205 protein-coding genes, 6 tRNA genes and 4 pseudogenes (1 of these 215 running past the window's edge) are annotated in these 230686 nt (G+C 59.6%); 70 read left to right on the top strand and 145 right to left on the bottom strand.

What is annotated here, in order from left to right:
- From secF to murQ, 22 genes and pseudogenes are all read right to left on the bottom strand, one after another.
- Positions 1-598 carry the 5' portion of a protein translocase subunit SecF gene (gene secF / locus A5483_RS05645; protein WP_063811208.1) on the bottom strand. 578 nt of this gene lie to the left of the window's left edge, so only the first 598 of its 1176 coding nucleotides appear in the window; it begins with the start codon at positions 596-598; the stop codon falls past the left edge of the window.
- A 1-nt stretch (position 599) separates the two neighbouring features.
- Positions 600-2249 (bottom strand): protein translocase subunit SecD, encoded by a 1650-nt coding sequence (gene secD, locus A5483_RS05640; RefSeq protein WP_042842584.1) that lies wholly within the window; start codon positions 2247-2249, stop codon positions 600-602.
- Positions 2250-2321: 72 nt separating this feature from the next.
- Positions 2322-2792, bottom strand: a complete 471-nt coding sequence (gene yajC / locus A5483_RS05635) for a preprotein translocase subunit YajC (protein ID WP_042842585.1) — start codon at positions 2790-2792, stop codon at positions 2322-2324.
- A gap of 24 nt (positions 2793-2816) precedes the next feature.
- On the bottom strand, positions 2817-3845 hold the full coding sequence (gene ruvB, locus A5483_RS05630; RefSeq protein ID WP_042842587.1) for a Holliday junction branch migration DNA helicase RuvB: 1029 nt from the start codon (positions 3843-3845) through the stop codon (positions 2817-2819).
- Positions 3846-3892: 47 nt separating this feature from the next.
- Positions 3893-4498: a Holliday junction branch migration protein RuvA gene (ruvA, locus tag A5483_RS05625; protein WP_002548650.1), complete on the bottom strand. Its 606-nt coding sequence runs from the start codon at positions 4496-4498 to the stop codon at positions 3893-3895.
- Complete coding sequence (ruvC, locus tag A5483_RS05620; protein WP_002548541.1) at positions 4495-5040, bottom strand: crossover junction endodeoxyribonuclease RuvC; 546 nt, start codon at positions 5038-5040, stop codon at positions 4495-4497. Before ruvC ends, ruvA begins: the two co-directional genes overlap by 4 nt.
- Positions 5041-5081: 41 nt before the next feature.
- A complete protein-coding gene (locus A5483_RS05615; protein ID WP_002548826.1) occupies positions 5082-5876 on the bottom strand; it encodes a YebC/PmpR family DNA-binding transcriptional regulator in 795 nt (264 codons plus the stop codon).
- Between the two features lie 149 nt (positions 5877-6025).
- Positions 6026-6793: a bifunctional 1-(5-phosphoribosyl)-5-((5-phosphoribosylamino)methylideneamino)imidazole-4-carboxamide isomerase/phosphoribosylanthranilate isomerase PriA gene (gene priA / locus A5483_RS05610; RefSeq protein WP_002548774.1), complete on the bottom strand. Its 768-nt coding sequence runs from the start codon at positions 6791-6793 to the stop codon at positions 6026-6028.
- Between the two features lie 12 nt (positions 6794-6805).
- Positions 6806-7423: an imidazole glycerol phosphate synthase subunit HisH gene (hisH, locus tag A5483_RS05605; RefSeq protein WP_063811207.1), complete on the bottom strand. Its 618-nt coding sequence runs from the start codon at positions 7421-7423 to the stop codon at positions 6806-6808.
- A complete protein-coding gene (gene hisB, locus A5483_RS05600; protein ID WP_002548772.1) occupies positions 7416-8036 on the bottom strand; it encodes an imidazoleglycerol-phosphate dehydratase HisB in 621 nt (206 codons plus the stop codon). Before hisB ends, hisH begins: the two co-directional genes overlap by 8 nt.
- Positions 8033-9163: a histidinol-phosphate transaminase gene (locus A5483_RS05595; RefSeq protein WP_063811325.1), complete on the bottom strand. Its 1131-nt coding sequence runs from the start codon at positions 9161-9163 to the stop codon at positions 8033-8035. Before A5483_RS05595 ends, hisB begins: the two co-directional genes overlap by 4 nt.
- A gap of 32 nt (positions 9164-9195) precedes the next feature.
- On the bottom strand, positions 9196-10515 hold the full coding sequence (gene hisD, locus A5483_RS05590; RefSeq protein ID WP_063811206.1) for a histidinol dehydrogenase: 1320 nt from the start codon (positions 10513-10515) through the stop codon (positions 9196-9198).
- A 4-nt stretch (positions 10516-10519) separates the two neighbouring features.
- Positions 10520-11074 (bottom strand): hypothetical protein, encoded by a 555-nt coding sequence (locus A5483_RS05585; RefSeq protein ID WP_063811205.1) that lies wholly within the window; start codon positions 11072-11074, stop codon positions 10520-10522.
- Positions 11071-14643: a DNA polymerase III subunit alpha gene (dnaE, locus tag A5483_RS05580; protein ID WP_063811204.1), complete on the bottom strand. Its 3573-nt coding sequence runs from the start codon at positions 14641-14643 to the stop codon at positions 11071-11073. Before dnaE ends, A5483_RS05585 begins: the two co-directional genes overlap by 4 nt.
- 385 nt (positions 14644-15028) lie before the next feature.
- Positions 15029-15394 carry a PTS lactose/cellobiose transporter subunit IIA gene (locus tag A5483_RS05575; RefSeq protein WP_042842588.1) on the bottom strand — a complete coding sequence of 122 codons (366 nt, stop codon included), beginning with the start codon at positions 15392-15394 and terminating at the stop codon, positions 15029-15031.
- 3 nt (positions 15395-15397) lie between these two features.
- Positions 15398-16670: pseudogene (locus tag A5483_RS05570) on the bottom strand (PTS sugar transporter subunit IIC).
- A complete protein-coding gene (locus tag A5483_RS05565) occupies positions 16667-16978 on the bottom strand; it encodes a PTS sugar transporter subunit IIB (protein WP_002548815.1) in 312 nt (103 codons plus the stop codon). The pseudogene A5483_RS05570 and the gene A5483_RS05565 overlap by 4 nt, the downstream one beginning before the upstream one ends.
- Positions 16979-17005: 27 nt before the next feature.
- Complete coding sequence (locus A5483_RS05560; protein WP_063811203.1) at positions 17006-18436, bottom strand: glycoside hydrolase family 1 protein; 1431 nt, start codon at positions 18434-18436, stop codon at positions 17006-17008.
- Positions 18433-19443 (bottom strand): hypothetical protein, encoded by a 1011-nt coding sequence (locus tag A5483_RS05555; protein ID WP_063811202.1) that lies wholly within the window; start codon positions 19441-19443, stop codon positions 18433-18435. Before A5483_RS05555 ends, A5483_RS05560 begins: the two co-directional genes overlap by 4 nt.
- The gene (locus tag A5483_RS05550) at positions 19443-20381 is read right to left on the bottom strand and encodes an N-acetylglucosamine kinase (protein WP_002548463.1); all 939 of its coding nucleotides are present in this window, start codon (positions 20379-20381) and stop codon (positions 19443-19445) included. Before A5483_RS05550 ends, A5483_RS05555 begins: the two co-directional genes overlap by 1 nt.
- Positions 20382-20454: 73 nt before the next feature.
- Complete coding sequence (locus tag A5483_RS05545; RefSeq protein WP_063811201.1) at positions 20455-21975, bottom strand: PTS transporter subunit EIIC; 1521 nt, start codon at positions 21973-21975, stop codon at positions 20455-20457.
- Between the two features lie 19 nt (positions 21976-21994).
- A complete protein-coding gene (gene murQ, locus A5483_RS05540; protein WP_002548805.1) occupies positions 21995-22909 on the bottom strand; it encodes an N-acetylmuramic acid 6-phosphate etherase in 915 nt (304 codons plus the stop codon).
- Positions 22910-23026: 117 nt separating this feature from the next.
- Between murQ and A5483_RS05535 the strand changes: the two genes are divergently transcribed.
- The gene (locus A5483_RS05535; protein WP_042842591.1) at positions 23027-23908 is read left to right on the top strand and encodes a MurR/RpiR family transcriptional regulator; all 882 of its coding nucleotides are present in this window, start codon (positions 23027-23029) and stop codon (positions 23906-23908) included.
- Between the two features lie 9 nt (positions 23909-23917).
- A complete protein-coding gene (locus A5483_RS05530) occupies positions 23918-24565 on the top strand; it encodes an HdeD family acid-resistance protein (protein WP_063811200.1) in 648 nt (215 codons plus the stop codon).
- A 92-nt stretch (positions 24566-24657) separates the two neighbouring features.
- Here A5483_RS05530 and pbp4b read toward each other — a convergent pair whose 3' ends face one another.
- The 9 genes and pseudogenes from pbp4b to hisI form a co-directional block, all read right to left on the bottom strand.
- Positions 24658-26772 (bottom strand): penicillin binding protein PBP4B, encoded by a 2115-nt coding sequence (gene pbp4b, locus A5483_RS05525; RefSeq protein WP_063811199.1) that lies wholly within the window; start codon positions 26770-26772, stop codon positions 24658-24660.
- 9 nt (positions 26773-26781) lie between these two features.
- Positions 26782-27111, bottom strand: a complete 330-nt coding sequence (locus tag A5483_RS05520; protein ID WP_042842592.1) for a hypothetical protein — start codon at positions 27109-27111, stop codon at positions 26782-26784.
- Positions 27112-27146: 35 nt separating this feature from the next.
- Complete coding sequence (locus tag A5483_RS05515) at positions 27147-28619, bottom strand: glutamate synthase subunit beta (protein WP_002548479.1); 1473 nt, start codon at positions 28617-28619, stop codon at positions 27147-27149.
- Positions 28612-33135 (bottom strand): glutamate synthase large subunit, encoded by a 4524-nt coding sequence (gltB, locus tag A5483_RS05510; protein ID WP_063811198.1) that lies wholly within the window; start codon positions 33133-33135, stop codon positions 28612-28614. Before gltB ends, A5483_RS05515 begins: the two co-directional genes overlap by 8 nt.
- A 119-nt stretch (positions 33136-33254) precedes the next feature.
- Positions 33255-34094: a prolipoprotein diacylglyceryl transferase gene (gene lgt, locus A5483_RS05505; RefSeq protein ID WP_002548409.1), complete on the bottom strand. Its 840-nt coding sequence runs from the start codon at positions 34092-34094 to the stop codon at positions 33255-33257.
- Positions 34095-34193: 99 nt separating this feature from the next.
- Positions 34194-34705, bottom strand: a pseudogene (locus A5483_RS11875) (hypothetical protein).
- Entirely contained in the window at positions 34706-34921 is a 216-nt protein-coding gene (locus A5483_RS05495; RefSeq protein WP_002548838.1) for an HGxxPAAW family protein, read from the bottom strand.
- A 117-nt stretch (positions 34922-35038) separates the two neighbouring features.
- On the bottom strand, positions 35039-35608 hold the full coding sequence (locus A5483_RS05490) for a Trp biosynthesis-associated membrane protein (RefSeq protein WP_082864010.1): 570 nt from the start codon (positions 35606-35608) through the stop codon (positions 35039-35041).
- A 116-nt stretch (positions 35609-35724) separates the two neighbouring features.
- Entirely contained in the window at positions 35725-36102 is a 378-nt protein-coding gene (hisI, locus tag A5483_RS05485) for a phosphoribosyl-AMP cyclohydrolase (RefSeq protein WP_042842593.1), read from the bottom strand.
- 87 nt (positions 36103-36189) lie between these two features.
- On the opposite strand from hisI, the gene A5483_RS05480 reads away from it, so the two are divergent.
- A complete protein-coding gene (locus A5483_RS05480; RefSeq protein ID WP_063811196.1) occupies positions 36190-36825 on the top strand; it encodes a TIGR03085 family metal-binding protein in 636 nt (211 codons plus the stop codon).
- A gap of 22 nt (positions 36826-36847) precedes the next feature.
- On the opposite strand, the gene gatB is transcribed toward A5483_RS05480, so the two are convergent.
- From gatB to gatC, 3 genes are read right to left on the bottom strand one after another with little or no spacing between them, the layout of a single operon-like run.
- Positions 36848-38341: an Asp-tRNA(Asn)/Glu-tRNA(Gln) amidotransferase subunit GatB gene (gene gatB, locus A5483_RS05475; RefSeq protein WP_002548485.1), complete on the bottom strand. Its 1494-nt coding sequence runs from the start codon at positions 38339-38341 to the stop codon at positions 36848-36850.
- Positions 38338-39843 (bottom strand): Asp-tRNA(Asn)/Glu-tRNA(Gln) amidotransferase subunit GatA, encoded by a 1506-nt coding sequence (gatA, locus tag A5483_RS05470; protein ID WP_063811195.1) that lies wholly within the window; start codon positions 39841-39843, stop codon positions 38338-38340. Before gatA ends, gatB begins: the two co-directional genes overlap by 4 nt.
- Complete coding sequence (gatC, locus tag A5483_RS05465; protein WP_002548622.1) at positions 39843-40163, bottom strand: Asp-tRNA(Asn)/Glu-tRNA(Gln) amidotransferase subunit GatC; 321 nt, start codon at positions 40161-40163, stop codon at positions 39843-39845. The genes gatA and gatC overlap by 1 nt, the downstream gene beginning before the upstream one ends.
- Positions 40164-40317: 154 nt before the next feature.
- On the opposite strand from gatC, the gene A5483_RS05460 reads away from it, so the two are divergent.
- Positions 40318-40929 carry an ACT domain-containing protein gene (locus A5483_RS05460; protein WP_002548687.1) on the top strand — a complete coding sequence of 204 codons (612 nt, stop codon included), beginning with the start codon at positions 40318-40320 and terminating at the stop codon, positions 40927-40929.
- 6 nt (positions 40930-40935) lie between these two features.
- Complete coding sequence (locus tag A5483_RS05455) at positions 40936-41448, top strand: VTT domain-containing protein (protein WP_063811194.1); 513 nt, start codon at positions 40936-40938, stop codon at positions 41446-41448.
- A gap of 23 nt (positions 41449-41471) precedes the next feature.
- Here the strand turns inward: A5483_RS05455 and A5483_RS05450 are convergent, their stop codons facing one another.
- From A5483_RS05450 to A5483_RS05435, 4 genes are all read right to left on the bottom strand, one after another.
- Positions 41472-41684 carry a hypothetical protein gene (locus A5483_RS05450; protein WP_002548913.1) on the bottom strand — a complete coding sequence of 71 codons (213 nt, stop codon included), beginning with the start codon at positions 41682-41684 and terminating at the stop codon, positions 41472-41474.
- Positions 41685-41694: 10 nt separating this feature from the next.
- Positions 41695-42681 (bottom strand): methionine synthase, encoded by a 987-nt coding sequence (locus tag A5483_RS05445; protein ID WP_063811193.1) that lies wholly within the window; start codon positions 42679-42681, stop codon positions 41695-41697.
- Positions 42678-43778: a tRNA 2-thiouridine(34) synthase MnmA gene (gene mnmA, locus A5483_RS05440; RefSeq protein ID WP_267896526.1), complete on the bottom strand. Its 1101-nt coding sequence runs from the start codon at positions 43776-43778 to the stop codon at positions 42678-42680. Before mnmA ends, A5483_RS05445 begins: the two co-directional genes overlap by 4 nt.
- A gap of 87 nt (positions 43779-43865) precedes the next feature.
- On the bottom strand, positions 43866-45071 hold the full coding sequence (locus A5483_RS05435) for a cysteine desulfurase family protein (protein ID WP_081474396.1): 1206 nt from the start codon (positions 45069-45071) through the stop codon (positions 43866-43868).
- Positions 45072-45162: 91 nt separating this feature from the next.
- On the opposite strand from A5483_RS05435, the gene glgX reads away from it, so the two are divergent.
- The 7 genes from glgX (at position 45163) to A5483_RS05400 (ending at position 57812) form a co-directional block, all read left to right on the top strand.
- Positions 45163-47244, top strand: a complete 2082-nt coding sequence (gene glgX, locus A5483_RS05430; RefSeq protein ID WP_063811192.1) for a glycogen debranching protein GlgX — start codon at positions 45163-45165, stop codon at positions 47242-47244.
- Between the two features lie 194 nt (positions 47245-47438).
- Positions 47439-49571 carry an alpha-1,4-glucan--maltose-1-phosphate maltosyltransferase gene (locus A5483_RS05425; RefSeq protein ID WP_306417282.1) on the top strand — a complete coding sequence of 711 codons (2133 nt, stop codon included), beginning with the start codon at positions 47439-47441 and terminating at the stop codon, positions 49569-49571.
- Positions 49568-51340 carry a maltose alpha-D-glucosyltransferase gene (treS, locus tag A5483_RS05420; protein WP_063811191.1) on the top strand — a complete coding sequence of 591 codons (1773 nt, stop codon included), beginning with the start codon at positions 49568-49570 and terminating at the stop codon, positions 51338-51340. Before A5483_RS05425 ends, treS begins: the two co-directional genes overlap by 4 nt.
- Positions 51337-52635 (top strand): phosphotransferase, encoded by a 1299-nt coding sequence (locus A5483_RS05415; RefSeq protein ID WP_063811190.1) that lies wholly within the window; start codon positions 51337-51339, stop codon positions 52633-52635. The genes treS and A5483_RS05415 overlap by 4 nt, the downstream gene beginning before the upstream one ends.
- Positions 52636-52713: 78 nt before the next feature.
- Positions 52714-54648 (top strand): 1,4-alpha-glucan branching protein GlgB, encoded by a 1935-nt coding sequence (glgB, locus tag A5483_RS05410; RefSeq protein ID WP_063811189.1) that lies wholly within the window; start codon positions 52714-52716, stop codon positions 54646-54648.
- 23 nt (positions 54649-54671) lie between these two features.
- Positions 54672-55466, top strand: a complete 795-nt coding sequence (locus A5483_RS05405; protein ID WP_063811188.1) for an NUDIX hydrolase — start codon at positions 54672-54674, stop codon at positions 55464-55466.
- 276 nt (positions 55467-55742) lie between these two features.
- Positions 55743-57812 (top strand): glucose PTS transporter subunit IIA, encoded by a 2070-nt coding sequence (locus tag A5483_RS05400; RefSeq protein WP_063811187.1) that lies wholly within the window; start codon positions 55743-55745, stop codon positions 57810-57812.
- Between the two features lie 98 nt (positions 57813-57910).
- Here the strand turns inward: A5483_RS05400 and A5483_RS05395 are convergent, their stop codons facing one another.
- The 3 genes from A5483_RS05395 to A5483_RS05385 form a co-directional block, all read right to left on the bottom strand.
- Positions 57911-60424: a glycoside hydrolase family 65 protein gene (locus tag A5483_RS05395; RefSeq protein ID WP_063811186.1), complete on the bottom strand. Its 2514-nt coding sequence runs from the start codon at positions 60422-60424 to the stop codon at positions 57911-57913.
- Complete coding sequence (locus A5483_RS05390; protein ID WP_002548660.1) at positions 60421-61164, bottom strand: HAD family hydrolase; 744 nt, start codon at positions 61162-61164, stop codon at positions 60421-60423. The genes A5483_RS05395 and A5483_RS05390 overlap by 4 nt, the downstream gene beginning before the upstream one ends.
- Positions 61165-61280: 116 nt before the next feature.
- Positions 61281-62222 (bottom strand): tetratricopeptide repeat protein, encoded by a 942-nt coding sequence (locus A5483_RS05385; protein WP_063811185.1) that lies wholly within the window; start codon positions 62220-62222, stop codon positions 61281-61283.
- 120 nt (positions 62223-62342) lie between these two features.
- Between A5483_RS05385 and pgm the strand changes: the two genes are divergently transcribed.
- The 3 genes from pgm to A5483_RS05370 all read left to right on the top strand — a co-directional run bounded on the left by pgm (position 62343) and on the right by A5483_RS05370 (position 66171).
- Positions 62343-63974, top strand: coding sequence for a phosphoglucomutase (alpha-D-glucose-1,6-bisphosphate-dependent) (gene pgm / locus A5483_RS05380; RefSeq protein WP_063811184.1), 1632 nt, complete (start codon positions 62343-62345; stop codon positions 63972-63974).
- 260 nt (positions 63975-64234) lie between these two features.
- The gene (locus tag A5483_RS05375; protein ID WP_002548895.1) at positions 64235-64693 is read left to right on the top strand and encodes a VOC family protein; all 459 of its coding nucleotides are present in this window, start codon (positions 64235-64237) and stop codon (positions 64691-64693) included.
- 137 nt (positions 64694-64830) lie between these two features.
- A complete protein-coding gene (locus A5483_RS05370) occupies positions 64831-66171 on the top strand; it encodes a DivIVA domain-containing protein (RefSeq protein WP_063811183.1) in 1341 nt (446 codons plus the stop codon).
- Between the two features lie 61 nt (positions 66172-66232).
- Here the strand turns inward: A5483_RS05370 and nucS are convergent, their stop codons facing one another.
- A complete protein-coding gene (gene nucS, locus A5483_RS05365) occupies positions 66233-66940 on the bottom strand; it encodes an endonuclease NucS (RefSeq protein ID WP_002548480.1) in 708 nt (235 codons plus the stop codon).
- Positions 66941-67324: 384 nt separating this feature from the next.
- On the opposite strand from nucS, the gene A5483_RS05355 reads away from it, so the two are divergent.
- On the top strand, positions 67325-68143 hold the full coding sequence (locus A5483_RS05355) for an alpha/beta fold hydrolase (protein WP_063811322.1): 819 nt from the start codon (positions 67325-67327) through the stop codon (positions 68141-68143).
- Positions 68144-68146: 3 nt separating this feature from the next.
- On the opposite strand, the gene A5483_RS05350 is transcribed toward A5483_RS05355, so the two are convergent.
- Positions 68147-68650, bottom strand: a complete 504-nt coding sequence (locus A5483_RS05350) for a peptidylprolyl isomerase (protein WP_042842711.1) — start codon at positions 68648-68650, stop codon at positions 68147-68149.
- A gap of 49 nt (positions 68651-68699) precedes the next feature.
- Here A5483_RS05350 and A5483_RS11305 point away from each other — a divergent pair, with 49 nt between their 5' ends.
- The 6 genes from A5483_RS11305 to A5483_RS05325 all read left to right on the top strand — a co-directional run bounded on the left by A5483_RS11305 (position 68700) and on the right by A5483_RS05325 (position 73960).
- On the top strand, positions 68700-68927 hold the full coding sequence (locus tag A5483_RS11305) for a hypothetical protein (RefSeq protein ID WP_081474398.1): 228 nt from the start codon (positions 68700-68702) through the stop codon (positions 68925-68927).
- A gap of 111 nt (positions 68928-69038) precedes the next feature.
- The gene (locus A5483_RS05345) at positions 69039-70058 is read left to right on the top strand and encodes a PAC2 family protein (RefSeq protein WP_063811181.1); all 1020 of its coding nucleotides are present in this window, start codon (positions 69039-69041) and stop codon (positions 70056-70058) included.
- Positions 70059-70093: 35 nt separating this feature from the next.
- Positions 70094-70609 (top strand): hypothetical protein, encoded by a 516-nt coding sequence (locus A5483_RS05340; RefSeq protein ID WP_002548919.1) that lies wholly within the window; start codon positions 70094-70096, stop codon positions 70607-70609.
- Positions 70606-72360 (top strand): FUSC family protein, encoded by a 1755-nt coding sequence (locus A5483_RS05335; RefSeq protein ID WP_063811180.1) that lies wholly within the window; start codon positions 70606-70608, stop codon positions 72358-72360. Before A5483_RS05340 ends, A5483_RS05335 begins: the two co-directional genes overlap by 4 nt.
- Positions 72357-73004 (top strand): IMPACT family protein, encoded by a 648-nt coding sequence (locus A5483_RS05330; protein WP_063811179.1) that lies wholly within the window; start codon positions 72357-72359, stop codon positions 73002-73004. The genes A5483_RS05335 and A5483_RS05330 overlap by 4 nt, the downstream gene beginning before the upstream one ends.
- 44 nt (positions 73005-73048) lie before the next feature.
- Positions 73049-73960 carry a diacylglycerol/lipid kinase family protein gene (locus A5483_RS05325; RefSeq protein WP_002548882.1) on the top strand — a complete coding sequence of 304 codons (912 nt, stop codon included), beginning with the start codon at positions 73049-73051 and terminating at the stop codon, positions 73958-73960.
- An 8-nt stretch (positions 73961-73968) separates the two neighbouring features.
- Here A5483_RS05325 and A5483_RS05320 read toward each other — a convergent pair whose 3' ends face one another.
- The 3 genes from A5483_RS05320 to A5483_RS05310 are packed head-to-tail and all read right to left on the bottom strand — an operon-like array spanning position 73969 to position 75731.
- Positions 73969-74667 carry a 5'-methylthioadenosine/adenosylhomocysteine nucleosidase gene (locus A5483_RS05320; RefSeq protein WP_002548583.1) on the bottom strand — a complete coding sequence of 233 codons (699 nt, stop codon included), beginning with the start codon at positions 74665-74667 and terminating at the stop codon, positions 73969-73971.
- Positions 74668-74712: 45 nt separating this feature from the next.
- Positions 74713-75333, bottom strand: coding sequence for an L-threonylcarbamoyladenylate synthase (locus tag A5483_RS05315; protein ID WP_063811178.1), 621 nt, complete (start codon positions 75331-75333; stop codon positions 74713-74715).
- A gap of 26 nt (positions 75334-75359) precedes the next feature.
- A complete protein-coding gene (locus A5483_RS05310) occupies positions 75360-75731 on the bottom strand; it encodes a hypothetical protein (RefSeq protein ID WP_063811321.1) in 372 nt (123 codons plus the stop codon).
- A gap of 226 nt (positions 75732-75957) precedes the next feature.
- Between A5483_RS05310 and A5483_RS05305 the strand changes: the two genes are divergently transcribed.
- The gene (locus A5483_RS05305; RefSeq protein ID WP_063811177.1) at positions 75958-77157 is read left to right on the top strand and encodes a pyrophosphate--fructose-6-phosphate 1-phosphotransferase; all 1200 of its coding nucleotides are present in this window, start codon (positions 75958-75960) and stop codon (positions 77155-77157) included.
- 80 nt (positions 77158-77237) lie between these two features.
- On the opposite strand, the gene A5483_RS05300 is transcribed toward A5483_RS05305, so the two are convergent.
- The 17 genes and pseudogenes from A5483_RS05300 to A5483_RS05220 form a co-directional block, all read right to left on the bottom strand.
- Positions 77238-78389, bottom strand: coding sequence for an MFS transporter (locus tag A5483_RS05300; RefSeq protein WP_063811176.1), 1152 nt, complete (start codon positions 78387-78389; stop codon positions 77238-77240).
- Between the two features lie 226 nt (positions 78390-78615).
- Positions 78616-79878, bottom strand: a complete 1263-nt coding sequence (locus A5483_RS05295) for a YhjD/YihY/BrkB family envelope integrity protein (RefSeq protein ID WP_063811175.1) — start codon at positions 79876-79878, stop codon at positions 78616-78618.
- Positions 79879-79985: 107 nt separating this feature from the next.
- Positions 79986-80579 (bottom strand): MerR family transcriptional regulator, encoded by a 594-nt coding sequence (locus A5483_RS05290; RefSeq protein WP_176607842.1) that lies wholly within the window; start codon positions 80577-80579, stop codon positions 79986-79988.
- Between the two features lie 182 nt (positions 80580-80761).
- On the bottom strand, positions 80762-81241 hold the full coding sequence (locus A5483_RS05285) for a bifunctional nuclease family protein (protein ID WP_002548883.1): 480 nt from the start codon (positions 81239-81241) through the stop codon (positions 80762-80764).
- A gap of 30 nt (positions 81242-81271) precedes the next feature.
- Positions 81272-81985: a transcriptional regulator FtsR gene (gene ftsR, locus A5483_RS05280; RefSeq protein WP_002548806.1), complete on the bottom strand. Its 714-nt coding sequence runs from the start codon at positions 81983-81985 to the stop codon at positions 81272-81274.
- The gene (locus tag A5483_RS05275; RefSeq protein WP_042842599.1) at positions 81985-82563 is read right to left on the bottom strand and encodes an FHA domain-containing protein; all 579 of its coding nucleotides are present in this window, start codon (positions 82561-82563) and stop codon (positions 81985-81987) included. Before A5483_RS05275 ends, ftsR begins: the two co-directional genes overlap by 1 nt.
- Entirely contained in the window at positions 82560-82964 is a 405-nt protein-coding gene (locus A5483_RS05270) for a glycine cleavage system protein H (protein WP_042842600.1), read from the bottom strand. The genes A5483_RS05275 and A5483_RS05270 overlap by 4 nt, the downstream gene beginning before the upstream one ends.
- A gap of 63 nt (positions 82965-83027) precedes the next feature.
- The gene (locus A5483_RS05265; RefSeq protein ID WP_063811174.1) at positions 83028-83780 is read right to left on the bottom strand and encodes a DUF881 domain-containing protein; all 753 of its coding nucleotides are present in this window, start codon (positions 83778-83780) and stop codon (positions 83028-83030) included.
- Positions 83773-84105 (bottom strand): small basic family protein, encoded by a 333-nt coding sequence (locus tag A5483_RS05260; RefSeq protein WP_063811173.1) that lies wholly within the window; start codon positions 84103-84105, stop codon positions 83773-83775. The genes A5483_RS05265 and A5483_RS05260 overlap by 8 nt, the downstream gene beginning before the upstream one ends.
- A 42-nt stretch (positions 84106-84147) precedes the next feature.
- Positions 84148-84891, bottom strand: a complete 744-nt coding sequence (locus A5483_RS05255) for a DUF881 domain-containing protein (protein WP_042842712.1) — start codon at positions 84889-84891, stop codon at positions 84148-84150.
- A gap of 20 nt (positions 84892-84911) precedes the next feature.
- Complete coding sequence (gene clsA / locus A5483_RS05250; protein ID WP_063811172.1) at positions 84912-85571, bottom strand: cardiolipin synthase ClsA; 660 nt, start codon at positions 85569-85571, stop codon at positions 84912-84914.
- A gap of 39 nt (positions 85572-85610) precedes the next feature.
- Positions 85611-86234 carry a phosphatidylinositol phosphate synthase gene (gene pgsA / locus A5483_RS05245; protein WP_002548610.1) on the bottom strand — a complete coding sequence of 208 codons (624 nt, stop codon included), beginning with the start codon at positions 86232-86234 and terminating at the stop codon, positions 85611-85613.
- A complete protein-coding gene (locus A5483_RS05240; RefSeq protein WP_042842602.1) occupies positions 86227-86787 on the bottom strand; it encodes an HIT family protein in 561 nt (186 codons plus the stop codon). The genes pgsA (A5483_RS05245) and A5483_RS05240 overlap by 8 nt, the downstream gene beginning before the upstream one ends.
- Positions 86780-88849: a threonine--tRNA ligase gene (gene thrS, locus A5483_RS05235; RefSeq protein WP_063811171.1), complete on the bottom strand. Its 2070-nt coding sequence runs from the start codon at positions 88847-88849 to the stop codon at positions 86780-86782. The genes A5483_RS05240 and thrS overlap by 8 nt, the downstream gene beginning before the upstream one ends.
- Before the next feature lie 73 nt (positions 88850-88922).
- Entirely contained in the window at positions 88923-89555 is a 633-nt protein-coding gene (locus A5483_RS05230; protein ID WP_063811170.1) for a response regulator, read from the bottom strand.
- Positions 89552-90789: pseudogene (locus tag A5483_RS05225) on the bottom strand (sensor histidine kinase). Before A5483_RS05225 ends, A5483_RS05230 begins: the two are co-directional and overlap by 4 nt.
- A gap of 141 nt (positions 90790-90930) precedes the next feature.
- A tRNA-Val gene (locus A5483_RS05220) sits at positions 90931-91002 on the bottom strand.
- A 360-nt stretch (positions 91003-91362) separates the two neighbouring features.
- Between A5483_RS05220 and A5483_RS05215 the strand changes: the two genes are divergently transcribed.
- The 4 genes from A5483_RS05215 (at position 91363) to A5483_RS05200 (ending at position 92569) form a co-directional block, all read left to right on the top strand.
- Positions 91363-91435, top strand: a tRNA-Gly gene (locus A5483_RS05215).
- Positions 91436-91463: 28 nt separating this feature from the next.
- A tRNA-Cys gene (locus A5483_RS05210) sits at positions 91464-91534 on the top strand.
- A gap of 1 nt (position 91535) precedes the next feature.
- A tRNA-Val gene (locus tag A5483_RS05205) sits at positions 91536-91607 on the top strand.
- A 215-nt stretch (positions 91608-91822) separates the two neighbouring features.
- Positions 91823-92569, top strand: coding sequence for a sirohydrochlorin chelatase (locus A5483_RS05200; protein ID WP_002548483.1), 747 nt, complete (start codon positions 91823-91825; stop codon positions 92567-92569).
- Positions 92570-92621: 52 nt separating this feature from the next.
- On the opposite strand, the gene A5483_RS05195 is transcribed toward A5483_RS05200, so the two are convergent.
- Positions 92622-93473, bottom strand: coding sequence for a PPK2 family polyphosphate kinase (locus A5483_RS05195; protein WP_063811169.1), 852 nt, complete (start codon positions 93471-93473; stop codon positions 92622-92624).
- A 132-nt stretch (positions 93474-93605) separates the two neighbouring features.
- On the opposite strand from A5483_RS05195, the gene msrB reads away from it, so the two are divergent.
- From msrB to A5483_RS05180, 3 genes are all read left to right on the top strand, one after another.
- Positions 93606-94052 (top strand): peptide-methionine (R)-S-oxide reductase MsrB, encoded by a 447-nt coding sequence (gene msrB / locus A5483_RS05190; RefSeq protein WP_002548648.1) that lies wholly within the window; start codon positions 93606-93608, stop codon positions 94050-94052.
- A gap of 118 nt (positions 94053-94170) precedes the next feature.
- Positions 94171-94740: a DUF3000 domain-containing protein gene (locus tag A5483_RS05185; RefSeq protein WP_002548595.1), complete on the top strand. Its 570-nt coding sequence runs from the start codon at positions 94171-94173 to the stop codon at positions 94738-94740.
- Positions 94737-95975, top strand: coding sequence for a ribonuclease D (locus A5483_RS05180; protein WP_063811168.1), 1239 nt, complete (start codon positions 94737-94739; stop codon positions 95973-95975). Before A5483_RS05185 ends, A5483_RS05180 begins: the two co-directional genes overlap by 4 nt.
- A 15-nt stretch (positions 95976-95990) precedes the next feature.
- Here A5483_RS05180 and dxs read toward each other — a convergent pair whose 3' ends face one another.
- The 5 genes from dxs to A5483_RS05155 form a co-directional block, all read right to left on the bottom strand.
- Positions 95991-97865, bottom strand: coding sequence for a 1-deoxy-D-xylulose-5-phosphate synthase (gene dxs, locus A5483_RS05175; protein WP_002548752.1), 1875 nt, complete (start codon positions 97863-97865; stop codon positions 95991-95993).
- A gap of 237 nt (positions 97866-98102) precedes the next feature.
- A complete protein-coding gene (acnA, locus tag A5483_RS05170) occupies positions 98103-100772 on the bottom strand; it encodes an aconitate hydratase AcnA (protein ID WP_002548853.1) in 2670 nt (889 codons plus the stop codon).
- Positions 100773-100913: 141 nt separating this feature from the next.
- Positions 100914-101165: a DUF6767 domain-containing protein gene (locus A5483_RS12610; protein WP_081474399.1), complete on the bottom strand. Its 252-nt coding sequence runs from the start codon at positions 101163-101165 to the stop codon at positions 100914-100916.
- A gap of 1 nt (position 101166) precedes the next feature.
- Positions 101167-102348, bottom strand: a complete 1182-nt coding sequence (locus A5483_RS05160) for a class I SAM-dependent RNA methyltransferase (RefSeq protein WP_002548863.1) — start codon at positions 102346-102348, stop codon at positions 101167-101169.
- 30 nt (positions 102349-102378) lie between these two features.
- Positions 102379-104403 (bottom strand): APC family permease, encoded by a 2025-nt coding sequence (locus A5483_RS05155; RefSeq protein WP_063811167.1) that lies wholly within the window; start codon positions 104401-104403, stop codon positions 102379-102381.
- 198 nt (positions 104404-104601) lie between these two features.
- On the opposite strand from A5483_RS05155, the gene A5483_RS05150 reads away from it, so the two are divergent.
- Together A5483_RS05150 and A5483_RS05145 are read left to right on the top strand one after the other, a co-directional pair.
- On the top strand, positions 104602-105249 hold the full coding sequence (locus A5483_RS05150) for a potassium channel family protein (protein ID WP_081474420.1): 648 nt from the start codon (positions 104602-104604) through the stop codon (positions 105247-105249).
- Positions 105250-105289: 40 nt separating this feature from the next.
- Positions 105290-105949 (top strand): potassium channel family protein, encoded by a 660-nt coding sequence (locus A5483_RS05145; RefSeq protein WP_002548785.1) that lies wholly within the window; start codon positions 105290-105292, stop codon positions 105947-105949.
- 130 nt (positions 105950-106079) lie between these two features.
- Here the strand turns inward: A5483_RS05145 and A5483_RS05140 are convergent, their stop codons facing one another.
- Genes A5483_RS05140 through A5483_RS05125 form a run of 4 tightly spaced genes read right to left on the bottom strand, consistent with a single transcriptional unit; the run spans position 106080 to position 108237 of the window.
- Positions 106080-106472, bottom strand: coding sequence for an OB-fold nucleic acid binding domain-containing protein (locus tag A5483_RS05140; RefSeq protein WP_002548754.1), 393 nt, complete (start codon positions 106470-106472; stop codon positions 106080-106082).
- Positions 106473-106474: 2 nt separating this feature from the next.
- Complete coding sequence (locus A5483_RS05135; RefSeq protein WP_002548671.1) at positions 106475-107212, bottom strand: DUF3710 domain-containing protein; 738 nt, start codon at positions 107210-107212, stop codon at positions 106475-106477.
- Positions 107213-107255: 43 nt separating this feature from the next.
- Positions 107256-107714, bottom strand: coding sequence for a dUTP diphosphatase (gene dut, locus A5483_RS05130; protein ID WP_002548901.1), 459 nt, complete (start codon positions 107712-107714; stop codon positions 107256-107258).
- On the bottom strand, positions 107707-108237 hold the full coding sequence (locus A5483_RS05125; RefSeq protein ID WP_002548830.1) for a DUF3093 domain-containing protein: 531 nt from the start codon (positions 108235-108237) through the stop codon (positions 107707-107709). The genes dut and A5483_RS05125 overlap by 8 nt, the downstream gene beginning before the upstream one ends.
- A gap of 41 nt (positions 108238-108278) precedes the next feature.
- On the opposite strand from A5483_RS05125, the gene A5483_RS05120 reads away from it, so the two are divergent.
- Positions 108279-108578, top strand: a complete 300-nt coding sequence (locus A5483_RS05120; RefSeq protein ID WP_002548468.1) for a DUF4235 domain-containing protein — start codon at positions 108279-108281, stop codon at positions 108576-108578.
- A 69-nt stretch (positions 108579-108647) separates the two neighbouring features.
- Here the strand turns inward: A5483_RS05120 and A5483_RS05115 are convergent, their stop codons facing one another.
- The gene (locus tag A5483_RS05115; RefSeq protein ID WP_002548395.1) at positions 108648-108944 is read right to left on the bottom strand and encodes a DUF4193 domain-containing protein; all 297 of its coding nucleotides are present in this window, start codon (positions 108942-108944) and stop codon (positions 108648-108650) included.
- A 209-nt stretch (positions 108945-109153) separates the two neighbouring features.
- Between A5483_RS05115 and sepH the strand changes: the two genes are divergently transcribed.
- Positions 109154-110257, top strand: coding sequence for a septation protein SepH (gene sepH, locus A5483_RS05110; protein WP_002548522.1), 1104 nt, complete (start codon positions 109154-109156; stop codon positions 110255-110257).
- Positions 110258-110305: 48 nt separating this feature from the next.
- Here sepH and A5483_RS05105 read toward each other — a convergent pair whose 3' ends face one another.
- From A5483_RS05105 to A5483_RS05095, 3 genes are read right to left on the bottom strand one after another with little or no spacing between them, the layout of a single operon-like run.
- Positions 110306-110962 (bottom strand): thymidine kinase, encoded by a 657-nt coding sequence (locus tag A5483_RS05105; RefSeq protein ID WP_042842604.1) that lies wholly within the window; start codon positions 110960-110962, stop codon positions 110306-110308.
- Positions 110959-112086 carry an alkaline phosphatase family protein gene (locus tag A5483_RS05100; protein WP_002548699.1) on the bottom strand — a complete coding sequence of 376 codons (1128 nt, stop codon included), beginning with the start codon at positions 112084-112086 and terminating at the stop codon, positions 110959-110961. The genes A5483_RS05105 and A5483_RS05100 overlap by 4 nt, the downstream gene beginning before the upstream one ends.
- Positions 112083-112745 carry a DUF5998 family protein gene (locus A5483_RS05095; RefSeq protein ID WP_063811166.1) on the bottom strand — a complete coding sequence of 221 codons (663 nt, stop codon included), beginning with the start codon at positions 112743-112745 and terminating at the stop codon, positions 112083-112085. The genes A5483_RS05100 and A5483_RS05095 overlap by 4 nt, the downstream gene beginning before the upstream one ends.
- Here A5483_RS05095 and A5483_RS05090 point away from each other — a divergent pair.
- Positions 112726-113820 carry an App1 family protein gene (locus A5483_RS05090; RefSeq protein WP_002548389.1) on the top strand — a complete coding sequence of 365 codons (1095 nt, stop codon included), beginning with the start codon at positions 112726-112728 and terminating at the stop codon, positions 113818-113820. The genes A5483_RS05095 and A5483_RS05090 overlap by 20 nt on opposite strands.
- 63 nt (positions 113821-113883) lie before the next feature.
- Positions 113884-116412, top strand: coding sequence for a DNA gyrase/topoisomerase IV subunit A (locus A5483_RS05085; protein ID WP_063811165.1), 2529 nt, complete (start codon positions 113884-113886; stop codon positions 116410-116412).
- A 104-nt stretch (positions 116413-116516) separates the two neighbouring features.
- Here the strand turns inward: A5483_RS05085 and A5483_RS05080 are convergent, their stop codons facing one another.
- The 3 genes from A5483_RS05080 to A5483_RS05070 form a co-directional block, all read right to left on the bottom strand.
- Positions 116517-117860, bottom strand: coding sequence for an MFS transporter (locus A5483_RS05080; RefSeq protein ID WP_063811320.1), 1344 nt, complete (start codon positions 117858-117860; stop codon positions 116517-116519).
- Positions 117861-117913: 53 nt separating this feature from the next.
- Complete coding sequence (locus A5483_RS05075; RefSeq protein WP_063811164.1) at positions 117914-119233, bottom strand: anaerobic C4-dicarboxylate transporter family protein; 1320 nt, start codon at positions 119231-119233, stop codon at positions 117914-117916.
- Positions 119234-119591: 358 nt separating this feature from the next.
- A complete protein-coding gene (locus A5483_RS05070; RefSeq protein WP_042842717.1) occupies positions 119592-121748 on the bottom strand; it encodes a DNA gyrase/topoisomerase IV subunit B in 2157 nt (718 codons plus the stop codon).
- Between the two features lie 127 nt (positions 121749-121875).
- Between A5483_RS05070 and A5483_RS05065 the strand changes: the two genes are divergently transcribed.
- On the top strand, positions 121876-122106 hold the full coding sequence (locus A5483_RS05065) for a DUF7455 domain-containing protein (RefSeq protein ID WP_002548683.1): 231 nt from the start codon (positions 121876-121878) through the stop codon (positions 122104-122106).
- Between the two features lie 70 nt (positions 122107-122176).
- Here the strand turns inward: A5483_RS05065 and A5483_RS05060 are convergent, their stop codons facing one another.
- A complete protein-coding gene (locus tag A5483_RS05060; RefSeq protein ID WP_002548939.1) occupies positions 122177-122755 on the bottom strand; it encodes a GNAT family N-acetyltransferase in 579 nt (192 codons plus the stop codon).
- 313 nt (positions 122756-123068) lie between these two features.
- Positions 123069-124613, bottom strand: coding sequence for an RNA polymerase sigma factor (locus A5483_RS05055; RefSeq protein WP_063811163.1), 1545 nt, complete (start codon positions 124611-124613; stop codon positions 123069-123071).
- Positions 124614-124943: 330 nt separating this feature from the next.
- Between A5483_RS05055 and A5483_RS05050 the strand changes: the two genes are divergently transcribed.
- Positions 124944-125882, top strand: a complete 939-nt coding sequence (locus A5483_RS05050) for a sigma-70 family RNA polymerase sigma factor (RefSeq protein WP_002548717.1) — start codon at positions 124944-124946, stop codon at positions 125880-125882.
- Positions 125883-125938: 56 nt separating this feature from the next.
- On the opposite strand, the gene A5483_RS05045 is transcribed toward A5483_RS05050, so the two are convergent.
- From A5483_RS05045 to A5483_RS05015, 7 genes are all read right to left on the bottom strand, one after another.
- On the bottom strand, positions 125939-126832 hold the full coding sequence (locus A5483_RS05045) for an acyl-CoA thioesterase (RefSeq protein WP_002548956.1): 894 nt from the start codon (positions 126830-126832) through the stop codon (positions 125939-125941).
- Positions 126833-127020: 188 nt separating this feature from the next.
- Positions 127021-131112, bottom strand: a complete 4092-nt coding sequence (gene hrpA / locus A5483_RS05040) for an ATP-dependent RNA helicase HrpA (protein ID WP_063811162.1) — start codon at positions 131110-131112, stop codon at positions 127021-127023.
- Between the two features lie 51 nt (positions 131113-131163).
- Positions 131164-132018, bottom strand: coding sequence for a universal stress protein (locus tag A5483_RS05035; protein WP_063811161.1), 855 nt, complete (start codon positions 132016-132018; stop codon positions 131164-131166).
- Positions 132019-132101: 83 nt separating this feature from the next.
- Positions 132102-133034 carry a T3SS (YopN, CesT) and YbjN peptide-binding chaperone 1 gene (locus A5483_RS05030; RefSeq protein ID WP_063811160.1) on the bottom strand — a complete coding sequence of 311 codons (933 nt, stop codon included), beginning with the start codon at positions 133032-133034 and terminating at the stop codon, positions 132102-132104.
- A gap of 173 nt (positions 133035-133207) precedes the next feature.
- The gene (locus A5483_RS05025; protein ID WP_002548519.1) at positions 133208-136060 is read right to left on the bottom strand and encodes a vitamin B12-dependent ribonucleotide reductase; all 2853 of its coding nucleotides are present in this window, start codon (positions 136058-136060) and stop codon (positions 133208-133210) included.
- 84 nt (positions 136061-136144) lie between these two features.
- The gene (gene nrdR / locus A5483_RS05020) at positions 136145-136651 is read right to left on the bottom strand and encodes a transcriptional regulator NrdR (RefSeq protein ID WP_081474400.1); all 507 of its coding nucleotides are present in this window, start codon (positions 136649-136651) and stop codon (positions 136145-136147) included.
- Between the two features lie 225 nt (positions 136652-136876).
- Positions 136877-137227 carry a hypothetical protein gene (locus A5483_RS05015; protein ID WP_002548663.1) on the bottom strand — a complete coding sequence of 117 codons (351 nt, stop codon included), beginning with the start codon at positions 137225-137227 and terminating at the stop codon, positions 136877-136879.
- A 266-nt stretch (positions 137228-137493) separates the two neighbouring features.
- Here A5483_RS05015 and A5483_RS05010 point away from each other — a divergent pair, with 266 nt between their 5' ends.
- Positions 137494-138177: a LexA family protein gene (locus A5483_RS05010; RefSeq protein ID WP_042842607.1), complete on the top strand. Its 684-nt coding sequence runs from the start codon at positions 137494-137496 to the stop codon at positions 138175-138177.
- Between the two features lie 118 nt (positions 138178-138295).
- Here A5483_RS05010 and A5483_RS05005 read toward each other — a convergent pair whose 3' ends face one another.
- The 4 genes from A5483_RS05005 to miaA form a co-directional block, all read right to left on the bottom strand.
- A complete protein-coding gene (locus A5483_RS05005; RefSeq protein ID WP_063811159.1) occupies positions 138296-140344 on the bottom strand; it encodes an ATP-dependent DNA helicase in 2049 nt (682 codons plus the stop codon).
- Positions 140334-141782: a GTPase HflX gene (hflX, locus tag A5483_RS05000; RefSeq protein WP_465249467.1), complete on the bottom strand. Its 1449-nt coding sequence runs from the start codon at positions 141780-141782 to the stop codon at positions 140334-140336. The genes A5483_RS05005 and hflX overlap by 11 nt, the downstream gene beginning before the upstream one ends.
- Before the next feature lie 90 nt (positions 141783-141872).
- Positions 141873-142697 (bottom strand): diaminopimelate epimerase, encoded by an 825-nt coding sequence (dapF, locus tag A5483_RS04995; protein ID WP_002548659.1) that lies wholly within the window; start codon positions 142695-142697, stop codon positions 141873-141875.
- Between the two features lie 4 nt (positions 142698-142701).
- A complete protein-coding gene (miaA, locus tag A5483_RS04990) occupies positions 142702-143661 on the bottom strand; it encodes a tRNA (adenosine(37)-N6)-dimethylallyltransferase MiaA (RefSeq protein WP_241497683.1) in 960 nt (319 codons plus the stop codon).
- Between the two features lie 117 nt (positions 143662-143778).
- Between miaA and A5483_RS04985 the strand changes: the two genes are divergently transcribed.
- Positions 143779-143979, top strand: coding sequence for an antitoxin (locus tag A5483_RS04985; protein WP_063811157.1), 201 nt, complete (start codon positions 143779-143781; stop codon positions 143977-143979).
- Between the two features lie 154 nt (positions 143980-144133).
- Here the strand turns inward: A5483_RS04985 and miaB are convergent, their stop codons facing one another.
- Positions 144134-145612, bottom strand: coding sequence for a tRNA (N6-isopentenyl adenosine(37)-C2)-methylthiotransferase MiaB (gene miaB / locus A5483_RS04980; RefSeq protein WP_063811156.1), 1479 nt, complete (start codon positions 145610-145612; stop codon positions 144134-144136).
- 60 nt (positions 145613-145672) lie between these two features.
- Positions 145673-147214: a YfcC family protein gene (locus tag A5483_RS04975; protein WP_002548987.1), complete on the bottom strand. Its 1542-nt coding sequence runs from the start codon at positions 147212-147214 to the stop codon at positions 145673-145675.
- 164 nt (positions 147215-147378) lie between these two features.
- On the opposite strand from A5483_RS04975, the gene A5483_RS04970 reads away from it, so the two are divergent.
- The gene (locus tag A5483_RS04970) at positions 147379-148278 is read left to right on the top strand and encodes an aldose 1-epimerase family protein (protein WP_063811155.1); all 900 of its coding nucleotides are present in this window, start codon (positions 147379-147381) and stop codon (positions 148276-148278) included.
- Between the two features lie 40 nt (positions 148279-148318).
- Here A5483_RS04970 and rny read toward each other — a convergent pair whose 3' ends face one another.
- From rny to recA, 3 genes are all read right to left on the bottom strand, one after another.
- Positions 148319-149947, bottom strand: a complete 1629-nt coding sequence (gene rny, locus A5483_RS04965; protein ID WP_063811154.1) for a ribonuclease Y — start codon at positions 149945-149947, stop codon at positions 148319-148321.
- Between the two features lie 103 nt (positions 149948-150050).
- The gene (recX, locus tag A5483_RS04960; protein WP_002548619.1) at positions 150051-150566 is read right to left on the bottom strand and encodes a recombination regulator RecX; all 516 of its coding nucleotides are present in this window, start codon (positions 150564-150566) and stop codon (positions 150051-150053) included.
- A gap of 29 nt (positions 150567-150595) precedes the next feature.
- Positions 150596-151642, bottom strand: coding sequence for a recombinase RecA (gene recA / locus A5483_RS04955; RefSeq protein WP_002548910.1), 1047 nt, complete (start codon positions 151640-151642; stop codon positions 150596-150598).
- A 151-nt stretch (positions 151643-151793) separates the two neighbouring features.
- On the opposite strand from recA, the gene A5483_RS12605 reads away from it, so the two are divergent.
- The gene (locus A5483_RS12605) at positions 151794-151979 is read left to right on the top strand and encodes a hypothetical protein (protein WP_081474421.1); all 186 of its coding nucleotides are present in this window, start codon (positions 151794-151796) and stop codon (positions 151977-151979) included.
- On the opposite strand, the gene A5483_RS04950 is transcribed toward A5483_RS12605, so the two are convergent.
- Entirely contained in the window at positions 151953-152147 is a 195-nt protein-coding gene (locus A5483_RS04950; RefSeq protein ID WP_002548807.1) for a DUF3046 domain-containing protein, read from the bottom strand. The genes A5483_RS12605 and A5483_RS04950 overlap by 27 nt on opposite strands.
- A 201-nt stretch (positions 152148-152348) precedes the next feature.
- On the opposite strand from A5483_RS04950, the gene A5483_RS04945 reads away from it, so the two are divergent.
- Complete coding sequence (locus tag A5483_RS04945) at positions 152349-153152, top strand: DeoR/GlpR family DNA-binding transcription regulator (protein ID WP_002548426.1); 804 nt, start codon at positions 152349-152351, stop codon at positions 153150-153152.
- Positions 153153-153258: 106 nt separating this feature from the next.
- On the opposite strand, the gene A5483_RS04940 is transcribed toward A5483_RS04945, so the two are convergent.
- The 4 genes from A5483_RS04940 to rimO all read right to left on the bottom strand — a co-directional run bounded on the left by A5483_RS04940 (position 153259) and on the right by rimO (position 156265).
- Positions 153259-153534: a helix-turn-helix domain-containing protein gene (locus A5483_RS04940; RefSeq protein ID WP_002549011.1), complete on the bottom strand. Its 276-nt coding sequence runs from the start codon at positions 153532-153534 to the stop codon at positions 153259-153261.
- Between the two features lie 100 nt (positions 153535-153634).
- Entirely contained in the window at positions 153635-154120 is a 486-nt protein-coding gene (locus tag A5483_RS04935; RefSeq protein WP_002548376.1) for a CinA family protein, read from the bottom strand.
- On the bottom strand, positions 154117-154731 hold the full coding sequence (pgsA, locus tag A5483_RS04930) for a CDP-diacylglycerol--glycerol-3-phosphate 3-phosphatidyltransferase (RefSeq protein ID WP_002548521.1): 615 nt from the start codon (positions 154729-154731) through the stop codon (positions 154117-154119). Before pgsA (A5483_RS04930) ends, A5483_RS04935 begins: the two co-directional genes overlap by 4 nt.
- Before the next feature lie 109 nt (positions 154732-154840).
- Positions 154841-156265 carry a 30S ribosomal protein S12 methylthiotransferase RimO gene (gene rimO, locus A5483_RS04925; RefSeq protein ID WP_063811319.1) on the bottom strand — a complete coding sequence of 475 codons (1425 nt, stop codon included), beginning with the start codon at positions 156263-156265 and terminating at the stop codon, positions 154841-154843.
- A 35-nt stretch (positions 156266-156300) separates the two neighbouring features.
- Here rimO and A5483_RS04920 point away from each other — a divergent pair, with 35 nt between their 5' ends.
- On the top strand, positions 156301-157107 hold the full coding sequence (locus tag A5483_RS04920; RefSeq protein ID WP_063811153.1) for a fructosamine kinase family protein: 807 nt from the start codon (positions 156301-156303) through the stop codon (positions 157105-157107).
- A gap of 153 nt (positions 157108-157260) precedes the next feature.
- Here the strand turns inward: A5483_RS04920 and pyrE are convergent, their stop codons facing one another.
- From pyrE to mgrA, 10 genes are all read right to left on the bottom strand, one after another.
- Positions 157261-157911 carry an orotate phosphoribosyltransferase gene (gene pyrE / locus A5483_RS04915; protein ID WP_002548430.1) on the bottom strand — a complete coding sequence of 217 codons (651 nt, stop codon included), beginning with the start codon at positions 157909-157911 and terminating at the stop codon, positions 157261-157263.
- A gap of 28 nt (positions 157912-157939) precedes the next feature.
- Positions 157940-158650 (bottom strand): orotidine-5'-phosphate decarboxylase, encoded by a 711-nt coding sequence (gene pyrF, locus A5483_RS04910; protein ID WP_002548698.1) that lies wholly within the window; start codon positions 158648-158650, stop codon positions 157940-157942.
- 24 nt (positions 158651-158674) lie between these two features.
- Entirely contained in the window at positions 158675-159598 is a 924-nt protein-coding gene (locus A5483_RS04905) for a dihydroorotate dehydrogenase (RefSeq protein ID WP_002548601.1), read from the bottom strand.
- The gene (locus A5483_RS04900) at positions 159595-160389 is read right to left on the bottom strand and encodes a dihydroorotate dehydrogenase electron transfer subunit (protein ID WP_042842612.1); all 795 of its coding nucleotides are present in this window, start codon (positions 160387-160389) and stop codon (positions 159595-159597) included. Before A5483_RS04900 ends, A5483_RS04905 begins: the two co-directional genes overlap by 4 nt.
- Positions 160389-163595, bottom strand: a complete 3207-nt coding sequence (carB, locus tag A5483_RS04895; RefSeq protein ID WP_063811152.1) for a carbamoyl-phosphate synthase large subunit — start codon at positions 163593-163595, stop codon at positions 160389-160391. Before carB ends, A5483_RS04900 begins: the two co-directional genes overlap by 1 nt.
- Complete coding sequence (locus A5483_RS04890) at positions 163595-164683, bottom strand: carbamoyl phosphate synthase small subunit (RefSeq protein WP_002548762.1); 1089 nt, start codon at positions 164681-164683, stop codon at positions 163595-163597. Before A5483_RS04890 ends, carB begins: the two co-directional genes overlap by 1 nt.
- Entirely contained in the window at positions 164680-166017 is a 1338-nt protein-coding gene (locus tag A5483_RS04885) for a dihydroorotase (protein WP_063811151.1), read from the bottom strand. Before A5483_RS04885 ends, A5483_RS04890 begins: the two co-directional genes overlap by 4 nt.
- Positions 166014-166958, bottom strand: coding sequence for an aspartate carbamoyltransferase catalytic subunit (locus A5483_RS04880; protein WP_002548897.1), 945 nt, complete (start codon positions 166956-166958; stop codon positions 166014-166016). Before A5483_RS04880 ends, A5483_RS04885 begins: the two co-directional genes overlap by 4 nt.
- Positions 166955-167530, bottom strand: a complete 576-nt coding sequence (gene pyrR, locus A5483_RS04875; protein ID WP_002548419.1) for a bifunctional pyr operon transcriptional regulator/uracil phosphoribosyltransferase PyrR — start codon at positions 167528-167530, stop codon at positions 166955-166957. The genes A5483_RS04880 and pyrR overlap by 4 nt, the downstream gene beginning before the upstream one ends.
- A gap of 151 nt (positions 167531-167681) precedes the next feature.
- Positions 167682-168692: an L-glyceraldehyde 3-phosphate reductase gene (gene mgrA / locus A5483_RS04870; RefSeq protein ID WP_042842613.1), complete on the bottom strand. Its 1011-nt coding sequence runs from the start codon at positions 168690-168692 to the stop codon at positions 167682-167684.
- A gap of 44 nt (positions 168693-168736) precedes the next feature.
- Here mgrA and A5483_RS04865 point away from each other — a divergent pair, with 44 nt between their 5' ends.
- Together A5483_RS04865 and A5483_RS12535 are read left to right on the top strand one after the other, a co-directional pair.
- On the top strand, positions 168737-169318 hold the full coding sequence (locus tag A5483_RS04865) for an isochorismatase family protein (protein ID WP_002548907.1): 582 nt from the start codon (positions 168737-168739) through the stop codon (positions 169316-169318).
- A 114-nt stretch (positions 169319-169432) separates the two neighbouring features.
- Entirely contained in the window at positions 169433-169558 is a 126-nt protein-coding gene (locus A5483_RS12535; RefSeq protein ID WP_002548725.1) for a hypothetical protein, read from the top strand.
- A gap of 323 nt (positions 169559-169881) precedes the next feature.
- Here A5483_RS12535 and A5483_RS04860 read toward each other — a convergent pair whose 3' ends face one another.
- The 3 genes from A5483_RS04860 to aceE form a co-directional block, all read right to left on the bottom strand.
- Positions 169882-170337: a DUF3052 domain-containing protein gene (locus tag A5483_RS04860; RefSeq protein ID WP_042842723.1), complete on the bottom strand. Its 456-nt coding sequence runs from the start codon at positions 170335-170337 to the stop codon at positions 169882-169884.
- Between the two features lie 65 nt (positions 170338-170402).
- Complete coding sequence (locus tag A5483_RS04855; protein ID WP_002548588.1) at positions 170403-171179, bottom strand: endo-beta-N-acetylglucosaminidase H; 777 nt, start codon at positions 171177-171179, stop codon at positions 170403-170405.
- A gap of 291 nt (positions 171180-171470) precedes the next feature.
- Positions 171471-174257: a pyruvate dehydrogenase (acetyl-transferring), homodimeric type gene (gene aceE, locus A5483_RS04850; protein WP_042842615.1), complete on the bottom strand. Its 2787-nt coding sequence runs from the start codon at positions 174255-174257 to the stop codon at positions 171471-171473.
- A gap of 327 nt (positions 174258-174584) precedes the next feature.
- On the opposite strand from aceE, the gene A5483_RS04845 reads away from it, so the two are divergent.
- On the top strand, positions 174585-175706 hold the full coding sequence (locus tag A5483_RS04845; protein WP_176607843.1) for a PucR family transcriptional regulator: 1122 nt from the start codon (positions 174585-174587) through the stop codon (positions 175704-175706).
- A gap of 21 nt (positions 175707-175727) precedes the next feature.
- Here A5483_RS04845 and A5483_RS04840 read toward each other — a convergent pair whose 3' ends face one another.
- Positions 175728-177173, bottom strand: coding sequence for a sugar porter family MFS transporter (locus tag A5483_RS04840; RefSeq protein WP_063811150.1), 1446 nt, complete (start codon positions 177171-177173; stop codon positions 175728-175730).
- Positions 177174-177335: 162 nt separating this feature from the next.
- Here A5483_RS04840 and A5483_RS04835 point away from each other — a divergent pair, with 162 nt between their 5' ends.
- The 6 genes from A5483_RS04835 to A5483_RS04810 all read left to right on the top strand — a co-directional run bounded on the left by A5483_RS04835 (position 177336) and on the right by A5483_RS04810 (position 182342).
- On the top strand, positions 177336-177701 hold the full coding sequence (locus A5483_RS04835) for a NifB/NifX family molybdenum-iron cluster-binding protein (protein ID WP_063811149.1): 366 nt from the start codon (positions 177336-177338) through the stop codon (positions 177699-177701).
- Positions 177698-178612, top strand: coding sequence for a 2-dehydropantoate 2-reductase (locus A5483_RS04830; RefSeq protein WP_063811148.1), 915 nt, complete (start codon positions 177698-177700; stop codon positions 178610-178612). Before A5483_RS04835 ends, A5483_RS04830 begins: the two co-directional genes overlap by 4 nt.
- 190 nt (positions 178613-178802) lie before the next feature.
- Complete coding sequence (locus tag A5483_RS12025) at positions 178803-179675, top strand: ACP S-malonyltransferase (RefSeq protein ID WP_063811147.1); 873 nt, start codon at positions 178803-178805, stop codon at positions 179673-179675.
- Entirely contained in the window at positions 179672-180670 is a 999-nt protein-coding gene (locus A5483_RS04820; RefSeq protein ID WP_063811146.1) for a beta-ketoacyl-ACP synthase III, read from the top strand. The genes A5483_RS12025 and A5483_RS04820 overlap by 4 nt, the downstream gene beginning before the upstream one ends.
- 82 nt (positions 180671-180752) lie before the next feature.
- Complete coding sequence (locus A5483_RS04815; protein ID WP_002548737.1) at positions 180753-180998, top strand: acyl carrier protein; 246 nt, start codon at positions 180753-180755, stop codon at positions 180996-180998.
- A gap of 72 nt (positions 180999-181070) precedes the next feature.
- A complete protein-coding gene (locus A5483_RS04810; protein WP_002548832.1) occupies positions 181071-182342 on the top strand; it encodes a beta-ketoacyl-[acyl-carrier-protein] synthase family protein in 1272 nt (423 codons plus the stop codon).
- Positions 182343-182405: 63 nt separating this feature from the next.
- On the opposite strand, the gene A5483_RS04805 is transcribed toward A5483_RS04810, so the two are convergent.
- From A5483_RS04805 to A5483_RS04780, 6 genes are all read right to left on the bottom strand, one after another.
- Positions 182406-182903 (bottom strand): DUF3145 family protein, encoded by a 498-nt coding sequence (locus A5483_RS04805; protein ID WP_002548551.1) that lies wholly within the window; start codon positions 182901-182903, stop codon positions 182406-182408.
- A gap of 77 nt (positions 182904-182980) precedes the next feature.
- On the bottom strand, positions 182981-183697 hold the full coding sequence (locus A5483_RS04800) for a YggS family pyridoxal phosphate-dependent enzyme (protein ID WP_002548740.1): 717 nt from the start codon (positions 183695-183697) through the stop codon (positions 182981-182983).
- Positions 183698-183749: 52 nt separating this feature from the next.
- Positions 183750-184712 (bottom strand): VWA domain-containing protein, encoded by a 963-nt coding sequence (locus tag A5483_RS04795; RefSeq protein WP_063811145.1) that lies wholly within the window; start codon positions 184710-184712, stop codon positions 183750-183752.
- A complete protein-coding gene (locus A5483_RS04790) occupies positions 184703-185671 on the bottom strand; it encodes a VWA domain-containing protein (RefSeq protein ID WP_063811144.1) in 969 nt (322 codons plus the stop codon). Before A5483_RS04790 ends, A5483_RS04795 begins: the two co-directional genes overlap by 10 nt.
- The gene (locus A5483_RS04785) at positions 185668-186672 is read right to left on the bottom strand and encodes a DUF58 domain-containing protein (RefSeq protein WP_176607858.1); all 1005 of its coding nucleotides are present in this window, start codon (positions 186670-186672) and stop codon (positions 185668-185670) included. Before A5483_RS04785 ends, A5483_RS04790 begins: the two co-directional genes overlap by 4 nt.
- Before the next feature lie 49 nt (positions 186673-186721).
- The gene (locus A5483_RS04780; RefSeq protein WP_063811143.1) at positions 186722-187909 is read right to left on the bottom strand and encodes an AAA family ATPase; all 1188 of its coding nucleotides are present in this window, start codon (positions 187907-187909) and stop codon (positions 186722-186724) included.
- An 82-nt stretch (positions 187910-187991) separates the two neighbouring features.
- Here A5483_RS04780 and A5483_RS04775 point away from each other — a divergent pair, with 82 nt between their 5' ends.
- Both A5483_RS04775 and A5483_RS04770 read left to right on the top strand, forming a co-directional pair.
- Positions 187992-188885 carry a hypothetical protein gene (locus tag A5483_RS04775; protein ID WP_042842621.1) on the top strand — a complete coding sequence of 298 codons (894 nt, stop codon included), beginning with the start codon at positions 187992-187994 and terminating at the stop codon, positions 188883-188885.
- Positions 188885-189682, top strand: coding sequence for an HAD hydrolase family protein (locus A5483_RS04770; RefSeq protein ID WP_002548712.1), 798 nt, complete (start codon positions 188885-188887; stop codon positions 189680-189682). The genes A5483_RS04775 and A5483_RS04770 overlap by 1 nt, the downstream gene beginning before the upstream one ends.
- A 60-nt stretch (positions 189683-189742) precedes the next feature.
- Here the strand turns inward: A5483_RS04770 and A5483_RS04765 are convergent.
- From A5483_RS04765 to pdxS, 6 genes are all read right to left on the bottom strand, one after another.
- Positions 189743-189816, bottom strand: a tRNA-Ile gene (locus tag A5483_RS04765).
- A 113-nt stretch (positions 189817-189929) separates the two neighbouring features.
- Positions 189930-191291 (bottom strand): APC family permease, encoded by a 1362-nt coding sequence (locus A5483_RS04760; protein WP_063811142.1) that lies wholly within the window; start codon positions 191289-191291, stop codon positions 189930-189932.
- The gene (bioD, locus tag A5483_RS04755; protein WP_063811141.1) at positions 191288-191992 is read right to left on the bottom strand and encodes a dethiobiotin synthase; all 705 of its coding nucleotides are present in this window, start codon (positions 191990-191992) and stop codon (positions 191288-191290) included. The genes A5483_RS04760 and bioD overlap by 4 nt, the downstream gene beginning before the upstream one ends.
- Positions 191993-192018: 26 nt before the next feature.
- Positions 192019-193341 carry an adenosylmethionine--8-amino-7-oxononanoate transaminase gene (gene bioA / locus A5483_RS04750; protein ID WP_063811140.1) on the bottom strand — a complete coding sequence of 441 codons (1323 nt, stop codon included), beginning with the start codon at positions 193339-193341 and terminating at the stop codon, positions 192019-192021.
- A 35-nt stretch (positions 193342-193376) separates the two neighbouring features.
- A complete protein-coding gene (gene pdxT / locus A5483_RS04745; RefSeq protein WP_002548634.1) occupies positions 193377-194018 on the bottom strand; it encodes a pyridoxal 5'-phosphate synthase glutaminase subunit PdxT in 642 nt (213 codons plus the stop codon).
- Position 194019: 1 nt separating this feature from the next.
- The gene (pdxS, locus tag A5483_RS04740) at positions 194020-194859 is read right to left on the bottom strand and encodes a pyridoxal 5'-phosphate synthase lyase subunit PdxS (protein ID WP_042842725.1); all 840 of its coding nucleotides are present in this window, start codon (positions 194857-194859) and stop codon (positions 194020-194022) included.
- Positions 194860-195008: 149 nt separating this feature from the next.
- On the opposite strand from pdxS, the gene pdxR reads away from it, so the two are divergent.
- Positions 195009-196421: a MocR-like pyridoxine biosynthesis transcription factor PdxR gene (pdxR, locus tag A5483_RS04735; protein ID WP_081474402.1), complete on the top strand. Its 1413-nt coding sequence runs from the start codon at positions 195009-195011 to the stop codon at positions 196419-196421.
- A 57-nt stretch (positions 196422-196478) separates the two neighbouring features.
- Here pdxR and cysK read toward each other — a convergent pair whose 3' ends face one another.
- Both cysK and otsB read right to left on the bottom strand, forming a co-directional pair.
- Positions 196479-197414, bottom strand: coding sequence for a cysteine synthase A (cysK, locus tag A5483_RS04730; RefSeq protein WP_002548544.1), 936 nt, complete (start codon positions 197412-197414; stop codon positions 196479-196481).
- Between the two features lie 641 nt (positions 197415-198055).
- On the bottom strand, positions 198056-198949 hold the full coding sequence (gene otsB / locus A5483_RS04725; protein WP_193790442.1) for a trehalose-phosphatase: 894 nt from the start codon (positions 198947-198949) through the stop codon (positions 198056-198058).
- A gap of 125 nt (positions 198950-199074) precedes the next feature.
- Between otsB and A5483_RS04720 the strand changes: the two genes are divergently transcribed.
- The 3 genes from A5483_RS04720 to A5483_RS04710 all read left to right on the top strand — a co-directional run bounded on the left by A5483_RS04720 (position 199075) and on the right by A5483_RS04710 (position 203820).
- A complete protein-coding gene (locus tag A5483_RS04720; protein ID WP_002548586.1) occupies positions 199075-200478 on the top strand; it encodes an alpha,alpha-trehalose-phosphate synthase (UDP-forming) in 1404 nt (467 codons plus the stop codon).
- A 440-nt stretch (positions 200479-200918) separates the two neighbouring features.
- Positions 200919-202388, top strand: a complete 1470-nt coding sequence (gene aspA, locus A5483_RS04715; protein ID WP_082863998.1) for an aspartate ammonia-lyase — start codon at positions 200919-200921, stop codon at positions 202386-202388.
- Between the two features lie 133 nt (positions 202389-202521).
- On the top strand, positions 202522-203820 hold the full coding sequence (locus A5483_RS04710) for an anaerobic C4-dicarboxylate transporter (protein WP_325051174.1): 1299 nt from the start codon (positions 202522-202524) through the stop codon (positions 203818-203820).
- Between the two features lie 214 nt (positions 203821-204034).
- Here A5483_RS04710 and A5483_RS04705 read toward each other — a convergent pair whose 3' ends face one another.
- Both A5483_RS04705 and A5483_RS04700 read right to left on the bottom strand, forming a co-directional pair.
- The gene (locus A5483_RS04705; RefSeq protein ID WP_417033704.1) at positions 204035-205561 is read right to left on the bottom strand and encodes an amino acid permease; all 1527 of its coding nucleotides are present in this window, start codon (positions 205559-205561) and stop codon (positions 204035-204037) included.
- Between the two features lie 55 nt (positions 205562-205616).
- Positions 205617-206993 (bottom strand): tryptophanase, encoded by a 1377-nt coding sequence (locus A5483_RS04700; RefSeq protein WP_002548970.1) that lies wholly within the window; start codon positions 206991-206993, stop codon positions 205617-205619.
- A 182-nt stretch (positions 206994-207175) separates the two neighbouring features.
- Between A5483_RS04700 and A5483_RS04695 the strand changes: the two genes are divergently transcribed.
- Positions 207176-207877, top strand: coding sequence for a helix-turn-helix transcriptional regulator (locus A5483_RS04695; RefSeq protein ID WP_002548499.1), 702 nt, complete (start codon positions 207176-207178; stop codon positions 207875-207877).
- Positions 207878-207973: 96 nt separating this feature from the next.
- Here A5483_RS04695 and A5483_RS04690 read toward each other — a convergent pair.
- The 4 genes from A5483_RS04690 to dnaG all read right to left on the bottom strand — a co-directional run bounded on the left by A5483_RS04690 (position 207974) and on the right by dnaG (position 211445).
- A tRNA-Asn gene (locus A5483_RS04690) sits at positions 207974-208046 on the bottom strand.
- Between the two features lie 109 nt (positions 208047-208155).
- A complete protein-coding gene (locus tag A5483_RS04685; protein WP_002548860.1) occupies positions 208156-208662 on the bottom strand; it encodes a hypothetical protein in 507 nt (168 codons plus the stop codon).
- Between the two features lie 12 nt (positions 208663-208674).
- Entirely contained in the window at positions 208675-209487 is an 813-nt protein-coding gene (locus tag A5483_RS04680; RefSeq protein WP_063811138.1) for a sigma-70 family RNA polymerase sigma factor, read from the bottom strand.
- A gap of 86 nt (positions 209488-209573) precedes the next feature.
- Complete coding sequence (gene dnaG, locus A5483_RS04675) at positions 209574-211445, bottom strand: DNA primase (protein ID WP_176607845.1); 1872 nt, start codon at positions 211443-211445, stop codon at positions 209574-209576.
- A 39-nt stretch (positions 211446-211484) separates the two neighbouring features.
- On the opposite strand from dnaG, the gene A5483_RS04670 reads away from it, so the two are divergent.
- On the top strand, positions 211485-212243 hold the full coding sequence (locus tag A5483_RS04670; RefSeq protein WP_411675040.1) for an ABC transporter permease: 759 nt from the start codon (positions 211485-211487) through the stop codon (positions 212241-212243).
- Between the two features lie 18 nt (positions 212244-212261).
- Here the strand turns inward: A5483_RS04670 and A5483_RS04665 are convergent, their stop codons facing one another.
- Positions 212262-213380, bottom strand: coding sequence for an HD domain-containing protein (locus A5483_RS04665; protein WP_002548504.1), 1119 nt, complete (start codon positions 213378-213380; stop codon positions 212262-212264).
- Between the two features lie 48 nt (positions 213381-213428).
- The gene (gene dusB, locus A5483_RS04660) at positions 213429-214658 is read right to left on the bottom strand and encodes a tRNA dihydrouridine synthase DusB (RefSeq protein ID WP_082864008.1); all 1230 of its coding nucleotides are present in this window, start codon (positions 214656-214658) and stop codon (positions 213429-213431) included.
- A 53-nt stretch (positions 214659-214711) separates the two neighbouring features.
- On the opposite strand from dusB, the gene bluB reads away from it, so the two are divergent.
- Complete coding sequence (gene bluB, locus A5483_RS04655) at positions 214712-216478, top strand: 5,6-dimethylbenzimidazole synthase (RefSeq protein WP_153023075.1); 1767 nt, start codon at positions 214712-214714, stop codon at positions 216476-216478.
- A 58-nt stretch (positions 216479-216536) separates the two neighbouring features.
- Positions 216537-217823, top strand: coding sequence for an exo-beta-N-acetylmuramidase NamZ family protein (locus A5483_RS04650; protein WP_063811137.1), 1287 nt, complete (start codon positions 216537-216539; stop codon positions 217821-217823).
- A 188-nt stretch (positions 217824-218011) separates the two neighbouring features.
- Here A5483_RS04650 and A5483_RS04645 read toward each other — a convergent pair whose 3' ends face one another.
- The 4 genes from A5483_RS04645 to A5483_RS04630 form a co-directional block, all read right to left on the bottom strand.
- Positions 218012-218770: a succinate dehydrogenase/fumarate reductase iron-sulfur subunit gene (locus tag A5483_RS04645; protein WP_002548947.1), complete on the bottom strand. Its 759-nt coding sequence runs from the start codon at positions 218768-218770 to the stop codon at positions 218012-218014.
- Positions 218767-220899 (bottom strand): fumarate reductase/succinate dehydrogenase flavoprotein subunit, encoded by a 2133-nt coding sequence (locus A5483_RS04640; RefSeq protein ID WP_063811136.1) that lies wholly within the window; start codon positions 220897-220899, stop codon positions 218767-218769. Before A5483_RS04640 ends, A5483_RS04645 begins: the two co-directional genes overlap by 4 nt.
- A complete protein-coding gene (locus A5483_RS04635) occupies positions 220896-221666 on the bottom strand; it encodes a succinate dehydrogenase cytochrome b subunit (RefSeq protein WP_002548642.1) in 771 nt (256 codons plus the stop codon). The genes A5483_RS04640 and A5483_RS04635 overlap by 4 nt, the downstream gene beginning before the upstream one ends.
- A 139-nt stretch (positions 221667-221805) precedes the next feature.
- Positions 221806-223197 (bottom strand): glycine--tRNA ligase, encoded by a 1392-nt coding sequence (locus A5483_RS04630; RefSeq protein WP_193790441.1) that lies wholly within the window; start codon positions 223195-223197, stop codon positions 221806-221808.
- Between the two features lie 223 nt (positions 223198-223420).
- On the opposite strand from A5483_RS04630, the gene A5483_RS04625 reads away from it, so the two are divergent.
- Entirely contained in the window at positions 223421-223837 is a 417-nt protein-coding gene (locus A5483_RS04625) for a Fur family transcriptional regulator (protein ID WP_002548424.1), read from the top strand.
- Here A5483_RS04625 and A5483_RS04620 read toward each other — a convergent pair whose 3' ends face one another.
- On the bottom strand, positions 223838-224509 hold the full coding sequence (locus tag A5483_RS04620; protein WP_063811135.1) for a response regulator: 672 nt from the start codon (positions 224507-224509) through the stop codon (positions 223838-223840).
- 341 nt (positions 224510-224850) lie between these two features.
- Between A5483_RS04620 and A5483_RS04615 the strand changes: the two genes are divergently transcribed.
- Both A5483_RS04615 and A5483_RS04610 read left to right on the top strand, forming a co-directional pair.
- Positions 224851-225042 (top strand): hypothetical protein, encoded by a 192-nt coding sequence (locus tag A5483_RS04615; RefSeq protein ID WP_063811134.1) that lies wholly within the window; start codon positions 224851-224853, stop codon positions 225040-225042.
- A gap of 52 nt (positions 225043-225094) precedes the next feature.
- A complete protein-coding gene (locus tag A5483_RS04610) occupies positions 225095-226258 on the top strand; it encodes a sensor histidine kinase (RefSeq protein ID WP_063811133.1) in 1164 nt (387 codons plus the stop codon).
- A 92-nt stretch (positions 226259-226350) separates the two neighbouring features.
- Here A5483_RS04610 and recO read toward each other — a convergent pair whose 3' ends face one another.
- Positions 226351-227091: a DNA repair protein RecO gene (gene recO, locus A5483_RS04605; protein ID WP_063811132.1), complete on the bottom strand. Its 741-nt coding sequence runs from the start codon at positions 227089-227091 to the stop codon at positions 226351-226353.
- A gap of 120 nt (positions 227092-227211) precedes the next feature.
- Here recO and A5483_RS04600 point away from each other — a divergent pair, with 120 nt between their 5' ends.
- From A5483_RS04600 to A5483_RS12360, 4 genes and pseudogenes are all read left to right on the top strand, one after another.
- The gene (locus A5483_RS04600; protein ID WP_063811131.1) at positions 227212-227877 is read left to right on the top strand and encodes a hypothetical protein; all 666 of its coding nucleotides are present in this window, start codon (positions 227212-227214) and stop codon (positions 227875-227877) included.
- A 212-nt stretch (positions 227878-228089) separates the two neighbouring features.
- Positions 228090-228791: an isoprenyl transferase gene (locus A5483_RS04595; protein ID WP_063811130.1), complete on the top strand. Its 702-nt coding sequence runs from the start codon at positions 228090-228092 to the stop codon at positions 228789-228791.
- A gap of 1025 nt (positions 228792-229816) precedes the next feature.
- Positions 229817-230299: pseudogene (locus A5483_RS12695) on the top strand (ABC transporter ATP-binding protein); the annotation flags it as partial.
- Between the two features lie 12 nt (positions 230300-230311).
- A complete protein-coding gene (locus A5483_RS12360) occupies positions 230312-230449 on the top strand; it encodes a P-loop NTPase family protein (protein ID WP_241497678.1) in 138 nt (45 codons plus the stop codon).
- The last annotated feature ends 237 nt before the right edge of the window (positions 230450-230686 follow it).

Here is a 230686-nt window from a genome sequence, read left to right as displayed (position 1 = left end):
GAGCTATCAAGGCGGCAATAGACATCTTCCAATGCCGGAAATAGACCCAAATCTGCAACATCACCAAGACCAGGAAGACGACCAACGCCTTAATAGCCTTACTGGTGATCTGCTCACCCCACTGGCTACCAACCTTGGAGTAGGTGACCGAACTCGTCTTCGTCCCGGTAGCCTTAGCAATGGCCTCCTGGACCTTCGTGGTCTCATCATTGTTGAGAGCCCGAGTCTGCACCTGGACAGCATCCGAACCGAGACTGACAACCTCGGTCGCATCCATGTCGGGAGCACCCGACGACAGCACCGACTTTCGGACGTCGTCGATAGTCGAGGTAGCCACGTGAGCCGGAGCCCGAAACTGCACACCGCCCTTAAACTCAATGCCGAGGTTCAGGCCGCGTACCAGCAGACCGATCAGTGAGATGACGATAACGACTGCACTAATGGTGTACCAGAGCTTGCGACGCTGGATGAATCCATAGGAGATCTCACCGGTGTATAGGGCATGGGTGAAGCCATGCTTGCGTTTCTTGTCTGCCGTGCCGCCGCTAGGAGGCTTCATGGTAACAGACGAGGTCTGGGTATTCATGTCGTCAGTCATCTCAGACCTCCTCCGACTCGACGGTGCGTTTTGCTCTCGGAGCAGATCGCCTACTCCTGCGACCGAGCAATTGGCTCTCAGTGACGCCCATATGCGCCGCCTCGAGGCCAGAACCGCGTCGGCCCCGTCCCCAGAACTTTGTGCGCCCTAACACGGTCACGATGGGATGGGTAAAGAAGAAACAAATAACGAGATCGATAAGTGTGGTCAGACCGAGGGTAAATGCGAATCCCTTCACCTGGTCTACAGACAGCACGAACAAGACGACAGCGGACAGCAGAGATACGCCGTCGGCCATGAGGATCGTGCCCCGGGCTTTTGCCCAACCAGTCTGAAGAGCGGTGCGCAGGGTACGTCCCTCGCGGATCTCGTCTCGGATGCGTTCGAAGTAGACGATGAAGGAGTCTGCTGTCACGCCGATAGCCACAATCGCGCCGGCGATACCGGCCAACGAAAGAGTGAATCCGACGGCCTCACCGAGCAGCACCATGGCCGCATAGGTGGTAATACCAGCAACGATGAGGGAGCCGAGGGTCACCAGACCTAGGCCACGGTAGTACAGCAAGCAGTAGCCGCCGACGACAATCAGGCCAATGATGCCAGCAATGATGCCAGCTCGAAGTTGCTCACCACCAAGGGTGGGCGAAATGTTGTCGACGCTGGAGATGTCGAACGACAGCGGAAGAGCGCCGTATTTCAGGACGTTGGCGAGATCAGCCGCGCTGTCTTGGGTGAAGTGGCCAGAGATCTGAGCCTCGCCCCCGTTAATCGGACAGGACGCGCCCTTACTACCGTCGAGCTGCGGGGAAGAGATAACCTTGCCATCCAGAACGACCGCAAACTGATTCTGTGGAGTCATTTTAGAACACAGGTATGTCGTAGCGTCACTGAACGAGGTGGTGCCAATGGAATTGAATTTCAGGTTAACCACGTAGGACAACTGTCCCTGCGGAATGCCGGAATCAGCACTGACAACCTGGGTACCGGAAATGGCGACCGGGGACAGCAAATATTTCGTGGTGCCTTCACGGTCACACGTCACGAGCGACTTCTCACCTGGCGAATCTACCGACTTCGCACACTTATAGTCCTCGAAGGCCTTCTGGTCTTCCGGCGTAGGCTTCCACTCCTGGGCAGCCTTTACCATCTTGGCAGCCGACTGGGGATCCTTCTCGTTGTACCGCGAGGCACTGGGCTTAGCATCATCCTTGGGGCTAGCAGATGCCCCTGGCGAAGACGAGGTCTTGGCACTGGGGCTCGGGGTAGGAAGAGCAGATGGTTTTGCTGGCTCGGAAGTCTCACTCTTGCGGCTCACCGGCTCCTCCGCATAGACCATACGGAAGCCGAGTTGAGCGGTCTGACCGACCATCTCCACAAGTTTGGAACTCTCGACATTCGGGGCTGAGACGACGATGTTACGATCACCCATCGTCTTCACCGACGACTCACCCACCCCGAGCGCGTTCACTCGTTGCTGGATGATGAGACGAGCCTGCTCCAGGCTCGTTGCCGGAGGAGCCTTGCCGTCTTCCGTCTTGGCCGTCAGAGTGACGGAGGTGCCACCCCTAAGGTCCAACCCGAGCTTGGGTGACCAAGTACGCATAACTCCCATGAGTACGTACATGACAATGATGATCACCAGGAAGATCACCAGAGTTCTACCTGGATGATGTGTTCGCTTTTTCGTTGCCACGTCGAATAAATCCCTTGATCTTGGTGTATATCAGGCCCGCGGCTGCTCGTCAGAGGTACGAGCAATCGCAGCGGAGGTCTCAGGAGAGGTCATTACCTCACTCTCCGGTTCAGCGACGGCGCCATCATCATGAGTCGTGGAGTCTTCAGAGGTGGCGTCATCAGCGAACGCGAATTCCTCCTCGTCACCGGCGGGCCGAACGATCGCCTGCTTAAGGACGCTCACCTCAACGCCCGGGGCAAGCTCAACGACAGCCTGATTGTCCCCGAGATGGGTAATGGTTACGAACAGACCGCTGTTGAGCACGACACGAGTGCCAACCTCGAGACGTGACTCAAGTTGAGCGCGCTCCTCCTGCTGCTTCTTGACCTGCCGCTTGCCCTGCCACACCGTGAAGCCAATAAGCACGATGAAAATAATCAGCAGAGGCATAAATCCGCCCAGCGGGCTAGCGAGAAGAGGCATAAATCGTTCCTTGTCTTCGGATGTGACCGGGGTCATGCTACCCCGGCTTGGTCAACGCGGTCAGAACAGTCCCTCACCGGAACTGTCAGGAGGTGGTTCAAGGCCAAGATGCCGCCAGGCCCTATCTGTAGCGACGCGGCCCCTCGGGGTGCGCATGAGAAAACCAAGTCGTACCAGGAAAGGTTCAGCAACCTCCTCAACTGTCTGCGGCTCCTCCCCCACGCTAATAGCAAGGGTTGACAAACCTACCGGCCCGCCCCCAAACTTCAGGCACACCGCATGGAGAACCGCCCTGTCGAGACGGTCCAGACCCAACGGATCAACCTCGTAGAGGTCAAGGGCGGTCTCAGCACCGTGCGGCGTCACAGGGGACTCGCTATTAACGTCCGCCCAGTCGCGGACCCGTCGAAGTAATCGGTTAGCGATACGGGGCGTACCGCGAGACCGCGACGCAATCGTGCGCGCCGTACCTTCGGCAAGCTCAACTCCAATGACCCCGGCCGATCGCTTCACGATCCGTTCAAGGTCGGCTACCTCGTAGTAGTCAAGCTGGGCAGTAAAGCCGAAGCGGTCACGCAATGGCCCCGGTAATAGTCCGGCCCGCGTCGTTGCTCCCACTAACGTGAATGGCGGGATGTCAATCGGGATCGCGGTAGCTCCTGGCCCCTTCCCTACCACGACATCGACCCGGAAATCCTCCATCGCCAGGTAGAGCATTTCTTCGGCGGGCTTAGACATCCGGTGAATCTCATCAAGAAAGAACACTTCACCAGGTACTAGCGAGGATAAGATCGCAGCCAAGTCCCCGGCATGCTGAATGGCAGGACCGGAAGAAATCCGGATTGGTGCCGACATTTCTGAGGCAATAATCATGGCCAAAGTGGTTTTGCCAAGACCGGGTGGCCCCGACAGCAGGACATGGTCGGGAGTCGTGCCGCGGGACTTCGACGCTGCAAGGACCAGGCCCAGCTGGTCGGCTACTCGCTGCTGTCCCCCGAACTCTGCCAGCACGCCAGGTCGTAGGGCTGCTTCCTCAGCCTTTTCAGGGGGTTCGGCCGACGGGTCAACGGGCGAGTGTTCCACCGACATTCTCCTTCCTGACGACTCCTGTCAGTCTGCCAGAGGCATCCGACATGTCACCGAGCCAAACTACGCAACGCCGCTCGCATGAGGTTACCGATCGTCATAGCCGGATCGGCGTCCTTGAGAGCAGCCACCTCGTCGACGGCCTTCTCCGCATCCTTGGCCGACCAGCCCAATCCGACTAGGCCCTCCGCCACTTGTTCTCGCCATGGCGCAGTCACGTGAGCAGCATCACTCGTCGAAGGCCCACGAGGAGCAAAGGCTGCCATCTTGTCCTTGAGCTCCAAGATCATTTTTGCCGCACCCTTGCGACCAATACCGGGAACGCGGCACAGGGTCGCGTCGTCTTCTTCGGTAATCGCGGTGGCCAGCTGACTAGCGTCGAGGACGCTCATGATCGCTGCAGCAAGTTTGGGACCGACCCCCGACGCAGTTTGCACCAGCTCGAAGGCATCACGATCGTCAGCCTCGACGAATCCGTAAAGAGTCAGGGAATCTTCCCTCACAACCAGCGACGTCTGCAGGGAGATATCTTGGTCGATGCGAGCACTCGCAGCGGTAGCAGGAGGACACAGCACTTTGATGCCGACCCCATGATTGTCAAGGACGACCCAGGTCGGGCCGGCAGCGCTTACCGTGCCGGAACAATGGGAAATCACCGGGCTAGGTCCTTCCAGGAACGGGGAGCGGGCCGACTGCGTCGTTGCGCAGCCACCGCGGCATCAATGCGCTGAGTCGCCCCGCCACGCCACAGGTGGCAGATCGCCAGAGCTACCGCGTCAGCGGCGTCAGCCGGTTTGGGCGGAGCCGATAGCCGCAACACCCTTGCTACCATGAGGCCAACCTGGGCCTTATCGGCTCGCCCCGAGCCCGAGATTGCCGCTTTGACCTCACTGGGGGTGTGAAGAGCGACCGGAAGACCATGCCGGGCCGCAATCATCATCGCCATTCCGGCTGCCTGAGCGGTGCCAGTTACCGTATTGCGGTTGTGCTGGGCAAACACTTTCTCGACGGCGATGGCATCCGGGTGGGCGTGATCACGCCACTCCTCTAACTCGTCATGAATACGCAGTAGGCGGTGTGCATGATCGAGGTCAGCAGGAGTACGGATGACGCCCACCGCAATAAGCTTCAGGGATACTCCTAGTCCACCTTCAACAACGCCGACCCCGCATCGAGTTAAACCAGGGTCGACCCCCATGACCCTGGTGACACGGGGGTCGGGGGCCGACTGCGGAATGCTCACTCCTCCCCGTCAAGAGCTGCTGCAACCTCGGCGGGAATATCAGCGTTGGAGAACACATTCTGGACGTCATCGAGATCTTCGAGAGCGTCAAGGATCTTGTACAGCTTGCGAGCGCCGTCGAGGTCGACGGCCTGGGTGAAGTCTGGCTTGAACGACACCTCAGCGGAGTCGTAATCAATACCTGCATCCTGGACGGCCTTACGGACATCGACGACGGCGTTAGGATCCGAAATGATCTCGAAGACCTCGCCCTCATCAACGATGTCCTCAGGCTCAGCATCAATGGTCGCCTCCATGAGTTGGTCCTCGTCCACCTCACGGGTCTCAGTTTTACGGCCCTCCTCAACCTCATAGGTCTTGGAGACCGAGACGACACCTTTACGCTGGAACAAGCGCTGCACGGAGCCACCGTCAGCCATCGTTCCGCCGTTGCGGGTGACGGCCACGCGAACGTCAGAAACGGCGCGATTGCGATTGTCGGTTAGACACTCAATAAGGATGGCTACGCCGGCAGGACCGTAGGCCTCGTACATAATCGTCTCGTAATTGACGGCGTCAGCGCCCTCACCGGACCCACGCTTGACGGCACGAGTGATGTTGTCATTGGGGACCGAGCTCTTCTTCGCCTTCTGGATGGCGTCGTAGAGGGTCGGGTTGCCTGTCGGGTCTCCACCGCCGAGGCGGGCAGCCACCTCAATATTCTTAATGAGGCGAGCGAAAAGCTTGCCGCGCTTGGCGTCAATGGCTGCCTTCTTGTGCTTGGTGGTAGCCCACTTGGAGTGACCGCTCATGGACGGTGTCTCCCTTCCTCGAATGTCGCAGTTATCGGCCCAGCGGGGCCAAGCATCCGGCGTAGGACGAGCCCACGCACACAATGGGATAGTTTACACTCCTCGTCTTAGAACGGATCAGCGCAAGACAAACCACGATCAGTCGGCGCTCAGTCGGCATACGGCATTGGAGACGAATCAGCCGGGATGGGAGCCTGGCAGACCTCCAGAGCCGCAGGCAAGGTGAAATTGCCGACGTATAGGGCCGTCCCGACGATCGCGCCCTCAACACCGATCGGGACTAGACCGCGCAGGCGTCGCAAATCCTCCAACGTGGCGATGCCTCCTGAAGCGACAACCTTGCCTTGGGTACGAGCGCAAATCCGCCCCAGAAGCTCGTAATTAGGGCCGGTCAGCATGCCATCACTGGCAACGTCGGTGACGACGTATCGCGTGCACCCGGCGTCCTCCAAGCGCGCCAGAACGTCGAGGACCTTTCCGCCCTCACGCGTCCAGCCACGAGCCGCCAGCTGATCGCCACGCACATCCAAGCCGATGGCTACCTGTTCGCCGTAGCGGCCGACGACTTCGTCACACCATTGGGGGTCCTCGAGGGCGGCGGTACCGATATTGACCCGGGTCGCGCCAGCGGATAACGCGGACTCCAGACTCGCCTGATCCCGGATACCGCCCGAAACCTCAACGTTGATATCCATGTGCTCAACGATGCAGCTAATAATGTCCCTATTGGATCCACGACCAAAGGCAGCGTCGAGATCAACCAGGTGAATCCACTGGGCTCCCAGACCCCGCCACTTCTGAGCGATGTCGAGCGGATCGCCAAAAACCCGCTCAGAACTAGCCACCCCCTGTTGCAGCTGGACGGCACGACCGCCCTGGATATCAACGGCTGGAAGCAGTGTGAGTTCTCCGGTCACCAGATCAGGCTATCAACTCAGCTGATTGAGCCAGCGCGCGAGCATAGCGAGGCCTGCCATCCCCGACTTCTCGGGATGGAACTGGGTAGATGCCACCAGGCCATACTCCGCAGCCGCAACAAAGGTAGCTCCCTGATGGGTTGCGGTGCTGAAGTGGTCGCTAGTGCCGGTAACAGTCACGCCATAGGAGTGGACGAAGTAGAACCTCTCATTGGCGTTCCGGAATAGTGCTGAACCAGTAGCCGGTGTCACCGTGTTCCATCCCATGTGGGGCAGTCGCGGTGCCGGCAGTTTCGCAACGACGCCTGGAAGAACACCAAGACACTTGACGTCAACGCCGCGTTCACGTCCGCGTTCGAAGAGCATCTGGTGGCCCACGCAGATACCCAGCAGAGGTCGTCCCTCGTCAACCCATTGATGGACTAGACGATCCCCGCCCATAGCACGCAACCCTGCCATACCCGCCGCTAACGCTCCTACTCCAGGAAGGACGAGGGCGTCGGTCTCACGTAGGGTCTTCGGGTCGTGGGAGACCGTAACTTCAGCCCCCACCCGACGCAATGCACGTCCAACAGAGTGAAGGTTTCCTGATCCGTGGTCGATAATGCCAACCCGCACCGGATCAGACATTGAGAGCGCCCTTGGTGCTGAGGACACGACCGGCATTGCGGGGATCAGGTGCTATCGCAATTCTTAGTGCTCGGGCCAGCGCCTTGAACTGAGCCTCGCAAATGTGATGAGGGTCGCGTCCTGCCAACAGACGCAGGTGGACGCACAGACCAGCGTTGAGGGCCAAAGACTGCACAACGTGGTAAGTCATCGAACCCTGGTAAGGCACACCAGAACCGCCGATACGAGCGTAGACCTGCCCTTCGGGTTCTCCCGAGCACTCCACCCACGGCCGTCCCGCAACGTCAACAACGCACTGGGCAAGGGCCTCATCGAGGGGAACCATCGCGTCGCCAAAACGCGTGATGCCGCGCTTGTCCCCCAACGCCTGAGCAAGAGCCTGCCCCAAGGCAATAGCCGTGTCTTCAACACTGTGGTGACCATCGATATCAACGTCACCGGTGGTGGCGATCGTCATATCGATACCCGAATGCTTCGACAACGTCGTCAGCATATGGTCGTAAAACCCAACCCCGGTGGAGATCGTGGATTCTCCCGCCCCATCGAGATCAATCGCGACGTCGACAGTAGATTCCGAGGTCTCGCGACAAACGTGAGCGCGACGATGAGTCATTGGTCCTCCTCGGGGACGAGACGCGGGGCGGTGGGAAGGACGTCAAGCAAAGCGGAACGAAAGACATCGGTCTGGCGAGGAGTTCCGGCGCAGACGCGCAAGTAGCCAGCTGGTCCGACCTCTCTGATGAGCACACCGCGGTCCAGCAGCGCCTGAAATACCGCATGACGATCAGCGAACCTGCCGAAGAGGACGAAATTCGATTGTGAGGAGACGACGTCCAACCCGTGCAGTTGCAGCCAGTCCTCCAAGTTTGCGCGGGTTTCGCGCAACTCGTCGACTCGGGCAAGCATCTCGGGAGCATGGGCGAGGGCGACCCTCGCCACCACCTGCGACACGTCGGAGAGGTGGTAGGGCAATCGGACCATCCGTAGCGCGTCGACGATGGCCGGTGCAGCCACCGCATAGCCCAGTCGCCCGCCCGCCAGGGCGAAGGCCTTGGACAGAGTGCGCACCACAATGAGCCGCCCATGCTTAGGCAGCAATGCAATCGAGGAGTCCTCCGGAGCGTCCGTAAACTCCTGATACGCCTCGTCAACGACGACGATGGCATCGGTGCCGGCGCACACCTCGTCAATGACAGCGACCGGGATGGTGGTGCCGGTGGGGTTATTTGGGGTAGTCAACAAGACAACATCCGGCTTGACCTCCTCGACTGCCGACAAGATCTCGTCGGTCGTCAATCCCCAAGAGGCATTGCGGGGACGAGTGACGTAGTCCGTGTGAGTATTGCGCGCGTACTCGGGATACATCGAGTAAGTCGGCGTGAAGGTCAGCACAGAGCGTCCCGGGCCACCAAATGCCTGCAAAATATGGGTCATAACTTCGTTGGAGCCATTAGCAGGCCAAACCTGGGAGCTACTGACACCAAAGCCGATATATCGGGCCAAGTCTTCGCGAAGACCGGTGGCTTCCCGATCGGGGTACCTGTTAAGACTCTTGGCAACCTTCGCAACAGCCTTGGCCATGTCTTTGCGCACCGCTTCCGATGGCGGATACGGATTTTCGTTGACGTTCAGGCATACCGGAACGTCAAGCTGTGGAGCCCCGTACGGTTCGGCCCCAATAAGCTCGGGACGCAACGGGAGATCTTCCAACTGAATTGAGTTGGGCTCCGGCTTAGCCACCGGACGCGGCTGGCTGGTCTGTCGACGCTGAGTCAACGTGACCTCCTCACAGTAATGGCATTGGCATGGCCGGGTAAATTCTCCGCCAAGGCGAAAGTCTCAACGGAGTCGGCCAGTTCAAGTAGGGCGTCCTCGGTGTAGTCGATGACGTGGACGGCCCGCATGAAAGAACGCACCGACAGACCAGACGAATGGCAGGCTGCCCCTGCCGTGGGAAGGACGTGAGTGGATCCGGCTGAGTAGTCCCCCAGGGAGACCGGCGCCCACGGGCCGACGAAAATCGCGCCAGCGTTGCGGACTCGAGCAGCGACTGCGGCAGCATCAGCCGTCTGAATCTCGAGGTGCTCGGCAGCATAAGTGTTGACCACTTCGAGGCCCTGATCAATGTCGCGCACCATGACGATCGCCGATTGCTTAGATGTCAGCGAGGTGCGGATGCGCTCGGAATGCAAGGTGTCATCGACCATCGAGGCAAGTTCTCGCTGCACCGCTTCAGCCAGCGTGGTGGAGTTTGTAACAAGCACTGCCGCTGCCAGCGTGTCATGCTCAGCCTGGCTCATCAGATCGGCGGCAACGTGACGCGGGTCGGCAGTCTCATCAGCCAAGATGGCAATTTCGGTGGGCCCAGCCTCCGAATCAATGCCGACGGTGCCACGGAGGTAGCGCTTCGCGGCCACTACGTAGATGTTTCCCGGACCGGTAACCATGTCGACACGCGGGCACGAATCTGCCTCATCAGGGCCCGTAACACCGTGAGCGAACATGGCAATCGCCTGGGCACCGCCCACGGCGTAGACCTCATCGACACCCAGTAGCTGGCACAGGGCCAGGATGTTAGGGTGCGGCAACCCACCAAACTCCGACTGAGGTGGGGATGCCACCGCGATAGACGAGACACCGGCCTGCTGCGCAGGAACTACGTTCATGATGACCGACGACGCCAACGGAGCGAACCCGCCCGGAACGTAGAGGCCTACCCGCCCAACCGGGACGATACGCTGGCTCACTCGCGCGCCAGTTGCGACCTCAACCGGTTGAGAGGACGTCTCCACTTCAGCTTCCTGACATACCTGACGGCGACGTCGAATGGACTCGTTGAAGGCCTGACGCAAGGTGCCGTCAAGGTTCGCGGCTGCCGCGGCGAGAGCCTCGGCTGGAACACGCAGATGCTCGGGAACCACATGGTCGAATTTCTCACTGTACTCGTGTAGTGCCTCAACGCCCCGATCCCTCACCGCGGAGCAGACAGGAATGACGGCCGCCATCGCCGCATCAACATCGAAGTCAGCGCGGGGCACGGCACGACGCAGGTCGGCAGTGGCCTCACTGGTTACATCGACGATTCTCAGCACACCATCAGTCTAATGACGCCTCAGTCGACGCCTTTGCGCGTCCAGTCCGCGAAGCGCCACGCCTGCCCGTTACCAGGGAAGCGATGAGCATGGGCACCATAGCGACAAGCAGCCATACCAGGACTGCCACCCAGGTATGAAGAGCGAAATCGACCGGCACAACCTCCCCGGACTTAGCTGAGGCAATCCGTTCAGCAAACGAATCCGGACCGATGAGAACGCCCACCCACCAGCACGCCAGTGCAGACAGGCATGCCGAAATTCCGGCGGCTAAGACGCCCCAGGCACCCCGCCGCCGCATGAGTACCCAGCTCAGGCAACCAATGATGAGGCCCACCACCAGCCCGATGAGGCAGTACATAGCGTCAGTCGAGAACACTTGGGTGAGGCCCTTTTCTGTCGTTGAAGCCGCACCATCAGAGCCGACGGTGTACGTCGGCAAGGTCACCATTGAGTGCCATAGCGGAGCAGCCAGTCCCCCAAGGACGATCCCGATCGCCATCACGAGCAAGCTCAGCCGGAGAATCGCAAGGCCACCTGCGCGAGTCGTCTCATTCATTGCTGCCTCCTGGGAACGCACGAGGGGCCGAGCAAAGCCTTGAGGTCCGCCATGAGCGACTGGCCTTGAGTGACCTTGAGTTCGTCGGCGAGTCGGAACGTTGTTGTCACTTTGCCGTCGATGAGCCGCAACCTCACCTCGGAACTACCTGGATGGTTGCGCAGCACCCCGCGCAGCTCCTCGATCGTGCCGCGAGTGCAGCGTCCGCGACGCATATCGATAGTCATCGGTGCATCGCTAGCGTCAGTAAGATCAAGCAACCAAACGTCGTTGGCCGACATTTCAACCGTCTCATCGCGTTCCCGGGCGAAGCCGCGTACCTTCAGGATGCTGTCCACCGCTAGTAAAGGTTCCACTCGCTGATAGACCTTCGGGAAGCAAGCGACCGTGATGGACGCATCGAGGTCTTCCAGGGTTATCGAGGCCCAAATGTCACCATTCTTGGTCGTACGCCGCACGATTTGGGTGACCATGCCGACGATGGTGTAGCGACCCTCGTGATGGGCCTCAGGATTGACCAGTTCCGCCACCGAAATATCTGCTTCAGCTTCCAGAGCCGCTTCGAGTCCACGCAGCGGATGGTCCGACACATACAGGCCGAGCATCTCGCGTTCGAAGGCGAGCTTGGTGCTGCGATCCCAATCGTCGTCGGGAACAACTCTCTCGACCCCCATCTGGGTGGGCTGGGAGTCATCGCCCATACCGAACAGATCGTCCTGACCATTGGCCTGGTTGCGCTTGATGTCGATGACAGCGTCGACGGCCTGCTCGTAGACAGCCATGAGTCCGCGCCGAGAATGACCCATGGAGTCGAAGGCACCAGCCTTAATGAGAGACTCGATGAGCCTCTTATTACATACTGCCAGGCTGACCTGGTCGAGGAAGGTGAAGAAGTCCGGAGCAGGACCGTTCTCTTCTCGGGCGCGGATAATCTCGGCTACCGCATTAGCCCCGACATTTCGGACGGCCCCCAGACCGAACCGAATATCCTCACCGACAGCGGTGAACTCAAGGGAGGATGCGTTGACGTCGGGGGGAAGGACGTTGATGTGCTGGGCACGCATATCGGCCAGGTACATCGCCATCTTGTCTTTATCGTCACCGACGCTCGTCAGCAGAGCAGCACCGTACTCAGCCGGGTAGTTAGCCTTGAGGTACGCCGTCCAATACGAGACAAGTCCATAACCAGCAGCGTGGGATTTGTTAAAGGCGTATCCGGCGAAGGGGACCATGACGTCCCACAAGGTCTGGATGGCGTCGTCGGAGTAACCGTGTTCACGCATACCTGCCTGGAAGGGGATGAAGTTCTCCTCCAGGATGTGCTTCTTTTTCTTACCCATTGCTCGGCGCAACAGGTCGGCACCACCCAGGGTATATCCAGCAAGCTTTCGGGCGATCGACATGATCTGTTCCTGGTACACAATGAGGTGGTACGTGGGAGCAAGAATCTCGTCAAGGTCTTCTTTAAGCTCGGGATGGATCGGAACGATCGGTTCCCGGTTGTTCTTACGCTGGGCATAGGCGATATGCGCATTAGCACCCATCGGACCCGGGCGATACAGAGCCAGCACGGCGACGATGTCGTCGAAGCACGTCGGACCCATGAGTCGCAGCAACGACCGCATGGCCGTACCATCAAGCTGGAATACGCCTAGGGTGTCGCCGCGGGCCAACATCTCGTAGGTTGTCTTGTCATCAAGAGCGAGATCCTTGAGATCAACATCGATCCCACGGTTGTCCTTAATGATCTTGATGCAGTGATCCATGATGCCGAGGTTGCGCAAGCCCAGGAAGTCCATCTTCATGAGCCCCATCTCCTCGAGCTGGGGATACGCAAAGCCGGCGATGATCATGCCGTCCTTGTCGCGCTTGTGCATCGGCACGAGGTCGAGCAGTGGGGCGCTGGACAGGATGAAGGCACAGGCGTGCACTCCGGTGCCTCGAATCAGACCCTCGAGACCCTTGGCGGTCTCGACAACTTTTGCTACGTCAGGGTTATCTGCCACCAACTGGCGGAACTCCTGGCCCTCGCCATACCTCTCGTGAGAGGGATCAAAGATCTTGTCCAATGGAACGCCCTTACCCATGACGTCGGGGGGCATGGCTTTGGTGATCTTGTCACCGAGAGCGAAGGGGTAGCCGAGAATACGGTTAGCGTCTTTGACAGCGGCCTTTGCCTTGATCTTGCCGAAGGTGTTGACCTGGCTGGTGTACTCGGCGCCATACTTATGTGTGACGTAATCAATGACCTTGTCGCGCTGACGATCATCGAAATCAAGGTCGATATCGGGCGGGTTGACACGCTCCGGGTTGAGGAACCTCTCGAACAGTAGGCCGTGCTCCAGCGGGTTAATCGCGATAATGCCAGTCAGGTAAGCCACCAGAGAACCAGCCGCCGACCCACGTCCGGGCCCCACGGGCACCCCCATGGAACGCGCAGCGTTGCAGATATCGGAGACGACGAGGAAATAGGAGGAGAATCCCAGCGGTTCGATGACCGATAGCTCCGTCTCCAGACGCTCTAGGACCTCCTGAGGAGGATTCGGACCGAACTTCTCGTCGAGTCCTTCCTGGAGCTTCTTGCGCAGCCAGGACTCCTGGGTCTCCCCCTCAGGAACGTCGAACTGCGGCATCCGATCGACGTGTTTAAACACCTCGTCATAAGAACCGATCATCTCGGTGAGCAGCAAGGTGTTGTCACAGGCCTCCGGATGATCGGGGAACAGCGCCCGCATCTGCTCGGAGGACTTGATGTAGTAGCCGGAACCGTTGAACCGGAAACGGTTGGGATCGTCCTTGTTTCGGCCCACACCAACACACAGCAAAGAATCATGGGCGTCGGCCTGATCCTCAGTGACGTAGTGGGAATCGTTCGTGACCAGTAGCGGAATGTCCAGCTTCTTCGCCAACTTCAGCAGATCGGACCTCACCTGCTTTTCGATCGGAACACCATGGTCCATCAACTCACAGAAGTAGTTTTCGCGGCCAAAGATGTCCCGATAATCGGACGCGGCTTGGCAAGCCTCCTCAAACTGCCCGAGGCGCAGTCGAGTCTGTACCTCGCCCGATGGGCAGCCAGTCGAAGCGATGATGCCACCGGGGTACTGAGCCATGAGCTCGCGGTCCATACGCGGCTTCATGTAGTAGCCCTCATAGGACGCCAGGGAAGAGAGCCGGAAAAGGTTATGCAGGCCCTCGGCATCCTTCGCCCACATCGTCATATGGGTGTACCGACCGCCACCAGAGACATCCTTGCCACCCTCAGCGTCTGGATCGCCGGCATCACGGGAGGTCCCCCAAAACTCCTGTACCCGTGACTTGCGGGTGCTCGGGGCGACGTACGCCTCGATACCAATGATCGGCTTGACGAGAGGGTTTTCGCCCCCATCGTACTTCTTAGAAATCTGGAAGAACTCGTAAGCGCCGAACATATTCCCGTGATCGGTCATCGCGACCGCAGGCATCCCCTGACGCGCCACCTCAGCAAAAAGCTTCTCGTTGCTGGCAGCGCCATCCAGCATCGAGTACTCGGTGTGGGTGTGGAGGTGAACGAAGTCGGAACGGGCCACAGGCACTCCTTTCACATTCCGACCCCAAGCACTTGGGATCGTGCCGACCAGGACAGAGTAGTCGGCACCAACGACACCTCGGATCATCCCCGATGCGACCCCGGCACGAGCGGTAGGTATGTCGTACTACTCGGTGGGATGACGGGGAGAGCATGCGTGGAACCATCCCGTGCCCAACGTAACGAGGCCGGCTCGCATCCGCAGGCAGATCATCATGCCGTGGCGCTGCGCCTAGCCCCCGGATATCTATACCTGACGATCGGCAGACTGGCCCTCGCATCGCGTTCACGTTATCGATCAGCAACCTGGGCTGCGCCGCATACCCGCTCACCACACGAAGGCAGGCGGCGATATCCCAAAGATCACGTTCACGATGACCGAGTACTCACTTCCCGCGCTTCACCTCCATGTCACGAATTAACAAAATCATTTGTTCAATGAGAGATTGTTCTGACATCGTCGTCATCAACTGATCTTGGGCATGGACGAGCAGAAGCGACATCGGCAGCGAGCCGTTGAGATCACGCGTGATGAGGTCGGTCTGCACATCGTGGGCTGTCCTTAACTGCATATCCGCCTGGCTCATGCATTGTTGGCTCTCCACCATCTGTCCAGCCCGTGCCTTCTCAAGAGCCTCGTACAGCGACGCACGCGCCTCGCCAGCACTGGTGATAATGGCGAAAATCGCGGTTTCAACCTCTGACATCACGGCCGCACTATCCATGTCACCGCCCCTATAGTCCGACGTCATGCGTCACCATTTTTCATATTGCTCTTTTTTGAGTTGATCCCTGTCATACATCCTCATAAACGGATAGTAGACGACGGTCGAGATTAATATATTCATCAGGCACAGGATGACGGCACGCCAGTCGCCACCTGTCGCTAAGAACGCATCTATCGGAGCCGGCAACGTCCATGGAGGTTGCACGGCCATATAGGTCACAAATCCCCAGCGGAAGGCGAACCAAGTCACCACGCATAAGATCAATGGAGTCAGCAGAAATGGAACAATAAAAAAACGGATTCATCATGACAGGAAGACCGAACATGATCGGTTCACTGATGTTGAATAGCGCTGGAACTGCGACCGCCCGCGTGATTGACTTCGTGTACTTGGCTTTCCCGACCAAAAATCCAGCAATAACCAGGCCTATGGTTGCCCCAGATCCCCCGATGGAGACGAACCACTGAAAAAATGTCTCCGGCGCAATATGAGGAGCCGGAGTGCTGGCAGCCACGGCATCCGCGTTATCGCTCAGATACTGCAACCACACCGGCCTAGCAACCGATCCAACTACGGAATCTCCGCTAATTCCGAAGAACCATAGAAAGACAACTAGGAAGGCTGGCACCAATACTCCTGGCAACGAGTCGCCAGCTTTGACTAGGGGCGACAGTCCTTGCTGTACGGCGTCGACGATATCAATCTTGAAAACGACAGATACCAGAGCCATCACACCCATAACGATGAAGGTAGGAACGACCGCCCCAAAGTATCTGCTGACGGATTCTGGCACCTGCTCTGGCATCTTGAACGTCAGGTCATACTTGTAACAGACGCGCATCACTTCGACTGCCAGCAACGCCAAGATCATTGCTGGAAAAAGTCCTTTCGATCCTAGACCATCGAGAGCCAAATAGATGCCGCCCTTAAACGTCTTTGGAGTCAAACTAAGTAGAAATACGGCGACACCAAGTTGACCACCAGCGAGGCCATCAAGATCGTAACTACGAGCAAGGCTTGAGCCGACGCCAAAGCATACATATAGGGACATGATTCCAAACGTCATACGGTATGGAACGAGAATCTGTTCCGCGTGGCTCTTCGCCCACATAGCAAATCCCGATGTTTCAGGCACCGGCGGAGCTGCTATGATGAGAATAAAGCTACCGGCAATAATGAAGGGGATAGCGGAAATAACGCCGTCCCGAATGGCCCGGATATGCCGCTGCTCCGATACCATCGACATCGGGCCAGCCACTCTCCTATCCAAGAAGTCAAAGAACTTCTCCATGCTGATCACCCGAGATGTTCTTTGACAGTCTTTACGAGTTCCGAACCACCGAGCGGACCGTAGGCAAGCGGAGGAATCGCGCAAATCGATATTCCACGTTGATCGGCGTACTGTTGAAAAGTCTTCAACCTGTTTCGCACCTGGGGAGCTACCAAGACAAGATCCCACTCTCCTGTCGATATCTCGTCCTGCGCTTGCCCTGACCCGACAGCTTTAGCGTGAAGCGGCTCGCCAAGCTTCTGAAATTCCTTTTCCAAATTCTTGAGAACGATCGCACTCGACATACCGCCAGAGCAAACTAGTAAAACGTTGGACATGACCAATCCTCCTTGATTGTGATTCACTCACCTATGAGAGGCAATGAAGTCGCGATACCAATAGAAACTATCTTTCGGCAATCTTCTGTACGTTCCCCGCCCTTCGTTATCTGCGTCGACATAGATGACACCGTACCTTTTCTCCATTTCACAACTACCGGCGCTGACGATATCAATAATGCCCCAAACGAAGTACGCTTCTATATCAACACCCTCCCGAGCTGCAAGCTCAGCCTGCGCCATGTGACGCTCGAAATAAGATATTCTATAATCGTCACGAATTCGCCCGTCAGAGTCGACATTATCGCGCGCACCCAAGCCATTCTCGGCGACCATTACAGGCTTTCGATACCGATCGAAGAATTTGTGAGCCGCAATTCTCAAGCCGATAGGATCTATCTGCCATCCCCACTCGGTAGTTTCCAAACTGGGATTCCGCAATGTCGCCACCAGATTTCCGGGGACTTGCTCACGCTTTTCGTCGACGCTACAGATTGACGATGAATAGTACGAAAACGACACGATGTCACAGGTATGTGACATTAGTGCCTCACGGTCCTTGTCTGTTACGTCGAGCACTACCCCATGATCATTCAAGAACTTCTCTGCATAATACCCGTATTCACCTGTGGCAAGTACGTCTGCACACCACCACTGGTTGATCTGCTCGTCGTGAACGAGCTTCAAGTTGTCCTCAGGCCTGGGGTGGAGCGCATAATAGTTAAAACAGCTCACCATGCACACAAATTTTCCCCGCACTCCGGTTTCATGACCATACTTTGTGATTAGCGCACTTGCTACCATTTGGTAGTGGAGACCATTAAAGACAGATTCGTAATCATAATTACGGTCGTCAGATCCAATAATTCCGAGTCCATTATAGGGACTAAAATATCCGGAATTAATCTCGTTTATTGGCAGCCAATAATCTACATCGTCCCGCCATCGGTTGACTACAAATTTAGCCATCTTAAGGTATAGGTCAATCACGTCGCGGTGCCGCCAGCCACCGTATCGGTCGATGATCGCAATAGGAATCGCATAATGATTGATCGTGACGAAGACTTTAATCTTGGCATTTACTAGAGCCCGGATAATCCGGTCATAGTACGCCACACCCTCCGGATTGGGCTGCTCCTCAAAACCAGTAGGAAACAAGCGGGACCAACTAATCGAGAGCCGATATATGTCCAAACCTAGACTCATAATATTGTGTAGGTCCGACTCCCAGTATTCGTAACCTCGCGAGCCCATACGGAATGGGAATGAGCAATCATCGGGAGATGAATTCTTCGCGCGCTGTACATCAGCCTCGGTAAGAAGACGCGTTTGCACCGTATCGGTTGACAATCGCGGCACCCACCGACGACAGTCTTGGGTATCTAGTCCCTTCCCATCGTAGAACCCACCCTCATATTGACTGGCAGCGGTAGCCCCACCCCACAGAATGCGCTTCATCTCATGCACCTCTCGTTAGCACCGTGCGATCCCTCCGACCGGCTCGGCCAATAGCTCTTAGCGTCAACCAGTCGCCTCATCTCGTCGGGAGCCATGCTCCTGTCGGCAGCGATCTCAGCCAACGGCGCGCAGACGTCGGTAGGACCCATCACATCGGTGTTCCACAGATTCCAGGGTCGGTTGACTCGCGTTACGACAGCGCGATGGATCTTGTCTTCACAGACACACCGAATTCCATAACCGCCATTGATGTCAGTCTGCGATCCATTGGATGACCAGTAGCGAATGGTTCCCGCCCTGCGCCCGAAGCGGTCACAGTGACGCGACCGCCCTAAGACAAGCACCATGTGGCCACGTTCATCTTTCCCGATCTCGTCATTCCAGAATATTTTCATGAAGTCGAGTCTGCGGACACTCGCGAATATCTCGTTGCGATCCCATGGATTCTCGTACTCGCTAGCCGTACCAATATATAAGTTGGTACCGATTTTTAATTCGTGAACCAATTCGGCCACACCTGGACCGTTGGCGTTTGCACGCCCCCACGCACCAACTCCATCAGTCTGGATCGGGTAAGACCTATTCTTCACTGTGTACGGCTTGAGGTATTCCCACTCTTGCCTCGGCGGCGTGATACCGCAGGTTCTCTCGTAGAGTTCAAGGCTCTTCAGCAGGAGAAGATACGTGGCCGAGGAGCAGAACGACGGCGTCGCGAAGCGAGGGTCCACGCATGCTCCAGTCGCCCGGACCCGAACCGCACGGTCTAGCCCTGTCCACGCGGTCTGCTGAAAACCGGGCGGAATATCCCTGCCGGTGTGGTAGCCACCTCCGGTCGGAAAACGCCCTAACGCCCTCCGGACACATTGCTGCCACACGACCGTTGGCCTGCCGAGATCTTCCTCGGCCTTTGCGGTGACAACCGGACTCATCATCGCTGTCAAAGTCGCAGCACACGTTGTTGATAGCACGGCCCTGCGAGTGATTGGCCTGTCAGTTTTCATCGTCATCATCTCCTGGAATCCGAACGCATCTCCAATGCATTGAGCAGATCAACTTTGTCCAGCTCGATACCTCTTGCGCGGCCGGCCGCCCAACATGCCCCGACGACCGGATAGCTCGCGTATTTGCATCCGCCCAGCGATTCCTCCACCATTGCCCGCAACGCGTTAGGTTGTTGGCAATGACTGGCATTCGGCGCGAGCAAGCCTCCTGCCAGGATGACGCGCTCAGCACCGATGCTTGCCACAGTCGTCACCAACTCTGATGCCGCGGCAGCCATAATGATCGACGCGATCTTGTCGTTTCGGGCAGACAGTACGACGCGAGCAAAACTTGCGACGTCTGCCGGCCGAAGCTCCTTCGTCACGCCAATGAGATCCTGAACGGTGCATCCACCGGGCAATCCGAGAACCTCGATAACCCCGCGGGTGATAGCGGTACTCGGGCCTCGCCCATCAAGGTCCGCCGTCGCGGCTCGCAAGGCTTTTCTCCCAATCCAGTAACCCGAGCCATAATCACCCAACAGCCATCCGGATCCATCTCGACGATCGACACAACGCCATTCTGAGAAGCGACCGGCTATCGCCCCGGTGCCTGCCACGAGAATGGACCCATCACCCGAAGTTGCAGCAGACCAGTAAGCAATCTCGATATCGGTCACCACCTGGGGGACGACACCGAGACCCGTGGCGCGAAATGCTTTGTCGACGCTCTGGCAGACATCACGGCCGCCAGACAAGCCAGCGCCTGCAGCACCGATGACAGCTGCTTCCACATGTGCAACCGCAGATTCAGCCAACACAGCGTTCAGACAGTCATTGAGAACCTGCCACAATGAGCGGCGACTGACGCGCGCAAATCGTTGATAACCTAGTACTCTCCCGCCTGCATCGGTAACGAGGGACCTTACACTCGTTCCACCAATGTCGACACCCAAGAAACACATACTCTGGTCTTTCTCTCGCTATCGATGAATATGCAACCAGTTCGTAGTCCTATCGGATAAACCACCTCGCCGGTCAATCTATAATTCGGTCGGCTATGGACTCTCTGAAGCCGAATAGAAAAGTAAGCACAGCGCCCATGATTACCGATATGAGCCAACCACCGAGATACCAGCTCCATCCACTGCTGGAAATCACCGGCGCCATAAGCAAGCCCGAGAGCCCTAAGGCCTGGGACCCAAATGCTCCGGAATGCTGCATTCCCCATGCTACAAAAGCGCCTCCAAAGCCGCCGCCAAGACATGCGGTAAGAAAGGGGTATAGCAATGGTAAGGAGACGCCGTAAATCAGCGGCTCACCCACACCAAGGATGCTAATCGGCAATGCACTCTTAATCACGGACTGCAGCCTTGGTTTTCTGGTCTTCATGAGAATGGCGACGGCCATTCCTACCTGACCGGCGCCCGCCATCGCGAGGATGGGAAGTAGCTCGGTGAAACCATGATTGGCAATGAGTTGAGCATGAATTGGGGTAAGCCCCTGATGGATGCCCAACATCACCATGGGTAAAAATAGGGTCGCGAGGATAAATCCGCCGATAATCCCACCTTTGGCAAGCGCGAAATCGACCAGCAGCCAGGTAAGACCCCTCATAAGTAGGGATGGCAGCGGCATGATCACGAAGATTGACGCTGCAGCCCCGAGAAGCAGAGTTACTGCCGGTACAAGGAAGAGCTCAAGGACAGCCGGGATGATTCTTCTCAACCATTTTTCCACGCCGGCGAACAGCCACGCGGTGATCATGACGCCGATGACGCCTCCCAGCCCCGGCTGAAGCTCCCCGAAGATTGGGATCGTCACCGCAATAGCAGCTGTCGTGTCTGTTGCTGCCCTACCAGCCAGAGCCGGCATATATGGAACTCCGCCTGCGATGAAACCTAAGATCGGACTGCCACCAAATTCTTGAGCCGTGTTGTGGCCCACAATGAGGTTGAGCGAGGCAGTAATGATACCTCCCAGACCAACCAGAACCAGAAACCACTCGTCGCTGGTGACGGTCGGATCGATCGCCTTCCACATCCCGCAGATGGCGCTCACTAATCCACAGGCAATGAATCCTGGAATGATTGGGGCGAAGATATTCCCGACGTGACGAAATATCGCATGCACCCGCGATGTTTGCTTGCTTCGCACCTTTTTCTTGGTGCGAACGGCCAGATCTGTATCACCTTCTGGGGCCACTCGAGTGAGCTCTGTCTGGGCCGTCACAGAATCGCCATCCCGCCTTGCGGTACTACACGATGCGTCTTGCGCCGTCGGATCTGTGACTGTCGCAGGAGCTGAGCCCGCCGATCCCATGACCTCACCGAAGGCTGTCCGTAGTCTTTCCGCATGCCCGGGCCCAACTACGACCTGCAGCTGCTTGCCCTCGACGACTCCGAGGACCCCGTCCAGCTCCTTGATGGCCTCGGCGTCAGCAGTCTGCGTCCGGACGAGGTCGAGACGCAGCCGCGTCATGCAATTGGTAAAGGACTGGATGTTGTCGGGTCCGCCAGCAAGATCGAGTATTCGTTGCGCAAGTGAGTGGTAGTCCATGGCTTCCTCCCTGGAAGACTCACAGGTGAAGGTAATTCTCGTCGATAGCGGCCCTGACTGCTCCGCCTGCTTCCACCAGTCGGGCCCGAGCTTGCGCGGCAGTCATTCCCAGCAGCACCATGACAATGGCCGTCTTGGCATGACCGCCAGACTCGTGCAGCGCCGTAATGGCATCATCACGAGAACATCCCGTGGCAGCCATGACAATGGACATGGCCCGCTGTCGTAGCTTCTCGTTGCTCGGACAGACGTCGACCATAAGGTTGCCGTACGTCTTACCTAATCCGACCATGGTGGCCGTGGAGACCATGTTGAGGACCAGCTTCTGCACGGTCCCTGCCTTGAGACGAGTCGATCCCGTGAGAACCTCAGGGCCAGCGTCGACTTCCACCGGAAGATCCACCTCGTCGCTGATGACCGCATGGCGATTGCAACACACCGAGGCCGTCACCGCCCCAGCTCTTTTCGCCGCGCGCACCGCTCCCACAACCCAGGGGGTTCGTCCCGAGGCTGCCAGACCGACGACGACGTCATGGGGTCCAGGCTGAAGCATGTTCATCTCCTGAGCACCACGATCCGCATCATCCTCAGCTCCCTCCACGGCCTGAAACATCGCCTGCTGTCCACCTGCTATGAGGCCGACCACCATCGTGGGCTTGGTGCTGAAGGTCGGTGGGCACTCCACTGCATCGAGGACACCTAACCGCCCGCTCGTGCCGGCACCGGCATAAATCAACCGGCCTCCGGCTGACAGACCCTTTACTGCAGCCTCGACGACGGCAGCGATATCTGGCAGCTGCGAAGCGATGGCTTCCGGGACGCGGTGGTCCTCGTCATTCATGACGCGAAGTACCTCAAGGGTTGACAACTGGTCGAGTCCCTCGCTGGCGGGGTTCCTCCCTTCAGTTGTTGCAAGTTTGCTCAGACTGTTCATGGAATTTCCTCCCCGAGCCGAGATTTCGTGGTTCCATGTCTGCGATGCCATGCCCCAGGACCACACCGTCCTCACGACATGAAATGACTGTACACGTAATCCATCTTTCATGGAAGGATGTTTCACATGAATGACAGCCTGCTACCCCGGATCGATATGGCCAGATCGACCATGCGTCCTGCAGAGGCCCAGGTTGCCGCTATCGTACTGGCCGAGCCCGACTGGACACTCGCCGCTTCGACGAGCCAACTTGCTGAGGCTGCTGGCGTTTCCCCCGCATCTGTCGTGCGTTTTTGCCGAGCCCTCGGGATGAGTGGCTACCGGCAGCTTCGCACCGAGCTAGCGCGCGATCTGTCTCTACGTAACCTCGAGTTGGAGAGATCCTCCGTGGCTGAGGGCACCATCACCCTCGACGACTCTCTAACCCAAATGATCACGAAGATCGCGTTCCACGAGGCTCGCACGATTGAGAACAGTGCGCGAGCTATCGACGCCGACGAGCTTGAAGCTGTCGCGAGTGCCATCTCTATCGCCCCGCGGACGGCGCTCTTTGGGGTCGGGTCTAGCGGTCTGGTCGCAAGCGATCTATCCGAGAAGCTGGAACGTATTGGCCTTGTTTGCCAGCACCACCAAGACACTCATATGCAGCTTGTTCATGCCGCATTATGCAAGCACTCCTGCGTAGCCCTAGGTATTTCTTTTAGCGGCGATACCCAGGAAGTTGTTGAGGCTCTCAGCGTCGCGCAAGAACACGGCGCTACTACCGTTGCTATGACGGGTCTACCTGACTCCCCCGTCGGGCGGCTTGCCGACCACGTCCTCGTCACCTCAGCACGTGAAACACAGGTCCGCGCCGGTGCGATGTCCAGCCGTATGTCCCAGCTAGCCGTTGTTGACTTTCTTTTTGCGCGCGTCGCGCAGCTATGCATGGATGACCTCGAGACTCTCCTGACCAGCACCCGAACCGCAGTAAGCACACACCGAAAGCCCCTCACGTAGACTTAACGCATGTCGTCACAGACCCTCAGCAAGACCTGGAAGTCGATCTGGTGGATTCCCCTCACCAAAGGAATCCTCGCAACCATTGCCGCAGTAATGGCCGTGCTCTGGTCCCACCAGACGATGACCGCCCTTGTGGTGATCGTCGGCATTTACGCCATCATCGACTCCGTCATGACCCTCATCAACGCCCAAGCCCTCCATGGTATGGCCGGCACTGGACTCATGAGGGGCTGGGGCATCATCGGCATCATCATTGGCCTGATCCTCATCATTCATCCCGGATTCTCCCTACACGTCATCGCCATCCTTATAGGGGTGTGGCTAGTGCTCCTCGGCGTAGCTGCTACCGCTTTCGCCCTTCCGATGAGGCTCATCACACAGAAAGCCTGGGGTTGGATGCTTGGCGGGGGCATCGGTCTATTCGTCCTGGGCATCGTCATCCTGGTCCATCCTGGATTCGGAGTAGTGGCCATGAGCTGGCTACTAGCACTCGGGGTGCTGCTCTATGGCCTCGCCAACCTCGCAATTGCGGTAGGAGTTCGCAAGATCACGAATTCTATCTCCTCAGCGGTGCGCAACAATTCCCGCAATACCGTCATTGAAGGAGACGTCGTTGATAGCCCTGAGGCTTCAACCCATCGCGAACTAAAGTGATGATCTGATGCACCGATAATCGCAGCGCTGCTGCGCCGGGACACAGGAGGGGTCGGTGTGTCCTGGTTTGACGAGGACGCGGCGCGCTCTGGTCACGGCACATCGACATCCGTGATTCTCCCATCTTCAGCCAATGCCTGGTACACCCGACAGATGAGCCCCGCATAGTGCGCAAGGGGGAAAGACTGAGCGGCAAACCCGTTCGGTGGCTCGGTGACGGGACTGTGCCGCATATTCGTCAGCAGCACGATCTGGATATCACGTATCGGATCGACCATCGTGATGGTCCCAGTCCAGCCGGTGTGTCCGAAGGCAGCCTTGCTCGGCCCGCCGTGGAAGTAGTAGTACCCGTTCGTTCGCCAGCCCAGTCCATAGGTCGCGTCACCACCATCAGGGGTAAGAAATCGACGTTGCACATCGGCCGGGAAGTATTCTTGACCCTGGTAAATGCCCTCGTTAGACATTAACTGCAGCAGTACCCCCAGATCGTCAGCGGTGGAGAAGAGTCCGGCATGCCCCGACACCCCCGACATGGTGTAAAAGGCCTTCTCGTCCTGGACCTGCCCACGAATAGTCTGGGTACGGATGAACACCGGGCTGCCATCAGGGCGGGTGCCAAAGTCGACAGTGCCGTCGCGAGTGTTACCGTTCAGCTCGGTCGCGGCGATGAGTTCGGCAGACACCTTGACGTCAAGGGGCCGGAATCCAGTCCGCTTGAGTCCCAGACGACGGTAAACGCCGCCTTGGAGATATTCGTCCAGGCGTTTGCCGACGATCTGCTCGACGATCAAGCCAAGGATCATGTAGTCGACGTCGCTGTACGCCCTCTGGGTGTGCGGTGCATACATGAGAGGTGTGCGACAAATCCGGTCGATCACGTCAGCACGGTTCGAAACGTCATCGAGGTTCTGCAGGTACAACTCACCAGCCACGGTCGCGCTGGGATACTGCGGATCCGGAACGAGCCCACCCCGATGGTGCATGAGGTCGACCACTCGAATGGTCTGTTTGCCAGTGAATCTGCTCTTGATCCCGCCGGGGCCGCCAACCGTCCATGAACCGGTGTAAACAGTCGACTCGTCGCGGAAAGCCTCCCAACCGGGAAAGGTGCACACCCGACGCGACAGGTCGATCTTTCCCTGGCCCACAAGCATCTGAAGGGCCAAGTTGACTGCATACATCTTGGTATTGGAGGCGATGTCGAAACGAGTCGTGGCCGTCACGGGAATCTGTTCGGCAGGGGGTAGCAGTCGCGCCTTCTGCACCTTGTGGTTGACGACCTTGGTGGAGTACTTGAAGGCCTGACCGGCATGGTGACGCCACGCAATCTGGCCGTGGCGGCAGACCAGCACACTCGTTCCGGAAAACCCGGCCTTAACCTGGTCATCGATCCAAGCGCCAACCCCGGCCAACTTCGACTGGTCAAACCCCACAGCGGCAACGTCCCGGCTGACGTCAAGGGTGTCAAAACCAACGTGCATCCGCTGCAAAGCGATGAGTTGATGACCGACCCGAACCAATCTGACATCCCACAGCCGACGCACTACACCGACGGTGAGCCAGTACTGGCCGTCAACGACCATCCCATCAACTGGCTGGATCATGAGGTGAGGCTCGTTGTGGAAGAACTCCTCCTCAAAATTGCGGGCATGAAGATTGCGTCGAGTATCAAAAGTCTCAACGTCGCCACCGCGTCGCACGGTCAGCAAGTCTGACGCAACGCTAACTAATCCATCGAACGGAACTGTTCCCCTGGACAGGGGCCAACCGGCGGCCTTCGCCAACCAGTCGATGCTGATCCAACGCCGTCCAGCCATGTCTTGCACACCTTCAGGTGGGACCAGCAGGGCAGATCGATATGTGGCGGGATCCTCATAGTCACCGTCGCGCAAGATCCACACTTGGTCAGCATCGCCTCTGACCAGCCACCGCCAGCGTCCTGAATCCATGCGCACCGCGAACCTGCGTGAGGGGACACTCACGACAACAGCCCGTGACAGAGGCTCCGCGTGGGTGGAATATCGACGGATACGACCGTCGAGGCTTCGGACCTCCACCCGGCTCGATGCCGGAGCACCTACGAGGTGGATCGTCAGGTCCTGAGTATCGGATCCGAAGGCCGGCGATGCCTGGTCTGCCAAGGGCGCGGCGACGACCGCTGTCATCAAGGTACCCAGCACGGTTCTGCGTCTGACAAGGTCGGTCATGACGATAGACTAGTCAGCGGGCGGCTCACGTCGCTCAGGACCCTTGGCACCGTCGGCGACGCCGAGTTCATGATCGAGACGATCATCCAGGGCATGAGCCCTCCGCTGAGAAGCCAGGGAGGCCCACCACACACCAGCCCCGATGATGCCCAAGAAGGACGCGGCCCCACCAAAGGCCCCCAAGATGAACCGCGGATCATTCTGGCTAGCTGCCGTAAGGCCGACAACGTCAAGCACCATAAAAAGTGCCACGAACACCCACGTCAGCGCTTTGGCGTGATGAATCGCCGAGTCGAGATCCTCCTCGTCATCGTTCATCCCAGCAGTTTCCTCCTGCACAGCGCCTCCTGTCGAGCCCATGAAATCCCCTGGGGTCACACCATCATCTGACGATCTGACGGATTTACCGGCTTCGGTAGCACCGAAGGTGATCCGTTGAGATACGCATCAACACCATGAGCAGCCGCGCGTCCCTCCGCGATAGCCCACACCACAAGCGACTGCCCGCGGCCAGCATCACCGCAGGCGAATACCCCCGCTACATTGGTCTCGTACGCATCGTTTCTGACGATATTGCCGCGTCCGTCGAGTTCCAGCCCCAGCTCGGCGACGACTCCGTCATGCTCCGGATGAGCGAATCCCATCGCGAAGATCACTAGGTCGGCCGGCAGGTCATGTTCGCTGCCCTCATCCGCAATAAACACCCGGTTCTCGTCGCGATGACCTGAAACCACCCGAACTGCTTTGACACGGCCCTGATCATTGCTAATGATCTCGACGGTATTGGTCGAGTACACTCGCTGGCCGCCCTCCTCATTGGAGCTGGAGACCCGCAGGATGAGCGGATACGTTGGCCAGGGCTGGGTAGCCGGACGGTCCTTCGGCGGCTCCGCGTTGTACTGCAGCTGGGTGATTGAGGCCGCACCCTGACGCACTGCAGTGCCCACACAGTCGTTGGCAGTATCTCCACCACCAATGATGACGACGTGCTTACCGTCAGCGCGAATCTGATTAGGCACCTCGGTCCCCGCCACGACCCGGTTTTGCTGGGTGAGGTACTCCATGGCGTAGCAGACCCCGTCGAGCTCGATACCTGGGGCATCCAGCATACGTGGAACAGTGGCACCGGTAGCCAAGATGACGGCGTCAAACCGCTCGCGCAATTGCTCGCCGGTGATATCGACGCCGATCTCAGTGTTGGTTTTGAAGACGGTGCCCTCCAACACCATCTGCTTAATCCGGCGATCAAGAACCGATTTTTCCATCTTGAAGTCCGGAATGCCATAACGCATCAACCCACCGACTGCGTCGTCACGCTCATAGACGACTACCGTATGCCCGGCGCGGGTGAGCTGCTGAGCAGCTGCCAGCCCCGCGGGGCCAGATCCGACCACCGCGGCCGTCTTGAGTGAGTGCCACTCAGGCACCACCGGAATGACGCGGCGATCCTCCCAGGCCTTGTCGATAATGGCGACCTCAACGTTCTTAATCGTCACCGGGTCGCGATTGATGCCTTCAACACACGCTGTCTCGCAAGGAGCAGGGCAGAGTCGGCCAGTGAACTCTGGAAAGTTGTTGGTGGCCTGCAGACAGTCAAGGGCCTCGCGCCATTCGTCTCGCCAGATCAGGTCGTTCCAGTCCGGAATGAGGTTTCCCAACGGACAACCGGTATGACAGAAGGGCACACCGCAGTCCATACACCGGCTCGCCTGGTCTGTGATGATGGGCAGCAGAGCATGACCAAGCCCACCAGGGTAGACCTCTTTCCAGTCTTGGACACGCTCCTCAACCGGACGACGCTCCGCCTCCAGTCGCGGCACCTTCATAAAGCCGTGCAGATCAGCCATGGGACACCTCCATGAGCAGTTCGGTCGTCTCGTCGTCGTCCAGGCCGCGCTCCTCAGCGTCAACCATGGCCTTCATCATCGTGGCGTAGTCGCGCGGCAGCACCTTCATAAAGGAGTCGCGAATTCCGTCAGCTCCTTCTGCCAGAATCTCCTCAGCGAGGGTAGACCCGGTCTCGGCCTGGTACAGCTCCAGCAACTCGATAACCCGATCAACATCGGCCTGGTCCATCGATAGGGCGTCGACCATATCTGGGTTGAGGCGGCTGACATCGAGGTGACGTACCCAAGCCACCCCGCCGGACATGCCAGCGGCAAAGTTCCGCCCAGTGGCGCCAAGCACCAGCGCCTCTCCCCCAGTCATGTATTCACAACCGTGGTCGCCGACTCCCTCCACAACGGCAGTGGCTCCCGAGTTGCGTACGCAGAACCTCTCACCCACCTGACCACGCAGGAAGATTTCACCGGAAGTGGCGCCGTAGCCGACGACGTTTCCGGCAACAATCTGGTCACGTGGCCGGAACGGCACATTCAGCGGTGGAGCTACGATCACCCTGCCACCGGAGAGTCCCTTACCAACGTAGTCGTTGGCGTCACCGACGAGCCTCATCGTCATGCCCCGCGGCACGAAGGCACCAAAGCTCTGCCCGGCAGTACCAATGAAGGTGAGGTCGATGGTGTTATCAGGAAGACCCTTACCCTGGGTGGCAACCGTCACACGGCTACCGAGCATAGTTCCGACAGTGCGGTCGACATTGCGGATAGCGACCTCGCGACGGACGGGGGTGCCATTAGTCAAAGCCTCAGCACACATATCAATGAGCTTCGTATCGAGACTCGTCTGCAGGTCATGATCCTGATCACGAACGTGACGCAGCGGGGAGCCTCCGGGAAGCTCCGCCTGATGCAGTATCGGCGAAAGATCAAGTCCCATAGCTTTCCAGTGTGTGATGGCTTTGCGGGTGTCCAGCGCCTCAACGTGGCCAACGGCCTCATCAATGGAGCGGAAACCCAGCTCGGCGAGAATCTCACGGGTCTGCTCAGCCATCATCATCATGAAGTTAACGACGTGGTCGGGATCACCAGCGAATTTCTTACGCAACTCTGGATTTTGAGTAGCCACACCTACCGGGCAAGTATCGGTATGGCACTTACGCATCATGATGCATCCCTCGACGATGAGCGCAGTAGTCGCAAACCCGAACTCCTCAGCGCCAAGCAAAGCGGCTACGACGACGTCGCGTCCGGTCTTGAGCTGACCGTCACACTGCACCACGATGCGGTCACGAAGACCGTTTAGCAGCAAGGTCTGCTGAGCCTCAGCCAGGCCAAGCTCCCAGGGCCCACCGGCGTGCTTGATCGAAGTCAGCGGAGCCGCACCGGTCCCGCCGTCATGGCTCGAGATAAGCACGACGTCGGCCTTGGCTTTCGAGACGCCGGCAGCAACAGTGCCGACACCAGTCTCGGCCACTAACTTGACGTGAATCCGAGCCCGAGGGTTGGCGCACTTGAGGTCATGAATGAGTTGTTTGAGGTCCTCGATGGAATAAATGTCGTGGTGCGGAGGCGGGGAGATGAGTCCGACTCCTGGGGTGGAGTGACGGGTCCTAGCCACCCACGGATAGACCTTCGGGCCGGGGAGTTGGCCGCCCTCGCCCGGTTTGGCTCCCTGAGCCATCTTGATCTGGATATCGTCGGCATTGACTAGGTACTCGCTGGTCACACCGAATCGTCCCGACGCCACCTGCTTGATAGCCGAACGCCGTTGTGGATCATAGAGGCGCTCAGGGTCCTCGCCGCCCTCCCCGGTATTCGACTTGCCTCCGATCCGGTTCATCGCAATGGCCAGCGTCTGGTGCGCCTCCATGGAAATCGAGCCGTAACTCATAGCTCCGGTGGAGAACCTCTTGACGATCTCGCAGGCTGGCTCGACCTCCGCGAGTGGGACTGCCGGCCGATCATGACGGAACTCTAGTAAGGATCGCAGGGTCATGAGTCGGCGTGAGTTGTCGTTGATGTGGTCGGTGTAGCGACGGAACTGCTCGTAGTCATTGGTACGCGCAGCCAATTGCAACCGGAATATCGACTCAGGATCGACCAGATGCTGCTCCCCCTCCCGACGCCACTGATAGTGGCCGCCAGGTTTGAGAGTGCGGTGGGCCAGGTGCACCCCTGTCTGTGGATAGGCGCTGAGGTGACGAGCTAAGATTTCTTCAGCGACCTCGGCCAGGCCAATCCCCTCGATACGACTCGTCGTCCCGGCAAAGTACTCGTCAATGAATTCCTGCGATAACCCGGTGGCCTCGAAAATCTGGGCTCCGGTATACGACGCGATGGTGGAAACACCCATCTTGCTCATCGTCTTCAGGACGCCCTTGCCAAGTGCCCTATAGACGTTATGTATAGCGGTTTCGGGATCAGTAGACACCCACACCTCGTGCCGGGCCATATCCTCGGCTGACTCGAAGAGCAAGTACGGGTTAACGGCCGAGGCGCCGTAGCCTATAAGAAGGGCAACGTGGTGCACTTCACGAACGTCACCAGCCTCGACGACGAGACCGGCCCGGGTACGGGTCTTCTCCCTCACCAGGTGATGGTGGATAGCTGACGTGAGAAGCAGGGACGGGATCGGTGCCAGCTCGCGAGTCGCGTGGCGGTCTGAGAGCACGATGATGGTAGCCCCCTCAGCAATAGCCTCTGAAACCTCGGCACGGATCTCTTCAATACGGCGGCGCAGACCCTCACCACCCTCCTCAACAGCAAAGAGGCCCCTCACTACGTGAGTTTTGCGATCGGGGTGCTCCCCGTCAGCGTCGATGTGAATAATTTTGGCAAGCTGGTCGGAATCGATGATCGGGTAGTTGACGACCACCTGACGACATGACTCTGGGCCGGGCTCAAGTAGGTTCGCCTCTGGGCCGATAGTGCCCGTCAGGGAAGTGACAAGCTCCTCGCGGATAGCGTCCAAGGGCGGATTGGTTACCTGAGCGAAAAGCTGGCTGAAATAGTCCCAGAGCATCCGAGGACGGTTGGATAGCACGGCCAGCGGGGTATCGGTTCCCATCGCGCCGGTGGCCTCGACCCCCTGGTTCGCCATGGGTGCGATGAGCACCTTAAGCTCCTCGGAGGTATACCCGAACAGTTGCTGACGCCGAGTCACCGACGCGTGAGAGTGAACGATGTGCGTTCGCTCTGGCAGGGCGTCAAGCTCAATGCGGCCCTGATCCAGCCACTCGCCATAAGGCTTCGCGCAGGCCAGTCGAGCCTTGATCTCGGAGTCGTCAACAACCCGATGCTCTGTCAGGTCGACGAGGAACATCCGACCAGGTTTGAGGCGTCCCTTCTCGACGACGTGAGAGTCCGGCAAATCCAGTACCCCCGACTCGGAGGCAAAGACAACAAGACCGTCGTCGGTCACCCAGTAGCGCGCCGGACGCAAACCGTTGCGATCCAGCACCGCACCAATCTGGTTACCGTCAGTAAAGGTGACACAAGCTGGACCATCCCATGGCTCCATAAGAAAAGAGTGGAACTCGTAGAAGTCGCGCAGTTCCTGGGGCATCTCGGTGTTTTTCTGCCATGCCTCTGGGATCATCATGAGGATGGCATGGGGCAGCGATCGTCCACCCAGGTGAAGCAGCTCCAGAACTTCGTCGAAGGAGGCGGAGTCCGAACCAGACGGGGTGCAGACCGGGTAGAGACGGGCCAAATCGCCCGGGATGAGCTCGGACTGGAGCAGAGCTTCGCGAGCCTGCATCCAGTTACGGTTACCGCGCACCGTGTTGATCTCGCCGTTATGGGCGATCAGGCGGTACGGATGGGCCAGTTCCCATGCGGGGAAGGTGTTAGTCGAGAACCGCGAATGAACCAACGCCAAAGCGCTAGACAGATCCGTGTCATGGAGTTCCGGGAAGACCTCTTCGAGCTGATTAGTCGTCAGCATGCCCTTGTAGACGAGGGTGCGCGAAGAGAGCGAAGCAAAATACACCCCAGCCTCGTGCTGCGCACGCCGTCGCAGCACGAACGCCGCACGCTCCAGATCCATGCCAACACGACCATCCCGAGCCCGGATCAGTAGGTGCTCAAAATGAGGCATAGTGCTCAACGAAATCTGGGAAAGAGTATGGGTATGCACGGGGACTTCGCGCCAACCCAATACCTCGATGCCCTCATCAGCGGCGATGAGTTCAATGGCAGCCCTGGCGCGAGCCCGCCTAGCCTCGTCAACGGGCATGAAGGCTAGCCCGACCGCATAGGCACCGGGTTCCGGCAACCGGATTCCGGTAGTCCGCCGGAGGAAAGCGTCAGGAACCTGGATGAGGATACCGGCACCATCCCCCGCGGCCGGATCGGCTCCAGTGGCACCACGGTGATCCAAGTTACGCAGCGCCTCAAGCCCCTGCTCCACGACCTTATGACTGGCCACACCCGTCATGGTGGCCACGAAGGCCACTCCGCAAGCATCGTGCTCGAATTGGGGGTCGTAGAGGCCCTGTCGGGGGTGATGGCCGAAGATCATCGGTACTCCTTTCGACGGAGGCGGGTGCGCCGCGATAGGTAGAGGCACCGGGGACAGACTGTCACACAACGATCACGCCTTGACACCTGCGTCCGATTCGTGGACCCATCGCGACAAGATCACTTAGGCCCATGAGCTGAGCGGATGCTGTGCTCATCACCCTTGCGGTAACGGCACTGCAAAATGATCAGTACGATGACCGCACCAGTAAAGACGACCAAAGCGGTAATGTCATTGAGCCGCCACTGCCCCACATGATGGGCCGGATCGATCCGCAGCCGCTCAACCCAAAAACGCCCAAAAGTGTAGATCGCCACATACAACGTAAACAGGCGACCGTGGTCGAGCGTCCAACGCCGATCGACCCACACTAAAAAGGCGGCACCAGCTAAGCTCCACAACAACTCGTAAAGGAAGGTGGGATGGAAGGTCGCGTACTGAAGATATCCCGCCGGACGATGGCTGAGGTCGATCTCAAGGCCCCACGGAAGACTCGTCGGGCGACCAAAAAGCTCCTGGTTAAACCAGTTTCCCAACCGTCCGATCGCCTGAGCAGCCAGAATTCCAGGAGCGAGGGAATCTGCCACGAGAGCGAAGCGAATCCCCTTGTGGCGGCAATATAGCCAGATCGCTAGGCCCCCCAGCGCAATAGCTCCCCAGATGCCTAGGCCGCCCTGCCAGATGAAGAAACAGCGGTACCACGTCCGACCCGGGTCAAAGTACAGCTGATGGTCAGTTATGACGTGGTAAAGCCGTCCACCAATGATTCCGGCGATGACGGCCAGGGTGCACAATTCCTCAAAATGCTCCTGCTTACCGCCGCGGGCCTGATAGCGACGCCCACCGCTGATATAGGCAACAATGATGCCCGCGAGAATGCACAAGGCGTAGATATGGATGGTCAGCGGACCAAGATGAAATGCCTCGATTGACGGGCTGGGGATCGATAGCTGACTCACTGGCGTCCTACCCGCCGTACGCCAGTCACCAAGTCATCAACGATGGCACGCATCCGGTCAAATTCCTTCCTTCACCGAGTCCTCGCCAGCCGAAATTAATCAGGGTCCGACGGTGGCACGGTGGATCCTACGCAACATCTGCGCTGGTTCACCGTGGCGGACCAGCATCTCCCCCACTAACACCGCGTCAGCACCAAGGCTATAAGCCTCAATGGCGTCGTCCACACAGAGGATTGCGGACTCCGCCACCTTGACGGCGCCTTCCGGCAGCTCACCAAAGAGTTCACCGAAGATGGCCCTATCGACTTCAAGAGTCTTGAGGTTGCGCGCGTTGACATCGACCACGCGGGCATTAAGGGCTGCAGCTCGGCATGCCTCTTCGGGGGTATGAACTTCGACTAATGGAGTCATACCCAGCTCGACCGCTTGACTTCTGAGATAACTGACAGGCCCGGGGCTATCAGCCTCGGAACCGGATCAATAGCGGGGGCCACAAGCTCAATGGCCTCACGGAGATTGTCCGAGGTGACCATGAGCTGACGCTCATGAAGATCTTCGAGAACACCGGCAATGATCTCGACAAGGGCCGTTCCGGTAACAGTAGGCGGCATTCAGCGAACGCCGCCGTAACCCATAGCGCGCATTACTAGAGTGACGACTCCACCCAGCACGACTAAGGCGGCACCAATGATGCAGGTGGTCCAACTCGGCCCGGCCATTGCACCGACGGTAGCCACGATGAAGCCGATGAGGGCGACGATCGAACCTGCCCAGTTTGCAGGGCTCCCGCCATGCTCGTAGTGACGAGTGGCGCGATCAGCACTCATGGTGTTCCCTCCGGTGGTCAGGCGCGGAATATTCCACGCAACTGGTCAAAGATGCGGGTTACACCCGCGAGTTGGCCGAGGGTGGACGTCCGCAACACGGTGAATCCGGTAATAATCCTACTCTGATGTGCTCTCAGCACGGGCTCGCTGACCATTGTGCATACCACTGCTGTCATCATAGGCCGACTCGGCTTTCTTGGCTGGCACCTCCGCAGCATCACCGACCGTCGGGTCTTCTCCCCTATCCAAAGCATCCCAGACCGACCGGGAGTCACCGGTCATCTCGCCCGTACGCCGAGCTCGACTAGGCCAACGGCCTGCTAATACTGTCAGCCCAATTCCGCTAAGGATCGTCAATACCCCAGCTACGAGGCATACCCAGGGCCATACGCTGACATGGGCTTGGGACGCTCCTGCATCGACGCCTTTAGCAGCCCACTGATGCGCTGTAGCAGTGCGATGGGTGACCACAATGGCCACGACCCCTATCCCTACGAGAGCCTGCAGGACGCCGGTGACCCGCCGACCAGTCATCCTCACCACAAGCACAAGAGCCATCGTGACAACGAGCATCAAGACAATGGCCGTTGTCAGTCCACCCGTGAGGTCGGCCCCCGTCAGCCCAATCCCGGCTCGTTCTAGCCACATACGGCGCGAAGACACGCTAATAAGGATGACCGCGACCATGGGGACAGCACCGAGCACGACCCGCCAGCCTGATGAGATCGGAGATTTCACTGCTCATCCTCCCGCGGCACGGACAGCACGAGCAACGAACTCCTCGTGCGAAAGGGTGACGTCGATCATGACTCGGCCTCATCAGCTAGTAAAACATCAGCATCGAAGCAGGTGTGATCACCAGTGTGACAAGCTCCACCAACCTGGTCGACGCGCAGCAGAAGCGTATCCCCGTCACAGTCAAGGCTCACCGAACGCACATGCTGAGTGTGACCCGAAGTTTCCCCCTTAACCCAGTACTCCTGACGAGATCGGGACCAATAAGTGGCCCGTCGGGTTGCTAGGGTGCGGGCCAAAGCAACGTCATCCATCCACGCCATCATGAGGACATCCCCGGTCGTAGCGTCTTGCACCACGGCAGGCACCAGCCCAGCGGCGTTACGGCGCAACCTCGCCGCGACTGCGGAGGCCAGGGTTGGTTCTTTGGTCTGCACGTGCCTCATTGAACACCGAACCACCGACACCTTGGACCGGAGCCGTGTTTCGGGCCAGTACTGGCAAGATAGACCCATACTCGAAGGAGGACCTGGATGTCCATTGCACAAGATGAACGAGCCGGCCTGGCCGCAGACCTGTCACGACTCGGCCCTGACGCCCCGACGCTGTGCAAGGGATGGACGGCCCGAGATCTGCTAACCCACCTTCTGCTGCGGGAGAACGACCCGCTTGCTATCCCCGGGATGGCCGTGAGCGTCTTTGACGCCGTCACCCGGACCCGTGCCGACAAATTAGAAGCCTCCGGATCCTTTGAAGATCTCGTAACCCGGTTCGCCCATGGGCCGGGCCGCTTCTCAGTCTTCCGCATCCCCGGTCTCGACTCCGCGGCCAATTCCATGGCGTACTTCATCCACCACGAGGATCTGCTGCGGGCCCAACCCGACTGGCATCCTCGAGAGCTCGGTCACCGAGTCGAATTGCGGTTGGCTGACATCATTCGCAGATACGGGCGGGCCCTCGCCCGTCGCTCCCCCGTCGGCGTACGCGTCGAGATGACTGGACAGACAGATCCCGTCACACTCCACCCTGGAAATCGCATCGTCACCCTGGTGGGAAAACCTTCAGAAGTCATCCTGCTTCTCACCGGACGCACATCGGTGGCCCAAGTGGATGTGCTTGGCGAGCTCGCAGCCATAGCGGCGTTCATGCGCTCCGACCACTCGCTATGAGTTAGCCGGAGCGCATCGCGAGTCAGGAGAGCTTTTCTAAGATGAGCTCCCTGACTCGCTTGGCGTCGGCTTGGCCCTTCATGGCTTTCATAATCTGACCGATGAGGGCACCGGCGGCCTGCACCTTCCCACCACGGATCTTCTCCGCGATCTGCGGGTTAGCAGCGATGACATCGTCAACGGCAGAGCCTAAGGCCGCGTCATCGGAGACGACAGCCAGGCCACGACCGTCGACAACCTGCTGGGGGTCCCCCTCGCCAGCGATGACTCCATCAATCACCTGACGAGCCAGTTTGTCGGTTAACGTGCCGTCATCGACGAGCTTCTGCAGCTGAGCGACCTGAGAAGGCGTCATACCGACGTCGGCCAAGTCCACGCCAGCCTCGTTGGCGCGACGCGACAGCTCAGTCAGCCACCATTTACGGGCCGCAGTCGGCTGACAGCCGGCATCGACCGTCGCCTCGAGGAGATCAAGGGCACCAGCGTTGACGGCCGAGGTCATGTCCACTTCGGAGAACTGCCATTGGGCGGACAGACGGGCCTTTTTAGCTGCCGGAAGTTCTGGCAGGTCGGCGCGCAACTGCTCAACCCACTCCCGCGACGGCGCAATCGGCACCAGATCTGGCTCCGGGAAGTAGCGGTAGTCCTCGGCATCGGACTTGTCGCGTCCGGCGATGGTGTATTCACCGGTCTCTTGCCACATCCGGGTCTGCTGACGGACCTTGCGTCCCTCAGACAGCACGTATCCCTGACGCTGAATCTCGTATGTCAGGGCACCTTCCACAGAGCGCAACGAGTTGACGTTCTTGGTCTCGGTGCGGGTGCCCAGCGTCTGGTCGCCTCGCGGCATGAGGGAAACATTGGCGTCACAACGTAGGTTGCCCCGCTCCATCTTGGCGTCCGAGACCCCGAGGGCGATCATGATGTCCCGTAGCTGGGCCATATAGGCACGCGCTACCTGGGGCGCTTTGGCCCCTAGCCCACGAATCGGTTTAGTGACGATCTCGATGAGGGGAACACCGGCCCGGTTGTAGTCCATGAGGGAGTGACTGGCACCGGAAATACGCCCGTCAGAACCTCCGACATGGAGGGATTTTCCAGCGTCTTCCTCCATATGGGCACGTTCGATCTCAACGCGGAAAGTTTCGCTACCGACCTCAACGTCGAGCCAGCCGTCATAGCAAATCGGCTCGTCGTATTGAGAGGTCTGATAGTTCTTCGTCATGTCCGGGTAGAAGTAGTTCTTCCGGGCCATGCGGCACCACTGAGCAATGTGACAGTTGAGAGCCAAACCGATTCGAATGGCCGACTCGACGGCATGACGGTTGATGGCCGGCATGGATCCGGGCAGGCCCAGGCAGACCGGGCAGACGTTGGTATTGGGATCCTTCTCCGTGTCGGTTGAGCATCCGCAGAACATCTTGGTCGCGGTAGACAGCTCGACATGTACCTCAAGCCCGATGACCGGCTCATACTCGGCCATCACTTCGTCGTACGACAACAGCTCGTCGGTCATCGCTCTCCCCTCAACTCGGGGGCCTTCGCCAGCAGCGGGGCACCCCACTTCTCATTCAGCAATCGCTCCAGAGCTGCGCCTACTCGGTAGATCCGATCGTCGACCATGATCGGCGCCATCACCTGCATACCGACAGGCATACCGTCGGTCTCTGATAGACCGATAGGAAAGGACCCTGCGGGACTACCGGCCATATTGGCCGGAATGGTGCATAGATCGGAGCGGTACATCGCCATCGGGTCAGCAGTGCGCTCACCTAGTCGGAAGGCAGTCGTTGGTGTGGCCGGGGACACGAGCACCTCACAGGTCTGCCAGGCTTTCTCGAAGTCACGTTGAATGAGAGTACGGACCTTCTGAGCTGAGCCGTAGTAAGCGTCATAGTAACCAGCCGACAGGGCATAGGTACCCAAGATGATGCGGCGCTTGGCCTCAGCCCCAAATCCAGCACCGCGGGTGGCGCGCATCACCTGCTCGGCAGAATGCGCGCCGTCATCATTGACGCGCAAGCCGTAACGCATGGCGTCATATCGGGCCAGGTTGCTGGACACCTCAGCGGGCTGAATAAGGTAATAGGCTGGCAGAGCGAGGTCAAAGTTCGGGCAAGAGACTTCGACAACCTCAGCCCCCGCCTCAGCCAGCATTTCGACGGCCTCGTGGAACCGGACCTCAACCTGTGGGTCGTACCCCTTCCCGGCCAGCTCCGTGACGATGCCGATGCGCATCCCAGAGACATCTGTCTGCCGAGCAGCCTCAATGACCGCCGGGGTGGACTGATCGATCGTGGTCTGGTCCATAACGTCGTGACCGGCAATCGCCTGGTGTAGCAAAGCTGCGTCCAGGACGGTACGGGCGCAGGGTCCCGGAGTATCCAAGGAAGAAGCCATAGCGATAACGCCGTATCGAGAGGTCGAACCGTACGTCGGTTTGATGCCGACGGTGCCGGTCACCGCTCCAGGCTGACGAATCGAACCGCCGGTATCAGTCCCTAGAGCCAACGGGGCTTGGAAAGAAGCCAAGCTAGCCGCCGAACCACCGCCGGAACCACCGGGTACTCGCTCAAGATCCCAGGGATTATGGGTAGGCCCGAAAGCCGAGGTTTCCGTTGACGACCCCATGGCGAACTCATCAAGGTTCGTCTTGCCAAGGATCACCATTCCGGCATCCTTACAGCGGGTCACGATGGTGGAGTCGTACGGCGGGATCCACCCCTCGAGCATCCAAGAGGATGCTGTAGTAGCGAGCCCTTTCGTGCAGAAAAGGTCCTTGACAGCCAACGGCACCCCGGCCAGCGGACCAAGGTGCTCGCCATCGGCAATGCGGGCATCAATCCGACGGGCAGCCTCGAGAGCCCCGTCGCGGTCAACAACCAGGAAGGCACGGACGTCGCCGTCAACCGCGTCAATGCGATCCAAATGTGCCTGGGTGACCTCTTCGCTAGAGATCTGTCGGGCCGCAATCCGCTCGCCTAGCTCGGCGGCGGTCAAAGTCACAAGCTCGTTCACTATGCCTCCTCATCCAGGATGCGGGGTACGCGGAAACGCTGGTCCTCACTGCGCGGAGCCATGGCCAGAGCATCGTGGCAGGGCATTGACTCCTTAATGATGTCCTCGCGGAAGACGTTAGACAGCGGCAAAGCGTGCGAAGTAGGTGGCACGTCGTCGGTGGCGACGCCTGACACTGCAGCCACTGCGTCGAGGATCGCGTCCAGCTGCGGAGCAAGATACGCGGTCTCGTCGTCAGTGAGATCGATACGTGCCAGGCCGGCCAAGCGGACGACGTCATCCGGCGTAAGGGCCACGATGAATCTCCTGGTGGACGGCATGGGGCGGAAGTGCCCTTGACCTATCCTAGAGCCATGAGCTGACACGACCGCTAAAGCGACTCCGATGCAGGCTGTCACCCCATCCCCGTGACCCGCCCAAACATTGCCGCGGTTTGGGATCATCAGGCCAACCCGCAACAATGAGGGGGTGCTCATGATTCGTATTCAGCTGCCAGACACGCCGGGGTCCCTGGGCTCGGTGGCTACCGCTATGGGCACTGCTAATGCTGATATCTCCGCCATCGAGATCGTTGAAAAAGGCTCCGACTACGTCGTCGATGACTTCATCTTGACTTTGCCACCCACCACGATGCCTGACACCCTCGTATCGGCCTGCGGGATGCTCGACGACGTGCACGTCCTATGGCTCAGCCGGTATCCAGAGAACTGGAGCATTGAGTCCGATATTGCGGCTCTTAATAGGATGTCCGAAGACCCCGAGCATTCTGCGGAGATCTTGTGTGGTGCTGTTCCGGTCGTCTTCCACACCCAATGGGCAGCCCTTTTTGATGCTGACGAGCAGGTCATTATCTCGACCGCCCTCGCCCCCGAGTTCACTACCGAGGGAATCGCGCGATTGGCCCCCATGAACCGCTCCCACACTGCAGAGTTGGAGGCCGACTGGATGCCCGGATGGGGAGATACCGTCATCGCTGTTGTTCCGCTGTCACACGGGCGCTGCCTGGTCGCCGGTCGCCAGGGCGGGCCGGGGTTCTTAGCTTCCGAACTCAACCGACTTCAGCACATGGCCGCGTTGGCCAACTGAGGACATATGGGAGTTTATCTCACCTGGCAGTTCTGGTACCAGGTCCTCTCGGCCTTCGCCTTTGGTATTGCGTCAAGTCTCGTCCCGGTGCTTAATTCCGAGCTGTTTATCGTCGGGGCACTGGGGTCACAATTACTAGGGCCCCTCGAGGTTGCCTTGGGCCTGGCTCTTGGCCACGGGGTCGGCAAGCAAATCATGTTCGTCGGTATCCGCAAAGGGTCAGAATCACGGTGGATCAAGCACAAAGAGCCCAAGCCAGTCGCGGAAGGATCCTGGCGGTGGCGGCTGCGTCAATGGAATGACCAGGCCGCACATATCGTCGAGACCCCGCGATGGGGAATGCCATTACTAATTTTTTCTACTATCACCGGAATACCGCCGGTGTATCTAGTTGTTATTTACGCCGCGACAACTAAAATGAATTTTTGGCGGTTTTCTCTATGGGTAACTATTGGATTCTTTATACGGTGCTATTTACTAGCCTTAGCAACCCAGTATGGATTCCATCTTATCATCTGATGAGAGCGGTCTGACAAGGTACGTCAACCGCCGACAACGAGGACTCGGAAGAAGTAATACCCCACTCCCACTAACACAGCGAGAGCGATGCCAAAGGCAATCGGTGCGAGAACCCGCTGGATCTTTTTACGCTTCGTCGTAGGAACTGCCACCGGGGCCCACTGCTCCTCACCGACGCGCGGCCGGGTGCGTGCCGGTGTTTGGCCGTCCAGATTGAGATTAGTGAAAAAACCCACGATCGAAACCCTACCTGCTCGCCCGCTCGAGCTGCTCGTCCACGAGGTCGCCAGCTCGCCTGACAGTGCGACACACCTCAGCAGCGTCGTGACGAGACCAGCCCGCCAGCCCGCAGGCCGGGGTCAGGAGGCTAGACCTCAACAGCGCTGGATCGATCTTGAGATACCGGACCAACCACAGCACCCGATCAATAAGGTGATCAACTGACGGAACCTCGTTCACCTGCATAGTGTCGACAACCCCCATTCCGAGGCGTCCACCAGACTCCATCCACTCGCCAACCCAATGCAGGTTGAGCAACGAGGTGACATCACACCACACCGTGGAGAATCCCGCTTTTTGAGCCAATGCCCACGGAATCGGCGCTCCACAACAGTGCATACCCACCTCAGCCTCCCCACGACCTGCCACGATGGTCTGCCACAGGTGAGCCGCAGTCGAACCCGCCATGGCTGGGTAGCGATACAAACCAGACTGGGTGGCAACCGCGCCGGAAAGGACAGCGGGAGCTGAAGGCTCGTCAATCTGCAGCGTCCAGGTGACTTTCGGCATCCGCCGCCGCAGTTCCACCATGAGCTGGCCCATTCCCTCAGCCAGACTGGTGGCGACGTCGACCAGTGCTGATTCGTCGGCCAAGATCGACTCCCCTGCTCTCAGATGCAGGCCGGTCGCCAGGGTAAGGGGTCCAGCAAACGAGATCTTGACACGAGCTTCCTCGTCGGCCAGAACCTCCTCGAGATCGTCAAGGTCGCTACGTAACAAAGAACGCGCTGATCGAGCAGTATGGTCAGTCGAATCGGCCAGACGCCATCCGCCTGGTCCGTGGTCGACTGGAAGGTCCACGAGCACAGCCGTCGTTCGTCCAATCATCTGGGCGCCAACCCCACGTGCTGGTAACTCGGGCAAGGGTATGAGCTGGTCAAATGTATCCGCCATCGCGGCCAAGCTTCCGCGCATGTCAGCACCCGGCAAGGAACCGATTCCGGTCGCAATCACGCTGCCTGCTCCGCCGTCATGCCGGCGCGGTCGGTACCGCAGATGGTGGCCGATCCGACGACGAGGTCACCGTCGTAAAAAACAGCTGCTTGGCCGGGAGCGACGCCATGCAGTGGATCTTCCAACTCAATGGCTAGCCCGCCAGGAACTGCGGAAATTGTCGCTGGTACCGGATCTCCATGAGCTCGAACCTGGGTCTGGCCGTGCCAGGTGTCAGCAGGCTCGCCGGCACACCACACCGGCCGGATGGCTTCAATGTGATGCACGGTCAGCCCCTCCACTCCTCCGACGACAACGGTGTTGTTGACCGGCTCGATATCCAAGACGTAACGCGGCTTGCCGTCGGGAGCTGGAACGCCCAATCGCAGGCCACGCCGCTGACCGATGGTGAAGTGGTGATAACCGTTGTGATGACCGACGAGAGCACCGGACTCGTCGCGGATCTCGCCCTCAGCCAAGCCGATCTTCTCTGACAGCCAACCGGGGGTGTCTCCGTCAGGAATAAAACAAATGTCGTTGGAATCAGGCTTATCAGCCACCGATAGTCCCAACGCCGCAGCTTCCTGACGCACTTTCGTCTTAAGGGAATCCCCCAAGGGAAATATCGAGTGAGACAGCTGATCCTGATTGAGGACCGCCAATACGTAAGACTGGTCTTTTCCCGGATCAACTGACCGATATAGCTTCGTCATACCGTCAACGATCTTCGTCCGGGCATAGTGACCGGTCGCCACCGCGTCGTATCCAAGGTCCAACCCACGCTCTAGCAAGGCCGCAAACTTGATCCTTTCGTTGCACCGCAGACAGGGATTTGGGGTGCGCCCAGCCTGGTATTCGGCGATGAAGGGATCAATAACTTCGGCCACGAAACGATCCGAAAAATCCCACACATAAAAAGGGATTCCTAGTCGGTCCGCAGCCCGCCGAGCGTCGAAGGAATCTTCCAATGAGCAGCACCCACGCGATCCCTCACGATGGGAGCGTGGGTTGCGTGACAAGGCCAGATGGACTCCAGTGACATCGTGGCCGGCCTCAACGAGACGGGCTGCTGCGACAGCGGAGTCGACTCCTCCCGACATAGCGGCGAGAACCTTCACGGTGTGTCCTCTCACAGTGACATGGTGTTGTGGCGACTTGATCTGATGCCCCGCATGGGATCTTCCATGATAGAGGCTGACGCCGACTTACCGAGCTCCGCTTGCCTTGTGTATCGCGGCAGGCAAGGCGGCGAGCAAACGATCGATGTCGGCATCGGTGGTGGTGTACCCCATCGAGATTCTTACTCCCGAGGACGCAGCATCCTCGTCTTTGCCCATGGCAAGCATTGTTGGGGAAGGGCGCGATACCCCGGCGTGGCAGGCCGAACCGGCAGATAGGTCAACGCCATCTCGGTCAGCGAGCATGACAACGTCAGCCCCACGAGCTCCGGCAATACTGAGGTGAATGATCGACGGGCTGGTAACAGGTGCGTCGTCAACAGTTACTTCGGGCTGTTGTCGACACCACGCCATGACACGTTCCCGCCACGACTGCCACCGGGCCGTCATAGTGTCGAACTCATCGACGCAGGCACGTAAGGCAGCGGCGAAGCCGCAAGCCAATGCTACCGGCTGGGTTCCCGACCGGATGCCGTACTGTTGGCCTCCCCCCGGAGAAACCGGGTGCAGTTCTACTCCCCGTCTCACCCAGAGCGCTCCGATCCCGACTGGGCCACCAATTTTGTGAGCGGAGAAGGAGGCGAGGTCTACCTCCCATTCGTCGAGATCGACAGGAATGTGGCCAAGAGCCTGAACAGCGTCGGTGTGCATGAGCGCCCCGGCCTGGTGTGCCACCTCAGCGACCCGCGAGACGGGCTGGCAAGCTCCGGTCTCGTTGTTAACAGCCATGACGGAAACAACGTCAAGATCACCGGAGTGTCTGCCCACCTCGTCCGGATCGACAAGCCCAGCGTGGTCCACTGGTAGCACCTCACAGCGCTTGCCAAGAAGCCATGGGGAGGTTAGACCGCCGACGGCTGGGTGCTCAACTGCGGACACCAACGCGAGGCCATCGCGAACACCCCCTATCACCGCAAGCGCGTCCGACTCAGTTCCCCCGCTAGTGAACACAATCTCAAGCGGACCGACCCCCAGCAGACTGGCAATCTCCTCGCGTGCATCCTCCAGAAGCGCGCGCGCTGCCCGACCAGAATCGTGGATGGCACCGGGGTTACCGGGCACTGCGCATGCCATTGCTTCAAGTGCTTCGCGACGCAGTGGAGATGTTGCCGCGTGATCGAAATAAGCACGATCGTGGTGTAGTGATCCCGGATTCGGCTGCGACATAACTGACCTTCCTAGCGACTCTTCGACGCTACTGTCCGACAGCAAGGCGCGGGAGGCGCGCATCATCGCCCTTGCGAACGCTGCGGCCAACTCAGACTAAACTGTTCCGTCGGCCCGCTAACGGTCCGGCCATTATCCCCGACGAAAGGTCCCTATTGTGACCGACACCAGCACGGTGTCATTCGACACCAGCGCCTTGGGTTCGACCCTCACTGACGGCGGCTGCCGCTTCGGGCTGTGGGCACCTCGCGCAGGACGTGTCGAGTTGGCGCTCGTGGCAGATGACGGGTCACAGGTCAACCACGACATGACCAAGGACGAGCACGGTGTCTGGACCACCGAGGTCTCCGGCGTTCACGCCGGTCAGCGCTATGGATACCGAGTCCACGGGCCCTGGGATCCTGATCAGGGCATGAGGTTCAACCCCGCCAAACTATTACTCGACCCGTATGCCAGGGCCATCACAGCCGGTGTCGATTACCACGGGCCCATCATGGACCACACCCCGGAATCCAACTACGAGCCGGACCCGACCGATGATGCGATGTCGGTCCCGCTCGCCGTCGTCGTTGAGAGTTCCGAGCCGCCGACACCGATTGCGCGCCGCCACGACATCACCGAGTCGGTTATTTATGAAACCCATGTCAAGGGCTACACCCGTTTGCACCCCCTCGTTCCCGAGCACCTACGCGGCACCTATGCCGGGCTCGCCTATCCAGCCGTTATCGAGCACCTTAAATCAATCGGAGTAACGGCCATCGAGCTACTACCTATCCAGCAGTTCGTCTCCGAGCCATTCGTCGTTGGGCGTAGCCTATCTAATTACTGGGGTTACAACACCCTGGGGTTCTTTGCACCGCATGCTGCCTACTGCTCCGTTGGCTCGATGGGGGCCCAGGTGCGCGAGTTCAAGGACATGGTGACCTCCTTCCACGAAGCCGGCATCGAGGTCTTCCTAGACGTCGTCTACAACCACACTGGTGAAGGCGGCCACGAAGGACCGACTCTGTCCTTCCGCGGCATTGACCACGAGTCCTATTACCGACTCACCAACGATCACCGCAATGACTATGACGTCACCGGCTGTGGCAATTCTGTGGACACCTCTCATCCGGAAGTCCTGGCCATGGTCCTGGACTCCTTGCGCTACTGGGTCACCGAGATGGGCGTTGACGGCTTCCGCTACGACCTCGCCACCACTCTCATCCGTGACAAGTCCCATGGGGTCGATCAGAACCACCCATTTAAGCAAGCTCTGGTCGAAGATCCGGTTCTCAACAAGGTCAAGCACATTGCTGAACCCTGGGACCTCGGCCCTTACGGCTATCAGGTAGGTGCTTGGGGTCCAGACTGGAGCGAATGGAACGACCGTTTTCGCAATTATGTCCGTGACTTTTGGCGCGGTGCCGTCTGCGGAGTCGAGGAGCTGGCAACCAGGCTGTGCGGGTCACCAGACCTTTATGGTCAGCCAACCTCCAGCATCAACTTTGTTACTGCCCACGACGGCTTCACGATGCGTGATCTGGTCACCTACGACATGAAGCACAACCAAGACAACGGCGAGGATAACCACGACGGATCTAATGACAACCGATCCTGGAGCTGCGGTTGGGAAGGCGAAACTACCGACCAGTCCATCGTGATGCTGCGACACCGCCAGGTGCGCAACCTGGTAGCCACCTTGCTATTAGCCACCGGTGTGCCGATGATCACCGCTGGCGACGAGATGGGACGCACTCAGCAAGGCAATAACAACGCGTATTGCCAGGATTCCCCCATCTCGTGGATGAATTGGGATGACGCCGAAGCGTGGTCCGACGTCACCGATCTCGTCAAGACGATCACGGCACTGCGCCGCGAGCATCCCGTTCTTCGTCCGTCGGTGTACCGTCATCATGATCCGGTTGGCGTCGCGACTGATTCGCGCCCTCGCCGTGCTGATCTGGCGTGGTTCTCGGGCTACGGCGGCGAAATGGTAAACAACGACTGGCATGACGAAGGTCGTCGCACCCTTGGCATGTACACCAGTGACGACAATGAGGCCTTCCTCATCTGGTTCCACGCCGGTGACCACCCGATCGAGATCGTCTTGCCGAAAGCTCGATGGGGCGAGTCGTGGCGCATCGTGGCCTCAACGGCTCTGCCTGGGGAGATTCCCGACGAAGCCGTGCCAGCCGGGCTATCGGTGACGCTGCCGAGCAGGTGCGTCGTCGTCATGCAAGCTTCCCACCCGGCCTGACCGCACCGTTACGCGCCAAGCGCACAACCGGCAGGGGGAACGACTGCCGCCCCGAATCATGACGTGTCGCAACGGGTCACGGTAGCCTGTGACTCGTGTGGAGGATCAGCAGGCCAGAGCGCCGTCACGATGACAATGACTCCGACGAGCAGGTGCAAGTAATTCCTCCTGCCTCGGAGCCGTTAGCCGAAACGGTGAGTCCTGCCACCCCCGCCAACCCCTCTGAGCCAGCTCCTGTTGCTGAACCATCACGGTCACTAGAACCGCTAGATTCTCCAGCACCGCGTTATGCTGCCGAGCGCACCTGCGGTCATGAGGCTCTTTTGGCCGCCACGGGCGACATCGATTCTCCTGGACGCCCCCCACTGCGCGGTTTTGGACGCATCCCTGTCCACAACGTCCGACCCGAGGTCGAAAGCGGCCACCTTCCGATCTACGCGGTCGTCGATGAAGAGTTTGAGGTCACCGCGAATGTTTTCCGCGAAGGCCACGACGCGGTCGGGGCGAGTGTCGTCCTTACCGATCCCGAGGGCAACCGTCACGTCACTGACATGCACCAGGTCGAACCCTGGGGATTAGATATTTGGAAGGCCCAGGTCTGCGCTGATGTCGAAGGTGACTGGACTATGCACGTTGAGGGCTGGTCAGATACCTGGGGAACTTGGCGTCATAATGCTGATGCCAAGCTCGCCGCTGCCATTGACGTCGAACTAGTTTGTGCCGAGGGTCATGCCATCATGAGCGAGGCGGTCCGGCACGCTGAGCGATCCGGTGACACCGACGCAATCACAGCTCTGCACGAGGCCAGCGCCGACCTCACCCCTGACCGCGCCCCCGACTCGCTGCGGCAGGTCATCAACACATACGCATTGCGCCAAGCCATGCGGGTCCATGCCCCCCGGCCGCTGACCTCGCCCACCGCCCCCACCCCGTTGCGGGTGGAGAGGCGTCGGGCCCTCTACGGGTCCTGGTACGAGTTTTTCCCGCGCTCCCAGGGCGCTCACATCGGCGCGGACGGGCATTGGGTTTCGGGAACTTTCGACACCTCATGGGAGCGTCTGGACGCCGCCGCCGCGATGGGATTTGACGTCGTCTATCTGCCACCAATTCATCCCATCGGCACAGCCTTCCGCAAGGGCAAGAACAACACCCTGAATCCGGGCCCGGACGATCCGGGATCGCCGTGGGCCATCGGATCTGCCGATGGCGGCCATGACGCCATTCACCCCGACCTAGGCACGTTCGACGACTTCGACCGCTTTGTGGCCCACGCCCATGATCTCGGCATGGAAGTGGCCCTAGATTTTGCCCTGCAGGCCTCTCCAGATCACCCTTGGGTGCGCCAGCACCCGGAGTGGTTCACGCGCCGTGTTGATGGCACCATCGCCTACGCGGAGAACCCGCCCAAGAAGTATCAGGACATCTACCCGATCAACTTCGACCATGATCCTGAGGGTATGTATCAGGAGTGCTTGCGCCTGCTGGAGTTGTGGATCTCCCACGGCGTGACGATTTTCCGCGTCGATAATCCACACACCAAGCCTCTGAATTTCTGGGCTTGGCTGATGGAGCAGGTTCATCGTCGTCACCCCGAGGTCATCTTTTTAGCGGAGGCCTTCACCCGTCCCGAGATGATGGCTGCCCTGGGCAAGGTGGGGTTTCAGCAGGGCTATTCCTACTTCACCTGGCGCACCGCCAAGTGGGAACTCGAGGCGTACCTCGACGAAGTCTCCCACCAGACCTCGCATTTCTATCGCCCGAACTTTTTCGTCAATACCCCGGATATCAACCCGATCTATCTCAACGACGGCAACCCGGCCGGCTTCGCTATCCGCGCGATCTTGGCCGCGACAATGAGCCCCTCGTGGGGCATGTACTCCGGGTTTGAGATCTGCGAGCATGAGCCGCTGCCCGGACGCGAGGAATACGCCCACTCTGAAAAGTACGAGTACCGGCCCCGCGATTACGATTCCGAGCCGAGCATCACGCTGCTCGTCACTCGCCTCAACGAGATCCGTCGGGCTCACCCGGCGTTACAGCAACTGCGTGATACCACGATCCATCACGCCCCGCACGACAACGTCTTCGTGTTTTCCAAGAAAGCGGGAGATGACGTCGTGATCGTCGTCATCTCTCTGGATCCGGTATGGGGGGTTGAGTCCCAAGTCATGCTCGATATGGCTGCCCTCGGCCTCGGCGATGATGACACCTTCACCGTCCACGATGAGCTCACTGGAGCCGACTTCACGTGGGGCCATCAGGCCTTCGTCAGGCTCTACCCCGCGCAGCCCGCCCATATCCTGCACGTGCGAAAGACCACCCCATGACCCATTTCTCCTGCACTCCTGCCGAGGAGATCCCCGAGACCCTGGCTCCCACTGGGGCCCTCGGGCTGACCTCGGCCCAGTTGCAGGCCAGACTCGATGAGATCCATCCGGTCGGTGCCATCGATCGCACCGAAACCGAATGGTTTCGCACCGCTGTCTTCTATGAGGTTCTGGTGCGGTCCTTTAAGGACTCCAATGGTGACGGAGTTGGCGACTTCAAGGGGCTGACGGAAAAGCTCGACTATCTGCAATGGCTCGGGGTGGACTGCCTGTGGTTACCACCCTTCTACGACTCTCCTCTCCATGACGGAGGTTACGACATCCGTGACTATCGCTGGATCCGGGAGGAACTGGGGACCATTGAGGACTTTAAGGTTTTCCTCGACGCCGCCCATGACCGTGGTCTTCGCGTCATCATCGACTTCGTCATGAACCATACCTCGGATTCCCATCCGTGGTTCCAGTCCTCACGTGCCGATCCTGACGGTCCGTACGGTAACTACTACGTGTGGTCGGACACCGACGAGGGCTACTCCGATGCTCGCATCATCTTCTGCGACACCGAGGATTCGAACTGGTCGTGGGATTGCGAACGTAAGCAGTTTTATTGGCACCGGTTCTTTCATCATCAACCCGATCTCAACTTTGAAGAGCCCCGGGTTATGGAGGAGATGTTCGACGCCGTCCGCTTCTGGATGGATTTGGGTATTGACGGGTTCCGACTCGACGCTGTTCCGTACCTCATCGAAGCTGAGGGCACGAACTGCGAAAATCTGCCAGGAACCCACACGATCCTCAAACAGCTGCGCGCCATGGTCGACGAAGAGTATCCGGGCCGCATCCTGCTGTGCGAGGCCAACCAGTGGCCTGATGACGTCGTCGAGTACGTTGGCGACGGTGACGAATGCCAGATGGCTTTCCACTTCCCCGTCATGCCACGCCTGTATATGGGATTGCGTCGCAGTTCACGGGAGTGTATTAGCCAGATTCTGGCTGACACCCCACAGATCCCAGAGGGCTGCCAGTGGGGGACCTTCCTGCGCAACCATGATGAGCTCACCCTCGAAATGGTTACCGAAGAGGAACGTCGTTATATGTGGGAGGAATATGCTCCCGAATCCCGGTGGCGGTGCAATTTGGGCATTCGTCGTCGTTTGAGCCCGCTCGTCGATAACGACGATGCGAAGATTCGGCTACTTAACGCCATGTTACTGTCCCTACCCGGCTCTCCGGTGCTGTACTACGGCGACGAAATTGGTATGGGAGACGACCCCTGGTTGCCTGACCGTGACGGGGTTCGTACCCCAATGCAGTGGGATGACTCAGAAACGGCCGGTTTTTCCACTGCCCTTCCAGAGGACTTCCATCTACCTGTCATCCACACTTTTGGTCACGATCCAGAGCACGTCAATGTCGCCCGCCAGATGGACGACCCATCTTCCTTACTGGTGTGGACGCGGGCCATGCTCGGTATCCGCCGCCATCACCCTGTCTTTGGGACCGGCGAGTTCACCGATCTCGGTGGAGCGGACATGGCCGTGATGTCTTTCCTGCGTCACAACGAGCACGAAACGATCCTGTGTCTGGCTAATCTCTCCGACACCGAGCGGACGGTTACCCTTCATCTTCCGCAATTCGCGGGCGTGACGGGCTCCTCTCTCATCCATGGCCAGGACGCGCACCCGGTGAAGTCTGACGGAACGCTATCCGTACCGTTGTGGCCGTATGGCTATCGATGGCTGCAGATGTCCGGCGAGGAGAAGTCATGACCGGTTGGGACGACGCCACCGTGAGGGAACACATCTGGGAATACATCAGTGGAGCCCGATGGTTCTCGGGCAAGGGTCGGTGTGGTGTTCTGGCCAGGCTGATGCCGTTAGCTCCCGTCGTCAACGAGCAGGATCTGCAGGTACTGCCTGTCATCGCGCAAGTTGGTTATCCGCAGGCCCCCGACGAGTATTACCAGTTGCTCTTAGCGCTGCGTCCAGGACGCGTTGCTGGTCTGGCTCAGATCGTCATCGCCGATCAGCCTTTCACCGTTACTGACGCCACCGAGGATAAACTAGCTCTTACCGCGTGGGCTCAGATCATCCTGGAAGGAACTCCAGTCGCCACGGATGAATCGTGGCAGCTGCACCGCCGTCTAGCGGCCCCCGAGCCGGTGCGGTCTGCCGAGCGCTTCAGCGGTGAGCAATCGAACACCTCAATCATGGTGGGCGACGCCATCATCATCAAGTTGTTCCGCCGCCTAGAACCCGGTGACAACCTTGACATCACCGTGCACAGCGTCCTCAATGACGCTGGGGTCTCGTCGGTGGCCACGTTATACGGCTTCATCTCCGGGCAGATCCCCACCGAGGAAGACATTCCGACCGACTTAGCCATGATCATCGAGGAGTTGCCGCAGCCCCAGGATGGCTGGGAACTTATCACCGCCAAGGCAGTCGATCTCGTCGACGTCACCGACCTCGTGGCCGATCTGGGACGATGCCTACGCACCATCCACGAGGCGCTGGGAGGAACTTTCGGTACCACCGAAATCGATGGGTCGCGCGTCGCCGACGATATGATCCGCCGCCTGGACGCCGCTGTGGTCACTGCGCCGGCATTGGCTCCCCACCGGGACACGTTGGCTGCCCGTTTCGAAGAGCTGCGCGGGCGCCGACTCGCGGCCCAGAGAATCCACGGGGACTTTCACCTCGGCCAAACTCTGCTGACACCCGACGGCTGGCGGATTATCGACTTCGAGGGGGAACCCCTCAAACCTCTCGCCGAGCGACGACTACCAGATTCCCGCTGGCGCGATGTCGCCGGGATGATGAGGTCATTGTCTTACGCCACCTCAGCTCATGCCACACCAACGGCACCGGAGCCTCTCGCCTGGGCGCGCCGTGCCAGCGAGGCGTTCCTGACCGGCTACGGCCGGCCAACTACCGCCGAACAAGATGTGTTGGCCGCCTATGAGGTCGACAAGGCTGGTTACGAAGCCGTCTACGAAACCCTTAACCGACCGACATGGGTAGACATTCCGCTGTCGGCTATTCGGGCAATGCGACAGGATTGACGATGCTCAAACCCACCCACAGATTCCCGTCGGATCGTCGGACCGACGGCCACACCAACGACATGCCAGGAGGACGACATGGCTCACGATGAGTTCGGAGGACTCACCGGCTGGGACCTCGGGGGGTTCCACTCTGGTGGGGACACGGAGGTGTGGAAGAGGCTCGGCTCCCATGTCGTCACTGTCAACGACGATGAGCGCGGCCCCATCACTGGTACCCGTTTCGCTGTTTGGGCCCCGAACGCCCAGGCAGTTGAGGTCATCTCAGATTTCAACTGGTGGACTGGCGACCGAATGCGCCTCATCCCCGGGTCCGGGGTCTGGGGTACCTTCATCGAAGGCGTCGGCGAAGGTACCCTCTACAAGTTTCGTATTCAGGACCAGTGGGGCACCTGGCACGAGAAGGTTGACCCGATGGCCCGCTATTCAGAACAAGCCCCGCAAAATGCTTCCATCGTCACTGAAACGCACTACAAATGGAATGACGATGAGTGGATCGCCCGCCGTGAGGCCTCCCGTGCTCACGCCGAACCGATGAGCGTCTACGAGGTGCATCTGGGGGGATGGCGTCATGGGTTGAGCTACCAGGAATTAGCTGACCAGCTGGTGAGCTATGTCACCTGGCAGGGCTATACCCATGTGGAGTTCATGCCATTAGCTGAACACCCATTCGCTCCCTCCTGGGGATACCAGGTCACCGGGTACTTCTCCCCCACCAGCCGCTACGGATCTCCTGACGACCTGCGTTACCTCATCGATAAGCTGCATCAAGCCGGCATCGGAGTCATCATGGACTGGGTTCCTGGTCACTTTCCGAAGGATGACTGGGCCTTGGGACGCTTCGACGGCACTGCCCTCTACGAGCACGCCGATCCACGCCAGGGCGAGCACATGGACTGGGGCACCTACGTCTTCAATTACGGCCGCAATGAGGTGAAGTCCTTCCTCATCTCGAACGCGCTGTACTGGATTAGCGAATTCCACGTTGACGGTCTACGCGTCGACGCCGTCGCCTCAATGCTCTACTTAGACTACTCCCGCGAGGAGGGGCAATGGGTGCCTAATAAGTATGGCGGCCGGGAGAATCTAGAGGCCATTGATTTCCTGCGCTACGTCAACTCTCACTTGTACTCCCGACACCCCGGCATCCTCATGATCGCTGAGGAATCCACCAGTTTCCCCGGCGTCACCAAACCGGTCGACAACGGTGGACTGGGGTTCGGGTTTAAGTGGAATATGGGCTGGATGAACGACTCGCTGCGATATCTGGAGCTCAGCCCGTTCCATCGCCAGTACCACCATGGCGAGATGACTTTTGCCATGGTCTACCAGTACTCAGAGAACTTCATCTTGCCGATCAGCCACGACGAAGTCGTGCACGGTAAGGGTTCCATGATCAACAAGATTTCCGGCGACGACTGGCAACAGTTCGCTACTCTGCGAGCCTTCTACTCGTACATGTGGTCCTTCCCCGGCAAGCAGCTAGTGTTCATGGGCCAGGAATTTGGTCAGCGCCATGAGTTCGACGAGTCGGTGAGCCTCGAATGGTTCGTAGCTGACCTGTGGGGACATGGTGGTCTCAAGCGCCTTTTCCGCGACCTTAACAAGATTTACAAAGAGAACCCGGCACTGTGGCAACTCGACAGCGACCCCCGCGGATTCGAGTGGATCAATGCCGACGACGCCGGCAACAACCTGTTCTCCTGGTTGCGCCGTTCCGATGACGGATCGACAATTGCCTGCTTCACGAACTTCTCTGCCAATCCGCAGACCGACTATCGCGTTGGCTTACCGATGGAGGGGGTCTGGACAGAGATCCTCAACACCGATTCCCTGGAGTACGACGGCACCGGTGAGTTCGGCAATCTTGGCCAAATCGTGGCCGCCCCGCTGCCAGTTCCCGATCATTTCCCTGCGGTTGCCACGGTGTGCATCCCGCCGATGGGATCGGTGTGGTTACGTCACAGTCCGTCGGCAACTGCTGCCCTGCCCGGCGATCCGGGCATGCAATGACCATGCCACAGGAGGAGTAACTCGTGGTCGATGACGAGTCCGGTTTCGAGGATTTCAGGATCCAGGTCGAGGTGGTAGATGACTCCGGTCGACTGCTCCTTGAGGATCCGCCATATCCGGAGGGTCTGACACGCGCTATCTCGCTGGCTTCCGACGACGCCATCATCGGGCACGACGTACGTCGCCTCGAGGCGCGGGTGGCCGTCGATGACGATGAGGTGGTCCACGCCTTGCACCGTGCTGGGTACCGTCGCGAAGGTCGGCTACGCCAGGCGCGCGTGCGTGGAGACGGCTGGGTGGATGAGTACGTCTATTCCCGACTGGCAACCGACGAGATTTATACCCGCACCGGTCACACCGGGATGCTCGATTCCGTCCTACCCACCAAGCGGGTCATCTCTCACGTCCTCCTACGTGATGACGCCGGACGAGTGCTGATGTGCGAGACGACGTATAAGCCGGACTGGGAACTGCCCGGGGGCGTCGTCGAACCCGTAGAGTCCCCGCATGCTGGCGCCGTCCGGGAATGCCTGGAGGAACTAGGGGTCGTCCTAGACATTCCGGGCACGCCGACCCTCATCGACTGGATGCCTCCGGCGTTGGGATGGTCCGACGCCATCGAGTTCATCTATGACGCTGGTTCGATTGAGCCCAGCCTCGCCAAGGTCATGCACCCGGCCGACGCGGAAATCGGCCATCTGCATTGGGTCGAGCCGCAACAGATTCCCGATCACGTGACTGCACTGTCGGCCCGACGCATCGAGGCTATCTTGTCTGATCGTATGCCTCGGGCCACGGAAAACGGATTCCCTGTGTGAGGTCTGTGTTTGGCGGTTCGGCGGTCTGTCCTCCTGCCTTGGGGCAGCCTCAATGGTTGCGCCGAGGATTCACACCATGGTCGAAGTACAGCAACGTACTCACTCGAATCACCGTCGTAGACCATCCACCGTCAACATTCGCAGACGATTCGCGACCGTCGCACCAAACGGTTAGACCGAGCTGGGATCCGCCCCGGCGTGCTTGCACCGTCCTGAGATGACTAGACTTCTACCTCGCTGTCCCCCGGACGGCGATATCACAGGAGGACCACATACATGTCATCACCCGCGTCCCAGATCGTGGATGCGGTGGGCGGCCCCGGCAATATCGTCGGTCTGACCCACTGCGCCACCCGTCTGAGGTTCCAACTTCGCGATTCCTCGCCTGTTGACAAGGCCGAGGTCGAGGCGATCCCCGGCGTCATGGGAGCCGTTCCCCAGTCGGGTAATCGTTACCAGATCGTCATCGGAGGCGCCGTCGCAGGCGTCTACAACGACATCATGGGCTTACCCACCATGAAGGGATTGTCGTCTGGCAGCGGTCATCATTCCGACGCGGACATCAAGGCCGAACACCGCTCCAAGGGCCCCCGAGGCAAGTTCTCGTGGCTCGATAACCTGTTCGAGTACCTGTCGGACTCTTTCCGGCCGATCATGGGCGCCCTGCTCGGCGCCTCGCTGTTCATCACGTTCATGGCCCTCATGGGTTCCTTGGGTGTCATCGGAAACTGGGCCGACTCGCGGGTCACCCTGCCACCGAGCTGGCAGTTCGTGAACTTGGCCTGGCAGTGTGTCTTCTACTTCCTGCCACTGTTGGTCGCCTACAACGCCACCAAGCGTCTGAATGCTGACCCGTGGGTTGGGTTCTCCGTCATGGCCGTCGTCATGCTGCCTGCGTTCACCGAACTCGGCAAGGCTGCCCATCCGCTGACCCTCGGCGGGTTCAAGGTCAACGTGGTTGACGTCTTCGGTCTGCCGCTGACGATCTTCAACTACGGCTCCCAAGTCTTCCCACCGCTCATCATGGCGGCCATCCTGGCTCCGCTATACAAATGGTTGAAGAAGATCATTTCCCCCAACGTTCAGATGATCTTCGTACCCTTCCTGACCATGCTCATCATGATCCCATTGACGGCTTTCCTCATCGGGCCTCTCGGTGTCTACGCCGGCGCTGGGTTGGCTAACGGACTCAAAGCTGTCAATGACTCCTCGTCCTTCATCTTCGCGGTCCTCATCCCGCTGCTGTATCCCTTCATGGTGCCGCTAGGTCTGCATTGGCCGCTCAACGCTGTCATGCTGCTCAACATTCAGACCCTCGGCTACGACTACATCCAGGGCCCGATGGGTGCATGGAACTTCGCCTGCTTCGGTGCCACCGCCGGCGTTCTCTTCCTGTCCATTCGTGACAAGGACGTGACGATGCGCCAGACCGCCACCGGCGCCTTGGCTGCTGGTCTGCTCGGTGGCATCTCCGAGCCGAGCCTCTACGGCATCCACCTACGCTACAAGAAGATCTACCCTTCCATGTTGGCCGGCTGTCTCGTCGGCGGTGTCATCATCGGCGCCGGCGGCGGTCTGCACACCCCAGCCTTCGTCTTCACCTCCCTGCTGACGATCCCGGCCTTCGACAAGATTGGGCTGTACTCGGTAGCAATCGCAGCCTCGTTCTTCACCGCAATGGCTCTGGTCATCGTGCGCGACTATCGTGATAACGACGACAAAGCCGCTGCCAAGGCCCGCCGCGGCCAGGCCAGCGTTGTCGAGGAAGAACCGGACGCTGTCGCCCCAGCGATTGCCACTGCCGCAGCGGCGACCGCCGCCACCGAGCCCACGACCGAGACCGCCACTATTGAGGGAGCCGAGGCCCCTACTGCGGCCGAGATCGCTTCAGAAGCTGTCACCATCACCGCTCCCCTCATGGGACATGCCGTGCCTATCTCTGACATCCCCGATCCGGTTTTCTCCACTGGTGTCGTCGGTGATGGCATCGCCATCGATCCAGTTAGTACCACTGTTGTCTGCCCGGCCGACGCCACCGTCGTCACCGCCCCTGATTCCGGCCACGCTTTTGGACTCAAGCTGGACTCGGGCGTCGAACTGCTCATCCATATCGGCATCGATACCGTTGAGCTCGGCGGCAAGGGATTTGACGTCAAGGTCAAGGCTGGCGATCACGTCAGCGCTGGTCAGCCCCTGGTTGTTTTTGATCCAGCCGTCATTGATGAAGCTGGGTACTCCAAGATCACCCCGGTGTTAGTGACCAACGGGTTCGACTACTCCAACGTCACCGGTATTCCTGCCGACGACGTCACTACGAGCACTCCAGTGATCACTGTGGTGAAGTGAGTTCGCGGCGGACCAGGTCACTGGGCCGCCCCAGTACCCCCACAAAATGGAGGAGGCCGACACCCAGTGTCGGCCTCCTCCATTGTCATCAGGTGCTATCAGTCTCGCGACGTCGGGATCGGGGATGAAACGATTGTCTCAGCAATACTGCCGGGAACCTCCGCAGTAATGAGCGAACCATCAGCCCGACGCAACCCCGAGATCGGATGGGTAACCCGCAGACTAGGGCGCAACGGCCCCTGATCAGACAATGGCACCCTGACCGGCTCAACCCCAATGTGGTAGAGCTCACCACGCACTCTCACGTCGCGGTCATGGCCTGACACAATCTGGAAAGTGATGGCGTCACGTTCCAAGCAGACGAGCATGTGAGAATCGCCAATGAGCATGTGATGTTTGATCGACGTCCATTGGGCCGGAAGTCTTGGATCAAAGCGCAGGTTCTCCCGGTCATTGCGCATACCGACGAAACCGTGCACGAGGCATCCCCATACTCCACCGGTCGAGGCAACGTGAACGCCGTCCGAGGCGTTGTGATGGGTATCGGCCAAGTCACAGAACAGAGCGTCAAGGAAGTAGTCCATCGCCATCTCCTGGTGGCCGACTTCTGCCGCCATAACCGACTGGACGACTGCCGACAGGCTCGAATCACCCGTCGTGATGGGATCGTAATACTCAAAGTCCGCAAGCTTGACGGCCTGGGTGAATTGATCTCCCTGCAGGAACAAAGCCAGCACGACATCTGCCTGTTTGAGTACCTGGAATCGGTAAATCACCAACGGGTGATAGTGCAGCAGCAACGGCCGTTTGTTATCGGGGGTATTTTTGAGGTCCCAGAGCTCACGCGAAAGGAATTGGTCGTCCTGAGGATGGATACCGAAAGTATCATCAAAGGGAATGACCATCCCCGCCGCGCACTCTTCCCATCCCCCAACCTCATCTTCAGTGAGGTCTAATTCTGAGCACAGGTGCTCGTACCACAGCGGGTCCTCGTCGCGCATGCGCCGAATGACACTAGCAGCATCGATGAGGTTAGCTCTCGCCATGACATTGGTGTAGAGGTTGTTATTAACGACAGTGGTGTATTCGTCAGGTCCCGTAACCCCGTGGATGTGGAACTCTCGACCACCGTTGATGCGCCAGAATCCCAGATCAGCCCACATTCGTCCAGTCTCGACGAGAACCGGGGCGGCGTCTCGGAAAAGGAAAGTCTTATCCCCCGTCGCTCGGGCGTGATTCATAATCGCATGGACGATATCGGCATTGATGTGGTACTGGGCTGTACCCGCCGCATAATAAGCTGATGCCTCCTCGCCGGTAATTGTTCGCCACGGGAAGAGGGCTCCCCGCTCAGACAATTCCTCCGCGCGGTGTCGGGCTTGCGGAAGGGTATTCACCCGGAATCGCAGCGCATTCTCAGCGATTCGCGGATGGGTGTAGGTCAGCATCGGGATGACGTAGACTTCAGTATCCCAGAAGTAGTGACCTTCATAGCCTGCCCCGGTTACACCCTTTGCTGGAATACCAAGCTGGTCTGCACGGGCCGATGCCTGAGCGATCTGGAAGAGGTTCCACCTCACAGCCTGCTGGATACCGGCCGGGGCACCCTCAACTTCGACATCGGCGGTCGCCCAGTAATCATCAAGCCACGCGCGCTGTTCGTCGTAGTAGACGCTATGTCCCTGCTCGCGCACCCGATCAAGACTGCGACGCACTCGGTCAAACAATTCGTGTACCGGCACGCCGCGAGAAGTGTGATAAGACACCGCCTTATCGATGCGAATTGGTCGACCCCGGGTGGCTTCAACCCGGTACACCCGTTTTCCAATCCCGGGCTCGGTATCGATCAGGGACGCGTACTCATTCTCCGTGGTGATCTCGTGATCGGCGCCTACGGCCAACGTCATCCCCGAGCGCGCGGTACTGAATCCCAGGATCATACGCTTATCAGAGTGCCAATCTTTTTTAGGAATCAGCACTTTGTCAGCAAATTTACGAGCTTGGCGAGGATCGGCAGCCTTTTCAGCATCATCAGGTCGAGCGTGGTACTCGTCCATGCCATCTTGACGGTTGAGGATCTGAGAACTAATGACGATCGGAGCATCGCCTTCAAGCATCGTCACCTCGATGCTTATCAGAGCCACATGCCGGTGAGTGAAAGAAATCATCCGTGAGGTTGCCACCCGTAGCAGCTTGCCCGCCGGGGTGCGCCACACCAGCTCGCGGCGCAAGACACCTTCCCGAAAATCGATCCACCGTTTATACGATTGAATCTCGTTGACGCTGAGCAAGAGTGGCTCGTCATCCACGTAGAGCTTCATAAGCTTGGCATCCGGGACGTTGACGATTGTCTGACCGGTACGCGCAAAACCGTAGGCGTTCTCAGGATGGTGGATGTCCCAAATTTCGTGGAACCCATTTATGTAAGTGCCATGACTGAAGGAGTCGCGGCCTTCAGACGGATTACCACGCATACCGAGGTAACCGTTACCGATCGAGAACAGCGTCTCGGTCGTACCTAGATCATCGCTACTGGGTGCCGTCTCGACAATCGCCCATGGATCGTCGGGAAAGCGCCATCGGTCCATCGGATCGGCGCCCGTCCGCGTCATGCCATCTCCTCAACCATTTCGTCCAGGTCATCAACCACTCGGTCAGCACCGGCCGCACGCAGCCGGTCAGCACCAACGCCACGATTGACGCCAAGTACCATTCCAAATCCTCCGGCAGCACCGGCACGTACCCCTGAGACCGCATCCTCGACGACGACGCATTGCTCAGCACGCACACCGAGCAGCTCCGCCCCTTTCAGGTACGTATCGGGGGCGGGCTTGCCGGGTAGTTTTTCCGCCTTCGCCCGGTTGCCGTCCACCAGCACCGGGAAGTCCTCGGCCAGCCCAGCCGCCTCAAGCACCGCTGCAGCATTGCGTGACGACGAGATCACAGCCATCGCCACACCGTGCGCCTGCAGCATATCCACCCAACGCCGGGACCCCGGGTAAGGCTGAATACCGTCACGGGCCAGCACTGTATTAAACAGGTCGTTCTTACGGTTGCCGAGGCCACAAATCGTCTGGGCATCAGGGCCGTCGCAAGGGTCCCCCTCGGGAAGACTGATGCCACGGCTCGCAAGAAAGTCACGCACTCCGTCATACCGAGGTTTGCCATCAACGTAGGCGAAATAGTCCTCGGCGGTGTAGGGGTTCTGGCCTTGGTGATGCGACAACTCCTCGTTGAACATCTCCTGCCACGCACGCATATGAATGAGCGCAGTGGGAGTGAGGACGCCGTCGAGGTCGAACAGGACGGCATGGAAGTTCTCGTTGAAGGGAGTCGAGTCCATAGCTCCCATGCTATTGGTCGAGGACGAGACGTCCAGCCGAGCTCGCCGACTGTGTCAACCTCGATATCCGAACGGCCCGGGAGCGAAAACCCGGACCGTTCGGCAATCAGCGACGAAAACCTGCGTCAGAACAGTGCGGCCGCCAACGAACGACGAGCTGCAGCAACCTCGGGCTCGGATTGCCCGACCATGGCAAAGAGGTCAAGCAGCCGGGTACGAGCAGCTTCACGCTCCTCGTCGTGGGTGATGCGAACCACCTGGATGATCCGGTTGAAGGCGTCCGCGGACCGTCCTCCCATAAGTTCCACATCTGCGGCGGCTAGCTGAGCGTCAACATCATCGGGATGCTGTTGGGCAGCGGCCAGCAAAGCAGCGGGGTCTTTACCATCCAACCGTCCCAGCAGCGCTGCTGCGTTACGGCCAGCGATGAGAACCGGATCGTTAGGCTCCGAGGCAAGCAACGCGTCATAGGCCGCGACGGCATCGTCAAACTTCCCCGCGTCCATGAGCTTCTCAGCTTCGACGGTACGAGGATCCGGGCCGGTCGGTTCCTCGCTACTCACCTTGACCGTCACTGGTTCTGCCCGCCCCACCATTCCTGCTGAAGCCGCCGCCTGGGTGACTTGCTCGGTGATCTGACGGAACTGCTGCTCATCGATAGTGCCTTGAGCCAACGGGGCAAGTTGACCACCAATGACGGCGACGAGCATGGGGACGGCCTTAATCCCCAGGCTCTGAGCCAGTCGGGGCTGAGCATCGATATCGACGTGCACCAACAGCCACTTGCCCGCGGCCTCGTCGGTGACCCGGCGCAGGATCGACTCCATCTGCTCGACACCGTGGGCTTTCGGCGTGGTGAATTCCACCAGCACCGGATGCTGCACCGATTTTTGGAGTAGTGAATTGAAGTTCTCTTCGGTGCCCTCGACCACCCAGGTCCTGGCAGTTGCCGAACCAGCATGGGCAGCTGGTCCAGCAGAAGAGTCGGGGGACCCGGCTGCAGCTGCCAGTCCCGACAGATCGACGGCATCGTGACGATGAATCGAGTCAGAAGACATGTCGTCCATTCAACCAGATTGCGCCGCACAAGCCTCGCCGAGATGGCCCACGACCGTGGTCGAGAGCGCGAGGAGGCTGTTTCCAGCGGTGGTCTGTCGCGGCGCACCGGTCAGTGAAACAATGGGGTTATGGCTCATGACCGTGCTGGGAAACCCGCCCAGGAATCCGATCTCATCGATGTCGATGCCGTGCTGTCGGCCTACCACGACATCTCCCCCGACCCTTCGCACCCTGACCAGATGGTCGTCTTCGGCACCTCAGGTCACCGCGGTTCCTCTCTCGACGGTGCCTTCAATGACGCTCACATCGCCGCCACCACCCAGGCAATCGTGGAATATCGCGCCTCCCAGGGGATCGATGGCCCGCTGTTCATTGGCAGGGACACCCATGCGCTATCCATGCCAGCATGGACAACCGCCATTGAGGTACTGTGCGCCAATGACGTCGAGGTCGTCGCCGAGCATGACGACGAGTGGACCCCGACCCCGGCGGTCTCGCGAGCCATCATTGTTCACAATCGCTTAAGCGAAGGACGCCAGGCGGACGGCATCGTCGTCACCCCTTCACACAACCCGCCGCGCGATGGCGGATTCAAATACAACCCGCCGCACGGCGGCCCGGCCGACACGGACGCCAGCGGCTGGATTGCTGACCGCGCCAACGAGTTGCTCGCCGATCCGTCGAGTATCCGTCGCAAGCCTTATGAGCAGGTGCGCGACGAGGTCTCCCGTTACGACTATCGCAGCGCATATTGCGACGATCTGCGTAATGCCATCGACCTCGACGCTATCGACGAGGCGGGCGTCCACATCGGTGCCGATCCGCTCGGCGGAGCTTCGGTCCAATACTGGGAGTACATCGCAGACCATCTCGGTATTGATCTGACGGTCGTTAACCCCAAGGTTGATCCGACCTGGCGATTCATGACCCTTGATTCTGATGGCAAGATCCGGATGGACTGTTCTTCCCCCTCGGCGATGGCCTCTCTCATTGCGAGCAAGGACGCTTACGACATCGCCACTGGAAACGACGCTGACTCCGACCGTCACGGCATCGTCACCCCAGACGCCGGCCTCATGAACCCGAATGCCTACCTGGCAGTGGCTATTGGTTACCTCTTTGCCCATCGTCCAGGGTGGGGCCCTGACGTTGGCATTGGTAAGACCCTAGTGAGCTCCTCTCTGATCGATAAGGTGGCGGCTGACCTAGGTCGTCGTCTCATCGAGGTACCAGTGGGCTTTAAGTGGTTCGTGCCAGGCCTCATGCGCGGAGATATCGGGTTTGGTGGCGAGGAGTCGGCCGGAGCATCGTTCCTTGATCTCGATGGCCAGACCTGGACCACGGACAAGGACGGCATCCTGCTCGCCCTGCTGGCTAGTGAGATTAAGGCCGTCACTGGCCGCTCCCCGTCTGAGCATTACGCCGATTTAGAGGACCGCTTCGGCAAGTCTTACTACGCGCGTATCGACGCTGACGCCAACCGCGAGCAGAAGGCCCGTCTCAAAGCTCTCTCCCCTGACGACGTCTGCGCTGAGAGCATCGCTGGCGAGAAGATCGAGACCATCCTCACGAAGGCCCCGGGCAATGGCGCAGCAATTGGTGGCATTAAGGTCGTCACCAAGAATGCTTGGTTCGCAGCCCGCCCCTCGGGTACCGAGGACAAGTACAAGATCTACGCCGAGTCCCTGCGTGACGCCGACCACTTGGCCGCTGTCCAGGAAGAGGCCCGCCATATCGTCGATAAAGCGCTCAAGGGCTGACAACCCCGCACAACGCTGATAACCCGGCACAGCATCGCTCCGGCCGTTTCAAGCGGTCGGAGCGACTGTTACACGGCCCATGTAATCGAGATGAAGGTGAAACGCTCCCCATCTGCTCCTCCTATGTAGGAGGGCCCCGCGCCACCAATAAGCGCGGAAGACACGGCGCTGCATGGGCAACGCACGCCCCTGCCGCAGGAGACTCCCGGAATACCCACCCCGCCTAGCTGGACCTTGGTGGACAGTGCAACGATTGAGCTATGGAGAACTTCAACAACGATCCCTTTGCGTGTATCGACCACGTCGGTTTTGCCGTCAAGGACATGGACGAAGCCATCAAGTACCACTGCGACGTCCTGGGCTTCCGGGTGCTCTTCCGCGAGAAGAACGAGGGACATGGCGTCGAGGAGGCCATGCTCGGCACTGGTAAGCGCGGCGAAGAGTCGACCGTCGTCCAGTTGCTCGCCCCGCTCAGCGAAGACAGCACCATTGGAAAATACATTTCCAAGAACAAGAACATGATCCAGCAGGTGTGCTACCGCACCTACAATCTGGACAAGACGATCGCTACTTTGAAGGAACGTGGCGCCGTCTTCACCGGCGAGCCCTCCACCGGAACCGCTGGCTCCCGTGTCATCTTCCTTCACCCCAAGTACACCGGCGGTCTCCTCATCGAGATCACCGAGCCCCCGGCCGGCGGCATGCCATACCAGGACTGACGTCACACCACTGAGGCTGGCAAGCCCCGGGACCAATTCACCTTGGTCCCGGGGCTTGTCTCATCCCGGTGAGTTGCACAGTTGTCATTCGGTCTCGATTGGTACCGTTGGAGTCACCTACTGGAAGGGGACCATCGGTGAGCACAAAAGACGTTTCTGACGGCCAATTCGACGAAGAGACCGGACTCAACCTCTTCGACGACACCGCCAGCGCGGCCGGTAGCTTCACCCATTCGATGTGGGGCTACGATCGCACCAGCGTCGACAACTACGTTCGGGAGATTGAGCAGCAGGTATCGACGCTGAAGCAGCTCACCCGACACCTGCGCGGGCAAGTCTCTCAAGCCCAGGCTGAAGCCACCCAGACCGATTTCAAGCGTCTGGGAGTACACGCCACCGAGATCCTCACCGCCGCCGAAGCTCAAGCCAAGGACATCGTCGCCATGGCAAGTAGCGAAGCCGAGCGCATCAAGGAAGAAGGACGTCGGGTTGCTGCCGACATGCGAGCCGCAGCCCAAACTGAGTCCGACGACATCCGGGTCGCAGGACTGGCCAACCAGCACGAGTTGCGCGATCAAGCGGCCAAGGATTCCCAGCACGCAATCGAGCAGGCCCGCCTGCAGGCCCGCACAATCGTCGAGCAGGCCGGAACTCATGCCGAGGCCATTGTCACCGAGGCCCGCACTAAGGCGGCCACCACCGATCAGAACGCTCGCGCCCAAGCTGCCCAGATCCTCGACAAGGCTCGCTCGGCAGCGGCAAGTATCACAACCAAGGCTCGGGAAGAAGCAGAAAGCATCACTACCGAGGCCCGTACCAGCCACGATGAGGCCGCAGCCAAGATCAAGCAGTTGCTCGAACAAGCGACTGCCCATCAGCAGGCCAGCAGCGAGAATGTCGCCAAGTGCACCCAGGAGGCCGACGCTATTCGTCAAAGCGCTCTGAAGCAGGCCGAGGCCACACGTAACCAGGCTGCCCGTGACGCCGAAAACCGCATCGCTACCGCCCACCGTCAGGCCGCCATGATGAAGGAACGTCTCGAGGAGCAGTACGCCTGGCGTAAGGAACAACTTGAGCGCGAAACTGCCGCTTTGATGCAGCGCAAGAAGGCTGTCATCGCGCAGCTCAACAACCTCAAGGGCCTGGCCGGAGAAGCCGAAAGCGCTTACCCCGATACTGATCCCTTCGCTGAAGAAGCGGACGGGGAGACCACCGATGACGCCACCATCGTTATGAGTCCAAAGAGTTCACAGGCTCAGCAGAAGTCAACCGACAGCCAGACAGATCAGACAACTCACTCGGCAGGCAATGACGGGGAGGCTGCTCATTTAGACGATCCGGCCAGCCAACGCACCCAGGTCATTCCGGCGGTGAAGAAGGACGGCGAATCCGCCCAACCCAGTAGTGCAACCGCTACTGATGAGGCTGACAACGAGAAAACACAGGTTCTTTCCCAAGGCACTAAGTCTGGGAAGTGACGCTCAATAACACGGCTGCGGGGCCCTAACCAAGAGGTTGGGCCCCGCAGCTGCGTGCACGTCAGAAGAGGCGGTCCTCCGGGTGATCCATACCGCGCAACGCGTCGTAATCGACAGTGACGCACTCGATACCGCGATCAGCAGCTAGGGTACGCGCCTGCGGCTTGATCTTTTGGGCGGCAAAAACCCCGCGCACCCGATCACCCAACAGGTGATCTCTATTGAGTAGCTCGAGGTACCGGGTGAGCTGCTCCACTCCGTCCATCTCACCGCGCCTCTTCACCTCTACGGCGACATAAACCCCGTCGGCATCACGGCACAGCAAGTCAACGGGACCTATCGGCGTCATATACTCGCGACGGACCAGCGACCAGCCGTCCCCGAAAGTGCCAGGATTCTCAGCTAGTAGTTCCTGGAGATGAGCTTCTACCCCATCCTTCTGCAAACCGGGATCAATACCCAATTCCTCGGTGACATCAAGCACTTTCGGGCCAAGCAGGATTTGGAGATGGTCGCCGGTCGGCGCATCAACTTCCCAGACCTCTTCGACATCGACGGCGGCGGTGGCCACCGGCTCATCCGGCAGGCAAGGGCGCGTGGTCAATGTGCACGGGGAACTCATCCAGTTCAAGGGCTTATATGCCCGGTCGTCTGCGTGGACGCTTACCGAGTTATCCGATTTAACGACGATGAGCCGCTTGGCCCACGGCAAATGAGCAGTAAGTCGACCGGTGTAGTCGACCTGGCACGGGGCAATGACGAGACGCACGGTGTGGAACTCTACCCGTCACCCAGTCGCGATCTCGAACGAGTGAGGATGAGGTTCACCTCTCGGCGTTGTCGTCTCTAACGCTGATTGAGGCACAATGGGACCCATGGGTCGTCATCATGGTTCGCGCAAGTGGCAGCGCCCGCCCCGACCCCTGCATACGGCTAGCCACCCACACTCTGAGTACAAGAAAGATGGTCAGCACGTTGTGCGCACGGTGCCCGCTGGCCGAGCGCTCAAGGTTTATACCTGTCCGGGGTGTCTGCACCCCATCCAGCCGGGAACCCCACATATTGTCTCCTGGCCGCACGAACCATCGATGTTCTCCAGGTCCCCAGTCGAGGAACGTCGTCACTGGCACACCGGGTGTTGGAGGTCGCGCCCATGAATGAGCTTCATCTGACTATCCTCGGGAACGGTCGTCAGGACGTGTACTGGTGTCACGGGGTATTTGGGCAGGGGAAAAACTTCACCCGAGTGGCGAAGGATCTCCTTGCTACCGACCCCGACGCCTACCGCTGCATCCTCGTCGATTTGCCCAACCATGGCCGATCTGCCTGGACTCAGACCTTCTCATATCGAGACATGGCCGCCGCTGTGGCAGCCACCGTCAAAACTACTAGTGGAAATCGTCCAGCCCACCTGCTAGGCCACTCAATGGGCGGCAAGGTTGTTATGCGGACGGTTCTCGACAATCCTGACCTAGCCCGCAGCCTCACCGTCGTCGATATGGCCCCGGTGGATTCACGTCTCACCCGGTTAGCGCCCCTCGTCGACGCCATGAAGTCGGTGGATCTGACAGCGTTGACCACCCGCCGACAAGCCGAAGAGCAAATGTCCGACGGGGTGCCTGACCCGAGCATCCGCCAATTCCTCTTGCAAAACTTACGCCATGAAACCGGCGATAATGAACGCTGGTATTGGCAAATAAACCTCAATCTGCTGGGCAATGGACTGTCCGATATCGGCTCCTGGCCGCCAGTCACCTCAACTTGGAATGGACCAGTGCTCTGGATCACCGCCGAGCAATCGGACTATGTCGGCCTCGACCATTCCCAGGCCATGCACGAGCTCTTTCCCCAAGCGCGTCGAATTCGAGTTAAAAATTCCGGCCATTGGGTGCATTCAGACCAACCGGGAATCTTCGTGCAAGTACTAGCAGCCTTCTTATCGCGATGCCAAGAGCCTCTCACCCCCCGCTGAGGCTCATCCCATCACGACCGAGCCAATCTTGGTATCAACCTTTGGAGCAAGACCATCGGCAGCGAGCCCCTTATCAGCGATTTCGGAGAGGCTTTCGACACCGTCCTTATCGATACTGCCAATGGCGAGGAAGGAATCCGACAGTTTGGAATTGCCATAAACCAGGGCAAATTGCGAGCCAAGCCGGTGCTGGGAATCGGCGACCAAGGCAAGAGTGCCCGAACCAACTGATCCTCCGGCCTTGACTCCCTTCTCAACCGGATACGAGTATCCCGGACCACCATTCCCAGTTCCGGAAGGGTCACCACACTGGAAGTACTTAGTATCTCCCGTAGATAACTTGTGACACGAAGTGTCGTTGTAATAACCCTGCTCGGCCAAAGAAATGAACGCATTCGCGGCGCAGGGGGCCGTTGCTCGATCGACAGTGAGCACCACCGGAGCGTCATTAATCGTGAGGGTAATGGTGGTGGAGCCAGTTTTTTCGATATTGTCAGAAGGCGGCATATCAACCGGACGAGCAGCCTTGCCTGCCACGGCATAACCGCACGGGCCGCTGGCCGCTGCGGGAGCCGGAGCGGCCGTCGCTGGTGCCGCGTCGGCGGTTTGCGTAGCAGTTTTGGAACTGGGGGACTCACTCTTGGCAGACGGTGAGGCGGTCCACCAGGCATCAGGAGAGTCGCTAACTCCGGGCACTGCTCCGCTGGTTTGTGAGCACCCGGCAAGCAAGGACAGCCCTGCCACGGCGACTGCGGTTGTTGCTCGGCGCGTCTTCCTCATGTAATCCGTCCTTCGGTCGATTGGCGACGCGGTCAGGCTACCTATCGGTACAACGGAATACAGTGAAGACTCACGGGGTTACACCAACCTGCCCCTGATGGAAAGGAGGACCCCCATGGATCGGCAGAGCAATCGCTTCAGCTGGCATCCCGGAATCGTGAGTCCTGATCAGGAGGTGTCTGCTCTCGTCACTCTGGTGCAGTCTTTTAGTGACACCGGCATGGTGCAGGCGCGGGTGCGCGACGCCATCTTTTCCCAGCTCCCCCACCACGAGCTCGGAGAATTCGATATTGATCTGTTGCTGGACCATCGCGATTCCCGTCAGCCCATCATCTTCGACGCCGATCACTTCGAGGGATATGAGCGTCCCCGCCTCGTGCTGCACGAGGTGACCGATCAACTTGGCCAAGCGTTCCTCGTCCTAGATGGCCCAGAACCGGCTCTCGGCTGGGAATCGTTAGTGTCATCCTTGACGAGTCTCGTCGACACTATGGGGATCCGATTAACCGTCATTACCGATTCGATTCCGATACCGACCCCTCACACCCGTCCTGCGATGGTCACACGCTGGGCATCGCGACCTGAACTCATTTTGGGCTCGACATCTCCGTTCGGTCGCCTTCAAGTACCCGCTTCTTTCCCCGTCGTACTCGGTCAGCGCTTAGGGGAAACGAACCACGCTGTCATCGGGCTTGCCTCCCATGTGCCCCATTACTTGGCTGAACTGGATTATCCTGAATCGGCTCGCGCTCTGGTGGAGGCATTGCGCGGCGCGACCGGTCTGGCACTGCCCATCGACTCCTTGGCTGTGGCTGCTAACACAGTTCGCGCCGAGATCGATACCCAGGTCAATAATTCTGAAGAACTGAAAACCATGCTCCACGCTCTTGAGGAGCAGTACGACTCCCGGGTTGCCCAGCGCGAGCTCGGCACAACGCAAGTCTCCGTCCCCGACGCCGAAGATATCGGTGCTGAAGTCGAAGATTTTCTGCGCTCAATCGACGAAAACGATAGCCCCAGCAACAACGCCGATCCCGGCGATCAAGACTCTGGTCCCCGGCGCAGCAGCGAGGACAATTCCGACAACGGTAAACCTGATTATCGTCCCCGTCGCGGGGGTGACCTAGACGACTGACGGCGGTGTCGGCGCCCCGGCCTAAACTGCCCACCATGGATCTGGGAATCGACTTAGGAACCACCTACACGGCGGTGGCTGCTGTTGACGACGGAAATCATCGCCTATTGCCCTTCTTTGACACCGAAGGTGATTCTCACGACCAGCTACCCAGCGTTAGAGCCGCCGTCAACGGGTCCCTCATCCATGGTTTCGACGCCCGAGCGGCAATGGCCGACGGGGCGCCGGGAGTACGTTCAGTCAAGCCACTGCTCGCTTCACCGGGAGCGGACCCATCGACTCTCGTCCACACCTTGTCCCGTGGCTTCGGCGTTTTCCGTGAGACAGAATCCGGACGTGGGATTGGCTTCGACGTCCTTACCGACCAAAACACTCGGTTATCGGGGACAACCACCATCACACGAAGGCACCGCTGCCACCACAACATTGGCGCATTCCGCATTCCTGAAACTGGTATAGTCACCGCGACGATTTCCGACGTGGACACTAGGTGGCCTACCACCGCCACCATGGGTCGGCCGACGACAAGCACCGGTATGGGTCACGCATGAATAAAGCCAATCAGCTGTCGAAACCTCGGCAGCTGCTACGCAAACTCATCACAATTCATCCTTCCCCGGGGCGCAGCCGCCAGGCAGTCATCCTCGTCGTCCCGATAGCCGTATCTCTCGTGACTATGGGTTTGATCGTCAGTCCGACCCATGCGGCTATGGGCATGATGGGAGCAATGGGCGCCCTAGCGGGCAACACCAACGCCCCTTTGTCGCGAGCCCGAATTCTTCTTGGCGTTGGTGTCGCGACGGTCTTTTCACAATGCCTGGGCTTGATATCGGTGCAGATCGAGTGGCTGCTGCCAGTCATCCTCGCTAGCTGGGGTTTCGTCGTTATCTGGGTATGGCATGCCCTGCAGCTGGGCCCGCCTGGCCCACTTAATATTCTCTTCGCAGCCGCGTTCGGCGCCTACATGGCCAGTCGCGGCTGGACAGTGAACACGGTATTTATCTCCACCGTACCGTCCTTCCTGATTGCCGCTGCCGTTTCAATGATCATCATCCTCGTCTGTCCACACCGCCCGGTCCGTGCCGCGGTTGATAAGGCTGAAAGCGCAGTCAACGCTTACTGCGAGCCTAATGACGATGCCGACAGTCACGAAGTTGCGCGACTACGTTCAGCTGCGCACGCTGCCATCCACCTGGCGTGGTGGGCTTACAACGACGGTCACTCCTCCGGCGCTGACAACCCGTCGGAGATGTCCGAGCTGTCGGATCTGCGAGCCCGACTTATCACCGCTCACATGCGACTCGAGCATGAGTTGCGACTAGAGGCCTTCCCCTCCGCCGATGTCTGCCTGCCCGACCATGTGGACTGGACTCCGCTCGGTCGTCCCAAAGCCAGTTACCTGCTGAGAACCGCGATGGAACGAGGATCGCGACCGACCATGGTGGCCCTGCGCGCAGCGACCGGTGTCTTCTCCGCATCTCTGCTCATGATTCTGCTGCCGTTCGGACACCCGTACTGGGCGGTATTGAGTGTTCTCATCATGATGCACATGGACGCAACTCGCTCGGACATGACGATCCGCGCCATCCACCGGGTGCTCGGTACCGTCGTCGGCCTCGGCCTGTACCTGGCGATCGCCGCATTCCGCCCGTCAGGCTGGGTCCAGATTGGTCTCATCATCGTCTTCTTGTGGACCATGCAAGCCCTGGTGACGCGTAATTACGGCCTCGCCTGCATCTTCATCACCTGTTTTGCATTGTTCATGACGCCACTGACGAAGCCCGGTGAGATGTACCAGCTCGCCCAGGATCGCATCGTCGAGACCATCGTGGGCTTGACGGTCGGCATCGTTACTATCCACATCGTCGGTCGACGTGCCCCAGTCCTGCTGGTACGAAGTCAATATCGCCGGACCCTTCGTTCCATGATGCCGGTGCTGAGATCCTTGTCTCAGGGGCGCACTACAAGCCCGCAGGCCCAGATAGAGCGCAATCAGATGGTCCACGAACTCATCCGGGGTTCGGCCCTACTGTCGGCCACCCGTCCTGATGCTCCGCAGGCTTTACAGAACTGGTCCAAGGTCGACCGCACTGTCACCGAAACCGGCTACGACCTGCTCTCTGTTTGTTGGCACACCGGCGACGAGCCGGTGCCATGGGCCCGGCGAGTGCTGGCCGATATCGCCATCTTCATTACAGGTCTGCCGCCGATCTCAAGCCAGAACCTTGACGCCCACAGCGTCGCCGAAGAGATGGAGAAGATACGAATGGATATGGTGACCTCTCTGCCGGGGGTTGAGTGATCGAGTACAGCGTTCTGGCAAGCCCAATTGAGGCCGAGCTAGAGATCAAGCGGTCAGTCTTCCTCACCCGGCTGGTGCGCGTGGCCAGCGAGGACGAGGCTCGGGAAGTTATCGCCCAGACTCGCCACGCCGGACATGATGCCCGTCACCATGTCTCCGCCTTCGTGTTAGGGCCCGATCGCGAGGTTCAGCGCTGCAGTGATGACGGCGAACCCGCCGGCACCGCGGGAATGCCTACCTTGACGGCCCTCACAGCAGCGAGTCCAACAGGGAAAAATCTTTCCGACGTTGTCGCCATCACCAGTCGGTGGTTCGGTGGCATCAAGTTGGGAGCTGGAGGTCTCACCCGAGCCTATGGGAATTCCGTCGGCAACGCTCTGGCACTGGCCGCCTTCGACCGACGGGTCATGATGGACACCTTGACGATGACCATCGATCTGTGTCGAGCCGGCCGCGAGGAAGGTGTTATCCGTGCCGCCGGGCATGAAGTTACTAGCGTGGAGTACACCGCAAAGGGGTCCGTACTGACATTGGCGTGTCGCGCCGGTTGTGGGGATCAGATGGCACGCAACCTGGCCGAACTGCTTGGCCGCGATGTCAGCCTTGTGCCGGCAGGCCAGCGCTGGGTCGACATCAAAACGTGAGAAGAGGCACAGCCGGCACCAGGATGATGCCTTAGGCTGGCGGCGTGCAGACATCTCAGCCGCGCAAGGTGGCAGTCGTCCACAACTCTGTCAAAACGCAGCACAACCCCGCCTGGCGAGACCTCATCGAAAGAAAGTGCCGCGAGCACTGCGGCGTCACCCCCCTTTTCCTTCCCACGACGGCCGACGACCACGGTCAAGGCCAAGCCTGCCGAGCCGTCGACCAGGGAGCCGAGCTCGTCCTGGCTCTTGGCGGTGACGGCACCATCCGTCAGGTTGCCGCGGGCCTAGCCAATACTGGGATCCCGATGGGGATACTTGGAATGGGCACTGGGAACCTGTTGGCCCGTAACCTCGAGTTGCCGCATACCAATCTCGCAGCGTCCCTCGATGCCGCCCTGACTCGCCCGGTAAGGGCAATTGATCTGGGCTATGTCCGCTTCGACGAATCCGAGGAGATTTGCTTCACTGTCATCATAGGGATGGGAATGGACGCCCAGACAATGGCCGGTACCCGAGACCGTCTCAAGGACAAGGTCGGCTGGCTGGCCTATGCCGCCTCAGGTGCCCTCACACTGGTGCAACCTGGATTTCAAGCCAGTGCAAGCGTCGACGGACGCCGCCCCGTCGTCACTCGGGCACGAACGGTGTTGGTCTGCAATTGCTCACTACTACCTGGTGGCGTCGTTCTCGTCCCCGGGGGCCGCATAGACGACGGAACCCTTGACGTCCTCACGCTGTCTCCTCATGGCATTGTCGGGTGGGTTGCCGTCTTCAATCACCTCGTCACCCGGCATCGACACGGCCACCGTCTCGTGCGCCATGCGACGTCACGCACTGCCCTCGTTACATCCGGTTCCGGCCCGATTCTGGCGGAAGTTGATGGCGACCCCATGGGCACAGTGACGACAATGAGAACCCGAGTGGCCCCAGGAGCTCTGCTCGTACGAGCCTGACAGCTTCCTCAAGCTCTCCGCACTTGTTTAACTAGGGCATGAGCAAGGTCGCGGCCGCGATGGGCAGCGTCGTTGAGGAATGCTGGGAAATCCGCTACCGCATCACCGTCAGCAGAGTCGGATAAAATTCGCACTACAGCGAAGGGCACACCCAGACGATTGGCTGCCTGCGCCAGAGCCGCACCTTCCATTTCGACGGCACTAGCCTCAAATGTGGTGCGTAGCCAAGCAACTTTCTCGGCCTGAGCGATGAACTGGTCTCCACTGACGATCGGCCCCGCCACCACGTGATGGCCACGAGGCTCCTCCAACGCGCGCAATGCGCCGAAGACTACGTCGAAGAGACGAGGATCCGGTTCCCAAAACGGTGGTTCTCCAGGAACGGTCCCAATCGGGTTACCAAACGCAGTGTCGTCAGCATCATGCTGCTGGAACTTATTGCCGACCACGACGTCACCGATTTTGAGTCCGGGCGCGACAGCCCCAGCAACTCCGGTGAAGACGATGCATGTTGCGCCGGCTTGAACCATTGCCGAGGCAGCCAATGCGGCATTCACCTTGCCGATACCACATTTAGCCAGCACTACTGGGGTACCGTCTAGCCGTCCGCGCAGTAGCTCGCAGGGGCCCTCAAGCTCTTCGACCTCGCCAAGGTCGGCTCGGATGAGGCGCACCTCATCCTCCATCGCCCCCATTAGACCAAGCACTCTCCCAACCCTTCGTCAGTCGATCATGTCCATAGGCCTATAGCCTCACTCGAACACAGTGGGGTCCCCAGCACCGCGACGAGTGATGACCGCTTCCCCGGAGGTGAAGTCAACCACAGTGGTCGGTTCAACACCACAATCTCCTGAGTCGAGGACAGCATCGAGTTGGTCACCGATCTCGTCTTGAACCTGCCAACCGTCGACCATAGGTGTGTCCTGGCCAGGCAAGATGAGGGTGGAGGAAACGATCGGCTCATTCAGGGCCTCAAGCAACGCCAGGGCCGTCACATGCTCGGGGAGGCGCACCCCAACGGTTTTCTTTCGCGGATGCAGCATGACCTTCGGAACATCGCGAGTGGCATTGAGAATGAAGGTATACCTCCCCGGCACAGCAGCCCTGACGGCGCGAAAAACCCAGTTATCCATCTGGACATACTGGCCAACCTGCGCAAACTGGCTCATAACCAGGGTGAAGTGATGCTTGTCAGATAGCTGACGAAGTTTGCGAATCCGGTCCAAGGCGTCCTTATTCCCCAGCCGGGCGCCGAATGCGTAACCCGTGTCTGTCGGGTAGGCGATCAGGCCGCCATCGTGCAGGATGTCAACGACCTGATGGAGGGAACGCTGCTGCGGATTCTCCGGGTGGACCGGGAAATACTTAGACACTGTGTAATTGTATCGTCACAGCGATCTCAGCGGGCTAGCAAAGTACACATTTCGTTTGCCCGACCGTGTACTTCAGTTAGACCGATAAGGGCCAGCAAGCGAGTAGGCCGGGTAACTTCAGTCGCGACGCTGACGGCGTCTCCATTGACGTCAATAACAAGCTGACTCAATCCGTCCGTCTTGGTCCCGCGCGCGGATGCCTCCGCTGCCATACGAGCGGCTCCAGACCCATCTTGGCCGACGAGCTGTGCCGCGGATCCTTCCTCGCACCCGGCTCGAGCTGCCTCAGCGGCAATAGTGTGGGCGATGCGGACTGCCCGAGCCCGCTCTGCCCCGTCAACCGCTACCCCCGCAGTTACCAGGAGCATGGGCAGTAACACGGTGACCAGAACCGACATGCTCACACCGCGATCGCAGCGACGATGCGGCAGGCAGATAGCGTAACGGGATCGCGGAGATGGCGGAGCCATGTGTCGATCGCACCAGCGATGAATCATCATGCCAGCAGACCAGCACGACGACCGTCAATCCGACAAGGGTTGACTTTGACTCCTCTGGTGTGCGCTTCGGCCCGTACCATAGGCTTGCTAACGTCACCCCACACGACGAACGAAAGGGTTCTCCATGGCCGTCAAAAAGGTCGCACTTCTCACCGCGGGCGGATTTGCGCCTTGCCTGTCTACCGCGATCAGTGGACTGATCCAGCGCTACACCGAGGTAGCACCTGAGGTTGAGATCATCGCCTACAAGCACGGCTATGAGGGCCTGCTCACGGCAGACTTCCTCGAAGTTACCGACACCGTTCGCAAGAATGCCGACATTCTCAAGCGCTTTGGTGGATCCCCGATTGGCAACTCCCGCGTCAAGCTGACCAACACCGCCGACCTCGTAAAGCGTGGTCTGGTCGCCGAGGGCGATGATCCGCTCAAGGTCGCCGCCGATCGCCTGGTTGCCGACGGGGTTGATATTTTGCACACCATCGGTGGCGACGACACCAACACCACCGCCGCCGATCTGGCCGCCTACTTGGCTGAGAATAATTACGGCCTGACCGTCGTTGGCCTGCCGAAGACCATCGATAACGACGTCGTGCCAATTCGTCAGTCGCTGGGTGCTTGGACCGCTGCGGAGCAAGGCTCCCGCTTCGCCCAGAACATCATTGGCGAGCACAACTCCGGATCACGCATGCTCATCGTCCACGAAGTCATGGGCCGCAACTGTGGCTGGCTAACCGCCGCCACCGCCGCCAAGTACCGCGAGTGGCTCGATACTCAGCAGTGGCTGCCTGAGATCGGCCTGTCCAAGAAAGCTTGGGACGTCCACGCCGTGTATGTTCCCGAGGCTCACATCGACCTCGAAGCCGAGGCCGCGCGCCTCAACAAGATCATGGACGAAGTCGGCAACGTCACTATCTTCCTATCTGAAGGGGCCGGCCTGGACGCCATCATTGAGGAGATGGAGAAGGACGGCCAGGAGGTCCCGCGCGATCCCTTTGGTCATGTCAAGCTCGACAAGGTGAACCCGGGTGCTTGGTTCGGCAAACAGTTCGCCGACAAACTCGGTGCCGAAAAGGTCATGGTCCAGAAGTCCGGCTATTTCTCCCGTTCGGCCGCCTCGAACGAAGCTGATCTGGAGCTCATTGGCCGCTGCACCGACCTCGCTGTCGATTGCGCCCTCGCCGGCAAACCTGGCGTCATCGGCCAGGATGAAGAAAATAATGACGAATTGACGAATATCGCCTTCGATCGCATCAAGGGCGGCAAGCCCTTCGACGTCACCCAGCCGTGGTTCAGTGCCATGCTTAGCGAGATCGGGCAGATCTGACAGTCGCGTAGCTCGTTAGTGGCCCTTCCGTGTGAGCTCGTCCTCGTTTGGACGGTTCACAGCGGCAGGGCCACTTGCGCTCAAGCCTGGGCTGCCATTCGCCGCTGGGAGCGACCAACCGCAATCACGGACAGGAAAGCCCAAAGAGTCAGCAGTGCGAGGTAGATAAACACCAGGCTATATCCCAGCCGTTGAGCCAAATAAGAGCTGAGCATCGGTCCAGCAAAGGCACCAAAAATGCCGTAGGCAGTGAAAGCCAAGCCGAAAATCGGACCAAAGTGCTTGATACCGAAAAGGGGCGTCAGTAGCAAAGGGGAAATCGTGAAGATGGTTCCCAAGGCCACTCCAGCCAAAAAGGCCACGATGATGAGTGCCCAGCCGCTGGCGACGAACCCCAACAGCACATAGCCAAGGACAAGGGCCGCCGACGTAACACATCCGATCACCGTCGGACCAATACGGTCAAGCACCATGGCGTTAACCACTCGTATCAGTCCATTTCCAGAAACGAAAGCGGTAACGGCGGCCACCGCACTTACGCGCACCCCAATATCGTTGAGATGGGCGGAGTAGGTGGCAGCGAATGTCATCATTGTGATGGCGGCCCCACCGCCAGCAAACCAGATCGCCCACACCTGCCAGAATGCAGCGGTCCGCACAGCTTGAGCAGTTGTCACCGACGGTGCAGAAATCTCTCTTCGCGCGAACGCCAGCCCTTCGGCACGCTTTTTCTCCAGCCAGTGTGGGGTGGAAAGGAAGATCACCACCATCTGTGTCACGGCGACGGCAACCACTAGCGCGAAGACCGTGGCTGTGAATCCCCAATTTCTTAGCATGCCCGCCACGACAGGGGCCGCCACAGCAGCAGGAAGCGCGAAACTGGCATTGACCAATCCGGTGACCAGTCCCAACCGTCGCGGGAACCATTCCTGGACTGCGGTCAATGAAGGGGAATAGGTGAAGGCAGAGGATGCCCCGGACAACAGCGCCCAAACATAAGCCATAGGTAGCGACCGTGGGTCAGCCAGCACGACCGCTAGCGACACGAGCATGAGAGCCGTCGCCACAACATACATCCAGCGGGTACCCAACTGCTGACGAACGATCCCGGCGACATAAGTCAGTAGCCCCGACGCTAGGACCGCGCATGTCGTCACCCAGCCCAAAGATACGTCTGAGGCTCTTGTGACGCTCCCCCACCATGTGGTGAACAGGGGAGGCAGTGTGAACATGATGACTCCGGGAAACAACGTACCCAAGAGACTGGCAGCTAAGGCGCAGTTGGCTCTTCGCGACGAAGACCCTTGCAAAGTCGCAATTCCCTTCTGGGTCCGGGAGGGCCCGACGATGCGGGGCACGCATGAGACGAGCGCCACCAAGCCCAGAGCTAGGCGGCTTGGTGCGTTGGGGTCGCGTCACCGTAGCGGACCAGACATCACGCGTCGCGCGATCAGTGATTCATCGTTCCTCGCGGCGTCGACCGATGATGGCGCCGAGCGCCATGCCCCCGATAGCCCCGACAATACTCGCACCAATGACCGGCCAACGGCTGGGCTCGACGTACGACGAAGGCAGCGCACCAGAACACGCGGGTGTGTCGTCGCGGGTTGCTGCAGGTTCTGCCTCATGAGACCGTTGACTCGTACCCCTTTCTCCCCCGCTTTCTTGGGCAACGCCATCAACGACCGTGTATCTCGGGGGAACAAACTCCTTGCCACTCTCATCAGCCTTCTTCGCTTGCTTACGGGCGCGGTCCGCTAACGCTGATTCCCAATGCCCGTCAGCCGTAATACAACCCTCACGTCCAAGCAACGGCTCGTCGCAATCGTTCCATTCCTGATCGATATCCGGCTGATTCGCAGTGGCGATCCACGAGGCAATGAAGAGGATTAATCGGGCGACGAGATCAAAGACCAGCATGACGATAATGATCGAACCGAAAGCTTGAGCAGCTTTGTTGGAGTTGAACGCCTGCACGAGGTATCCGGCACCCACCTGCACTAAAGCGAGGGCAAACCCAGCCACCAGAGATCCCTTGAGAATCGGCGACCAACTCGTCTTGACGCGGGGCATGACGGTGTACAAGAAAATGAAAAGGAGCCAGCCGGCAATCGTCGTCGCCAGTAGACCTGCCAGCGTTAGCAACAAGCCGTGTCCAGGAACTGAGACAAGGCCAGTCCAGCGGGCCAACATGCCGGCCATAGAGGAACCGACCTGGGAGGTGATGATCGTTAATAAGGTCACCAGTAACAAACCGAGGAACGCGAGCATATCGGAGAGCTTGGCTCGCGCGAAGCCGCGGTCTTCACCAACCATGTCAAAGTCAGGAGCCCACTCCGCCTGAATACCCTTGCGGATGTTCCCCACCCACCCGATTCCAGCCCACAACGCAGTCAGGAAGGAGACGACGAACGCCCAGACAGATCCGCCAACTTTCATGGCGTTCTCGATGATGGCGCGAATCTGTTGCTTATCGCTGGGCTCGGTGGCCAGGCTTACGACTGAATCTACGACTTGGTTAAGTATGTAGGGGCTCAAACGGCTCAACACCAATCCCAATACTGCAAAGGCAAATGCAATGACCGGGATAATTGCCAGCACCGTGAAATAGGTAATAGAAGCGGCGAAATGATTGCCGAGACGTCGGTTAAAACGAGTGTGGGCTCGCAACAGATGAGCGATGCCGGGTCGCTTCATGATGGCGGCTATGGTGTCCTTCACAGGGGCCTCCTCGTTGAAATCATGTCATGGCGGACGCCCCCGATGCACGCTCACCGGTCATAAAGATGGAGACCGAGCGAGGTCATCTCCCCTTAATAACCACGTGGTTAGGAGGCGTGCTTAGCAATTCTGCGTGCAGTGAACTCGTCGAGCTCGGTAGTCGCGACCGGGTTGAGGCGCTCACTAGGAAGCTCAGCAAGGCTGCCCTGGACGTCGCGCCACACCCCTCCCAGAGCAATAGCGAACATCCCCTGCCCACCACGCAGTAGGTCAATGACTTCATTATCGTTAGTGCACTCGTACACCGAGACCCCGTCGCTCATGAGGGTAACGCGGGAAAGGTCCTCAGCCCCGTTATTGCGCAGGTGATCAATAGCCACCCGGATCTGTTGCAGGGACACCCCAGCGTCGAGAAGGCGCTTGACAACCTTGAGCATGAGGATATCGCGGAAGGAGTATAGACGCTGACTTCCCGAGCCACGAGCTGCCCGAATCTCCGGACGGACCAAACCGGTTCGCGCCCAATAGTCGAGCTGGCGATAAGTAATGCCGGCAGCACCGGAGGCGACTGGGCCGCGGAACCCGATGTCCTCGGGCAGTGGAGCAAAGTCGCCCTCGAACAAGGCTTCCTGACCGCGACCGCGACGCACGTGGCCGTCGAGGGGAATCTCAACACTCGGCTGCTCACCGGTCGTTGCCATGTCGTCACCCTTCACCAGTTCTACTCATGGTCTCATTGACGAAGCTTGGCACCCCGCCTAACGCCCTTGACGCTACGGCGCGAGCCTCCAACACCGTCGAAGCCACGCCGTCTACTTCACATCGTCCGCGCCCTCCTCCCTTGAACATGCGTTTCACTAGGCATTTTGTTATAGCTTTAGGGTCAACCAGAGGTCGAGGGTCCCGGTCCAAAATCGTCGGGGCTGATGTCATCAAGGAAGTGCCGGAACTGTTCAACAGTGTCCTCTGGGCCAGCATCGAGGAGAATCCCGGCTGTGGAGATGACTTCCTCGGTGCACCAAATTGGAACGGGCAAACGTAGGGCAAGGGCCACCAGGTCAGAGGGGCGAGCGTCGATACGCATATCCCCCAGCACCAGTTCACCGAACCAAATGCCGTCCTCAACCTTGGTAATGATGCACTTGGGTTCTTCCTCACACAGAACTGCAATGACGCGCGCCAGTAGGTCGTGAGTGAAGGGACGGACGGGCTCGTCTTCATTGATGGCATCCGTAATGGCTGTTTGTTCAGGATCTGCGATCCATAAGGCAAGATGGCGTCGACCATCAACCTCACGAAGCAGCAGCACCGCAGCTCCGGAGACAGGCTCGGTCCGAACCTCGGCGACCTCGAGCAAGACCATGAAATCAGCCTAGCGCGGTCCCCATGTCGATCAGTTACCTGACCAATGCTCCAACATGTCGTAGACCATGGCGGTATGAGCGTGCATCATCACCTTGGTCGTCTCAGCAGCAATCTTTGAAGCCTGCTCGGGATGACGCGCATGTGGGATAAGAGCCTGTTCTATGAGTCCAGCTTCATGCTCCGCAGCTTGCCTGATGGCCCGCATGTGACGGGTATCCATACCGTAAGCCGCCAGCCGACGTGCTGCGACACAGATGACGAGAGCTTCTTGCCCAAAATACGAGGCTCCGCGCTTTGGACGCACCAACTGGTGCCGCTCAAGCTCCATGAGCATGGCCTCGGTAATGCCAGAGGCTCGGATAAGTTCGCGTCGGCTCATCCGGATAGGGCCACGAGTCCGGACAATTCCTTGACCGGACGGCTGAGGCTGAGGGTCAGGGACACCCTCATTCTCGGTGGGCAGAGGAGGTGCCTCGGAGACCGGGGGTTCCTCGCCTCGGTCCATCATGTCCAAGTGATCCCTGATAACCCGCAGCGGCTGGAAATGATCGCGCTGGCAGGTCAGGATGTACCGCAATCTCTCGACGTCAGAATCGGAGTACTTGCGATATCCCGACGGTGCCCTCTCAGGGGACAGCAGGCCCTCGGACTCAAGAAATCGGATCTTGGAAATGCTCAGATCGGGAAAATCCGGCTTGAGAGTCTTCATGACCTGCCCGATAGTGCGGACAGACCTTGGCATCAGTCGCGACCGGCCCCACTCGTCCCCGATGCCATCCCACCAGTGTGGTAGGTCATCCGGAACTTTCCGATCTGCACCTCATCACCATCACGTAATGCCGCCGAACCATCGACAAGAGTGCGATTGACGTAAGTGCCGTTGAGGCTGCCTTGATCCTCAACGACCATCCGGCCGTCTTGACGAATGAACTTCACATGGTGGCGAGACACCGTGATGTCGTCAAGGAAGATATCGGAATGCGTAGAACGCCCTGCCGTCGTCTCATCCTGGTCCAGCAAGAATTGGGCACCGAGATTCGGGCCGCGTCGCACGATCAGCATGGCGTTCTCAGCAGGAAGATCGGCGATGTCCTGCAAGACACCGGCCGGAAGATCCACGTTGGGCGAACCTTCCTCAACCACCGTTGGTTCGATGATGGCCGGGATCACGCCAGTGTTGTCCCCCGGTGTGTCAATGGGCACCCCAAGACGGGTCCCACACCGGGAGCAAAAGTTTGCGCCATCCTCATTGACGTGGCCGCACATGGGGCACTTGTTCATGTTCGCGTCCTCGCTCTCGGGGGTCTCCGACATAGTCATTTTAGGGGTACCTCCCCAATGCTCGCGAGGTATTCGTCGGGGTCGAGCAATTCGTCAAGCTCTTCGGGATCCGACAGCCTCACGTCGAAAAGCCATCCGTCCCCCCAAGGGTCTGCCTCAACCTGGTCAGCGTCAATCGAGGGGTTCACCGCAACAACCTCACCAGCTACTGGCGCAATAATCTCCCAGGTGCGCCCCGAAAACTCCATGTCCCCACAGGAATCCCCGGAAACGATCTCCTCACCGCCATCGGGAAGAGACAGTGATTCCACCGGCCCAAATAGGCCCAGGAGCGTTGACGTGACTCCGAGTCGCACCCGGTCACCGTTGCCGAACCTAATCCATAGGTGATCCAAGGTGCACAACACATCATCGGGAATCTCGGTCATCACCACCTCCATGACACGGCCGACGTAAAAATCCTTGTACTTGCAGGGTACCGCGCCAAACGCCTTAAGCCCGCCTCATCTCACCGGTGTGGCGTGGGCCATCGGTTGTGGGCGGGCAACCGCCGTAATAGTGAGATCGTTCGAGGTCGTGACCTCGACGCGGGCACCCACCTTGTCCGATTCCATCTTGGAAACCAAACCACCGCGGAATCTCGCTCCCTCCTTGAGAGCATGAGGCTCGCCAATAATCGTCAACGTGTACGGGCGGGTGACGGTGGTACCGCTGGCCTGCAAACCGTCTGGGCTCGCCGCGAACCACGTGCCGGCAACAATGCGCACCTTATTATTGAGAACCATGGCTTCAGCCCCGGCATCACGCATCTCTTCAACAGCATCGAGCACCATGTCTGATGTGACCTTGTCTTCAGGATCATCAATGGTGATCTTGATACCGGGTCCGTGGACGGGAATCGTGCCAGCCAAGATCTTCATCCGAGTGAGCTGTTCCTGAGCTTCTTGCTTAGCCACCTTGCGTGAATCAGCACCCGACTGGAGATCCCTCGTCGTAGCGCGTAGATCAGCGATCTCCGAATCAAGCTGGCGTGACGAATCCGATAACGAATCCAGCATCGTCACCAGATCAGCCCGACTCATCGTCGAGTAAGCATCCTGATCGTGCCGCGATCGCACTTGAGTGACAACCATGAATGAGCACAGGCACAAGATGATGGCGACGAGGATCTGGCCGGTAGACGCCGAGGCCAGGTCCTTAGCAATTTTGCGCCAGTGATTCTCGGCCCACTCCCGTGGAGCGTGGTGTTCAGGCATGAAGCACCTCACGCCGAATGGCGGCAGCATTTGTAAAGACGCGAATGCCTAAGACGACGACGACCGCGGTCGACAGCTGCGACCCCACGCCGATCTGGTCTCCCACCCAGACAATAAGAGTCGCGATGGCGACGTTCGACAAGAACGAGACGACAAAGACCCGGTCCGAGAAAGTGTGGGCTAAATAGGCACGCACCGCACCAAAGATGGCGTCCAGAGCAGCGACGATCATGATCGGCAAATACGGCTGCAAGCCGGGAGGCAGGGTCGGGTTAACCACGATACCGATAATGATCCCGACCACCAGGCCGATGAGCGCAATCATGGGTGTCCTTCCTGTGTGCCAGTGCCGTTCATCGTCTCATTGTCAACGATGAGGACTCGCATGACTCACCGATGCCTTCGATCCCGGCACTGAAACCCGATCCTTCGTCACCACTTGGTAGGTGATTGACGAGTTGTCCTTGAGGTAGGTCATCCAGCGGCCGCCAGGTGTGTCTGCCAGCTCGGCCGGCAGTTTCTGCGGTGAGCCAATAGCTTCGACGACGTACGGGCGAGACAGCGACACGTAATCCACCGTGATCGCCGACCCAGCAGAGCGAATCGCGGTGCGAGGTCCAATGCGGTGCCCGTTGATGGCTACCGCTTCCGCCCCAGCCTGCCATAGCGCATTGACCAACTTTCGCAAATCCTTATCGCCAAGTTCATCGGCAGGAGCAGCATTCGCGTCATCAAGGACGATGCGCACCCCCGGGCCCGCCATCGGAACCATCGCGGAGTCTTGACCGGCCTCGTCACTCCGTGGTCTAGCACCCGCAGCCTTCATGGCATTAACAGACGCACGAAGCTTCGTGAATTCGGCATGCTGGGCCGACTCATGGGCCTGAGCTGATTGCACATGGGCGACGAGATTCTTGCGTTCCCGTGCGTCCAAGGGCGCCCGCGCAACGGTCGACCGCCATGCAATACCAATGAGCACACCCGTCACCAGGAGCAGCGCCACCGCTATCACCCCGATCGGGCGACGAGAAGTGGCATCAGGATTCCGATCGTGATGTTCCTGATATCCCTGGTCTACGGCCTGCTCGCGGACCTCTCTCAGCAGGTCCATCGACGCATCTGGACGCTGCTTCACGAATGCTCACCCCGAGAATTGCTGCGTGGCAGTGTCCGCACGATGTGGATGGTCTGAACTAGGTAGAGGAAGAAGGCCCACCAGTAGAGAGCTGTCCCCCACGCCGCGAAGGCCCATCCGAGCACCCGGCATGCCGTCCATCCACCAGTACCGAAGTGCCCCAGGAGCACCAGCGGGAAGGAGTACAGCAGACAGAAGGTCGCCGCTTTTCCGACGAAGTGCACTGGCAAAGAGGTGAATCCACGCGTGCGCAGCGCTGGTACGAGACAGGCCATGCACACATCACGGGCGATGAGGAGAATCACCAACCACAGCGGGATGACGTCACGCAGTGTCAGGGCAATGACGGTCGCAAAGATGTAGAGACGGTCAGCAACCGGATCGAGCATCTGCCCAATGCGGGACACTTGGTGCCAGCGGCGGGCTATCTGGCCGTCAAGCCAATCCGTCAGACCTGCCACAGCAAGCACTGCGACTGCCCAACCATCTGCACGCGGCCCTAAAGCCAGCCACAGAAAAATGGGCACACCGATGAGTCGGATGACCGATAGGACATTAGGAACCGTCCAGAACCGGTCGGTATCCCACGGGTTGGCCTCGCGAAACTCATCAGGCGGCAGCGTGCGCGTCACGACATCCACCCTAACCATCCACACCGCTAAGCCGGGAGTCCGACCACTGTGTGAAGTCTCTTCTCACGACTCGCATGCCCGACGCACCGCCACCATCCGTTGAACGACGGTGATTGCTCCTGCCAGCGTCAGATAGCACAGCGCAATCGGTAGAGCTGCCAGGCACCAGTGTGGGAAGGCCCCTACTCTGGCAAGCCCGGTGATCTCGATGGCCACCAAGCTCACTAGCAGACGGTCCGCACGAGTCGCGATGCCCACTTTGGCCTCCAGACCGAGAGACTCAGCTTTGGCACGCACATAGGAGGTCGCCATACCGAATACCAGGGCCGCACAAGCCATCGCTGTCCAAAGCACGCTATTCCCCGGCCCGGCAAAGTACAAGGCCACCCCGACAAAAATCGCGGCGTCACCAAAGCGGTCCAAGGTCGAGTCCAAGAAGGATCCCCATTGGGAGTGACGACCTAGTTTGCGGGCCATGTTGCCGTCAAGAGAATCAGAGAAGATGAACAGGGTAACCAACCATGGCCCCGGCCACAGCCAGCCCTGCGGGAAGCAGATGAGGGCCATCACAACGGCACCAATAGTCCCGACCCAGGTGACCACATCGGGGGTGACGTGAGCCCTCACCAAGGCCTCAGCAATGGGATTCATAACCTTGGCCCAACCAGCCCGGAAATGCTCAAGCATGGCCCACCCACGCATCGGCAAGCATCTGGCGGCCGTCACCAAGCAACTGCGGTACAGCACGAACCCCTGCCACGATGGGCAGAAAATTGGTGTCTCCGGTCCACCGCGGGATGACGTGTTGGTGCAGGTGCGCGGCAACCCCAGCGCCACCAGATGCCCCCTGGTTGATGCCCACGTTGAACCCTTGCGGATGGGAGACCTTCTGAAGCGTCCGGATGGCATCCTGGGTGAGCTGGGCCATCTCGACAACTTCCTCCTGGGTCGCGTCGACATATGCAGCGACGTGACGGTAGGGGCACACCAGCATGTGCCCGGGCCCATAGGGGTAGAGGTTCATGATGACGTAACAGTGTTCGCCACGGTGGACAATAAGAGCGTCCTCGTCGCTGCGTCCTGGGGCTCTACAGAAAGGGCAGCCATCCTCCGGTCGGTCGCCTCGAGGCTTATTCTCACCAGAGATATACGCCATCCGATACGGGGTCCAGAACCTCCTAAAAGGGTCCGGTACCCCAACCAGATCCTCGGCGAACTCGAGGCGATAATCCTCACTCATCAATGGCTCCGCGCAGCGTTTCGGCGGTCGGGTCGTCGTTGCGGTGCCCATTACTCCAGGCCCCAATAATCCGCACCGCCTCGTCCAGGATCACGCCATTGACCTGAGAGCCATCTCGCAGCCGGAAGGATACGGCACCAGCTTCGGCGTCCTCACCGCCCGCGATAAGGACGAAAGGCACCTTCTCCCGAGAGGCGTTGCGGATCTTCTTGCCAAACCGATCCGAGGACAAGTCCGTCTCGACCCGGATGCCGCAAGAAGCCAACACCCCAGCGAACTCGGTGACGTAGTCGTTAAAGGCCTCGGCCACCGGCACCAGGCGCACCTGAACTGGGGAAAGCCAGACCGGAAAGGCGCCAGCGTAGTGCTCGGTGAGCACACCAATGAATCTCTCAACGCTACCCAACTTGGCCGAGTGCAGCATGATCGGACGCTGGTGGGTACCGTCGGCGGCCGCGTACTCTAGGTCGAACCGCTCGGGCTGGTTAAAGTCATACTGAATCGTCGACATCTGCCAGGTACGCCCGATGGCATCCTTGACCTGCACCGAGACCTTCGGTCCATAGAAGGCCGCACCGCCTGGATCGGGGACCAGCTGCAAACCAGTACTACGGCACACCTGGTCGAGGGTGTCGGTGGCGGCCTGCCAGTCCTCGTCGGAGCCGATGAACTTCTCCTTCTTCGCGCTGTCGACCTCACGGGTGGACAATTCGAGGTAGAAGTCCGTCAACCCGAAATCAGCCAGGATTGACAGGAAGAACTCGATCTGCTTGGCGATCTCGCCGGGAGCCTGCTCGCGGGTGCAGTAGGTATGGGAGTCGTCCTGGGCGAATCCACGCATCCGGGTCAGCCCGTGCACAACGCCCGACTTCTCGTAGCGGTAGTCATGGCCCATCTCGAACAACCGCAGCGGCAGTTCACGATAGGACCGACCCCGCGACCGGAAGATGAGGTTATGCATCGGACAGTTCATGGCCTTGAGGTAGTACTCCTGGCCGGCCCGGGTGACGTTACCCTTCTCGTCACGTTCCTCATCGACAAGCATCGGCGGGAACATGGTGTCGGCGTAGTAGGGCAGATGACCCGAGGTGTGGAACAGCCCGCCTTTGGTGATCTCCGGAGTATGAACGAAGGAGAACCCAGCCTCCATATGGCGGGCAATGACGTGCTCCTCAATAAGGTGGCGCAACATCGCCCCCTTCGGATGGAAGACCGCCAGGCCCGGACCGATCTCCTCCGGGAAGGAGAACAGGTCAAGCTCGACTCCCAGCTTGCGATGGTCGCGACGCTCGGCCTCCTTGATCCGATCCTGGTAAGCCACCAGGTCCTCCCGGCTAGCCCAGGCGGTGCCGTAGATGCGCTGCAACTGGTCGTTGTCTTGATCACCCTTCCAGTACGCAGCTGAGAACTTCGTCAGAGCGAAGGCATTGGACAGGTATTTGGTGGAAGGCACATGAGGACCACGGCAAAGGTCCTTCCAGGCAACCTCGCCGTTGCGACGCACGTTGTCGTAGATCGTCAGCTCGCCGCCACCAACCTCAACCGAGGCACCTTCAGCACCCTTGCCCTTGGTGCCAATGAGTTCCAGCTTGTACGGCTGATCGGAAAGCTCCTTGCGGGCGGACTCCTCGGTGGTGACCCGCCGCACAAAACGTTGGTTCTCCTTGACGATCCGTTTCATCCGTTTCTCAAGCTCGATAAGCACCTCGGGGGTGACGGGCTCGATATTGCCGAAATCGTAGTAGAACCCGTCGGTGATGAACGGGCCGATTCCCAGGTTCACCTCAGGATACAACTGCTGAACAGCTTGGGCCATGACGTGAGTGGCAGAGTGCCGGATGATGTTGAGCCCGTCCTCGCTGGTGGCCTCGATGGGCTCCACATCGGCGCCGTCGTGGAGTTCGCGCTGCAGATCGACGACGCTGCCGTCCATCCGCATGGCGACGATGCCGCGATCGGAGCCAAAGAGATCCAGTCCCGTGGTGGTGGTGTCCACCTGCTGGGTCCTGGAGGTACCGGAACGGTGCAGGGTGATGCTGATGGACACGATTGACTTCCTCACTCGATGACTACCCGACTGATGTCGGACACGATCCAATCATGCCGTACACGTCCGGGCAGCTACGAGTTGCGGGTCAGCGAATGAGACCATTTTCCCTCGCCCTAGCCACCGCCGCGCTGCGCGAGGTGACTCCCAGCTTGGTGTAGATGTGCGACAAGTGGGTTTTTACAGTGGCCTGTGAGATCACCAGTGACTCGGCGATACGGGCATTGGACAACCCATTGGCCGAGGCCTCCAGAACATCCAGCTCCCGGGCTGTCAACGAGGTTTGTGGGGAACGCGTCCGATCCCGCAAACGCGTCTCAACTGCTGGAGCCAACGCCCCCTCGCCACCAGCAGCCCGGTGGATGGCACTGAGCAGTTCCTCGGCGCGGGCATCCTTGAGCAGATACCCGATGGCCCCTGCCTCGACAGCAGCAAGGATGTCAGCATCGGTTTCATAATTGGTGAGGATGAGCACCTCTGGGGCATTGGGTTGAGACCTCACTTTCCGTGTGACGTCGACACCTGAGGGGGCCCTGGGATCGTTGCTGAACTGCAAATCAAGCAGGATCAAGTCGACGTCGATGGTGGATGCGGCTGCCAAGGCCTGGGCAGGGGTGGCCGCCGTGGCGACAATCTCGATATCAGGGTCAGTGCCCAGTAGTGCCGTAATCCCAGCTCGAACCACCGGATGGTCGTCAGCAATGAGGACGCGCACGGTCATGACGGTTCTCCTTGACTGCGGGGAATGGGGAGGATGACGTCGACGATTGTGCCTTCACCGGGCTTGGAGGTCAGGGAGACCTCACCAGCTAGCTCGTCGACCCGCTGCCGAATAGCCTGTAATCCGAAGGAACCCTCGCCGAATGAGGCGTCAGGATCCATGCCGATCCCGTCATCGGTGACCTGCAGATGGACGTAGTCGTCGTCACGGAGGATCCGAATCGTCGCGTGCTGAGCATGCGCATGCCGCACCACATTGGACATGGCCCCCTGAGACAGTCTCAACAGGGCTGTCTGGATCTCCATCGGTAGATCGGACGTGTCAGAGCAGTCCACGTCGACGTGCAATCCACCGATTGACCATGAAGTAGCCCCAGCCGTTCGAGCACCGCAGGCAGCCCTTGGTCGACGACGGCGGGAGGGGCCAACTCCGCTATGAGCCCGCGAGTTTCAGCGAGGGCCTCTGAGGAGGCGCGGTGAGCTAGCCGGATCTGCTCAGCGGCGAGATGGTCGGGCAAGGTGCGCTCCACCGCCGACAGAAGCAGCCCGATACTCGACAGAGATTGAGCGACGGTGTCATGAATCTCACGGGCCAATCTGGCCCTCTCCTCCAGTACGCCGGCCTGACGTTGAGAAGCAGCTAACCTCTTTTGCACCGCCAGCAGATCCTCATTGAGGCGTTCCAGCTCGACCGCCTGAGCCTGCATGGCCTTAAGAGACAGACCAACGACGACGGCCACTGCGGCACCCGCAACTGGACCGACGACTCCTCCTACACTCCAGCCCCTGGTCAACCCGACCCCAAGCACGATGGCCACCGCTTCGACTACGACCGCAACGCATGCTTGAAAGGGCGCCAGATGGTCCACATACGCAAACGACAGCGGGATCGTCAGATAAGCGGCATAGGGAAAGTCAATAGCCAGCACGACCGACACGATCACCATGGCTGCCACCAAGATGGGACGCCACGCCTCGCGGCGGGAACGATCCATGATGTGGGTCCCCATGAGGAAGATGTATATAACGGCGAGTAAGACCGACCACATGAGGATCCGCCCCAGATGCGGCGGGGATAAGACAAGGGCCATGACGATGGTGAAGATGACAAGGCCAGCGAATAGCACCTGAATACCGATCTGCATTCCGACCTTGATAGCCACCGCGCGCCCACGGTGACCGGGGTCGAGATCGCGCCAGCGACGCATTCCAACGCGAGCAGATGTTGTCCTCATCGAGATCAAGTCTAGATGCATGCCTCCTGCTGCTTTTCGCCTCGTCAGCTCCGATTCTTTGCCCTCGCCTAGCCCACGAAAGCAACAAGGCTCGAACCGAAACCATCGACGATGGCAAAGGTTCGAGCCTTGTGCGTAAGGTGGGCGATGCGGGGTTCGAACCCGCGACCCCTTCGGTGTGAACGAAGTGCGCTACCGCTGCGCCAACCGCCCGCGCTGGAGAAACTATGCCAGAACGAACATCACCTGTCCAACCCGACGACTGCAGAGCTACCAGGCTGAGAAGTGGCTCTGCTCGCAAAGCAAACTATGTTCGTGGCATCGCGACGCGCAGCGGCGATCCTCAACCCATTCACCACCACCCTTCCGCCGGTGAACCTGCGGGCCAACCAACCACGACACGCCAACAGACAACACTGATGAAATTCGACTTGACTAGGTAAAACACCAGACTTCGAGGCAAGTCAGCCGGCCCGATTTGCATTGCCTCCAAAACATCCTCTAGAGTTCTTTCTCGTCGCCCGGCAGGAACGACGAGGTGCGAAAGCCCCTCGGAGACCCGCTGGACAGCATGCGGACGTGGCTCAGTTGGTAGAGCATCACCTTGCCAAGGTGAGGGTCGCGGGTTCGAGTCCCGTCGTCCGCTCGGAGAGGTCTTTCGGACCTATCCACGTGGTGGAGTGGCCGAGAGGCGAGGCAACGGACTGCAAATCCGTGTACACGGGTTCAAATCCCGTCTCCACCTCGGGCGGTTGGCGCAGTGGTAGCGCGCTTCCCTGACACGGAAGAGGTCGCCAGTTCAAACCTGGCATCGCCCACGAAAAGGTCGGTCGACGAAAGTCGGTCGGCCTTTTTTAGCACCCTGTCCCAGTTGCTTGATTGCGGTCAGACTCGCACCTGTCCTATGGCATCACGTCTGGAATGCACACCGGTTCACAGACACATTTCCGCCAACTTGGATGATCTACTTCGATAGGGTGAACGCAACGTGTAGGGCTTATTGCCCTCAAACGACGGCGAAGGAAGTGGTCCCATGGCTGCGCCGGTACTCGACCTCGTCCTCCCCGCGATGTCCGAGGCCTCCGCAAATCTCATTGGTCAGCGGCTGCGTCAACGAATGTCCCACCTGCATCCGCATATCGAGTCAACGGTGAGCTTCGTCCCGGAAAAGGGCCGTTGCAAGGCGCCTCGCATCAAACCGTCATGGCGTGAGCTGGTGCTGATCCCCGTTAATGCCACCCATCTGCATTACAGTCCGCCGCAGTTGGCCCGGCATGCCGAAGACATTCATCGCAACCACCACGATCTTGCCATCCGCATTGCACGTCCTACTGGCCCTGTGCCAGCCCTTCTCAATCTTGTCGATGCCCGTCTTCGTCTGGCAGCGCACCGGGCGCATGCCCAAGAGCTAGACTCCCTCGTCCTTTCAACTCCCGATGGTGGAGATCCGCGCGGAGCCGCCATGCTCTCCAAGCTGACCCGGCTATGGTCCCAGCACCACCACCTTCCGGTCCATATCGCCACCAATAGTGGCGGTGCCACTGCCGTGGAAGAGGTCGTCGCCCATTTGCGTCGGGAGGGGCGTCGTCATATTGCCGTGGGAAGCCTGTGGATCTGTGACGACGAGACCTTCCGCGCTCATACCCACCGCGCCCTTCGCGCCGGAGCTGAGCTAGTCTCCGCATCCTTGGGCGACGATCCGGTGCTCGCGGCCCTAGCCTTCGAGCGCTACTGCTCAGCAGCAATGGGGTTGGTATCTGAGCCGACTGAATCACGCTGACGCCGGCAGCCAATTTCGGCTGGGACGATTGCCGAATCGGCTCACATCTATCTCACGCCTGGCTGAGGCGTTGTTTCTCCTGATCAACGTCAAAATCGGCAGGCGGCCAGGTGAGCTTCATCGAGCGCATTGTCTCGAGCAGGATGCGAGCGACCGCCCAGTTGCGATACCACTTGTGATCCGAGGGGATGATGTACCACGGCGCGATGTCAGGATTGCACTTGCTCAGCAGGTCGTTGTAAGCGTCCATGTAATCGGGCCATTTGGAACGGGTATCAAGGTCTGACGGGTTGTACTTCCAGTACTTGGCAGGGTTATCTAGGCGAGCCTTCAGCCGCTCCTTTTGGATCTCTGCGGAAACGTGCAGGAAGCACTTGATGATGTCGTAGCCGTTAGCAGCGAGTTCCAACTCGAACTCGTTAATAAGGTCGTATCTTTGCCTCCACACCTTCTCGTTGACGAGCTTGTCTACTCTGGCTACCAAGACGTCCTCGTAATGGGAACGGTCGAAGACCCCGAGCATTCCGGGCCCAGGCAAGGCCTTGCGGACCCGCCACAGGAAGTCATGCTTGAGTTCCTCATCGGTGGGGACCTTGAAGCTGTGGTGGTGGATTCCCTGCGGATCAACCAGACCGAAGACATGGCGCACAACTCCACCCTTACCAGCGGTATCGAGGCCTTGAAGGATGACGAGCACCCGGCGGGCTTCCGGGTTGCTGCGACCGCGAGCGAAGAGCATCTCCTGCAATTCAGCTAGCTCTTCAGCCATTGGTTCGAACTGCTTCACAGTCTTGCCTTTGCCTCCCGGGGTCTCCGGGGTGGCGCCGGTGTCGATCGTGTTGATGTTGACAGGGGCTTGCGGGCAACGCAGCACATCAGATAGCCGAAGAGAGTCTTTGGCCATGGGGTCCGTCCTTCCTCGTCATTGTGTTCCCATCCTGCCGCAGTCAAGATGAGTCGGCATGGGAATGACGACACCTGCCTTACCGTTCCACTACATATGGAACCGGCGAGATGCGCCGGGCTGGAGGAGATCATGAACGACGAGCACACCACGTCACCGGAGCTACAACCACGCCTGGTATTAACCCCTGATCAGTGGCGCGAACGCCTGAGCAACGAGGAATACCACGTGTTGCGCGAAGCGGGGACCGAGGCTCCCTTCGTCGGCGAATACACCGATACCACCACCGAGGGGGTGTATCGCTGCCGCGCATGCGGAGCCGAATTGTTCCGCTCTACCCAGAAGTTTCATTCCAGCTGTGGATGGCCATCCTTCTATGCGCCGCTGGCCGAGGACCGGGTGCGGTATCTCAACGACGAGTCCCTTCCTGGCCGCCCACGAACCGAAGTGAGGTGTGCTCAGTGTGATTCCCATCTCGGCCACGTCTTTTCAGGCGAGGGGTTCGACACCCCCACTGATCTGAGGTATTGCATTAACTCCATCTGTTTGGACCTAGAACCGACTGACGAGGCGAAGTGACGAAACCGCGGCTGCGGACTGAAACCCTCAACCTCGACCGCATAGATCGACAGCGCGCGGCGCGTCGAAAGAGCCCCACAGGTGCCAGCCCCCATAGCCTGAAGGCGTGATTCGGCAGATGTATCCCGTGGTTTTCGACGAGTTGCGTTCCCGGATTCTCGACTATTCGTGGTCTGACAGACTCGAAGTCCATGAGATCCCTGCTCCTACCCGCATCTCGCCGTTCTCGGTAGCAATCGAAGGCTCGGTCACGATCAGGGGAGACGAGCTCGGCAGCGGACGCCTCATCCTGCTACACGATCCTTCCGGTTCTGAGGCCTGGCAGGGCACCAGCCGTTTCGTCGCCATGATCCGAGCTGATGTTGATGCTTCAATGGCTTCTGACCCACTCATAGGCCGTGTCGCGTGGTCTTGGCTGACGGATTCTTTGGAATCTCACCACGCCGTCCACCATGCCGAAGCCGGCACTGTCACTTCAGTTGTGAGCCGGCCCTTCGGAGAACTTGCGGCAGATCTCGAGTCCGACCACATCGAGCTGCGTGCCTCATGGACTCCGACGTTCTCAGCTGTCGGAGACGTCGATTCTCATTTGGAATCGTGGAGTGACCTCTGTCTGCTCTCCTGTGGGGTTTCTCCTATTCCTGACGACATTGCCGCCATCTCTCCTCGACGGGCCAAACTCGCGTGAGCGACCTCCCTATCCTCGCCGAACCTCGCGAGGGAGTGCCACCGGTCGTCAGCTCTCCCGAGAGTCTCAGGCGCACCTGTCAGGCTCTTGCTGACGGGCGTGGTCCAGTTGCGATCGACACTGAGCGGGCCCACGGGTTTCGCTATAGTCCGCGGACCTGCCTCATTCAGTTACGCCGAGACGGATCGGGCACCCATCTCGTCGATCCCCTTGCCCTTGGTGGAGCCGCTGGTCTCAAGCCACTCGCCGAGGCGTTGGCTGAAACCCAGTGGATTCTCCACGCTGCCACCCAAGACATGCCCTGCCTTGCCATGGACGGTCTGCGCCCTGATGACCTCTTCGACACGGAACTGGCGGGCCGTCTTCTCAACCTGCCGAGGGTCGGTCTGGGCCCAATGGTCGAGCATTACTGCGGTGTGACCCTACTCAAGGAACACTCCGCCTCTGATTGGTCCCGTCGACCGCTCCCCCACAATTGGCTGGCGTATGCAGCTCTTGACGTCGAGCTGCTCATTGATCTCAGGGAAAAGATCCGCAACGATCTTCTTGAAGCCGGAAAAGAGCAGTGGGCTCGTCAGGAATTCGCCCATCTTGTCAAGGTAGCAGCGGACTTGCCCAGCGAGGAACCGAGAGTCGACCCGAAGCGCTGGCGCAAGATTAGCCATATCGGTGATATTCGCAGCCGGGCTGGGCTGCAATTAGCCCATGATCTGTGGTTAGCACGAGAGAACCTCGCTTGTGACCTCGATATTGCGCCCGGGCGTCTGCTCCGTGATGAAGTCTTGGTCGCTGCGGCTCGTCGCTGTGACCGCACCGTCAACGTTGAGGTCGAGACGATTCTTGCCATCAAGGGATTCCATCGAGGGCAGGCGAAAGGGTACCGCCATACCTGGGCCGAGGCCATCAACCACGCACGAGGCGTGACACCAAAGAAGTATCCGCCATTGCGGGAGCCATCCTCAGGCATCCCCCACCCCCGGTCCTGGGAGCGCCATCACCCGGAGGCAGCCGCACGGTGGGCAGCCGTAAGGCCAGCTGTCAACGAAGTGGCCGCCGACCGCGACGTCCCACCAGAAAACCTCTGCACCCCAGCGTGGCTGAGGCAGTTCGCATGGCAACCTCCCGACGACTGTTCAGCCGAAGGGATTGACGTTTTCCTGGCGGATATCGGTGCCCGCCCGTGGCAGCGCGAAATTCTCGCAAGTCTGCTAAGCGAGGTCATGGCCACACTGTAAATCCCGGCATTGCCCTCACGAGGAGGCACTGCCAAATTGGGTAACTAGCTGGCTGACGGCATCGGCAATGCCCCGAGCGTCTAAACCAAGTTCAGCCATGATCGCCGAGCGCGAGTCGTGGTCGAGATAGCGTTGCGGAATGCCGAGATTACGTATCGGTCGCCACACACCCCGTTCTGACAACGCATCAGCCAGGTGAGATCCGAGCCCGGAAACGACGAGCCCATCCTCAACGCTGACGACTGCGCGAGCGTTTGCAGCCTCCTCAATAAGCCCCTCACACACGGGGAGGGACCACCTGGGACTGACGACGCGAACCGGGGCGTCGAGTTGGTCTACCGCGGCGAGAGCCTGTGCACACAGCTGTCCGTGAGCAACGAGAAGAATCCCATCTTCAGGGCCATCACGCAACACGTCCAGACCATCATGAGAAGCTACGACGCAGATGTCGTCCGGCATCGGGTCTTTGGAGTACCGGATGACGGTAGGGCGGTCGTCAATATCGACGGCCTCGTTGAGCACGGACATGAGGTGCTGACGGTCACGGGGGGCCGACAGCATTAGGCCGGGAACAATGCCGCACATAGCCATGTCCCACATGCCGTTGTGAGATGCGCCGTCTGTACCTGTAATACCGGCCCGATCCAGCACAATCGTCACACCCGCATGGTGCAAACCGGCATCCATGAGGAGCTGGTCAAAAGCGCGATTGAGGAAGGTCGAGTAGAGGGCCACAACGGGGTGTAACCCTGCGGCGGCCATACCAGCCGCAGATGTCACCGCATGCTGCTCGGCAATACCGACATCGAGAACCCGATCCGGATGACGGGCTGCGAACGGTGCTAGGCCGACGGGGTGGAGCATGGCGGCGGTCACCCCAACAACATCGGGACGCCTCTCCCCCAACTCAACCATGGCTCCGGCAAAAGCCTGAGTCCACGAGGCACCACCGGCAGCCTTAAGAGATGCACCAGTGACTGGGTCGATCCTTCCGACGGCGTGGAAATGATCCTCCTCATTGGCCTCGGCAGCAGCGAATCCCTTGCCCTTGGTCGTCATGACGTGGACGATGACAGGATGCCCATAGCGCTTAGCAAGCTCGAGGGCGCGTTCAACCGAAGAGACATCGTGACCATCGACCGGGCCGAGGTACTTGATACCCAGATCGGAGAAAATCCCATTGCCGATGAGCGCGTCTTTGACACCAGCCTTAGCGGCATGCATGAGGCCGAAAACTTGCTTGCCAAGCGGCTTGTCGGTGACATGGCGCTTCATCCGGTCGAGAGCCTCCTCGTAATGAGGATCAGTGCGGATAATGGCAAGTTGGTTCGCCAGACCGCCCACTGTAGGGGTGTAGGAACGGCCATTATCGTTGACGACCATGACCAAGCGGAGATCCTGCTGGTCGGCGATGGAATCCAGTGCTTCCCACGCCATTCCGCCAGTCAATGCTCCATCACCAATGACAGCGACGACGGTGCGGTCCTCGCCCTGAGAGAGAAATCCTTTGGCCATGCCCTCGGCCCAAGACAACGAGGTCGAGGCGTGGGAGTTTTCCACCCAGTCATGGGCAGACTCCGCGCGACTGGGATACCCGGAAAGTCCCCCGTGCTGGCGCAGCTTGTCAAAACCGCCTGCGCGCCCTGTGAGGATCTTGTGAACGTAGCTCTGGTGCCCAGTGTCAAAGATGATGGGGTCGTGGGGTGAGTCAAACACCCTGTGTAGGGCAATCGTCAGCTCGACGACACCGAGGTTCGGCCCGAGGTGACCGCCAGTGCGCGACACCTTATCGATGAGGAAGGTACGGATTTCCTCGGCGAGGTCCTCGGCCTGGTGGGTGGTGAGCTTCCTCACGTCGTCAGGGCAGCCGATGTCGTCGAGAAGAGCCATAGGTCCAATCCTATGACCTGCCGCCGTGACACCGCGCCCGCCTTGCAGTCCGTTTCGCCTCAGGCTCATTTATCTCATCAAATTAGGTTTGACTGCGGCGTATCACACAAAGCCGTCGTATTCGCACGTGGAGTATTAACTACCTGGGTGGGAAACTTGACTAGGAGCGAGCCGCAGATGGCCGGAATACCATGGGGGCGGGAAGCACATTACCCCCGCCCCCAATCAGCACATACGTCAGCTTCGTGCCATCTTTCTTAGCACGTACTGCAGGATGCCACCGTTGAGATAGTACGACCGTTCCCCTGGGGTGTCGATGCGCACGACCGCGTCAAACTCGACGATCCTGTCACCATTGATGGCTTTCACGTGGACTGACTCCGGGATCGTTTCGTTGATCTTGTCCACACCAGTAATCTCGAACGTCTCCTCGCCGGTCAGACCGAGGGAACCGGCCGACTGGCCGTCTGAGAACTGCAGCGGCAAGACGCCCATGCCGATGAGGTTAGAGCGATGAATGCGCTCGTAACTCTCAGCGATGACAGCCTTGACGCCGAGCAGCTCGGTACCCTTAGCTGCCCAGTCACGCGAGGAACCAGAGCCATACTCCTTGCCGCCCAGGACGACCAGCGGGATGCCCTGCTCACGGTAATTCACCGAGGCGTCGTAGACCGTGGTAACAGGCCCGTCAGCCTTCGTGAAATCACGGGTGAAGCCACCTTCAGTACCCGGGGCGAGCTGATTGCGCAGCCGGATATTGGCAAAGGTGCCACGCATCATGACCTCGTGGTTTCCACGGCGGGAACCGTAGGAGTTGAAGTCGCGGCGCTCGACACCATTAGCAGCCAGCCACTGGCCCGCCGGGGAGTCAGACTTGATGTTGCCAGCTGGGGAAATGTGGTCAGTGGTAACCGAGTCACCCAGCTTAAGCAAGACGCGGGCGCCGGTAATGTCACCGACGGGCTCCGGTTCAGCCTTCATGCCGTCAAAGATCGGGAGCTTGCGTACATAGGTAGAAGCCGGATCCCAAGCGAAGGTCTCGCCCTCGGGGGTATCGAGTTCTTTCCAGCGCGGACCGCCATCGAAGACGTCGGCGTAACGCTCGGAATACATCTCGGCGGAGATAGACGACCCGACGATCTTCTCAATCTCCTCGGTGGAGGGCCACAGATCAGCCAAACGAACTTCACGACCATCCGGGGTGGTGGCGAGTACGTCGTTGTTGAGGTCGATGTCCATAGTGCCGGCAATCGAGTAGATGACGACCAGCGGCGGGCTAGCTAGGTAGTTCATCGTGACGTCGGGGCTGATGCGCCCTTCAAAGTTGCGGTTGCCAGAGAGAACAGCTGTAACGGCCAGGCCGTTCTCATTGATGGCTGCCGAAACCTCGGGGATGAGCGGTCCGGTGTTGCCGATACAGGTGGTGCATCCGTAGCCGACGAGGTCGAATCCCATAGCCGCGAGGTGTTCAGAAAGGCCGGCACGCTCAAAGTAGTCGGTGACGACCTGAGAGCCGGGGGCCAGCGAGGTTTTCACCCACGGCTTGGGAGACAGACCCAGTTCATGGGCCTTCTTGGCGACCAGCCCGGCGGCAATCATGACGCTCGGGTTCGAGGTGTTGGTGCACGAGGTGATGGCGGCGACCGTCACGGCACCGTTGCGTAGCTCGAAAGAACGACCGTCAGCGAGGGTAACGGGAACAGCCGCACCCGGATTGGTGGTGTAGTCGCCAACAGTCTCCTCGAAGACCTCCTTAGCCTCGCAGACGAGGATGCGATCCTGAGGACGCTTCGGCCCGGCGATGGAGGGCCTGACCGTCGACAGGTCGAGCTCCAGGTATTCGGAGTAGCGGGGCTCGCGGCCCGGGTCGTGCCACATACCTTGGGCCTTGGCATACGCCTCGACGAGCTTGACTTGAGGCTCGTCACGTCCGGTGAGGCGCAGGTAGTCCAGGGTGACGTCGTCGATCGGAAAGACGGCGATAGTCGAGCCGTATTCGGGGCTCATATTGCCCAACGTGGCGCGGTTGGCAAGCGGCACGGCAGCGACGCCGGGACCATAAAACTCGACGAATTTGCCAACGACCTTATGCTCACGCAACATCTGGGTGATCGTCAGGACAAGATCGGTGGCAGTGACGCCATCGGGCAGCTCACCAGAGAGCTTGAAGCCAACGACGCGCGGAACCAACATCGAGACCGGCTGACCTAGCATGGCAGCCTCTGCCTCAATGCCGCCAACACCCCAACCAACAACACCTAGCCCGTTGACCATAGTGGTGTGCGAGTCGGTGCCTACACAGGTATCTGGGTAGGCGACCTTGGTGCCGTTCTCGTCACGGACAAAGGTCACCCGGGCGAGGTGCTCGATGTTGACCTGGTGAACGATGCCGGTGCCCGGCGGGACGACGCGGAAGTTCTCGAACGCGCTCTGGCCCCAACGCAAGAACTGATAGCGCTCACGATTGCGCTGGTACTCAATGTCCTTGTTCTGCTCGAACGCCTGCGGAGTGCCGAAGCGCTCGACGATGACGGAGTGGTCAATAACCATCTCAGCAGGAGACAGCGGGTTGACCTTGCGTGGGTCACCGCCGAGGTCGGCGACTGCCTCGCGCATGGTGGCCAAATCGACGATACAGGGCACACCAGTGAAGTCCTGCATGATGACGCGGGCCGGAGTGAACTGGATCTCCTTGGATGGCTGGGTGTCGGCGTCCCAATGCGCCAGCTCAGTGATCTGCTCGGCCGTGATATTGGCACCATCCTCGGTGCGCAGCAGGTTCTCGAGCAGAACCTTGAGGCTGTACGGAAGGTTGTCGGAACCGTCAACCTTGGTGATGTCGTAAAACTGGTAGGACTGGCCGTCGACATCGAGGGTTCGCCTCGCGTCGAAGCTGTTGACACTCATGTGGGCTCCTGACTGATCGATGCGGTTCTCATCATCTCGCGTCGAGTCCCGCCCCCGCGGCGGAACAAGGTATCTTGACGTCAAGATACCTTGTTGGGCATGCGCCCCCAACTAAGGGAAGGCTTAGTTGGGGGCGCATACTCATTCAAGTCCTTCCAGCCGGGGATCCGTGCCTAACTCGTCATCGTCAGTCGAATCAAGCGGGCTGTTCCCGGGCGGCATGCTTGCCTTTTCCCGCGCCACCTTCCTCGCCTTCGCGAGCTCGTCGCGCAGGGCATCGTCACCCATAACGAGGTATACCAACCCACAATCCTGGGGGCCCGTCACGTACAGCTGACACAGGCTGCACGGTTCCCCGGGACGTAGCGGACACTTCGGAACTGGACCTGCCATCTCAGACCTTCGGTTCCAGAATCGCCACGGCCTCAACGTGGTGAGTCATCGGGAATACATCAAATGCGCGGATTGATCGAGGCACGTACCCATTGATGTCGAACAAGTGCAGATCGCGGGCCAAGGCGGCAGGGTCACAGGCGACATGAGCGATCACTCGAGGCGACGTCCGAGCCACGGCTTGGACAACAGCTTTCCCCGCACCCTTGCGTGGCGGATCCAGCACCACGATGTTGGCCTTAGCCGACATCCGGGGCAGCACTCGCTCCACGCGGCCAGCAATGAAACGCCCACCCGGTACATTGCGCCGTGCCAACGCAACCGCCTGACGCGACACCTCGACACCGCGGACTCGAACTCCACGATCGGCCAAGAGCCCTGCAAACAGTCCAACACCGCAATACAAATCGAGAGCTTCGTCACCTTGATGGGGCTCCAGGCCACCGACAACCGCATCCGCCAGCGCCTCAGCGGCCCCCGGATGCACCTGCCAAAACCCACCGGCACCGACCTTCCACCGGCGCTGGCCAACATGAGCCGTCATCGTCTCGCCACCAGCAACGAGCCGCCCATCTGCAATGACGCTCACCTCCGGATCCTCCGTAAGACAATTAGTCACCATGACGATCACCTGCTCAGCCGTATAGCAGGCGGCCTCAGCAGCAGAACGGCCCGCCGGGTGCGCGATCGGGCAGCCCTCCTCGGGAACTTGCACCAACTCATGACTGCGATGACCACGCAACGCTGGACGCCCATTGAGGCTGCGGTACTGCATGCGCGTACGCCAGCCCAAACCATCGGAGGAACCGGCAACAGCCTCCACAGCCCCTGCCCACTTAATCCCAGCGAGACGACTGAGCTGCTCAGCGACAACACGCCGCTTGAGCTCGCGCTGAAACTCAACATCGACGTGCTGGAAGTCGCAACCACCACACTCCCCCGCCACCGGACATGACGGAACAACGCGATGTGAATCGGCCGAGATGACGTCGACAGCCTGTCCAAACCAGTGCGACGCCTTCGACATGTCGGTCAGCCGGACCCGGACTTTCTCCCCCGGCAACGCGCCACGGACGAAGACGACCCTGCCGTCCAGACGCGCCACGCAGTAACCACCGTGGGCAATATTGCCCATGACAAGGTCGAATTCATCGGCCTGGGACGCATCAACAGACTCATGCATTTGTCCAAGTCTAGGGGTCTCGGTGGCATCTCAGCGCCGAGGAGCGACGGTGGCGCCAGGATCCCGCCAAGACCGGGGGTCGTTGCGCTTCCAACGTTTTTCGAGAATCGCCGAGCTACGCAACTGGTAAGGAACTGAAGAGATCAGCACTCCTGGCATAAAGTGCAGCCGAGTACGCACGACAAGCGCCGTCTGGTTGTGCAGCAGATGTTCCCACCAGTGGCCGACGACATACTCGGGAATAAATACCTCGACCATATCTCGCGGATTCTCGCTGCGGATACGGCGAATATGATCGATTAACGGGTTGGTGATCTCGCGATATGGAGAAGCAATAATCCTGAGGGGGATATCGATGTCCTCCTCGTCCCAACGCTGCAGCAAGCGCTCCGTCACGTCGGGATCGACGTCGACGATAACAGCCTCCAAAAACGTTGGCACGGTAGCCTTCGCGAACTGTATAGCCCTCATCGTCGGTTTGTTGAGGTCAGCAATCATGATCACCGCATGTACGCGCGAGGGCAAGGCGCGGTCAGACGGACTGTTAAGCTCTAACTCTTGGGCCACCGAGTCGTAATGCTTCTTGATCGATGTCATAAGCACGTACACCACGGCCATCGCAATAAGCGCCAAGTAGGCACCATGGATGAACTTCGACGCCAAGATGATGATCAGAACGACACCGGTTCCAACTAGGCCGATGCCGTTAATGATCCTTGAGTGCCGCCAGCGACGACGTTCCTTGGCCCCGGCCGAAGTATCAGTACGCAACAGGCGTGTCCAGTGGCGCATCATGCCGGTCTGGCTCACTGTGAAGGAGATGAAGACGCCAACTACGTACAGCTGGATGAGCGCCGTCACGGAGGCGTTAAAAACCAGCACCAAAATAATGGCGCCGGTAGCAAGGGTCAAAATTCCGTTGGAGTAGGCCAGACGGTCACCGCGGGCATGGAGACGGCGCGGCAAAAATCCGTCACGGGCGAGGATCGAACCCAGCACAGGGAAACCGTTAAAAGCGGTGTTGGCAGCCAGGAACAAGATGATCATCGTACAGACGATCATGATATAGAAACCCGGCTTGAATGAGTCGTAGAAGACAGTGCGTGCCAGCTGGCCCACAACCGTCACCTGGTCTTTAACGACGCGTCCGTGCGTATCGACCAGATGTGATTCTCCCGTCGTATCGAACATTTTCACACCGGTGACATTGGCCAAGACTAAAATGCCCATCAGCATCGATACGGCGATCCCGCCAAGCATCGTTAAAGTCGTGGCAGCATTCTTCGACTTCGGATCACGGAAGGATGGCACTCCATTGGAGATCGCCTCGACCCCTGTCAGTGCGGCACAGCCTGACGAGAAAGTGCGCGCCATCAGGATGATGAAGGCAACACCGACCAGGTCGGTGTACTTCGGTGCACCGACGACCGTGAAATCGGCGGTTGAAGCGCGAAGATTGTCTCCCAGAACGAAAATCCTCGTGAGGCCCCAAGCCACCATGCAGATCACCGAAATCATGAAGGCATAGGTAGGAACAGCGAAGAACGTCCCTGATTCCCTCACACCTCGCAAATTCATGGCTGTGAGAATGGCGATAACGGCGGCCGCCGCAACTCCTTCGTGACCAGCAAGTCCCGGGATCATCGCTTCGGCGTTTTGGACACCCGACGACACCGAAACGGCCACCGTCAGGACATAGTCGACGAGAAGCGCGCTAGCCACCACGAGCCCAAACCGTGGGCTCAGGTTGGCTGTCGCAACTTCATAATCACCACCGCCGGAAGGATAAGCATGCACCGTCTGGCGGTAGCTCATTACCACGATAAGCATGACCAGGGCGACGGCAATACCAATCTTCGACGAAAACGCGAATCCGCCAGCACCCGCCAATGACAAGGTAATAAGGATCTCGTCTGGGGCGTATGCCACGCTCGAGAGCGCATCGGAGGCGAAGACCGGCAACGCGATCCGCTTGGGAAGAAGGGTCTCACCCAGCGCACTGCTCTCGAGCTTGCGCCCGATGAGCACCCTTTTGACGGCTTGGAAAACCTTCACGGCGGGCCACTCTACTTGCGTGGAGCATCATCGGCACGTCGCCGGCGCTATCCCGTCCAATAACCTCATCATCGTCAGATCAGCTAACCCCGTCGGAGGAGACAGCCAGACCAGAACGCGGCACAATGGCACCAAGCAGCCACGACACGGATGGGTGCCACCGCCACCTAGGAGAGGGGTCACGTGCATATCGTCATTATGGGATGTGGCCGAGTTGGATCAAGCTTGGCCATCCTATTGGAGAAGCGCGGGCACGACGTGTCAGTCATCGACATTGACGACAACTCATTTCGTCGCCTGGGACCTGACTTTAAGGGGCGGACGGTCAAGGGAGTCGGATTTGACCGTTCTGTGCTCGAAAAGGCTGGAATTCGAGAAGCTGACGGATTCGCTGCTGTTTCCAGTGGCGACAATTCTAACGTCCTGTCTGCCAGAGTGGTTCGCGAGGAATTCGGCATCGATAACGTCGTTGCCCGCATCTACGATCAGGGCCGAGCTGAAGTCTATGAGCGTCTAGGAATCCCAACGGTAGCTACCGTGCGGTGGGCTGCCGATCAAGTGCTACGCAGTCTCATGCCGGAGGGATCCGAGCCAGCGTGGCGCGACCCATCCGGCCAGGTCCGTTTGATCCGTGTCAACACCCATACCGACTGGGTCGGAATGAAGATCTCTGCTATTCAAGATCGCATCCATACCCCGCTGCCATTTCTCTTGAGGTTCGGTCAGGGCATGGTCCCCAACGGAGCCACCTTGCTGCAGGATGGCGACGTCGTGTATGCAGCGGTCGAGGTGGAGCGCATCACCGAAATCGAGGGCCTGCTGGCCAAGCCACCGGTCAAACGTTGATCGTCACGGACAACGCCGTTCACCCGGGGCAAGGAGAATCGTGAGAATCGTCATCGTTGGCGCCGGCAACGTCGGCCGATCTATTGCCCGTGAGCTCACCGCTCATGGACACCAGATCCTTCTTATCGACAAGAACCCAAAAGCCATGAAGCCAGACACCGTACCGGAGGCTGAATGGCTGTGCGCGGACGCTTGTGAGCTGGTTACCTTGGAAGAAGCTCGCCTCGACAACTGTGACATCGCTATTTCAGCCACGGGCGATGACAAGGTCAACCTGGTGCATTCTTTGCTCGCGAAGACTGAGTTTGGGGTGCCACGGACAGTTGCCCGCGTCAACCACCCCGGTAACGAGTGGATGTTCGATCAGGTCTGGGGCGTCGACGTTGCCGTCTCAACCCCACGGCTGATGGCTGCCCTGGTTGAGGAGGCCGTTACCGTCGGTGAATTGGTGCGCCTGTTTACCTTCCAGAAGGGACGCGCGAACCTTGTCGAGCTCACCCTGCCCGACAATTCACCCCGAGTTGGGGATCGTATTCGAGACATCTCGATGCCAGGCGACGCAGTTCTCGTCGCCATCATCCGCGATGGACAGGGCCGGGCACCCGAGCGTGAAGCCGCTTTGGAGGCTGGTGACGAGTTACTCTTTATGGTCTCGCCCGATTACGAGCCCGACTTGGTCGACCTGCTGGCTCCACGCTAACCACTTTGAATCCTCCCGCCTCGTGAGGATCACTAGATGACCAAGTGCGCGAAAAATAGGCTGCCCACTGGCACACAACAAGATGATGTACGGATGATGTACGGACAGCGAAGCCTACCGGGGCTATCCCTCAGTCAGGAAGAACTGTGTACCTGGGATTGTAGATAACCCGGCGTCCGTCGGCTTCGGTGATCATCCCCTCAACGCTTATGCGTCGACCCGCCCGCAGCCCTGGAATGCGTCTGCGCCCCATCCAGATAAGAGTCACCGCACCGGTGCCATCCCTGAGCTCAGCTTCCAACCACCGATTGGTCCCACGCGGGTTCAGGGTCAGCACCTCGATGCGGCCTTGGAGGGATGCCCGAGTACGCAACTTAGCCTCGGAAATCGTCGAGGCACCTGCGTCAAGGCTGGAACGCTGCAGATCATCGTCAGCTAAGTCCTCGTCAGACGCCGTCACACGGTGCAGCACTCGACGAAGCGCCGACTCGCGGGGAGCATGTGCATCGGCGCCTCGAACCATGATCAGGACTCCTCCGGGCGCAAACCCTCAGGCACACTCAGCGGGATAACGTCACCAGGAACGCGCGGGCTGTCATCACGATGCACCACAAGGTTACAGAAGAACTCGAGCAGCAATTGTCCGGTGGCGTCGAGCTTCTCGCCCAATGCCGACTCGCCCATAAGGACACCGCGCAGCAACCAGCGCGGCCCCTGTGCCAGCCAGGTGCGGGAGACGTGGTAGCCGTCCTCGCCGTCAGGACCCTTCATCGGGACGATACGCCGCAGCTCAGCACCCATCGGACCGGGGCCAACATTGGCTTCACCTCCCTGGGCTGCAGTGCCATTCACCATCTCCTCGTGGACCTCATCGATCATGAGAGTGGAAGCAGGGGCAGCAAAGAGAGCAACCTCAATTGCCGAATTGCCCTGGACGACGAGGAGGCTCTGCACGGCGCCCGTGGTCTGATCCAGCTGAATCTGCATCTGCATGTTCTCAAATGGGGTCACGATGAGGGAACCGAAGTCAATTCGCTCGACATCGTCAGCATCGAGATCAACCTCGTCAATATCGAAAGGCCCATCTTCGCGGTCGAGGTTGATCCGGTAGGCGGAGGCGTCCTTTTCCGAGCTGGTCTCATCATCCTCTTCGGGGATCTCCTCGACGTCGAGATCGTCAGGAGCCTCCTCAGTGGTCTGGAGATCCTCGTCGATAACCTCGTCCGTTTCGACGTCGTCGTTGCGCTTCTTGCGACCGAACATGGTGTCCTTCCTCGACCGACACTGTGGTGTCAACGAATGCAGTCTATCTGTCAACCGGAGGCATACCAGAAACGCCGGTGGAACCGTAGCCTCCCTGCCCGCGCTCAGTGCTGTCGAGATCCTCGACCGGCTCAAAGATAGCCCGCACCACCGGGAGGACGACGAGTTGGGCGATCCTGGAACCAGCATCAAGATGTACCGACTCCCGCAGGTCGGTATTGACGAGCAGCACATTGATCTGCCCGCGATACCCGGAATCGATCGTTCCAGGCGCGTTGACAATCGATAGCCCGTGACGCGCAGCCAGCCCCGACCGTGGGTTAACCAACCCGACGTAGCCGTCAGGCAGGGCGATACGCACTCCCGTCTCAACCATCGCACGTTCCCCTGGAGCCAAATCGACATCGTGGCGGCAGGTGAGGTCGGCACCGGCATCGCCGGGCATGGCGTATCGGGGTATCGCGTCGGGGTCTGCCACGGTGGGCACAACGACATCAGCCATGATTGTCCTCCATAGAGTTCTCACAACGATTCTCGGACCTGGACGGGGGTCCCGGTAGCACGATGTACTCGGAGACGATAGCCGCCAGTTCGTCAGGGTGGCGTGTACTCACGATCCATGCCTGATGAGGATCAGCAGAGTCAGCAAGCCTCAAAACGAGCCCAAATCGAATCCACGGCCGAGTCACCAAAAACGATCCCACCTGGTGGCTGGACCGCATGACCGAGTTCATCGTGTTGGCATCCATCCCCCGCACCCGATCAACCCAACGCCACTCAATCCAGGAACGCCCAACGCCAAATCCATCCTCGGTGACCACGATCCGCGTGCTTCCAGCCTTGATGAAGGCCGCGACGACCGCCACGACGACAATGACGGCAACGATGATCCCGGTGCCCAGGCTCGTCCATGCTCCAATCGCCACGATGAGTGATATCGCCACCGCAGCCCCAATGAGCCACCACGACAACGGTGCCCAGAGTCTCTCGGAGTAGATCACTGATCCGGAAGGGAAATTCACCATCACAGCCTAGTCGACGGGCGATCACGCCATATGATGACAATATGACCCCAGAAAAGATCCTGTGGAAGGTTTACGCCGGCGCCCTAGGCGCGGTCACCACCATCGTCAGCCAGAAAATCGTCGAAGGTGCGTGGAAGTACGTCACTGGCGACGAGGAGACCCCTCAGCCCGACGATCCCGAGGTCTCGACGGCGAAGGCGCTTTCGTGGGCGCTCGCTAGCGGCATAGGCATTGCCGGGTCTCAGCTGCTCATGCACCGCTTTGTCAACAAACGTTGGATGAAGTTCAGCGCGGTGAACCCCATCACAGGCAAGAACCTCAATGCCACCGATGACGACTGAGCGTCTCCCATCACAATAGCAACGGATCCCCGCCACACCGGGCGGGGATCCGTTCGTACTCCTAGGAGATCAAACGCAGTCGACACAGTAGAACTGGCCGTCGCGCTCCTCGGCTAGCTGGGACTGTCCCTTGACGAGGAAGCATGAGGCGCAGGTGAACTCGCCGGACTGACGGGGAAGAACACGCACCGTCAGCTCCTCATGGGAAAGATCAGCGCCGGGCAGCTCGAAAGCCTCGGCGGCCTCGACCTCGTCCTCATCAATTTTTCCAGAGTTCTTATCGTTGCGCTGGTTCTTGATCTCCTCGATGGAGTCCTCACTGACCTCCTCATCAGTCTTACGCGGAGCGTCATAATCGGTAGCCATGGTCACCTTCCAGTAAGGACTCGAAACGTCGCCAACCCGCCTGCTGCGAGCTGCGACCGCACAACATTCGCCCCCTTGTGTATCACACCTGTCAAGTCCTTAGACAGCGCGCAACGGCATCTGGGCGGTAGCATCGCGCTCGAAGGCAGTAAATTTGGTGACTCACACAGCCAAACCCCGGCCGCCCCGGTTGGGAGGGAAGGTGGACGATGGACAGCGCTCTGAGCCCCCGCGAGATTCAGTCGCGGATCCGTTCCGGCGCCACTGTCGAGGAAGTGGCCGCTGAGGCGGGCGTCGGCGTCGATCAGGTAGAACCATTCGCGGTGCCAGTCCTTGCTGAGTTGGACCACATCATCGAGGTCGCCATGACGTGTCCAGTACGCCGCGCTGGTGCGCCCGGATCTCACCGCACGTTAGGTACCGTGATCTCCCGAGTTGTCAAAGCCAACTCGATCCCTGACAAGAACATCTCCTGGCGATCCTGGCGCCATGAGGACCGTACTTGGGCCCTTGAGGCGCAATGGCCTGCCTCCGAGGAGGGCGCTCCCCACTGCGCGACCTTCCGGTTCGATCTCAAAGGACGCCACACCTCCCCCGAAGATGCGGGCGCGCGATGGCTCGTCAACGATCGCTCTCCGGCGCCTGCTGAGCCCTTACCTGAGGGGGCTTCAGATCCTGACCAGGAGCCAACCCTCGATCTCAACGACGAGTTGGCGATCGTGCGAGCTGTCAGCAACCGTCAAAGTCAGACTCCTGGCCCTGAGGCTATCGCCGGGATGACGAAGCACGACGGGGTCTACGACTTCGACGCCTCATCCCCAGCCGACATGGACATGCTCTACGACATGCTGGCCGGTTTTCAGGATGACTCGGTCAACATCTACGAAGGCCTCGAAACCCCCGTCGTTGACGCCGCATCTCATCCTGAGGTGGACCAGGATGCTGAGCCAGCCAAGCCACAGGACCCCCAGCCTGCCGAGGATCCGCATGCCGTCGAGACGTCCGAACCAGATCAAGCTGGAGAGGAAAGCAAGGCCAGCCTGCCCCATGACGACGCCTCTACGCACCAGACAGGCCAATCGCAGACTCCCGCGCAGGGAGCTACGGCGTCGAAGCCACGCACAACGACGAAGAAGGCCTCGGCTTCTCGCTCCAAAACATCAGCTCACACTGCCGATGAAACTCCCCAGCAGGACGCCCCCGTCGAGAAAAGTGAACGGCCCCGCAAGAAGCGCAAACCACGTAAATCGAAGCGGGCGTCGATCCCCTCTTGGGATGAGATCATGTTCGGCGGCCCCACCCCGCACGCCTGAAATCCCGCCGCACAGGCACATTTCAACCGTACGGAGCTGGGTCACCCGTCAGGACTCGCTGCCATCAAAAGGTAGGGTCTGCTCCGACAAGGTCGCTCTGGAGGTCTCCCCAGTGATCCCTTGACGGTGGTGGCGGCGACATAGCACCTCGTAATGGATCTCTGTTCCGCCACCGACGTCTCCGACGCCGACCTGGTCACCTTCACGCACCATTTGTCCATCCACGATGCGGGCGTTATGGGTGGCAGGACGGCCGCACCAGCACAACGGCGCAACCGGAGGTTCAACGACCCGGTCGGCCAACTCAACGAGGCGCTTCGATCCGGGAAAAAGCTCCGTCCGAAAATCGGCCAGGATCCCGAAGCAGTAGACGTCGATGTCAAGGTCATCGACGACCCGAGCCAGCTGGTCAATTTGCTCACTTCGGTAGAACTGGGCCTCATCGCAGATGAGGTAATCTATTCGTCCTCCGCGACTAAGTCGTGAGACGACGTCCTGGTAGAGGTCTAGGGCGTCAGCGACCTCGACAGCTTCGACGCTCAGACCAATCCGCGAGGTGATCCGAGCTCCACCAGAGCGGTCGTGCATCGCGTATCGCACCCCTTGACGGTCGTGAGCGGATTGCGCATGATCCATCTGCAATGCGAGGGTGGATTTACCAGAGTCCATCGGGCCGGTGTGGAAAACGAGCTCAGCCATCCTCATCCTTCACAAATCTGGGCCAGCAACGGGATCCGCATTTCGCACGGTGTGAGCGATCCATGCATCCCCACGAGGGTGAGTTCCTTGAGGGAAGCGCGACTCATGATGGCCCAATCGCCACGAGTGATCGCCAATACGTCACCGAAACGGGAGCGGGTGGAGGTGTCAACTGGTCCGAACAGGCCAGCCGCAACAGCATCGTCGCCGATCACAACCTGAGCTCGGTCCCCGAGCACCCGTCGCCATCGCTGTGCAACCTCGTCGGGACGACGGGTATAGATGTGGCGGAAGCGAGGCTCACCCGCCAGCAGGTCGACCTCAGCGAGCAGTCCGCCCTCGTCTTCCACCATGACGCGGTGGCCGCCGGGAACGTCGATCATGCCGTGGTCAGCAGTGACGACCAAGGCGGTTCCAGGATCGAGCTCGTCGAGAAGAGCACCAACGAGCCCGTCAACCCACATGAGGCGCGACCTCCATGCTCCCGATTGCCATCCCTCGCCATGCCCGACGTGGTCAAGTGAACGCTCGTACACGTACGTCAGCGAGGCGTCACCCGAGCGTGAGGCACTTAGCGTCTTGCAAACACGCTCATCGACATCGTCTTCGTCGCAAATGGGAATGAATCGCGGCCCACGCAAGGCCGCGCGCGTCAACCCTGACCGCTGGAAGCGTGCTGGCCCGACACTGCTCACCGTCACCCCAGCAGCAACCAGTGATTCAAACGCCGTGGGATGAGGCTGGATGACCTCGGGATCATCACCATTGGCCCAACTCAAGGCGTTCATGGCGCGGCCCGAGGGTGCGCGGAAAGTGTAACCAGCGACGCCGTGGCGCCCGGGAGCGGTGCCGGTGCCGAGACAGCTCAACGACGTGGCCGTCGTGGAGGGAACCTGACAGGTCAAGTCGTGGCAGTTCTCCATCTGCGACAGGGTTGGGGCGAGATGGCGAGACTGATCGAGGTTCTCTTGGCCCATCCCATCAACCAGCAGGACCACGTACCGCCTCGCGTCAGGCAACCCTAGACCGGCCGGCCCTCTACCCGTCAACGCCGTACCCATCGCTGCCACCAGATCAGAAAGGGTCTCGGGGCCGGGGAGCATGAGATCGGCAACAAGCAAAGAACTCATCGGGTTGCCCCAGTGACGGCCTGCATCCGCGTCGCGAATGCCATGAGGCGCTCAACTTGATCGGTGCCGTCGGCAGCCGGGCTCATCCTGATGACGATGTCGTCTCCGCTGAGGGTACCGGTATAACCATGGTCTGCGGTGCACATGCGGTCCCCGCACCTGGCCGGTTCGAGTTCAAGTCGCGAAACAGCCCCCCACGTCATCTGGAGCCAGACTTCAACCGTGCTCGACGAAGGATCTGTACCGAATCGGTCAGGATGCTGCACGACCCGAGTCAGCACCACCGAACTCACTTGAGATAGCGGAATGGACTCGCTCGAGGTGACAGCCTGCAACTGGCCTCCTTCTGCGCGCTCATCCGTGTGGCCGATCAGCATACGGGTAGCAGTGCGCAGGATCAGGGTGAGATGGCGATGAACCTCATCGTTGTCGAAGGTCGCCTCTAGATGCAGCAGATGATCGAAAACTTCCTCCCCCGCCAAGGAGGTCTCAGCGACATCGATGACCAGCTCAGGGAAGAATCCGCAGGACTGGATCTCGGCGGCTAAGGCAGCCGGCAGGGGGGCTCGGGCTTGATCGACAGACTGATTCACCGGCCCATCGTCCCACGATGAAGCGTGATCCAGTAATCTCCAAGATATGTCGAACCGGCCGTTCATCGGAGCCCGAGTCGAGGATGCCGTCCATAGGCGCCTCAACACGACACTGCGCAGACGGGGCTGGGTACCGTGCGTCATCGGTTATCGCAGTTATGGATCGGCTACCCATGTGCGTGTCCTCGGACGAGTCGTTCTGACCAGTCCGCCCGGGCGGAAGCCGGAGCAGGAGCGTCAGCCAGACCGGTCTCCGCTAACTCGACGAAATCTGTTGTCCATTGAGTTGCTGTCCCAGCGCGGTTGGCGCAACTTCCTCGGGCTACCAGCCCCGGGCACAGAGGTTGTCGTCGACGTCAACGGCGAAAAGATCACGGTGCGAGCAGACCGCGCCGGATACGTCGATGTGCGCGTCAAAAATCACGGCTTGCAACCAGGCTGGCATGAAGTCACCTTGTCAACCAGTGGTGACACCACTACAGCAAAGGTCCTCGTGGTGTCCCAGAACACTCGGTTCGGCATCATCTCTGACATTGACGATACCGTCATCTCGACTTCTCTGCCCCGGTCACTCATCGCGGCTTGGAACTCCTTCGTGCTCACCGAGCAGGCCCGCAAATCTATTCCCGGCATGGCACGGATGTACCAGAAGCTCTTGAAACGTCATCCTGATGCCCCGGTGGTCTATGTGTCCACTGGCGCGTGGAATACCTACCCATTCTTGGTGAGGTTCCTTGCTCGCCACGGATATCCGCAAGGGCCCCTGTTGCTGACGGACTGGGGCCCGACGAACACCGGCTGGTTCCGTTCTGGGGTGGACCACAAACGCACTGCTCTGCGCGAGCTAGCTCGGGACTTCCCTGACATCGAATGGGTCCTCGTCGGTGATGACGGGCAGCACGACATCCGGATCTACTCCGAGTTTGACGAGCTTCAGCCGGGCCATACCCGAGCCATCGCCATTCGTGAGCTCTCGACGACTCAGCAAGTGCTTGCCCATGGCACGACGACTGTGCTGGAGGACCGTCATCGAGTGCAGTGGGCCCCCGAATCTGCGCCCCTCGTGCATGCTCCCGACGGTGATCAGCTCGCCCCTCTCCTCGCCAAAGTGCTCAACCCCGAGGACCCATCCAAGCCCTGACATGCAGATTTCGCGCCGATCGACCAAAATAGGTCGTTAGCGCGTGCTGCTTGGGAGGTAACGATGGCTAAAAAGACGGTGGACGAGGACTTCACCGAGAACATTATCGACGTCGACGTCTCCCGCGAGATGGAGAACAGCTTCCTGGAGTACGCATACTCCGTTATCTATTCTCGCGCCCTGCCTGACGCCCGTGACGGCCTCAAACCCGTCCAGCGTCGCATCCTTTACACCATGGGTGACATGGGGGTGCGCCCGGATCGTCCCCATGTAAAGTCAGCGCGAGTCGTCGGGCAGGTCATGGGCCAGTTGCACCCACACGGTGACGCCGCCATTTACGACGCTCTGGTACGCACCGCTCAGCCATGGGCGATGAGACTGCCCCTCATCGACGGTCATGGTAACTTCGGATCCCTTGACGCCGGCGCCGCTGCCATGCGCTACACCGAGTGTCGGATGGCTCCGCCAGCTGTTGCCATGATCAACGGGCTTGACGAGGACACGGTCGACTTCGAGCCTAACTATGACGGCAAGGAGTTCGAGCCATCGGTGCTGCCGGCGGCCTTCCCGAACCTGCTCGTCAACGGGGCTTCGGGCATCGCGGTGGGAATGGCCACCAACATCCCACCGCACAACCTCGTCGAAGTTGTGGCGGCTTTACGTCATATGCTCGATCATCCGGACGCCGACCTTGACGAGATCATGAGGTTCGTGCCGGGACCGGATTTACCGACCGGGGGACGAATCATCGGCCTTGACGGCATCGCCGATGCTTATCGCACCGGCCGCGGCTCCTTCAAGATCCGCGCCACCGCCCGCATCGAGAAAGTTTCCCCGCGACGCCGCGGCATCGTCGTCACCGAGCTGCCCTACATGGTCGGACCAGAACGCATCATCGACCAGATCAAAACCTTGGTGCAGTCCAAAAAGATCACTGGCATCGCTGACGTCAAGGACCTCACTGATCTGGCCAACGGCACCCATCTGGTCATTGAGGTCAAGAACGGCTTCAACCCGGAGGCGCTGTTGGAGCGCTTGTACAAGCTCACCAAGCTAGAGGACTCCTTCGCCATCAACGCGGTGAGCCTCGTGGAAGGCCAGCCCCGTACGTTAGGCCTGCTAGAGATGCTGCAGGTCTACTTAGATCACCGTCTCGACGTCACCCTGCGACGCACAAACTTCCAGCTCAACAAGGCCAAGGACCGGCTGCACCTGGTCGAAGGCCTGTTATTGGCCATCGTCGACATTGACGACGTCATCGCCATCATCCGCTCTTCCGAGGACGCTGCGACCGCCCGCACACGACTCATGGAAGCCTTCAACCTCGACGAGGTGCAGGCCAACTACATCCTGGACATGCAGCTGCGCCGTCTGACCAAGTTCTCCACCATTGAGTTGGAGTCCGAACGCGATGAACTGCGCGAACGCATCGAAGGACTAACGCTCATCGTCAATGACGAGTCTGAGTTGCGTCGCGTGGTGTCCGGGGAGTTAGCCGAGGTGTCGTCCAAATACGGCACCCCACGTCGCACTGTGCTGCTGGGCGCGTCGCCATCGGTCGCGGCAGCGTCAGTCCCCCTAGAAGTGCCTGATGACCCATGCTGGGTGCTACTGTCGGCGACTGGCTTATTAGCCCGCATCGATACCGACGACGTTCTTCCCACCGACGGGGACAGGGCCAGCCACGATGTCATTATCTCCAGCGCCCGCACTACTGCACGCGGTGATTTCGGCATTATTACTAGTGCCGGTCGCCTAGTGCGTTCCCATGCCGTCGAACTCGCAAATTTGCCGATGACCGCGACTGCGCCATCGGTGGCCGGTGGCACCCCGCTGGCCGACCTCGTCGGCTTAGAGAAAGGCGAACGAGCTCTGGCCGTGACGAGCCTGTCGGCCAAAGGCCCCTCCTTGGCTCTTGGCACCCGAAACGGCATCGTCAAGCGGGTCAACCCGGAACTCCTCAGCAAGGACTCTTGGGAGGTTATCAGTCTCAAGGACGGTGACGAGGTCGTCGGTGCCGTTGAAATGGGCGACGAAGACCTCGAGTTGTGTTTCGTGACCCAAGGCGCTGCCTTACTCCATTTCCCAGCATCCACAGTGCGCCCGCAGGGACGTTTGGGCGGCGGTGTAGCAGGTATCAAGGCCAAGGATCCAGTGATTTTCTTTGGCGCTGCCCCCAGCCACGGATCCTCAGTGGTGACAGTAGCCGCATCCTCTCCCAGTGCCGCAGGTAAAGAACCCGGCTCAATCAAACTAACTCCCTTCGACCAGTACCCGTCCAAGGGCAGGGCCACCGGTGGAATGAGGTGCCAGCGCTTCCTCAGGGCAGAGACCGCCCTAGTACTCGCCTGGATAGGCCCCGATCCGGCCGTAGCCTGTGCCGCATCCGGGGTCCCTATCGAACTGCCGGCACCCAATATGCGTCGAGACGGCTCCGGTGATCAGGGACGTCAGCCTATCCTGGCCGTGGGGAGTCGTCGTCATAGCTCCGGCAAGGATGATTGGGCATCCGATGGGTCGGTGTCGGATTCCGATGATCCGTTATCGAATGACGGGGAGCAGACTGGCACCCAACCCGACCTGTTCAGCTAACCGACGATGAACGGCGCTGAGGATCGGAATCGCCTATGGATCCGCTCGTGGCGGCCGAGGTCTGAGGAGTGGTCTAGGGACGCGCCAGTTGAATCTGCTAAGGATCACTCCGCGTACGTCTCGTCGTGGACCTCGGCAGTGCTGACCGGAATCATGGCCGCCAGCCCCACTAATAGTACGAGAACTATGCCCACGATTCCCCAGTACTGGTTATTGTCACCGCCAGTGATGGCATGGTCCGCCGTGACGAAGAGGCCAAATAGTGCCGGTGCCAGAAACGAGACGGCTTTACCGGTGGTCGCGTAAAGACCGAAAACCTCTCCCTGGTATCCGGGCGGGCAAATCTGGGTGAGGAGGCTTCGCGATGCGGACTGAGCTGGTCCGACGAAACCACACATGATGAGGCCGAGCACCCAGAACACCATGGCAGAACCTGTGTGGCCGATGAATACGCCTATACCGCACGCTGACAACACGGTCAGCGAAATGGTGATGAGTCGTTTCGGGCCGATGCGGTCGTCCAGGCGTCCCAACAAGATTGTGGATATGCCGGCGACAAGATTGGCCACAATGCCAAAGATGAGTACGTCTGACGCACTAAATCCGAACGTTTGACGAGCGAGTGGTCCACCGAACTGGAAAACACCGTTGAGCCCATCACGGAACAAGGCAGAAGCGATCAGGAAAATGATCGTGTTACGGCTGACGTGCCATATCCTCACCACACTGCGCCACAACTCGGCGTAGGCATGGCCGAGGGCCCGCACGCCATGCAGCCGGGGTCCAGACGGTTTGACCGGCTGCCGGTTATCGTGCAGGAGAAGAAAGGTGGGCAGGGTCAGCACCAGGATCCACAGCGCGCAAAACAGCATGGCCACGCGGATGTTCATGCCTTCGTGACTTGTTACTCCAAGCCAACCCACTTTTGGTTTGATCCAGGCGACGTAGATGACGAGTAACGCAATAATCCCACCCAGATAACCCATGCCCCACCCGAGGCCGGAAATCCGACCAACTTTGCCAGGCTCTGCAACGTCATCAAGCATGCCGTTGTATAGGGAACTGCCGACATCCGAAATGACCGTCCCGATGCCCATCAGCACCAATCCGACCACGAGATAGGACGGATGAGGCTTGACGAAAAACAGCAGTCCCGACATCACTGCAAGGATCCAGGTGAGCCATTTCAGGGCCGTCACCTGCCGTCCTTGCCGTCCTGCCCGCTGCCCCACGACAGGCGCCAGCAAGGCAATGGCCAGGCCCGCCAAACTCATGGTCCATGACAGCGCGGTGACGGTACGGTCCTTAGACCCGAAGGCGTCACCAACAAGGTAGACGGCAAAAACAAAAGTGGTAATGACCGAGGCGAAGGGCTGGGTGCCCGGATCCCACATGGCCCAGGCGAAGACGCGTTTGCGTTGATCGGCCGGCACATCGGTGTGGCTCATGGCCATTGAGTCTACCGGTGCCTGCCGAACACGCGATCGCGCCTCCTCTGGCCTCAGCCCAACATAATGGGCGCCCAGAAAGCTCCCAGCAGGATCGTTACCGCAATCGAAACGGTCCCGGGAAGGACGAACGGGTGGTTGAAGACGATGCGTCCGACTCGCGTCGATCCGGTGTCGTCCATCTCCATAGCTGCAACCGTTGTGGGATAGTTCGGCAGCAGGTAATAGTTGGCCACGGCCGGGTAGCAAGCCAGCATCACCGTCGGAGATAGGCCGATTTTGGCCACCACCGGCATGAAGGCGACAGTCGTCGCGGCGTGGGAGAACATCAGCGGCGCAGCCAAATACAGGATCACTGAAAGGAACCACGGGGCCGAATGCAGGATCGAGGCTCCAGCGTGGGTAAGGACGTCCATGTAGTTATTGACGAACATATTGCCCAGCCATGCCAGTCCCAGAATGCAGATCGCTGCAGACATTCCCGCTCGAAATGTCGCCTGGGTAGTGAGCTGCTTGACATCCTCACGTGACACCATGCAAATAATCATCGCCGTCGTCAACATGATGAGCATGATCGCCGCCGAGGACGTCATAGGCGGCTTGGCGAGCACGCCGACCTCCTTCGATGAGACGGTGGCGTAACCAACCACTACTACCAGCGCAACGAGGAAGGCGACGAGGCTGGGGATAGCGGTTCGTTTCGGCCTCCAACCGGTGTCGGCCACAGCAGCGTTGTGGCTCACCAACCCTTTAGCCTCACGTTCCTGATAAACCGGATCATCGACGAGATCCTTACCCTGATGCGATGCCACGACCGCGCCGACGGCACACCCGATGAAGGTGGTAGGGATCGTCACCGCGAGGATCTCAAGGTAGCCCACTCCCAACGGCCCTAGAACTCCAACCAAGGCCAAGGTCGCCGCCGAGATCGGTGAGGACGCAACCGCAACCTGGGATGCCACAACGGCGATGGAAAGCGGTCTCGACGGCCGGATCTTATGCTCCTTAGCCACCTCCACGATGACAGGCAGCACTGAATAAGCAGTATGCCCGGTACCACACAGCAGGGAAAGCAGGAAGGTCGCTAGTGGCGCGAGGTAGTTGATCTGGTTGGGATGCTTGCGCAGCATAACCTCGGTCAGATGCACGAGATAGTCCATCCCACCCGCGAGCTGAAGGGCAGCGATGGCACAGATAACGGTCATGATGATGCCGATGACCGTCCAGGGAATATCCTCAGCCATCTTCGTGTGCAGACCAGTGGTCGCGAGGACAATACACCCCGCCGCTCCCGCGAGTCCGACGCCGATCCCACCAAGGCGCGAGCCAATGATGATGAAAATGACGGCCACGGCCAGGTGGAACCAGATCATCGCTGCGGCCTCCTCGCCGAGGATCCCCCGTCAACGTGGCACGTGCCGTTGCGCCCGCCACTGGCTTGCCGTACTCGACCCACCATGTCCTCCACCTGTTCTGTATCTATCCACTCCAGGCCATGACATCCGTGCCATGGCGCTTCAAGGAGAACCCTAGTGGAATGCATCGTGTCAACGATACGGCCTACTGTAACTTCCCATACACACCTCTTAGCGAGAACGACTGTGCATATGACGAGCCTGTCGTCCCAGGGCCAGCACCTAGACAGCCAGTGAGGGGACATGCACCTCACACATTGCTAGACCTCGCGTCTGCGCGAGGCTACAGGCGGTGGCCGTACAACGCGCAGTCCTCTTAGGCGTCGATCTGTTCGGCGTCGAGACGGTAAGCCCCCTCGACGATGAACTGCTTACGCGGTGCGACCTGATTGCCCATGAGGATCTCAAAAGTGCCTTCGGCCTCCGCAGCATCGTCGACGGTGATGCGACGCAAAGTGCGATGGCGCGGGTCCATCGTTGTCTCCTTGAGCTGGGAGGCATCCATCTCACCGAGGCCCTTGTACCGCTGTGGCTCTTTGAACCGCACCCCTTTCTTCGTCAGTTGGGCAGCAGTGCGCTGGTATTCAGCATCGGTGTAGGTGTACAGGTACTTGTCCATTCCCCGTTTGGGGTTGATGAGTTCGAATCGGTGCAATGGCGGGACCGCCGAGAACACCCGGCCAGCCTCCACCATCGGACGCATATAGCGGAAGAAAAGGGTGGCCAACAGGCAGCGAATATGGGCACCATCCGAGTCAGCGTCGGCCATGAAGATAACCTTGCCGTAACGGGCCTGGTCAAGATCGAAGGTCTTTCCCGATCCAGCACCAACGACCTGGATGATCGAGGCGCACTCGACGTTCTTAAGCATGGCACCGAGATCAGCCTTCTGCACGTTAAGAATCTTGCCGCGAACCGGAAGCAAAGCCTGGTGTTCGGAGTTACGAGCCACGTTGGCCGTTCCAAGTGCGGAATCACCCTCGACAATGAACAACTCGGTGACGTCCGGATCGGAAGATCGGCAATCCTTGAGCTTGGGCGGCAGATGAGAAGATTCCAGCGCGTTCTTACGACGCTGGTTTTCCTTGTGTGCCCGGGCAGCCACACGGGTCCGCGAGGCATTAACGACCTTCTCCATAAGAGCGCGTGCTACTGGTTTGTCAGCAGCCTTGGCTGAGGTGAGGAAGGCAGTCATCTGCTCCTCAACAACGCGAGCCACGAGGCGTCTAACCGGCGGGGTGCCCAATACCTCCTTGGTCTGACCCTCAAACTGGGGCTCTGCCAGGCTCACCGTCACCACGGCCGTCAGCCCCTCCAGAATGTCGTCCTTGACAATCTCCTCGGAGGACTTGAGGATGCGTGTTCCCTCCAGACCGGCATTGAAGGCCCGCAACAGGCCCTGCTCGAACCCCTGCACGTGGGTGCCGCCTTTGGGGGTAGCTATGATGTTCACGAAGGAACGTACCGTAGTGTCATAGCTTGTTCCCCAGCGCAGAGCGATATCGACCCCGAGGTCCCGGTCGACATCGGTAGGCGTCATACCACCGTTCTCGTCAAGCATGGGGACGGTCTCGGTGAAGGAAGCCCTCCCCTGCAGTCTCATGACATCGTTGACAGGTTGATCAGTGGCGAGATACTCAGCAAACTCAGATATACCGCCGTCAAAGCGCATCGTTTCTGAGACCGTCTCCAGCACATCACCACTGTCAGGATCAGTCTGGATACCCCTCTCGTCAGTAATGACGATCTCCAGGCCTGGGACGAGGAAGGCCGTCTGCCGAGCGCGGTCGGCAAGCTTGGACCACGACAGCTTGGCATCAGGAAGGAAGATCTGACGGTCAGGCCAGTACCGAACCCGAGTACCAGTAACACCACGCTTAGCCTTGCCTACTTTGCGCACCCCTGACTCAGGAGTGAAGGGCGCATCGGGGCCCTGCCCATCAAAGACCCCAGGAACGCCACGGCGAAAGCTCATCCCCCACACCGTGGACTTGCGATCCACCTCCACATCCAGGCGCGCTGAGACGGCGTTGACGACTGAAGCGCCGACGCCATGCAGTCCCCCTGAGACGTTATACGCCCCACCACCGAATTTTCCGCCCGCGTGCAGCTTGGTGTAAACCACCTCGACGCCGCTGAGCCCGGTGCGCGGCTCGACGTCAACGGGAATACCACGGCCCTCGTCGGTAACGAGGATCGACCCAGCCTTCTCCAAGGTGACGGTGATACGGCGTCCATACCCAGCGAGCGCCTCATCAACTCCATTGTCGAAGATCTCCCATAGACAGTGCATGAGTCCGCGGGTATCCGTTGAGCCGATATACATGGCAGGACGTTTACGTACTGCCTCGAGCCCCTCCAGCACCAACAGATTCTTGGCACCGTACTCCCGGCTAGTCGACGCCGTGCGCACGGTACCGCCTTTACCACTCGGCGTTTCCGAACTACCGGCTGATGTCGAGATGTTGTCCATGGCCACGGCGATAGCCTATCGTCAGCCCACGACAAGGAGTCCCAGCCGTGTTCGCCCCAGCCGTCCGTGGTTCGATACACGTGGGAACATTCCGACGATGACGTAGGTTATCTAGTACGGTGACCCGATGATTCAGATGGAGGAGGTTGTCATGAGCACCACGATGATCGAACACCAAACCCTCACCACTGCAGACCGTTGTGATCGTTGCGGCGCACAGGCCTACGTGCGCATCACGCTGCGCAATGGTGGCGAGCTCCTCTTCTGCGCGCACCATGCCCGGGCCCACGAGGACAAGCTCAAGCAGGTCGCGCTGCATATCCAAGATGACACCACCAAGCTCTCGTCCCGCGTTTAAGAACGAGCGCAAGCTGGCCCAGCCCCGGTACTAGCGCCCCGGAGAGCTAGTGGGGATACATCATCCACGATCACTGCGACTTGATCGCATCCTCGCGAATCAGCCGCTGCAGCTTCACCCCGCCGAGGGAATCGTCAACGGCGCCGTCGGTGGCGTCGACGCGAAACCCGTGGCGTTGGTAGAACGAAATAGCGCGAGCGTTATCGGCAAAAACCCACACATAGGCTGGCTGGTGCCCGATACAAGCATCAAGGAGGTCGTCTGACGCTCCGCAGCTGCGCGCCTCTGGCAGCACATGGAGGGTCGCGATCTCCCATGGCGTGGGAGCATCAGGACTTGTGGAAACCCGGGCCATGGCGACCCCAACGGTCTTCATATCGAGGCGATCGATAAGAATCTTGAAGATCGCGCCATCGTCCATAAAGCGGTTCCACTGCTCAATAGTGGTGTGGACGATACCGGGGCCAGTGACCTCGGTAAGGATGTCGTTGGGAATCACCCCCTGACCGATCTCTCGAAAGCACACTGCCTGAACGGCCGCAGCCTCAGGCAGGTCTTCGTGGTGGGCATCTCTGACGACGAAACGACCGGGAGCGGTGGCCGGATCGTGCGTCGGTGTTGACGACGTGTCGACGATTGGCGTATCCATGACCTGATCCTACCGGTCAGCGGTCCGTAACAGGTTTGCTTCGATTCAGTCTGAAGCGGGAATTACTACCGAACCCTGACAACCCAGGCACACCCCGCCTGGATCATCCCCCAGGCACGCAACTCATTGGGGCCCAGGCCGTCACTAGCCTTGGGCAACGCTTCCTTCGTGACCACTGGGATGGGATGAGGTCATGGTTCGCCACTTCCTCGATGACGTTGACCGGCGACGTCGTCGGGATGATCGGCTGAGCACGAACGAAGGGCACCCCGGTGGGCACCCCGGTGGGCACCCCTCGTTCGTGTTCGTCGCCTCAGTCGAGGTAATCGCGCAGTACCTGGGAGCGGCTCGGGTGACGCAACTTCGACATCGTCTTGGACTCGATCTGGCGGATGCGCTCCCGAGTCACACCGTAGACCTTGCCGATCTCATCCAGAGTCTTGGGCTGTCCATCAGTCAAGCCGAATCGCATCGACACCACACCAGCCTCTCGCTCGGACAAGGTGTCGAGGACATCATGCAACTGCTCCTGCAACAGGGTGAAGTTGACGGCGTCGGCTGGCACGATGGCCTCGGAGTCCTCAATAAGGTCACCGAACTCAGAGTCGCCGTCCTCGCCCAGCGGAGTGTGCAGCGAGATCGGCTCGCGACCGTATTTCTGAACCTCAATGACCTTCTCTGCGGTCATGTCGAGTTCGCTGGCCAGCTCCTCGGGGGTGGGTTCGCGTCCCAGATCCTGAAGCATCTGACGCTGTACACGGGCCAGCTTGTTGATGACCTCAACCATGTGCACGGGGATACGAATGGTGCGGGCCTGGTCGGCCATGGCACGGGTAATGGCCTGCTTGATCCACCAGGTCGCGTACGTGGAGAACTTGTAGCCCTTGGTGTAATCGAATTTCTCGACGGCACGAATGAGGCCGAGGTTGCCCTCCTGGATGAGGTCAAGAAAGAGCATGCCGCGGCCGGTGTAACGCTTGGCTAAGGAGACGACCAACCGAAGGTTGGCCTCCAACAGATGGTTTTTCGCCGCCTTGCCATCCTCAGCGATCCACTCGTAGTCTTCGCGGTCTTTCTCACGGATCTTGGTGTCCGGGTCAGCCAGCTGCTCACCGGCGAATAGGCCTGCCTCGATGCGCTTGGCGAGGTCGACCTCCTCAACGGCATTCAGCAAGGCCACTTTGCCGATCTGCTTGAGGTAATCCTTAACGGGGTCGGCGGTAGCGCCGGCGACCATGACGGTTTGCTCAGGCTCGTCAGCATCGTCGTTATCAGACAGGGAGAACGCCTCGGTCTCCTTGTTTATCTGCTGTTCGTCCTTAGCAGCCTCGGCCGGGTCGTAGTCACGCTCGTCAACGTCATCGAGGGAGCGCTTCTTGCCGCCGATAGTCAGCACAACGTCGTCGCCGTCGCGCTGCATCGTCAAATCGACCTCACCGGACGCCGCTTCAGCGATAGTCGTTTCCTTCTTCGCCTTAGTAGTCCGCTTCTTAGCCGTCGACTTTTTGGCGCCGCCGGACGACTTAGTTCCGGCAGTCTTCGTACCCGAAGATCCCGTCGTCTTACCCACCGCTGCCTTGGCGGACTTGGCAGCCGCCTTAGCGCCAGCGGACTTCGTTGTGGCTTTGGCTGCAGAAGATTTAGCCTCGCCAGCGGTTTTTTGAGTCGATGACTTTGCCGTCGACTGGCCCGTCTTCGTGGCGGCCTTCTTCGCGGTGGTCTTCTTGGCCTGACCGGTCGTACCGGACTTGGCAGAGGTAGAACGTGTGTTCTTCCTCGCGGTGGCTATCTTCGCCTCCTCGTCTGCAGCGGTGTTTGCAGTGCTGGACGTGGTGGTCGACACGGGTATCCTCTCCAAGGACTGACCAGTCCTTCAGTGCTGTCCCCTCAAAATGAGCCCGGAAGGGTCGACGAATCACCACCCATGGGACTCAAGGGCACACGACGCCCGGGAGACGTCAAGACCCTGCAATTATTGTTGCACCATCCGAGTCCTAACACAAACTGGCCCTCCCCAATTCCCGCTCCTGCCACGGGACGGTCGCGTCGGGCAGCCAGGTACGACCACAGTCTGATCCTCTGATATCGCCCACGACCGCAGACACTCATCGACCACTCGGGGATGACATTGGCCCCCAAGTGACGTTGATATAGATGACAACCAGTCCGACGGAGAAAGGCGAAGCACATGGACACCAAGTCCCGGGTTCGTACCACCGATGGCATTGATGGAAAGGACGCGGTCGGCCTCTACCTAGACGGGATCGCCCGCACGCCCCTGCTCAATGCCGCACAGGAGGTTGCGTTGGCCCGCCGGATCGAAGCGGGTGTGTTTGCACGCGCCATTCTCGAGGGTCAGGCGGAAACCACATCGGATGCCACCACTGAGGAACTACACCAAATCGCAGCCGACGGAGACGAGGCCATGGCCCACTTCGTGCGCGCTAACCTGCGGCTGGTCGTGTCGGTGGCTCGCAAATATGGCCGTTCCCAGATGCCGCTACTTGACCTCGTGCAAGAGGGAAATACCGGCCTCATCCGCGCCGTCGAGAAGTTTGACTACGCCAAGGGATTCAAGTTCTCGACCTACGCCACCTGGTGGGTCCGTCAGGCCATTAGCCGGGGAATCGCGCAGCAGGGTCGTATCGTCCGCCTCCCGGTGCATGTCGCCGAGCAGGTGAATCAGGTCTCGGCTGCCCGGCGCAACCTCGAGCGTCAGCTGGGCCGCGAACCCGAGACCTCCGAGATCGCCGACGAGTTGGAGATCACCGAAGAACGTGTCATCGAGCTTATCCGCTTTGGACGTGACCACGTCTCTCTCGACGCCCCAGTTGAGGACGACGGCGACACTAGCCTGGGCGATCTCATCGCCCGCGAAACATCTCCCGGCCCTGACGACATTGTGCTCGACGCCGAGGATCGTGGCCGACTTGAAGGGCTCCTCGACGATCTCGACGAACGTTCCGCCGACGTGGTGCGTCGCCGCTACGGGCTCGTCGATGGACGCCAGGCCAAGCTCGCCGACATCGGCAAGGTGTGGGGAATCACCGCCGAACGCGTGCGCCAGATCGAACGTGCAGCCCTGGCCAGCATGCGGCAGCGCAACCTCGCCACAATGGCGGCCTGATGCACACGATGGCTCCGGATCTACCCGGGGCCATCGTCGCGTTCCGAAGACATCACTCACTGCGGGCCAAGCGGAAACGTCACTGCGGCGTCGAGATCGCTTGCGTCTACCAGTCTCATGACCCCCTCTTGGCAGCAGGACGCGATGAGTTTGCCATCCTGCATCAGTCGCCCCATGGAGAAACCAAGCAGACCTGACGCGCTCGGAGACACCTGGTCGTAGAGCATCCAGCGGTCAGCTTCAGCAGTCCGGTGGAACCACATGGCGTGATCCAGCGAGGCCGGGTTGACGACCATACCCGGTGGCACCGATCCCAAGTGAGGCATGACGGCGCCGGCCATGAGACTGATATCAGAAACGTAAGCGAGGATCGCGCGCTGCACAACGCGGTCATCAGGAAGGCCCGCGGTGGTACGTACCCATAGGCTCAGGTGAGTGACGTGGTTGGGGTCGACGAACTGCGAACCGTCACTGGCCAACCGCACGTCGAGCGCATCCCACTCCTTAACGGTAGGCATGGGTCGCCCGAACATCTGCTCAAGAGCCTGGGCTAGGGTCGGACAATGATCCGGGTCCGGAAGATAGTCCGGCATCGGGTCGGAGTGCTCCGGACCGTCCTCGCGGTTCTTGAAAGACAGTTCCGCGGTGAAGATCGTCCGACCGTGCTGGCGAGCGTTGACGCGGCGAGTGCTGAAGGTCCGACCGTCACGAATTCGCTCAACATCAAAGATCATCGGCAGATCGGTACGGCCAGCGTGCAGGAACAGTGCATGCATGGAGTGGGCGGTCCGTTCAGGAACAGTACGAGCACCAGCAACCAGGGCCTGGGCCAGTACTTGACCTCCGAAGGTCCGCTGCCACGTTGTGTGTGGTTGTCGGCCTCGAAATAGGTCGAGATCGAGGTCTTCAAGATCGAGCAGGTCAAGCAGTTCAGCAGTAGTCGAAGGCACCTATCCACTGTGCCAGATCAGGCAAGGTATCATCGCAGATCTCACGATGGCGGCGTACCCGACTAGCGACAATGCAGTTGATGAACTCGATCCACGCCTAGCAGAATGAGGAGGGCGGGCGTCAGGACGAATTGCGATCTGTAAACCGCGCATAGCTCGGACCTCATGCTCACAACCAGTCCACGACGTCAAGACAGCTTGGCTATCGCCGTACGGATCCGCTTGGGCGACACGCTGACGCGGGTACCGAGTTTCTGAGCGAAATACTGAATCCGCAACTCCTCCAGCATGAACCCAATCTCCTCAACCTCGGCAGGTAGTTTGCCAGCCGGTTGTTCCTCGCATAGAGCGTCATAGTCGGCCAGGAGAGGCTCAAGCTGGGCCATGTGGCGGGGATCGCGCGAGGGATTAGTCATCAGGGAGTCAATACGCACACTCACTCCCTGAATCCAGCGCGGCATGTCGTCATACCAAGGATCCGGGGTGGCCGAAATAAAATTCTCGAAGATGAGATCATCAATCTGAGTGACGATGTCAGCACGGATCGTCGGATCCGAGACGGTTGTCAAAGCCTGGCGAGCCTCGACAAGATGACTGAGGATTCTGCCAGCAGTACGCACCACTCGAGCCATCTGATCGGCTTGATCCTGGCGAACGGCCAGGGAAAGGTCGTCAAAGGCCTTCTTGTTGCGAATTCCTGACAGGTCACCCGCCTTCTGATGAGCCACCGAGGCGACCGCCTTGTGACGGGCATCGGCCAGTAGAGCTGGGACACTAGGGTACGGAGAGGTTGCCAAGGCCAGCTTGGTGGCGTTGTCCAGATGCGTAATGACCCACTTCGTCGGATCAGGAAGGTTGAGGACGAGCATCCTCACGACGCCGGAAGCATGGCTGATGCGCTGGGCACGAGGAGTGTCGAGGACGGTAGTGCCAACAGAATCTCCCTCATCGACCAGACATGGATAGCCGACGGCGTCAGCGCCCCTGCGCGACAGATCAACCCGTTCCGGAATCGGATCGAAGGTCCACTCTTTCGCGCCGTGAATCTGGGGTCGGCCCGCGGCTTTAGTCAACGATTGGGAGACCTTGGGAGCCAGATCTGTCTGTAGAGCCTCGAGATCCTCAGAACGAGCTATGGGCGTGGAATGGGATCCCTTGGGCTTGTTCTTGCCATTCTTTCTAGAATTCTTACCAGTGGGTCTTCCCTCCGCATCAACGATGTCGAAACCAACGCGCAAATGGGCCGGAATGGCAGCAATATTCCAGTCATCAGGGTTGACGATGATGCCGGTGAGAGCTCTCAGTGCTCGTCCAAGTTCATCGGTGAAAGGGGCCTGGCGGTCAGCGTCGTGGTCTTCCAGCCAGGTCAGCGCCGCTCGGGCACGGTCGGGGGCAGGAACCAGTTGGGTGCGAATGCTCTTCGGAAGGGCTCGAATGAGTTCCGTCGCCAACTCGGTACGCAGACCTGGTACCTGCCAGCTAAACGGTGCAGTAGGCACTTGGTTGAGCAGTGCCAGCGGGATAGTAACGGTGACGCCGTCATGCCCGGATCCCGGCTCAAAGACGTAGCGCACTGGCAATTCGAGGTTTCCGATCTTCCAGTGGTCGGGGAAGGCATGGGCATCCACGGAGTCGGGGTCGACGAGGTCGTCAATCGACAGGTCAAGCTGGTGACGGTTCTGCACCCGACGCCACCAAGCGTCGAAGTGGGAGCCAGAGACGATCCCGTCAGGGATTCGACGGTCGTAAAAACCGAAGATGGCGTCGTCGTCGGCCACCAGACCGCGCTGACGACTGCGCTGCTCGAGATCAGCTGCCTCGTCGCGGACCCGATCGTTGTGCTTGAGGAATCCATGATCGGATCGCCAGTCCCGCTCTACCAGGGCCGAGCGGATAAAAATCTGTCGGGACACCACCGGATCGATGCGGCCATAGGTGATACGACGATCAGCCCATAACGGCACCCCAAACAGAGTGCCACGCTCAGTAGCGACCACTGATGCTGTTGAAGCTGCCCAATGCGGAGCCGCCCAGGAACGCTTGATGAGAGAACCCGCAGCCTCCTCCACCCACTCGGGCTGGACGGCTGCGACTGTCCTGGCCCACAACCGAGAGGTCTCCACCAACTCAACAGCCACGACGAGTTCGGGCGACTTGCGTGCCAGCAACGACCCAGGGTTAATGGCGAACTTCATGCCGCGAGCACCGAGGTATTCCTGAGGCCCGGGACGCTGGCCGCGTCGTTTGGACGATTCCCGTACCTGGATCAGCCCAATATGAGACAGCAGTCCCGACAGTAGGGCGACGAGAACCCGGTCGGTCGGGGCAGGCGTGCGATTGACCTCCAAGTGCAGTTCCTTGGCGATCTGACGGAGTTGGCTGTGCAGGTCGTCCCATTCACGCACCCGCAAATAGTTGATGTACTCGCTCCGGCACATCCGGCGAAAGGCTGAAGTCCCCATTTGACGACGCTGGTGATGCAAGTAACGCCATAGGCGATGAATAGCCATGATGTCACCACCCTCGTCAGCACCGCTCGCCTGAGGACGTGGGGAGGCCTTTGCCCGAAGAGAATTGGTATGCGGGGTGTGGCGTACCGGGATTGCCGGCTTAGCAGTGTTAACGGTTTCCTGGCGGGCATGCTGTTGGCGGACCTGAGACCAGTCCCCCACCCGATTGTTATCAGTGTTATCAGCAGTTTGAAGGGTCTGCAGCAGGTTGGCCTCGGTGGCAAAGCGGCGATGAAACGCATCGGCCTCCTCGCGCTTGTCTTCAGGACGCTCCCGGACGTCGCGTATCGATAGCGCCGCGACAATGACGAGGACCTCGGCCAAGCTGCCTTGCTTCGCTCCCTCAAGGAGCATGCGCCCCAGCCGTGGGTCCAATGGCACCCGGGCCAGCTGATGACCGATTTTTGTCAGGCGCGGAGCGTCACGGTATCCCGGTTTGAGAGCTCCTAGCTCGTCGAGGAGCCGGATTCCGTCATTGATCCGGGAGCGGTCCGGAGCCTCGATGAAGGGGAAGTTAGTAATGGCACCGAGCTTGGCCTGAGCCATCTGGAGAATGACTGCGGCCAAATTGGTGCGTAAGATCTCCGGCTCGGTGAATTCAGGACGAGCTTCGAAACTGGCCTGGGAGTACAGCCGGATGCAGATGCCCGGTGCCACGCGACCACATCGCCCGGCCCGCTGGTTAGCGCTGGCCTGGGAGATCGTCTCGATAGGCAGGCGCTGAACCTTGGTGCGCACCGAATACCGCGAGATACGGGCAGTTCCCGGATCGATGACGTAGCGGATTCCAGGCACGGTCAGGGAAGTCTCGGCGACGTTTGTGGCCAGCACGATCCGCCGTCCGGTATGCGGGGTGAAAACCCGATGCTGGTCGGCGGCTGACAGGCGCGCGAAGAGCGGCAAGACTTCGGTGTTGGACAGATTGAGGTCTGCCAGGGCCTCCTCGGTCTCACGGATCTCCTGCTCACCGGCTAGGAATACGAGAATGTCACCGCTCCCCTCGCGGCAAAGTTCCTGAACCGCCCGGCAGATACCGGTGGTTTGGTCGAGGGCCTCGCCATTCGGGCTTATCGAAGTGGGGGTTGGATGGTGGGGAAGCTCGTCCTCGTCGTCGATGTCATCTTCGTCATCGGGGTGGATCTGCTCAGAAGGGTCCAGCGAGCGATAGCGCACCTCGACCGGGTACGTGCGCCCTGAAACCTCGATAACTGGCGCGTCGTCGAAGTGGGCGGAGAACCTGGCGGTGTCGATAGTGGCCGAGGTGATGATCACTTTGAGATCGGGGCGTCGTGGCAGCAACTGCTTCAGATAACCCAGCAGGAAGTCGATATTGAGACTGCGCTCATGGGCCTCGTCAATGATGATGGTGTCATGGGCGCGTAAGTCGCGATCATGGGAGATTTCAGCCAGGAGTACGCCGTCGGTCATGACGGTCAGTGCAGTGTTGGAGGTAGCGCGCCGAGTAAAGCGCACCTGATAGCCAACCTGTTCCCCTAGCTCTACCCCCATCTCCTCGGCAACTCGTTCTGCGACGCTACGCGCGGCGATCCGTCGGGGCTGGGTATGGGCAATCTGACGACGCCCCAGGGCTAGGCAAATCTTGGGTAGCTGGGTCGTCTTTCCCGACCCGGTTTCGCCTGCCACCACCACGACCTGGTGGTGTTTGATGAGGTCGGCAATCTCGTCAGCGTGTGCTGCTATCGGGAGGTCAGTGGCGAAGGCGACGACTCCCCCACCGGGCAGCTCACCTTCCAGTCGTGAATCAGGCATGACTGATCTAGTCTATGCGGGGCCTCCGACATCCAGCGACCAGCGACTTGGTCAGTGGCAGATAGCTAGCGGCGATTGAGCGTGCGCCATAATGCCGCGGCTCACACCACCTGCAGTCCAGCCCAAGACCGGATGCTTTTTCATACCAACCACGAGAAGGTCAACGCCGCCCGAGAGATCAACCAAGGCGTCGACGGGTTCTCCGGACAGCACGCGGGTCTCGACCTCAACACTGGGATGTTCATGGGCGAGCGGTTTGACGACCTCAGCGAGTCGCTTGAGAGCTTCACCATGAACCTCCTCGGAGTCGTTACCAGGGACCGTTACAACGAGCAATTTGCAGCCACGGTCGTCAGCTTCGGCGAATCCGAAACCGACGGCTGCAGTCCCTACGCTCTGGGGGCCGACCGCGACCGCAACACATTTCTCGCTGCCAGTCGGATCCGGGGTCGAAGCGCGGGAGATAACCACCACCGGTGCTGCCGACATTCCTGCCACGGCTACAGAGGTTGACCCGACGAACATACGCTCCAGACCCGAGGTAGCGCGACGGCCGACGACAACAAGCTGAGCATCAGCGCTGCGATCAGCCAGAATGGCCGCCGGGTTACCCAAGACGACCTCTCCAGAGATCCGATCAGGATCCATCCCCCGCTCAACCGCAACATGAATAGCGTCATCGACGACGACCTGCCCAGCATCCTGTAGGGCGGTCGGGTCGTAGACAACTCCCCAAGCGCCCGCAACGGCGGCGTCATCCACGGCGTGAAGGACAATGAGATCAGCGTCTCTTCTGATTGCCGATCCCGCAGCGTAGCGAGCGGCGCGCAATCCGTCCTCGGAGCCATCGACTCCGACGATGACGGTGGCACGGCGAGCTTTCGATGAGGTTCGATCGTCAGTCATGGTGGTCCTCCTCGGTGAGACGTCAAGGCTATTGGCCCCTATGACATTGTCCCACCACGTGGCCTGAGGCGAAGGGAGTCGGGTCAGGAACCCTCTTCAAAAGTAGTTCTCCCATGCAGTTTGCGGGCCAATTCGTTGTCCAAGCCATCAGCCAGTCGCGACATGATGGAGACGGCCTGGTGAAGATGTGCAGCGACGAAGGGGCGGGCCATCACCGACATCGTCACGAACACTCGATCTTGATGAAGGGCGAAACGCCCGTAGCGGGACTGAACGTTGAGGTCATTGAGCAGCTCGACAGCACGGGAGCGCCCCTCGACGTCATGGACAAGAGCAGCAAAAAGTAACAATTCCGAGGCATCGGGGGTGGTGCGTACGAAGACCATGCACGTCCCTACTCGGATAGCAAAATCACCTTCGCTGTCCCGGATGGCAGGGTGGCCGAACATGTGGGACAGCTCATCAGCGACGAGACGGTCGAGGTGATCTTTATCTACCGGCATGATGGCCGGGACGCTAGCCGCCTCCGTGGGCGACAACGGGGGTTCAGGCTGCAAAATCTCCGCAAGCTGGTCGGGAGCCAGGAACACCGGATGCGGAACACCGAAAATGTCGCGCAGAGTCTTCACAGCCAATTCGGCGAGTTGTTCGGAATCGTCCTGACTGCGATACACCCAGTAGTTGTCGGTCTGATGGACCTTGCAGGTTCCAGGAACCTGCCACCCTAACGAGCTCAGGCCGTCGAGCTGGCCCGACGTAAGGCATGCGCTCTCCGGTAGGCAGCTATTGCTGGACGCTTCGGCCAGGATCATCGCGGTGTCGTCGCTACAGCCGGGATCGTCTTGCACGAAGCGGATGAACGGAGCTGTGTCGGTGCGCGCGGACAAGGTTGAGATCGTTAGCTCGCCGTCGTCGTCAATGACAGAGACGACCTCCGCCAGACGCTCGGCGAACTGATCCCACGCCTGCGCTGTGCTGCGGTCCAGGTCGAACGCGAAGTCTGGTGGCTCGTCCATAACTCCAACCTAGTAGGTCGCGCCGCTATCTGCAGCCTCCTCCCCCGGATCCCGCCATCCGACGCAAAACCCGGAGTGCGTTCGACCCCTGGAAACTATTCCGTGACCACTAAAGGTCGGGGCAAGGGCACAGCTCCTACCGTGCCCCTGCCCCGCTCTAGGTCATAGCGCCATCAGCTGCAACCGCTGGTGGAACCGCAACCCTCACAGACGTAGCAGGATCCCGAGGGACGCATCTTCGTTCCGCATGTCAAGCACAGCGGGGCGTCAACCTCACGACCCATCTGTTCCTCAAGGAGCTCGGCACTGGTGTGTGCCCCACCCACCCGCTCGAGGGATTCCTGAGTTGCGAAGAGACCGGGCTGGTTAGCTCCATCCTCGTGCACCCGGACGCGGTCAGCTGGCGTGTCCTTGAGGGTCTCCGAGTCAATGAGCTCTTGCTCCTCATCAGACAGGTAGGAACCCGTCTGGACGTAGCGAGCACGCTCGGCAGCGGTGTAGATGCCCAGCTCGGCGCGCTCATCAACGTCAAGGTAGTCGAGGGCCAGACGACGGAAGACATAGTCGATGATCGACGAGGCGATCCGAATGTCGGGGTCGTCGGTCATGCCAGCCGGCTCGAACTTGAGATTGGAGAACTTCTGGACGAAGGATTCCAGCGGCACACCATACTGCAAGCCGATAGACACCGCGATAGAGAAGGCGTCCATAACACCGGCAAGGGTGGATCCCTGCTTACCAAGCTTGAGGAAGATCTCACCCAAGCGTCCAGAACCGTAAGCGCCGGTAGTGAGATAACCTCCGGCTCCCGCAACCTGGAAGCTGGTGGTACGGCCCATGCGTGACTTCGGCAGACGCTGACGACGCGGGCGGTACTCGATCCGGATTTCCGGCTCGGCCTTCTCTTCCTCTTCCTTCTTCTTGACCTCAGAGAGAGGCTGACCGACCTTACAGTTGTCGCGGTAAACGGCCAGAGCCTTGAGGCCAAGCTTCCAGCCCTCCATGTAGACCCCGGCGATATCCTCAACCGTCGAGGATTCCGGCAGGTTGACGGTCTTAGAGATGGCACCAGACAGGAAAGGCTGGACGGCAGCCATCATCCTTACGTGACCCATCGGGGCGATGAACCGAGCGCCCATGGCACAGTCGAAGACCTCGTAGTGGGTCTCATCAAGGACAGGAGCACCCACGACCGAACCGTTGTCGGAGATGTAGGCGATGATCTTCTCGGCCTGCTCAGGGGTGTAGCCGAGGTTCTTAAGGGCCCGCGGCACCGTCTGGTTGACGATCTGCATCGAGCCGCCGCCGACCATTTTCTTGAACTTGACCAGAGAAAAGTCTGGTTCGATGCCGGTGGTGTCGCAGTCCATCATGAAGCCGATGGTGCCGGTCGGGGCAAGCACAGAAGCCTGAGCATTGCGGAAACCATTGGCATGACCGAGCTTGATGACCTTGTCCCATTCCGCCTTGGCAGCAGCCAGAGCGGCAGTGTCGTTGTCGTGCAGCGGGTGAACCTGGCGGTTAGCGTCACGATGCTTAGCCATGACGGCTTGGTGCGGCTCAGCGTTCTTGGCGTAACCGGCATAGGGCCCGACAATGGCAGCCAGTTCGGCGGAGCGTCGGTAGGAGACACCAGTCATGAGGGAGGTGATGGCAGCCGCGAGGGCGCGTCCACCATCGGAGTCGTAGCCCAGCCCCAAGGCCATAAGGAGAGCGCCCAGGTTGGCGTATCCGATACCGAGCTGCCGAAAATTACGGGTCGTCTCAGCGATAGCCTCGGTCGGGAAGTCAGCAAAGCAAATGGAGATGTCCATCGCAGTGATGACGAGCTCAACAGCTTTGGTGAACTTCTCGATGTCGAAGTGGTCATTCTCGTCAAGAAACTTCAGCAAGTTCAGGCTAGCTAAGTTGCATGAGGAGTTGTCCAGGCTCATGTACTCCGAACACGGGTTCGAGGCGTTGATCCGTCCACTATTCGGGCTGGTATGCCAGGCATTAATGGTGTCGTCGTACTGCAAGCCGGGATCGGCGCACTCCCAAGCAGCCTGAGCAATTTTGCCAAAGAGCTCCCTGGCATCAACGGTCTCAAGCACTTTTCCAGGCTCGGTGCGGGAAGTCAGGCCAAAGGGCTTACCCTGCTCAACAGCCGTCATGAAGGCGTCGGAGACACGCACCGAATTGTTGGCGTTCTGATACTGAACGCTGCTGATGTCACGCCCGCCCAGGTCCATATCGAACCCAGCATCGCGCAGAGCACGAATCTTGTCCTCCTCGCGCGCCTTAGTCTCGATGAACTCCACAATATCGGGGTGGTCGATGTCGAGGACGACCATCTTGGCAGCACGACGAGTGGCGCCACCTGACTTGATGGTCCCCGCTGAGGCATCAGCACCGCGCATAAAAGAGACCGGACCAGAAGCCGTGCCACCGGAGCTCAGCAGCTCCTTCGAGGAACGGATGCGAGAAATGTTGAGACCAGCACCGGAACCACCTTTAAAGATGAATCCCTCTTCTCGGTACCAATTGAGGATCGACTCCATCGAGTCATCCACCGAAAGAATGAAGCAGGCACTGACCTGCTGGGGGCTGGTAGTACCGACGTTGAACCACACCGGGGAATTGAAGCTAAAGTACTGGTGCACCAATAGCCAGATCAGCTCCTCGCCAAAGACCTTGGCATCCTCATCAGACGCGAAATAACCGTTTTCACGCCCAGTGGTCACGTAGGTGTTGACGACTCGATCGATGAGGGTCTTGAGGCTATCCTCGCGGACCGGGGTACCCAGAGCACCACGGAAATACTTATTGGTAACGATCGTCGAGGCGTTAACGCTCCAGAAGTCGGGGAACTCGACCCCGCGCTGCTCAAAGACCACATCGCCGGTACGCCAGTTTGTTTGCACGACGTCACGGCGTTCCCAGGTCACCTCGTCATAAGGATGAACACCTTCAGTGCTGAAGGTGCGCTCGACGTGCAGCCCCTTAGAGCGGCTCGTCCTGCGTGGTGCGGACTTGGTCTCAGTCATAGCTCCCTCTGAATTTTCGGTGATACGGGTGGTTGGTATCGATACTTAGTGCGAACTGCGGCACGCTCGACGCACTGCCGCTGGTCAGAAAAGCGGCTCGTCGTGCTTCGAAGGCCGCTTACGGCTCGAAGACTTCGTTTTATCGGAAGACTCGTCTCGCAACCGATCAATCTCAGTGGCGAAGTCTTCGATGGTGTCGTAGTTCAGATAAACGCTGGCAAACCTCAAGTAGGCGATGGAATCAAGCTCACGCAGTGGCCCCAGGATCGCCAACCCAATTTCCTCGCTGGGTATCTCCGCGATCCCTCGGGCCCGCAAGCCGTCCTCGACGCGTTGCCCCAGCAAAGCCAGATCGGCATCTGTGACCGGGCGTCCTTTGCATGCGTTGCGCACACCACGGATCACCTTGTCACGAGAGAAAGGCTCCTCGATGCCGTTGCGCTTGTGAACCGTCATCTGCATGCGTTCGATGGTCGTAAACCGTCGCTCACACATCGGACACTGCCGCCTCCGACGGATCGCAGTACCGTCTTCGCATACCCGCGAATCCAAGACTCGAGAGTCATCGTGCTGACAGAACGGGCAGCGCATCATCGCCTCCTTTCCCAACCTCACTAGGTTCCGAACAGCTGACTTGCCGTCGCTCTGGAAGACTACTCCTAACCAGGACCAAAAACACAACTTGTAGGTATCCCGAAACCGCCCGACACAACATCTGGTATTCAGAGGTGGCTTTTCAAGGGCGGGGCTGGACCGTCCGTCAAGTCGCCACGCGCGACACGCCGAAGACGAGCTTCCCTATGCCCCGCCCCCTCATCAGGATCTGACACCGGATAGCGCTTCAGGATGATGCGCGTCGACCCGAGCAACGCCCACATCATCCTCATGCCCACTGGCAAGATCCCCTTGCCACACCTGACCAAGACGTCCTACGGCGAGAATCACCCCGACAATCATGACAGCGATGGTTGCCAGCACAGCGGCGTCCCAGAACCGGTCATGATAGGGGTGGTGGCGCACAATGACGCCAGGGCGCCTCGCCATCAATTCCCGCCGGTCGATAACGACCACCGGCTCGGCAAACTCATCCTGCCACGGCCCGACAACCAGGTTGCCTCGGCCACTGAGCGTCGTCTCGATATCCCACTCGTACGTCTGAGCACTCATCGGATCACCTCTCTGTCAACGAGAGCCATCCGCTCCCGTCAGCGATCCCGGGAGGTATCCCCGGGAAGGAGCCGGCGACTAGAGGTCCGCCGGTGTCATCAATGACATCCCCTCGAGCCGACAGGTTCGCCGTCGCCACCATGGGACGCGCGGAGAACAACCTAGTGGGAGCGGATTAGGTGTCCTACTCATGGCCCCACACCCCTTCTCCGGAGCCACAACGCCGCTGCGGGGAACTGTCGTAGCTGCCTTATACCGTGACTGGCATGACCACCGATACGCCCGGAACCGACACTTCGGACCCGGCCGCCGTTTCGTCGGCTGCTCCGTTCACACATACCCGTGAGCCATCCGCCAAGGAGCGCGAAGTCTTGGCCGCCGTCAAGGAGGGGCTGCGTCGCGACGGCAAAGCCCCAACAGTCCGCGCCCTTGCCGAGATGACAGAAGCTGCGAGCACATCAACAATCCAGCGGCGTATTTCGTCCCTCATCGATCTGGGGCTGCTACGCCGAACCAATGGCACCCTCGAGGTGGTCGAAGACGCCGTCGAGGCCAACCATCCACATGGACCGCAAGCCCTCCACATCAAACTCCTCAATCCGGATACCACCGCCCGCGAAGAACACGACGAAACCGTCATCGCGGTGCCGCCCCAGTTCCTAAGTCACGGCGAGCACACAGCAATCATCGTTCGCGACGACGGGATGTCCCCCGAGATCCGCTCCGGAGATCTCGTAGTAGTGCGGCGTATATCGGCAAGCGAGCTACCCGACGATCCACCTGAGGCATACCTCGTGGTAGCCACAGTGGGTGGGACGACCGTCGTCCGCACCTTATCCAAAGTCTCGGGACGGCCATGGTTGTTGGCCTCCAACCCTGCCCACTCACCGATCAATCTCGACGATGCTTCCCTTCTAGGCCAGGCTGTGTCGCTAATGAGACGACTCTAGAACGGCTCCATAAAATTCCTAGAGACAAGATGCACACGCGATTGGAACCATCGAGACATACCACAAGCCCATATGGAACACGGCTGACAGAATTTTCTCTGACCCCTCAAGAACCTCATCATTCGCCCAGCCTTCGCAACGCACCAACAGCCATCTCTCGATCGGTCGTCGTCCAAAAAGGCGGCATCGACGCCCTCAAAAATTCGCCATACCTAGCAGTTACCAGCCGTGGGTCGAGGACAGCGACCACCCCACGATCGTCGGCGCAACGGATGAGCCGACCAGCCCCCTGGGCCAGCAAGAGCGCGGCATGGCCAGCCGCCACCGTCATAAACCCGTTGCCGCCAGCTTCCTCAACAGCCTTACTCCGGGCTGCCATGAGCGGGTCATCGGGTCGCGGAAACGGAATTCGATCAATAACAACCAGACGGCAGGTATCACCAGGAATGTCAACCCCCTGCCACAACGACACGGTTCCAAATAGGCAAGTGCGCGCATCGGCCATGAACCGCCGAGTAAGATCGGCCAGATGCCCTGTTCCCTGACACAAGACCGGAATATCAGGCATAGCACTGCGCATATGCTCGGCGGCAGTCACAGCATTGCGTTGAGAGGAAAATAGCCCCAACGTTCTCCCACCGGCCGCCCACACAAGCTCCGCAAGATCGTCGAGCACCTCGGGTGCAATACCTTCCCGCCCCGGGCGGGGCAACGACCTACCGACGTAAAGAATCCCCTGCTTCGAGTAGTCGAAAGGTGAGCCAACATCAACTCCTCGCCACCCCATCTGGGTGTCGAGGACTTCCGGAGTGTCTCCCTCAATCTGCTCGCGCGCAGACAGCCCAACACTGCGCGCTGTCGCGAGGAAGCTCCCACCAATGCACAAGGTCGCCGACGTTAATATCGTCGTGGACTGAGCAAAGACGTTCTCCCGTAGTAGGCCGCCAACACTCAGCGGAGCTACGTGAATGCTGCGGTATCCCTTCTCAGACTCAGAAACCCAGACCACGTCGGCGTCGGCCAGCCCCACCATGCGTTCGGCGGTCTCGAAAACCTCGCGCATCGCGGCTTGAGCCTGCACTCTCTCCGCATCGACTAGCTCCCTAGAGTCCTCGTCGTTTCGACCCAGCTGGCTGACTGCTACGCGAGCGAGGTCACGCAACACGCTACAGGCCTGGATCACTTGGGCATCCGTCTTGGTAACCCGGCCTGGAGCCGTCGCGTCCAGGGCATGAGCAATGGAATCGGCCTGATCCAGTAGGTCGGTGCCCACGTCATCATCAAGCCAGCTCATCGCCCGCTTCGCTGTCGTCGTCACGGTAGCTGGAGAAAGATCCTTTGAAGCGGCCCTAGTAAACCGGTTCACCAACTCATGGGCTTCATCAATAATGACCGTGTCATGCTCCGGGAGGATGCGTCCACCATTGAGGGCATCAATCGCGAGCATCGCGTGATTGGTAACCACCAGGTCAGCATTTCGGGCCTGATCCCGTGCAGTCTCCGATAAGCACTCGCTACCGAACGGACACCGCTGAGCCCCAAGACACTCATTGGCTGGCACGCTCACTTGAGCCCATGCGAGCGGAGTATGGGGCGGTGCATCATCGCGATCGCCCAGCCCAGATTCCTCAACCTGCTTTTCAGCCCACTCCCGTAACATGACGACCTCGGCCCCCAACGCAGACGCCGGAGCGGCTTCTGCCTCCCGAATGTCATCGGCTTCAACAACGAGATCTGCCCCCGAAACGAGAGTGCCCTGCCCCTTGGCGTGGATTGAACCGCCCCGCACCTTGTGCAGACAAATATGATTACTTCGACCCTTGAGGACTGCTACTTTCGGTCTACGGCACAAGATCTTGTCAGATGCGTCGAGGATGGCCGGAATGTCCTTATGGGCGAGCTGAGTCTGCAAAGCCAGCGTGGCGGTGGCGACGATGACTTGTGTCCCTTTTTCGATAGAATAAACCAAGGCGGGAGCCAGGTAGCCGAGGGATTTTCCCGTTCCCGTGCCAGCCTGGACCAATAAGTGCAGCTCGTCGCGCATGGCTTGGTCGACAGCCTCAGCCATCGTGGTCTGCCCAGGCCTCTCCTGGCCACCCATCTCAGAGACAGCAGTGCTGAGGAGATCACGACACATCTGGCTGACCTCTGCCGGCTCAATCCCCATCACAAGCCTCCTCAACCGCGGCCGCCAAAGCAGGGTGAAGGTGAGCAATGACATGAGTGCCATCGGTGGTGTGATCGACGAGTTCGATAGTTCCGTTGCGGTGGATCTTGTCCATGAGATCTCCGCGCGCATAGGGAACGACGACATCAACCCGCCGTGATGGAATTGGAAGTCCGGCCTCGATGGCTTCGACAAGCTCGTCGATTCCTTCACCTGTATGGGCAGAAACCAGATACGCCCCCGGGAAGGTCGAGCGCAAGGTCAAAATGACGTCATCGTCGAGACGATCGATCTTATCAAGAACAAGGATCTCTGGAATGTCGCTGGCCCCAATCCCCGACAGCACCCCGCGTACCGCGTCGACCTGGCCAATCGGGTCTGGATCAGCTGCATCGACGACGTGGACGAGCACATCGGCCGTCGCCGTCTCCTCCAGAGTGGACGCAAAAGCCTCGACGAGGTCATGGGGTAAGTGCCGAACGAACCCCACCGTGTCGGTGAGAGTGTAGACCCGACCGTCGGAAGTGGTGGTCCGACGGGTAGTGGGATCAAGGGTAGCAAAAAGCGCATTCTCGACGAGTACCCCGGCACGGGTGAGCCGGTTGAGCAAGGAGGACTTACCGGCGTTCGTATAACCCACGATCGCCACTGACGGCACTTTGTTACGGATACGATCAACCCGTTTGGAGGCACGGGTGGTTTCGATGCGCTTGAGACGACGACGCAACACCGCAATCCGATGGCTGATACGCCGACGGTCAGTCTCGATACGAGTCTCACCGGGACCACGACCTCCGATGCCGGCACCTCCAGCGGTTCGTCCACCTGTCTGACGCGACAGATTGCCGCCCCAACCACGCAGTCTCTGCTTGAGGTAGTTGAGCTGGGCAAGTTCCACCTGGGTACGACCCTCGACGCTACGCGCATGTTCAGCGAATATGTCGAGGATCAGGGCCGTCCGGTCGACGACCTTGACCTTGACCCGGTCCTCGAGGTTGCGCAGCTGGGCGGCGTCGAGCTCGCCGTCGCAAATGACAGTATCGGCACCGGTAGCCCGCACCACCTCGGCAAGTTCTGCCACCTTGCCCGAACCGATATATGTCGCCGGATCCGGGGTGGTCCGACGCTGCATGACGGCTTCGAGTACTTGAGAACCAGCCGTCTCAGCAAGAGCTTTCAGCTCCGCCATAGCGTTCTCGGCGTCGGTGGCGGTCCCCTGCGTCCACACCGAACACAGCACCACCCGTTCCAGCCTCAGCTGACGGTACTCGACTTCGGAAATATCCGACAGATCAGTCGACATACCCGGGACACGGGTCAGCGATAGGCGCGCCTCTAGATCAAATTGGCCGCCGTCGTAGTCGCTCTGGTCGTTGATATCGTCGACAACCTCCAGCGCATCCTCGCGCTCATCGTCGATTCGTTCGGTCTCTCTCACCCAGTATCCGTCCTCATGCCCCGATGCCATCGCGTTTAGTGTAGGAGGGCGTTCCGACAGATTCACTAACCAGAGTTCGCCAGCCGGCCCTCATTGGTCCGGCAGATCCACGTGGCCGGTGGCCAAGATCACCGCAGGACCGGTAAGGATGGCCCGGTAACCATCGTCGGCGGGGCTTAGTGTGACGACAATTCGTCCGCCGGGGACCTGCACCGTCCACGGTCCTCGGTGTCCAGTGCGAGCGGCCATGGCTGCGGCGACCGCGACTGTCCCTGTACCACAAGACATCGTTTCCCCCGAGCCCCTCTCATGGACTCGCATCGCCACAGTGTGCTGGTCTATCTGCTTGACAAACTCGACGTTGACACCAGCTGGGAATGCGGATCGTGGCCGCCAAGTCGGCGCCTCAGCAAGGTTGATACCAGAAACTGTGGTGTGGTCGGTCACAACGACGGCATGCGGATTGCCCACGTCGACCTTGCACGCCGGCCACCGCATGTCTCGGTGCTCGATCGTCACCTCGTCGGGCTCAATCCGGACCGCCCCCATGGTCACAGACACATCATCGTCGTCACGCAGCCAGACATGGCGCACTCCAGCGCGCGTCGCTACGTCAGCCTCAGTGGTTGTCATGCGTTCGGTCTGGCTGAGGTAACGCGCGAATACTCGCAAGCCGTTGCCGCAGATCTCCGCTGTGCTGCCGTCAGCGTTACGGTAATCCATAAACCACAGATCAGGATCACCATTCCAGTCCGCGACGTCCCTGGCTCGCAGAGCCTGGAGGGTGCCGTCAGCCCCGAGGCCGAACCGGCGATGGCACAGCCAACGCACCTGCTTGGGGGTTAGCGGATCATGCCGGTCGACGATGACAAAGTCATTGCCGGTGCCGTGTCCCTTCCAGAACGTCGTCGTCATGACATCAATCCTCCTCGCCAGCAGACAAAGCGGTCAACACCCTTGCCATGACGCAGTCATCAAGGTCCGAAGAGAGGGCATTGAACCATTCAATGCGGTCATCACGGCGATACCACATAAGCTGTTTACGGGCGAAGCGGCGAGTACCAGTGACGGTCCTACGACGCGCCTCATCCTCATCGTACTCACCGTCCAGATACTCCAACACTTGACGGTACCCCAATGCTCGGCTCGCGGTAAGTCCCCCTCGAAGGCCGGCGTCAACGAGAGAACACACCTCGTCAACGAAACCATCTGCCCACATCTGATCGACCCGTTCGGCAATACGCTGATCCATATCTTGGCGCGGCAGTTCCAGGCCAATTTGTACCGTGTTAGGCCAGTGGAAGGTCCCGTCGGGGATCGTGGCAGTAAACGACCCTGTCAAGTCAATAACTTCGAGAGCTCGAACGATCCGCCTGCCATTGCCGGGCAAGATCGACTCTGCAGCTTTGGGGTCACGGCGAGCAAGCTCGTCATGCAGCGCGTGCGGCCCCTGAGCATCTAACCTCTCCTGCCACCGAGCCCTCACTTGCGGATCAGTAGGCGGAATAGACATTTCGTCCAGGATGGCCTTGGTGTACAGCGCCGAACCCCCAACTAGGAACGGGATGACGCCACGAGACAGGCAATCCTCGACGGCGTCGCGGGCCAGCGTCTGCATCAGTACTATCGAACAGGGCTCGGTCACATCAAGGATTGACACCAGGTGATGCACCACGGTCTGCTGCTCACAGAGTGTAGGGGTAGCAGTACCAATGTCCATCCCGCGATACACCACCATCGAGTCAGTATTAATGATCTCGGCAGGGTGGCCTTCGGCATACAAGCGACGACACACTCGCACCGCTAACCCTGATTTTCCGCTAGCAGTGGGTCCGATGAGGCAGATGACCGGCAGATTCACGTCTTCATCCTTGCGCACCATCCCGACATACTCATAGCAACGCGTAGAGCGAAAAACCTCACACAGATGAACCACCCCATGTGTAGCCTGGAAGAGTCATCCCCGAGAGGGGGAAAACTCCCGAAAGGAGATCACATGGGACTCTTCGATAAGGCCAAGGACGCCATTAACAATCACCAGGACGACATCAAGAATCAGGCCAGCCAGCACAGCGATCAGGTCGAGCAGGGCATCGACAAGGCTGGCGACGCTGTCGACGACAAAACCGGCGGCAAGTTCTCCGATCAGGTCGACAAGGGCCAGGATGCCCTCAAAGGTAAGCTCGGCGATCTCTGAGTCGTCCACGACATAACGCAGCCTGTCCCCCGCTGAGGACCCGCTCCGGATGGGAGTGGCCGTGCTGCAATACGAGGGGTGGTGCTCCGCTGAGCACCACCCCTCGTATGTCTTCACAACTCACTCAAAACGCCGCACTTGTAACGCCCACCGATCAGCGTCGCGGCATCCTCACGGTAGGAAGCCCGAGCATCGTTGGAGTGTCACAGGACTCCTGACGAGCCTGCCACGCGTCTCCGCCGCGAGTACGACGCAAATTCACCAAGCCACCATCAGCTACCAAGTGATGCGGATGACCAGAAGTAATAACGACCTCACCAATATCACCTGGACGCGGCACATCATCACCGGGGTTAAGACTGACGTGGATTAAACGGTTATCGCGAGCCCGGCCCGTGACGCGATGGGTAGTTTCGTCCTTGCGGCCCTCCCCTTGCGCAAACATGACCTCGACCGTCCGTCCGACCTGGGCCTTGTTCTCTTGCCAGGCGATGTCGTCGACAAGCTCGACAAGTCGCTCGTAGCGTTCCTGGACGATCGGTTTTGGAACCTGATCCGCCATGACGCCGGCCGGGGTGTTCGGGCGGATGGAGTATTGGAAGGTGAAAGCTGCGGAGAATCTCGACTCTTCAACGACCCGCATCGTCTCAGCGAAGTCCTCATCAGTCTCACCAGGAAACCCAACGATGATGTCGGTAGTAATAGCAGCGTCAGGGATGGCCTCGCGCACCCGGTCAAGGATGCCCAGGAACTTCGTTGACCGGTACGAACGGCGCATCCGACGCAACACAACGTCGGAACCGGACTGCAGCGGCATATGTAAACTTGGCATGACGTTAGGAGTCTCAGCCATGGCCGCGATGACGTCGTCGGTAAAAGCCGCCGGATGTGGGGAAGTGAACCTTACCCTCTCTAGGCCATCGATGGTTCCGCAAGCACGAAGCAGTTTAGCGAAAGCGCCACGATCGCCGAATTGGACTCCATAAGAATTGACGTTTTGGCCTAGCAGCGTGATTTCTTGGATTCCCTCATCAACGAGGGCGCGGATCTCGGAAAGAATCTCGCCGGGACGGCGGTCAGTTTCTTTACCGCGCAGCTGTGGAACGATGCAGAAGGTGCACGTATTGTTGCAACCCACCGAGATGGATACCCACGCCGAATAAGCGGAATCGCGCTTGGCCGGCAAGTTCGACGGGAAGGTGACCAGAGACTCCTCGATCTCCACCTGGGCTGTCGCATTGTGGCGAGCTCTCTTAAGCAGAGCTGGTAGCGAGCCAACGTTGTGGGTACCAAAAACGACGTCAACCCATGGAGCTCGCGCAACAACGGTGTCTTTGTCCTTCTGAGCCATGCAGCCACCGACCGCTAGCTGCATCCCAGGATGAGCCGACTTCACTGCAGCCATGTGGCCGAGGGTGCCATAAAGGCGGTTATCAGCGTTTTCTCGCACCGCGCAGGTGTTGAAGACAACGACGTCAGCTGGTGCCAACGTGTCAGTTCTAGGGTCGGGAACGTAGCCGGCCTCCTCGAGGAGTCCGGCGATGCGCTCGGAGTCATGAACATTCATCTGACACCCGTAGGTCACAACCCGATAGGTCGGGGCCTCGGTGTGCTGCAAGGTGTTATTGGGCATGGCGCACACACTCTACGTCATGTACTCATCGCGATGTACACTCGCTGGCGAGTGCGCTGGTCACATCACCGTCTGAAGCACGAGCAAAATCCCGCCATAGACGAGGACGAACACCACCAGCGGCCACACGAACTTCAACCAGTGTGAGTACTTAATGTCCAGCATCTGCAGGGTTGCCATCACCAAGCCGGTAGGTGCCAGGAAGAGCATCGCATATTGACCCCACTGGTATGCACAAAGCACAGTAGCCCGCGAGACCCCTGCAGTGTCTCCTAACGGAGCCATGATCGGCAGAGCCAAGACCGCCAACCCTGACGATGACGGCACGATGAAGCCGAGCAAAAAGAATACGATCAGCAAGGACAGCACGAAGACCGGGCCGCTGACATGGGAGACGACCTTTGCTGATTCATACAACAAGGTGTCAGAAATCATTCCTTCATTGAGAATGTGGTTAATTCCACGGGCCAAGCCAATGATAAGAGAGACAGCAACAAGACTGGACGAACCTGCACTAAACGAATCGACCAGTTTTTTCTCGCTGAGCTTGTTCGGTCCTGTAGCTGCAATAAACATGATGATGATCGTGATAGCGAGGAATGAGGAAGCCATAGCTGGGAACCACCAGCCTCGGGCCATGACACCCCAGACCATAATCGGAAAAGCTGCCGCAAAGAGGAACAGGATAATCTTGCGCCGCCAATCGAATCCAATCTCAGCACCACCATGTCCCAGCGACCACTGAGCAGCGAAGGCTTCCCGGTCTTCCCACGCATAGGAGAATTCAGGATTAGCCTTGACCTTCTTTGAGTACCACGCCAAATAGAGCACCACGGCGATAGCGCCCCCGACAAGTCCGATGACGCGCCAGGTCATCCCTTCAGTAAGTCGGATACCAGCAGCATTGGCCCCAATTGCCGAGGAGAACGGATTGATCGTCGCAAAGCAAGTACCAATCGATCCAGCAAGGAAGATCGACCCCACAACGACGAGGGCGTCATATCCCATCGCTATAAATACCGGGGCTAAAATTGGATAGAAAGCAACTGCCTCTTCTTCAAGCCCACAGGTCGTACCACCTACGATCATGAAGAGAGATACAAAGAGGACAAGCAGAAACTCCCTGCCCTTCGATCTTGCGGTGAGACGACCAAGGCCAGCCTCGAATGCGCCACTCGCTTTCACCACCCCGATGAGTCCACCCAAAACGAGGATGAAGACGATAATATCGACGGCTTCAATCGTGCCAGTCACCATCCCATTAGTGATATCTCCGATGGCCGCGGGGTGAGGGGCAACTCGCTGATAAGTACCTGGCACCGACACTGATCCCGTTATTGATCCCGAGGTAAACTCTGAGATCTTCATTGCGACACCGTACTTGTCGAGAGTCGCCTGGGTTGCAGTATGTTTCGTTGTGGCTCCATTGGGGTCCACAATCACCAACTGATTAGAACCAGCGGTGTAGCTCATCTTTGAGTACGTCCCCGCAGGAACAAACCACGTACAGACAACAGCGAGCACCGTTAGTACGAAGAGGATTGTAAATGCCGAGGGAACCCGTAGTCGATGGCGCGCCTCGATAGCATTGTCACGGGACAAGGTACACCTGCTTTCTCCTCGCCGTGGCGAGGGGGGCGACGACGCTGCCAGCCCCTTCGTTGGTCATCGTTACTCTATGAACAATAGCATCACCATCGGGAATGCGTAGGTACCGGGGGCTTAAAAACTCGCGCCCACAAAGCGCCCAGCGCTACCCTTTCGCCATGATCAATGACGTCATCCTCCCCACCGGTACCCAGTATGAGATTTCCCATGGCCCTTGGCAGGCCATCGTCACAGAACAGGGTGCCACCCTTCGCAGCCTTCGCCATGACGGAGTAGATGTCGTCAAATCCTTTAATGCTGATCAGTCGCCGGCATCGTCCCAAGGCCAGCAGCTTCTCCCCTGGCCCAACCGCATCCGTGACGGTCACTACACCTTCAATGGAGTCGAGCAGCAGTTGGCCGTAAGCGAGGTCGACCGCCACAATGCCATCCACGGTCTAGTGGCATGGTCTCGCTGGTCTTTGGTGGAACACACCGACACGTCGGTGACTCAAGCAATCCGAATCATGGCTCGCCCTGGTTGGCCTGGAACCATCGACGTACACCTTACCCACCGCCTGAGCGACACCGGTTTGGCTATCGAGGTCACCGCGCGCAACGTCGGTACGACCGCGGTGCCCTTTGGATACGCGGCTCACCCCTACTTCTGTCTGGGTGGCGCGATCGATGACTGGATGATCGACGCCCCGTTTACCTCATGGCTACAGGTCGATGATCGGCTGCTCCCAGTGCAGATGCGCGAGATGGATAACACCCACACGCTCAGCGGTACCACGGTTGGACAGCGCACCTTCGATACCGCCTACACCGTAGAGGGGGATGGAACCGTCGGATCACCCGCATGGCGTATCAGGGTCTCCAGCGGTGAGAGGAGCCACGAGTTATGGGGCGATGCCGCAATGGGCTGGGCACAGATCTACACCCCAGACGACCGCCACAGTCTGGCCATCGAGCCGATGACCTGCGGCCCAGACGCATTTAACGAGGGCCCGACCCACAGTGATGTCATTCGACTGGAGCCCGGCGATGACGCCACACTGCACTGGGGCATCGCCTGACTCGCAGGAGCTCGAATGGACCAAGACGCAAGAGGAGGACTCACGCCTCCCCGACGGTCTCTACTGCCTGGAACGAGCGGATCACAGTAACCCGGGTCCTTCCAGGAACGGTGACCTGCTTCCCTATTGCTAGGGCGATCTGGCGGGCAAGGCGTGAGGCACGAACATCGTCGATAGTGCCCGGGTCGACAAGAATCTGCACCTCACGCCCTGCCTGCAGCGCGAAGGCGCGTTCGACCCCGGAGAAGCTGGTGGCTATTTCTTCGATGGTGTCCATCCGCCGAACGTGGGCTTCAAGGGAATCACGCCGAGCCCCAGGTCGGGCCGCAGAGATAGCGTCCGCGGCCTTGACGATGAAGTCAGTGACGCTCACCGGGTCAATTTCGTCGTGGTGGGCAGCAATGGCGTGAATAACCTCCTCTGATTCGCCGTAACGACGTGCTAGCTCGGCACCAATAGCAGCATGGCTGCTTCCCTCAATACCTGGGGTGAGGGACTTGCCGAGGTCATGCAAAAATGCAGCCCGCCGACAGGTTTCGACGTCAGCCCCAATCTCGGCAGCCAAATTGGCTGCCAGCCGAGCGCACTCGACGCAGTGATCTAGTACCTGCTGGCCATAGGAGGTCCGGAATCTCAATGAGCCAAGGATCGGCAGCAGGCGATCATCAATATCGCCAATCCCTGCCTTCGATAGAGCGTCAGCGGCAGCATCAAGACACATGTCCTCGATGCGATCGACTGCTCGTTGGTGTGCCCTTTCGATACTGGTGGGGTGAATACGACCATCCTCGACCAAATCGGTGAGAGCTTGACGAGCCACCTCGCGTCGCATCGGGTCGAAGCAACTCACTAGCACGATCTCCGGGGTGTCATCAATGATGACGGTCACTCCAGTGACCTGCTCAAAGGTACGAATATTGCGACCCTCTCGACCAATGACTCGGCCTTTCATCTCGTCGCTAGGCAGCGGCACGACGCTAACGACGGTGTCGGCAACCATCTCAGAGGAACACCGCTGGATGACCTCCGCCACGATGTGACGAGCCTTGACCTCAGCCGACGCCGTCACCTCGGAGACGATGGCACGGGCACTGTTTTCGGCGACGACGCGAGCTTCCCTACCCAGATGCTCAACGAGTTCATCACGAGCTTCATCGAGGGACATCTCGGCGATCCGTTCCAGTTCGGTAACGATCTGACCACGCTGTTGATTGAGCTCGGCATCACGCTCATCAAGTTGTGAACTGCGTTCGGCTAGCTCCAACCGATCCTGCTCGACCTTGTCGAGCCCCTCTTCGAGATGGCGGCGCGCTTCTTGCAGCCGGCGATCGCGTTCGGTCAGTTCTTCGACGGAGCGGCGATTAATCTCTAACAGGGCCTCGGCGCTACGCCGGGCTTGATCGGCATGGTCGGCACGGCGAGCTTCATCGGAGACTCGGGCGCGGCTAGACTCAAGCTCCGCTCGAGTCGTAGCGACATCCTTGCGACTATCGACGAGATCCTGACTGGCCCGGGACAACCGCTCTTCAACTCGAGAAAGCTCCGAGTCCTTGGCGTCGCGCTGTGATTCCGCTCGCTCCACCCTCCTGCCAATGGCTCGATGGTCTGCCAGCCAGCCGATAATGGCTACCGCTGCGAGCACCGACACTGCGAAGAGTGCGATGAGCATGGCCCCTGTCCTCTCTCACGTCGTGACCCGAATCTGCATCGTCGCCCTCACCATGCCCGGTACAAGAACCGTCAGGCACGCGCAAGGGGTAAACGGTACAACTCTAGTCGAACAGCCCAGTTGTTGGGGCTTCGGGGGGCTCCTCGCCGAGCTCATCACGTGCCGCGCGAATAGCAGCCCATGCGATGTGAGGGCCGTATCCCTTACGGGCCAGCGCCCCAAGGACTCGTCGGGTCAACCGAGCTTCTTCAACGTCACGGCCGGCACGCAGTTTGGTTATCGCCAGCTCTGTGGCGGCGTCAAGTTCGTCAGCGTCGCTGATCTGAGACGTCGCATCCTCGATAATTCGAGAGTCGACCCCCTTACGAGACAACTCAGCGGCCACGGCTCTACGAGACAACCCTCTCATCCCATGTCGAGATGCTGCCCAGCGATTCGCGAAGTCAGCGTCGTCAATAAGCCCCACCTCAGTGAGGCGATCGAGGACCGCTTCACGCACGGGTTCGGGTACCCCCTTGGAATCGAGGACGTCCGCAAGCTCACTGCGAGTGTTGGCTCGACGGTCCAGTCGCTTGAGGCAGATTTCTCGAGCCTCCTCGTACCACTGGTCGTCAGTCAACTCCCGCTGCGGGCCCTGGCCTCGGCGATTCAGAATTCCACCTCACCGGTCTGGGGATCGACGCCCTCAGGAACCTCCGCCTCCCGCAAGCCAAGGTGGATCAGGATCTTGTCTTCGATCTCATTGGCGACATCCGGGTTACCCTTGAGGAAGTTTCGGACGTTCTCCTTACCCTGACCCAACTGTTCATTGTTGTAGCTGAACCACGAACCGGACTTGGTAATGATGCCGCAATCTACGCCCATATCGATGAGGCTTCCTTCGCGAGAAATGCCCTGTCCGTAGAGAATGTCAAACTCTGCCTGCTTAAAAGGTGGGGCGACTTTGTTCTTGACGACCTTGACACGAGTGCGGTTACCGACCATCTCTGACCCGTCCTTGAGAGTCTCGATACGTCGCACATCGAGGCGCACGGACGAGTAGAACTTGAGGGCGCGGCCACCTGTCGTCGTCTCTGGGGAACCGAACATGACGCCGATCTTCTCGCGCAGCTGGTTAATAAAGATAGCGGTAGTACCGGCAGCATTCAGCGCTCCGGTCATCTTGCGCAAAGCCTGGCTCATGAGACGGGCCTGCAGGCCAACATGGGAATCGCCCATCTCCCCCTCGATCTCGGCCTTCGGAGTCAGAGCTGCCACCGAGTCCACAACGACGAGCTCCAAGGCGCCCGAGCGAACGAGAGTGTCGGCAATCTCAAGAGCCTGCTCACCATTGTCAGGCTGGCTTACTAGCAGGGAATCTGTATCGACCCCAAGCTTGCGTGCGTATTCTGGGTCGAGAGCGTGCTCGGCGTCGATGAAGGCACAGATGCCACCTTCAGCCTGAGCATTAGCGATGGCATGCAAAGCCACCGTCGTCTTGCCGGAGGACTCGGGGCCATAGATCTCAACAATCCTGCCGCGCGGGAGGCCTCCGACCCCCAAAGCGACGTCAAGGGCTACCGATCCGGTGGGGATAGCGGCGATCTTAACGGTCTCCTGCTCACCAAGGCGCATGATAGAGCCCTTGCCGTGCTGCTTCTCGATCTGCTGCAAGGCCGTGGCAAGGGCCTTTTCGCGGTCAGCGGTCGCTGCCATGTCGTTCCTTCCTCGAAGGCGGTCCCCCGCCCCATTTGACGCGCGGCACCGCCGCAGCGTTGGTCATACGTGGCGATGAGGGAACCCCATCGGCTTCCCTGAGCCATCACCCAAACTGTAGGAGCGGGGTCGGACAATTCGTCAGGCAATGTTGTACCTGTGGATAACTCGCCGACGTACCCGTCCGCTCAGCTGTGGACAACCTTCCCAAATGCCACCGACAACTATTGAGCACACCATGTTCCGGTTTTGTTCCACTGCTGTTCGGCCCCGCCACCATGTCGCTGTCGACGCCCGCGGCACCTCCAGATCACCGCAAAGAATCGGACAGCTCTAAGGTTTCCCAACACGCCCGCCAGATCGTCTTAGCATCGACTCCATCGGCCAACGCTTCCTGCACTGTCCGGGAGTCGAGACCCGGAACCGCCTGCTGCGCGGCCCAGATGCGGCAGTAGCCGTCACCAAGCGCCTCAGCTAGTCGTGTCCACAATTGGGTCTGTGTCATAGTTCAAGCCTATGCGCTTGCATGCGACCGAACCCCGCCCATCCCGAACCGACGTAGTACCAGCGACACACGCTGGGCCAGGGGCGGCGTCAATCATGTCGCACCCTGACTCCATCGCTGCGAGCAGCACGATAAGATCAACATAACTGCAGGGACGCTCATCACGCCACGCGAACTCGTCAAGCGAACTGGGAGGGGATAATGCCATCGGACACCCATTCGACGTCTTCTCGCCGCAACGATCGCATGGTGGCCATTCTCGCTATGCTGCGGGACCGTGACGAGGTCCCTCTTCGCGATATGACATCAGCGTTGGGGGCCAGCGCGGCCACTATCCGGCGCGATGTCGTTTCCTTGGCCGAGCAGGGCCTGCTCATTCGCTCACACGGAACTGCGCGACGCGCCGGAACTGGCGCTGAGCTACCCGTCAATCTACGGGACGGTCGCCGTCGTCGTGCCAAGGAAGCCATTGCCCACGCCGTAGCTTCCGAGCTGCCGATCGGTCGTCACGCCATTGGTCTGACCGGTGGAACCACGACGACCGAAATCGTCCGGGCCCTGCATCATCGTCACGACCTGACCCTCATTACAAACTCTGTAAGCATTGCCCTTGAGGCCGCTAGTCAGGGCCAGCAGAGGGTCCTGATTACTGGCGGGGTACTGCGCCCATCCTCCCTTGAACTCGTCGGCTCCTTAGCCGAATCCACCTTCAAGCAGGTCAATGTTGGAACAGCCATCGTCGGATGCGACGGCATGAGCGCCGAGGGAGGTCTGACGACCCACGACGGCATCGAGGCAGCTACCAACCACACCATGATCAAACGAGCTGCACGCATTATTGCGGCTGTCGACGGGTCGAAGATCGGTCGAGTCACCCTCGCCAAGCTGGCTGAGGCCAAGGACGTCGACCTCCTCATCACTGACGATTCTGCCGACCCCGAAGAACTAACCCGGCTACGCGCGCTTGGCATCGCGATTCGAATTGTCCACGCGCCCCTCGACTAACTACCCCTCAACTATCGCCAGCGCTCACTAGCTGTGGCCGGTACTTGTCCTCAACATAGACGTTCCCGGCCCCAACGGGACCGGGAACGTCACAAGCTCGGTGTGTTCAAGCCGCAACGGTGATGCGGTGTTCAGTGGTGCCCTCGTTCTTGAGCATCTTGTCGCTGATGATGCGCATGAGGTCAGACTGGGGAAGGTTCAGAGCAGTGCAGATGGCCAAGATAAGCTCGCTGGAAGCTTCCTTCTGGCCTCGCTCCACTTCTGACAGGTAACCAAGAGACACGCGTGCGGCAGAAGACACCTCACGCAGGGTTCGACCCTGTGCGAACCTCTGCTCCCGCAGAGACTCGCCGAGCACTTCACGCAACAGAGTTGATTTCATGGGCGTCTCCTCCTAAGTGGTTCATCCATGACAACGCGCTACCCCGGTGAAACATTCCCCACACGGCGAAATTATTCACTTTTTCTTGATCTCCGCGTCTTCAACCTTCCCAGCCGAGGACAGCCTCACATCCCAAACTGAGAAGACGCTCCACTGTGCCGCAACGAATCTCCTCGCGCGAACCTCCAAGTTGAAGCCGCTTAACGGCCGGTTCCCCGCGATAGGCCACCGCGATAAACACAGTCCCAGCCTGCTCGCCGTCCTGGGGATCAGGCCCAGCAACTCCGGTACACGCCATTCCGACGTCAGCGCCGCAAACCTTGCGACAGCCCATAGCCATCTGGGCAGCGGTGATGGAGTTGACCACACCATGCTCCGCTATCCACTGTGCGTCAACCCCTGCCAGGGCGGATTTGAGCTCGCTAGCATACGTAACCAGACCACCACGAAATACCGTTGATGCCCCCGGCACAGTGGTAATCGTCGCGGCAACAAGACCTGCCGTCAGAGATTCGCAGGTCGCTGCCGTCAGTCCGTGCTCAGACAGCACGTCAATGAGCCGACGGGCTCCTTCATTGCCAGTCACCTGCGCGTACGCTTTCGGGCCGACCCGGACTCGGTCATTGTTTCGCGGTTACGAATTTGAATGGCGTCGCGGACGTACACCAGACCGGTGGCCACTGTGAGGACGAAGGCAACGATCATGACCGCCCACGCCATGACGTAGACAAAGGTAGGCATGCGCCATAGGCCAAGGCAGAACAGCGTGATCGCCAGGGCCTGCATGGCCGTCTTGAGTTTGCCGCCCTTGTTAGCCGCCATCACCTCATACTTGAGCATCTTCATCCGCATGACGGTGATGCCCCATTCACGCAACAAGATGATGACCGTCATCCACCATGGAAACTCGCCGATGACCGAAAGGCCAATGAAGGCCATGCCGGTCAGTGCCTTATCAGCAATCGAATCGCCGATCTTGCCGAAGTTGGTGACAAGGTTGTACTTACGAGCGACCTTGCCATCGACGAAGTCGGTAAGGATCGCCACCATGAAGACGATCGTCGTGGCCGTCCGCCAGCCACCTTCATGATCATGGGCTAACAGCATCCATCCGAAGACGGGAACCGCAATAACTCTCAGCAGGGTCAGCGCATTGGGAACGTTGATGCTGCTGGGACGGTCCTTCTTCGTGGCCATAGATTCAGTATCTCGCGTGACGACGTCTCATGCGACTCGCCGCCCGGAAAAGAACTCGGATTGATCATCCTTTGTCAGCGCGCTGAGGCCGAGGGACGAATCGCGACGCTTAGACATTCGTAGGCCGCGCGACGAGATCAACACCGTCAGAACCGACGAACTCAACCTCGACGATGTCCCCCACGCTAACCGCGGGTGCGTCAACCAGGGTGACGACGCCATCGACTTCAGGCCCCTGATGCTCGGCCCTGCCGATAACGGCCTCATCGACCTCCTCGACCATAACCCGCCCCCGGGTGCCAATCCGGTCCTCGGCACGCTGGGAAACGAGTTCGTCGATCAGATCAGCGAGATCTTCGCGGCGAGCAGCAACAACGTCCTCGTCTACGTGTCCATCGAGCCTGGCTCCCTCAGTGCCCTCCTCATCGGAGTAGGCAAAGATGCCGGCAACATCGAGGCGGGCGCGCTGCAAAAAATCAACCAAAACCGCGACGTCCTCGTCTGTCTCGCCAGGAAAACCAGTAATGAAGTTCGACCTCAAACCGGCCTCTGGGCAGCGAGAACGGATGGAATCGATGATGTTTAAAAAGGACTCGGCGTCACCAAATCGACGCATCCGACGCAGCAACGGTCCCGACGCGTGTTGGAAGGACAGATCGAAATAGGGCACGACCTTATCTGTGGCCAGCATCATGTCGATAAGCCCCGGTCGCAGCTCGGCTGGCTGCAAATAAGACACCCGGATCCATTCCAGACCGTCAACCTGGTCAAGGCTGACGAGCAACTTCTCTAACAGTCTGAGATCTCCCAGATCTTTACCGTAAGAGCTGGAATTCTCACTGACGAGGAATACCTCCCTGACGCCGTGGTCTACCAACCAACGAGCCTCCTCGACGATCTCTGCGATCGGGCGAGAAAGGTAAGAGCCACGGAAACGAGGGATGGCACAGAACGCACAACGACGGTCACAACCCGAGGCCATCTTAAGCGGCGCGCTGGGCCCTGTCCCGAGCCGTCGCCGGGTGGCTCGGGGACCGGACGCCGGAGCCATGGAGGCCGGAAGGTCAGGGGCCGTGCCGTGGCCCGGAACAGAAACCCCGGCGCGTGCGATCGGTCGATCGACCGGGCTAATAGGCAACAGGGCACGTCGGTCACGGGGCACGTGGGCCTCAAGCGATCCGCCGTCCAAGATGGTTCGCAACCGGACCGCGATGTCGTCGTAATCATCGAATCCCAGCACCGCATCGGCCTCAGGCAGAGACTCCGCTAGCTCACGCCCGTAACGTTCGGCCATGCACCCGACCGCAACGACTGAGGTCGTAGTGCCACTCCCCTTGAGATCAGCGGCAGCCAGCAAGGTATCGACGGAGTCCTTCTTGGCCTGCTCGATGAAGCCACAGGTATTGACGACGACGGTCTCCGCCTCGGCAGGGTCATCAACGAGACGGAACCCGCCAGCCTCCATTCGGGCCGCGAGTTCCTCGGAGTCGACATCGTTGCGGGCACAGCCCATCGACACCAGATGGACTGTCATGAGGTGATCATCGGCGGACACAAGACTCCGTTCTGATAGACAAGGTAGTTTCGGCTGCATCCTACGCGTCTACCGTGGGATCCATGACCTTTCGCAAGACCGACCACCGCAGAAACGCCATTGACTACGAGGTCGCCGGGCTAGCGTGGCTCGCTGCTGCTGAGCCAGCTGGGGCCGCAATCGTCAAAGTTCTCGACCATGGTAAGGGATGGCTCACCGAACCCGAATTGTCCACGGTACGTCCCACCCGCGAGGCAGCCGAGGAGTTTGGCCGCCGACTGGCTCACACCCACGCAACCGGGGCCTCGCACTTGGGAGCGGCACCTGACGGGTTTGCTCCCGACGGTGGGTATATCGGTCGTGCTCCCCTGCCATTGCCCTCCGAGCCAATCTCCTCGTGGGGAGAGTTCTATGCCCAGTACCGCATTGAACCTTATATGGACAGCCTCGACGCCGACGCCCGAGCAATCATGTCGAGGCTAGTCGACCGATTGGCCAGCGGGGATCTCGACCATGACCAACCAGCCTTGGTGACCGATGCGGCAGCCAGAACCCATGGGGACATGTGGACTGGCAACCTCATGTGGACCGCCGACGGTGTCGTCCTCATTGACCCTGCCGCTCAAGGAGGCCACGCCGAGGAGGACCTCGCAGCCCTATCAGTATTCGGCACTCCCTTTACCGAGCGAATCCGGGAAGCCTACAACGAGGAATCGCCGCTGGCTGACGGCTGGCAGGATCGAATCGGACTGCACCAACTTCATATGCTCATCGTGCATTGCTGGCTCTTCGGCGGCGGATACGTTGACCAGACCCTCGCGATCGCCCGACGGTGGGTGTGATCCAGTGTCGCGGTCACTTACCTGTCTCCGTGGTCCCATAACGAGCGAATCGGAGCACAACCACCAAGGTTCTATGTGCTCGGCGCAAACCTGGTGATCGTCGCCCAGATACAACAAGACTCCGTCAGCGGGTCAAGAACGCCAGCGCGCTCATCAGTGTGCGTCGGACCAGGCCTGCGGATCCGACGACCACGTCGCCAAAGTGGTCTGCTGCTCAGGTGTGATCCGCCCGGACTCGGCAGCCACCTCGATCAGAGTCGGATAGTTCGACAAGGTGTACAGCGGCAGCCCGGCTTTCTCGAAGGCGCAGTGGCCCTTCTCCAGTTCGTAGGAGAAGAGAGCGAGGACACCGACCACCGTCGATCCCTCGCCCTTTACCGCCTCGGCAGCCTTGAGCACCGAGCCGCCTGTGGAGATGAGGTCCTCGACCATGACGACCTGGGACCGAGCTGGGATACGCCCCTCAATCTGGTTGCCTCGCCCATGATCCTTTGGAGCAGAACGCACATAGGCCATGGGTGCGCCAAGTCGATCAGCGGCAAGAGCGGCATGGGCGATGCCAGCCGTAGCAGTACCGGCCACGACGTCGACCTGATGGAAGTTGGTGCGAACAAGTGAAGCCAACCCATCAGCAATGAGATCACGGGTCTGCGGATCCGAGAGGGTCACCCGGTTGTCGCAGTAGATGGGCGAGTGCAGCCCGGATGCCCAGGTGAACGGGACATCCGGAGACAGCGAGACGGCCCCAATGGCGAGCAGGCGCTCAGCGAACTCGCGGGCGGTCTCATTATTAGTCAGGGTCATAGTGGTCTTCCTCCGAGTTGTGTTGTCATCAGGCTTTCCGCCCGGCATTCCAGTCATCGCGAATGGCGTGGTAGGCGGCTACCGGGTCGTCAGCCTTAGTAATGGGACGCCCCACCACAATCGCCGAGGAGCCCATCGCAGCGGCGTTACCCGGAGTGGCGACCCTGGCCTGATCCCCTACCGCCGCCCCTGCCGGACGAATCCCCGGGGTGACGCGTAGGAAGTCTGGACCGGTTACCGAAGCGATATCGGCGGCCTCGTGAGCCGAGCAGACGACGCCAGACAGTCCGGCGGCCTGGGCAAGCTTGGCGTAGTTACGCACCGACTCGACAAGCGGCGCCTCCACTAGCTGCTCGGTTTTCAACGCCTCGGGGGAGGTGGAGGTGAGCTGGGTGATGGCAATGACACGAGTGGTCTCGGCGGCGTCTCCCAGGCCCTCGAGCGAAGCCTCCATCATGGCTCTGCCACCGGCTGCGTGCACGGTAAGTAGGTCTGCGCCCAGCTTGGAGAGACTCGAAGCAGCACCCTTGACGGTATTGGGGATGTCGTGAAGCTTGAGATCGCAGAAGACGTCGTGCCCGGCCTCCTTAAGGCTGGCGACTACGCTCGGCCCAGCCGCGTAGAACAATTCCATGCCTACCTTGACGAAAAGACTCTCCCCGTCGAATCGACCGACGAAGTCAAGAGCTGCCTCGCCGCTAGGAAGGTCGAGAGCGATGATTGGGCGGGTGGTGTCCATATAACTCCTTAAACGGTGGCTGGATCAGCGAGACTGCCGAACCTGAGCCCGAAGGTCCTCAAGGCTGGCAATGCCTAGGTCGTCCATAAGCGGCTCAAGGCCGTTGATAATCTTGGGGCAGGCCAGTGGATCGGTGAAGTTAGCGGTCCCAACACCAACTGCCGAAGCCCCAGCCATCATGAGTTCGAGGGCGTCGGCGCTCGTCGTCACACCACCCATGCCGATGACGGGGATGTCAACGGCCCGGGTGACAGCGTCGATCATCTTCACCGCGATGGGCAGAACGGCTGGTCCAGACAAACCACCAGTGGCGTTGGCAATAACGGGTGTCCGTCGTGCCAGGTTAATCCTCATTCCGGTGAGAGTGTTGATGAGGGTTAAACCGTCGGCACCGGCGTCGGCGACCGCACACGCGATCTCAGTAATGTCAGTGACATTGGGCGACAACTTGACGTAAACCGGCACACTAGCGGCTGCAACGACGGCCTGTGTCAGATCATGGGCTGCACTCCCATTGGTGCCGAAAGTAATTCCGCCACGCTTAACATTGGGACAGGAGATGTTTATTTCCAGAGCCGCCACATTGGGGGCCCGCGAGATGACCTCGCAGACCCTGACATAGTCCTCGGTGGTGTACCCGGCAACGTTTGCGATGATAGGCAGGTCCGGGAAATGCCTGGCTAACCAAGGTAACTTCTCGGCCATGACGACGTCGAGGCCAGGATTTTGCAGACCGATAGCGTTGAGCATGCCACCTGGAGTCTCGGCCACTCTAACGACCGGATTGCCACGGCGGGGCTCGAGGGTGGTCGCCTTGACCATGATCGACCCCAGCACCGACAAGTCGTAGTACTGCGCATATTCGGCCCCGAAACCAAAACACCCGCTGGCGGGCATGATCGGGTTCTTAAGGTCCAGCCCCGGAAGCGACACGGCCAATCTAGTCACAACAGAACCTCCTCGGCCGCGAGCACGGGACCGTCGAAACACACCCGGAACTGGTGATCGGGGTCACGGGCATCACCGACAACGCAGGCGTAACACGCGCCCACACCGCAAGCCATTCTCTCTTCCAGCGATAGCTGGGTAGGCACGGTCGGAGCCAGCGCAGACTTCACCCATCTCAGCATCGGGAGAGGCCCGCAGGCTTGCACGACGTCAGGGACAAAGCGACGAGCCTCGTCAGTCTCGGCGATCTGAGCGACGGTCCCCCGCGTCCCAACCGACCCGTCATCGGTAGAGACGAGAACCTCACCGAGCTGGCCGAAGCGATCAGTCCAAAAAATGTCGCTTCGGTCACGGAACCCCAGTCGGAACTGCACCTGGACGCCACGGTCAACAAGTCGCCGTCCCAACAAGTACAGCGGCGGGATTCCGACTCCCCCACCAATAAGCAGAGCTCGTCCACCGGGCTGCACAGCGTCAAGGTCGAACCCGCGACCGAGTGGACCTAAAACGTCAATCTCAGCTCCGATCGGCTCCACCGAAAGCTTGTCGGTTCCCTTCCCTACTACTCGAAAGATAAGGGTGTATCCCTCATCATCGGCGTCGGCGATGGACAGTGGCCGGCGCAGCACGTGCACGCCACCGGGCAGCAGATCAAGAAAAGTTCCTGGTACAACATGAGGCATGGGCCCCTCAGGGATGAGCCGCACCGAGTACACCCCGACGGCAATCTCATGACGGTCGGCAAGCCGCATCATTTGGGGACCACGACGAAGCCCCGTCGCCTTGCCCATCAGATCGACTCCGTAGAAAAGACCCGTGACTCCATGACCCGGCAAATCGCCGCAGCGGTGTCTAAGGAGGTGAAAAGCGGGATGCCACGGGCGATAGCTTCGCGACGAATCTGCTTACCATCGATGATGGTGTCCTGGCCATTGCCCATGACATTGATGACAGCATCGCAACCGTTGCGGCTAATAAGGTCCAGGACAGACTCCGTCGATCCAGCCTCCCCTGCCCCAATCTTCTCAGCAACATCGATACGCAAACCACCCTCGTCAAAGAAGCGAGCGGTACCCATCGTTCCCACGAGCTGGAACCCTATCCGATCGAAGCGTCGGGCCAACCGAAGTGCCTCCGGCTTGGCGCCATCGTCCACCGTGATGAGGATTTTACCGTATTCAGGAACGTGTAGGCCCGCTGCGTCAAACACCTTGTACAGCGCTTTTTCTACGGTGTCGTCGGACCCCATGACCTCACCGGTCGACTTCATCTCCGGGCCAAGGTGGGAATCGACAAGATCGAGCTTGGAAAAACTGAATACCGGGGACTTGACGTGGATGCGCTTCGAGACCGGCAACAGGCCAGGCTGCAGTCCCAGGTCGGCTAGGGTCCCGCCGAGGATGATTCGGGTGGCCACTTCAGCCATCGACACCCCGGTCACCTTCGACAGGAAAGGCACGGTACGCGAGGCTCTCGGATTAGCCTCAATGACGTAGACCGTCTCCTCACCGGTCACCGGATCATGGGCAATGACGAACTGGATGTTGAGGATGCCCTTGGTGTTAAGACCTCGGGCCAACTTCGTCGTCACCTCAACGATCCGGTCGGCAACCTGCTGGCTCATCCGCTGCGGCGGATATACGGCCATCGAGTCACCAGAGTGCACACCTGCGCGCTCGATGTGTTCCATGATGCCGGGGATCAGGACGTCAGTGCCGTCACAGATCGCGTCGACCTCACATTCCAGACCATTGAGGTAGCGATCCACCAGCACCGGCTTATCGGGACTGGCGTGCACAGCATCGCGCATGTACCGCTTGAGTTCCTCGGCACTAGCGACAATGGCCATGGCGCGACCACCGATGACATAGGAAGGACGCACCAACACTGGGTACCCGAGCTCTTCGGCGACCGCAAGGGCCTCCTCGGGGGACCGTGCCGTACCACCTGGAGCTTGCGGAATACCCAATTCGACGAGCAGAGACTCGAACCCTTCCCGGTCTTCGGCACGGTCAAGATCAGCCAGCTGGGTTCCTAGGATCGGCACCCCGGCTGCCGAGAGTGGTCCGGCCAAGTTGATCGCCGTCTGACCACCGAACTGGACGATGACACCGTCGGGCTGCTCGAGGTCGATGACGTTCATGACGTCTTCAAAGGTCAGCGGCTCAAAATACAGTTTGTCAGAGATGGAGAAATCGGTCGATACCGTCTCCGGATTCGAGTTCATGATGATGGCCTCGTACCCGGCAGCCTGAATAGCCTTGACGGAGTGCACGGTGGCGTAGTCGAACTCGATTCCCTGACCAATGCGAATCGGCCCAGAACCCAATACGAGAACGCTGGGACGCTGCGATTTTTCCGACTCATTCTCCATTTCGTAGGTCGAGTAGAAGTAGGGGGTTGAAGAGTCGAACTCACCAGCACAGGTATCGACCATCTTGTACACCGGTACAATCCCGTTCTCGACGCGACGAGCCCGTACTTCGTCAGGACTCTTGCCCCAGATCCGTGCAATGGCCGGGTCGGAGAAGCCATTGCGCTTGGCAATCCAAAGCGCCTCAAGGTCGTCGGGACAGGCCTGTAACCTCTCCTCAATTTCAAGGATGTGGGCGATTTTGTCGAGGAAGAACACGTCAATACTGGTCTGCTCATGCAGCTCGTGCACCGTGCGTCCGCGTCGGATCGCGTCAGCCAGGCAAAACAGACGGTCATCGCGGGCATGCAGCAACCGTTCCTCAAGGATGTCGTCGGGTAGATCGGCGACCTCACGAAGAGTCAGATGATCGACGCCGATCTCCAAGGAGCGCACCGCCTTGAGTAAGGATTCCTCGATGGTGCGGCCTAGGGCCATGACCTCACCTGTCGCCTTCATCTGAGTGCCTAGGCGCCGATCAGCCCGAGCGAACTTGTCAAAAGGCCAGCGTGGGATTTTAGCGACGACGTAGTCGAGCATCGGCTCAAACATCGCCCACGTCGTCCCGGTGACGGGGTTACGAATCTCGTCAAGGGTCAATCCGACGGCGATCTTGGCGGCGATCTTGGCAATCGGGTAGCCGGTGGCTTTCGAGGCCAGCGCTGAGGAGCGCGAGACTCGCGGATTGACCTCGATGACGTAGTACTGGAAGGAATTCGGATCGAGCGCAAGCTGGACATTGCAGCCTCCCTCGATCCCAAGCGCCCGGACGATCTCAATCGACGCATCACGCAACATCTCGTGCTCGACGTCGGTGAGGGTCTGGGTAGGAGCAAAGACAATGGAGTCGCCGGTGTGAACTCCGACCGGATCGAAGTTCTCCATGGTGCAGACCACCATGGTGTTGTCAGCGCCGTCGCGCATCATCTCGTACTCGATCTCCTTGTACCCGGCGATCGACTGCTCGACCAGGCACTCGGTAACCGGAGACAGCTCTAACCCCTTACCGACGATGCGTACGAGTTCGGCCTCATCGTGGCACATACCGCCGCCAGTGCCGCCGAGGGTATATGCGGGACGGACGATGAGCGGGTACCCAATGGTGTTCCCGACCTCAACTGCCTCACCAATGGTGTGAACAATCTCGGAGGCCGGAACCGGCTGACCCAGCTCGTCCATAAGCTGCTTGAACAGTTCACGGTCTTCAGCCTTCTCGATGGCTGAGAGCTTGGTGCCGAGTAACTCGATACCAAGTTCGTCAAGTATCCCGAACTTGGCCAATTCAGTGGCCATGTTAAGGCCAGTCTGGCCACCCAGGGTGGGGACGATGGCGTCGGGGCGCTCCCGGCGTAAAATTGCGGAGACGAACTCGAGGGTGATCGGCTCAATGTAGACCTTGTCGGCAATGTCACGGTCGGTCATGATCGTGGCTGGGTTGGAGTTGACGAGGATGACCTCGTACCCCTCCTCCTTGAGTGCCAGACAAGCCTGGGTGCCGGCGTAGTCGAACTCGGCAGCCTGACCGATGAGGATCGGCCCGGATCCAATGACGAGAATGCGGTGCAGGTCAGTACGGCGGGGCATTAGTTCTGGTCTCCAATGTGATTGGCGTCCATGAGAGCGACGAAGTCGTCGAAGACGTGCGCGGCATCGTGAGGTCCGGCGGCGGCGTCGGGATGGTACTGCACCGAGAAGGAACCGAGTCGGGTATGGCGCACACCCATGACGGTCTCGTCATTAATCTCAATATGGGTGATCTCCAACTCGGTGCCGACTACCGATTCAGGATCGACGGCGTAACCGTGGTTCTGGCTGGTGAAATCGATTCGGCCGGTCGACAACTCGCGGACCGGGTGGTTGAAGCCGCGGTGGCCGAAAGGCAGCTTATAGGTATCGGCGCCGTTAGCCAGAGCGAAGATCTGGTGGCCCATGCAGATGCCGAAGACCGGGTACTCCTCCTGCAGTTCTCGCACCACATCTTGTACCCCTGGGATCGACTTCGGATCTCCGGGGCCGTTAGACAGCATGATGCCGTCAGGCGCCAGGGCATGTACCCGGTCAGCCGAGATGTTCCACGGCACAACGGTCACGGCACAGCCTCGCCTGCTCAACTCTCGCAAGATGGAGTGCTTAAGACCGAAATCGAAGAGCACCACACTGCGCCCGCCCAAAGGCGACGGGTAGGCGGTGCGGGTGGACACCTGGACGATCTGGTCGGTAGGCAGGTGAGTGTCGCGCAACTTCTCCAGCTCGGCGTCGAGATCAGCGTCAGGGCCCAACAGCGCACCTTTCATAACTCCCTCAGTGCGCAATCGACGCACCAAGGCACGAGTATCGATCCCAGCCAGAGCGGGAATGCCGTGGGTGGTGAGAAACTCGTCGAGGCTACGCCGGTTGCGCCAGTTACTAGCCAGTCGCGGCACCTCGCGGCAAATGACCCCGGCGGTCGTCGGGAACAACGACTCCATATCGTCGCGGTTGATTCCACAGTTACCAATGAGGGGGTAAGTGAAGGTGACGATTTGTCCGTTGTAGGACTGGTCGGTCAAAGTTTCCTGGTAGCCGGTCATGCCGGTGGTGAAGACGACCTCGGCGCTCACCTCTCGGTCGGCCCCAAAAGCCTCCCCCCGGTAGCTCGTCCCGTCGGCGAGCAACAGGGTGTGTCTGCTCATTGCGGGTCTCCCATCTCGTAGTGGTCAGTCTCACCTATCGGCCGGCCACGACGGTGGACCGTCCGGCCACCGACCATCGTCAGCACGCAGTCACCGAGGACAGCACGACCAGCGAAGGGAGTGTTGCGCCCCATTCCGGCACCGTCTTCAGGGATAATCGTCGTCTCGGTGTGCAAATCGAAGGCGGCCAGATCGGCCGGTCCTCCCACGCGCAGCCGACCGGCCTCCGACATTCCGAAGGTCTCTGCCGGTCCGACGGTGAGCCAGTCGACAAGCTGGTCAAGCCGGAAACGCCGGTCAAGCACAAAGTTGGTGTACAGCAGGGCGAAGGTGTGCTCGTTAGTGATGACCCCAAAAGCGGCATTGCGGAAGGAACATGCTTTTTCCTCAGCCGCATGCGGGGCGTTATCGGTGGCGATACAGGTTAAAGTTCCGTCACACAGACCCTCGACCATAGCGTCGATGTCCTCGCGGGTGCGCAGCGGCGGGTTCATCTTGTAGAACCCGTTGTCGTCGGCGATGTCATCGTCGGCCAGCAGCAGATGATGTGGAGCGGCCTCACCAGTGACGTTCGCACCGTCCTCGCGGCCTCGGCGCAAGGTGCGAATCGACTGCCGGGTCGAGGCGTGGCATAGGTGGTAGTGGGTGCCAGTCGCCTCAGCGATCATGACGTCGCGGGCCACTTGCACGGTTTCGGTGAGACGAGTCATGGGGGGCAAGCCGAGTTCCCTAGCCCGACGTCCGTCGTTGATGACCCCGCCCCGCACCAGGGACTCGTCCTCGGCGTGAGCAGCAATAGGACGGCCGACCGCGGCCGCTGACCGCATCGCGTCGTACATGACTCCGGCCAGCTGCACCCCCTTGCCGTCATTAGAGAAGGCCACTGCCCCGGCCCGCGTCAAGGCTTTAACGTCAACAAGGTCATTGCTCGTCAGCCCAACAGTAATGGGGGCGATGGGCAACACCCGTACCAAAGCCGACTCCTCAATCCTCCGGTTGAGGTCGGCCATGAGCTCGGGGCTATGGGGGTCAGGAACAGTATTAGGCATCGCACAGATAGTCGTCCAGCCGCCTCGGGCAGCTGCGGCAGTGCCCGAGGCGATGGTCTCCTTATGCTCCTGACCCGGCTCACGCAAATGAACGTGCAGGTCCACCATTCCGGGAGTCACCAGGGCCCCGTCAAGATCGATGACCTCGGCATCGGCCCCGTCGAGGGCGTTGGATCGCCCTCGTGAAATGGCCTCGATCCGCTCATCGCGGATGAGGAGCTGGGAGGGAACCGGAGTGGCTCCCACCAGCATGGTCAACCCGGTAAGGAGGACCCGTCGACTCACTTTGTCTCCCTGTTTTGCAACACCTGTTCCAGAATGGCCATTCGCACCATGACTCCGTTCCCCATCTGCTCAAAGATACGAGATGAGGGGGCCTCTACGAGGTGACCGGAAATTTCACATCCCCGGTTTACCGGAGCCGGATGCATGATGATCGCCTGGGGCTTCATCCGCTCTGCACGCTCGTCGGTGAGCCCAAACGCTTGCAGGTAATCAGTTGCAGAGAAGTCCGGGCCAGCGTCGAATCTCTCGTGCTGGACGCGTAGCATCATCGCGACGTCGACATCAGCAATGACCTCGTCGAGAGTCGCCATCGTGCCAAGCCGGGTGACGTCGTGGTCCATCCATTCGCGGGGTCCGGTAAAGACGACATTGGCCCCAAGCCGGGCAAGGATCTGAGCATCAGAACGGGCTACTCGCGAGTGAGCGATATCGCCGCTGATCGCAACCGTTAGACCATCGACGTGGCCGAACTCCTCAGCGATGGTCATAAGGTCGAGCATGCACTGACTGGGATGCTGACCGGATCCGTCACCACCATTAACCACTGACAAGCCGAGCATCCCGGTCGCCAACAGGTAATCGTAGTAGTGGTTGTTGGAGTGGCGTATGACGGCAACTTCAGCGCCAATAGCATCGACGGTGCGCACTGAGTCGTAGAGGCTCTCGCCCTTGGTGACGCTGGAGTGGCCCGGATCGAAGTCAAGGATCTTCATACCGAGACGGTGCTCAGCCATCTGGAAGCTGGTCATCGTTCGGGTGGAGTTCTCGAAAAACATGTTGATGGCGACATGCCCGGGCTCCACACGCGGAGTGTCACCGACCTTGAATTGCCGGCCACGATCAATGATCCGCATGACGTCATCATTGGACATGTCCTCGACCGATAAAAAGTGACGTCCGGTGTGGTCGGCATGGAACTCTTCAGTAACCTCAGTGCTCATCGGGAGGCCACCTTCCGGATGGTGACGGCATCTTCGCCATCGACTTCGGTGACGTGAACGTCCACGGCTTCACCCAATGAGGTGGGGATGTTTTTACCCACGAAATCAGCACGGACCGGAAGCTCTCGGTGACCGCGATCAACCATGACCGCCAGCAGAACACAGCTGGGACGTCCGGTATCGACCAAGGCATCAAGGGCCGCCCGGACGGTACGACCGGTAAACAGCACGTCGTCTACAAGCACGACGGTCTTACCAGCCAGGTTTGTGGGGACGTTATTGTCCGAAAGCACCGGGTTTTTCGGGCGTTCGCGGTACTCATTGGGGTCGAGATCGTCTCGATACAAGGTGATATCGAGCTCGCTGACAGGAACGTCGACATCGCTGAGGGAAGACAGCTTGGTTGCCATGCGCCGCGCAAGATACGCACCGCGGGTGCGAATTCCGACGATTTCCAACTGGTCAAGCCCCTCGTTGCGCTCGACGATTTCGTAACAAATTCTCGTCAGTGCCCGTTCCAATGCCTTGGAATCGAGGACGGTCACTGGACCAGATGACTGAGTGAGTTGCATATCAGGCTCCTACCTCTGGACACCGCAGGTGCGAGGGTAGAGCACAACGGGCGACGCGCATACGCGCAACCGCCTGCTAGCACGACCTTCGCGACCTCACGGGATCGCCATTAAAGGGCGTCCCCATGAGGTTAGCACGACTCGGGACGGGTCAGAAGACATGGTCGGCCAACACCGACTCAATACGCACTCTCTCGTCGTCAGTGAAGGGGGTGGCCTCAAGTGCATCGATATCTGAATCCAGTTGCGGCACCGAGGAAGCCCCCACGAGCACGCTGGTGATGCGGGGCTCGCGCAGGATCCATGAGAGGGCCATCTGGGCCAAAGTCTGGTCGCGATCCTTAGCGACCTCGTTGAGGGCAGCGACTGCGGCGCGGGTAGCGTCGTCGATCTGTTCGGGTCGCAGCGAGACCGCCCCCATGCCAGCACGTGACTGAGCAGGGACGCCTCTGAGGTACTTGTCGGTGAGAATTCCTTGAGCCAACGGGGAGAAACAGATGATGCCCATTCCCTCCTGCTCACAGGTATCGATAAGACCGTCCTCAATCCATCGGTCAAACATGTTGTAACGCGGTTGGTGGATGAGCAATGGGGTACCAAGGTCACGGGCAATGGCGGCGGCACGCTCCGTCTCCTCGGGACCGTATGAGGAAATACCTGCATACAGGGCCCGACCCGATCGCACGATCCGGTCGAGGGCTCCCATCGTCTCCTCGAGCGGAGTTTCCGGATCGAATCGATGGGAATAGAAGATGTCGACGTAGTCCAACCCCATCCGCTTGAGAGACTGGTCGCAGGAGGCGATGAGGTACTTACGAGACCCACCTTGCCCATAGGGGCCGGGCCACATATCGTAGCCAGCCTTGGAGCTTATAATAAGTTCATCCCGATAGGGCTTGAAATCAGTCGCCATCATGCGACCGAAATTAATCTCGGCCTGCCCATAGGGCGGACCGTAATTATTAGCGAGGTCGAAGTGAGTGATACCGCGATCGAACGCACGACGCAGCACGGCACGCTGCGTGAATCCGGGGTGAAAATCTCCAAAGTTGTGCCACAGTCCCAACGAAACGGCGGGGAGCAATAAGCCGCTCGTTCCGCAACGTCGATACTCCATGGTGTCGTAGCGATCTTGGGCCGCCTCATAAGTGCTCACTGCCATGGCGTCAGCGTACCTAGAGCCGGGGGTGGCGGAGGGATGCGCCCATGACTTCATCACATCGTGCTCTTCTCGTCGTAGACGTCCAGCCAACTTTCTGTGAGGGAGGCGCTCTGGCTGTCGCAGGCGGCAATGCCTGCGCCGAGCGCATTGCGTGCTATATCACGACCCACCGTGATAGTTACGACATAGTCGTCACTACCCAGGATTGGCATATTGATCCCGGCGACCACTTCTCCAGCAACCCCGACTTTGTGGATTCCTGGCCGCCACATGGGGTTGCGGGTACCGACGAGGCTGAGATTCATCCGGCGGTAGCCGAGATTCCTGTCGATGCGCACGTTAAGAAGGGGCAATATGCTGCGGCCTACTCCGGTTTCGAGGGGACTACTAAGGGCGGTTCGTCTCTCGAGACGATATTGCGCGATCACCGGATCGAAGCTGTCGACGTTGTCGGCTTGGCCCTGTCCCACTGTGTCAAGGACACGGCTCTGGATGCCCAGCATCTCGGGTTTACCACGACATGCTTGACCGATCTCAGTGAACCGGTCAGTCTAGAGTCAGGTGAAGCGGCCGTGGCAGCTATGGAAGATGCCGGGGTAACGGTCACCACCAGTTCACAGCTTTGAACGTCACTGACGAATCTTCGTCATCCGTCTGGTAACTAGCCGAAACATCGCTGTCGCGACGCTGTCCTAGGTCCCGACGATAATCCGGTGTCGACGTTGACGAAGGAGCCAGTTATGACCGCATCTCAGATCACCGACATCATTGGTCAACTCACCTTGAGGAGAAAGTCTCCCTGTGCTCAGGCAGTGATGCCTGGCACCTTCAGGCAATCGAGCGCCTCGGCATTGCCGGGCCAATGATCACTGATGGCCCGCACGGATCGCGCAAGGCGTCAGACGGGCCGGCAGCAGGCATCTACAGTTCCGTCCCCGCCACCTGCTTTCCCACTACCGCTGGGCTGACATCGACCTTGACAGCGATCCGACGGTAGCGGCTTTCGCGCTCGACATGACGGCCTACAAGATGCTGCCGATGACTCCGATTATGACCCCAGAAAAGCTGGACGAGATACTCGGCGAATGATGTGAAGACCGTGTATTGACGGACCTCTCCAAGTCCGTCAATACGTTAGACATACCGCAATCCCTACGGAACCATGCCGCAGGAAGTGCTTGAAAGACGATCAGCGCCGCCCGCCGCGCGGGCGCACAATCTTGTGGGCCTGCCAGTCCTCACTGACGTCGTAGCTGGTGGTCAGCACCATTCCAGCAGTATCTGCGCCGTCAGACAGATCAGCCGGATCAATAGTGCCCGGGCGCCCCACCTTCGGGGTGACCAGAACGATAAACCCGTCGTCAGACAAATCACGCATAGCGTCAACCAAGCCGTCGGCTACATCGCCGTCGTCGGAACGCAGCCACAACCAGACGATGTCAACGGCGTCAATCGAATCCTCGATCATGTCACCGTCGATGATGTCCATAACCTCCTGACGGAGGTTCTCGTCAACGTCATCGTCCCAACCGAGCTCCTGGACGACCTGCCCGGCCTCAAAACCGAGCTTGTCCAAATCGCTGCCGCTTCCCACGAAATCCTTCGCTTTCTCTTGCTCTGCGTGACAGGGAGTTCCCACCTTCATCAGTGTGCCAGAACATCCCGCCGACGACCACCGTGGGGCCTTTTCTGCGACGGTCACCATCGAAGTCACCACCTTCCTCCCAAGGACGTTGTCATGGCCTGCACGAGGGACGGGTTCGTCGACACCCGCAAGTCATACGTCATGAAGACGCCATAACCGTCACGGATCGTCCGAGAGGCCATCGTCTCGATCATTTCGATCGACGTATGTCCCCAGTCAACTGCTGCCGCCCCCAAATGACTTCGAGGCATACCCGGCACCAATGGTTCCTGATAGGTGCCATACCACGGGTTCCATGCATAATCGAGGTCATCTGATGCATTACCCACCGCCGAAACAGTTCGATCAACCGACGGCCCAATCGAGTACAAGGTAAGGAGTTTATGAGGCCCCAGGTGGCGTCGCAGCGCGCGAACAAACCAAACAAAAGAGTCTTCATTGGGCTGACCGGTATCATTTTTGCCGTACTCGGAATATTCGTCATCTAGGTCGACGCCATCAAGATGATACCTATGAACAACCCTTGCTACCTGAGCCGCGAACCGTTCAGCGTCGTGCCGGGTTGGAAAGTTGGCGAACCCGGCGCCCTCATGATTACCAAGGAGCGACAAGAGCACCTTCGTCCCACGACGCTGCAACGGGCGAATCTGAGTTTCGGCAGCTCTGAGCGTTTCCATGACTCGCTCGTTCAGGTGCAGGTAAGCCGTGTACCCGTCATAGTTGATATTGGCCGCAAAAATCATCGCCAGATCGAAGACCGGCCGGTGAGCCCCTGCCCGGAGGAAAGCTCCGACAGTCGCGAGATCCTCGTGATTGACCTCGATATAGACCGCGGTGGTCACTGCCCTAGAAGGCCTGCAAGACCTTGCAAACGCGATACCTGCAGGCGTCTGTGCTGCAATCAGCGCCGTTGAAACTGCCCCGACAGTACCAGCGAGCACGTGCCGACGACTCAACCTCATGTGTCATACCCCTTCGATCTCCACCCCTTGCAGCGCCGTTGCCGCAAGAACTAATTCGGTTTAGCTTAGGCGCTAAAAAGGCTAGCAGGAGAATGGCGAAGGCAACGGACTTCAGCGAAAACCGGGGCAGCCCACATCATGGAATGCCCCGGCTTTTCGACAATCTATCGATCAGGCGTCGCCACCAGCACTACCGGAAGCCCCCGCGTTGACGTTGAGGAGGTCGTACTTCTCGGCGGCTTTAACCGGCCAGTCCTGCGGAACCTCGCCGCGCTCAGCGAGCATCTGGAGGGCACGCACGGCCATGGAGGGACCATCGATATGGAAGAACCGTCGGGCAGCGGCACGGGTATCAGAGAAGCCGAACCCGTCGGCACCCAGGGAGGCATAATCCCCCGGTACCCACTGAGCGATCTGGTCGGGGACCTGGCGCATATAGTCGGTAGCAGCAATGACCGGACCAGGGGCCTCAGCAAGACACTCAACGATGTACGGAGTGCGCTTGCCCTGCTCCGGGTGCAAGAAGGCCTGCTCCTCGGCATCCATGGCATCACGACGTAGGTTGTTCCACGACGTCACCGACCATACGTCGGCAACAACGCCAAAATCGTCCTTAAGGAGTTGCTGAGCCTCAATGGCCCACGGCACCGCGACGCCGGAGGCCAACAGCTGAACGCGGCGGGCATTCTCGCCAACTCCCTCAACGGAGCCCCTCGAGAGCAGGTACATACCCTTGACGATGCCCTCGGCATCAACGCCCTCTGGCTCGGCCGGCTGAACGATCGGTTCGTTGTACACCGTCAGGTAGTACATGACATCTTCGGCGTTCTCGCCGTACATGCGCTCCAGACCTGCCTGAACAATATGGGAGATCTCGTAGGAATAAGCCGGATCGTAGGAGATGACGGCTGGGTTCGCAGCAGCCAGGACCGGCGAATGGCCGTCCATGTGCTGGGTACCTTCGCCGGTGAGTGTGGTGCGTCCGGCAGTGGCACCAATGATGAACCCCTTAGTCATCTGATCACCAGCTGCCCAAAAAGAGTCACCGGTGCGCTGGAATCCGAACATCGAATAGAAAAGGTAGATCGGCACCATCGGCACACCCTGAGTGGAATATGCCGAGCCTGCGGCAATGAAGGCAGCCGCCGAACCAGCCTCATTGATGCCGGTGTGAATGATCTGCCCGTTCTTGGCCTCGCGGTAGCTGAGCATGAGCTCGTGGTCAACCGGGGTGTAGTTCTGGCCGTGCGGATTGTAGATCTTGATCGTCGGGAAGAACGAGTCCATGCCAAAGGTACGGGCCTCATCAGGGATGATCGGAACGACGTGCGGAGCGAAGTTCTTGTCGCGCATGAGGTCCTTGAGTAGCCGCACGAAGGCCATCGTGGTGGCGACTTCCTGTTTGCCCGAGCCACGTTTGACACCGTCAAAAGCCTTCTGCTCGGGAATCGGCAGCGGGGTGAACTTCGAGCGTCGCTCCGGCACAAAACCCCCGAGGGCGCGCCGACGCTCCATGAGGTACTGGATGCGCTCGTCATCGGCGCCGGGATGGAAGTACGGGGCACGGTAAGGATCAGCCTCCAGTACCTTGTCCGAAATTGGAATTTCGAGACGATCGCGGAACTGTTTGAGGTCGTCGAGGGCCAGCTTCTTCATCTGGTGGGTCGCGTTGCGGCCTGCGAAGTGAGTCCCAAGATCATAACCTTTAATAGTGCAGGCAAGCACCACTGTCGGTGCCCCCTTGAACTCCGTAGCCGCCTTATAGGCGTTGTAGATCTTGCGGTAGTCATGGCCACCACGGCGCAACGCCCAGATCTGCTCATCAGTCCAGTTTTCGACCATTTTGGCAGTGCGCGGGTCGCGACCGAAGAAGTGCTCACGAACATAGGCACCGTCGTTGGCCTTGAAGGTTTGGTAGTCACCATCACGAGTGTTGTTCATGATGTCAACGAGGGCACCGTCGCGGTCGGCTTGCAGCAGCGGGTCCCAGCCGGATCCCCAAATAACCTTGATGACGTTCCAGCCAGCGCCACGGAAGACAGCCTCAAGTTCCTGAACAATCTTGCCGTTGCCACGCACCGGTCCGTCCAGACGCTGCAGGTTGCAGTTGATGACGAAGGTGAGGTTGTCGAGCTCTTCATTGGCAGCAACCTGCAGGAATCCGCGCGACTCCGGCTCGTCCATCTCGCCATCACCGAGGAAGGCCCACACATGCTGATCCGAGCAGTCCTTGACGCCACGGTTGGTGAGGTATTTGTTCATGGACGCCTGGTAGATGGAATCCATCGGGCCCAGGCCCATCGACACCGTCGGAAACTGCCAGAAGTCGGGCAGCATGCGGGGGTGCGGGTAGGAAGGTAGACCGCGCCCAGCCTTCGACTTCTCCTGACGGAACCCATCGAGGTCATCTTCGCTCAGACGCCCCTCCAGGAAAGCGCGAGCGTACATACCGGGCGCTGCGTGCCCCTGGAAGAAGACCTGGTCACCGCCGCCGGGGGCGTCTTGCCCGCGCCAGAAATGGTTCTGCCCAACCTCGTAGAGGGTCACTGCAGAGGCATACGTGGAGATATGACCGCCAACGCCAATACCAGGGCGCTGGGCACGATGCACGGTAATGGCGGAGTTCCAACGCAGCAGACGACGGATATTCCGCTCGATCTCGGCGTCTCCGGGGTACTCCTCCTCGTCCTCAGCCGCGATGGTGTTGATGTAGTCGGTCGAGGTGAGCGCTGACAGCCCGAGACGACTGTGGCTACGAGCCCGCTCCAACATCTTGAGCAGCACGATCCGGGCACGGTTCGGACCGTCCGTCTCGACCATCTTGTCGAGGGACTCGATCCACTCCTGAGTCTCCTCGGGATCGACGTCAGGCAGGGTAGTCGGCAGTCCATTGAGGACTGGTCCGCGTTCTTCGCGTGGGATCACGCCGGGTCCTTTCTCATCGACATTGACGCACATCCGGCGACATCACCGGTGACGGTTCGAGGTGGCGGCCCAAGGGCCCCCGCCAACTTATTGTGTCGTCTTATGGAAGAAAAGTCACTCGGAAGTGCCGTAAATCGACTCAGCGCGTAATCCCCAGATCTGTTCGCCATCTGCTGGCGACCCTCCGCTTAAGACATCGCCCCCACTAGACTGACCGAAGTCTCGCTGAGGGGGGCTTAGGTGGTCAGAAACGACATCGCGACGACGTCCGCACGTCGAACGGGTAGCGCACGCACATCGAGTACCGGCCGTACGGTGGTGTCTTCTGACCGCACACGTAGAACCATCGCTAAAAGACTGATGGCCCGCACCTCGGCGATGACGACGGCCACACTTGAGGAAATGGGTCGTCGACACTCCTGGTTCCGTGATCTGTCAGCCGAGGAGAGATCGTGGATCTCGATCGTGGCTCGCTCAGGTATCGACGGTTTCGTCCAATGGTTTGCCGACGACGACGCCGAGCCCTACTCCCCCACCGATGTCTTCGACGTGGCACCCCGATCCATGACCCGCAAGATTTCCTTGCATCAGACCGTCGAACTCGTCCGCACCACGATCGACGTCGTCGAGGCTCAAATTGAGACCGAGATGCCACGCGGCGATCGCCAAGTACTGCGCACGGCCATCGTCCACTATTCCCGCGAAGTGGCCTTCGCCGCCGCCGAGGTTTACGCGCGAGCTGCCGAGCGTCGCGGTACTTGGGATGAGCGTCTGGAGTCCCTCGTCGTTGATGCGGTCGTGCGAGCCGATGCCGATGAACAGCTCATTTCGCGAGCCTCCACTCTCGGCTGGCGCCCGGACATCAACCTATGCGTCGTCGTCGGACGAGCACCGACAACCGAGCATGAACTCCACGTACTGCGCCGCGATGGGGAACGCATGCAGATGACGGTGCTGGCCGCCGTACAGTCCGACCGTTTAGTCGTCATCTTGGCCAGCAACAAACTCGTTGACGATCCGGCAGCCGTAGCCGCCAGCGAAGCTCTCGCAGACCACTTCGCGCCAGGGCCAATCGTCGTCGGACCCGTCGTGGCCGATCTCACGCTGGCCCCGACATCCGCTCGTGCCGCCCTGTCTGGAGCGCGCGCGGCACGAGCCTGGCCAGAGGGTCCGCGGGTCATGGCGGCCGTCGACTTGCTTCCCGAACAAGTCCTTTCCGGTGACGCCGACGCCACCGCGTGGCTCGTCAACGAGGTCTATAACCCCCTCGCGGCAGCCAGCGGAGACCTCATGGATACAACTGTCTCTTTCCTCGATCATGGCTGCTCGGTGGAAGGCACGGGTCGGGCGATGTTTATTCATCCCAATACCGTGCGCTACCGCCTCAAGAGAATCCAGGACGTCACTGGCTACTCCCCATCGGATCCTCGAGAGGCCTATGTACTGCGCCTGGCAATCACCTTGGGGCGGCTAAAGAGCTGACGCCGCGGACTCATCTCGCGCTCACCCCATGGCGGGCGAATCAGCCTCAGGCCACCGAGCACCGTTGTTCCAGTAGTCCTGGATCTCCTCAAGCGAGCGACCGGAAGTTTCCGGGGCGTATCGCAGCAAGAATAGCAGCGCGAGAACAAGAAGGCCACCGTAAACGCCGAATGTTCCGGCCAGCCCGATACCATCGAGCATCGCAGCCCCCAACTGAGCAGTGATCGCATTGGCGATCAAATCCGCGGCGAGTATCAATGATGCGCCGAGTGAGCGGTAGCGAGCCGGGAAAATCTCACCGGCATAGACCCATACAATGGAACCAAATCCGAAGGTAAATCCCATAGTAAATAGGGACATCCCAACGAGGCCGGTAACACCGGCGACGACTCCTTCAAAGCCACTCGCCATATATGTCACAATGAGTACGACGGTCGCAACGATCATTGTTGATATTCCCGTAATGAGAACAAACCGACGTCCCACTTTATCAATGACGAGCATCGAGATGACGACACTTATCAGTGATAGGAATTGGACCAGAGACGGCACTAGATAGGTTGTAGCAGTGTCAGTAAATCCCATCCGTGAATAGATTCCAGGCGCATAGTAGATTGTTGCATTGATACCAGTGATCTGGATTGAAAATCCAAGCACGATAGCAAAGATCGTGGCTCGAGCCATGCCCCCATGGAACATCTCACGCAGCCGCCCCCACGCTGACCCCGAGGGTCGAGAAGACAAGGAGTTGCGAATCTCATCGAGACTCTGCTCAACCAGTTCGGCCGGCTCAATGCGCTCCATCGCGCGACGAGCCTCATCTTCGCGCCCCTTGAGCATGTACCACGAGGGAGTCTCCTGAGTACGGATAAGCATGAGGAGCACGATGAATGCCGGGACGGCCGCGACACCGAGAATCCAGCGCCACGTATTGGTGGGCAGCAAAGAATAACCGACGAGATAGCCTAAGATTATTCCAATAACGCATGTAACTTGATATGCAGTTGCCAGTCCACCACGCCGCGATGCCGGAGCCGATTCGGCGATAAATACTGGGACGACAGTAATAGAAAGTCCGATGGTAATACCCAACAGAACCCGCATAGCAAGGAACAACGTGGCGGACGGGGAGATGGCCGTCAGGATAGCGAAAATCGTGTACCCTGCCGCGATGGCCAGCATCGATTTCTTACGTCCGATAGAATTAGCCGTGGGGCCGCCAAGAATGGCACCTATTATTTGACCCACTACGGATGTCGTGTTAATGGCGCTATAGATACCAAAGTCTCGCTGCACAAATTGCAAGGCAGCCGCGGTATTGGAAATATCATATCCATAGGTGATTCCCAGAGCTGCCGCCGTCACCGCAATGAAGACAGCACGACTCGATCGACCTCTTTTTCTCGCGCACTCTAACCCGAGATCATCAGGTTCTGTTTTCACTGGCACAGGACCATTCGACGCCATGTACTCGCCTTCTCTATAACTGAATTGCAAACCTTAACCGAGCGCCTATTGCTCGGCCAAGACCTTAACGCTACAGTCCACAACCGTCGTTCCGCGCACAGCACCCCGCATTGTGTCGCTTCCGCCACCGAATTCATCGGCTAGGGGAGCTAGGCTCTCGTTATGAACGTCATGATCCCCGTTCGCCCGGACGGCTCAGTAGAACCGCGATTCGGCAAGGCGCCCATGGTGGCCGTTGCACAGGTTGACGACAACGGTCACATCGCCGACTGGCAGACCTTTAAGGTCGAATGGGACCGCCTCCACGATGAGGGCACCGAGGGTAGCCACCACGCCCGCATCGTTCGCTTCTTGCGCGAGCACGACGTCGTAGCATGCGTCGCTACCCACGCCGGGATCGGAATGCAGCGCACCCTGGCGGCCATGAACATCCCGCTATTGTCGGCGACATTGCCTCAGGCCAGGCAGTCAGTGGAGCAGGCCATAGCTTCGGCATATGTCGCTGCCAGGGACACGGAGGAGTCATGAAAGCTGTAGTCGTCGGAGCCGGTGCCATCGGCGGTTTCTACGGGGCCGCTCTGGCACATGCCGGAATGGACGTATCCTTCATCGCCCGTGGCAAGACCCTCAGCGCCATCCGCGAACACGGCCTGCGCCTGGTCGGCAATACAGAGTTGACACTTGACGTGCCCGTCACTGACAAGGCATCCGAGATTGGCCAGGTTGACGTCGTCTTACTGTGCACCAAGACCTTCCAGATCGCACAGGCCGCGCGCGCATACCTGCCCGCGCTGATAGGCCCCCGTACTATGGTCGTAACCACTCAAAACGGCGTCATCGCGCCGCGCGAGCTTTCAGCGATTATTGGCCCTGAGCATGTCGCGCCAGGGGTATGCCGGCAATGGGTCAAGATCGTGGAACCGGGTTTGATCATGGACTTGGGAGGCCCTCGAATGTTCGAGGTCTCGACCATTGACGATTCCCCCAATCCCATCATCGATCAGTTGCGAGAGGCCTGTCGTAAGGGCGGGCTCACCTGTCCCGACGTGGCGGACATCACCACCACGTTGTGGGTCAAAATGTGTTCTGTCGTCCCGCAAGGGGCCTGCGGTGCGGTACTTGACGTCTCTCTGGGAGATCTCCTTAGCACCTACCGCGACGTCTTCGCTCGATGTATCGACGAGACAGCTCAGGTAGCCCGTGCTCACGGTGCCAAGCTCGCCGACGACTTCGTCGAAAAGAACCTCGCGTTCCTTGCCGGGCAGGATCCCGCGTCAACCACGTCCTTCCAGCGCGACATCCTTGCCGGACGCCCCAGCGAATACGCTGCTCAGGTGGGAGCTGTCCCCGGGTTGGGTGACGAGGTCGGCGTCGATACCCCGGTCAATGACGTCATTGCTGCCATTCTGGGACGACGGGAAGCTGAAAATAGGGCCTGATACAACCCTTCTAAGCCCTATTTTTGGAGGATCCCCCCTGCCAATTTGTGGGGATCCCACAATGACCACCGTGGGTACTTCGTCGGTTCCCTGGCTCGCGTCAGGCCCTTCAAGGGGGCACAGTGGGGATGTGCTTGCAATTGTTGCTCCGGGCCAAGGGGCCCAAAAACCAGGATTCCTGTCGGATTGGATGTCCGACCCCACCTTTTCCGACCACCTCGCGTGGCTCTCGGCGGTGGCGGATATCGATCTGGTGACTCATGGCACGACCTCCGACGAGACGACCATCAAAGACACTGCGGTCGCCCAGCCGCTGCTGGTCGCCGCCGCACTGGCCACCGCTTGGTCAGTTGATCCCGAGATCTTCTCTCGGGCCGATCTGCTCGCCGGCCACTCTGTCGGAGAAATTCCCGCCGGCGCTGCCGCCGGAGCCTTCTCTGCCGAAGCCGCCATGGTTCTAGTGCGCGAGCGCGGTCGGGCCATGGCAGAAGCCGCGTCACGCACTGCCACCTCCATGACCGCTGTCATCGGCGGTGATGCCGATGAGGTACTAGCCGCCATTGAAGCCGCTGGGCTCACCCCAGCCAACCACAATGGCAAGGGACAGGTCGTAGCCGCCGGTACCGTCGAGCAGCTCGAAGCTTTCGCAGCCAAACCGCCGTCGCGTACCCGGCTCTTCCCGTTGTCGGTCGCGGGGGCCTTCCACACGGTTCATATGGAGCCGGCAGTCGATCACCTGCGCGAGGTGGCGGCTGCCATGCCGACCACCACTCCTTCGGTGGCCCTGCTGTCCAACCTTGACGGCAACGTCGTCACTGACGGACGTGAGTTCGCCAATCGCCTCGTCAATCAGGTTGCCCATCCGGTCCGCTGGGACCTATGCATGGACACCATGGTTGAGCGCAGTGTTACTGGCCTTCTCGAACTCGCCCCGGCCGGTACTCTGACTGGTATCGCCAAACGCAACCTCAAGGGGGTTGAGTTGTTCAACCTCAACACTCCCGATCAGATCCCGGCCGCCCGCGAGTTCGTCGCGGCCCACTCCAGCAAGGAGAATGCATGACAGCCATCAGGACCCGTCCGGTCCACGGCTACTCGAAGTTCCTGTCCACCGGGTCGGCTCGCGGATCACGAGTGGTCACCAACGAGGAGATGTGCACGCTCATCGACTCCACCCCGGAGTGGATCGAGCAGCGCACCGGCATCACCGAGCGTCGCTGGGCTACCGATTCCGAGACCGTGGTGTCGATGGGCGCCACAACCGCCCGCACCGCCCTCGAGCGATCGGGACTGGAAACATCACAAATCGATGCCATCATCGTGGCGACCGTTTCACACCACCGCCCATCCCCCAGCTTGGCAACCTACATCGCCCGCGAGCTCGGCTTGGGCAACGCTGCTGCCTTCGACCTCAACGGCGCGTGTGCTGGATTTTGCTACTCGACCGCTCTGGCCGATTCGCTGATCCGTACCGGATCAGCGAGTCACGTCCTCGTTATCGGTGTCGAGAAACTCTCAGAGATGACGGATCTCAACGATCGCTCCACCGCCTTCCTCTTCTCTGATGGGGCTGGTGCCGCAATCATCGGCGCCAGCGATGAGCCGGGGATTGGCCCGGTCGTGTGGGGATCTCGCTCTGATCAGCTCAAAACCATCGAGCTCGACGAGTGGTCAGCGGCTAGCGCCGATCCCGACAAGATCCACCCCCTCATTCACATGGACGGTCGAGCGGTCTTCAAGTGGGCTATGACTGACGTCGCCAAGCGCGCCGCCGAGGCCGTCGCCAAAGCCGGAATCACCCCCGAAGACCTCGATGTCTTCATCCCGCATCAGGCTAATGACCGGATTACCGACGTCGTTTGTCGCCACCTTAAGCTGCCTGAGTCAGTGGCCGTGTGCCATGACATCGCGGATATGGGAAACACCTCCGCCGCATCCGTTCCGATCGCCATTGACCGTATGCTTCAGCGTGGAGAGGCTCACAGCGGTGACCTCGCCCTCATCATCGGATTCGGAGCTGGGCTGGTTTACGCCGGCCAGGTCATCCGCCTCCCCTGAACCATACGTTCTTCGCGAGAAGAACACCCGCAGACTCCGGGCCTATACCCCGAAGGTAACGATAAGAAAAGGAACAACCATCATGGCTGACAAAGACCAGATCCTTGCCGACATGGCTGACATCGTCAACGACATCACCGGTGTCGACCAGTCCGAGGTCACCCTTGAGAAGTCCTTTGTCGATGACCTCGACGTCGACTCGCTGTCCATGGTCGAGATCATCTACGCCTGTGACGAGAAGTTCGGCGTTGAGATTCCTGACGAGGAGTCCAAGAACATCAAGACCGTTGGCGACGCCGTCAACTACATCGTCGAGCACCAGGGCTGATTCCAGGGCGTCCGGGACTCGTCAGTCCCGGACTCTAGCTCGCACCAACCCATCACCCATACTGGAGAATTCATGAGCGACGTCGTCATCACTGGTTTCGGGGCCACCACACCGTTGGGACCCGACGCCCCCACCACCTGGCAGGGGCTCCTGGAAGGTCGAAACGGGGTGCACACCCTCGACTTTGACTGGATTGACGACGTTCCCGTCAAATTCGCCGCTCCGGCGGTCGATGATCCAAGTAACCACCTGCCGCGCCCACAGGCCCGCCGGCTAGACCGCTCGAGTCAGTTGGCCCTGGTCGCGGCCAAGGAGGCCTGGGCCGACGCCGGCCTAGAGCTTCCTGAGCCCGACGACGATTCCGGGTCCAACGGCATCGACCCGGAGCGTTTAGTAGTGTGCTGCGCTACCGGTATTGGTGGCCTGCACTCCTTACTCGGTCAGTGGGATATCCAGAAGGACAAAGGCTTCAAGCGGGTTAGCCCCTTTACCGTTCCGATGCTGATGGCCAACGCCCCGGCGGCCAATATTGGCCTGATGGTGCATGCCAAAGCGGGAGTCCATACCCCTGTTTCGGCTTGCGCGTCATCTTCCGAGGCGATTTCGCTGGGCTTGGATCAGATTCGTCTAGGACGGGCTGACATTGCCGTCGTCGGCGGCGCCGAAGCTATCATCCATCCGTTGCCGGTGGCCGCCTTCGCCCAAATGAAAGCTTTGTCCACTCGCAACGACGATCCCGAACACGCCTCACGTCCATGGGACGCTGATCGTGACGGCTTCGTCATCGGCGAGGGGGCAGCGATCATGGTCATTGAGACACTTGAGCATGCTCAAGCCCGCGGTGCGAAGATCTACGGCACTCTTGCTGGATCCGGTATTTCAGCTGATTCGCACGACATCGTTCAGCCCGATCCCACTGGCTCTGGTCAGGCGTCCGCGATGCGCAAGGCCCTCGCATCCGCTGGGCTATCCCCCTGCGACATCAACCACGTCAACGCCCACGCCACCTCGACCCCGCTCGGAGACACTGCGGAGGCGCACTCTGTTGCCGCGGTCCTGGGGAAGGCCACTGATCAGGTGCTCGTCAACGGCACGAAGTCAATGACGGGACACCTGCTGGGTGGAGCTGGAGCGTTGGAATCCTTCGCAGCAGTGATGGCCCTGCTGAAGCGCCAGGTGCCTGGCACCATCAATATCGAGCATCTCGAAGAGGACTTGGAAGTCAACGTCGTCACCCATACGACCGACCTGCCCAACGGTGATCTGGCTGCTCTCAATAATTCTTTCGGGTTCGGGGGGCACAACGTCACCTTGGCGTTCACCAACGCCAACGCCACCCACTGACAGCCATGGGGCTGATCATCGTGATCAGCCCCCATGATTCTTCAATCCGTAAGCAGCCGCCTTTTATCCAGCAGATAGCCACGGCACCTGCAGCGACGGGTCGCAGGCTCGATACGGTTCCAGCTCAACGTCCCACGGCTCGCCCAGCAAGTCGCAGATCTCATCGTCGAGACGTAACCCAGTGCGACGCGAAGCAGTGATCGCCGACCGCAACCTCATCTCATCAACGAGGACAGAACCAGCCTCATCGGTGGGCGCGGAAAAGACGCCCAGATCAGGGGTGACGCTCCAACGATACGGGACAGCCCCTGTTTCGACGGTCACCTCGACACGCACCCGCCGCCAAGCGGCGAGCGTGGAAATGAACTTGCGGGCATCAACGACGTCACCGCGCCACGCCGATTCTGCTCTCCAAGTACCCGGTTCTACTGGCTGGCTGGTCCACTGCAACGGCGCTGGCATAGCAAATGCAGCATCCGCCGCCCATTCAATATGGCTGCGCAACGCCGTCGGGGCCGAGTGGATGAAAAGAGTTCCACTGGCCAGCTGTGTTGTTTCCACGGTCGTCCTCCCGGTACCACGTGCCTTCCCCTGCAGTGGTGCGGTACAGACTTATTAACAACGATAGACGACCCGGCTCACGAACGCCATATCCGCGCCGGATCGCGAGCCCCGAAGATGTCAGTGCCGATACGCACCTGGGTGGAACCATGAGCAATGGCGATCTCCAGATCCCCTGACATTCCCATGGACAATTCGGACCAGTCGCTGATATCACCCGCTTCCTGGCGCAGCTTCTCCCGAGTTGCGACGACGAGGTCAAAGCAGTCGGCCACGACCCGCTGATCAGAACTATTGCGAGCCACCGTCATAAGGCCACGCACATCGAGAGCGTCGCAGGCGGCCAGCTCGCGGGCGAAGTCAACAGCTTCGTCGGGAGCGATGCCAGATTTTTGGGGCTCAGCTGAGGAATTCACCTGGACTAATACCCGTAGTTGACGTCCCTCCTTGTGCAACCTCTTGTCGAGTTCATGAGCAACTTTCAGCGAATCGAGGGCCTGAAATTCGGTGGCGAAGCGTGCCACGTATTTGGCCTTGTTGGTCTGCAGGCCGCCGATGATGGACCATTCCAATCCAGGGTGGTCGGCATCCATGAGCTCAGATTTTGTAAGCGCGTCTTGCACTTTGTTCTCGCCGAAAAGCCGGTAGCCAGCTCGATACGCCTCATCGACCATGCTGGGAGGCTTGGTTTTGGAGACTGGCAGCAACGACACCTCACCGGGGTCTCGACCACATGCTCGGCAGGCATCATCAATGCGGGCACGCACAGCCGATACGTTGTCGGCGACACTCATAGGAAACTCCTTATTGCCAAGACGTCGACGAATCTACTCTCGAAACGAGGAATTAGGGCCAACGGGCGCACAAAGTGATGACGGAGGCTGCCGTCAGCACCATGAGGGCTAAAGCAACGCCGACGTACTTATCAGTCACTTCCCCGAAAACTTTCTCGTACCCCACCGACTGGGCGATTGACTTGTAGACGTCTGACAACTGCCCCAAAGATTCTGCGGAGAACTTTTCACCGCCAGAGGCCTTCGCTACCGCCGCCAACTCATAGTGGTTGACAGGAACAGGCTGGCGCTGGCCGCCTTCGACGACGTATCCGCCCGCGGTGCCGTAAGCGATGGTGTACACCGGCACGTGCTGGCGTCCCGCTTCTTTGGCCGCTTCAAGAGAAGGACGGCCAACATTGGTCGCCCCGTCAGAAAGGAGCACGATCGCCGCGGGCGGCTTCTCCCTGGGATGCTTCGGATCGTCTGGCACCAGTTTGAGGGCGTTGAGGGAGGAATATATCCCCTCGCCGATTGCGGTAGACGGCAGCACCTGAAGGTTTGCGATCGCGGTCGATACCGCAGCACGATCGGTCGTAGGGGGTACCACGACCTGAGCGGATGCCGCGAACTTCACCAAGGAGACATTGAACCGCGGCGGCAAATCGCCCAGGAAATCCTTCGCGGCGGTTTTAGCAGCAGAAAGTCGGGAGGGCTCGACGTCGGTTGCCACCATTGAGCGCGACACGTCAATGGCAACAACGACGGTAGCTCGATCTCTGGGCACATCGTGGTAGGCCTTTGGCTGGGCGAATGCCAGCACCATGGTAGCCATCGAGAGTACTGACAGCCCCATCGCCAGATGCTGCTTCCAGGGCCGCGAGCTAGGTAGAAACCGCTTCAACTCATTCGGGCCCTCGTGTGGCTGACGACGCCACATCACTACTACAAGGTAGACGGCAAGGAAGATCCCGGGCACCAGCAGCCACCATAGTCGTCCGGGACGTCCAAAAGCAATCAGGGTCATCATGGCCATCTCACCGCCACGGACAAGGTGGCCAGCCCAGAGACGACGGCAAAGCAGAAGGCGTAGAAAGCCCACGTTGCCGTCACCTCCTTTCTGACCGGTTCGTAACCCACCGAAGAGTGCACCTGCCTATAAACCTCCTGGAGCTTGTCCGCCGAGTCAGCGGTCCATGACTTGGCGTTAGTACGGTCAGCGATAGCAGATAACAGTTTGGTATCGGGTGCAACCCTCTCTCGCTGCCCATCAAGGTCGACATACCCGGTCTCGGTGCCAAAGGCGATGGTGTACACCGGCACCTTGGCCGCGGCAGCGTGGTTGGCCGCCACCAGGGGAGAACCACCCTGCGTATTACCGCCGTCGCTGAGCATGACAATGGCGGCCGGAGCCGGATCCTTAGACTCCCCGGGAGCCATCTTGACAGCCTCAAGGGATTTATCGATGGCACCGCCCAGCGCAGTGCCGTCCTGCAGCTCGATCCCGTCGACAGCTCGCAACACGGTGGGTCGGTCGGTCGACGGTGGCATCCGGATCTCCGGATGCTCAGAAATGCTCACCACGGCGACATTGAATCCGGTCGGAAGACTAGTGATGAAATCCTTGGCCTTGGCCTTGGCTGCAGCGAGACGGTTGGGGGAAACGTCATCAGCTTTCATCGACAGGGATGAGTCGATGGCGACAACGATAGTGGCTCGATCGCGTGGCACCTGCTCGGTGCCCATCGGCCGAGCCCATGCAACAGTGGTAGTTGCCACGCATAGCAAAGCGGCGGCGACGGCGATGTGCCTCTTCCACTGCGGCTGCTTACTCATCACCGCGCCAAGAATGGCGGTATTGGTAAACCTCATTGCCGTGGAACGACTGCGATGCAAGGCCCAGATGTAGGAAACCAGCAGCACCGGGACGAGCAGCAAGAACCACAGTACCCACGGCGACTTGACCTCGGGTAGGCCAAGAAAGAGCGGCGTCACTTCGTCACCCCCTGAGGCGGCTGATGCAACATCGCAGCTGTGCGCCGATATCCGAGGACGAAGCGCGCGATATCGGTAACCCAGTCTGAGTCGGTGCGCAGCTGCAGGTGCCCAGCACCCGCCCGTCGGATAGCCGCTGAGATGCGCTCGCGCTGGGCCCGGGAAGCAGCATTCATCCGCTCGCGGGTAGCCCTGTCGGCAGTATTGACGTAGTGAGCGAAAGACGTTTCTGGGTCTCGGACCATAACGTCACCCACGTCGGGAAAGTCCAGCTCAGCAGCGTCGACGATTTCGATGCACAACACCTGGTTTCGCACCGATAGCCGACGCAGGGATCGTTCCCACTCCGGACGATCGTTGGGGTCCAGAGCATCGTCACCGGGAGACAGGAAGTCAGAAACGACGACCTTCATACCGCGACGCCTTCCCGAGGCCGCGAGGTTTTCGATACCGTTAGCCAAAGTCATCTGTGCGGGAGCGTTGTCGGCAACTATCGGCTCAGTAAGCATCGAGCGCAGCAGCCCGTAGAGAGCTGTTCGCCCGGATCGGGCAGGCAGGCGGCGCACCGAATCGGGGCGCATAATGACCCCACCAAAACGATCTCCCATTCGCTGGGAGAGGAAACCAATGGTGGCGATCGCGGCGATACCTAAGTCCCGTTTCGTCATGGATACCGTGCCCCAGTTCATGGAGCCGGTGACGTCGAGAAGCGCCCACACCTCGAGTTCGCGGTCGGCAATGGTCTCGCGCACATGCGGGACGGTAGTGCGGGCTGTGACAGCCCAATCCATCATGCGCACATCGTCTTGACCGGGTTCGTAAGGACGGGCGTCGTTGACGTCAGCCCCAGCCCCGGGCAACAGACCCAGGTGATCACCATGGAGGAATCCCTCCAACCGGCGCACGATCGTGAGTTCCAATCGTCGCAGCGCCGCCTCAGGGGCAAGCTGGTTGAGCGGCAGGGTCGCCCCCGTGGGCGGACTCACCAGCGTCTGCGCCACTGACGATGGCTGCGGATCGCGGAATGTCGGTCGCGTCATCACGGACGCCTCAGAACTGAGCGGGCGGAGCCGTCGGAGCAGGATACTGGCCCGGATTGTCGGGGTAATTGTGCTGAGTAGTCTGACGCTGCTCCTCGTTCCACACCGGGGTCGGCGGCGGCACCATGGCAACAACCCTCGCGATGGCGTCGGAAGCGGACACGTTGTCAGCAATAGCGTCAAAACTGAGCACCAAGCGGTGCGCCATAACATCGACGGCTACGGCCTGGACGTCGGTCGGAAGGACGTAATCGCGACCGTGGATCAGCGCCAGAGCTCGCGCCGCTGCGACCAAACCGAGAGTGGCACGAGGGGAACAACCAATCTGGATGACGTTGGCGAGGTCAGGCATCCCGAAGTCGCCAGGATTGCGAGTGGCCAACACCAGACGCACGACGTACTCAGCGACGAGGTTGTGTACGAAGACGTCGGAAGCCATATCTTGCAAGGCAACGACAGCCTCAGGTGTCAACACTTGCTGAGGTCGAGGAGCCTTGACGCTCATCCGGCGCAGGATCTCAAACTCCTCGTTTCCACGCGGATAAGGGACATCGATTTTAAGCAAGAAGCGATCGCGCTGCGCCTCGGGGAGCGGGTAGACGCCCTCCGATTCCACCGGGTTCTGGGTAGCGATGACGCTGAATGGGTGCGGTGCAGGGAAGGTCTGCCCTGCGATCGACACCTGTTTTTCAGCCATGAGTTCTAGCATGGCCGACTGCACCTTTGCGGGAGCTCGGTTAATCTCGTCGGCCAGCACGAAGTTCACGAAAACTGGACCGAGCTCGATATCGAAGTTTTCCTTCGATGCCGAGTAGATACGAGTACCGACGATGTCAGAAGGAACAAGGTCGGGGGTGAACTGGACTCGTGCGAAGCCGCCGCCTAAAACGGTCGCAAACGAGCGCACGGCAAGGGTTTTAGCGACGCCTGGCACACCCTCGAGGAGGATGTGCCCCTTGGCAAGCACCCCAACCATGAGCTGCTCTACCATGCGCTCCTGGCCAACGATGACCCGCTGTACTTGTCCGATGGCCTGACCGATGAGGCGGGCTGCCTCGTCGTTCGACATCGGGGCGTCCTGATTGCCCTTACCGATGTCCTGACCATCCGAGTAATGCTGGGTGCTCACTGACGTCTCCTGCCTGGCTTGTGCAAGACCCGGGACGGGCCCGCACTCACGATACCGTGACAGTGACACAGCCCAAGAACAGCGAAGGACCAACGCAGGCGAACACCCGTCGTTCGGAGGTCGTGGTTCAAATGTGGTGAGATAGTAGACGATGTCGAGTAATTCGTGGCCTCCTGAGGCATTACCCCTGCAACCGTCTGACCCACCGCGGGTCGACGAGTTCTGGCTCGACGCCCGTGTTCTAGCCATGCCGTCAGGCACGGTGTTTTCCGCTCATGACGACGACGGCCAGGCTGTCCTGGTGATCGTGCTGTCACATGGTGCAGCCAGTGATCCCGCCTCCTGGGACCGGCTTGCAGGCGAGGTCAATCATCTCCATTCTGAGACTGTTATTGCCCGCGGTGGCGCCGGACAGAACACAGGTCGGCTCAGTAGGTTGTACCGCCCTGCCACCGGCCCCGAAAACGATGGTCCATCGTTGGCCCCCTGGGTCGCCTTGGTCAATGATGGCTCACGTGCTGCTCTGGCAGAGGCGCGACGGATCCTCGGCACCGTCGACATGTCGGCTATGTCCGGGGCCCCGGCAGCTGGCCCGAACTTCCGTTTGCATTGGATCGACGACACCGCCACGGGCCGAGTCCGCACTTGGCCGTTACCATGGCCAGGTCGTCGAGACAAAGCTGGTTGGTCGACCACCGTGGTCGCTTGGTTACTCACCCTTTTCATCGCGTTGACAGGTTTGCTCATCGCGGTGTTGCTATTCCAAAATGTGCCGCCGTCTCCCCCGCCTCCCCCGGTCCCGACATCGGCATCGTCGAGTAGCTCGACAAATAGCTCCTCACGTCCCACCCCAAGCCAGAGCTCGGGGCAAAGCACGTCGCCGTCTACCAGGCGCAAATCACCGAGCCCCTCGAAGAGCCCTAGCCGGTCTGCCACACCGTCGAATAATCCGTCGATGTCACCGTCGCGCACCCCGTCAATGCAGTCGCCAAGTGCAGGCACCGGCACCTCGTCGGGATCGCCGACTGGACGAGGGAGGCTGTAATGGTTGCGCTCATTGCCACTGATCTGGACGGCACCTTCCTGGGCGCCGACAAGATGCCCAGTGCCGAGAACACCGAGGCCATACTCGCTGCTGCGGACGTCGGCGTGCACGTCGTCTTCGCTACCGGACGTCCTTATCGCTGGCTGACGGTGCTCGACCCATTCCGGTCCATTCATCCCACATTGTTGGCTTCCAACGGAGCGGTGAGCGTCGATGCCGCTACCGGAACGGTTCTGCACGACGTGTACATAGCTCCGCAGACGGTCACCGACATCGTCTGCGACGTCCGCAAGGCGCTCCCACGCGCGCTGTTTTGCATCGAAGAGGCCACCCGGTGGTTCTCCGAAGAGGGCTTCGACCGCTGGCAGATCAGCGGCCCGCCAGACGGTGAAGGCCAGATCGAGCGCTTCTTGGGAGACGATTACCGCGTCGTTAAGCTGCTGGTGCGGACCTTCGGCTTTCCCAGCGACGAGCTATTCAAGGTCGTCAAACCCATCGTCGGTGATCGCGGTACAACGACCTTCTCCGCGACCATGGCTGACGGTCTTGTGGAGATTACGGCACTCGGAGTCTCTAAGGGAGCTTCCCTCAAACAGGTCTGTGCTGACCTCAGCATTGATCCGTCAGACGCGGCTGCCTTCGGGGATATGCCGAACGATCTCACCATGCTGGAATTGGTGGGATACCCATACATTGTCTCCGACGCCCATCCCATGCTGCGCGACCGTGGATTCACCATCATCGGCAACCACGACGAGTCGGCGGTGGGACGGCAGATACGATCCCTGCTGGGGTAATTCACGCCGGGTCGAGGATCTTTCCGGAAGATTACCGAACGGCAGCTATGAAGTTCGCGGTGGGGCGTGCGGGGCTCGAACCCGCGACCCAGGGATTATGAGTCCCCTGCTCTGACCTGCTGAGCTAACGCCCCGACACGAGTGATCACCTTACCGGGTAAAACGCACGTCGGCATCTTACCGTGCTCCCTACGAGGCCATTGTTATGGCGTCTAGCCATTGGACGCCCCGCTAGGCAGTGGCGTCGTCAGGGTGCCCGAGTGCCCACGTGACATGAATGACGCATTCGAGCAATAACCGCGCCACTGATTCCCACTGCGAGCCAGCTCAGTCCCACCATTCGGGTCATCTCTTCAGTCTTGGCCAAAGCAACCAGAAGGGTGAGCGCGCCGAGGATCGGGACGATGAGATGACGCACCCACTTGTGTGACTTTTCTTTAACGATGCACTGGGCAATGACGTCAGCATGCAGCATGACATAGCTGGAAAGGGCCCCGAACGTCACTAGGGTCGTCATGACCTCGACGTGGCAATCAAAGGTGACAGCCAGGATCGCGGTAACGACCGTCACAACGACGATGGCCACCCACGGGACGCCCTTGGAATTAGTATGCGACAGTACCGCAGGCATGACCCTGTCACGAGCCATCGCGAAAATCAGCCGGGCCGTTGAGGAATGAGCAACCACCAGGCAGGCAAAGATAGCGACGAAGGCGTTGACGACGGTGAAGACCGGAGTAAACCATGCCGGGCAGACCGTGTCAACGGCGTGATAGAAGGCCCGGTTAGTCGCCCCACCGGGAGCGAAATGAGCGGTATCCGAAACCAATCCAGCAGCCATCACCTGAACCCCGAACAAGAAGGCAAGCAGGCCGACAAGGGCGAGGGTGGCTATGCCGACGGCACGGCCTCCGCCACGAGCTTCCTCGTTGAGAGTGGCAACGGCGTCGAACCCTAGATAACTCAGCGCCGCAATAGACACCGCGGACGCTACCGAGGGCCACGACGTTCCTGGCCGCCACAGTGCGTGCCAACTCCAGACAACGTCTCCGCTGACCAACCCTCGTCCAACGCACACCAGAAAGAACGCGATCGTGGCGAGCTGGATGGCCAACAGCACGATGCCCACCCGCGTCGTAACATTCACACCCTGCAGGTTGAGTGCCATAGCGGCGAGCACAAAAACGAGGGCGAAGATCCCCATGGGGACGCTGGGCCAGATATGGGCCAGGGCGACAGCCGAGAGCACTGTAAGCAGTGCGGGCATAAGGATGTAGTCGAGCAGGATGAGCCATCCGGCGATGAATCCTGGGGTGCGCCCCAGGGAGAAACGGGTATACCCGTAAACCGATCCTGCTACCGGGAAGCGCAAAGCCATCTCGCGATAACTGATCGCCGATAACCCCATAACGGCTGCTGCTACCAGATACACCAACACCGGCACGCCCCCGGAACGGTTAACCACCGGCCCGAAGACGGCCACCGGGGCCATTGGGACGAAGAAGAGCAGCCCGTAGACCAGCAGCGATCCAAAGGACAGCTGACGGTTCAGGCTGGGCTGGTAGCCCAAGTCCTCCAACCGAGAGTCCGCAGCGAGGGTTGCGCTCACTGGGTCTGTCCAAAATCCCTAGCCGTCTGCTGAATAGCTTCGGGATCCCTACCAATGCCAGCGGGGATGACTCCGGCCAGCGGGGCCCCGGCGGCATCCTCAATTTCTTCGAGGTTGCACCTCTCGGCAAGGTCGGGGTCGACCGGCCAGGAGCCGATAACGACGGCGTCGACCTGATGCCCCCGGTCGCGAATGGCACTGCAAGTCAAACCAGTGTGGTTGAGGGTACCGAGCACCGAGCGGACGGCAACGATGACGTGGGGCTCGTGCCCACGCCGAGTAAGAGCATCCATGAGGTCGAGGACTCCGGACCCGTCATTGTCCAAGCCGACGAGGACGCCGCCGGCTCCTTCAATGACGGTGACGTCGTGACCGTCGGAATCGACGAGGATGCGGGTTGCGACCTCTTCGACGGAGGGAATGATCATCCCGGCCCGAGCAGCAGAGGTAGTCGGGGCCAGCGGCTCGGGGCAGCGCACGTATTCCAACAGGTTGTCAGTGTCGATGCCGGCGAGTCGTCCAGCGTCGTGGACATCGCCGGGTTCGTCGGGCGCCAGACCGGTTTGGTACGGCTTGATGATGGTGACGTCTTTGCCAGCTTGTTTCAGCGCTGAGGCGATAACCGCGGTAGTGACAGTCTTGCCGACGTCGGTGTCGGTTCCGGTAACGATGACGATTCCGTTGAGATCGGTAATGTTCATGATTCCTTCTGGTGATCGATATTGACCTAAGCAGCATCAAGTTGATCTATGACAACGGCACGCATCCCCGCAGCCATGGCCTTCAGATCATCATCCGTGCAGATATAGGGCGGCATGGCGTAGACGAGATCACGGAAAGGCCGAAGCCACACCCCGTTCTCGACGGCAGCGCGTGTAGCCCTTCGCATGACAATCGGGGTGTCGAGCTGGACCGCGGCGATAGCCCCGAAGACGCGAATATCGCTGACCCCGGGCACATCGCGCAGTGGCCTCAGCTCCCTGGACATCACATCGGCGATGCGGGTGACGTCGTCGTGCCACTGCCCCTGGGAAATGATCGCCAGACTCGCCGCAGTGACCGCACTGGCTAAGGGGTTTCCCATGAAAGTGGGGCCGTGCATGAGGGATCCGCCTGGGCCTCGGCTGACCTCGCTGGCCAGCTCATCGGAACACAGCACGGCCGACTGGGTCAGGTATCCGCCGGTCATGGATTTTCCGACCACCATGATGTCGGGAACGATGTCGGCCCACTCGCAGGCGAAAAGTTTGCCGGTTCGCCCAAATCCAGTAGCGACTTCGTCGGCAATGAGAACCAGGTCGAGCTCGTCGGCGCGACGGCGCAGGTGCCTTAGGCAGGACGGAGACCACGGCCACATGCCTCCAGCTCCCTGCAAGATGGGCTCGACGATGATTCCGGCTAGGTCGTCGCGGTGGGCGTCGAGGATCTCATCGGCCGCGCTGCACCACGCCTCCACGTCGGCCTCGTTGGCTGCGAAAGTGGGAGGGCGCGGCAGAAAGATCTGTTGAGGAATAGAGTCGCTGAACATAGCGTGCATGCCACCGAGAGGGTCACACACGCTCATAGCGCCGAGAGTGTCGCCATGGTAGGCCCCGCGCAAAGCGGCAATGCGTGTCCTCGTCAGGGTGCCGCCGCGCGCTGCGGTGCGAGCAATCTGAACCTGCCGAGCCAATTTGAGGCTCACTTCAACGCCAACCGACCCGGAATCGGCCAGGAAGACCCGGTCGAGGGAGCCGGGGGCAAGGTTCACTAAGGACATGACGGCGTCAACAGCTGCCTTATGGGTGAGTCCCCCAAACATGACGTGGCTGAACTGGGAGCTCTGACGGTTGAGGGCCTCGTCAAGGGCCGGGCTGCGGTAGCCGTGAATCTGACACCACCACGAGGCCATCGCGTCGATGACCTCGTGGTGACGTTGCCCATCATGCAGCTGCAACCGGACTCCGTTGGCGGCCGTCACTGCGAACATCGGGTCTACCCCGACGGTCGGGGCGTAAGGGTGCCAGACGTGGCGTCGATCATATTCGAGAAGCTGTTGTTCAGGACTCACAGCGAGGAATGCTAGCCGCCATCCTTGAACAGTGTTCAGGAGGGGTCATCATGAGCTCTGGTGGCCGTCTTCAGACCCGCGGCAGACACTTGACGCAACCACATGCGATGTACCCGGTCGTCGTCAGTTTCTTCCGGGTGGAACGACAAGGCGAAGACGTTACCTTGCCTCACCCCGACGATGGCCCCCCTTGCGTCACCCGCCTCGTCGGGCAGCCGAGCGATGACCTCGACGTCGGGTCCTACCCGGGTGACGACGGGAGCACGGATGAAAGTAACCGGCACCCCCTCCCCGACCCCGTCGATGTCGAGGGTTCCTTCGAAAGAGTCCAGCTGGGACCCGAAAGCGTTACGACGCACGGTGATATCGAGCAGGCCGAGGGTCTGCTGGTCTTTCGCCGCGTCCTCCAGATCGCTGGCCAACACGACGAGTCCAGCGCAGGTGGCTAGCACCGGGCACCCATCGCGGATGGTATTTCGCAACGGTTCGGCCAGGTCGAAGGACCTCATAAGTTTGTCAATAACGGTTGACTCGCCGCCGGGCATGATGATCCCGTCGAGGCCCTGCAGATCAGCGCCCCGACGAACCCGACGGGTATTGGCCCCGAGCGACTCGATGACCTCGATATGCTCGGCAAACCCGCCCTGCAGGGCCACCACCCCGATGAGTGGAGCCATCTCACCAACCTCGCTCAGCCAACCGATGTGGGGCTGGCACGTCAGCGACATTGATGCCGACCATGGCCTCGCCGAGACCGCGGGAAACCTCGGCAATCGTGTCGGGATCGTCGTAAGCGGTTGTCGCCTTGACGATGGCCGCGGCACGAGCAGCAGGGTTGCCGGACTTGAAGATGCCCGAACCCACGAAGACGCCCTGGGCCCCCATCTGCATAACCAGGGCGGCATCGGCAGGAGTAGCCACTCCCCCAGCGACAAAAAGCACCACTGGCAGCTCACCCGTACGAGCCACCTCGGCGACGAGGTCGTAGGGGGCCTGCAGTTCTTTGGCTGCCACGTAGAGCTCGTCGGGAGACATGCTATTTAGCCGCGCCATCTCGGCACGGATGGTGCGCAGGTGGCGGACGGCCTCGGAGACATCGCCGGTGCCTGCTTCTCCCTTGGATCGGATCATCGCAGCACCCTCGGCGATGCGGCGCAAGGCCTCGCCCAGGTTCGTCGCCCCGCACACAAAGGGGACGTCAAAGGCCCATTTATCGATGTGGTTGGCATAGTCAGCTGGGCTGAGCACTTCCGACTCATCGATGAAGTCCACCTTGAGGGACTCGAGCACCTGAGCCTCGACGAAGTGACCAATTCGGGCTTTAGCCATAACGGGGATAGAGACGGCGTCAATGATGCCCTCGATGAGGTCGGGGTCGCTCATCCTCGCCACGCCACCCTGGGCTCGGATATCGGCGGGGACCCGTTCGAGGGCCATGACGGCAGATGCGCCGGCGTCCTCGGCGATCCTCGCCTGCTCTGGCGTGACGACGTCCATGATGACGCCGTTCTTGAGCATGTCGGCCAGTCCGCGCTTGACCCGTGTGGTTCCAATGCTATTTGTTGCAGGGTTGTGTTCACTCATGGACCCCATGAAATCCATGATCGTGGTCCATGACAAGATCCATATATGATCGCTCTCATTGGACCACTTTTCGGTTCACCGTCATGAGACCGGATCTCGTCGTCGAGCTGCCGTTACATCTGCCCGACGATCCGCGGCCGTTACCGGTCCGGATCTGCGAGGAAGTGCGTGGACTCATCATGGACGGCGTACTCGCCCCTGGGGATCATCTGCCGAGCACCCGAGTCCTATCGGCTCAGCTCAACGTGTCACGGGGAACCGTCGTCGCCTCTTATGAACAGCTTGAGGCGGAAGGCTATCTCGTGGCCGCCGCCGGTTCGGGAACCCAGGTCAATCCCGACCTGCGCGGTCTTCATCGCCGCTGTGCCGCTGCGGCATCAGTTCCCCGGCCTCGACGCCATCAGGGAATCGACCTCACCCCTGGGGCACCAGACACCGCCGGGCTGGCGAACTCGGCATGGCGCTCGGCATGGCACCGGACCTGCGTCAACCCGCCGCGCATTACCGACCCGCTGGGTTCACCGCACCTGCGCCACGAGATTGCCGAACACCTCCGTCAGATGCGCAGCTTGCTTGCCGATCCGCGTCGGGTCGTCGTCACGGGAGGCGCCCGAGCGGGGCTAGCTGAACTCATCCAAGTGCTGTGTGCCGGGTCCCGCCGCCTGACGATCGGCGTGGAGAGCCCCGGATACCCCAGCCTAAGAAGGGTGCCGACGGCCCTCGGACATCGGATCGCCGGACTGCCGACCGATGACCAAGGCTTGGACCCTGCCAGCCTTCCGACCGGTGGTGGCGAGAAGAACCTAGATGCTGTGCTCATCACACCAAGCCATCAGTACCCGTGGGGCGGGTCACTGTCAGCGAGCCGCCGGGCAGCCGTCATCGAATGGGCGGAGATGGCCTCGTGCTGGATTGTCGAGGACGACTTCGACTCTGAGCTGCGTCATGTGGGTGCTCCTCTTCCCGCCCTGGCCTCTCTAGACGAAGCGCACACCATCCTGTTAGGAACCTTCTCTTCAGTGCTTACCCCAGCGCTCGGATGTGGCTATCTTGTCGTACCTCCCGATCTCGCCCACTCCTTTGCCCGACAGCGTCGAGCCACCGGCCAACCCGTTCCAGCTATCGTCCAAGAAGCCGTGGCGGATTACCTGTCCACCGGGGCACTGCGTCGACGTACCCAACGAATGCGCCAGGTCTACCGACGTCGGCGCCGCACCGTCATCGACACCCTAGGATCGTTACCGGGGACAACCTTGCAACCGATCGACGGCGGACTGCACGCTGTCCTGGTATTCGATGGATCCGAGGACGACGTCGTCCAGCGATGCAGGCAGAAGGGAGTCGGCGTCACACCATTGTCGACATATTGGGGATCTCCCGACGCCGGGGTAGCAGGAATCGTCCTCGGTTTCGGCAGCCACGACGACGCAACGCTTGTTTCCGCGCTGCAGATCATCGCTGGTGTCGTGACCGAACATGGCCGCACATCGTCATAACCGGGTCATACACTGGCCGGCACCTCACAAGGTACCGGCCAGTCCGCGAATGTGTCCTCAGTCGAGGAGGCCCTCGAACAGAGCAGTCGACAAATAGCGCTCACCGGTGTCGGCAATGACGACGACGATCGTCTTTCCCGCAAACTCCGGACGTGCAGCTACTTGGCCGGCAGCCTGCAGAGCCCCGCCACCGGAAATACCCGTGATGATGCCCTCTTCTGCAGCAGCGCGACGGGCGAAGGCGATGGCCTCATCACCGGGGACGAGCAGGATCTCATCGACGACGGACTTGTCGAGGTTGTCCGGGACAAAGCCCGGGCCCCAGCCCTGAATCTTGTGCGGGGCCTTTTCGCCCTTAGTAATAACGGGGGACTCGGCGGGTTCGGCACCGAAGGTCTTGACCTCGGGGTTCTTCTCCTTGAGGTACTCACCAGCGCCAGAGATGGTGCCGCCGGTACCGATTCCGGCGACGATGCCGTCTACCTTGCCCTCGGTGTCGTTCCAAATCTCCTCACCGGTGCGATCATGGTGAATCGCCGGGTTAGCGGGGTTGTCGAACTGGCTGGCCAGGATGGCGCCGGGAGTGTTCTCAACGATCTCAGCAGCCTTAGCGCTGGCCCCCGGCACACCGTCGGCGCCTGGGGTGAGCACCAGCTCAGCGCCCAGCAGACGAATAATGGCGCGACGCTCCTTGGACATCGTCTCAGGCATGGTGATGATGACTTTGTAGCCGCGAGCCGCACCGACAAGAGCGAGACCAACACCGGTATTTCCGGAGGTGGACTCGACGATAGTGCCTCCCGGCTTAAGCTGACCGGAGGCTTCGGCGGCGTCAACGATCGACTTCGCAATACGGTCCTTAACGCTGGAGGCCGGGTTGTAGAACTCGAGCTTGGCCAGCACAGTGGCTCGGGAGTCCGGGAACAGCTTATTAATCTTAACCAGCGGGGTGTTACCGATAAGCTCGGTAACGTCGTTAGCGATCTTTGCCATGATGATCAGTCCTTTCGATTAGCTATCTGGTGATTGCGGTTGTTGATGTGTGGATCATGCCTTTCAACGGTGATCGTCCAGCCGGAAAACGGAAAAGCTCGATGGCTGCCGGAATGATAAGCTGGCATTCCCGAGAAGATCTTGGTCACCCACGCTAAAGAAGCGCATTAGCGACACAGCAGCCACACAGGAGAACGAATCCGTGGGCAATTTCAGTGAAACTAGTAAGGACCATGGTGAATTCGATTTAGGAAGCTACGACAGCTTCACCGTAGGGTCACCTTGACTTGAATCTATCGAAATGATGGACGCCGGTACGCACCTTGCAGGCACTAGATCGATATGCGACCACGGGGCCACTCATTACTCGAAATGTCGGTTGGATCAACAACAGCACAGGCATGTAGCACAAGCGGAGGCCACAATCGATCGATCGGCAAGATTGCTCCAAGCACGGTGCATGTTCACCATTCCGCCTTCCCATTAATTAACCATGACCACCGACCGCGCCACGACGTTTGTCTCGCTCGCGAGGTACGCCGTACAGCGTCAGTCATCAATGGCGTCAGAAAGTATGCAAGCACAGGCGTCCTAACCTTTCAAGGAAAGGGCTGATTTGTCTTAAATTGAGAGATTACGTATCACATTTCGGTACAGACGCGGTCTGCGAGGTTCTCTAGAAAGGCTGATAGCCCCGCCGTCTGATCACAGATGACATCGGCATAGTCAGCCATTGAGGGTTGCTCCCCGGAGAAACTGACCACGCGGGCACCGGGATGACCGGCATTGATCCATTCCGCCACCACCTCGAAAGCCGGGACGTCACCCAAATCATCACCGCACATGATGAGAACCTGCGGCTCGACCTCGTCAATGAGCTCGCGCAAGGCTTGAGCCTTTGTCGTGACGGCAGATTTCAACTCGATGATATTGCGGCCATCCTCACAATGCAGCTCCAATTCGGCGGCAATCTCACGCACCCTCGGCGCGGCAGTAGCTAATGCATGGGCCGGATCGACGGCTCGGCGAGTGTGCAAGGCGATGGCGCGTCCCTTGTCCTCAATCCAACAACCCTTATCTCGCGGATCCTCCCGGCCGAGTTCCTCCGCAAGCTCGTCAAGACGCCCCTTGGCGATGCGCACCGCTTCGGGAACCTCGGGATCTCGAAGAGCACCAGAAGAGGCGTCATACCTTTCCACTCCATACTGTCCGAGCACCACCAGGTGCTCCAAGCCTGGTTGCTGGTCAACAGCCGTCATACGCCGCACTGCCGCAACCTCTCGTCCGGTGATGATGGCCATCGTGGCTAGCTTGCCGTCCATGCGGGACATCGCTTCCCGGGATTCCTGCGCCATCGTCGAGGCAGCAGGATCATCAACGATGGGAGCCAAGGTGCCATCGAAGTCCAATGCAAGCAGCACGGTGACCGGGTCAGCTGTCACGGCGTCTAGAATCCCCCTTCCGGCATCAGTCAAAGCAGTCCACGACTTGTCGGCTGGTAGAAGACGGTCCGTCATGGGGCAATCGTCACACACACCAGGCTCGTCGTGGGTCAGAGCCGCCAAATAGCGAAGAACAACCTCGGACGGGGGTCAACGATTGGTAGCGTAAACAGTGGCCTTGCTGCACAGCATGACCGCCATGAGAGGTGTGATCAAAGATGTCGGAGACCGTCCAAGACAAGGTCGACTTCCTTGTCGTTGCAAACCGCCTGCCGGTAGACCGCAAGGTCGACGACGACGGCAACGTTAGTTGGAAGTCCTCCCCCGGTGGCCTCGTCACTGCACTGGAACCTGTCATGCAGCGCAAGGGCGGCGCATGGATCGGATGGCACGGCGCGCCTGACGAAGTCGTCGCACCCTTCCACCATGACGGTTACGACATCCACCCAGTGCCACTGAGCGCCCAGGAAGTCGAAGAGTATTACGAGGGGTTCGCTAACGCCACCCTGTGGCCGCTGTACCACGACTGCATCGTCGAACCAGTCTTCCACCGCGAGTGGTGGGACGCCTATCAGAAGGTCAACAAGAGATTTGCCGAGCAGGCTGCTGAGCAAGCCAGCACGGGCGCCACAGTATGGGTGCAGGACTATCAGCTCAACCTCGTGCCGAAATACCTGCGCGAGATGCGCCCAGACTTGCGCATTGGATTCTTCCTCCATATTCCGTTCCCGCCAATCGAGCTCTACAGCCGCTTGCCGTGGCGCGAGGAGCTCGTCGAGGGCTTGCTAGGGGCTGACCTCGTCGGATTCCAGACCCCCGGAGCTGCTGCCAATTTCCAACGGCTGGCGAAGCATCGTCCCGGAGTTACTGCCGCTCGTGGCCGCGCCCGCACCCCGGACGGTCGCACCGTCGTCATCCATGACTTCCCGATCTCGATCGACTCACGTGGATTCCACGAACTGGCCACCTCTGAGAAGGTCCAAGCTGAGGCTGCCAAGCTTCGCGAGGATCTGGGCAACCCGGAGACAATCATTTTCGGTGTCGACCGGCTTGACTACACCAAGGGGCTGCATCAACGGATCCGTGCCGTCGGCGAGCTTTTCAAGGAAGGCAAGCTCGATCCCCACGAGGTGGTTTTCCTGCAGCTGGCCACGCCATCGCGCGAACGTGTCGAGGAGTACAGAATTCTGCGCGACGACATCAACCTTCTCGTCGGCCAAATCAACTCGAAAGTCGGAACGATCGCCAACCGTGCAGTGGTGTACCGCAACGAATCGGTACCGCGCGAGGTGCTGGCCGCGATGTACCAGGTAGCCGACCTCATGCTTGTCACCCCGGTGCGCGACGGCATGAACCTCGTTGCCAAGGAGTACATCGCCTGCCGCTCGAACGACGACTCTGCCCTGGTGCTCTCCGAGTTCGCCGGTGCAGCCCGTGAACTCAAGCAGGCCTACATGGTGAACCCGTACGACATCGACGGTATGAAGGCCACCATTATGAAAGCGCTCGCGGAATCTCCGAAGGTCAAGGCTCGCAAGATGCGATCCATGCGTCGTCAGGTCTTCGACAAGACGATCGACGTGTGGGCCAACTCGTTCCTCGAGGAGTTGGGGGTGGCCTGACGCCGATGCGGTTGGGATATCGGTGTAGCTGCCGGAGCCGTACTAGGAGCCATGGACTCCCATGAATTCTTTGCCCCAGGCCCCGTCAGTAGAGGAAAACCTCTGCAGCACAAAGCATTCATACTGCTTCGTATGGCAGCACAATTGTGCAGGCATCGTGTTTTCGGTCACTGGAAGATTGTGACATCGATCATCCCAACACTCATCACATTTGACACCCCCCATGAATGCTATTAGTGTTTTTAGAATTGGGGCGATCTTATCGGTCCGCGATCATTGGGACATGCGCAACCAAGAGCATCCCGTGAATCTCGTCCAAGACTTCAACCGAATAAAATTTCCGTTGCCTGAAACGCTCCCCCATGATAGTTTTCTCGGCACACGTAGTCGACGTATGACTTCGCGTGGTTTTCGTAGATACTCTAGAAGAGGTGTGCTAGATGGAAACACGAACAGAAGTGGATCTCCTTGGCGAAAGAGAGGTTCCGGCAGAAAAGTATTACGGGATCCACACGCTAAGAGCCTTGGAGAACTTCCAGATGTCCCATGGCTCGATGAACGACGAGCCAAACTTCATTCGCGGCATGGTGCAGGTCAAGAAGGCCGCAGCCCTCGCGAACAAGGAACTCCGCGTCTTGCCTACTGACGTCGCTGACGCGATCGTCGCAGCATGCGACGCCATTCTCGAAGATGGTCGATGCATGGACCAGTTCCCAACCGATTCCTTCCAAGGCGGCGCAGGAACCTCGATCAACATGAATACAAACGAGGTCATCGCCAACCTCGCCCTCGAACTCATCGGTGAGGACAAGGGCAGGTACGACATCATTCATCCCAACGACGACGTCAACAAATCGCAGTCCACGAACGACTCTTACCCAACAGGCTTCCGCCTCGGCGTCTACGCCCTGCTGCAGGACCTCATTCGCGCCGTCAGCGACTTGTGCGAAAGCTTCGGCGCTAAAGGGCAGGAGTTCTCGCAAGTCCTCAAGATGGGCCGTACCCAGCTCCAGGATGCCGTGCCCATGACCCTCGGCCAGGAATTCGAATCATGGCGCACGAATATTTATCACGAAATCGAGAGGCTCCGCGCTGGTTCCGACATGCTGTTGGAGGTCAACCTCGGCGGCACGGCGATCGGCACCGGAATTAACACTCCGGAGGGGTACCCAACCATCGTCACCAAGAAACTCGCGGAGGTGACCGGCCTCGACATCCGTCCGTCTTATGACCTAGTTGAGTCCAGCTATGACAACGGCGCCTATATTGCGGTGCACTCGATCGTCAAACGATTGGCAGCCAAGTTGTCGAAGATCTGCAACGACCTGCGACTGTTGTCGTCCGGACCGCGTGCAGGTCTCAACGAGATCAACCTACCGGAGATGCAGGCAGGCTCCTCCATCATGCCCGCGAAGGTGAATCCGGTAATCCCAGAGGTCGCCAATCAGATCTGTTTCAAGGTCTTCGGAAATGACGTCACGGTCTGCTTCGCCGCCGAGGCTGGCCAGCTGGAGCTCAATGTCATGGAACCGGCGCTGAGCCAGGCCATGTTCGAATCGATCCACCTGTTGACGCACGCATGCGACACGCTTCGTACCCGCTGCATCGACGGCATCACCGCGAACGTCGACCGTTGCTACGGCTACGTGACGAACTCAATCGGTATCGTCACTTACCTCAATGACACGATTGGTCACCATGAGGGTGATCTCGTTGGGAAAGAAGCCGCCCGCACTGGAAAACCCGTTCGCGACGTCGTCCTCGAAAAGGGCTTGCTGAGCGCCGAGGAATACGACCGAATCATGACGAGGGAAAACTACTTGAAACCACGCTACACGGGACGCACGTATTCACCGAGCGAGCACGTCCTGTCGACTCACCGTTCGACGTCGATACGCAACGGAAGCTGACAACTAGACCAACCCGTGGTCCCCACCGATTGGGGCCACGGGTTCAGCATGTCCATACGCCTCGCAGTAGTGGCACCACAACTGCGAAGCCCATTGGGTTCACGACATCATTATGAGCATCAGGTAATTATAAATAATGGTATTTATTCAACTAATCGTCGTCCTGATTTTTATTCTCATCGGGGCACGCATCGGTGGTATGGGCATCGCGTATGCTGGAGCAACCGGGGTGATAGTTCTCGGCTTTCTCGGAGCGAACGTCAACCCTGCCAAGGGCATTCCTTGGGATGTCCTTGGTGTCATCATGGCAGTCATTTCTTGTGTCGCAGCGCTCGAAGCTGCTGGGGGCTTGGAACTGTTGGTCATGCACAGCGAGCGGCTGCTCCGAAAACACCCCGATAGAATTACATTCTATGCACCGCTCGTCACATTTTTCATGACCGTCTTCTGTGGCACCGGCCATGTGGCCTTTGCCACCCTCCCCGTCATCGCTGAAGTCGCTAAAGAGCAGAAGGTACGACCCTCACGCCCGCTGACCATCGCCGCTGTGGCCTCACAGATCGGCATCTGCGCATCTCCGATCTCGGCAGCAACCATAGCCATGGTCTCGATCCTCGCGCCCGATGGCATCACATATCCCGTGATCGTCGGCATTACCGTGGTCGTCTGTCTCATCGGTGTCCTGGGTGGAGCAGTCGTGGCCTCCAGAACCGGGGTTGACCTCGAAAAAGATCCCATCTACCAGGAACGCAAGGCCCAAGGACTCGTCACCCTTCGCGGCAAAGGCAAATATGAGATCGTCCCGAGGGCGGGGACATCGCTGATCATCTTCGCGTCCGCGATTGTCCTCGTCATGGTTTATGCGGCGGCGATCACGAAGGTCTCGAACCCGCCGCTACCCCGTGCCGCCGCGATCATGGCGGTCATGATGGCTGCCGGTCTGGTGATCGTCTTGTGCTGCCACGTCAAAGTAGACAAGATCGCAACTCAGGCGACTTTCCGCTCCGGAATGAACGCGGCACTGTGCGTACTCGGCGTCGCATGGCTGGGGAATACCTTCGTCGAGTCGAATATAGCCACGATCAAGGCAGCTGGATCCGGCGTCATTCAAGCTCATCCGTGGCTGCTGGCTGTCGTCCTCTTCTTCGGTTCCGCGCTGCTGTATTCGCAGGCTGCCACAGCGATCACGTTCATGCCCGTCGCCGCAGCCTTGGGGCTGCCCGGCAGCGTCCTACTCGCCTCCTACGCAGCTTGTTCGGGCCTGTTCTTCCTGCCGACCTACCCGACGACGGTTGCGGCTGTCGGGATGGATGACACAGGAACCACAAGGTTAGGCCGCTTTGTGGTCGATCACCCATTCCAGATCCCAGGTATAGCGACCATAGCGATTGCAGTAGTGGTCGCGTACGGAGTAACAGCACTCCTATTGTGAAATCCTGACCGCATGCGATGGGCACAGCGTCGCGTCTACGGCTCGGCAGCAGGAATGACATAAGTTCATTTTTGCTGCCGAGCTAACTTTCGGCGCTGCGATCTGAAAATTGTGGAGTCCCAGTTGCTCTACCTGCACCGGATGCAGAGGCATCATAACGTTTGATGGGTCGCAAGCTGACCACTGCTCTGCTGTCACGCACGGCGAGGCTTTGTTAAGCAGGCTTTGGGTGATGCTTCTTTGTCATCATCTGTTTGGTCCAGTAGGCGCACGTCAGCAACAGGATCCAGATCGGTCCCACGATCGCCGCGATGCGATAGTCAGGCATGAATGCCATGCCGATGAAAAGAGCGACGAGAAGAACAATGACGATGATGTTCGCCACGGGATACAGGGGCATTCGGAACGCGAGCTTCCGCACCTCTTCGGGGCCGATGCGGCGACGAAACTGTATCTGCGTGATGATGACCATCACCCAGTTGATAATGCCCGCTGCAAGCGCGACCGAGATGAGGATCGCGAACACCCGATTCGGAACAACGAACGCGAGCACGACTGCGACCGCCGTGACACCCGACGAGACGAGTACACCCCACATGGGCGAGCCAGAACGATTGAGCCGCCCAAGAAATTTCGGGGCATTCCCCTGGTGCGCCAACGAGTAGAGCATGCGCCCATTCGCGTACAGTCCCGAATTGTATGCCGAGATCGACGCAGTGAGGACAACAACATTCAACACATGCGCAGCGCCTGAAATGCCGATCCCATCAAAAATCGCCACGAACGGACTCATTGATCCGTCAATTTTCGTCCACGGATAGATCGACAGGATCACGAACATCGATCCGACGTAGAAGATGAGGATTCGATATACAACCTGGTTGATCGCCTTCGGGATCGTCTTCTTGGGGTTGTCTGCCTCCCCAGCCGTAATGCCGATCAGCTCGACACCGCCAAAAGAAAACAAGACCACAACGAAAGCCAGGGCAAGGCCGGTGACGCCGTTTGGCATAAAGCCGCCCCAGTCCCACAGGTGACTGACTGAGGCCGGCGTGCCGCCTAAGTCGCTACCCATGACGACCAATACGATTCCGAAAACGATCATTGCGAGGACAGCGGTAACCTTGATGATCGCCAACCAGAATTCGATTTCCCCATAGGCCTTCACGTCTACCAGATTCACCAGTGTGATAACTACCAGGAATGCCATAGCGGTAAGCCAAGTCGGAACACCGGGTAGCCAGAAATTGACGTAGGTGCCGACCACGGCGAGCTCCGCCATGGACACTAGAATATAGTTGAACCAATAGTTCCAGCCGGAAAAGAATCCCGCGAACCGTGACCAGTTCTGGTAGGCGTAGAAACTGAAGGCACCCGAAACTGGAGTGTGCACGCTCATCTCACCGAGCGCGCGCATCACCACGAATATAATGATGCCGCCGATTACGTATGCCAAGATAATCGATGGTCCGGTCAGCTGGATCCCAGTCGCTGAACCATAGAACAGTCCGGTACCGATCGCGCCACCTAACGCGATCATCTGGATGTGCCGATTCTTGAGGTTCCTACTCATCCCTTCGCCGCATGGCGGCAATGGCTTGGGAGTTCGCCCAGCCGTCCACTTCGTGCCGACGGCGGATCCACCAGAGGGACTGTCGGATACAGCAGAAGGATTGTTGCGACCAACCAGGGCGCGGCGGCCCGCCTCGTTAGAGGCAGGCCGCATATCGTCTCTCGACATGGTCATCACTGACTCCTTTGGCGTGTCCGCGCACAGTAAGACTGCGCGTATCGCGTCAGGCGATCGGCTCCAACTGAGACGTGAAGTGGCGCAGCACTTCCGGCTCCCACGTGATGCGGTAACCCGGCACCTGCTCGGCGCGCTCCTGGACGGACTTGAGCGCTTCAGCAACGACGTCAAGGTGAGCCTGGGTATAGACGCGGCGCGGAATCGCGAGTCGCGTGAACTCGGCGGTGGCCTGCTGCTCTTCGCCGGTGAAGGGGTCGCGGTCCATCAGGAAGGAGCCGATGTCGCATGAGCGGATGCCGGCTTCAAGGTAGAGCTCCATGGCGAGCGCATGGCCCGGGTACTGGTACCAAGGCAAGTGCGCAAGGAGCCGGCCAGCGTCAATGAATACAGCATGCCCGCCGACAGGGTTCTGGAAGGGGATGCCATAAGCCTCGAGGCGAGAGCCCAGATACTCCATCTGCCCGATGCGGTACGTAAGATAATTCTCGTCCAGACCTTCGTAGAGCCCAACTGCCATGGCCTCGAGGTCTCGGCCCGAGAGCCCGCCGTAAGTCAGGTACCCCTCGTAAGGAATCACCCGTGACTTCATGCGGTTAACCAGCTCGGATTGGACCTTCGCGCCAATAAGACCACCCATGTTGACGATGGCGTCCTTCTTGGCCGACATCGTGAAATAGTCACCATACGAGAACATTTCACGGGCGATGTCCTTGGGGTCGACGTCGGCGTATCCCTTTTCGCGCTGCTTGATGAAGTGGGCATTTTCGGCGTAGCGCGCAGCATCGATAACAACCGGGACCTTATGCTCCTGAGCAATGGCGTAGACCTCACGCAGGTTCGCCATCGAAACGGGCTGACCACCAACGCTGTTGTTCGTAATGGTCTGCACGATCGCGACGACCCGGTCGCCGTGTTCATCGAGCAGGTGCTGCAGCTCGGCGACGTCCATGTTCCCCTTGAAGTCGAAGGGGGTGGCCGTGTCCTTGCCCTCAGGACAAACATTGTCGATCGCACGCCCACCGGCGAGACCCACGTGTGCGCGCGTCGTGTCGAAGAAGGTGTTGGCGATGACGATCTGCCCCTTCTCCTGGATGAGGAGCGGAAAAATAACCTTCTCTGCGGCACGGCCCTGGTGCACGGGCTGGATGTACTCGTATCCGAAGATGTCGGTGCCAGCCTCGATGAGCTTGTAATAGGAGCGACCACCAGAGTATGCCTCGTCGCCGAGCATGATGCCTGCCCACTGGTTTTGACTCATCGCTCCCGTACCGGAGTCGGTCTGCAAGTCGATGTAGACCTTGGACGCTTCGAGCTGGAAGGCGTTGTAGTGGGCTTTCTGCAAGGCGGCAACGCGCTCCTCGCGCGTGGTCATCTCGAGTGGCTCGACCATCTTGATCTTGAACGGTTCAGCGATGTACTTCATCGTGCTCTCCTTCTCCGGTGTAACCCGATGGCAGTTCAACAATATGTGTATCTGAACTACTTTCTGATGAAAGTATTACACGTATTTTGGTATCGCAACACATTTTGTTGATTTTCAGCCGTCACACATCGACCGGTTACACTGATCCCGACGCAGAGAGCGTCAACCTGCGGGAGGGCCCCATGGACAGTGAGCGGGAACAGATCCTTGCGACTCTTCAGCAGATCGTCGATCCTGTATGCGACACGCTCATCGGCGATAGCGAAGTAGTCCTCCACGATCTCGCCGCCTTGCCCAACTCGATCATTGCTATCGCGGGGAATCTCACGGGGCGCAAGGTCGGTGGGCGCGCAACGGAACAGCTCCTGGAGCTGCACGCCGCTGGTCGACTCACGACCCGATCCGCCTATCGCTCGGTACTCCCGGACGGTCGCCGGATACGTTCCTCAACGATGCTCATATCGGACAGTTCGGGCGACGACGTCGCTGCGCTGTGCATCAACGTCGACGTCTCGGCATGGAACGAGCTCCACGCCATGTCTGCGCTCGTACTCGGTGAAGCTGAGTACGCCGCACCGACCGCCACTTCGCAATCTGATGCGTCGCCGGTTACGAAGGAGGCTGGAGAGCTCACTGACATTGACCAGCTAGCGGAGCTCATCCTCGCTGAGGTGATCGACCACGCCGACGCCCCGGTCGCGCTCATGCAGAAACAGCACAAAGTCGCCGTCGTCGCCGAGCTCAAAGCGCGAGGGTTCTTCGGGTTACGCGAGGCGGCCGAGCGGGCGGCCCAAGCACTTCAGGTCTCGCGATTCTCGGTGTATAACTACTTACGCGAACTCGAGGAAGGGCAAGGCGATACGGCCTCTGGCCCAGTGTCGTGACGATTGTCGCGAAAGCAACTGCTGTTACAGTCTCGCAGACTCAATACTCCCAGATGCGCAAGCCATAGCTGCGAAGCCTTGAAGCTACTTCAGAAGCTCCCCCGACTGGACTCGAACCAGTAACCCTCTGATTAACAGTCAGATGCTCTGCCAATTGAGCTACAGGGGATCAGCGCCCTAGCGCGAGATGAAACTTTAGCAGCACTACTCCAGCGATGACAAATCAAGCCAGGTAATACCTGATGCCGGGGATGTCGCGACCATCCCATCACGTAGCGTTAACTCCACTCTTTCTTGAGGGAATCAGTAGTCTTCACAACTGTTTGACGGGTCTCAGGATCGTTGAGGTCAGCAGACTCTCTGGCCATCGCCGTCCAGGTAATGGCCCCATCGGCATCAGCCAGGTGACCAGCCGGAACGCGGCCCGCAATCAGGACATCTCCACCACGCACAGGCACCGTTTTGGTCGCCACGATGGACTCAGTGACCTTGCTCCGAAAAACCTCAGGAATCTTGCCCGGACTGCTCAGCTTCACTGAAGCGCCAGATCCGTCCAAGAAGTCCCAGCTCAGCGTCGAAGTTTCACCGTTCCACCCACCATGGACGATCTCGTGCCACGCCACCGCCAAGTCGGTCTCGTCAGTCAGCACGACCAATCCCTCGGTCACGGCGATGACGGTGGCCTCTTCACCGCGCCCGTAAGCGAGAACCTTGACGTCATTGAACCCGAGAATCGCTCGCACACGGGTCATCTCGTCGACGCTCGGCCTCTTCGTCCACCACATGCCTCCATCTTGTCACGCAGCCGCAATCTGCTGCAGATGGCGCCTCAGCCGTCCAAGGGCTCGTTGCTCAATACGTCTGGCGTTCGACGCCGATAGTCCTAACTCCTTGGCAACTGCAGTGATCGTCATGGGCTCGCCCTCAAAACCGTGTCTCAGCTCCACGACACGTCTCTCCTGTCCCATGAGCAGGCTAATTAATCCGGACTCGGGATCGTCACCACTTTTCTGCCCAACTGCCACCTGCTCAAACAGACTGGTTTTTACCTCCCAACATTCAGTCCTCCTCTTCTCAACCCACATGACGTCTTTGCCCATCTGCGCGGCGATCGCATCGCTGCTGGGCACCCGTTGCCAGCGCGCCGTCAGTTCCTCTTCGACTCGAGCCACCTCTGCCGCCTCTCGCATTACCAGCCGCGATCTGGCTCCGCTCAATCTGACGACCTCTTCACCGATGCGACGACGAATCCACGTCCAGGCAACTGTAGAAAATCGTGCTCCGCGACGCTCGTCATACCTCTCGATGGCTTCCCCCAGGCCGACACAGCCCGCTTGGATGAGGTCTTCGACACTGCACCGGTAGGTCACAGCCGCCTGACGCGCCTGGGTCAAGACGATCGCCAACATTTGGCGCCACAGAGTTTTTCTGGCAGCTCTTCCATCGTCTGAGATCCTGCGCAACTCTGCTTTGCTGATCGGAACTGCCGCCAAGAAGTACCCATCAACAATGGCATCGGCGATAGCACCGGCATCGAACCTACGAAACAGATCGCGCTCCTCCGCAGGATCCAGTGCGACGACGCCGTCAATGAAATCCGTGTATCTCATAGTCCGACAATGGCGCGTATTAGACCTATGGCGGAACCTTTCGTAGACGTCTGTGGACACAGAAAAAATTGTCCACAGATGTCACATCAGGCCGAGGTAGCGCCACCCGCCACGATAAGACTCTTGCGTAGCGCTTCGAGAGTCACCAAGTCAGAGAACATGGCGTCATACAGCTTGCGATCCTGGTTCGGGTTCGTGCGCTGCAGGCGCGATTTGAGGTTAGCGATGTCGTCGGTAATTGACAGCAACCGCACCCTAGCCGCGTACGCCTCCGCATAACTTCGATCAGGCTCCTCGCGCAGCACCGGCTCCACCAACAAGGCGACCTCAAGTTGCTTCACCTGCGGATCCGGGGTCGCCTCACCGACCTTCTCCGTCCATCTCTCCTGACCACGCGGGACAGCCAGGACGGCCTCGAATACGGCCTGGTAGGCCGGGTGGCGCAAATCCTCAACTTCGACCTGGTCCCATTCCTCGTCGAACAGGCCTGGATGTTGTAAGGCGAGCTTGAGGAATCCTCGCTCGGCTGACAAGGAAACATCAGCTGGATCTGGCCACGGAATCCCCGAACCTTGCTGAGGTTCAGCAGGGGTAACGGCGGGCACCTGCGGATCACAGCGGTGCTGTCTACCGACACGCGAGACCTCTCGACGTACCAGGTCAACGTCAGCACCTACCGCCTGGGAGAGCTCACGCAGATAGCCGTCTACCAAGGACTGGTCGCGAATGCTCGTAACCAGAGGCGCCGCTGCCCTAATGGCGGCGACGCGACCGTCCGCACGGTCAAGGTCGAACTGGCCGACAGTGTTTTCCATGACGTAGCGATACAGCGGAACCCGACGCGCAACGAGCTCTCGAACAGCTTCAGGCCCACGCTGCATGAGCAGATCGCACGGGTCTAGCCCGGTGGGCTCGACGGCGACGTAGGTCTGAGAAGAGAACTGGTTGTCGTCACGGAACACCTTAAGGGCAGCCTTCTGGCCAGCAGCGTCACCGTCAAAAGTGAAGATGACCTCTCCGTTGAGGGATCCGCTGTTACCCATCAGGCGCTGAATGAGCCGAGCATGGTCATCGCCAAAGGCAGTGCCACAGGCCGCGACGGCGGTATCGATGCCGGACAAATGTGCCGCCATGACATCGGTGTAACCCTCAACGATGACGGCCTGACTCTTCTTGCCGATGTTGGCCCGGGCCATGTCTAGACCGTACAGAACATGCGACTTCTTGTAGACCGGAGTCTCAGGAGTATTGACGTACTTAGCTGGTAGGCGGTCGTCATCGTAAACCCGTCTGGCACCGAAGCCGAGCACGGACTTGCCGGAGTCCTTAATCGGCCACAACACTCGTCCTTGGAAAAAATCCCACCCCTGGGAGCGCACTAAACCCGACTCGATCAAGACTTTGGGAGTGAACCCTTTGGCCATCAGATGGTCGCGCAGCACATGGCCACCGCGCGGTGCGTAGCCCATCCCGAACTGCACGGCAGCATCAGGGGAGAAACCTCGCCCGGCGACGAACTCCCGAGCGATGCGCCCCTCGTCGGTCGACATTTGGGATTGAAAGAATTCCGCTGCGGCCTCATTAGCGGCGAGGATTTGCATCCGCAGACCTGGTTCAAGGCCAGGACGGCCATCGTCGACGATGCGTAGCTGGACGCCGACTTTGTCGGCAAGACGCTGAACAGCCTCGACGAAGGTGAGGTTGTCGATCTTCTGGATAAAGGAAATAGTGTCCCCGCCCTCACCGCAGCCGAAACAGTAGAACAGGCCGCGCGACGGTGTCACCTGGAAGCTGGGGGTCTTCTCATCGTGAAAGGGGCATAAACCTTTCAGGGAACCGCCGCCGGCATTACGCAAGGCGACATACTCACCGACGACCTCGTCGATCCGGGCCCGTTCCCGAACCAGAGCGATGTCCTCCTCGTTGATCCGGCCAGCCATATTGATGATCCTACCCATGTGTGGCCGCAGCACCCGAATGGTGCAAAACTATCGGCCGTGACCGTAAACCCTACTTGGCAACTCGGATTGGCGATGATCCTGCTCGTCGGGCTGGCCGTCGTCGCTTCCCTTCTTGGACGTCTCGGTATTGCCAAGGCCTCCGTCATCGCCGCTGTGCGCGCGGTGGTGCAGCTCGGACTGGTCTCCGTCATCCTTGTCTATGCTCTGGCCCACATGTGGGCGGCATGCCTATTCACCGTGCTCATGTTCGCTATCGCCGTACATACGACTGCGAACCGCTCTGGGGTCTCCACCGCATGGATGTGGGCGGCAATAGCCATGAGCGCGGGCGTCCTTCCAGTACTTCTCATCATCTTTGCGACTGGCTGTACCCCGTTGAGTCCGGCGTCCTTGATCCCGGTGGCGGGCATCATCATCGGCAACATCATGAGTGGTCACACCCTGGCCTGCCGTCGGTTTTTCGCCGATCTGCGTGAGGGGATCGGCATCTTCGAGGCGGGCTTAGCCGTCGGTCTCCCACGTTGTGAGGCCATAGCGCTGGTCACCGAACCCAGCGTCACTGAATCGGTACTGCCAACTGTCGACCGCACCGCGACCGTCGGTCTGGTGACCTTGCCGGGCGCCTTCGTCGGTGTGCTCCTGGGTGGTGGCTCAGCCCTGCAGGCAGGTGCTGCACAAGCCCTCGTTCTCATCGGCATTCTGGCTGGTCAAGCGGTAACCGTCGTAGTCGCCCACGAACTTGTGAAAAGAGCGAAGCTGCTGCCCGAGAATCTGGCAGACAAGCTTCACCCGTGAGCACTTCGTGCCATCGTGTCAAAATCCCCTACCCATGCCCCTGGGCAGACGACGTCGGTCCCACCCCAACAGCTCGGTGGCTTGGGAGAAAGCGAACTGATCCGTCATTCCGCCCACATACGCAATGACCTGGTGTATCCGGTCAGCGTCAGTCTCCAGAAACTCTGTAGGCACCTGGTCGATATGGCCTTGGTAATAAGCCACCAGTCCATGCAAGACCTCGACGACAGCCTCTGCCTGCCCTAGTGACTCAGGGCGGGTATAAATCCGCTCATAGTTAAACGCCCTCAGCGCTGACAAGGCTTCAGCGACGTCTGCGGTCATCCCGACTCGACCGGTAGTGCAGGTGGTGTCAATGACGCAGCGGATGAAGACCGACAGCTGGGTGCGTCGGTCTGTTCCCGCCGTCTCGGTAACAACCTGTGGCAATTCTTTGACGGTAACGATCCCCGCTTTGACAGCGTCCTCAAGATCGTGGGCACAGTAAGCAATCCGGTCAGCGAAGGAGACTATCTCTCCTTCCACCGTGCCCGGCGCGGGACGCGACCACGAATGGTTACGAATGCCATCGAGAGTTTCGGCGCAGAGGTTGAGGCTGGCCAAGCTGACGTCAGCTCCCCACGGGCCGTGGTCGAATCCTTCCGGTATGAAAGCATCAAAGGCCTGCTCGGAGGCGTGTCCTCCTGGCCCGTGACCGCAGTCGTGGCCCAGAGCCATAGCGTCGGCCAGCGTGACATTCGCCCCGATCCCTGCCGCAATCGACCGTGCGACCTGGGCCACTTCGAGGGCATGGGTGAGACGAGTGCGCTGGTGATCAGTGGGGTGGACGACAACCTGGGTCTTGCCAGCCAACCGTCGAAACGACGTGGAATGGACGATGCGATCCCGATCACGCTCAAAACAGGTGCGCTCCGGATCTGGATCCTCGGTAACGGCACGATTACCGGCACCCTTGGCCCGGGTGGCTCCTGGGCGCAGTAACAGGTTCTCGCGCTCCTCGCGGGCTTCGCGTCCAACGACCTCACCGATGTCGATCCGGGCGGTACCCGACGGATGGGCATGGACAATGTCGTCAAGGCCACGATGGCCGGCCATCGTCAGGGCCCAGGCTCGGGTGCGCTCTCCCACTTCGGACATGTCTCCATCCTGTCCTATCCAAGGTCGTGGGACCAGCCGCGGGCACAATCAGCCCCCGGAGGCGTCGACCTCGGCGGCGGACAGATCATCGTCGTCAAGGGTGCGCGAATCCAACCACCCATGCGGCATGGCGACTTTTCGCCGCGGGGCACCCTGACGGCCACGGGCCTTGCCAAGCTCCTTCACCGGAAAGGGGGCGTCGTGGTCAAGGGTGGCCAGCAGGCAATCAAGCTCGTCGAAACTGGAAATCTGGCCGAGGGCATGACGGGTTTCCCCACCTACGGGGAATCCCTTAAGGTACCAAGCCATGTGTTTGCGCATGTCTACCAGACCATGCATTCCCTGATACTTCACCAGCAGTTCAGCATGGCGACGAATCATGGCGCTCACCTCACCCAACGTCGGCAAGGTGGTGGTGTCGCGACCAGCGAAAGCATCAGCCAGGTCACGGAACAGCCACGGACGACCGAGGCAACCACGACCAACCTCGACGCCGGCACAACCCGTTTGCTCGACCATGGCCATCGCGTCGCTAGCCTCCCAGATGTCACCGTTTCCAATGACGGGGACATCGGCGGCCTTGACAAGGTCGCCGATGGCGTCCCAGTGGGAGTGCCCGGCGTAGGCCTCGGCGACAGTGCGAGCGTGCAGGCACACCGCAGCGGCGCCGGAATCCATTGCAGCCCGAGCCGAATCCAGGTAGGTGACGTGGCCTGGGTCAATGCCGATCCGAGTCTTGACGGTGACCGGAACCCCATGGGAGTCACCGGCCTGGACAGCAGCGGAAACGACGGACGCAAAACGGTCGAGCTTCCATGGCAGGACTCCCCCGCCACCCTTGCGGGTGACTTTGGGCACTGGACAGCCGAAGTTGAGGTCGACGTGATTGACCCCATATTTCTCGCACAGAATTGACGTCGCCTCGCCCACCATTCCCGGATCGACACCGTAAAGCTGGACGGATCGGACATTTTCACACTCGGCGAAGGTAAGCATGTCGTGGGTCTTATGGTCGCCGTACACCAAGCCGCGTGAGGTGATCATCTCGCAGACATATAGGCCCGCCCCCTGTTCGGCACAGAGCTGACGAAATGCGGCGTTGGTGACGCCGGCCATGGGCGCCAACACCACCGGAGTATCCACCGAAACGGTGCCACCAGAGGGCGCGATCAGGGTCAGGGGATCGGAAAGCACCAGCCCATGGTAAACGCGGCGATTCGGTTCAACAGAAACCGTCGTGCCAGTGCTAGTCGCAGCACGAGCCATCACGACCCGTATCGCCACGCCATCCCGGTGGCGGGCCGCGATGAACCGAGCACTAGCCTCATGCTGTGACCACCCCTGACGAGAACCCATCCACCAGCCAGCGCTGGAACCGTCCGATTCCCCGGATCGGAGACACCACTTCGTCCGCTGCCCGAGCTGACGACCCCACCGGATGGTCCCTAGGCGACCAGGTGCAGCAAGGGCTGGATACCGCCATCGACGCTCGGCGTGACATCCGCCGTTACCGCCACGACGACGTTCCCAACGAACTCGTCAACACCGTGCTGTGGGCCGGTCATCGTGCTCCGAGCGTTGGCCATAGCCAGCCATGGCGGTTCGTTGTGGTACGCGACGCCGACATTCGTGATCGTGCCGCCGTGATGGCCGACCGAGAGCGACTGCGTCAAGCCGATCTCCTTAGCGCCGATCGCCGTACCCGCCTTCTCGACCTCCAGCTCGAGGGGATCCGCGAGGCTCCCGTCGGCATCGTCGTCGCCTGTGACCGTCGAACGCCGGCGTCGGGGGTACTAGGACGCAACACCTTCACCGACGCTGACATGTGGAGTTGCGCCTGCGCCGTCGAGAATATGTGGCTCACCGCTCGCGCCCACGGCCTGGGGATGGGTTGGGTGACCCTTTTCCAGCCCGAGGAACTGGCAGAGCTACTTCACCTTCCGAGCGGCGTTGAGACCCTGGGTTGGCTATGCCTGGGGTGGCCCGACGAGCGTCCGCCGGCTCCTAGCCTTGAAAGGCGTGGTTGGTCGCGTCGTGTACCGCTCAGCGACGTCACCTTAGCCGACCGCTGGCCTGTTAGTGCCCAGCCCGAGGCACCCGTCTCAGCCCTACGCCAGACCGTGCGCTCCCCCGATCGCCACCAGGTTGTTGCCGCCCACGACGACGCCGATCAGCTCCTCACCCCGCCCGGATCCCTCGGTCTGCTCGACCAGACCCTCGACCGAGTTGAGGCGGCGGGTGGAGTTGAGATCACCGGCGGCACCCTAGTGCTAGCCGGAGCTGATCATCCCGTCGCTAACCTCGGCGTCACGGCCTTCGATGCCTCGGTGACCCACGACGTCATGGCTGCCTCCGTCGCCGGGACTGGGCTGGGCGTCACCACTGCTGCTGCCGCCGGGCTGTCCCATGTTGTCGTCGACGCTGGGGTGGCTCAGCCGGTCAAAGGTGCCAGGTCCGTCCGCATCTTCGGAGAGCGTGGTGACCTCTACCACGCTGACGCCATGACCCCAGCCCAGGTCGATGCACTACTACGTGATGGGCGGGCCCTGGGTATAGAGGCGTCCGAGGCGGGACTGGTATGTCTCGGCGAGGTCGGGGTCGGTAACACCACTGTCGCCACAGCTTTGGCCTGTGCTTTGACCGGGTTGGACCCCAAAGAGGCCGTCGGCTTGGGGGCTGGAAGCGACACCGCCATGGTGGAACGCAAGGCCGAGGTCATCAAGGCTGCTCTGACCCGTACCCACGCCGAAGCCGGCGACCCCGAGCATCTTCTTGCCGCTTTGGGAGGCCCCGAGTTCGCTGTCCTGGCAGGTGTGTGCCTGGGTGCAGCCGAGGCCGGCTCCCCGGTCGTTCTTGATGGTCTGGCTACCAGCGTCGCAGCCCTCATCGCGACTAAGTTCTCGCCGGGTCTCCACGGCTGGCTCGTCGCTTCGCACGCATCACGAGAACACGCCCATCAGAGTGTGCTAGCTGAATTGGGATTGGAGGCCCTCATGGAGTTGCGGATGCGCGCTGGCGAAGGCGTCGGAGCATGTCTGGGGGCTCAGATGATCCTCACCGGTCTGCAGGTTCGCCGTAGCGCAGCGCGAACCTGTTGAGCTCATTTTCTGTCAGCTTGTCCCGCCCTATCGACGTCGTTACCGAGGAAGAATCGTCATGGAGATATCGCGTCGCGCCTTCGTGGCAGCGAACGGTTTAGGTGCCATGGCCGTTCCGCTTGCCAAACCAGAGGCCGTGGCCAAGCACGGGGCCGGACATCGGCATCACCAGGTGCGCACCGGGGCTCAGCTCTGTGCCGAGGACCGATGGAGCTTCCTCAAGGGTCGCCGTGTCGGTGTCATCACAAATCCAACCGGAGTCCTTGACGACTTCTCCCACATCGTCGACCACATGCACGACCACGGGGTCAACGTAGTCGCTGTCTTCGGCCCAGAGCATGGGTTTCGTGGGTCATCCCCAGCCGGTGAAAGCGAGCAGACAGCAAAGGATGCTCGTACTGGAATCATGGTGTATGACGCCTATGGAGCCGACGATAAGGCCTTCGCCAAGCTATTCAGCAGGACGAGGGTCGACACCGTCCTGTTCGACATCCAGGACGTTGGAGTCCGCTTTTACACCTACATCTGGACGATGTACCAGGCAATGCGCGGAGCAGCTCAGATCGGCGGAATCCGCTTTATCGTCCTGGACCGCCCCAATCCGATCGGCCGTACCGCACGTGGACCCATGCTCGACATGAAGTACGCCTCGGGAGTAGGTCTTCGTCCCATCCTCATGCAGCACGGTATGACCGTCGGTGAGTTGGCCGCTTTCTTCGCCGACAAGTTCCTTCCGCACGAGAATGAGGCGGCCACTCTGCGAAACCTCAACATCGTCGAGATGAAGGAGTGGAGCGGAGGTCTGTGGAGCGAGACCGGGCTACCCTGGGTGCCTCCCTCCCCTAACATGCCCACCCCGGACACTGCGCTGATCTATCCGGGAACTGGGCTCTTCGAGGCCACTAACATGAGTGAAGGGCGCGGAACCACTCACCCGTTCGAGCTTATCGGTGCCCCGTGGGCCGATCATCACTGGGCTGATCGCCTCAACGAGAGGGGCCTCGGCGGGGTACGGTTCCGGGAAGCGTACTTTTGTCCTACCACCAGCAAGAATGTCGGCGCCATCAATGGTGGCGTTCAGGTTCATTTGACAGAACCAGAGCGTCTCAATGCGCCCGAGGTAGCCGCTCACATGCTGTGCGCAGCGCGCGATCTTTATCCAAAGTTCGCATCCCGGAAGGTCACATGGGACAAGTACCCATGGCAGTGGTTGGACCTCATCACCGGGACGACGGACTTTCGCACCCACCTAGTGGGCAATTCCTCGGCCGAGAGGATCACCAGCGGCTGGCAGCGCGACGAGTGTCAGTGGCTGCGCCAGCGTCAGCCTTACCTGCGGTACTAGGACGCCTTGCCGCGCGGTCCCGGCTTCAGCATCGCGAAGGGGTCCGCCACCTCATAGTGGCATCGGGTGAAATCCGCCAGAGGACGGCCACATTGCCGTGGCCGGGTCTCTGACGGCTGCGGCCGGCGCAGTTCGATCCCACAGGTGTGAGGTTGTCGTGGTTCAGTGCGACACCGTCAACCAAGCGCTCAGTTGTCCTTACTGCGCGCTCCCCGGAACCCGGCACGCCAACGCTCCCGGTTGACCCGGGCAACGGCCACCAGCGGAATGCTCACTGGGCAAGCCTCAACGCACTCGCCGTACAGGGAACACGGCCCGAACTCCTCATCGAGGGCGTTGATCATGCGTCGCGCCCGCTTCGAGCGCTCCTGCCGCCCCTGCGGCATCATCGCCAGGTGCGAGAGCTTCGCGCCGGCGAAAAGCATCGCCGCTCCATTCGGGCAAGCCGCCACGCACGCTCCACACCCAATACACGATGCGAAGTCGAGAGCTTGCTCAGCCTCGGCATGCGGCTGCGGCACCGAATCAGCATCCGGGGCCGTGCCCGTCATAACGTCGACCGTTCCGCCGGCCTGTACCAGGTGATCCATGCTGGTACGGTCGATGACCAGGTCACGGATAACCGGGAAGGCGGCCGAGCGGAATGGCTCGATCTTGAAGTGGGTGATGTTGGGGAACGCCCTCAGATGCTGACGACACGCCGGGGTATTCGGCAACGGACCATGAGGCTTGCCATTGACGACAAACCCACAGCACCCGCACACTCCCTCACGACAATCAGACTCGAAAACGATCGGATCACCGTCATTCTCGACGATCTGATCATTGAGCCGGTCAAGCAACTCCAGCAAGCTCCACTCGGGCTCGGCGTCCTCGACAACGTGGTGCTCAAAATATCCTTGGGCGTCGGGACCGTCCTGACGCCAGATGTCCAGTTCCACCCTCATCGGTAATCCCTCACCTGCAGATCGATCAACGAGAACGACAACGGCTCGCTATGCCGCACCTGGGTACCGTCAGGCCGTGTCTCCCACGCCGAAACCGCACACCAATCATCGTCATTGCGTTTGGCTTCACCGGCTTCGGTGGCGTACTCGCTACGGAAGTGCGCACCGGCCGATTCCCGGCGATCCAGGGCATCGAGGATCATGACCTCGCCGAGCTCAATGAAGTCGGCCACTCGACCGGCTTTCTCGAGTTCCTGATTGAGTCGGGTGCCCGATCCGACCACCTTGACGTCGCGCCAGAACTCCTCACGTAACTCGCGCACCTTCGTTAAAGCGTCAAGTAGTCCGGCTTCATCGCGGGAGACCCCGCACCCCTCGTAGAGGATGTCGCCAAGCTTGCGGTGGAACCACTCCGGACGATGCGTTCCACCGCAGTTGAGCAAGGCATCAGTACGCTCCTGCACCCTCTCAATGGCTGCGCTGACCTCGGGGGCATCCAGGGGTAGTACGGGCTTTCCGACGAATCCGGCCAGGTAGTTCGGCACCGTTAGCGGCAAGGTGAACCACCCGTCAACACTGGCCGACAGCAAAGAGTTGGCTCCCAAGCGATTCGCGCCGTGGTAGTTATTTGACGCCTCACCACCGACGAACAAACCTGGGATAGTACTCATCTGGTCATAGTCAACCCACAGACCGCCCATCGTGAAATGGGCTCCTGGGGCGATGCGCATGGGCACCTCGTAGGGGTTCTCCCCCGTCGCGTCGAGGTACATGTCGAACAAGTTGCCATAGCGTTCCGCGATGGTCTTCTTTCCTAGACGCTGAATTGCGTCGCGGAAGTCCAGATACACCGAGTTTTTGAGCGGGCCAACTCCGTGGCCGCTCTCGATCTGGGTCCGGGCGTTACGGGAGGCGACGTCGCGCGGCGTCAGGTTTCCGAAAGCCGGGTACTTGCGCTCCAGGTAGTAGTCGCGCTCTTCTTCCGGGATGTCATTAGCCGGACGGTCGTCGCCAGCTTTCTTTGGCACCCAGATTCGGCCATCGTTGCGCAACGACTCACTCATGAGGGTCGTCTTGGACTGCCAGTGCGAACTGACTGGCAGGGCGGTCGGGTGGAACTGCACGAAGCAGGGGCTGGCAAAGTATGCACCTTGACGGTGGGCGCGCCATGTCGCGGTGGCGTTAGACCCCTTGGCCAAGGTGGACCAGTGGTACACCGATCCGTATCCGCCGGTGCACAGGATGACGACGTGGGCTGTCCATGCCTTGATCTCACCGGTGAGAAGGTCGCGGGTGACGATGCCCTGAGCCTTGCCGTCGGCAACGATGAGGTCGAGCATCTCGGTGCGATTGTGCATCGTCACCGAACCGGCATCAATTTGTGCTTGCAGAGCCTGAGAGCAGGCTACTTCGAGCTGCTGACCAGTCTCACCGCGGGTGTAATAGGTGCGCGAAACCTGTACGCCGCCAAAGGATCGGGTAGCCAACTGACCGCCATATTCTCGGGCGAACGGCGCGCCGATGGCGTACATGTGGTCAATAACTCGCACCGACTCGGTGCCCAGTCGAACGACGTCGGCCTCTCGGCCCCGATAGTCACCACCTTTGACGGTGTCCTTGACGAACCTCTTAAGGGAATCGCCATCGACCTTGCGAGCACGTGCGGCGTTGATACCTCCCTGAGCAGCCACCGAGTGGGCTCGACGCGGGGAATCGTGGAAGCAAAAAGCGTCAACGTGGTAGCCGAGCTGGCCGAGAGTTGCGGCTACCCCGGAACCAGATAGGCCGGTTCCCACCACAATGACATTCATTTTGCGACGGTTCGCAGGATTGACGAGTTTGTACTCGCTTTGACGACGGGTCCACGCGGTAAGCGGGTCCCCTTCGGGAGCCTTACCGTCTAGTTCGTCACCGACGAGGTAACCGGCCTTCTTCTGTGCCGGGCCAAGGGTGTCGCGGGCTTTGGGACCCTTGACAGCTCGTCTCGCCACCGACGACGATTCGGCTCGTTTGGGCTGGTGCTGTTCGGATTTCACCAGGTCAGCGCCGAGCTCCTCGGACTTCTCGTCCTCATGGCGCCCGGTCATCATCTCGAGAGGCTTCTTGACGGCCTCGATCCAGTTATTCATGAGATCACCCCGGCAAGAATGAGCATAGGAAGTGCGCCGTTGCACACCACAATGGCCAGCGCGATGAGGAGGCCAATCGCCGTCCAAATAGCGCGCAGTCGGCGTCCTGTACCGCCGAAATCATTGATGGTATTGCGTACGCCTTGGGCGATGTGCAACCCAACGATGATCATGACGACGGTGTAAAAGATCGCCATCCACGGACGCGACAGACTGGCGACGAGGTTCTGGTATGCGGTGATGTGGATATCGGGCGTTCCCTCATTAACTGGCGCCCGGAAGGACGAGGACTGCACGCCCATACCCAAAGTTAGATCAAGGATGTGCACCACAACGAAGGCCAGAATGATGAGTCCTGACAGCACCATTGTGCGGGCTCCCCAGCCCAACGCCTTCATACTGTGCCGGGAATACTTGCCGCGTGCTCGTCGCCCCCTCACCCAGATCGTCAAGCCGGCCCACACATGCAAGACCAAGCACACGAGCAAAACAATCCGGCAGCACCACAAAACCCCACCGACGGGAAATAGCGGGTACAACACGGTGCGGAGGAACTCGGCGTAGGCGTTGTAGTCACCAGGCCCCATAAAGGCCTTCAAATTTCCGACCATATGAACGAAGACGAATAACGCAAAGATCGTCCCCGTAATAGCCATGATTAACTTCAATGTGACATTGGACGGACGTGCCGCGCTACGCGCACGAACCGCTACGGCATCCCCCCTACGTTGGAGGTCACGGCGTTCTCGAACGTCAGGCACGCTCATGGAGTCATCACCCTTTCGCTGCTACGTAGCCAGCTTAAAGGATGATGTTTTCCTCAACGACACCGGGGTCGGGGTACTCCTCGTGAGCGCCCCGACCCCGGCGTGCAGAAATGCCGTCGTGCACAAACGGGTTAGCGAATCAACAGCCGAGCAGTTTGCCGCCGAGGTATTCCTCAACCTTGTCGATGCTGACACGCTGCTGAGCCATGGTGTCGCGCTCACGCACCGTCACGGCGCCATCCTCGAGGGAGTCGAAGTCGACGGTGACACAGAACGGGGTACCGATCTCATCCTGGCGACGGTAGCGCTTGCCAATGGCCTGGGCATCGTCAAAGTCAACGTTCCAATGCTCACGAAGACGGGCAGCAAGATCACGGGCCTTAGGCGACAAGTCGGAATTGCGGCTCAGCGGTAGCACCGCAACCTTGACCGGAGAAAGACGCGGATCCAGCTTAAGCACGGTGCGCTTGTCGACCCCACCTTTGGCGTTAGGTGCCTCGTCCTCGGTGTAAGCATCCACCATGAAGGCCATAAGAGAGCGAGTCAAGCCAGCTGCTGGCTCAATGACGTAAGGCAGGTAGCGCTTGTTGTTGGCCTGGTCGTAGTACGACAGATCCTTGCCAGAGTGCCTGGAATGGGTGCCCAAATCGAAATCAGTGCGGTTAGCAATTCCCTCGAGCTCGCCCCAATCCGCCCCGGCAAACCCGAACTTGTACTCGATGTCGACGGTGCGCTTCGAATAGTGGGAGAGTTTCTCTTTAGGATGCTCGTAATGGCGCAGGTTCTCCGGGTCGATACCGAGACCGGTGTACCACGCAGTGCGGGCCTCAATCCAGTACTGGTGCCATTCCTCGTCGGTACCGGGCTCGACGAAGAACTCCATCTCCATCTGCTCGAACTCGCGGGTGCGGAAGATGAAGTTCCCAGGTGTGATCTCATTGCGGAACGATTTACCAGTCTGCGCGATGCCAAACGGCGGCTTCTTGCGGGCACTGGTAAGCACGTTCTGGAAGTTGACGAAAATCCCCTGGGCAGTCTCGGGACGCAGGTAGTGCAGACCCGACTCATCCTCAACAGGGCCGAGGTAGGTCTTAAGCATCATGTTGAAATCACGGGGCTCGGTCCACTGCCCCTTATTGCCACAGTTAGGGCAGTTGATCTCCCCTAACAGGATGGAATCCGGATCGTCGATTCCATGCTTGGCAGCATGCCCCTCCTGCAGGTGGTCGGCACGCATCCGCTTATGACACGACAGACACTCCGTCAGTGGATCGTTAAACACACCGACGTGACCAGACGCTACCCATACTTCACGGGGCAAGATAACCGAGGAGTCAAGACCAACGACGTCATCGCGACGAGTGACCATGTAGCGCCACCACTGCCTCTTGATGTTCTCCTTGAGCTCGACGCCGAATGGGCCGTAATCCCACGCAGCGCGTGTACCTCCATAGATCTCCCCACACGGGAAGACGAATCCGCGTCGTTTACAGAGATTGATGACATTGTCGAGTGTGCTAGTGGAGGCCATAGCCGTCCCTTTCTTCCAAGTCCTCATTGGAGTGGACACCCGGATGGTGTCCACGCGGGCAGCGCCGCCTACGGATTGCATATCTGGGCGGCGAGGCCGTTCACTAGCCTACCTGTAATCACACGACGCATGCCCACACCGTCAGCCAGCAGACGACAGCTGGGAAATACGCAACCCGCTGCGGTACATTTGGCCTAGTTTGACCCCCGGCAGTGAGGTGATCATGGTGGAGAATCGGCGGCGCACGACCAAACAGCGCCTTGCCATTCGTGCCCTCTTTGACGACGAGTCGTTCTTCCTCACTGCCCAGCAGGTCCATGATCAGCTGCGCGAACGCGGAGATCAGGTTGGTCTGGCAACCGTCTACCGGAACTTGCAGACCATGGCTGAGGACGGAGAGCTCGATGCCATTCGCGCTGAAGACGGCGAAATGACCTATCGCCGGTGCTCCTCAGCGCACCACCATCACCTGGTATGCCGCAATTGTGGCAAAGCCGTCGAGATTGGGCCTGAGAAAATCCTGGAGGACTGGGCTCGCGATATCGCCGCGAAGTATGGGTTTAGCGAGACCGGTCACGAGCTGGAGTTGTTCGGGATTTGTTCGGCATGCTCCGCAGTGCGCACCGGGTCAGTGTCGTAATCAGCGACGCAGTCGGGGAGTAACCAGGCCCAGCTCGCATGCTCTCACCAGAACCTCAAGGCGACTGCGCACTCCCAGTTTCTTTGCTAGATGGCGAAGGCGCTGCTTGACCGCGGACTCACTGAGACACAGCTCATCCGCGATGGCAGCATTCGGTAACCCCTGAGCGAGAAGTTTCAGAACATCGTCGTCAGCATCGGACAACTCCACCGGAGCCATATCAACCTGATGGGCCCCCGCGCCGGTGGGCCGAGCCGAAAAGGCCTCAACGACGCCGCGGGCAATCTCCGGAGACACTGTCACCTGGCCCGCCATGACCGCGCGGACTCCAGCGATGACGGCCTCCGGTTCAGAGTCCTTGAGAACATAGCCAGCAGCTCCAGCAAGGATGGCCTCGACGACGATATCCCGACGGGCGAAGGTCGTGAGGGCAACAACGCGGACGGACGGATGGCGCGAGACGATCATTCGGGTAGCTGTGAGACCGTCCATCTCAGGCATTTTGAGGTCCATAAGGACAACGTCGGGCAGTAGCTGATCAACGAGCTCGACCGCTTCACGACCGTTAGTGGCCTGACCGACGACCTCTATCTCCTCGACACGAGAGAAATAGCCGGCAAGAGCCTGCCGCATGATCGGATGATCGTCAGTAACCACGAGTCGAACTGACATCACACCTCCTTTGCATTCACGCCGAGCGCTGCTGTGCCCAAGTGAGACCTCCTCACCCAGATGATCGCGCGGCGCCAACGATCAGTCATATAACGCCTTGGATGCGAAGTATCCAGTCGCCCCCACACTGCTTCCCATCCTCGCATATCGCAGCAGCCCATATAACATCGGGTTAGCAGCATGACTACGGGCAATCAAACGTCTATAACCTGGCTGGTCATCTGGTCAAATGAACAGCCAGCCGATGCATCCAACGGCTCGTCTCTGCACGTGTCAGCCGTCTCACATCACTTTGCGCCCGATCATTGTGGATGGCCCCTCCAGGGGGATACATTGTGCCCATGAGGAAGATCATCACCGGCATCGTGGCTGCCCTGGCAGTCAGCTCCTTCTCGATCGCTGTCCCCGCTCAAGCCTCCACTGGCCCCACCCCGACCCAGAACGCTGTAAGTACACAGCCTAAGGGCCATGCTGAGGGAATCATAGACGGCCTTTGCAGCATCTACCCCGACTGGTGTTACGACTGGAACTGATTTCGTATCCATGTCTAACGTATGAGGTGTCTAGCCCGCGAGGTGCGCATCAATGAACAGTGGTTCGCCTGCACGTAACCTCGTCTTCAACGAGAGCAGTCGGGCCACTGCCATTGCGGGTGTTATCGTCACCGCGCTGGTGCTCTCCGCGCTTGACGACTTGCGCGTCGCCGTGGCAACCCACAGAAGCGGCAGTGCCATGATCTGGATGGTGGCCACTTACGTCTTCAGCGTCATTGCACTACTGTGCTGGAAACGCCCCCTGTTGCAGGAGTTATTTCTTCTCGTCGGCCTAATCAGTAGCGTCATCGCCGGAGACATAGCATTTAGCATTCCGCTGCTGGTTATACTCGCCTTTTTCGCTAGTCAGCATGGCTTGAAACGCCATTGTATTCCATTGTTCATCGGTGCCACGATCACCGTCGCTCTGGCAGCCGTTCATGCGACACGCTGGGTATCCAGCTTTTTGGTGACGTGTGTTGCATGCGCAATCGGCATCGGAGTCGGCTCCGCCTTCCGCTGGCTCGATAACCGCCGCGAACAGGCCGAGGAACAAGCGGCCGACGCCCTCCAACAAGCAGCAAATGCTCGCGAGGAGGAGCGTCAACAGCTTGCCTCCGAACTCCACGACGTCGTGGCTAAGGACCTCACCGTCATCACCATGCTGGCAGGTTCTTTGCGCCTCAACACTGCCAACGAGGGCGTAGTCGAGGCCGCCAAATCGATCGAGAGCACCTCGAGGACAGCCCTGGACGATCTCCAGCGTCTGCTCTTAGTGTTGCGTAACCATAACCTCCCTCTCGTCTCCTCCCCCACTCACGAGGACTCCGTCGAAGCTACGGTGGCCGCTATGGTCACGCGGTTAGAGACGCTCGGCTGGCATGTCGAATCGTCGATCGCGTGCGCTCCGATGCCGGTAAGCGTCTCCGATGCCGTCAACCGGATCCTTGACGAATCCACTGCTAATGCCATCAAGCACAACGGCCCGGCAATAGCCAGGCTTACCGTCACGGATGAAGGGGACGACGTCGTGGTGACCGTCTCCAACCCCGTCATCGATTCGGAGATAGAACCCGTTCGATCGACTGGAATGGGTATTGCTCGCCTCAAGGAGCGCGTCTCCCTGCTCCGTGGCGAGATCTCTATCGGTCTGCGCAATGGTTGGTGGGTGGTTAATGCCCGTATTCCACGCGCAAAGCCAGTTCGCGAAACCTGATTATTCCTGGGAACGATAACCCGCGCCACGTCGGCTGAGTAGCCGGAGCGGAGCTCGGTTTTATCGTGGCCCGAAGCGCGACTGACCTCTGATTAACGCTCCAGAAAGGGCATCGACCGCAAGCCACGGTCCATGTGCCAAGACACAAACGCTGCTACCAGCCCAGACCCCTCACGAACCCTGGGCCACATGACATCGCGGGTCGCAGCCCAGTCCCCGACCAGCAAGGCCCGCAGGTACGAAATCGTCTCCTCGTGCGGATGCGGGGTCCCGGGTGGCTGACAATTGATGCACACCACACCCCCCAAGCTCGGCGAGAATCCTGGGTGTGGACCAGGTGCCCCGCACCGGACGCAGTCGACCAGATCCGGGGCATATCCGGATGCTGAAAGAGAGCGCAGCAGGTAAGAGTCCAGCACCATCTCGGGTGGCCGTGGGCCGTCCGTCGTCCCCTGGCCGAGCACCCGCAAAGCTCCTGCCAACAATCGGTATTGTGCCGGGGCCGGTTCACGGTCCACCGGCACCAGGTGGTCGGCAGCCTCCACCATGACCTCAGCCGCGGTGAACAGAGAGTAGTCCTGACGCAGCGGCGCCGAGTAAGGATGCAAACACTCCACCTGGGCGACGACGTCGAGGTTGCGTCCTTGCACCAGCTGCAGGTCAACCAAATTGAACGGATCCAGACGAGCGCCAAACTTGCTGGAGGTGCGTCGAATCCCTCGTGCCACCGCCCGGATTTTGCCGTGCTCCCGCGACAGCATCGACACGATCCGATCAGCCTCACCTAGCTTGTGCGTGCGCAAAACGACGGCTTGATCACGGTAGGTGGGCATGACACCTATTGTCTCCCCGCAATGGCCTACCGCCGAAACATGCTCTACGCAAAATCGCTGTGAGAGGGTAGGAGATGTTCATAGCAGGTCGACTACCGTTGGAACCCCCAGGAGACGCCCATGGATTCCTTTGTCACGCTGCTCGGCAGCGTCTGGTACCTGGTGCTCGTTGCTGCTGTCAGTCCCGTTATGATCCTCAACGCGAACGCGGCAGTGCACGGTCAAAAGCAAAACCATGGCTGGGCTTTTGTCTCTGGGGCCGGTCTGGTGCTTGGCGCCATCGGCGTCACGAGTTTCGGCCTGCTGGGAAGCGCTGCCACCGACTTCGCCTCGCGACAGCTTGCCTCTCACACCGTCGACCGAATTCTAGGGGTACTGCTCTTCCTCTTCGGTTGTTATCTGGGCTGGAACCGTTGGGGCTCCCACCAAGTCAAGAATTCTCGACACAAAAAGTCGTCGGGGCCGCGATCCACCGGAGCCCACGGAATGTTCACCTGGGGCTCATTGGGGATGGCTACCAACTTCACCACCATTCCGCTATTCATTTCCTCGAGTCAGCGCATCGGTACTGCCAACCTACCCCTCATCGTGAGAATCTTCACACTTATCGTCTCCTGGTGGATCGTCCTCGTCCCGGCATGGCTTCCAGTTGCCATCGATCGACTGCGACCCAATTCCTCAGGTATTTCTGGGCGCACTCGGGAACGCATCAGCCATTGGACGAACGTTGCCTCGATCATTGCCTGTCTTGCTTCCGGAATCATCATTGTGTGGACGACCCTGTGACATCATCGAGGCCTTGAACCTCGGATAACTTACCGTTGCCACCGCCACGACGGCACCAGCCCGGCCCCACTACCATCCTCGACGCCACTACGCTGTGACCCATGGCCCGAATCACACCGCGACCCCCGAAGCGTGGCCCGCTACCGCATCCGTCTGGAGCTCGCCCACCCGAGCTGCCACCGGAACTCATCCCCCAACACGTCGCCATCGTTATGGACGGCAACGGACGTTGGGCCAAACAGCGCGGTCTTAGGCGCACTGAAGGTCACGCACGTGGCGAGGATGCTCTCTTCGATGTCATCGAGGGAGCCATCGAGATGGGTATCCCCTATTTGAGCGCTTATGCGTTTTCCACCGAAAACTGGAAACGTTCACCCGACGAAGTTCGGTGGCTTATGGGCTTCAATCGTGACGTCATCCACCGTCGTCGCGATCAGCTCAACGCCATGGGAGTGCGCATCCGATGGGCCGGACGCCGCCCCAAGCTGTGGAAGTCAGTGATCAAGGAGCTGGAGTCGGCTGAGGAGCAGTCCGCCGACAACAGCGTCCTCACGCTACAGTTCTGCGTCAACTACGGCGGACGTGCCGAGATCGTCGATGCCGTGCGCGACATCGCCCGCCTAGCCGCCGAGAGCAAGATCGATCCCGATCACATCACTGAGAAGACTTTCCGTACGCATCTTGACGAGCCCGAGATCCCCGACGTCGACCTATTTTGGCGCTCCTCCGGCGAGCAGCGCACCTCGAACTTTCTGCTATGGCAGTCGGCCTACGCCGAAATGGTATTTTCCGACGTCTTATGGCCCGACGTTGACCGCCGCGACCTCTGGGCCGCAGTGGTGGAATACGCCAAGCGGGACCGGAGGTTTGGTGGGGTCGCCCCCAATAAAGTCAGCCCCACCCCATCGTCATGAATCCCCGTCCAGGAGACGTGAGATCGACGTGCGGTTGCACTTACAGGCTCATCGCCTGACGGTAGAAACTGTCATACGCACCTCGCCATCAGCTGATGGATTTCGGGTTAATCACGAACCAATTTACAAGCGGATCTATGCCCACTCCGCCGCATGCACCAATGCAGTGAGCGTCCTCATTCAGCCAGCCCGAGCTAAGAGAACTCATTGAAAAAGAAACATCAAATTGATCGAGACCACCCGTGGTTTTGTATATTCTCATCTAAAATCAGGGCACGGACATGAAGGGATATGCAACACTCACCGCCACCACAAGTGTTCCGCCCCATTTCGCCCCCAATCGCTTCGAAGCCTAACCACGAACGAAAAACGCGAACCGCATAATTTGAAAGCACCTTCTCAGGAGAAGCATAGTTGCTGAGTCATCGACCTGTAATCAATCGATGACGAAACGAGCAACACGTCCCGACATACTCTCGGATCCTTCACCCCGAGGGAGATCCTCTGGCAGCATTTACATTGAGGTAGTCACCGCTACCGCTACGTGACACCAATCCAGAACTGGTCTACAATTTTACAGCGGTATTAGTGTGATAACACATCTTAAGCCATCGTAGAGATCTAGGCCCGTTGAAAGAGGAAAAGATGTTAACCCCAAAGAGGCCATCACCTTCTGTAGCCAGCTTTGCAGCGTTCGCGACATTAGCGGCAATGGGAATCGCTATGTCCGCAACTAACGCCGAAGCAGCCTCACACTGCAGTCTTGTGGCAAATATCCCCGTACGTGCGTCCAACACCGTTGCACATTCCGTGGCAGGACGCTCTGGGTGCAGCAATTCCGTCAGCAACGTGGCGGTGGCCATGCATCACGAAACATGGCGATGGGATGATCGCATGGCCTCAGCATCCAAATCAAATGTACGCAATGCCACGTGGACGGTCGTTGGAAATCCGAAGTCCGGATGGGATATCTACACGAGAAATAATTCATCAACAGGGGCGAAATCCGAATCCTCAGATCTGCGGTGGCTGTGACCGCACCTTCCATTCACGCTGATCACGTCAGCTATTCATACCGTCGTCGCACAGCGCTACACGATGTTACATTCACAGTTGACGGAGGAGTGATAGGTCTCGTCGGCCCAAACGGAGCCGGTAAGTCCACCCTCATCCGGCTTCTGGCAACCCTTCTCACACCATCGTCCGGTACGCTGACGGTGTGCGGCCACGACACCACACGTGAGCGCAACCTGGTGAGGCCTAGCCTTGGTTACCTTCCGCAGTCGTTCGACATCATGGAATTTTCCACGGTCCTCCGCAACGCGGAATTCGCGGCATGGGCGCATGGTCTGACCCCGAGCGAATGTCCAAGTGCTGCACGCCAGGCACTCGAGAAAGTCGGCCTGTGGTCCAGAAGAAATTCGCGAGCCCGCTCGCTCTCCGGTGGAATGCGACAGCGTCTTGGAATTGCCTGTACGATTGTCCATAAACCTCGCGTCGTCCTTTTAGATGAACCTTCAGTGGGCCTCGATCCAGTGCAGCGCATAAGACTGCATGAGCTCGTGGAGCAGATCGCCGTCGATTCGACAATCATTCTTTCCACCCACCTCATCGAAGACCTCAGCGCCATGACCTCCCAGATTCTTGTCCTAGATTAAGGTCGGCTGCGCTTCTGCGGCACGATGACCGAAATCGAGTCGATGGCTTCTATCTCATCCCCTGGGATGTCGGCAACTGAAGTCGGTTATACAAAACTCTTGGAACCGAAAGATTCAGTATGAGTGATGGCCCCCACCGTACGCGCTCGACTTCTTGGACACTGCTTCTCGTGGCAGTTGTGATCGCCGCTGCCATCTCACTATTAGCGGCACGGCCCCTCCTTGATTGGCGCCCAA

Origin of the sequence: Cutibacterium namnetense (genome assembly GCF_001642025.1) — a bacterium.
GTDB lineage: Bacteria > Actinomycetota > Actinomycetes > Propionibacteriales > Propionibacteriaceae > Cutibacterium > Cutibacterium namnetense.
This window is presented reverse-complemented; position numbering and strand designations above follow the sequence as displayed.

Bases quoted from the DNA above. Each gene is read 5' to 3' on its own strand.
- A5483_RS05340 (WP_002548919.1), top strand. From the start codon at position 70,094: ATGGATCTGGGAATCGACTTAGGAACCACCTACACGGCGGTGGCTGCT.
- A5483_RS05355 (WP_063811322.1), top strand. From the start codon at position 67,325: ATGAATGAGCTTCATCTGACTATCCTCGGGAACGGTCGTCAGGACGTG.
- dapF (WP_002548659.1), bottom strand. From the start codon at position 142,697: ATGACGACGACGTTCTGGAAGGGACACGGCACCGGCAATGACTTTGTC.
- A5483_RS05350 (WP_042842711.1), bottom strand. From the start codon at position 68,650: ATGCCGCCTTCTGACAATATCGAAAAAACTGGCTCCACCACCATTACC.
- A5483_RS05535 (WP_042842591.1), top strand. From the start codon at position 23,027: ATGTTTCACATGAATGACAGCCTGCTACCCCGGATCGATATGGCCAGA.
- A5483_RS05395 (WP_063811186.1), bottom strand. From the start codon at position 60,424: ATGACGCGGACGGGCGCCGATCCGATGGACCGATGGCGCTTTCCCGAC.
- A5483_RS04950 (WP_002548807.1), bottom strand. From the start codon at position 152,147: ATGACACAGACCCAATTGTGGACACGACTAGCTGAGGCGCTTGGTGAC.
- A5483_RS04635 (WP_002548642.1), bottom strand. From the start codon at position 221,666: ATGAGCGTGCCTGACGTTCGAGAACGCCGTGACCTCCAACGTAGGGGG.
- A5483_RS04720 (WP_002548586.1), top strand. From the start codon at position 199,075: ATGTCGGAGACCGTCCAAGACAAGGTCGACTTCCTTGTCGTTGCAAAC.
- murQ (WP_002548805.1), bottom strand. From the start codon at position 22,909: ATGAACAGTCTGAGCAAACTTGCAACAACTGAAGGGAGGAACCCCGCC.
- miaB (WP_063811156.1), bottom strand. From the start codon at position 145,612: ATGCCCAATAACACCTTGCAGCACACCGAGGCCCCGACCTATCGGGTT.
- gltB (WP_063811198.1), bottom strand. From the start codon at position 33,135: ATGATCTTCGGCCATCACCCCCGACAGGGCCTCTACGACCCCCAATTC.
- A5483_RS05115 (WP_002548395.1), bottom strand. From the start codon at position 108,944: ATGGCTACCGATTATGACGCTCCGCGTAAGACTGATGAGGAGGTCAGT.
- A5483_RS05265 (WP_063811174.1), bottom strand. From the start codon at position 83,780: ATGCCTGAACACCACGCTCCACGGGAGTGGGCCGAGAATCACTGGCGC.
- rimO (WP_063811319.1), bottom strand. From the start codon at position 156,265: ATGACAGTCCATCTGGTGTCGATGGGCTGTGCCCGCAACGATGTCGAC.
- A5483_RS04650 (WP_063811137.1), top strand. From the start codon at position 216,537: ATGGAGATATCGCGTCGCGCCTTCGTGGCAGCGAACGGTTTAGGTGCC.
- dnaG (WP_176607845.1), bottom strand. From the start codon at position 211,445: ATGGGTAGGATCATCAATATGGCTGGCCGGATCAACGAGGAGGACATC.
- A5483_RS05230 (WP_063811170.1), bottom strand. From the start codon at position 89,555: ATGACCGTGCGCGTCCTCATTGCTGACGACCATCCGGTGGTTCGAGCT.
- A5483_RS04685 (WP_002548860.1), bottom strand. From the start codon at position 208,662: ATGTGGTGGACGAAGAGGCCGAGCGTCGACGAGATGACCCGTGTGCGA.
- A5483_RS05085 (WP_063811165.1), top strand. From the start codon at position 113,884: ATGGCTAAAAAGACGGTGGACGAGGACTTCACCGAGAACATTATCGAC.
- A5483_RS04940 (WP_002549011.1), bottom strand. From the start codon at position 153,534: ATGAAATCAACTCTGTTGCGTGAAGTGCTCGGCGAGTCTCTGCGGGAG.
- A5483_RS12025 (WP_063811147.1), top strand. From the start codon at position 178,803: ATGTCCGACCCCACCTTTTCCGACCACCTCGCGTGGCTCTCGGCGGTG.
- pgsA (WP_002548610.1), bottom strand. From the start codon at position 86,234: ATGCTTGAGCATTTCCGGGCTGGTTGGGCCAAGGTTATGAATCCCATT.
- A5483_RS04945 (WP_002548426.1), top strand. From the start codon at position 152,349: ATGCCATCGGACACCCATTCGACGTCTTCTCGCCGCAACGATCGCATG.
- pyrE (WP_002548430.1), bottom strand. From the start codon at position 157,911: ATGACCCTGACTAATAATGAGACCGCCCGCGAGTTCGCTGAGCGCCTG.
- rny (WP_063811154.1), bottom strand. From the start codon at position 149,947: ATGCTCATCGCACTCTTCGCAGTGTCGGTGCTCGCAGCGGTAGCCATT.
- A5483_RS05560 (WP_063811203.1), bottom strand. From the start codon at position 18,436: ATGAAGCGCATTCTGTGGGGTGGGGCTACCGCTGCCAGTCAATATGAG.
- A5483_RS04865 (WP_002548907.1), top strand. From the start codon at position 168,737: ATGACTTCATCACATCGTGCTCTTCTCGTCGTAGACGTCCAGCCAACT.
- A5483_RS05455 (WP_063811194.1), top strand. From the start codon at position 40,936: ATGGGAGTTTATCTCACCTGGCAGTTCTGGTACCAGGTCCTCTCGGCC.
- A5483_RS05415 (WP_063811190.1), top strand. From the start codon at position 51,337: ATGACCGGTTGGGACGACGCCACCGTGAGGGAACACATCTGGGAATAC.
- pdxT (WP_002548634.1), bottom strand. From the start codon at position 194,018: ATGGCTCCACTCATCGGGGTGGTGGCCCTGCAGGGCGGGTTTGCCGAG.
- A5483_RS04830 (WP_063811148.1), top strand. From the start codon at position 177,698: ATGAAAGCTGTAGTCGTCGGAGCCGGTGCCATCGGCGGTTTCTACGGG.
- gatB (WP_002548485.1), bottom strand. From the start codon at position 38,341: ATGACCGACGAGCTGTTGTCGTACGACGAAGTGATGGCCGAGTATGAG.
- ftsR (WP_002548806.1), bottom strand. From the start codon at position 81,985: ATGCCAAGGTCTGTCCGCACTATCGGGCAGGTCATGAAGACTCTCAAG.
- A5483_RS05140 (WP_002548754.1), bottom strand. From the start codon at position 106,472: ATGGTTCGAGGCGCCGATGCACATGCTCCCCGCGAGTCGGCGCTTCGT.
- A5483_RS04595 (WP_063811130.1), top strand. From the start codon at position 228,090: ATGGACGGCAACGGACGTTGGGCCAAACAGCGCGGTCTTAGGCGCACT.
- ruvB (WP_042842587.1), bottom strand. From the start codon at position 3,845: ATGTCGGTGGAACACTCGCCCGTTGACCCGTCGGCCGAACCCCCTGAA.
- A5483_RS05030 (WP_063811160.1), bottom strand. From the start codon at position 133,034: ATGGACGAGCCACCAGACTTCGCGTTCGACCTGGACCGCAGCACAGCG.
- bioD (WP_063811141.1), bottom strand. From the start codon at position 191,992: ATGAACATTACCGATCTCAACGGAATCGTCATCGTTACCGGAACCGAC.
- hisI (WP_042842593.1), bottom strand. From the start codon at position 36,102: ATGAGGCACGTGCAGACCAAAGAACCAACCCTGGCCTCCGCAGTCGCG.
- A5483_RS05060 (WP_002548939.1), bottom strand. From the start codon at position 122,755: ATGGATACGCCAATCGTCGACACGTCGTCAACACCGACGCACGATCCG.
- A5483_RS05545 (WP_063811201.1), bottom strand. From the start codon at position 21,975: ATGGACTACCACTCACTTGCGCAACGAATACTCGATCTTGCTGGCGGA.
- A5483_RS12535 (WP_002548725.1), top strand. From the start codon at position 169,433: ATGACCGCATCTCAGATCACCGACATCATTGGTCAACTCACCTTGAGG.
- yajC (WP_042842585.1), bottom strand. From the start codon at position 2,792: ATGACCCCGGTCACATCCGAAGACAAGGAACGATTTATGCCTCTTCTC.
- A5483_RS04820 (WP_063811146.1), top strand. From the start codon at position 179,672: ATGACAGCCATCAGGACCCGTCCGGTCCACGGCTACTCGAAGTTCCTG.
- hisB (WP_002548772.1), bottom strand. From the start codon at position 8,036: ATGACTCATCGTCGCGCTCACGTTTGTCGCGAGACCTCGGAATCTACT.
- A5483_RS05400 (WP_063811187.1), top strand. From the start codon at position 55,743: ATGTCATCACCCGCGTCCCAGATCGTGGATGCGGTGGGCGGCCCCGGC.
- A5483_RS05160 (WP_002548863.1), bottom strand. From the start codon at position 102,348: ATGCATGAGTCTGTTGATGCGTCCCAGGCCGATGAATTCGACCTTGTC.
- A5483_RS04705 (WP_417033704.1), bottom strand. From the start codon at position 205,561: ATGTCGAGAGACGATATGCGGCCTGCCTCTAACGAGGCGGGCCGCCGC.
- A5483_RS05390 (WP_002548660.1), bottom strand. From the start codon at position 61,164: ATGGGAGCTATGGACTCGACTCCCTTCAACGAGAACTTCCATGCCGTC.
- A5483_RS05495 (WP_002548838.1), bottom strand. From the start codon at position 34,921: ATGAGTGCTGATCGCGCCACTCGTCACTACGAGCATGGCGGGAGCCCT.
- A5483_RS05550 (WP_002548463.1), bottom strand. From the start codon at position 20,381: ATGTGTTTCTTGGGTGTCGACATTGGTGGAACGAGTGTAAGGTCCCTC.
- A5483_RS05615 (WP_002548826.1), bottom strand. From the start codon at position 5,876: ATGAGCGGTCACTCCAAGTGGGCTACCACCAAGCACAAGAAGGCAGCC.
- A5483_RS04860 (WP_042842723.1), bottom strand. From the start codon at position 170,337: ATGAAGGTGGGAACTCCCTGTCACGCAGAGCAAGAGAAAGCGAAGGAT.
- A5483_RS05050 (WP_002548717.1), top strand. From the start codon at position 124,944: ATGGACACCAAGTCCCGGGTTCGTACCACCGATGGCATTGATGGAAAG.
- A5483_RS05200 (WP_002548483.1), top strand. From the start codon at position 91,823: ATGGCTGCGCCGGTACTCGACCTCGTCCTCCCCGCGATGTCCGAGGCC.
- A5483_RS04620 (WP_063811135.1), bottom strand. From the start codon at position 224,509: ATGTCAGTTCGACTCGTGGTTACTGACGATCATCCGATCATGCGGCAG.
- A5483_RS05260 (WP_063811173.1), bottom strand. From the start codon at position 84,105: ATGATTGCGCTCATCGGCCTGGTGGTCGGGATCATTATCGGTATCGTG.
- A5483_RS04680 (WP_063811138.1), bottom strand. From the start codon at position 209,487: ATGAGATACACGGATTTCATTGACGGCGTCGTCGCACTGGATCCTGCG.
- nrdR (WP_081474400.1), bottom strand. From the start codon at position 136,651: ATGCGCTGCCCGTTCTGTCAGCACGATGACTCTCGAGTCTTGGATTCG.
- A5483_RS05095 (WP_063811166.1), bottom strand. From the start codon at position 112,745: ATGAACGGCCGGTTCGACATATCTTGGAGATTACTGGATCACGCTTCA.
- dxs (WP_002548752.1), bottom strand. From the start codon at position 97,865: ATGGCTCTTCTCGACGACATCGGCTGCCCTGACGACGTGAGGAAGCTC.
- A5483_RS05290 (WP_176607842.1), bottom strand. From the start codon at position 80,579: ATGGCAACGACCGGTGAGCAGCCGAGTGTTGAGATTCCCCTCGACGGC.
- A5483_RS05015 (WP_002548663.1), bottom strand. From the start codon at position 137,227: ATGAGTGCTCAGACGTACGAGTGGGATATCGAGACGACGCTCAGTGGC.
- A5483_RS05310 (WP_063811321.1), bottom strand. From the start codon at position 75,731: ATGTCGGTTCTGGTCACCGTGTTACTGCCCATGCTCCTGGTAACTGCG.
- A5483_RS05515 (WP_002548479.1), bottom strand. From the start codon at position 28,619: ATGGCTGATCTGCACGGCTTTATGAAGGTGCCGCGACTGGAGGCGGAG.
- A5483_RS05065 (WP_002548683.1), top strand. From the start codon at position 121,876: ATGATTCAGATGGAGGAGGTTGTCATGAGCACCACGATGATCGAACAC.
- A5483_RS04645 (WP_002548947.1), bottom strand. From the start codon at position 218,770: ATGAGGGTGGAACTGGACATCTGGCGTCAGGACGGTCCCGACGCCCAA.
- A5483_RS05565 (WP_002548815.1), bottom strand. From the start codon at position 16,978: ATGTCCAACGTTTTACTAGTTTGCTCTGGCGGTATGTCGAGTGCGATC.
- A5483_RS05460 (WP_002548687.1), top strand. From the start codon at position 40,318: ATGATTCGTATTCAGCTGCCAGACACGCCGGGGTCCCTGGGCTCGGTG.
- aceE (WP_042842615.1), bottom strand. From the start codon at position 174,257: ATGTGCGTCAATGTCGATGAGAAAGGACCCGGCGTGATCCCACGCGAA.
- sepH (WP_002548522.1), top strand. From the start codon at position 109,154: ATGGACAGCGCTCTGAGCCCCCGCGAGATTCAGTCGCGGATCCGTTCC.
- A5483_RS05120 (WP_002548468.1), top strand. From the start codon at position 108,279: ATGACCCCAGAAAAGATCCTGTGGAAGGTTTACGCCGGCGCCCTAGGC.
- A5483_RS04880 (WP_002548897.1), bottom strand. From the start codon at position 166,958: ATGAGCACTGAGGTTACTGAAGAGTTCCATGCCGACCACACCGGACGT.
- A5483_RS05150 (WP_081474420.1), top strand. From the start codon at position 104,602: ATGGGATGTGGCCGAGTTGGATCAAGCTTGGCCATCCTATTGGAGAAG.
- A5483_RS04845 (WP_176607843.1), top strand. From the start codon at position 174,585: ATGGCCCGCACCTCGGCGATGACGACGGCCACACTTGAGGAAATGGGT.
- A5483_RS04800 (WP_002548740.1), bottom strand. From the start codon at position 183,697: ATGAGTGTCGCCGACAACGTATCGGCTGTGCGTGCCCGCATTGATGAT.
- A5483_RS05195 (WP_063811169.1), bottom strand. From the start codon at position 93,473: ATGGCCAAAGACTCTCTTCGGCTATCTGATGTGCTGCGTTGCCCGCAA.
- cysK (WP_002548544.1), bottom strand. From the start codon at position 197,414: ATGGCAAAGATCGCTAACGACGTTACCGAGCTTATCGGTAACACCCCG.
- A5483_RS05285 (WP_002548883.1), bottom strand. From the start codon at position 81,241: ATGGTCTTGCTCGAGGTCGCCGAGGTTCGGACCGAGCCTGTCTCCGGA.
- A5483_RS05075 (WP_063811164.1), bottom strand. From the start codon at position 119,233: ATGATCTGGTTCCACCTGGCCGTGGCCGTCATTTTCATCATCATTGGC.
- pyrF (WP_002548698.1), bottom strand. From the start codon at position 158,650: ATGGACACCACCCGCCCAATCATCGCTCTCGACCTTCCTAGCGGCGAG.
- A5483_RS04810 (WP_002548832.1), top strand. From the start codon at position 181,071: ATGAGCGACGTCGTCATCACTGGTTTCGGGGCCACCACACCGTTGGGA.
- A5483_RS05335 (WP_063811180.1), top strand. From the start codon at position 70,606: ATGAATAAAGCCAATCAGCTGTCGAAACCTCGGCAGCTGCTACGCAAA.
- msrB (WP_002548648.1), top strand. From the start codon at position 93,606: ATGAACGACGAGCACACCACGTCACCGGAGCTACAACCACGCCTGGTA.
- pgsA (WP_002548521.1), bottom strand. From the start codon at position 154,731: ATGGCCACGAAGAAGGACCGTCCCAGCAGCATCAACGTTCCCAATGCG.
- A5483_RS05035 (WP_063811161.1), bottom strand. From the start codon at position 132,018: ATGACTGACGATCGAACCTCATCGAAAGCTCGCCGTGCCACCGTCATC.
- gatC (WP_002548622.1), bottom strand. From the start codon at position 40,163: ATGCCGTCCACCAGGAGATTCATCGTGGCCCTTACGCCGGATGACGTC.
- A5483_RS04630 (WP_193790441.1), bottom strand. From the start codon at position 223,197: ATGGCCTCCACTAGCACACTCGACAATGTCATCAATCTCTGTAAACGA.
- A5483_RS04625 (WP_002548424.1), top strand. From the start codon at position 223,421: ATGGTGGAGAATCGGCGGCGCACGACCAAACAGCGCCTTGCCATTCGT.
- A5483_RS05070 (WP_042842717.1), bottom strand. From the start codon at position 121,748: ATGGACAACATCTCGACATCAGCCGGTAGTTCGGAAACGCCGAGTGGT.
- pgm (WP_063811184.1), top strand. From the start codon at position 62,343: ATGGCTCATGACCGTGCTGGGAAACCCGCCCAGGAATCCGATCTCATC.
- A5483_RS05100 (WP_002548699.1), bottom strand. From the start codon at position 112,086: ATGAGTTCTTTGCTTGTTGCCGATCTCATGCTCCCCGGCCCCGAGACC.
- A5483_RS04600 (WP_063811131.1), top strand. From the start codon at position 227,212: ATGGATTCCTTTGTCACGCTGCTCGGCAGCGTCTGGTACCTGGTGCTC.
- A5483_RS04775 (WP_042842621.1), top strand. From the start codon at position 187,992: ATGTCGAGTAATTCGTGGCCTCCTGAGGCATTACCCCTGCAACCGTCT.
- A5483_RS05585 (WP_063811205.1), bottom strand. From the start codon at position 11,074: ATGAATGAGACGACTCGCGCAGGTGGCCTTGCGATTCTCCGGCTGAGC.
- A5483_RS04770 (WP_002548712.1), top strand. From the start codon at position 188,885: ATGGTTGCGCTCATTGCCACTGATCTGGACGGCACCTTCCTGGGCGCC.
- A5483_RS05530 (WP_063811200.1), top strand. From the start codon at position 23,918: ATGTCGTCACAGACCCTCAGCAAGACCTGGAAGTCGATCTGGTGGATT.
- A5483_RS05005 (WP_063811159.1), bottom strand. From the start codon at position 140,344: ATGGGGATTGAGCCGGCAGAGGTCAGCCAGATGTGTCGTGATCTCCTC.
- A5483_RS05135 (WP_002548671.1), bottom strand. From the start codon at position 107,212: ATGTTCGGTCGCAAGAAGCGCAACGACGACGTCGAAACGGACGAGGTT.
- A5483_RS05080 (WP_063811320.1), bottom strand. From the start codon at position 117,860: ATGAGCCACACCGATGTGCCGGCCGATCAACGCAAACGCGTCTTCGCC.
- A5483_RS04640 (WP_063811136.1), bottom strand. From the start codon at position 220,899: ATGAATAACTGGATCGAGGCCGTCAAGAAGCCTCTCGAGATGATGACC.
- A5483_RS04890 (WP_002548762.1), bottom strand. From the start codon at position 164,683: ATGAGCAGACACACCCTGTTGCTCGCCGACGGGACGAGCTACCGGGGG.
- mgrA (WP_042842613.1), bottom strand. From the start codon at position 168,692: ATGGCAGTGAGCACTTATGAGGCGGCCCAAGATCGCTACGACACCATG.
- acnA (WP_002548853.1), bottom strand. From the start codon at position 100,772: ATGAGTGTCAACAGCTTCGACGCGAGGCGAACCCTCGATGTCGACGGC.
- pbp4b (WP_063811199.1), bottom strand. From the start codon at position 26,772: ATGACCGACCTTGTCAGACGCAGAACCGTGCTGGGTACCTTGATGACA.
- A5483_RS04795 (WP_063811145.1), bottom strand. From the start codon at position 184,712: ATGGCCATGATGACCCTGATTGCTTTTGGACGTCCCGGACGACTATGG.
- A5483_RS05305 (WP_063811177.1), top strand. From the start codon at position 75,958: ATGGCCGTCAAAAAGGTCGCACTTCTCACCGCGGGCGGATTTGCGCCT.
- A5483_RS05435 (WP_081474396.1), bottom strand. From the start codon at position 45,071: ATGATGCGCGCCTCCCGCGCCTTGCTGTCGGACAGTAGCGTCGAAGAG.
- aspA (WP_082863998.1), top strand. From the start codon at position 200,919: ATGGAAACACGAACAGAAGTGGATCTCCTTGGCGAAAGAGAGGTTCCG.
- A5483_RS05490 (WP_082864010.1), bottom strand. From the start codon at position 35,608: ATGGTCGCGGTCATCCTTATTAGCGTGTCTTCGCGCCGTATGTGGCTA.
- A5483_RS04815 (WP_002548737.1), top strand. From the start codon at position 180,753: ATGGCTGACAAAGACCAGATCCTTGCCGACATGGCTGACATCGTCAAC.
- A5483_RS05105 (WP_042842604.1), bottom strand. From the start codon at position 110,962: ATGAGGATGGCTGAGCTCGTTTTCCACACCGGCCCGATGGACTCTGGT.
- carB (WP_063811152.1), bottom strand. From the start codon at position 163,595: ATGCCCCGCCGTACTGACCTGCACCGCATTCTCGTCATTGGATCCGGG.
- A5483_RS04985 (WP_063811157.1), top strand. From the start codon at position 143,779: ATGGGACTCTTCGATAAGGCCAAGGACGCCATTAACAATCACCAGGAC.
- A5483_RS05090 (WP_002548389.1), top strand. From the start codon at position 112,726: ATGTCGAACCGGCCGTTCATCGGAGCCCGAGTCGAGGATGCCGTCCAT.
- A5483_RS05300 (WP_063811176.1), bottom strand. From the start codon at position 78,389: ATGTTCACACTGCCTCCCCTGTTCACCACATGGTGGGGGAGCGTCACA.
- A5483_RS04610 (WP_063811133.1), top strand. From the start codon at position 225,095: ATGAACAGTGGTTCGCCTGCACGTAACCTCGTCTTCAACGAGAGCAGT.
- pyrR (WP_002548419.1), bottom strand. From the start codon at position 167,530: ATGCAACTCACTCAGTCATCTGGTCCAGTGACCGTCCTCGATTCCAAG.
- A5483_RS05025 (WP_002548519.1), bottom strand. From the start codon at position 136,060: ATGACTGAGACCAAGTCCGCACCACGCAGGACGAGCCGCTCTAAGGGG.
- A5483_RS04970 (WP_063811155.1), top strand. From the start codon at position 147,379: ATGATCAATGACGTCATCCTCCCCACCGGTACCCAGTATGAGATTTCC.
- dut (WP_002548901.1), bottom strand. From the start codon at position 107,714: ATGGCTGATGTCGTTGTGCCCACCGTGGCAGACCCCGACGCGATACCC.
- A5483_RS05555 (WP_063811202.1), bottom strand. From the start codon at position 19,443: ATGACGATGAAAACTGACAGGCCAATCACTCGCAGGGCCGTGCTATCA.
- ruvC (WP_002548541.1), bottom strand. From the start codon at position 5,040: ATGGGGGTCGACCCTGGTTTAACTCGATGCGGGGTCGGCGTTGTTGAA.
- A5483_RS05010 (WP_042842607.1), top strand. From the start codon at position 137,494: ATGACCACCGATACGCCCGGAACCGACACTTCGGACCCGGCCGCCGTT.
- A5483_RS05125 (WP_002548830.1), bottom strand. From the start codon at position 108,237: ATGGTGAATTTCCCTTCCGGATCAGTGATCTACTCCGAGAGACTCTGG.
- A5483_RS04665 (WP_002548504.1), bottom strand. From the start codon at position 213,380: ATGTCCGAAGTGGGAGAGCGCACCCGAGCCTGGGCCCTGACGATGGCC.
- A5483_RS04615 (WP_063811134.1), top strand. From the start codon at position 224,851: ATGAGGAAGATCATCACCGGCATCGTGGCTGCCCTGGCAGTCAGCTCC.
- A5483_RS05375 (WP_002548895.1), top strand. From the start codon at position 64,235: ATGGAGAACTTCAACAACGATCCCTTTGCGTGTATCGACCACGTCGGT.
- A5483_RS04900 (WP_042842612.1), bottom strand. From the start codon at position 160,389: ATGGGCAAGGCGACGGGGCTTCGTCGTGGTCCCCAAATGATGCGGCTT.
- recO (WP_063811132.1), bottom strand. From the start codon at position 227,091: ATGCCCACCTACCGTGATCAAGCCGTCGTTTTGCGCACGCACAAGCTA.
- A5483_RS04700 (WP_002548970.1), bottom strand. From the start codon at position 206,993: ATGAAGTACATCGCTGAACCGTTCAAGATCAAGATGGTCGAGCCACTC.
- A5483_RS05345 (WP_063811181.1), top strand. From the start codon at position 69,039: ATGGATCGGCAGAGCAATCGCTTCAGCTGGCATCCCGGAATCGTGAGT.
- A5483_RS05240 (WP_042842602.1), bottom strand. From the start codon at position 86,787: ATGAGTGAGGATTATCGCCTCGAGTTCGCCGAGGATCTGGTTGGGGTA.
- A5483_RS04840 (WP_063811150.1), bottom strand. From the start codon at position 177,173: ATGGCGTCGAATGGTCCTGTGCCAGTGAAAACAGAACCTGATGATCTC.
- recA (WP_002548910.1), bottom strand. From the start codon at position 151,642: ATGGCAGCGACCGCTGACCGCGAAAAGGCCCTTGCCACGGCCTTGCAG.
- pdxR (WP_081474402.1), top strand. From the start codon at position 195,009: ATGAGACCGGATCTCGTCGTCGAGCTGCCGTTACATCTGCCCGACGAT.
- A5483_RS05185 (WP_002548595.1), top strand. From the start codon at position 94,171: ATGTATCCCGTGGTTTTCGACGAGTTGCGTTCCCGGATTCTCGACTAT.
- A5483_RS04695 (WP_002548499.1), top strand. From the start codon at position 207,176: ATGGACAGTGAGCGGGAACAGATCCTTGCGACTCTTCAGCAGATCGTC.
- A5483_RS05385 (WP_063811185.1), bottom strand. From the start codon at position 62,222: ATGGACGACATGTCTTCTGACTCGATTCATCGTCACGATGCCGTCGAT.
- glgB (WP_063811189.1), top strand. From the start codon at position 52,714: ATGGCTCACGATGAGTTCGGAGGACTCACCGGCTGGGACCTCGGGGGG.
- A5483_RS04835 (WP_063811149.1), top strand. From the start codon at position 177,336: ATGAACGTCATGATCCCCGTTCGCCCGGACGGCTCAGTAGAACCGCGA.
- A5483_RS12610 (WP_081474399.1), bottom strand. From the start codon at position 101,165: ATGGCAGGTCCAGTTCCGAAGTGTCCGCTACGTCCCGGGGAACCGTGC.
- hisH (WP_063811207.1), bottom strand. From the start codon at position 7,423: ATGTCTGATCCGGTGCGGGTTGGCATTATCGACCACGGATCAGGAAAC.
- treS (WP_063811191.1), top strand. From the start codon at position 49,568: ATGACCCATTTCTCCTGCACTCCTGCCGAGGAGATCCCCGAGACCCTG.
- A5483_RS05480 (WP_063811196.1), top strand. From the start codon at position 36,190: ATGTCCATTGCACAAGATGAACGAGCCGGCCTGGCCGCAGACCTGTCA.
- A5483_RS05255 (WP_042842712.1), bottom strand. From the start codon at position 84,891: ATGGACCTGCTGAGAGAGGTCCGCGAGCAGGCCGTAGACCAGGGATAT.
- hrpA (WP_063811162.1), bottom strand. From the start codon at position 131,112: ATGCCTGATTCACGACTGGAAGGTGAGCTGCCCGGTGGGGGAGTCGTC.
- A5483_RS05575 (WP_042842588.1), bottom strand. From the start codon at position 15,394: ATGACGTCGGACTATAGGGGCGGTGACATGGATAGTGCGGCCGTGATG.
- A5483_RS05275 (WP_042842599.1), bottom strand. From the start codon at position 82,563: ATGACTATGTCGGAGACCCCCGAGAGCGAGGACGCGAACATGAACAAG.
- pdxS (WP_042842725.1), bottom strand. From the start codon at position 194,859: ATGCTCAAGAACGGCGTCATCATGGACGTCGTCACGCCAGAGCAGGCG.
- A5483_RS05270 (WP_042842600.1), bottom strand. From the start codon at position 82,964: ATGGAGGTGGTGATGACCGAGATTCCCGATGATGTGTTGTGCACCTTG.